The following is a 223,070-nucleotide window of genomic DNA, read 5'->3' on the forward strand; positions in this document are numbered from 1 at the left end:
CCATCCCCATCGCCGGCAGCACAATGGCGTAGACCCAGGGATGCCCGAAGATCCAGAACAGGTGTTGCCACAAGAGCGGCTGGCCGCCGCCGGCGGTTTGGAAAAAGCTCGTCCCGAACTGCCGGTCCATCCACAAAAGGAAGAAAGCGAGGCTTACCGCAGGGATGACAATCAGATTGGCGACGCTCGCGGTCAGCGTGCCCCAGATGAGAATGGGCATACGGTTGATCGACATGCCCGGCGCGCGCATCTTGAACGCGGTGACGACGAAATTGGCTGCGCCGACGCTGGTCGAAATCCCGAGCAGCACCATGCCCAGCGCGTAGATGTCCTGATTGAGCCCTGGATTGAAGTCGCGCTCGGCATAGGGCGGGTAGTTGAACCAGCCGTCATTGGGCCCATTGCCGGTCACGAACCCGGCGTAGAGGAACAAGGCCGCGGCGAGGTACACCCAATAGCTGAGCGCGTTGAGCCGCGGGAATGCCATGTCGCGACTGCCGAGCAGCAGCGGCCACAGGAAGTTGGAGAAGCCCGACAGAATCGGCGACGCGAACAGGAAGATCATCGTCATACCGTGCGTCGAGAACATCTCGTTATATTGCTCGGGGGTCAGCAAGTGGACATCGGGGCCGACGAGCTGGAGCCGGATCACCAGCGCTTCGAGCCCGCCGAGCGCGAGCAGGACGAACGCGGTGATGATGTAGCGGATGCCGATCTCCTTGTGATCGACCGTGGTCAGCCAGCCCTTGAGCCCCGGCGCGGTCGCCCAGATCGCGTGCAGCCGCGCGCGCAGTTCGGGCGTGTCGTCGCCGATCGCCGGCGTGCGAAGCGCGGCGGGCCTCATTTCAGGGTCTCCAGATAGGCGTCGAGGTCGTTGAGCTGCTGCCCGGTTAGCTTCTGGTTGGGCATCAGCGCGCCGGGCTTGACCGTCTGCGGGGCTTCGATCCAGCCCGCGCGGTTGCCGCGATTGTTCAGCAGCATGCCTGCGGCGATCAGGCGGCGGCTCATCAGATGGGTGAGATCGGGGCCATAATGGGAGGCAGCGAGCGTGCCGCGGACGGCATGGCACATCGCACAGCGATATTGGACGAACGCCTGCCCGCGCCGGGCGGCGTCGGTGGCGGGGGGCGGCGCGGTCTGCAATTGCGCCATGCGCCACCGCGCGAAATCGGCGGGCGGGTCGGCGACAACCTCGAACCCCATCTCGGCGTGTTCGAGCCCGCAATATTCGCTGCATTGCCCGCGATAGCGGCCGGGCGAGTCGGCCTGCAGCCAGGTCAAATTGATCTGGCCGGGGATCGCGTCGGTCTTGCCCGACAGTTGCGGCACCCAGAAGCTGTGGATGACGTCGCCGCCGTGCAGGCGGACCAGCACCTTGACCCCGGTCGGGATGTGGATCTCGTTCGCGGTCAGGAACGTCTCGGACGGCGACGCGCCGTCATAGCGGACCTCCCACCAATATTGATGCGCGGTGACGTCGATCGTGAGACCGGCGCGGCGCGGCGGCCCGACGACGCTTCCGAGCGCCGCCATCGTCCAGATCAACGAGATCGCCAGCGGAACGGCGCTGATGATGACGCCCCACTTGATCCAGCCGAGCCCGTTGCCGCCGCGCTCGACCGCGACGTCCGCGCTATCGGCGAATCGCGCGCGCCGCACGCCGCCCCACAGCAGGGCGGCGATCACGATGCAGACGACGATCGACACCACGAGCACGTACCAGGTCAACGGCACAATCGTGTTCGCGCGCTCGCCCGAGCCGGAGAGATAGGCGAGCGGCGCTGCGCTCATGCCGCTGCTTCCTCGAGCGAGCGCCACGCACTGCCGAGGCAGCGCATCGCCAGCCACAGGAACAGCAGGCAGCCTGGCACCCACATCAGGGCGCCGCCCAATTGCTGGTCGGCGAGCGGCGTGAGACCCCAAGCCTCGGTGGTGGCGTAGTGCGGGCGGTACATCGGCCATGACGCAAAGCAGATCACCGCGCCGAGCAACCCCATCTGCATCGACGTCAGCGCGCCGGCGGCAAAAGCGTGCGCCGAATGCTGGCGAAGCAACGTCGCCCACAGCCAGATCGCGCTGCCGAACAGCGAGATGTGCATCGCCCAGTAAATGACCGGCGACGCGAAGGTCGCTTCATAGGGCGCCGGCATGTGCCAGAACCACAGGAAGGCGAAGAACAAAGCGCTCGCAGCCCATAGCGACGCCGGTCCCGCAAAAATCCGGTAGCGCGACAAGGACGAGGCGATGATCGGCGCCGCGATCAGGATCAGGATCATGTGCTGCGCGATCCGCGCCGAGAACAAAGACACCGACAGCGCGCAGAGGGGTGAGATGAAGGCTAAGGTCGCGATGGCCCATCCTGAGGCGGAGAGCCGCCACGAGTTGCCGCTCTGGCGATCGGCGACACAATGCGCGACGGCGATCAGGGCGAGCGCGGCCAATAGAACCGGATCGAGATTGAACCTGGCCCACAATTCGCCCGGAACGGGCGGCGCTCCGCAATAAACGGCCCCTGCAATCGGCAATGGTCTCCCCTTTTTAGGCTTCGGCGTATTGGTCGTGCTTGCTTTGCTCTTCCTCGAATGCGGCCAGCGCCGCTTCGGCAACTTCGGTGTCCTGATCGACGGTGCCGCCGCTCGCGCCGATCGCGCCGATGACGGTGTCGCCGACCTTGATCGGAATGCCGCCGCCGAAAATGACGATGCGATCGTGATTGGTGTTCTGGATTCCGAACAGCGGCTCGCCCGATTGCGCCATGTCGGCGAGGTCGCCGGTCGGCATATCGAACGCGCGCGCGGTGAAAGCCTTGTGGATCGCAATGTCGATAGAGCCCAGCCACGCCCCATCCATCCGCGCGAAGGCGAGCAGATTGCCCCCGGCATCGACGACGGCGATGTTATAGGGAACTTCGATCTGCGCCGCCTTGGCTTCGGCGGCGGCGAGCAGCCGGCGGGCGTCGCCGAGCGATAGCGTTGTGATCGTGGTTGGCATGCCAATGGCCTCCCGGGTGGTCCCCCGGACAACAGTTCGAGGCCGATTTGGTTCACGGGCGTGACGAAATTTCTGTTTTTCTAACATGGGTTAAGCGGATCGCTCGGCGGCGTATCTTGCAACGATCCGTCGCCTTGCCGCGTTCATCGCGATTACCGCTTTGGGGGCTGAATGAGACGATCGCTGCTTGTCCTGCTGCTGCCGGCCGCGGCGACGATCGGAGCGCGCAGCGCGTCGGCACAGGACCGTGGCGATATCGTTATCACCGCCGCGCGGTTACCGGGCGGCGCGGATGCGGCGCGGCTTGCCGTCGCCACCCAGACGCTGACCGCGGAGGATTTGCGTCGGCGCGGCGAGGCCGATCTGCTCGATCACCTCGACGGCGATCTTGCCGGAGTCAGTTTCGACCAAGCGCAGGACAATTCGTTCCAGCCCGATCTCTTCTACCGCGGCTATGAGGCGAGTCCGTTGGGCGGCGACGCTCAGGGTTTGGCCGTGTACCTCGACGGCGCGCGCTTCAACCAGCCGTTCGGCGACACGGTCGACTGGGATCTGATCCCCGACATTGCGATCCGGCGAGTCACGCTCGAAAGCGCCAATCCCGCGTTCGGCCTGAACGCGCTGGGCGGTGCGGTGGCGATCGACCTGAAGTCGGGCCGCGACCTGGCAGGCGTGACGGCGACCGCCTCGCTCGGCAGTTTCGGGCGGCGCTCGGCCGCGGCGGAGGCGGGGACCAAGACGGGCGCCTGGTCGTTCTATCTCGCGGGCCAGATTCGGCACGACGATGGCTGGCGCGACTTCTCGCCCTCGACCTTGCACCAGGCCTATGCCGATATCGGGCTGGACCGCGCCTGGGGTTCGGTCGATCTCAAGCTGGTTGGCGCGGCAACCGACCTGACCGGCAACGGCACAGCCCCGGTCGAGCTTCTCGCGGCGCGGCGCGAATCGGTGTTCACCTATCCCGATGCCAGCCGGAACAGGTATGCGCGGGCGCAGCTTGCCGCCAAGATTGCGCTCGGCCGGCTGACGTTGCAGCCGTCGGTCTATTTCGCCGGCTATCGCCAGCAAACCGCGAACGGCGATCTGTCCGATGCCGGGCCGTGCGACGACGATCGGTTGACCCTGTGCCTCGACGGTGACGATGGCGCCCGGCTGACCGACGGGGCGGGCGCGCCTTTTGCCACGTTGCTCGGCGATGGCACCTACGCGCAGCTCAACCGCTCGCGGACGCGAACCACCGGCTATGGCGCGTCGGTCGAGCTGAGTGGGCGTTTCGGGGCGCATTCGGTCGTCGCGGGTGCTGGGGGGGACGGCAGCTGGTCGCGCTTCGACGCGCAGTCGCTGCTCGGCCAGCTATCGTCGAGCCGCGGGTTCGAGAACGCGCAAGGCGTCATCGACATGCCCGATGGGCCGATCCGGCCGGTCGACGTGGCGGTTCGCCGCAACGATTTCGGGATGTTCGTCGGCGATATTATCGCGGTGGACCGTCGAGTCGATCTCTCGCTGTCGGCACGCTACGACCTCAGCACCCTCGGACTCGACGACCGTCTCGGCAGCGCGCTCGACGGGCGCCATCGGTTCGCGCGGCTCAATCCGGCGATGGGTATCACTTGGCGCGCATCCGACAACGTCACGCTCTATACCGGCTATGCCGAAACGAGCCGTGCGCCGACCCCCGCCGAATTGTCGTGCGCCGACCCGCAGGCTCCGTGCTCGTTGTCGGCATTCTTCGTCGGCGATCCTGACTTGAAGCAGGTCGTTGCGCGGACCTGGGAAGCGGGGGTTCGCGGGCAAAGCGCGCGGCCCGGACTCAGCCTGTCGTGGCGCGCCTCCGCATGGCGCGCGACCAATAGCGACGACATCGTGTTCGCCGCCAGCGACACACGCGGCCGGGCCTATTTCCGCAACGTCGGCAGGACGCGTCGGCAGGGGATCGAACTGGCGCTTGGGGCGACGCGCGGGCGCTGGTCGCTGGGTGCGAGCTACACGCTGACCGACGCCACCTATCGCGACGGGTTCGCGGTCGCTTCGCCCGACAATCCGGCTGCCGTCGATGGCGTCATCGCGGTACGGCGCGGCGATCGATTGCCGGGGATCGCGCGCAACATCGCCAAGGCGCGAATCGCATGGCGGATCGCGGAGGGCGCGACGCTGTCGCTCGACGGACAATGTCAGAGCGGTCGCTGGCTGCTGGGCGACGAAGCCAATCTGACGCGGCCGACGCGCGGCTATTGCGTCGCCGACGCGGCGGCGTCGGTCGCGCTCGTGCGCGGTGCCACGGTCTTCGCCGACGTGGATAACCTATTCGACCGCCGGTATGAGACCTTCGGCGCGTTCACTGAAACGAGCACCGTCGCGCTGGCGGAAGCGCCGGGGGCGAGTAATCCGCGAGCACTGAGCCCGTCGGCCCCGCGGACCCTCCGGGTGGGTGTGCGGATCGCGTTGTAAGTCGTTCCACGCTGCGAGCGCGCTTAATTGTGCAAGTCTAGAGCAAGTGCATTGCGACTTCAGACTTTCCTAAACATTTGCAGGCAAAGCTGCGACCTCGGTTATCCGAGTAATAAGTGTGACGCGTGACCTTCTTCCAGCGGCGGATTTGGATCGCGAAGGTGTCGCCAGTCCGAGCGATGCGGACCGGCGCGTTTTTCATCGCTATACCTCGCGGGGCGCGTCGTTTCCCGTGCGCATTGCGGCGACCGAGTGCGAGATTCGCCTGAAGGATATCTCGCGCGGTGGCGCTTCGGGTCTGATCTGCGAGCCGGTGAAGGTCGGCGACTATATGATCGTGCAGTTCGATCCGAAACATCGGGTTGAAGCTCAGGTGCGGTGGGTGCGTCGGCTGCTGGTCGGCGTCACATTTACAAACCGCCTGAGCGCGCTCCTCGTAACCGAGCTAAACGCTCGCATCGATCCCCGACGCCAATGGGACGACTGACTGGGTTTTTTGATGCGTTTACGCGGCAATACCGAATAATTGTTAGGGGCGACGGGATTCGAAACCTGCCACCCCCACGCCCCCAGTGTGATGCCAAGACATTGCCCTCCTTGGGACATTCTCCCGGAATTTGGCGCCCTCTAACGACCAGTGTATTTGGGTCTGACCTATCCACGCCGAGTGAACTATCCGGCCGCACTCGAGCACAAACGGGCTGAATTCAAGGTGCAGTAAGCAATGATAGACAGCATCAGGCTGGCGTCGCTGTCCGACCGAGCGCGTAACGACGCAACGAGCGCTGAGATGATCCTGCTCGGTCGAATTATGTCTGGCGAGCGCGACGCATTCGAGGAATTGTATCGGCTTTATCACCCGCGCCTGACTCGCTTTTTGCTCAACCTGGTGCGGCGGCCGACCTTGGTTGAAGAAGTGCTGAACGACACGATGATGGTGGTGTGGGATCGCGCCGACAGCTTCAATGGCGCGAGCAAGCTGTCGACCTGGATCTTCGCGATTGCATATCGCAAGGCGATGAAGGGGCTTCGGCGGCAGGACGAGGCCGTCGAGGATCGCGACGCCGAGCAGCGCATCAGCCCGGGCGCGAGCCCCGAACAACAGTCGGCGCAGCACCGCATCCACGCGCTGCTGCTGAAGGCGATGGACGAGCTATCCCCGGCGCACCGGGCGGTGGTCGACCTGACATATTTTCACGAACTCGGGTATCGAGAGATCGCAAGCATCCTCGGATGTCCGGTCGACACGGTGAAGACGCGAATGTTTCATGCCAAACGTCACCTCCGGCGCAAGCTGGCGGGTGACTTGGATGACTGGATCTAGGAAGAGTTTCGATGGCCGACATCATCAAGCTGCGCGGCAGCCCGCACGAACAGGCGCAAAGGCTGCTGTCATGGTACGTCAACGAGACGCTCGACGCCGAAGAGAAAGCGCTGGTTGACGCGCATCTGGCGGAATGCGCCGAGTGCCGCGCCGAACTGGCTGGCGAAGAGAAACTGGCGCGCGCGATCGCGACGTTGTCGATCGATGCCGAGCATGGCTGGTCGATGCTGAGCGAGCGGATCGACGCGTCGCCGACGCCGCGCCGTCTCGCCGAGCCTGTTCCATTCGTTCGCCGGAAGGTATCGATTGGTTGGGCTTTTGCGACACCGCTCGCGGCGGCCGCTGCGGTAGCATTCGCGATCATCGGGGTGCAGCCGACCGCGCAGCCCGGCCAGATCTATCGCGCCTTGGGGTCCGCCCCGACCGCGCAACCGGGCAACATCGTGCTGATGTTCAAGCCCGATGCGAACGACCGCGACATGCGCGCCGCACTCGCCAAGGCTGATGCCCGCGTAGTCGATGGGCCGAGCGCGGCGGGGGCCTATGTGCTGAGCGTGGTGCCGGCGAAGCGCGAGCAAGCGCTGGCGGGGCTCCGCGCGTCGCCGCTGGTCGTATTGGCTGAGCCGATCGACGCTGGTCCGCCGCGGTGATCCGGCGGCTGCTCCTCGGTCTGGCGCTGGCGATGACCGGCGCGATGGCGCCGATCGCGGTGGCCCCGGCTTATACGCAGGAGCTTTCCGATAAGGCGGCCGACCGGCAGATCCTGGTGATGCTAAAGATGGGGCCGCCGCATTTTCGGCCCAATTCGAGCTATGGCGGCAGTTATGGCGATGTGACCGCGATGGCCACTCGGCGGCGAATCGCGATCGGGATCGCCAAGCGCAGCGGGCTGACCCTGGTCGACGGCTGGCCGATGCCTCTGCTCGGCGTCGACTGCTATGTGATGCAGGTCCCGGCGGGAATGAGCGTCGACGATGCGATCGCGCAGGTGTCGAAGAACCCCCGGGTCGCCTGGTCGCAGCCCCTACAGACCTATCAAGCGCGAGGGTCCCCTGCTTCGAGCAGTCTCAACGACCCTCTGTTCCGCGCCGAACCCGCCGCCTCCGCCTGGCGGCTTGCCGATCTCCACCGCATCGCCACCGGCCGCGGCGTCAACGTCGCCATCATCGACAGCAAGGTGGATGTCGGCCACCCTGACCTTTCGGGACAATTCATCGCCAATATGGACTTCGTGTCGAGCGGCAACGTGCCGAGCGAAGCGCACGGCACCGGCATCGCGGGGATCGTCGGTGCGAAGGCGGACAACGGCATCGGCATCGCGGGAATCGCACCCGATGCCCGAATGATGGCGCTCCGCGCTTGCTGGCAGACTGCCGCCGGTCCGACCTTGTGCAACAGCCTTAGCCTCGCGCGGGCTCTCCAATATGCGATCGAACATGGTGCCGGCGTGGTCAATCTGAGCCTTGCCGGACCGAACGACGAGCTGCTCGGCAAGCTCATTTCGATAGCGCTGTCGCGCAACATCGTGGTCGTGGCCGCATACGATCCGGCGCTGCCGCAGGGCGGTTTCCCAGCGTCTTTTGCTGGCGTCATTGCGGTATCCGATGAATCTTTGCAGTCTCGCCCCGCGCGCGTGTACGGTGCGCCTGGCCGCGACGTGCCGACGACACAACCGGGGGGTAAATGGTACCTGGTCAATGGCAGTTCCTATGCGGTCGCGCATGTCAGCGGGCTGGTCGCTTTGGTGCGCGAGCAAGGCGCGCGCACAAAGCTGGCGCTGGCACGGTCGCCCGACGGGGCGATCGATGCGTGCGCCACTTTGGTTGGGACATCGCCTGCCTGTGATTGCACCTGCGCGATCAACCGGCGGCTCGGAATGGTGCGAAAGCGCTAGGCGTTGCTGGGCTGGCCTGGCGGCGGTGCTGCTGGGTTTCGGGATCGTCCCGGGGGCGCACGCGCAGGTTGCGGGAAGCATCGACATCGAAAGCGATTACCGGCTGCGCGGCTATTCGCTGAGCGCTGGTCAGCCGACCGCGACGGCACAGATCAGCTACGACGACGATTCAGGTCTTTACCTCAACCTGTCCGCAACCGATGAGCTGACGCGCGACGGCGCTCGCTTCCTGGGAGTGCAGGGCAACATCGGCTATGTCCGCCGGTTGAGCGCGAAACTGTCGATCGATGGCGGCGTTACACGCACGCAATACCGCGCAAGCTATGCCGGAGGGCGAGCGCAGCGTTATACCGAAATCTATCTGGGTTTCACCGCCGACCCGATCACCGCGCGTATCTATTTCTCGCCCGATTATTACAGGGCGGGCGTACAGACGATCTATGGCGAGGTGGAGGGCGTGATCCACCCGATGAAGAACTGGCGGCTGAGCGCGCATATCGGCAGCCTGAGCTATCTGTCCGCACCGTCTACCTATTTCTCCAGCAAAACCCGATACGATTGGCGGCTGGGTCTTTCCCGCCAGTTGGGAAATTTCGACCTTCACGCGGCTGTATCCGGCGGCGGTCCTGGCCAGCAATATTACTATGGGCATTCGCGCGATCGCACCGCGGTCACCGCGGGCGCCAGCTGGAATTTCTGATGGCCGTTTAAACCTTTGGCGCTTGTTGCGGGATCAACCCGTCGAAGCAGCAAGGGATCGATCGATGGCGGCAGGCATTCGGGGGATGGCGATCGGGATCGCGGTGGGTGCACTATCGATCGCCGTCGCCGCGAATTCGCAGGCCGCGCCGCACCAGTTCACCGTGACGATGTCAAACATGAATTACGGGGCGCTGCCGAGCACCGCCAAGGTCGGTGACACGATCGTCTGGGTCAACCGCGACACCGTGCCGCACACCGTCACCGCGCGCGACCACAGCTTCGACCTGCGCGTCGCGCCGGGGCAAAGCGGGCGGATGACGCTGCAGAAAGCGGGGATCATCCCGATCTACTGCGTGTTCCATATGATGATGCGCGGGACGCTCAAGGTCGCGGCGAAATGATCAGCCTTGCCTGACGATCATCACTTGCCCCCAGGGGAGCGGCATGACGGTGTCGGCCTTGCCGGCGAAGAAGGCGGTGAAGACCTCACGCACCTCGCGGTCCTTATAGTCGTCGCCGATCAGGATCCCGCCGGCGACCAGTCGCGGGTGGAAGAAGTCGAGCGCGTCGCGCGTCGCGCCGGGCAAATCGAGATCGAGATGGACGAACGAGAAGCGTTCCTCCCCCAGACCGCTTGCGGTTGAAGGGAAGACGCCCGGGCGGATACGGATGTCGGGATAGGGGGAGAGCAGGGCCTCCACCATGGCAAGCGCGCCATGCGTCGTGCCGAAATGGCCGCGAACCTCGGCCTCGCTACTGAATCCACCGGGCGCGGCGCCTTGCAACGTATCGAACACATCGAACAGATAGAGCAGCGCGTCGCCTTTCGCCTCGGCGATCAGCCGGGCGCTGCCGCCCATCAGCACGCCCGCCTCGGCCATCGCCCCATCAAGTCGCGCGGCGGTGCGCACCGCGATCCTGATCTGCAGCGCGGCGGCATCGTTGAGCAGCAGTGCAACCCGTTTTCTGGTGTCGCGGATCAGCGCGAGGTCGGCCTGCCACTCGGGGCCAAGCGGCGCGGCGATCGACCCGCGGCGGGCGAGGAGCGAGCGCATCAGGCGGCCGGGCAACCCGCGCCAGTTCGTCCGCTCACGCTTGAGCGCCGGGTTCATGCGGGCCGCGCGGCGCGGCGCATCTCGACGCAGGCGATCGCGAATAGCGCGCCGAGCAACGGCGTTCGCAGCGGATAATCGACCAGGCTCGATGCCATGAGGATCACCGTCATTGCGATTGCCGCAATCGCCAGCGACCGGCGCGTCGTGGATTCGCGCGACCCCGCCGCGCGGATCGCGGTGCGCGCCCACCACGAGCAAAAGATCGTGAGCAGGATCAGCGCGGGCACGCCGCCCTCGATCGCGAGCTGGAGCGGCTCGTTATGCGCTTGGTTCATGTAGATCGTCGACAGCTGGGCATCGGGCTCGAAGCGGCGATAGACGCTGTCGAACGACCCGAACCCGGAACCCAGCGGCAGGAACGCGCGCGCGGTCTCGATCAACGGCGCGAGCATCGCGCTTCGCGTCTCGCCAGCCGGATCGGGGTGAATCAGCCGCGCGATCGCGCCGCCGCGAGCGGCGAGCAGGATCATGCTCGCGAGGATCAGCGCTACACCGCCCGCGCCCGTCGCCCATCCTCGCGCGCCTTTGGGCAGCAGCCGTTGACCCGAGGCACGGAAGCCGACCACCGCCCCCGCCACGCCGATTACTGCCAGCAATAGTCCCATCCGCGAGGCGGTAAGGATCAGCGCGAGCAGGAACAGCGTGCCGAGGCCAATCGCCGTGAACACGATCAACGGCCGATTGCCGCCCTCGCGCAGCTTCAACCCGGCAAGCGCGCCCGTCATCGGCAGCGCACACGCCATCAGCACGGCCTGATGGTTGCGGTTGGCGAACAGCCCGACCGGCGCGTTCTCGCTGCTTTCGCGAAACAGATGGAGCGAGTCGCCGCCCATCGCGAGTTGAACCAGCCCGAGCGTGGCGCCAGCCGCGGCGACCGCGACCAACGCCATGACGAGCCGCTGGCGCGATCGAGTATCGAGATGGAGCGCCGCCAACCCCGCCGCGAGCGCTGGCAGTAAGCCACCGAGCGCGTTCAGCGTCAGATCGGGTGTCAGGCTGAGCGGACGCCAGCCGGCAGTGCCGCTAGCCTCGGCGATCACGGCATAGGCGTCATGGCCGGGCAGCGCCGCCCAGAGCGACGGTGGCAGCGGGATGAGCTGGACAAGGACCAGCCCGAAAATACCGCCCGCAGCGATTAGGGGAGCGGTCTGGCGGCGCAGGGTCGCCCAGTCGAGCGGCCACAGCGTCGCGGTGACCGCCACGACCGCGATCACCCGCGCGACCATTTGTTGGTCCTCGTCATAGCGTGAGGCGCCGCCGGTCAACGCGAGCGCGGCGATCAGTACGACGGCGACGGTCAGCCGCCAGCTTTGCCCGAAAAGGCGCGGAGCGCCATGAGCGGCCATCGACGCTTGCCGCGACGCGGCCACTTCCCTCCCGCCTCGCTGGAGTTAGGAACTGGCCGGTTTGCTGTCCTTGTTGTTGTGGCCGAGCGCGACGGCGGCGATGACGACCAGGACCAGTCCGCCCACGGCAAGCGCCAAGGTCGCGCCGTTACCCTTGGCCTTGCTGCCATTCTTCACCGGCGCGCCGGCGCGAACGTCCTGGTTGGTCAGCGACAGCTTGGCTGCCGGATTGGCGGGCGCCGCGGACGCGGGCGTGGCGATCATCGACAGGGCCGCGGTGGCGGCGGCGGCGTTGCTCAGGCGCATGGCTACCCCTTTTTCGGTACGGCTCGCCCACTCGCGAACCAGCGATAAGTACCCGGGCGCGCGAAGGCGGTTCACCCCGTGCATCCAAAAAGCGCGCGTTGAACCCCGCTGTCGGCGCGGGGAACTCAACTGGTGACAATTGGGGTGAAATCGTGCGTCGCATCTATCGCCGGTCTGGACGTGCCGCATGCCGGCGTTGAGCGCCGTCGAGGGCTATCGGCGGTGGGCGCCGAGTTATGCACGCGAGACCGCGATCAGCGCGCTCGAAGACAAATTGGTGAGCGCGATGACGCCGCCGCTCGCCGCGCGGCGGTTGCTCGACGCCGGGTGCGGGGTCGGGCGACGGCTGACCGATTGCGGCGCGGCCGAGGCGGTCGGAGTGGACCCCAGCGCCGCCATGCTCGAAGCCGGCGTCGGCTTGGGTAAGGTTGCTTCCGGGGTCAGGACGCTGATCGGCGACGTTCACCATTTGCCCTTCCCCGATCGAGCGTTCGATGTCGTGTGGTGCCGCCTCGTGCTGGGCCATCTGGCGGACATCGAACGGGCCTATGCCGAACTGGCGCGAGTCACTGCGGCGGGCGGAACGCTCGTCGTCAGCGATTTCCATCCCGCGGCGCACGCCGCCGGACATCGCCGCACCTTCCGCGACGATGACGGCGTGCACGAGGTCGAGCATTACGTCCACGATCTGTCGGCACATGCCGGTGCGGCGCGCGCTGCCGGGCTTACCCCGACCGCCACTCGCGAGGCAGCGATCGGGCCGGATGTCCGCGATTTCTACGAGCATGCTGGACGAGCCGGCCTGTACGCCGCCCATCTCGATTTGCCGGTAGTGCTCGCCATCGCTTTCCGGCGCGAGGGCTGAGGTGCGGATGCTGGTCAACGCCCGCAACCGCAGCGTCGCGATCGAGGGCGAACGGATCGTCGAACCCGTTGGTGCCTTCGACATGGTGATCGATTGCCGCGATGCCGATGTCCGCCCCGGGCTGATCAATGCGCACGAGCATCTGCACCGCAACCATTACGGCCGGATGGGCGGCACGACCTATCGCAACGCCTCTCATTGGGCGGAGGACATCCAGGTCCGCCACCGCCACCGCGTTGCCGACGGACGCCGCATGCCGCGGCGCGACGCGCTGCTCACGGGCGCGTGGAAGAACCTGTTCGCCGGGGTGACCTCGGTCGTCCATCACGATCCTTGGGAAGCCGAGTTCGATCGCGACTTCCCGCTGCGCGTGGTCCGCGTCGCCAACGACGATTCGCTTGGGATGACGCCAGCGCTGGGACGTATCGCGGGTGCGTCGCCGTTCAGCCTGCACGTCGCCGAAGGGTTGGATGACGCTTCGGCGGACGAGGTGCGCACGCTCGAGGCGAGGGGGCTGCTCACCGCCGATCTGATTGCGGTGCACGGCGTCGGGATGGATGCCGATGCCGTGTCGCGCTTTCGCGGCTCGGGCGCGGCTTTGGTCTGGTGTCCGAGCTCCAACCTGTTCCTGTTCGGCCGGACGGCGCCGCGCGCGCTGTTGGACGAGGGCGTCGACGTGCTGCTCGGCAGCGACTCGCTGCTCACGGGCGAAGGCGACCTGCTCGACGAATTGCGCTGCGCCCGCGCGATCGGCGGGCTCAGCGATGCCCGGCTCGATGCGGCAGTCGGCAGCATCGCCGCGCGGCGGCTCGGGCTGGAGGAGCCCGGGCTCGACCCCGGCGCGCGGGCCGATCTGATTCTGATCGGCCGGCCGGTGATCGACGCGAGCGCGAACGACGTTCGGCTGGTGATCGCGCGCGGCGTGCCGCGCCTCGCGCGCGCCGACATCGCCGCGCAGTTCGGTCCGATCGCCGAGCGCGGCGCGCAAATGACCATCGGCACGGTGACTCGCTGGACCAGCGCCGAACCACCGCAAACCGGGAGGAATTCATGAATTTTGCCGTCGCGTCACGTGGCGCCCGATCGATGGTGTCGGTAAGCGCCTTCGCCCTTGCGGCGTGCCTACCGTTACCGGCAGGCGCGCAGACCGCGCCCGATCCGGCCGCCACCCCGGCGCCGACGCCGCCGGCTACGCCCGCCGATGCGCCGTCGAGCGACCAGTCCGTCCCGGCCGCCGACGCCGCACTCCCCGCCGACGCCCAGCCGAGCATGCCGCGCATCGACATCCTGTCGAAGAACACGATCTCAATGCTGTTCGATGCTCGCCTCGCGGTGGCGAACGGCGAACGCTCATTCACCAACAGAGGCCTCGGCAAGACTCGGTTCGAGGGCACCGCCAACGGCGATTACAAAGTCTATGCCGTACCGGTCGAAGCCGACTTGATCTGGCTGCCACGCTTCACCCCGTCGCTTACCGCGAACGTCTCCGCCGCGTGGCAACGCGATCAGGAGAACAAGTTCGATCTGATCGAGGCGTTCGTCAATTTTCTGCCGCCGCAGACCGGCAAGGTCGGAGTCCAGTTTCGCGCCGGGTTGATGTGGCCGGAAATCTCGCAGGAGCATTCGACCGGCGGCGCGTGGAGCGTGGTCAACACCATCACGCCGTCGGTGATCAATTCGTGGGTGGGCGAGGAAGTGAAGGTGCTGGGCGTCGAGGGCACCGTTCGGGCGACGCTCGGGCAGAGCGAACTGGGGCTGACCGGCGGGATATTCGCGGGCAATGATACATCGGGGACGCTACTTTCCTTTCGTGGCTGGGCACTGCACGACGAGAAGGCGACCGGGTTCGGGCACTTCCCGCTGCCGCCGCTCAACCCGTTCATAAGACTGTTGCAAGAGGACCGGACTCGATCGACGATCGAGCTGGACAACCGGCTCGGATTTTACGGCCGGCTGGAATGGCGTCCGCCGATACCGGTCGGGGTCGCTTTGTTCTATTATGACAACCGCGGCAACCCTCAGGCCTTCACCCCGAACGGCCAATGGGGCTGGCGAACGCGTTTCTGGAACTTGGGGATAAACGCCGATCTGGGCACCAACACGCGGTTGTTGCTTCAGGGGATGAGCGGATCGACCATCATGGGGTTCAAGACCGGCGGGGTGCCGTGGGTCCACACCTATTTCAACGCGGCCTATGCAATGGTCACGCGGCGGATCGGCGACAAGCTGGCGATTTCGGGTCGGGTCGAAGCGTTCAATACGCGCGAGCATGGCAGCGAAATGTCGCCGCTCGAAAGCGAGGACGGCTGGTCATCCACTGTCGCCGCGCGGTACAACCTAACCGATAACCTGACGTTGTTCGGTGAAGCACTCAATGTGCGCAGCCGACGCGGCGTACGCGCCAATCTTGGACTCCATCCATTCCAGGCGCAGACGGTGTTCCAACTCGCACTGAGGTTTCGGCTGTGAGGCGCGCGCTACTGACGCTGTGCGGCGCGCTCGTCCTTGCGGGTTGCGCGAACGAGCCGCGACTCGGGGAGACCGCGCAGCCGATGTCGGTCACCAAGCTGGATGATTTGCCGCCACCCAGCGGCACTGATCTCGTCGCCGCGACCGCCCCCTACCGGATCGGGCCCCTCGATAAGCTCAACATCGCAGTGTTCGGCATGCCCGAACTCACCGGCAGCTTTCAGACCGACGCCGCCGGCCATCTTTCGATGGCGCTGGTCGGCGAGATCGATGCGTCCGGCAAGACCCCGAAGGAACTCGCCACCAGCATCGATCAGCGGCTGCGCGGCATATATGTTCGCGACCCTCAGGTAACGGTAAATCTTGGAGAGACGACGAGCCAGGTCTTTACCGTCGATGGTCAGGTCGGCCAACCGGGGAGCTACCCCGCGATCGGCAACATCACGTTGATGCGGGCGGTCGCCAACGCCAAGGGCGCTGGCGACTATGCGCGGCTCGACGATGTCGTTGTGTTCCGCACCGTCGAAGGCAGGTCGCTAGCGGCGCTGTATAACCTCGGTGCCATCCGGCGCGGGCTGTACCCCGATCCCAGGATCTACGCGAACGACATCATCATCGTCGGCGATTCGAAGGCGCGGCGGATGTTCGAGAAATTCCTGCAAATCGCGCCGTTGCTGACCACGCCGTTGGTCCTCGCGCTCGAGAGGGTCCGATGATGGATAGCATTTCGCCGCGGATGCTCGGGATGGTCGGGGATGTGCAATTGCTCGCCGGGAGCACCGGAACAGCGGCGCGGCGCAACCCGCCGCTGCGCCGGTTGATCCGCTTCGCCTCGCGCTGGCGGTGGGTACTGCTGGGCGGCGTCGTGGCGGGGATGCTGATCGGGCTGATCCTGACCGCGATGATGACTCGCCAGTACAGCTCGACCGCGCGGCTCGAAATCTCGCGCGAGACCGCTCGCGTCGTCACCAATATCGACAGCGTTGAGCGCGACACCAGCATCGGCGACCAGGAATTCTATCAGACGCAATACGGCCTGTTGCAAACCAAAGTACTTGCCGAGCGGGTCGCGCGCGACCTGGATGCGATCGATAACCGCGACTTCTTCAAGATGTTCGATCGCGGCGACCTGTTCGACGGCAGCGCAGCGGAAGTGAACAGCCCCGCGCGCCGGGCCAAGCGGGTAGAGATTGCCGGGCGGATCCTGCTCAATCATGTCGGCGTCGCGCCGGTACGCGGATCGCGGCTGGTCGATGTCACCGCGGTCACCCCCGATCCAGCCTGGTCGCAGCGGATCGCGCAGACCTGGACCAAGGATTTCATCGACGCCAACCTCGAGCGGCGGTTCGAAGCATCGGACTATGCGCGGCACTTTCTTGAAGGGCGGCTCGAACAATTGCGCGGCAAGCTCGAGGAGTCGGAGCGCCAGGCGGTCGCCTACGCATCGAGCCAGGGGATCATCAACCTGCCGCAAGTAGGCAACAAGGACGGGACGTCGACCGTCGGCGGGGACCGTTCGCTGCTGACCGACGACATCACCACGCTCAATGCTGCGTTGGCCGCAGCGATCGCTGACCGGATCGAAGCACAGAACCGGCTGGCGGCCTCGCGTCAGCCGGGTGCCAGCAGCGAGGCGCTGGGAAATCAAGCCATCACCGATCTGCGCCAGAAACGCGCAGAGGCCGCCTCCGAATACGCTAAATTGCTCGCGGAATTCGAGCCCAAATACCCTCCGGCCCAGGCTCTCGCTTCGCAAATCCGGGTGCTCGACAGCGCGATCGGAGCAGAGGAACGCCGCGTCCAGACCTCGCTGCAACAGGGATATGCTGCCGCGTTGGGTCGCGAGCGCGCGCTACTCGCGCGGGTCGCCGGGCTGAAAGGCGATCTGACCAATCTGCGTCAGCGCAGTATCCAGTACAATATCTACCAGCGCGATGCCGACACGAACCGCGAACTGTATAATGCGCTGCTCCAGCGCTATAAGGAGATCGGCGTCGCGGGGGGAATTGAAAACAACAATATTGCCGTGGTCGACGCGGCCAAGCTCCCAGACCGGCCGTCGCAACCCAGGCTGATGATTAACCTGCTGCTGGCGATGCTTGGCGGCGGGCTAGCGGGCGTGATTCTAGCGATCGGGCTCCAGCAAATCGACGAAGGGATCGGTGATCCGGCCGAAGCGCAGGAAAAGCTCGGATTGCCGCTGCTCGGCACACTGCCCAAAGTCAAATCGGGATCACCGCTCGAAGCGCTCGAGGATCCACGATCATCGCTGGTCGAGGCCTATCTCGCGGTCCAAGCCAATCTCGAACTGTCGACAGCCCGCGGCATGCCGCGGTCGTTCGCGGTCACCAGCACGCGCCCTCGCGAGGGGAAATCGACAACGGCGATCGCGCTGGCGCAATCACTCGCGCGGGCGCACCGCAAGGTCGTGCTTGTCGACGCCGATCTGCGCTCGCCGTCGGTGCACAGCGCCTTCGGTGTGTCGGCCGACAGCGGCGTCAGCAATTTCCTCGCGGGCAACGACAATTTTGACCGTTCGCTCCATGCGACTTCGCACGAAGGATTGAGCGTTTTGCCCGCCGGGCCGCCGCCGCCCAATGCGGCCGATCTGCTGACGGGCGACAGGCTGCGCGAGCTGGTCGAGAAGCTGCGCGAAAAGTTCGATCATGTGATCGTCGATTCGCCACCGGTGATCGGGCTGGCCGATGCCCCCCTGGTTGCCTCGGCGGTCGATGCGGTGGTCTATGTGGTTGAGGCGCGATCGATCCAGGCGGGCGTGGTGCGCACCGCGCTAGCGCGGCTCGCATCGGGGCACGCCAATGTGCTCGGCGCAGTACTGACCAAGTTCGAGGCCAAGCGCGCGCATCTCGGGCACGGCTACGGGTACGGCTATGAATATGGTTATGGGCGCTAACCGGCAGTTATAATGCGCGCGGCGGTGATTCAGCGAGGTGCGATCGTCGCCGGTGCGTTACTCGCGAGCGCGGCGGTGCTTCAGGCAGGTATCGCGCAGAGGGTGAGCCTCGCCGATCCTGCTCTCGCCGCGCGGATCGCGCCGGGCAACGCCCGGATCGCTGTGACTGCGGCGAACTCTGCGATCACTCGCGGCGCGGATGTGGCCGATCCGGATGTTCAAGGATTGGTCGTCGCTGCCTTGAAGCGCGACACGACGGTGACAGCGGCGATCGAGCTTCGCGCAGTGACATTGGGCGTGAAGGGGGAGCCTCGGCGCGAGGCGCAGTTGTTTGGGCTATCCAGCACGATCAGCCGGCGAAGCTTGCCGACGCGGTTGTGGCTGATCCAGCGCTCGGTCGAACGCGGCGATGTCGCCGGCGCGTTACACGACTTCGATGTGGCGTTGCGCACTTCGGCGGCGGCGCCACCGATACTGTTTCCGGTGCTCGCGGACGCAACGAGCGATGTCACGCTGATCGGCCCGATCGCGCAGATGCTGGACCAGCCGAGCGACTGGCGATTGATGTTCCTCAACTTCGCGCTGGCGCACGGTGACGCGCGAAGTATCGGCGAGACCGTGGTCAGGATGCGCGACCATGCGTTCGTTAAGGCTAACGGCCTGGACAGGGTGCTGATCGCGCGGCTCGTAGAATTGCGTTCGTTCGCGTTTGCCGGGCGAGTGCGTGATGCCTTTTCGGAGGGGACGCGGTCCCCGCTGATCGCCGATGGCGGATTTGCCGACCCGTCGGCGGGGTATCCGTTCGGCTGGCAGTTGACCGATCGCGGCGACGTCGGGGCCGAGCGCGCATTCGCCGGCGGGCAGACAGTCTTGTCATATCGCGCCGAGCCGGGTCGGGGCGGGCAAGTCGCGGCACAGCTACTATTGCTGGCGCCGGGCAGGTATCGACTGGCGACCAGAACTGCGTCTGCGAGCGATACGCGGCCTTACTGGACGCTGACCTGCGGTGAGCAGCGCAGCGCAGCGCTAATCCGGCTTGATCTTCCGACGCAGGACCGCGCAACGAGCGAGGCGAATCTGACCATCCCCTCAGGCTGCGCGGGACAGTGGTTGACTTTGACACTACAGCCGGGCGGCGCAGCAGGAGGTCAGACAGGCACCGTCGCCTCAGTCTCAATCAGTCGCCTTTAGGCTGCAAGATATACTGCCCCCAAATGCCGATGCCGAGCGGCCGCGTCTTACATCCAGCGCCAATCGGGCGATAGCGGCACCGCGCCGCGATCGCGACCGATGGTGCGTTGTCGACCTCGGTGAGCCACCACCAGCGGCGCTCGCGATCGGAAAACAGTCGATGCGCCTCGCCTATGATCGTGTGAGCAAGCTTCTGGCCGCGCGCCTCGGGCAATGTCCACATATTGCCGACTTCGAGATCGTCCGATCCCATGAAGGGCGAGCGATGCCAGCGCGGGCTAACCACCAGCCGGTGGACCTTCCGACCGTCCTGCCAGACCGTAAGCTCGGTAAATTCATTCGTCGCGAATACGCGGAGCCTGGTGAACAGCCACCATATGTAATTATCGAAGGTGCGCGATCCGCTTGGCGGAAGACCGCGGCTGGCGGGCTGCCAGATGCGCATGACCATACCGGGCGGCAGGGCAAGGACAGGCGGCGGCGGGTCGCCCGGTTTGAGTTCGAAGAAGACCATATTGCCGTCACTCATACCCTCAGTCCCGGCGGCTTGGCGTCGAGAAGCGGAGCATTACGAGCGCAGACCTGGCGAAGTGCCCGCTCGGCCCCCCAGCGCGCGAGAATCGCGTCGATCCCACGAAGCGCCGCGGGCTTGGCGACGATCGAGAGCGCGGTTAGCCAGATCAGTCGCAGGTCGGTCTTGAAATCGCGGCGCTCGACATAGAGCAACCCAAGCCGGCTCTTCCACGGGCGGATTACCGAATCGTATAGCGCATCGGGATCGGCCGCGGCGTCGAGAATGTCGCCCTCGTCAGAGAAGACGATCGACGACAAATCGGTGATCCCCGGCCGCACGTCGAGCAGGTGCAGTTCGGCTGCAGTGTAGCGATCGACGCCGCCGCCACGCGTGTTTGGTCGCGGGCCGACGACGCTCATGTCGCCTGCCAGCACGTTCCAGAATTGCGGGAGCTCATCGAGCTTCCAGCGTCGTACGAAGTGACCGATCGCGGTGACGCGACCGTCCGATTTCGCGGTCGAGGTACCCCCACGTTGCAACGCGTCGACCCGCATCGAGCGCAGCTTGATCATCCGGAAATCGCGGTTGCCGCGCCCGACCCTGATCCCGCGATACAAAGGTGATTTCCCGTCCTGCGCCCAGATCGCCAGCATCGCCGCGCCGATCAACGGCGAAGCAATCACCAGCGCCACAAGCGACAGCGCGATATCGAGCAGGCGCTTGGCGATCACGATGCGAGCATCTCGACAAGGACGGCGACGACGGCGTGGCGGTCCATGCCGTATCGTGCGCGGAGATAGTCTTGATCGCCGACGACGTCCGGATAGCAGTCGTGCAGCCCGATGCGCCGGAAATGACCGAGGGCTACGCCGTTCTCAAGGCAGACTTCGGCAACCGCCCCGCCCAGCCCGCCGATGACATTATGCTCTTCGAGCGTGACGACATGGCGGCATTCGCCCGCTGCGTGACAAATCGCGATCGTGTCGAGCGGTTTTATCGTGTGGACGTCGATTACCCGTACCTGCCGGCCCGATTTGCTGAGCAGATCAGCGGCGGCGATCGCTTCGCGCAATATACCACCGGTGGCGAAGATCACCGCATCGTGGCCATCGCGCACTTGGCGTACCTTGCCGAGTTCGACCTCGCCTTCGGGCAGCCCGGCCCCGCTTTTGTCGAGCCGTAGATAGGCCGGGCCGCCGCGCGCGTGCAGCTGACGAGTCAGCGCATAGGCCTGCCACGGGTCCGACGGGGCGACGACGGTCATCCCGGGCAGCGCGCGCAGGATCGCCAGATCCTCGGTCGCAAAGTGCGACATGCCAAGCTGGCCGTAGGAAAAACCGCCGCCGACGGCGACTGCGGTGACGTCGGCAGCGTGATAGCAAACGTCGTTACGCAGTTGTTCGAGGCAGCGCAGCGTCGGAAAATTGCCGATGGAATAGGTGTAGCTGCGCGCGCCCGTCAGCGCGGCACCGCACGCGACGGCGGTCATGTTCTGCTCGGCGACACCAGCGTTGACGTAATTCGCCGGAAAGCGTTCGATGAAGTCGGTCAGCACGCCGAACCCCAGGTCGCCGTTAACCAGCAACACGCTCGAATCCTCGGCCGCGAGTTCGGTTAGCGCGCGGACGAACGCGTCACGCATCGGGCACGCCGAGCTCGCGCATCGCGGCAACGAACTCTTCGCCCTGCGGCGAGCGGTAGTGCCACAGCACCTGGTTCTCCATGAACGACACGCCGCGGCCCTTGACCGTATCGGCGATGATGCATGTCGGGCGGTCGGTCGTGACCGCCGCCGCCTCGAACGCCGCCTTGAGTTGGTCATGGTCGTGCCCGTCGATCCGTTCGACCGCCCACCCGAAGGCGCGCCATTTGTCGGCGAAGGGTTTGAGCGCGAGCGTCTCGGAGACCGGGGCGATACTCTGGAGCTTGTTATGGTCGATCACCGCGCACAGGTTCGACAACCGGTGGTGCGCGGCGAACAGTATCGCTTCCCAGTTCGATCCCTCGTCGCATTCGCCGTCGCTGAGCACGACGAACACTCGCTGCTCGCCGCCCGTACGGCCCAACTGCAGCGCCATCCCGGCCCCGATCCCGAGCCCGTGGCCGAGCGACCCGGTCGAGAATTCGACGCCGGGTACGCCCTTGTGGCTAAGGTGTCCCGATAGGTTGGAACCGTTGACGTAGTGGCGGTCGAGGTCGGCCACCGGAAAGAAGCCGCGTTCGGCGAGCGCGGCATAGACGCACGCTCCGGCATGCCCCTTCGACAGGACGAAGCGATCGCGCCCCGGCCAGCCGGGGTTGCCCGGATCGAGGCGCAGGATATGGCCGTAAAGCACCGCCGCGACGTCGGCCATCGACAGTCCCGATCCGACATGCGAGCTGCCGCCGCGGCTGCACATTCGTACGATGTGACGGCGCAACCGCAGTGCGAGCTCGATCGTGTCGGGCACGGTGAGTGGCTCGATTTTCACGTAAAGAACTCGCGCACGCCATCGATGACGCGATCGACCTGTGCGTCGCTCAGCAAGTGATTCATTGGAACTAGCAGGGATCGGTCGAAGAAACGGTCGGTCCTCGGCAGTGGTCTGCCAACCCCAAGATTGGCGAAGTCGTGGATGCCGACGCCGCCCCATTGCACGATGGTGCCGATCCCGCGCGTCGCGAGGTGGGCGCGCAATAGATCGCGACGATCGCAGCACATCTCGTAGTTCTGGAAGACGTCGAACCGGCGCGGATCGCCATCGGGCGCGGGAGGCAGGTCGAGCTCGGCGATACAGGCGAACGCTTCGTGGTAGCGCTTGGCTATTCCGCGCCGGCGCTCAAGCACTTCGTCGTACCAGCCCAGCTTGAACGTCAGAATCGCCGCGTGGAGGTTGTCGATCCGCGCGTTGGTGCCCCACACCGCGCAATCCTTTGAGATGATTTTGTCGCGGCCTGCGCCATGATTACGCATCGCTCGCGCGGTCTGAGCGATGGCGTCGTCGCCGGTTACCAACGCACCGGCGTCACCGAAACAGCCCAGCGTCTTCGACGGGTAGAAGCTGAATGCTCCCCAGTCGCCGAACCGCCCCGCCGGCACTCGATCGAGGGTTGCGCCAAGTGCTTGCGCGGCATCTTCGACAACGAACAGGCCATGTTCGTCAGCGATCTTGCGGATCGCCGCCATGTCGCAGGTTCGGCCGTTGACATGCACCGCCATGATCGCTCGCGTTTTGGGTGTAATCGCCGCGCGGACCGCGTCTGGATCGATCAGCCAGTCGTCGCCCAATTCGATCGCTACTGGGACCCCGCCGGCAAAATGAATGGATTGCGCCGCGGCGACGAAAGCGTGGCCAGGCACGATCACTTCGTCACCCGCGCGCAGCCCGACCGCGCGCAGCCCGATCAGCATGGCATTGGTGCAATCCGACATCCCAATGACGTGCTTGACGCCCAGATAGCGCGCGAGCGCCGCCTCGAATTCATTGACGCCACGTTGCAGGATGAACTCGCCCGCCGATGCGGTCTCGTCGAAAATCCGGCGATAGTCGTCGGCGCGTTCCGCGTAGAGAGCTTTCCAGTCGAAGAAGGGGACCGGAAGCGCCGATGACATGAACTTCGTGACCCCCTGACCGACACCAACGGGCACGGCCCGCCGCTCAAGCGATTGGTGCCTGATTTTCCGGAACCGGTTCAACGCCGCGGCCGGGCCGGCGGGGGTGGGATGCGGGTCCTCTATCTGACTCAATGGTTCGAACCAGAGCCCAACATTATCAAGGGAATCCGCTTCGTACGCGCGCTGGAGGCGGCTGGGCATGACGTGACGGTGGTCACGGGATTCCCCAATTACCCGGCCGGGCGGCTCTACCCCGGCTACAGGCTACGGTTAGTGCAGCACGAGACGATTGAGGGCGTTCGCGTCATTCGGCTGCCGCTCTATCCGAGCCACGACGCGTCGTCACTGCGGCGGTCGCTCAACTTCCTGTCGTTCTTCGTTCCCGCGCTGATCTACTGCCTGTTTCGCGCGGGGCGTTACGATCTCGCCTATGTCTATCATCCGCCGATCACGGTCGGGCTCGCGGCGGCGATGGCAGGGTTGGTGCGTCGATTGCCGTTCGTGCTCGACGTGCAGGATCTGTGGCCGGACACGCTCGCCGCGACAGGGATGGTCGGGGCGGCGCGGCTGATCGGGCCGATCGGCGCGCTGTGCCGTTTGATTTATCGACGTTCGCTGGGAATCATCGCTCAGTCCGAAGGGATGAAGCGGGCGCTGGTCGGGCGCGGCGTGCCGGCGGGCAAAGTGATGGTTATCCGCAATTGGGCCGAAGCCGAGTTTGCCGCCGTTCGCGATCGCGCCTCCGGCACGGGGGCAGTCAGTTTCGTCTATGGCGGCAACCTTGGCCGCGCACAGGCGCTCGAGACGCTGATCGATGCGGCAGCTATCGCGCGACGTAGGCGGCGGGGAATCCAGGTCACTTTGTACGGCGACGGCGTCGATGCGGAGGCATTGCAGTCGCGTCCTGGCGCCAGTGCCGCCCGTTTTATGGGGCGAGTCCCGGCGCAGCAAATCCTGCCGATCTTCGCCGCCGCCGATGCTTTGTTGCTCCACCTGCGCGACGATCCTTTGTTCGCGATCACGATTCCGTCGAAGACCCAATTCTACCTCGCGATGGGCCGCCCGATCGTGGCTGGCGTGGCGGGGGAAGCGGCCGATATCCTGCGCCGCTCGGGCGCGGCGATCGTCGTGCCGCCTGGCGATCCCGACGCGTTCGCCCAAGCGTTGATCGAGATGGCGGCACTGTCTGCGGGACAGCGCGACGCCATGGGGGCGGCCGGCCGGGATTACTATGCGGCGAATTTCTCATTCGAGCAGGCGATGCGGCGAACCCTGACGCTGATCGAGGGTACTAAAGCTCGAGCGATGAGCAAGCGACCAGCCCGGACATGAGCGCATACGCCCTTGCCGCGCCGCCTCCGGCCTCGCGATTCGTGCCGGTCGTGACACCAGCCGGGCTGACCCGTGCGCCGCTCATGATCGTGTTCGGCTATGTCGTCGCGACCTTCCTCCTCTTCCTGCTGTGGCCGATCAACTGGCCGATCTATGACGGCGCCGACTGGCTGCGGCTGATTGCTTATGTTGGCGCCTGCCTGGTGGCGATCGCTTGGGCAACGATGGCCGGATCGGCGGGCCCTGCTCGTGTGACGGCGCCGCTCCCCTGGCTGAATATCTTGCTCCCCGCTGCCGCCCTCGCCGCTGTCCTGCTGCTGGTGCCATCGAGTTTTGCCTATACTGGCAAGGGTCCGTGGGACATGATGGAGGCGCTGCAGGATCAGGGCGGAGCCTATCACCGGCTGCAGCTCCAGCTGCTGACCACCACTGGCCAGCGCACAACGATCGCGGTGCTGCGCGCGTCAGTCGCGCCGTTCATCTACGCCGCACTTCCGCTCGGCATTATTCACTGGCGCCGGATCGGATGGATCGGCCGCGTTTCGGTACTAATCGCGGTCATGACCTCGATCATCTTTTCGATCATGCGCGGCACCGACAAGGAGATCGCGGACCTGTTCGTAATCGGTACCGCCGCGGCTTTCGTTTCATTCGGTCGGGCGTGCGTGATGGGAGAAGCGAGCGCGCAGATGGCGAAGCGCTATTGGGCGCCGGCGTTGATCGGTTTCGTGTTCCTGTATTTCGCGCAAGGGCTGTTCACCGAACGCAAAGACGAGCGCCTCGGCGGCTATGCCAGCCGCACAGCGGTCTGTGCCAACGACAGCCGGATTTGCGCCGATCTCGACAATCCGGCGATCGCTTGGCTGCCATTGCGGCAGCGGTTCGGGCTGACCGTCTTTATCCTGTCGACGTGCTCCGGTTATTACGGGCTCGAATTGGCGATGGAGAAACCGTTCGAGCCGGGCTGGGGCGTCGGCCATTCGCCCGCTGCTCTGTCGGTATACGAGACCGTGACGGGAGACCGCGAGCCCCATTTGAACACGTACACGTATCGCAACGGCGCCGATCATTGGTCGGAGGACAATTACTGGTCGACACTGATCGCGTGGATCGCGAACGATGTGGGCTTCGTCGGCGCGATCCCCGTGCTCGCGCTGATCGGCTTCGTGTGGGGCAGATGGTGGCGCGAGGCCGCGGCGGGCATGAGCGATCCATCCGCAGTGCTGTTCGCGCTGGCAACGACAATGATCTTCTACTTGCCTGCCAACAACCAGGTGCTGGCTAGTTACGACGGCTATACGATCTTCGCTACTTGGATCGTGATATGGCTGTGGCATCGATCGCGTCGCGCTTTGTCGGTATCGGTCCCGACGGGCCTGGGTTCCCCGCCATAATCCGCAAGCTGGCCTCCGTGCCGATCTTCTTCGGCCTGCGCGTTGCGTCAGCACTGCTGTTGCTGAAATTGTCGGCGAGCTATCTGCCGGTGCACGGCTTCACCGTGTTCGCGCAACTGATGGCCTTCTCAGCCTTGCTCAACTTGATAGCCATAGGCGGAACGCAGAACGGCGTCATTCGCCAAGCCGCCGCGGCAAGCGATGCCGGTGCTTTGGCCCGCGTATACGGTGCCGCGCTGGCGATCTGGGCCGCGGCGGTGCCGCTCATCGGGCTTCCGGTCGCGATCGGCAGTCGCGCGATTTCCAGCCTATTGGTCGATACGTCCCGGGCATGGGTCGTCGTCATCTCGATCGCTGCGTTCGCACTGTTCGCGGGGCCGGGTCAGATCTGGTGCAGTCTGCTATCGGGGCGGCGGCATCCGACTCAGAGTTTGAGCGCACAAGCGGCGGGGCTGGTCGCGGGGACGGCGGCGGCGGCTTGGTTCATCGCGCACGGCGAGGCGGCCCGGGCGGCGCTGTGCTTCGCGGCGGGACCGTTGGCGACAATGGCCGTGGCTTTGCCAATGGTGCGGCTCTTCGGAATCGCACTTCTCGCTCGCCCAGCCAGAGCAGAGATGCGTGCGTTGCTGCATTATTCAGCGGCGATAGCGGCGACCACCGGCTTCGCGGCTGTCACCCTGTTCGGGCTCCGATCGATTTATCGCGATAGCTTCGGCGCGACCATGCTTGGGTACTGGATGGCGGCGAACCGCATCTCCGATCTCTCGACGCAGTTTCTAGGACTGTTCCTGCTGCAATTCTATGTGCCGCATCTGGCAACCGTTACCGACGCTGCGGCGCGGCGCCGGTTGATCTTGCGATGCGCGGGCGTTGGAGCGGGAGCAATGGGGCTCGTGATCCTGTCGTTCTCGCTGCTTTCGGGACCGCTGGTCCATCTGTTTCTTTCGAGGGCGTATCTGCCAGCGGTCCCCTTCATTCGCGCCTATATGATCGGCGACTTGATGCGCGTGTTCGTGTCGCTGGCCATGTTCACCGCGTTCGCGAAGGGGCGACCAGCGCGGTACGCGGCAATCGAGATTGGTACGCTCGCGATGATGGCGGTGATCGCGTTAGTGTTGATCCACGCTGGCGATCCGCGTGCGCCGCAGTTTTCCTATGCAGGCGCATACGCCTTGAGCGCAGTCCTGGCGGCCGCGCTCTTTTTCTGGCGGGGAGATCATGGGCTGACGGCATCGAGCACGGTGGCGACGCCGTGACGAACGTCGAACACCTGTTCGAGACACCGCTGCGCAGCGTCACCGATCGTGGCGCTCAGTGACGGATCGGTTGCGAGGTGTTGAGCCTTGCGGTGGAAGCCCTCCGCGTCGCCAAAAGGCACGGCTCGACCGACCTGGTAGCGATCGAGAATCGCGATGAAATCGCTGCCGTGCTCGACCGCAGCGACGATCGGCAGGCGCGCGCGCAGATAGTCGATCGTTTTGGACGGGATGCTGAAGGAGGTCACGCCCGGCACGGTCGCCACCATCCCCACGTCGCACGCGCCAAGCAGATCGAGATATGAGTCGCGCGATAATGGTGGGCGGTAGAATACGTTCGCCTGCACCGCGGCCCGTTCGCGTATCATAGGGGCGAGACGCCCGTCGCCAACAAACAGATAGGTCAGCGGCGCCTCTTGGGTGAGACCGAAGACGGCCGCGTCGAGCATTTGCTCGAATCCGCGACCTTCGACCAATTGGCCACCAAATACCGCGATGGGCCCTTCTTTCGGCAAGGCGTAGCGCGCGCGAATTGCCGCACGATTGACTGGCGGTGGAGCGGCAGTCTCCCCCCATATCGGAGCGACCAAGACCTGCTGGCCGTCCCGCAGGCGGTAGTGCTCCCGGAGATAGTCGGCGTTGCCCGGTAACGTACAGATGAGCGCGGTGAAGTGTCCGAGCAGCCGTTGCTCCCAGCTGCGGGCGGCTTGGTAGACCAAGCCGCCCGGCATCCGCCCGATCTCGCGGTGATGGTCGGGGAAAAAGTCCCATATGAACAGCAAGCGGCGCTTGATACCCGCGCGCCGGATCAGCGGCAGCAGCGGAGCGATCGCGACCGCCGGCATCCACGCAATCACTGCATCGAAGCTCGGCAGATCGAAATGGCGCCAAGCCGCGCGCGCGGCGTGACGACCGCTCAGCACGAACTTGCTGGCGTTGCGGACGAGTTCACCTGGGCCGGCAAGCGCACGTGGGGCGACCCGGACGATGCGGATGCCGTTCGGGGATGAAAGCACCCGTGAGCGCCCTCCGGGTGGGGCGCTCCAGTCGAGATGTAGTACCTCGACCTGGTGCCCCGCCGCGACCAATCCATCGGCAAGCTCGGTGGTGAGGCAGGACTGGCCCGGCTCGACCGGAAACTGCATCGCGACCATCAGGAAGCGCATAGCCGCGCTACCCTTCTTTCCAGACGGTCCGCCGCACGTAATCGGTATAGCTGAGGATGATCCGGACGATCTTTTCGGATACGTCGGGCACCGCATATTCGGCCGGAAGCATTGGTGGTCCGGCGCGTTGCGCGAGAATTTCCAACGCCTGCAATACCCGCTGGCGGCCCACCCCAGTGATCATCACCGCCGCGCTTTCCATCGCCTCCGGCCGTTCGTGCGCATCGCGAATGTTCAGCGCGGCGAAGCCGAGGATCGCCGCTTCCTCGCTGATCGTGCCGCTGTCCGACAGCACCGCGCGGGCGTGCAACTGGAGCGCGTTGTAATCGAGGAAGCCAAACGGTTTCATGATCCGCACCCGGCGGTCGAAGGTAACCCCGAGCGCCTCGATCCGGGCGCGAGTGCGCGGGTGCCCGCTGAACAGGATCGGCTCATCATACGCTGCCGCGACCGCACCGAGCATGTCTGCCAGGGCGGCGATCCGCCCGTCCGAATCGACATTCTCCTCGCGGTGGCAGCTCACGACGAAATAGCGGCGGCGCTCAAGGTCAAGGCGGTGGTGCACGTCCGATGCGTCGATTCCCGGCCGGTAGTGACTCAATACCTCGAACATCGGGCTGCCGGTCTTGATTATACGATCGGCGGGCAAGCGTTCGGCGAGCAGATATTCGCGCGCGATCGACGAATAGGGTAGGTTGATGTCGGCAGTGTGATCGACGATGCGGCGGTTTATCTCTTCGGGAACGCGCTCGTCGAAACAGCGATTGCCGGCCTCCATGTGGAATACCGGGATGCGCCGACGCTTGGCCGGGATCACCGCCAGGCAGGAATTGGTGTCGCCAAGCAGCAGCACTGCGTCAGGCTTGACCTCGGCGAGCACCTTGTCGGCGGCGATGATGACCTTGCCGATCGTTTCCGCCGGCGTGTCGCCCGACGCGTCGAGGGAATGGTCGGGCAGGCGAAGGCCGAGCTCGTCAAAGAAAATCCGATAGAGCTCGTGGTCGTAATTCTGGCCGGTATGGACGACGACATGGTCGGTCAGCCGGTCGAGCGCGGGCATCACACGCGACAGGCGGATGATCTCGGGTCGGGTCCCGAGGATCGTCATCACCTTCAGCCTGGCGACCGTCATAGCGGCATCGCGAAGGTGTCGGGGCGGCCACGATTGAATACCTCATTGGCCCAAACGACCGCGACGAGTTCGTCCTCCCCGATATTGGTCACGTCATGCGCCCAGCCGGGAACCGTCTCGACGACGACGGGGTGGGCAGCCGACGTTACGATTTCGTGCGTCGTCCCGCTCAAGATGTGACGGAACCGGAAACGCGCCCGGCCGTGGACGACAAGGAATTTTTCGACCTTGGCGTGATGGTAATGACCGCCGCGGGTCACGCCGGGAGGCGAGTTGAAATAGGATATCTGGCCGCTCGCGGAGGTCTTGAGCATCTCGACGAAGCTGCCGCGCGGGTCGGTGTGCGCGACGAGCGGATAGCTGAACGCGGGCTCGGGAAGGTAGGAGATGAAGGTCGTGTAGAGCGCCCGCTCCAACCCTACGCCGACAGCGCCGACTTCGCCCTCGCCGCGGCGATCGGCGAAAGCGCGGATCGTGTCCGCCGCCTCGCCGACTGTCGTAGTGTGAACCTTGTCCGGCTCGACGAGACCGGTTGCGGGCGATGGCGACGCCATTAGCGCGACCCACTGGTCAATCAGATCATCGACATGAAGCAGCGAAAGCGGCGCGGCTGGATCGTCGATCCGGACGGGCAACCCCCGCGCGATGTTGTGGCAAAAAGTCGCGACCGCCGAATTGTAATTGGGTCGTGCCCACTTCCCGAAAACGTTGGGCAAGCGCCAGACCGACACGGCCACCGAGTCGCCCAATTCGAGCAGCGCTCGCTCTCCGGCCAGCTTGCTGCGGCCGTAATCGGTGTCCTCGACCGCCTTGATCGACGAACTGACGACAACCAGCGGCTTTGAAGCGGCGGCCCTGATCGCGTCGGCGACCCGGGTCGAGTAGTCGTGATTGCCGCGGAAAAATTCGGCGGGATCGCTGGCGCTATTGACGCCCGCGAGGTGGAACACGATCGCGCTCGCCGCCAACGCTTCGCAAGCCTCCGGCTCTGGCATCCCGCGCGTGACCGGCAGCACGGTATGACCCAACTCACGTAGTCGCACTGCGAGATTGCCCCCGATGAATCCGTCGGCGCCGGTGATCGCGACCGTCGCGGTGTCAGCTTTCATCGATCGCTTCTCCCGCCAGCAGGCCCCGCACATAGGGCAGCGTGCGCAGGATGTCCGCCAACTCTTCGACTTCGAGCTGGCGCGTGTTGAGCGAGTTGAAATCGTCGGCGCGCGACACCTTTTCGCGACCGTCGCTGAAATAGGCGTCGTAGTTGAGGTCGCGGCCGTCCGGCGCGACTCGGTAATAAGAGTCGCAATCCTCGGCGACCGCCATCTCCTCGCGGCTGAGCAGCGTCTCGTGCTGCTTTTCGCCGTGCCGCGTGCCGATCACGCGGATCGGGTGGTCGCGCCGGTCCATCACCGCGAGCACTGCATGGGCAAGCTTCTCGATCGTAATTGCCGCCGCCTTCTGGACGAACAGGTCGCCGTTCTCACCGTGATCGAACGCGTAGAGGCACAGGTCCACCGCCTCATCGAGCGTCATCACGAAGCGAGTCATTCCGGGGTCGGTCAGCGTGATCGGCTGACCGCTCGACACTTGGCGCATGAACAAGGGCACGACCGACCCGCGCGACGCGAGCACGTTGCCATAGCGCGTCGCCGAGATCACCGTGTCGCTGCCCTCCGCCGATCGCGACTTGGCGATCGCGACCTTTTCCATCAGCGCCTTGGACATCCCCATCGCGTTCACCGGATAGACCGCCTTGTCGGTCGATAGGCACACGACGCGCTTCACGCCGTTCCGGATCGCGGCGTCGAGCACGTTGGCGGTGCCGGTGACGTTGGTCGCGACCGCCTCCATCGGGTGGAATTCGCAACTCGGCACCTGCTTGAGCGCGGCGGCGTGGTAGATGAAATCGACCCCGCGGCTGATCATCTCGATCGTCCGGGCGTCGCGCACGTCGGCGATGTGATATTTGATCCGCGGGTCGGCGAAGCGCAGCCGCTGATCCTCCTGCTTCTTTTCGTCGCGGCTGACGATGCGGATCTCGGCGATCGGCTGCTTGAGGAACTGATCGAGCATCGTCGTGCCGAACGAACCGGTCCCGCCGGTGATCATCAGCGTCTTGCCCGCGAAATCCCCCATGGCCAGAGCGCCCGGCGTCCTTTCCTTCGTCTCGGTTCGTCGAGCCCGGACATAGGTTCCCTGGCACGGCCCCGGCGTTCACGCGCGGGTTGAACTTTCGCCCGTGCCCCTAGCCACTAAACATCGTGGGTGAGCGGAGCAGCAGTGGAGCGCGTCGAGCGTCCCCGAAGCGGGGGCGAGCGTGAACCTGCCGCCGCCGCTCGCTGCGTTGCGCAGCTATGCCATGTCGCGGCCGCGCCCGGCCAAGCGCTGGATCGCGATGCTGGTCGATGCCAGCCTGTGCGCGATCACCTGCTACGCGTCGGTCATCCTGCGGCTGGGTTTCTGGCCCGAGCGCGATACGCCGTTCGGGTTGCTGGTCGCGGTGTCGGTGGCGATCGCCCTTCCGCTGTTCTGGGCGCTCGGCCTTTATCGCGAGATTTTCAGCCAGTCGGGACTGCGCGCGATCGTGGGCATCGCGCGGGCGTGTGCGATCTACACGCTGCCATTCGCGACGGTCTTCACCGTGATCAGCATCTTCGGCATCCCGCGCACGATCGTGCTGATCCAGCCGATCCTGCTGTTCGTAAGCATCGCCGGGTCGCGCGTGATCGCGCGCTACTGGCTGTTCGACGTGCAAGGCGCGCGCCGCGCGCCGCAGCGCCGCGTGCTGATCTACGGTGCCGGATCGGCGGGGCGTCAGCTCGCCGCCGCGATCGCGCAGAGCAGCGAAATGGCGGTGGTCGGGTTCTTCGACGACAATCGCGCGCTGACCGGCAGCGTGATCGACGGGCGCCGCATCCATTCGCCGATGCAGATGGCGGGGGTGGTCGAGCGGCTTGCGGCAGACGAAATCCTGCTCGCCATGCCCTCTGCGTCGCGAGCGCGACGCAACGAGATCATCGCCGACGCGCTGAGCGCCAACGCCCGAATCCGCACGCTGCCGGGGTTGATGGACATCGCGAACGGCCGGGTCGCGGTAACCCAGCTGCGCGATGTCGATATCGAGGATCTGCTCGGTCGCGCGTCGGTCGCCCCCGACCTCGACCTGATGCGCAATCATCTCTGCGGCAAGACGGTGATGGTGACGGGGGCGGGCGGTTCGATCGGCAGCGAGCTTTGCCGCCAGATCGCCAAGCTCGAGCCCGCGACCTTGCTGTTGGTCGAGATCAGCGAGTTCGGTCTCTACGAAATTCACCGCGAGCTGGCGGTGCGCGATCCGTCGCTGCGGGTCGTTCCGCTGCTCGGTTCGGTCTGCGACGAGCCGCGGATGGAGGAGATCGTCGGCACCTGGCGCCCGCAAACGATCTATCACGCCGCCGCCTACAAACATGTGCCGCTGGTCGAACACAATCCTGCGGAGGGCGTGCGCACCAACATCTTCGGCACTTGGGCGCTGGGTCGCGTCGCGGCCCGCTGGGGCGTGGCCGATTTCGTGCTGATCAGCACCGACAAGGCGGTCCGCCCGACCAACGTGATGGGCGCGACCAAGCGCATCGCTGAGATGACGCTGCAGGCGCTCAACCAGGTCTCGCCTGCCACCAGTTTCGCGATGGTCCGCTTCGGCAACGTCCTGGGCAGCAGCGGGTCGGTCGTGCCGCTATTCCGGCAGCAGATTGCCGCCGGCGGACCGGTGACGCTGACCGACCGGCGGATCACGCGTTATTTCATGACCGTGCCCGAAGCCGCCGAACTAGTGCTGCAGGCGGGCGCCATGGCGCGCGGTGGCGATGTATTCGTGCTCGACATGGGACAACCGGTGCGGATCGCCGACCTCGCGGCGAACATGATCGAGCTCGCCGGGCTGACCGTGCGCAATGCGGATAATCCGCATGGCGATATCGAGATCGTCGAAATCGGGCTTCGACCCGGCGAGAAGCTGTACGAGGAACTGCTGATCGGCAGCGATCCCGAGCCGACCGGGCATCCGCGCATCCTGAAGGGGGACGAATCGTTCGCGCCGATCGACGTGCTGCGCGCGCGGCTCGATCGGATCGCCGGACTGCTCGACGCCGACAGCCGGGCGATACTGATCGCGGCGCTGCGCGAACTGGTGCCCGAATTCCGCAGCGAAAACGGCGTCGCCGATTGGGTCCATCGCGAGGCAGCCGCCGCAGAACCGCTGCGATTGGCGACGGTCGCCTAGGCGGCCAACTCGGCGTAGAGGCGCCGGAACTGCATTGTCGTGAGATCGGCGTCCTGGTGCCTCGCTGCTTCCTGCGCGCCATATGCGAGGAGCATGCGCGCGTCCTCGTCCTCCGCGAGCTGCTCGATCGCCGTGCCAAGCCCCGCTCCGTCGCCCACCAACACGGAAATGGCCGCGTCCGGCGCCCAGTCGGCGATCAGGCCGACTGCCGTTCCGACCGTCGGCACGCCCACCACGCCCGCCTCGATCGCCGTGACTGGCCCGGTCTCGTGCCGTGAACTCATCACCAGCAGATCGGCCTGCTCGAACCAGGGGCGCATCTCGGCGTGCGGCATGAAGCCATGGAAAACGACATGATCGTCGAGCCCGAGAGCAGTGCAGCGCCGCTGGACCGCACCGCCCAGCGTATCGAGACCGATCATGTCGAGCCGGAACGCCACTCCGCGCTCGCGAAGCCGCACCATGGCCTGCAACAGAGTCTCCTGGTCCTTGACCCGATTGAGATTGGCGACGTGGAGCAGCCGTAGCTGTTGTCCCGCACCGCGTCGCTGCGGCGGCCGCAGCGGCCAGCGGTCGAGCGCGACCCCGATCGGGATGCAGGTCGCCTCGACACCGATCACGGCTGCCTCTGCCCGCATCCATTCGCTGCGGACGGTAATTTGCGCCGCGGTCGAAAGCGTGAAGCAAGTCCAGAAACGGCCGCGGCGAGTCAATTGCAGGCCATAGTCGATCTCGGGCAGCGCGATCAGATCCCCGCCGGGCAGCGACACGATCAGCGGGACGTGCGTCAGCCGAGCGAAAGCGGCGGCGGCGACGCCCGGCGCGCCGGCCCAGAATGCGTGGACGATACCGAAGCGCCCGCGGCGATGCTCCGCGAGCAAGCCAGCCAGCGTGCGCAGCCGCCTTGGTCGCGCGCCGGCGTTGCGTACTTCGGCGCCAAGCAATTGCCAGCGGCCCGGTCGTGGCTCCTGGCCGAGCGCGAAAACGTGCACCTCGTCGCCGGACCGCACCAGCCGCTCGATCAGCCACAACAGGCAGGGGATGACACGCTCGCTCCCCGACCGATCGACGCCGCCCGGCACGACGAGCGCGATCTTCATGCGCCGCGCCGCACGACGATTTCGTAGATCTCGCACAAGCGCGCGCCGACTCGATCGAACGACAAAGCGGATTCGAAGCGCGCGATCGCCTGTTGGCGCAGCTCGGCGCGCGGCCTTGCTGCGAGCGATACCAGCGCGTCCGCGAATGATTTGGCATCTCCGGGCGGCACGAGCGCGCCAATCGGCCCCGCTAGCGCGCGGAACGGCGCAATGTCGGTGACGATCGGCGTCGCGCCGCACGCCAGCGCCTCGATCAGGGCATAGCCCGATCCTTCGCGGTGGCTGCCGAGCATGAAGAAGTCCGCCGCGCGAAGCCGGCTTTCGATTTCGGCATGCGGCATGCGGCCGATCAGGTAGACTCGCTTGGCGAGGTAGGACGATTGCTCGATCCTCGTCCGCACCTCGGCGAGCAAGGGCTGGTCATGGAAACAGCAATATAGCTGCACGCGCGGCAACTCGCGCGTGGCGAGCTCGATTGCGTCGAGGATCGTCAGCGGATCCTTGTTGGCATCGAGCCGGCCGACCCAGAGCACCACCGGGTTTCCCGGCATATCGGCCGCTGCCGGGCCGTCGGCGATGAAATGGGTGGAGGATTCGGGGACGGCGAAGATCTGCGTATCGGTGCGAAGCTCGCCCGCTTCGATGAAGGCGCGGCCCTGATCCGAGCTGGTGAACGCCGCACCGGCGATGTCCCTCAGGCCCCTGCGGCGGCGCCATCCTCCCGCGCCCGCAATGCTGGCGTGATCCTGCACCAGCACCGGGATGCCCGTCCGGCACAACGCGCGGGCGTGGCGTGCGAAATCGAGACCGTTGAGATGGATGACATCGGGCGCGGCCTCGCGAACCGCGCGCGCCAGCCGTCCGGGGCGCAGGCCGGTAACTCTGCCCGGTAGGCACGGGTCGGCGACGAAGCGATAGGCGACCTGGTCGCGGACGATCTCGGCGTTGCGGTGGAACGCCTGGAATACCGACACGTTGGCGCCGGCACGATGCGTCGCCGTGGCGATATCGCCCAGGGTTGGCCAGTCATCGAGCAGCCGCTCGGGTTCGACCCGCTTCCGCGGCTGGACCACGTTGACCTGAGCGACATGGATCACGCGAATGCGTCGAGCAGCAGAGCGATCGCTACGCCCGGGTCGTCGGTCAGCGTCAGCCGCCACGCTCCCGCCGCGGCCAGCGCTTCAATCGCGGCGAGGTTTTGGTCGCGGAGCAGATCGAAACCGGGTTCCGCAGGACCGAGACGCTCGATCGCTTCGGCGGCACTGATCCGATCCAGCCGAACATGCGTTCCACGATCGAGCACGATCAGCCGCGCTCGATCGGCGTGGAGCGCGCTAGTCGTGCCAATCGGCACCGCGCGCTTGAGCTTCCCATTGCGCGTCCGCGCGAAATGCTCGCCGGTAGGCGCATCCTCGGGAAAGACGTGGATTGCACGGGGAAAGCCCCAGACGCGCAAGTCGGGGTCGAGCTCGACGTAGAGGGTGTCGTCGGACAATACCGGCAAACCCAAGCCAGCCGCTGCCAGCGCAAGCGTGCTCTTGCCCGAACCGCTCCGCCCAGCGAGCATCAGGAGGCGGTTCCCGATCATTACGCCGCTAGCGTGGACCGGCGGTCTCCCGTTCCGAGTCAGCAGGAAGAGGAGCAGGGTGTCGATCACCTCTTCGGCAAGTGCCGAAGGCCGGCCGAGCAATCGGTCCGGCACAATGCATTCGGCACACCGTGTCCCTGCATCTGCCCAGCCCGCGATTCCGCCGCCCGTCAGCGTCAGGCGTGAACCTTCGACACGGATCGCCGGACTTACATCATCGAATGGCGCATCGTCCCGCGTGAGCCGGATTTCGATGATCGGCTCAAGCGCCGGGGTCTCGACCCGCCAGTCGGCAAGCGCCGCGTCAGCGGTCGCGATCAGTTGGGGATCATCGGCAATGATGACGGTCGGAATACCAAGCGGGGCCAGCTCGACGCTCCAGCGCTCGCGGCAAACGGCGGGGCACGCCGCGTGATCCTGTTCGGTCATTCCAATTTCCTGATCCACGACGCCAAACAGCAATCCCGAATGCGGCCTTATTCGCCGCTCTCGACGCTGATCGCCGCCGCGCTGTTGCGACGCGACGGGCATCGCGTCGCCTTGTTCGACGCCACGTTCGCCGATGGCGTGGCCACGTTCGAGGCGATGCTCGACGCGGTGCGTCCCACTGTCGCCGTGGTCATGGAGGACAATTTCAACTTCCTGACCAAGATGTGCACCACCGCCCGCCGCGACAGCGCGCTGGCGATGATTCGCGCCGCCAGCGCGCGCGGCTGCCGAGTCGCCGCCAATGGTCCCGACGTCAGCGACAACCCGGCCATGTACCTCGGCGCGGGCGCCGACGCGGTGGTGTTGGGCGAGGGCGAGACTGCCTTGCTCGACCTGGTCAATCATTGGGAGCGCGGGACCGGCGATATCGACGCGATCGCCGGGCTGATCCTGCCCGATCTCGGCGCAACCCGGCCGCGTCGCGCGCAACAGGACCTCGATGCCTTGCCGCATCCCGCCTGGGACTTGCTCGATGTCGATGCGTATCGCAGCGTCTGGCTTGGCGCACACCGCGAGCTGTCGTGGAACATCGCGACTTCGCGCGGCTGCCCCTATGCCTGCAACTGGTGCGCGAAGCCCACCTTCGGCCGCCGCTACACCGTCCGCTCGCCCGAGGACGTGGTGTGGGAGATGGTCCGGCTGAAGGAAGAGGTCGCGCCCGACCATTTGTGGTTCACCGACGACATTCTCGGGCTCGATATCGACTGGACATGCGCCTTTGCCGAAGAGGTCCGGCGCCAGGACGCCGCAATCCCGTTCACGATTCAGTCGCGGGTCAATCTGATGACCGAAAAGAGCGTCGCCGCTCTGGCCGGCGCCGGTGCCCGCGAAGTCTGGCTCGGGGTGGAATCTGGGTCGCAAAAGATTCTCGACGCAATGGACAAAGGGACGACGGTCGATGCCGCCCGCACCGCGACCCGCATCCTGAAGGAGTACGGGATCAAGGCCTGCTGGTTCATTCAGCTCGGCTATCCGTCCGAAAGCTGGGAGGATATGATCGCGACCCGCGACCTGATCCGCGAGGAGGCGCCCGACGAAATCGGCGTGTCGGTAGCCTACCCGCTCCCCGGGACCGACTTCCACGATCGGGTTCGCGCGCAGCTCGGCCGGCAGCGCAACTGGAAGGATACCGGCGATCTCGCGATGCTGTTCCAGGGCACGTTCGACACCGCTTTCTATCGCAAGGTGCGTGATATGCTGCACCGCGAGGTCGAGACCGGCATCACCGATCATGCCGCCTGGGCGCAGCTCGAAGACACGATCCACGCCCACCGCTCGCCGAGTCCGTTCCGTATCGCTGCGGGGAGCTGATCGTGGCGTCGGCCGACCTGTCCCCGGCGGCGCGGGCGTTCGATGCGGTGGCCGACGTGTTCGACGTGCGCTTCACCCCATGGCTGAGCGTCGCGGCGCAACGGCGCGCAGTGCGTGACGAACTGCTCGCGGCATTTCCGCGCGGCGCGCGGTTGCTCGAAATCGGCGGCGGGACGGGGGAGGACGCCTTGTGGGTCGCCGATCGCGACCGCGAGGTAGTGATGACCGACGCCTCGCCGGCAATGGTGCGCGCTGCCGCTGCGAAGTTCGGCGGCCGCCCGGGGCTCAGCGCCCGGGTCGCCGCGGCGGAGGACCTGACGGCGATCGAAGGCCGTTTCGACGGCGCCTGGTCGAACTTTGCGGGGCTGAATTGTGTCGCCGACCTCTCCCCGGTGGGGAAGCAACTGGCGCGGCTGCTCCAGCCCGGCGCGTCGGCGATCCTCGTCGTGTTCGGCTCGTGTTGCGTGGGCGAGATGATCGTCGAAGCCGTGCGCGGACGCCCACGCAACGTGTTTCGTCGGTTCGCGCGTGGACCGGTCGCGGCTCGGCTCGGCGGGAACGACTTTACGGTTTGCTATCATCGCGCCCGCGGCATCCGGCAGGCGATGGCGCCGTGGTTCGACGATGCAGGCCGTCGCGGGATCGGCGTGTTCGTCCCGCCCAGCGCAGCGGAGCCACGGATCTCGCGCCACCCGCGCTTCCTTTCGGTGCTCGAGGCGGTCGACGAAGCGTCGGCCAGACCGCTCGCGATGTTCGGCGACCACATTCTCTATCGCTTCGTCCGCAACGCGGTGCCGGCGTGACCGACGCCGCGCTGGCGCGGTTCGGCGTCGCTTATGCGCAACATCGAGCAGCCGAGGGTCGGGGCTATGCCGGCGAGGACCTGCTGAGCCTGCCGTACCTCAAAACCGGTCGCTTCGCGCGGCAATGGGCGGTGCGGGCGCGCAGTTTCGATGCGTTCATGGCGCGCGTGTTGCGGCCGCTGTCGCCGGAGCGCGGGACGCTGACGGTGCTCGACTTGGGCGCCGGGAACGGGTGGCTCAGCTACCGCGCCGCGCATGAGGGCCATCGTGCGATCGCGCTCGATATTCGCGACGACGATGTCGACGGCCTGGGCTCCGCCGCCCCGCTGGTGGCGCGCGTGCCGGGGCGGATCGAGCGCGTGGTCGCTTCGTTCGATGCGATCCCGCTTCCCACTGCCAGCGTCGACATCACGTTGTTCAACGCTTCGCTTCACTACGCCACCGATCTGGCAGGCGTGCTCGGCGAGGCCGAGCGAGTGACGCGTTCGGGCGGGCGCGTCGTAATTCTGGATTCGCCGTTCTACGCGCGTGAGCGCCACGGCCTCGCAATGGTTGCCGAGAAGAAGGCGCAGTTCGCTGGCAGCGCGAAAGCGCTGATGGCGCTGCCCTTCATCGAATTTCTCACCCGCGATCGGCTGGCGGCAGCGAGCGACCTCCGCTGGCGGCGGCTCCGCGTGCGCTACCCGCTCGCCTACGAACTACGCCCGGTCCGCGCGATGCTTCGCGGCGGTCGCCCGCCGTCGCGCTTCGACATTTGGGTCGCTGAAAAGCCGTGATCCTGCTGATCAACCCGCGCGCGACCCGCCCGGCCAATCGCCGCTTCCCGCTGTCGGTAATGGCGGTGGGCGCGGCCTTGCCCGAACACCGCACTTGGGAGATCATCGACGGCAACCTACCGGGGGTCGACGTGCTGGCGACGGTCGCCGATTACGTCGAGCGGCAAGCCCAGGGCGGCGATCCGGTTACTGCGATCGCGCTGACCGTGATGCCCGGCCCGCAACTGGTCAACGCCGTGCCTCTGACCACGATGATCAAAACGCGTTTCCCACATATCCCGATCATCTGGGGCGGCAATTTCGCCAGCCTTTATCCTGAGCCAGTGCTCGACGCGCCGTATGTCGACTGGGTGATCCGCGGCCAGGGCGAGCACAGCTTTGCCGAGACGATCGACGCGATCGAGGGCAAGCGCGACCCAAAGACGATCGCGGGGCTGGCGTTTCGCGAGCCCGATGGGAGCCGCTTCAAGGCCCCCGAACGAATCTGGATGGGTCCTGACGATCTGCCCGACCCGCCGTATCACAAGATCGAGGTCGATCAGTATCTCCATCCGACCTTCCTCGGGCGGCGGTCGGGGGTGTATCAGGCGTCGATCGGATGCCCGTTCGGGTGCAACTTCTGCGGGGTGATCTCGGTCTTCGGGCGCCGCGAAAAGGTTCAGTCGCCCGCGCGCACCGCCGAGCATCTCGGCTTCCTCGCGCGCGAGCACGGGATGGACTCGGTCCATTTCTACGACAACAATTTCTTCCTCAATGAACCGCACGCGCGAGAGATTGCCGACGCGTTCCACCCGCTCGGGCTAAAATGGTGGTGCGAAGCGCGGGTCGATACACTCTCGCGCTTTTCCGACGACACCTGGCGCCGAGTGAACGCGGCGGGGCTGGCGATGGTGTTCTGCGGGGCGGAATCCGGGTCCGACGAAATCCTCCGGAAGATGAACAAAGGCACCACCACCGCTCAGATCGAGCAAGTCGCCGCCAAGTGCCGCGAGCACGGCGTTATCCCCGAATTCTCGTTCGTGTTCGGCGATCCGGACGAGCCCGAGCGTGAAATCGAGAACACGCTGATCTTCATCCGCAAGCTAAAGGCGATCAACCCGGCGATGGAGCTGATCAGCTATTTCTACACCCCGACGCCGCAACGCAAAGCCACCTATGGCGGCGTAGATGCGCTGGCGGGGACGCCGGCGACGCTCGAGGAATGGACCTCGCCCGAATGGGTCGCGTGGATGACGCACGAAAATCCGCACACGCCCTGGCTGGAGCCGCGGTTGAAGGCGCGGGTTGACGAATTCGAGCTGGTGCTGAAGAGCCGCTTCCCGTCAGTTCACGATAAGCGCACGCGTAAGTGGGGCAAGTTGCTGGGCCAGCTTGCCGCGACCCCGCGTTGGGCAAGCGGTAACTACGCCAATCCGAGGCTACTGCGACGTATCCGGGCGCTCGCGCGGATCGTGCCCGACGACAACCAGCTTTACGGGCATTTGCGGCCGGCGGCGGAGTGAGCGTCAGCGAGCGACCCGGCCCCGCGCCAACTGCCACAGCCGCGCCAGATAGATCGAGCGGACCTTGCCCCATCGGGCGCTCGGCGCGATGTCCGACGCCAGCTTTGCGGTCCAGCCGCCGAGCCCGCGAGTCCACATGAAATGCTCGGCAAGCGAATTTCGATCGACTCGATGTGCGCTCGACGGCGTGTGGCGCGAAACCACGGCCCGCGCGCGAGGCGGCGCTGCCCGGAAGCACGCGTCGAGCACGTCGTCTGGCACGATCCCCGGCGCCAGTTCCGCGCACAGGGCCAGCGCCGGAAATGCGTAACCGGTCGAATTTGTCCGCTCGGCGCGCGCAAGGAATTCCAGCCACGACAGCCGCCCTTCAGCGGTGTCCTTCCTGATCACGAAGATCAATTCGACCAGCCGGAGCAGCGTCAGGCTGTGGAGGCCGGTACCGGCATGAACGGCGAGGGCGAGGAGAAGCAACGGCTGGTCGAGAACACGCGCGCTGGCCAGGCCTTGCCAAGGCCGCGACGAGTGCATCGAATCGCCAAGGTCGAGCCGAGCACGCGGCGCGCCGGCATCGACATAGCGGTCGAGCGAATAGTGCAGGTCGATCGACCATGGATCGTCTTCATGGACGAACGATAACGACCGCGGCTCTGTCGACGCGCCGACCGGGCGCCAATTGCTTTCGAAACGCCCGCCACTCGATCGCGCAAGCCCAAGCGATTGCAGCACGCCTGCCGCAGCACCCGCGTCCCGTTCGCGGATCAACAGATCGACGTCCGATGCGGGTCGTGTCGCCCGGTCGGGGAAGTAGCTCAAGGCGGTATGCGCGCCCTTCAGGACCACGAGGTCAATCTTCTGAGCGGCAAAGGCGGCAGCGATCTGGCGGCCATGCGACAGCAGGCGCTCGTTTCTTAGGCGGTTGTGCGACAGATGCATGTCGAACGTTGACCGGACGCCCGCTGGCGCATCGATCGCCCCCTCGTGGAGCCACCACCCCACTAAGGGCCCAAGTCCGGACGTGTAGGCGGCAAGGCTCAACGCGGCCGGTTCGCCTTCGATCAGCGATGCCGAGCGGCCGTTCACGACATTACGAGCGATGCCTTCAAGCTGCGTCAGCGCAGCGCGCCATTCTACGGGATCGACCTCAGGCCACAGCCAGTTCGGACTGCCGCGTCTTCGCGCCCACTCCTTTCGCCGCGCGAATTCACCCGGCGCCAGTTCGTATTGCGGCAGCAAAGAAGTCATCGGGTGGATTGCCAGGATAGGATGTCGCTCCCGCCGCTCGATCGTGAGGCAAAGTACGGCCTAGTTCGAGTGAGTTCCGGCTGGCCGGGTGGTGGTTCAGGCGTCAGCTAGCGATGTAACGCTGCTCAGCTCGCGGCGGCGAAGATCAGATGCAGATCTGAGCCGCATTTATTGCAGATCATGAGTCTGCTGGATGCCGATGATCGTCAGCGGCTTCAAAAGTCGGAAAGATAGTTAGCCGCGGAGCTGGAGGGATTTGAACCTTGGATACGCTTCGCCACAGACCGCTTCTGCTGATCTGCGGTGATTGCTAGGTAACTGCTAGAGCCGGCGCGGCTCCCAACCCAAGCGCGCAGAGGTAGCGCTAAGTAATTGAAATTATTGGTCGGGGCGACAGGATTCGAACCTGCGACCCCCACACCCCCAGTGTGATGCGCTACCAGGCTGCGCTACGCCCCGACCGGCTGGTGCCGCACCAGGCAGAGCGGCGATCCAGAGCGCGCGCCTCTAGGCCGCCTGACCGTCTGATGCAAGCACGCTCGGACCGGGAACGGCGGCGTAATGTTGCGTCCGCTCGCGCGTGATGATAGCGCGCGGCGCTTGACGCTGCCCGCGCCCGTTTCGGACATGGCTGGCCCCATTACGCCCAATTCAGGACGACGATGCTCATTCCATCCGCTTATGCCCAGACCGCCGGCGCCGCCAGTGCCGGCACCGATGCCACCGCCGGGCTGATCTCGACCGTCCTGCCGCTGGTCCTGGTCTTCATTGCCTTCTACTTCTTCATGATCCGTCCGCAGCAGGGCCGCGTGAAGGCGCTGCAGAACGCGATCGCCGGTATCAAGAAGAACGATCAGGTGATCACATCGGGCGGGATTCTCGGCAAGGTGACCAAGGTCGAAGATCGTTTCGTCGAGGTCGAGATCGCGCCCAACGTCAAGATCCGCGTCGTCCGCGCGACGATCAGCGAGGTGGTGAATCCCACCTCGGCCAAGCCGGCGAACGACTAATGCTCGATTTTCCCCGCTGGAAGGTGTGGTCGATCAGCGTTTTCCTGATCGTATTGTGCGCGCTCGCCGTGCCCAGTTTCCTGCCCGAACGCATTACCGCCGGCTGGCCGGTCCATCCGCGGATCAATCTCGGGCTCGACCTGGCGGGCGGCAGCTATCTGCTGCTTGAGGCCAATACCGACGATCTGATCGTCACGCGGCTGGGCCAGAAGAAGCAGGAAGTCGCGACCGACATGCGGCGCGCCAAGATCGACATCGGCGAGATTTCGACCAGCGGCGGCAAATTGACCTTCATGCTCAGGAATGCCGGCCAGCTCGAGGATGCGCGCCAGCTGCTGAGCCAAAAGACCAATGGCGTCGGCACCACCGGCCAGCGCGACTGGGATATCGCGGTGGTCAATTCGACCCAGTTCGTGCTGACCCCGACCCAGGCCGGGATCCAGGCGGCGATCGACGGCGCGATGGACGGCGCGACCGAAGTCGTCCGCCGCCGCATCGATTCGCTCGGCACGCGCGAGCCGACGATCATCAAGCAGGGATCGACCCGGATCGTGGTCCAGGTGCCGGGCCTGCAGGACCCGACCGCGCTCAAAGCGTTGCTCGGCAAGACCGCCAAGCTCGAGTTCAAGCTGGTCGACGTCAACGCCGACGGCAGCCAGCTCGTCAAGGGCATCGTCCCGATCGGCGACCAGGTGCTGCCCTATCCCTCGGCCGCCGGGTTCCGCGCGTCGTATATCGGTCAGGAGCAGGGCAAGGTTCCGGTCATCGCGGTGCGCAACGAAGCGATCATCACCGGCAAGAATCTGACCGACGCCCGCGAGGAACCTGATCCGCAGGACAACCAGCCGGTAGTGGCCTTCCAGTTCGACACCGAGGGCGGCAAGAGCTTCGCCAAGGTGACTCAAGCCAATGTCGGCAAGCCGTTCGCGATCATCCTCGACAACAGCGTGATCTCGGCGCCCAACATCAACACGCCCATTATGGGCGGCAGCGGCATCATCCAGGGCGGCTTTACCGTCAAGACCGCCAACGACCTCGCGATCCAGCTCAAGTCGGGCGCGCTGCCCGTCGCGTTGAAGGTGGTCGAGGAATCGACCGTCGGCCCCGATCTCGGCAAGGATTCAATCAATGCGGGCATCACCGCGTCGATCATCGCGGTGGTGCTGGTCGTGCTGTTCATGCTGGTGACCTATGGCCGGTTCGGGATCTATGCCGACTGGGCGGTGGTGATCAACGTGCTGGTGATCATGGGCGTGCTCGCCTTGATCAACGGCACGCTGACGTTGCCCGGGATTGCCGGGTTCGTGCTGACGATCGGCACCGCGGTCGATGCCAACGTGCTGATCAACGAACGCATCCGCGAGGAGCGAAGGCGCGGGCGAAGCGTCGTCCAAGCGGTCGAACTCGGCTACAAGGAAGCCAGCCGTACGATTTTCGAGGCCAACATGACCCATGCGATTTCGGGCGTGATCATGTTCCTGCTCGGGTCGGGGCCGGTCAAGGGCTTCGCGGTGGTGTTGCTGATCGGCATCGCGACCTCGGTGTTCACCGCGGTGACCTTCACCCGGATGCTCGTCGTCCTCTGGCTGCGGAAGCATCGTCCGCAGACGATACACATATGACCTGCTTGTTTTTCGTCACCCCGGCGAAGGCCGGGGCCGCTGCGTGCGCAGGCGCGCGCCATCATATGGAGACCCCGGCCTGCGCCGGGGTGACGGGTTAGACCATGCGCCTGCTCAAGATCGTTCCCGACAACACTAATATCGACTTCGTCCGCCTGCGCTACTGGGCGTTCGGGCTGACCATGTTGCTGACCATCGCGGCGGTCGCGCTGGTCGCGGTCAACCGCCTCAACATGGGCGTGGACTTCGCCGGCGGTCTGATGATCGAGGAACAGTTCCAGACGCCGCCGAGCACCGACAAGGTGCGAACCGCGGTCGACCGGCTGGGCGTCGGCGAAGCCTCGCTGCAGCAGGTCGGGCTTGACGGCAGGACGATCGCGATCCGCCTGCCGGTGCAGAAGAGCGGCGACGAGGGCGCGACCAACGCGGCGGTCAACAAGGTCAAGGCGGCGCTTGCGGAGCAATTCCCCGGCGCCAAATTTTCGCGCTATTCGACCGTTTCGGGCAAGGTGTCGGGCGAGCTCGTCCAGCACGGCATCCTTGCGGTGGTGCTCGCGGTGATCGGCATCTGTCTGTTCGCGATCTTCCGGTTCGAATGGCAATTCGGCGTCTCGACCGGGGTCGCGATCATGCACGACGTGCTGATGACGATGGGGTTCTTCGCGCTGACGCAGTTCGAATTCGACCTCAACATCGTCGCGGCGGTGCTGACCATCATCGGCTATTCGATCAACGACAAGATCGTCATCGACGACCGCATCCGCGAGAATATGCGGCGATACCGCAAGATGGACATGCGCGAGATCATCAACCTGTCGGTCAACGAAACCCTTCCCCGGACCGTGATGACCTCGCTGACGATCCTGCTCGCGCTCGCGTCGCTGCTCGTGTTCGGCGGCCACGTGCTGCGCGGCTTCACCGCGGCGATGATCCTCGGCGTGTTCGTCGGGACCTATTCGTCGATCTACGTTTCGTCGTCGTTGCTCATCACGCTGGGCCTGCGCGCCGATCCGGTCGCCACCGACAAGCCGGTCAAGCCCAACCCGGCCAGCGGCGCCGAGCGCGTCGGCCCGCAGCGCTGATGCGGATGGAGCGCGACCGCGCCGATGGGCCGGTCGTGTCGGGTCTGTCGGACGCCGGGTTCCGGATCGACGATAATGTCTATGCCGCATTGGTGATCACGCCGCTGCGCGCCGACGGCTGGTCGCCGCCGCCGCTCGCCGCGCTCGACCCGGCGGCGCTGGCGCCGGCGCTCGGGCTCGACCCGCAGCCCGAATTCGTGTTGCTCGGCACCGGCGCGACCCTGGTGCGGCCGCCGCTCGCATTGGTCCGCGCGCTCGAATCGCGCGGTATCGGGGTGGAGGCGATGGACAGCCGCGCCGCCGCGCGCGCCTGGGGCGTGCTGCGCGGCGAGGGACGCTGGATCGCGGGGGCATTCTATCCAATCCAGGCTTGATCACGCCGCGTACGCCGATAGTCTGGCGGTGACTCGAAAAATTGGGGATGGGCGATGAAGTATCTGCTGACGATTGGCGCGTGCCTGGCGATCGCCGTTCCCGCGGCCGCGCAAACGACACCGCCGACCGCGCCGCCGCCGGCACCCCCGGTCGCGGTCGCGCCCGTACCTCCCGTGCCGCCGGCGCCGGTGTTCGCGCCGATCCCCGCCCCCGATTACACCAGCGACGCCGGCTGGCTGTGCCGCCCCGGCCGCAAGGACGCTTGCGCGGTCGACCAGGACGTCACCGTCATCGCCGCCAACGGCAAGCGCAAGATCGAGCGGTTCAAGCCGGAACCGGCGCCGACCTACGATTGCTTCTACGTCTACCCGACCGTCTCGCTCGATCCGACGCCCAATAGCGACCTAAACATCGGCGACGAGGAGCGCCGAGTCGCCGCGTCGCAGGCGGCGCGGTTCACGTCGAAATGCCGAGTCTTCGCGCCGCTCTATCGCCAGGTCACGCTGACCGCGTTGCGCGACTTCATGGCGGGCAAGCCGACCACCGCCGACCGCAAGCTCGCCTTCCTCGACGTGCAGGCAGCGTGGTACGACTATCTCAAGCGCGACAATGGCGGACGCGGTGTCGTTCTCATCGGGCATAGCCAAGGCGCGCTTGTCCTTAAGCAGCTGCTCGCCGACGTCATCGAAAAAGACCGCGATATGAGGCGCAACCTGATCGCGGCATACTTGCTCGGTGCCAACGTCGCGGTGCCGCCGGGCGGGGACGTCGGCGGCGACTTCAAGACGACGCGGTTGTGCAAATCGATGCAGCAGTTCGGCTGTGTCGTCACCTACACGACGTTCCGCGCCGATTCGCCGCCGCCCGTCAACAGCCGTTTCGCGCGTGTCGACATGCCGGGGATGGTCGCCGCCTGCACCAACCCGGCGGCACTCGGCGGTGGCAGGGCGGTGACCGACGCGATCTTCGCCACGAGCGGCGCCGGTCTGGGCAGCACGCCGATGGGCCAGTGGACGACCGACGGCGCAGCGGTGACGACCCCGTTCGTGTCGGTGCCTGGGCTGATCTCGGCCGAATGCGTGTCGAACGGCGGGTTCAACTATCTCGCGGTCACGGTAAACGCCGACCCTGCAGACCCGCGCACCGACACGATTGTCGGTGACGTGGTGGTCAACGGCACGACCCTCAAGGACTGGGGGCTGCACTTGATCGACATGCCCGTCGAGATGGGCAACCTCGTGACGCTGAGCGAATATCAGGCGGCGGCGTGGCGCGGCATCCCGATGAAGGAGCCCAAGCGCTAGCCGCGGTACTGCGCGACGAGCCCCGACAAATGCTCGTATAGTCCGGCGGTATTGGCTTCCCAAGTGAAGCGTTCGGCGCCGGCGCGGACTTGCGCGGACGGCGTGCGGTCGGCGATCACCGCGGCGATGCCCGAGGCGAATCCGGCCGCCGAGCGCCCGACGATCCGGCCATAAGCGCGCTCGGTGACGACTTCGGCCGCGCCGCCGACATCGGGGACGACGATCGGCGTGCCGCAAGCGAGCGCCTCCACCCAGGCATTGGCGAGGCCTTCGTTGACCGAAGCGAGCGCCATCACGTCGGCGGCGCCGAGCAAATCGGCCATCTCCCCGTGCGGCACTGCGCCGAGCAGGCGCACGCGATCTTCGAGCCCGAGCGCGGCGATTTTCGTTTCGAGCGCGCCGCGATACGGCCCTTCGCCCGCGATCAGCAACGTCGCATTGGGTAGCGCGGCGACCGCGTCGATGACGATGTCGTGGCCCTTGCGGTCGATCAGTGCGCCGTTCGAGACGACCAGCGCGCCGGCGACCTTGAGCGCGGCCTTGGCGGCATGCCGGTCGCGCGGAACGAAACGGCCGAGATCGACCCCGGTGCGGTGGACGCGAATACGGTCGGCGGGCATGCCGATCGCGACCATGTCGCGCTTCATCGCCGCCGAGACCGCGAGCACGCCGTCGGCATCGCGACCCGCCGCGCGGACCTGGCCGCCGGTCGCCGCCGCCATGCCCCAATGATGGATGTCGCTGCCGCGCGCCTTGATCGACACCGGCACGCCGAAGGCCTTGCCCATCGCGACCGCCGCTGGGCCGTCGGGAAAGAAGAACGATGCGTCGATCACGTCGAACGCGAAGTCGCGGCGGATATTGGCGAGTACGGGACGCAGGCTGCGGGTCAGCGCGCCGACATGGAACCGCCCCGCCGTTCCGGGCACGTTGAGGAAGCGCGGGCGATAGACGTCGATCCCCTTCCACTGCTCGCCGAGCGGCAGCCGGGCGAGCGCGGCATGGCGGCCGGTCAGCGCGAGCGGGAAGGGCGGCAGCCCGAGCGGCGCGACGACGCGGAGCTCGACTCGCGGGTGCGCCGCCAGCCCGAGCGTCTGGCGCTCGACGAACACGCCGAAATTGCGCCGCGTGGCGTCGGGAAACAGGGTCGACAGAGTCAGGACGCGCAGCATCGCGATTCCTTAGCGGGGCGATGGTTAACGGGGCAGTAATTACAAATCCTCCCCGTTTACGGGGGAGGGCATGCGAAGCATGGTGGAGGGGGGTGGCTGCTGGCGCCTCGTCTGCCGCGATCGTCTCCACCGCCTTCGTTCCCCCTCCCCAATTCATGGGGAGGATTTTATATTCTTTTGTCCCCCGGATAGGCGAACAGCAGGTCGCTTCCCGCACTGGCGTGGACATGCGCCGTGCCCGTCACCGTCACGCACTCGCCCGCGCGCCAGGCGACGCCGTCGACCACGCCCTCGCCCTTGAGCGGGGTCAGCCAGGCGGTCACGCCGTCGGGCAAAGTCACTTCGCGGTCGCCGCCGGCCCAGCGTTCGAGCACGAACTTCGGTCCTTCGACCAGGATCGTGCGGCCTTCGCTCACCTCGCCGACGATCGGCTTGACGTGGAACGGGTTGGGATCGGCCACCGCCAGCCCGTCGTCGAGGTGCAACTCACGGTCGCTGCCGTAATCGTACAACCGATAGGTGAGGTCGACGTTCTGCTGAGTCTCGACCAACGTGATGCCGCCGCCGATCGCGTGGATCGTGCCTGCCGGGCAATAGAGGAAATCGCCCGCCTTGACCGGCTTCCAGTCGAGCATGTCGACGATCGATCCGTCCTCGGCGCCCTTGCGCAATGCCTCGCGCGTCGTCGGGACCTTGGTGCCAAGCGCGATCGTCGCGCCGGGCTCGGCCGCCAGGATCACCCAGCATTCGTCCTTGCCGCGCTTGTATCCCGCCGCGCGCGCCGCTTCGTCGTTCGGGTGGTCCTGCACCGACAGCGGCTTGCTGGTGAAGAGGTATTTGATCAGCATTTCGGGCGTGCCGGCGTCGGGAGCCTGGAACCACACTTCGCCGATCGGCTCGCCGCCGGGTTCCGGATCGGCGAATCCCGGCCAAAGGTCGTGCCGCCCCCACGGTTTCTCGACTCTCTTGGTGGCAAGCAAGGTCGCAGTCATCGCGTTCACACCCCTCCCAAATCCGTTACGGCCGGCCAACGCCCGGAGCCCGCGATCCGATCCGCCACCTTTGCCGCGAAAAAGCCACACGCTTTGGTCATTGGCGAAAATCGTTGTTCGCGATGCTCACGCTCGTCTAAGGCACCGTTCCATGCGTATGTCACCATCCCGCTCGCTGTTGCTCGTCCTCGCTCTTGCCGTGCCGCTCGCCGGATGTGCCGGTCGTGGCGGCCTCAAGAAGGGCGACGTCCCCTATATCGCGCGCGATGTCGGCACGCTCTACACGCTCGCCAAGCGCCGTCTCGACCAGGGCCAGTACAAGCAAGCCGCGCAGCTGTTCGACGAGGTCGAGCGCCAGCATCCCTATTCGATCTGGGCGCGCCGCGCGCAGCTGATGAGCGCGTTCGCCTATTACATGGACCAGGATTACACCGAATCGATCAAGGCCGCGCAGGGCTTCATCCAGATCCATCCCGGCAACCGCGATGCGCCCTATGCCTATTATCTCGTCGCGCTCGGCTATTACGAACAGATCGCCGACGTGACTCGCGACCAGAAGATCACCAGCCAGGCGATGGACGCGCTGGGCGAACTGGCGCGTCGCTATCCGACGACCAAGTACGCCGCCGACGCCCGGCTCAAGATGGACTTGGTGCGCGACCATCTCGCCGGCAAGGAAATGGAGATCGGCCGCTTCTACGAGGATCGCGGCCAATGGCTCGCGGCGACGCTTCGCTTCCGTACCGTGGTCGACCAATATCAGACGACCACGCATGTGCCCGAGGCGCTGATGCGGCTGACCGAGACCTATCTCGCGCTCGGCGTGCCCGAGGAAGCGCAGAAATCGGCCGCGGTGCTCGGCGCCAATTATCCCGGCACCGACTGGTACAAGCACGCCTACAAGCTGATGCAGAATCACCCGTGGACGCCGGCCACGCCGCTGGCCGCGGGCGAGCAGCCGATCCCGCTCGGGCTGAAGGATGCCCAGCCGGCGCTGCCCGGGAGCGCGGGCGTTTCCGCCAAGGACGAAGGGCAGGGATCGACCGGCACCAGCAACACCGGCGGCGCCGGCAGCGGCCCGCCGAAGTAAGGCGGGGCGTCACGCAATTACTTCCCTCCCTTCCAGGGAGGGGAACAGAGATGATGCCGACAACCGCAACCCGTTGCCGTTGCCGGAGCCCGTCCCTAGAAACCCAGCGATGCTGACCGCGCTCGCCATTCGGGACGTCGTGCTGATCGAGGCGCTCGAGCTCGATTTCGGCGGCGGGCTGGGCGTGCTGACGGGGGAGACCGGGGCGGGCAAGTCGATCCTGCTCGACGCCTTAGGGCTGGCGCTGGGCGATCGCGCCGACAGCGGGCTGGTCCGCCGGGGCGCCGCGCAGGCGGTGGTGACCGCGAGCTTCGATACGCCGCATGCCGACGGGCCGATCGCCGCGTTGCTGAGCGACAACGGTTTCGACGTCGATCCCGGCGAGCCGCTGATCGTCCGCCGGATCGTCAAGGCCGATGGCGGCAGCCGCGGCTTCGTCAACGATCAGCCGGCCTCGGCCGGGCTGCTCCGCGACCTCGCGCAGCTTCTGGTCGAAGTGCATGGGCAGCACGACGATCGCGGGCTGCTCGCGCCGGCCGGACACCGCGCGCTGCTCGATGCTTTCGGCCGCTGTCGAGTCGGCGGCGTGGCTGCGGCGCACCGCGCGTGGCGCGATGCCGAAACGGCGCTGGCCGAGGCGCGCGAAGCGATCGACGCTGCGGCCCGCGACCGCGATTACCTGACGCACGCGGTGGCCGAATTGCGCCAGCTCGCCCCGGAGCCGGGGGAAGAGGAAATGCTCGCCGATCGCCGCCGTACGATGCAGCGCGCCGAAAAGATCGCCGACGACATGGCCGCGCTCGATACCTGGCTCGGCGGATCGGACGGTGGGCTCGCGCAATTGCGCCAGGCCGCCCGTGCACTCGAACGCGTCGCGGACGCGCATCCCGCGCTGGCCGAAGCGCTCGCCGCGATCGACCGGGCGATCAACGAGGCGTCGCTCGCCGAGGACGGCATCGCTGCCGCGAAAACCGGGCTGATGTTCGACCCGCGCGCGCTCGAGGAGGACGAGACTCGTTTGTTCGACTTGCGGGCGATGGCGCGCAAGCATCGTGTCCAGCCCGATGAGCTTGCCGCGCTGACCGAAGAGATGGCCGCGCGACTGGCGACGATCGAGGCGGGGGAGGAGGGGCTCGCCGCGCTCGCCGCCACCGTCGCCGCGACTCGCGCAAGCTACGAAGCCGCCGCCGACGCGCTGTCCGCCGAACGCCATGCCGCCGCCGGGCGCCTCGACCGCGCGGTCGCCGCTGAGCTCGCACCATTGAAGCTCGACGCGGCGCGCTTCCGTACCGTCGTCGCGATGCTGCCCGAGGAGCAATGGGGTGCGGGCGGCAAGGACCGTGTCGAGTTCGAGATTTCGACCAACCCCGGCGCGCCGTTCGCCGCGCTGACCCGAATCGCGTCGGGCGGCGAGCTGTCGCGCTTCATCCTCGCGCTGAAGGTTGCGCTAGCCGAGGAAGGCGGTGCCGCGACGATGATCTTCGACGAAATCGACCGCGGCGTCGGCGGCGCCGTTGCGTCGGCGATCGGCGAACGCCTCGCGCGGCTGGCCGAGCGCACGCAAGTGCTGGTGGTGACGCACAGCCCGCAAGTCGCGGCGCGCGGCGCCATGCACTTCTTCATTGCCAAATCGTCCGACGGCACCGTCACTCGAACCGGCGTCCACGCGCTCGACGACCGCGAACGGCGGGAGGAGATCGCGCGGATGCTGTCGGGCGCGACGATCACCGATGAGGCGAGGGCGCAGGCCGGACGGTTGCTGGAGGCGGCCTAGAACGGCAGCTTGAACGTCACCATCGCGGCAGGCGCGCAGAACCCGCCGACGCAATGTTCCCGCGCGCGACCGTCGATCGTGCCGTTGCCCAGCTTGGCGGTCATCGGCGGCAACGGGCGGCCGCCCGGCGGCGGGCCAAGCGGGCGGAGGCGATATTGCTCGGAATCGGTCTTGCCGCAAATGACGATGTCGTCGGTGGACGGCGCACAGTCCGGCACGACGCTAATCGATTTGGGCAGAACCGGGCCGGCGGCGGGCAACGGCGAAGGTTCGACCGGGACCGATTGCCCCGCCAACAGCATCATCGCCAGCATCGTCGAGCTCCCTCTGCCCTCAGCCGGCCTAGCCGCCAATCGCAGCCGAAATGGGGCAACGCTTGATCGCCGCGCGCGCCGCCGATAGCTGGCGGTATGGCCGCGCCGCTTCCCGCCGATGATTCCGAAGCTGCCGCCGAGCTGGAGTCGCTCGCGGCGGAAATCGCTCGGCACAACCGGTTGTATCACGCCGACGACGCGCCGGAGATTTCGGACGCCGATTACGACGCGCTGATGCGGCGCAATGCGGCGTTGGAGGCGGCATTTCCGCACCTCGTCCGCGCCGATTCGCCGAGTGTGAAGGTCGGCGCGGCGCCCGCCGGGCATCTTGCCAAGGTGGCGCATGCGCGGCCGATGTTCAGCCTCGACAACGCGTTCGACGACGACGAGGTGCGCGATTTTGTCGGGCGCGTGCGGCGGTTCCTCAACCTCGGCGAAGACGCCGAGGTTGCGCTGACCGCCGAGCCGAAGATCGACGGACTCAGCTGCTCGGTGCGCTACGAACAAGGCCGGCTGGTCCAGGCACTGACTCGCGGCGACGGACAGGTCGGGGAAGACGTCACCGCCAACGTCCGCACCATCGCCGACATTCCGCAATACTTGCCTGAGGAAGACTTCGGTTGTCCCGACGTGTTCGAGGTACGTGGTGAAGTTTACATGGCAAAGGCGGACTTTGCAGCACTCAACGCTCGGCTGCTCTATGAAGCCGAGGGTACCGGGAAGGATGCGCGACAGTTTGCTAATCCTCGCAACGCTGCGGCCGGATCGCTACGGCAGAAGGATGCGTCTGTAACGGCATCGCGCCCGTTGCGCTTCCTTGCGTGGGGCTGGGGCGAAACCACGGAATTGCTGGGCGACACTCAAAGCCAAATTATCTCGCATTTTCGGCATGGCGGCTTCCCTGTGTCGGACTTGTTCGCAGGACCGTTCGATCCCCAGAGCGCGCTCGATCAATATAAAAGGATCGAAGAAAGGCGCGCCGATCTGCCGTTCGATATCGACGGTGTGGTGTATAAGGTCGACCGGCTCGATTGGCAGCAGCGGCTCGGCTTCGTCGGACGCGCGCCGCGCTGGGGCCTTGCCCACAAATTCCCCGCCGAGCGCGCGCAGACGACCTTGCTCGATATCGACATCCAGGTCGGCCGCACCGGCAAGTTGACCCCCGTCGCCAAGCTCGAGCCGGTTACCGTCGGCGGCGTCGTCGTGCGCAACGCGACGCTGCACAATGCCGACGAAATCGCGCGGCTCGGCGTGCGGCCGGGCGATCGCGTGGTGCTCCAGCGCGCTGGCGACGTCATCCCGCAGATCGTCGAGAACCTCACCCGCGACGAGGAGCGCGCGCCATGGAGCTTCCCCACGCTGTGCCCGCAATGCGGCAGCGAGGCGGTGGCGGAGGAAGGGGAGGTCGACGTGCGCTGCACCGGCGGGCTGATCTGCCCGGCACAGCGGCTTGAACGATTGAAGCATTTCGTGTCGCGCGGCGCGCTCGATATCGACGGGCTGGGCGAGAAGACTTTGGTCGAATTCCTCGACCTTGGCTGGATCGTCGAGCCGGCCGACATCTTCCGCCTGGCGGCGCACCGCGACGAGCTTGTCGGCCGTGAGGGATGGCAGGCCAAGTCGGTCGATGCCCTGCTCGCCGCAATCGAAGCGCGGCGGACGCCCGACGCCGCGCGCCTGCTGTTCGGGCTCGGCATCCGCCATGTCGGCCAAGTCACCGCGCGCGACTTGATGAAGATGTTCGGTACGCTGCCGGCGTTGCGCACCGCCGCCGAAACGGTGCGCGCCGGCGACGCCGAGGCGGCCGAACGGTTCGCGCTGATCGACGGGGTCGGCCCGGCCGTGATCGAGGCGCTGGGCGACTTCTTCCACGAGCCGCACAACCAGCAGGTGTGGGACGACCTCCTCGCCGAAGTCGTCCCGCCGCCGTTCGTCGTTGAAACGCGCGAATCGCGCGTGAGCGGCATGACCGTCGTATTCACCGGCACGCTGGAGACGATGAGCCGCGACGAGGCCAAGGCGCAGGCGGAGACGCTCGGCGCGCGAGTCGCCGGATCGGTATCGGCAAAGACCGGGCTGGTGGTCGCCGGACCGGGCGCTGGGTCGAAGCTCAAGAAGGCGGCGGAACTGGGCATCGAAGTGATCGACGAGGCCGGATGGGCCGCGATCGTCGCTGCCGCTGCGGACTGACGCCACCATCCGGGGTGATGCTTTTCTGCAACGCAACATATGTGAATCCGATTTATCCACAGTCTCGCTTGCACTGTCACCGAAGCGTAATATTCTGTCGTCAAGGGCGCTCAGGGAAGATGCTCGGATTCGGTACATCGGGCGAAACCGCTCCATAGGGGAATATCATGCGAACTCATCTGCTTATCGGTGTGGCTGTGGCTGCGATCATGCTTCCGGGTGCGGCCTATGCCCAGTCGGCTGGCTCGACCGACTTCGAAGGCGACATCGTCATTACCTCGTCCAGGGCGCAGGGCGTCGGCGGGGTGCAGGTTCCCGATAGCAGCAAGGCGAAGGGCGTCCTGACCAAGGAATTCATCCAGCGCCAGACCCCGGGTAACTCGATCCTCGATACGATCAATTCGCTGCCGGGTGTCAGCTTCCAGAACAACGATCCGTTCGGATCGGCGGGCGGCACGCTCACGATCCGCGGCTTCGACTCGAGCCGCATCGGGCTGACCTTCGACGGCGTTCCGCTCAACGACACCGGCAACTATGCGCTCTATTCGAACCAGCAGCTCGATCCCGAGCTGATCGAGCAGGTCAACGTCAGCTACGGCTCGACCGACGTCGACAGCCCGACCGCGGCGGCTTCGGGTTCGACCGTGAACTACACCACGATCGTCCCGACCGACAATTTCGGCGCGCGGTTGGAAGGCTCGATTGGCGATTATAACTTTTTCCGCGTGTTCGGCCTGCTCAACACCGGCACCTTTACCAGCTTCGGCACCAAGGCCTGGATCTCCGCCAGCCATGCCGAGAACGACGTGGTGTTCAACAATTTCGGCAAGATCCGTAAGGGGCAGTTCAACGCCCGCGTCTATCAGCCGATCGGCTCGAATGGCGACTTCATCTCGATCGCGGGCAACTACAACGTCAACCGCAACAACTTTTTCGGATCCGCGCCGCTCCGCGTCGACACCAACGTCTATACGCAGACCGGCACCGGTACCGGCCCGGCGGCCGGCACGGTAAACAACCCGATCTTCAACACCGGCGCCTTGCGCACCGCAGGTACCGGCTCCTTGAACCGCTTCCCTTATGGCCGCGACGAGTTGCCCTACCTGATCGCTCGCTGCCAGGTGACGCAGGGCGTCAACGGGACGGCTCAGTCGCCCGGCACGATCAGCGCGCCCGGCTTTTCGAATAACAACACGGCTTGCGGATCCAGCTTCGACGAGCGTTACAACCCGTCGAACACCGGCAACATCCGCATCAGCTCGCGCTTCACGCTGGCGCCGGGCCTGGTGCTGACGGTCGAGCCCAGTTTCCAGTACGTCAAGGCGAACGGCGGCGGCACCGTCACCGGCCGCGAGGCCACCAGCGGCTATACGCAGACCGCTACCGCCACGCGCGGCGCGATCACGACGCCGCTGTTCGGCTTCGTCGGCGGGAACTATTATTTCGGTCGCGACCTCAACGGCGACGCCGACCTGCTCGATCAGGTCACTCTGCTGGCGCCGAGCCAGACGGTGACGCATCGTTACGGGCTGATCAGCTCGCTGCGTTACGACCTCGACGAGCATAACACGCTTCGTATCGCCTATTCGCACGATTACGGTCGTCACCGGCAGACCGGTGAGGTCAATCAGTTGCTGCCCAACGGCTACCCGACCGACGTTTTCCCAATCAACAATCCGTTGCGCGACGCCAATGGGTTTATCCTCGAGAAGCGCGACCGGTTGTCGTTCGCGATCCTCGATCAGGTGGCGGGCGAATATCGCGGCGAGTTCGGCGGCCTGACCGTCAGCGTCGGGGTCCGCGCTCCTTTCTTCGTCCGCAAGCTGGACAATTTCTGCTTTACGACGAGCTCAAGCGGCTTCGTAGACTGCTTCGGTCGCGGCAACACCGCGGCAAACAATACCTATGCTACGGCGAACCCGTACAGCTTCAACGCGACGACCAACTTCGTGACCGGCTATGCCCCGCCGCAGGAGCGCACCTACCGCTACAACCGCGTGCTCCCGAACGTCGGCTTCACCTACAAATTCGGTGGAGGGATGACGGCGTACATTAACTATTCGAAGGGGTTGCAGGTGCCGGGCACCGACAATCTGTACAATGCCTTCTACTATCCGGTCGGATCGGCGCAGGCGAAGCCTGTGCCGGAAACCTCGGACAATTTCGATGCCGGGATTCGCTACACGACCAGCAAAGTTCAGGCGTTCGTCGGCCCGTGGTACACGCGGTTCACCAATCGTCTGGCCAGCGCATTCGATCCGGATACGCAGACGACCTTTTACCGCAACCTCGGCCGGGTCGATAAATACGGCATCGACGGCAGCATCTCGTATCGTCCGATCCCGGAGATCACCGCTTACGTGTACGGCTCGTACCTGAAGTCGGAGATCAAGAACAACATCGTGCTCGGCAATTGCACGGTCGCGACCACGTCCAACTGCTCGTCGGTCGGGCAGCCGATCTATGCGCTGACCGCCGGCAAGCGTGAATCGGGTGCGCCGGTTTATACGTTGGGTGGCCGCCTGCAGGGCAATTTCGGACCGGTTGAACTGGGCGTTCAGGCCAAGCTGACGGGTCCACGCTATGTCAACGACCAGAACCTGCCCAACCTGCAGTGCACGGCCGCGGTCGTAAACCAGATTTGCCCGACTGCGGCAAACACCACGGCGACGACGTTTACGGGAAACACGCCGACCGGCGGCTATACCGGTACGCGTGGCTTCGAGTATCAGGTCTATCCGGCCAAGACCCCTGCCTATACGACGGTCGATCTCGATGCTCGCGTGAGCCTGGAGTTCCTGGGGCTCAATAAGACCACCTACTTCCAGTTCAACGTGCAGAACGTGTTCAACAAGTTCTACGTTGGCGGTTTCGTGGGGGGCGCCACCTCGGCGTACAGTGTACCGTTCGTCCAGATCGGCAGCCCACGGGCGTTCATCGGTACGGTCAACGTGCAGTTCTGATCGCTACTCGCGATCGACTGAAAGGAGCGCCGCTCCCGGCTTCGGCCGGGGGCGGCGTTCTTTTTTTGCGGCTGAGCTGACGGCAGAGCGGCGTCTGCCTGTTTGGACCGGCTCGGGACCGATTGGCGGCGGCCAGGATTGAAATTGCCACTGCGCCGCGGGCAATCGCTATTCGCGTCAACGGTGGTGGACAGGGCTGGATTCGAACCAGCGTACGCTTGCACGGGCAGATTTACAGTCTGCTGCCTTTAACCACTCGGCCACCTGTCCCCAGGTCGTCGCCCCTTGTCGGGACTGGTCGCTCGCTGCTGCGAGAGGGCGCCCAATGCCCAAGCCGTGCCGCGCTGTCAACGCGGGGATCGCCGGCCTTGCGCGTCGCCGCACGCGGCAATAGCGTGCGCAGCGTTCGTCGCCTCCCAGGGGAAAGCTCTTCATGCGCAAATTGCTCGTCGCCGCGCTCGCGGCCGCCGCTCTTCTCGTTCCCGCCGCGTCGCAATCGGCGACCGATTACCCGGTGATCAACCGCATCATCGACGAAGGCTTCAACCATAGCCAGGTGATGGATACCGCCGAATATTTGGCGGACCGGATCGGCCCGCGGCTGACCAACTCGCCGGGGATGCGCAAGGCGGAGGACTGGACGTCGGGCAAGTTCCGCGAATGGGGACTGCAGAGCGTCCACAAGGAAGGCTTCGCGTTCGGCCGCGGCTGGTGGATCGAAAGCTCGAGCGTGCGGATGACGAGCCCGCGCCCGATCCAGCTGACCGCGATCCCGATCGCCTGGACGCCCTCGACCAATGGCACGGTGACCGGCGAAGTCATGGTCGCGCCGCTGACCAGCCCGGCCGACTTCGCCAAGTGGCGCGGCAAGCTCAAGGGCAAGATCGTACTGGTGACGAGGCCCGATACCGGCTCGGAGCCCGGCGAGGCGGCGTTCAAGCGCTACACCGACGAAGACATCGCCAAGCTCGACCAGTTCCAGCAACCCCGATACGACCCCGACGCCGCCGACCGCGGGGTCAAGCGGCTCGGCTTCGCCAAAGCGATGGACGCGTTCCTGCAGGAAGAGGGCGTGGTCGCTTACGCCACCAAGTCGCGCAACGACGGCAAACTGGTTCACGGCGAAGGCTATCTGTTCGGGGTTGGCGATACGGTGAAGACGCCGGGGGTCGAAATCGCGGCGGAGGATTACCGCAGGCTTGCACGGCTCGCAGGGCTCGGTCTCGCGCCGACCGTGTCGATCGCCAACGATGTGCGCTTCGACGACAGCGACCCCAACGCCTACGACATCATCGCCGACATTCCGGGCAGCGCCAAGGACGGCAGCTACGTGATGGCTGGCGCGCACCTCGATTCTTGGGTGGCGGGCGACGGTGCGGCGGACAATGGCGCCGGCAGTGCGATGATCATGGAGGCGGCGCGGATCCTCGCCAAGATGCCGCGGCCCAAGCGCACCATCCGCTTCGCACTCTGGGCGGGCGAGGAACAGGGGCTGCTCGGCAGCCTGGCCTATGTCGAGAACCATTTCGTGACGCGCGGCGGCGATGCCAGCGCGACGGGCCTTGCGCGCTATATAGGCTGGAGCAATCGCTGGCCGATCAGCACCAAGCCCGAATGGTCGAAAATGGCGGCCTATTTCAACATCGACAACGGATCGGGCAAATTGCGCGGCATCTATGCCGAGAATAACCCGGCGGTGGTGCCGATCTTCAAGGAATGGCTGACGCCGTTCAATTCGATGGGCGCATCGTCGGTGGTGATCCGCAAGACCGGCGGCACCGACCACGTGTTCATGCAGGCGGTCGGGCTGCCCGGGTTCCAGTTCATCCAGGACCCGCTCGATTACGATAGCCGAATCCACCACAGCTCGCTCGACACGTTCGATCATCTGAAGGGCGATGATATGCGCCAGGCCTCGGTGATCCTCGCGGCGTTCCTATGGAATGCGGCGAACGGCGACGCGCTGCCAAGGCCGCCGCTGCCGACCCAGCCGGTCAAGACCGACCCGTACGCGTATGGGAATGAGTAGATCGTCACCCCGGCGGAGGCCGGGGCCGCCCTGTCATACAGCGGTGCAGGCCTTCGCCGGCACGACGGTAAACTAGTGGCGCGCAAGGGCCACCGCCCATCCAAGGCGCCGGCATCGCGCCCGCGCTTCTGGGGCCGTCACGCTGTGAGCGCGGCGCTTGCCAACCCCGAGCGCACCGTCCGCAAGCTGTGGGCGACGCGGGAGGGCATGAGCGGCATCGACGTACCCGCGAGCGTGCCCGTCACCTTCGCCGACGTCGCCGATCTCGGCCGGCTGGTGCCGGCCGACGCGCCGCATCAGGGACTGGTGGCGGAGGTCGATCCGCTCGAGGATACCTGGCTCGGCGACTTGCTCCAGCAAGGCGCGGGGGAGGGCGACAATCGCCCGCTGTTGGTGCTCGACCAGGTCACCGATCCGCACAATGTCGGCGCGATCCTGCGCTCGGCGGCGGCGTTCGACGCGCTCGGCATCGTCACGCAGGACCGCCACTCGCCGCCGGAAAGCGGGGCGCTCGCGCGCGCCGCATCGGGCGCGCTCGAGATCGTGCCGTGGGTACGCGTCGTCAATCTGGCGCGCGCGCTGGAGGAGATCGCGGAGGCCAATTTTTGGCGGATCGGGCTCGCCGGCGAGGCGCCCGAGACGCTGGCGACCGCGATCGGCAAGGCGCGCGTGGCGCTGGTGCTCGGCGCCGAGGGCGAGGGGATGCGGCACAACACCGCGCAGCATTGCGACCAGCTCGCGCGGCTGCCGATCTCGTCGCGAATGGAAAGCTTGAACGTATCGAACGCCGCCGCGATCGCGCTCTATGCGGTGGCGGCGCGCGACCATGCGGGGGATTGATCGATGACGCTACGGATGACTCGCCTCGCGCTGGCGCTGCTCGCGTCGATGCTGCTCGCCTCCTGCTTGCTCGCGCCGGGCAAGTTCACCTCGACGCTGACGATCAACGCTGACCGCGGCTTCACCTACGCCTATGTCGGAGAGGTGTACGGCCTCGACATGGACCAGATGATGAAGGACATGCCGGGCGACGGCGACAAGCCGGCTTCGACTCAGCCGGTCGGCTGGCAGAAGACCCCCGCCAAACCCGCGCCGGCGGAGCCCAAGGAGGACAAGGACGCCGCGAACCGCGCGGTTGCCGAGGCGCTGTCGAAGGAAGCGGGGTTCCGCAAGGTCGAGTATCTCGGCAACAACAAGTTCATGATCGACTATCAGATCGGCGGCAAGCTCGATCATACCTTTCTGTTTCCGTACAATATCGACGCCGGGATCATCATTCCGTTCATCGCGGTCGAGCTTCGCGCCAACGGCACCGCGCGGGTTAAGGCGCCGGGCTTCGCCAACGACGCCAAGGCGCAAGGCGCGGGGATGGAGATGGGCGGCAGTGACGCGGCCAGGGCGGCGAGCAAGCTCGACGGCGTGTTCACGCTCGACACCGACGCCGAAGTCGTGAGCCAGAACAACGAGGACGGGGTCAAGACTGTGGGCGGCCGCACCACGATCGCGTGGAAGGCGACGCCGCTGAGCTCGACCGCGCCGATGGCGGTGTTGCGGTTCAAGTGACCATTCGTCGCCCCCGGCGAAGGCCGGGGCCGTCGGCGTTCTTCAACAAATCGCGGCCCCGGCCTCCGCCCGGGCGACGGAATCAGTCCTCTTCCGCGATCCTCACCCGCAACCCATCGAGCGCATCGGTGAACTCGATCTGGCACGACAGCCGGCTGGTCGCATCGCGGTCCGACGACGAATCGAGCAAGTCGTTCTCGTCCTCGCCCATCGGCGTGAGTTTGGGCGCAAATTCCGGGTCGACATGGACGTGGCAGGTCGCGCAGCTGCAGCAGCCGCCGCACAACGCCAGCACTTCGTCGATCCCGGCGTCGCGGATCACTTCCATCACCGAAAGGCCGGCCTGTCCCGTGATTTCCTGTTCTTCCCCGTCGCGCTTGACGACGATAAGCTGGGGCATGGCATTCCTCTCTAGTCCGGTCGCCCCGCGCCATGCCTTGGCGGGCGTGCGCAATCAAGGTCGCGCTGCATGGTGACGACTCGCGACAGCATCCGCGCCGCGTGCGACGCGCTGGCTGCAATCGATCCGGCCTTCGCACGCGCCGTCGAGCGTGCGGGCTATCCCGAACCGCGCGTGCGCGAGCGTGGGTACGGCACGTTGCTCCGCACGATCGTGGGACAGCAAGTCAGCGTCGCCGCCGCCGCGTCGATCTGGCGCAAGCTTGAGGAGCAATGCGGCGACCTCGAGGACCCGGCGAACGTCGCCAGGGCAAGCGACGAACAACTCCGCGCGGCCGGGCTGTCGCGGCAGAAAGCGAGCTATGCGCGCAGCCTCGCCGAGGAAGTGACGAGCGGCCGGCTCGACCTCGCGCACCTGCCCGCCGATGACGAGGAAGCGATCGCCAAGCTGGCCCAGGTCAAGGGGATCGGGCGCTGGTCGGCCGAAATATATCTGCTGTTCGCGGAAGGTCGGGCCGACGTCTGGCCAGCCGGGGACCTTGCGGTGCAGATCGAGATCGGCCGCATCCTCGGTCATGATGTGCGCCCGAGCGAGAAGGCGATCCGCGACTTGGCGGAAGCCTGGCGCCCGCACCGGGGTGCGGCGGCGATCCTGGCGTGGCACCATTACAAGGTCGACATGGCGGTGATTTAATTAATTAGCCCCTCCGCTTCAGGGGAGGGGCTAAGTTGCCTAGGCAGGCGTCCACAGCATCGTCTTGCAGATGAACGCGATGCACCCCTGGACCTTCAGCTTCGCGCCGTCGCGGGCGACGATCGCGCGATAGGTCCGGCCGCCCTTGGGGTCGTAGACACGTCCCGTCCAGCTGTCGCCGTCCGGCACCAAGGCGGTCAGGATCGGCACGCCCACCAGAGGCCGCGTCCGTAGCTTCGGGTCGGGGTTGTTCGAGTCGACCGCCGGGCCGCTGGGCGGTCCCTTGATCACGCGCGCGATGTGCCCGCAGAGGCTCGGTCCGCATGGCGCGATCGCAATCACCGCGCTGCCATCCGGAGTCAGCCAGCGGCCCGCGATCGTAGTGGCGGGCGCGGCGGCGGTCAGCGCGGCGAGCGAAAGTCCTGCAAGGATACATCGGATCATCGCCCAGCCATAACAGGTGATTGCGCCGCGCGCGTGGACGATTTAGCCCGTGCTTCCAGGGGGTAAGCGCGAGTGACGAGAGAAAGCGCCTTTGCCGGGGCGAGCGACGCGGAAATTGCGGTCCAGTTTCTCCAGCCCGCGCCCGGTTTGCGCCGATTCGTCTCCCGGCTATCACTTCTACACGCTCAACTTCGCGCCCGGCGCCGCGCATGACGATTTGTTCTACCGGCCTGGGGCAATGTCCGCTTCTACTCGAACCATGTCGACTAAGGGGTTGGGGGGCGTCTCGTAGAACCTATCGCTCAGTGACTGCCCCACCCCAACCCAGCACCGGGTGAACGATGCCCCGCACCGTTCAGGCCATGCTGGGGCCATGGCCGACTCGGCGCTCCTGAAGGGTAGGGGCTTTCCTGGCCGCCTCGACATTTGGCGTTGGCGATGCAACCACCCGACGCGCCGATGCGTACGGCGGCATGATCGCCAAGGGGACCAAGTGACGCCACCGCCGACCAGCGATGCGATAGACGAGCGCGGCTTTGCGCCGCCGCGTCCGTCGCTGGCGGAAAGCCATGCGAGCATCGCCGTGCCGCGCGGTTTCTGGCGGCGGCTGATGGCGTTCGTCGGGCCGGGCTATCTGGTCGCGGTCGGCTATATGGACCCCGGCAATTGGGCGACCGATCTCGCCGGCGGGTCGGCGTTCGGCTATACCTTGCTCAGCGTCGTGCTCGCCTCGAGCCTGATGGCGATCCTGCTCCAGACCTTGTCGGCACGGCTCGGCATCGCCGCCGGGCTCGACCTCGCGCAAGCATGCCGCGCGCGTTTCTCGCGCACGACCAACCTCGCTTTATGGGTGCTGTGCGAGCTGGCTATCATCGCATGCGATCTCGCCGAAGTGCTCGGCACCGCGGTCGCGCTCAAACTGCTGTTCGGCCTGCCGCTGCTGTTGGGAGTGATCATCACCGCGTTCGACGTGATGCTCCTGCTCGCGCTCCAGCGTTTCGGGTTTCGGAAGCTCGAGGCATTCGTCGCGACCCTGCTCGTCGTCGTCGCCGGCTGCTTCGCCTACGAAGTGTGGCTGGCGCGGCCGATTTGGGGCGCGGTGGCCGCCGGGTTCGTGCCGCGCGGCGAGATCTTCGCCAACCCGGCGATGCTGTACATCGCAATCGGCATCCTCGGCGCGACGGTGATGCCGCACAACCTCTATTTGCATTCGTCGGTGGTGCAGACCCGCGCGATCGCGCAGGGCGACCGACGAAGCGCGATCCGTTACGCAACCGCCGATACGGTGATCGCGCTAGGCTTCGCGTTCCTGATCAACGCGGCGATCCTGATCCTCGCCGCCGCGACCTTTCACAGCGCCGGGCGCACCGGGGTCGCCGATATCGAGGAAGCGTACCGGCTGTTGTCGCCGATGCTCGGCGCGGGTGCTGCGAGCGTGGTGTTCGCGCTGGCGCTGCTCGCCTCGGGACAGAATTCGACCGTCACCGGCACGCTTGCCGGCCAAATCGCGATGGAGGGGTTCCTCGACCTGCGCTTGCCGCTCTGGGGGCGGCAACTTGTCACGCGATTGCTGGCGATCGTCCCCGCGGTGGGGGTGATTGCCGTGGCGGGCGAAGCCGCGACGACCAGCCTGCTGGTGCTGAGCCAAGTCGTGCTCAGCCTGCAACTGCCGTTCGCGGTGATCCCGCTGGTCGCGTTCACCAGCGACAAGACGCTGATGGGGGAATTCGCCAGCCCTGTGGCGTTGCGCGTAGCGGCGTGGCTGGTCGCGGCGATGATCGTGGTCCTGAACGTGACGCTGTTGGTCCGGATCGCCGCGATCTAGCCATCTTCGGCATGACGGCCGGGAGAGACGATCCCCGCCCGCATTTTTCGTTTTCCTACACCTAACCAGATAGGTTATCCGTGATTCGTTTCACTCACCAGGAGAACGAATATGGCGATCCTCGACGGAATCATCGGTCCGATTGCGGGCATCCTCGACAAGCTCATCCCCGACCCCAAGGCGCGCGACGAAGCCAAGCTCAAGCTGCTGGAGCTTCAGGGCAGCCAGGAGATGGAGGCGACCAAGACGCAAATTTCGGCGATCATGGCCGAGGCGCAGTCGGCCGATCCATGGACCAGCCGCGCGCGCCCGAGCTTCCTCTACGTGATGTACGCGTTGCTGTTGTGGGCAATCCCGATGGGGCTGATCGCCGCCGCGCAGCCGCAAATAGCAAAGGACATTGCGGGCGGAATGAACGCCTATCTCAACGGCATTCCCGAGCCGCTCTACGCGCTCTTCGGTACGGGCTATCTCGGCTACACCGTCGCGCGGCAATGGGGGAAGGCGAACGGCACCGACAAATGACGCGGTGCTCGATAGTGTGACCCTGGTTTGACCTTTGCGGCATCCGCCGGCGGTGAGGCCCGCCGGCGCCCGCCCGGTGTCACCGAAAACACTGCGCCGCCGGCCGCCATCGGGATCAGGTTGGAAGGGCCATGCCGCCAAAGACGCTGGAGATGAGGAACCGAGCGGCGATCTGGACCGCTATCTCGTGCGCCGCGAACATCAGGATCATACCGATGATGCCAGCGACGACGACGTAGCCCGGGGCCTTGTCGGCGGGCGATTTCATCAGGATTGGGAGACCGACCCACAGGAGATAGATGCTGTAAAGCCCGATCAGCAAACCGATCCAGGCCAGCGACGGGGCCAGGCTTAGGACAGCGGCAAGCCAAGCGGGCGTGAGTGAAAAGCAGGTTAGCTTCATCGCCTGGTCGAAATTCTTCGCGCCGCCGAAATTGGGTGCCAGCGCGTCGACCGCCAATGCCATCGCCCAGGTCGCTGCGAGCGACAAGGCATACCAAACCAATGCGTAGATCACCGCAAAGGTCGTGAAGAAGCTGCCGGCGAAGAGTAAGAAGCCGATGACGGCGGCGATCGGTCCAATCGCGGCGAGCGGCACCGCCCAGGACAGAAACAGCGATTTGGCGGGCATTGGTTCGGCGTCGATGGCGGGCCACTCGCTGACGGGGTTGAGCACCAGCCGCTGGATCCGCCCGATCATCCCGCCACCAGCTCCCGCAGGTGCACTTGGCGTTACAGGCTGCGGCGGAACGCCCCCGGGCTCGTCGGGAAATTCGCTGGCCATGGATGGTCCCCCCTTCGGTCTTCGTTGCTTGGTCCTACTCTTGTTACGCAACGCGATAATTGGATCGACGCGACATCCTGCGCGCTCTGTTGCGCAACCGCAACCTGTCCCTACATGGTCGGGCATGAGCGACATAATCTGGCACGGCACGACGATCCTCTCGGTGCGCAAGAACGGCAAGGTGATCGTCATCGGCGACGGCCAGGTCTCGGCCGGGCAGACCGTGATGAAGCCCAACGCGAAGAAGGTGCGGACGCTGGGCGACGGATCGGTGATCGGCGGGTTCGCTGGCGCGACCGCCGACGCCTTCACCCTGTTCGAGCGGCTCGAGGCCAAGCTCGAGCGCCACAATGGCCATTTGATGCGCGCCGCGGTCGAGCTCGCCAAGGACTGGCGCACCGACAAGTATCTGCGCAACTTGGAGGCGATGATGATCGTCGCCGACAAGGAGGTGACGCTGATCCTGACAGGCAATGGCGACGTGCTCGAGCCCGAAGCCGGGATCGCCGCGATCGGATCGGGCGGCAACTACGCGCTCGCCGCCGCGCGGGCGCTGGTCGACTATGAGGACGATGCCGAGACGATCTGCCGCAAGGCGATGAAGATCGCGGCCGAGGTCTGTGTCTACACCAACGACCGGCTGACCGTGGAGAGCTTGGACAGCGCGACTTAGCCCGCCGCCCGGCGAAGGCCGGGGCCGCTGCCGCCGAGAGTCCCGCCACGCGCCGGAGACGCGTTGCATCGCACAACGAGTCTCGACTTCGCGGTTCGAGCGTTTAGAGCGTCCCTGCGAAGGAAGAGACGATGACCGACATCCCCAACACTCAGCCAGACAGCCGCGAGACGACGGTGCTCGACGCGCCCGACCAGATGAAATCAGTGCGCGACCTGTTCGGGATCGATTCGGACATGCAGGTGCCGGCGTTCAGCGAAGCCGACGAGCGAGTCCCCGATCTCGACCCGGCCTACGTGTTCGACGCCGACACCACGCTCGCGATCTGCGCCGGGTTCGCGCATAATCGCCGGGTGATGGTCCAGGGCTATCACGGCACCGGAAAGTCGACCCATATCGAACAAGTCGCGGCGCGGCTCAACTGGCCGTGCATCCGAATCAACCTCGACGCGCATATCAGCCGGATCGACCTGATCGGCCGCGACGCGATCGTGCTTCGCGAGGGGCAGCAGGTCACCGAATTCCGCGAGGGCCTACTGCCCTGGGCGCTGCAGACCCCGACCGCTCTGGTGTTCGACGAATATGACGCAGGCCGTCCGGACGTGATGTTCGTGATCCAGCGCGTGCTGGAGACCGAGGGCAAGCTCACCCTGCTCGACCAGAACCGCGTGATCCGCCCGAACCCATGGTTTCGGCTGTTCGCCACCGCCAACACCGTCGGGCTCGGCGATACCAGCGGGCTCTATCACGGGACGCAGGCGATCAACCAGGGCCAGATGGACCGCTGGAACATCGTCGTCGGGCTCAACTATCTGCCGGCGCAGGTCGAGGCGCAGATCGTGCTCGCCAAATCGGGCGAATACGACAAGCCCGAAGGCAAGGCGATCGTCGACAACATGGTCCGCGTCGCCGACCTGACGCGCAAGGGCTTCGTCAACGGCGACATCTCGACCGTAATGAGCCCGCGCACCGTCATCACCTGGGCGCAGAACGCGATGATCTTCGACGATATCGGCTTCGCGTTCCGGTTGAGCTTCCTCAACAAATGCGACGAGGCGGAACGGTCGCTGGTGGCGGAATATTACCAGCGTGTGTTCGGCAAGGATTTGCCGGAGAGCGTGGTGGGGAAGGGGTAAAGGCATGGTAGCGGCAAGCTGGCGGACGGTGGGGACGGTTGGAACGGGTCTGCTGCTCTGCAGCTTGGCGATATTGCCGACCGCTGCCAGCCCGGCCACCGATGTACTTGGATCAACCGGCCAAGGGTTCCTGGTCAGCGGCATGCCTTCTGGGGATCACAGCTACACCAACGGTGATATCGTCTTCAAAGCCGCCTTGGTCTGGGGGCAGGTCGCTCATCTATCGACCGACGTGAGGCTGCCGCTGGATGGACATGCTAAGACTCTTTTCACGGATTCCCCGCTCGTCCGCGTCGCACTACGCAATGTTCCCGGCCTGCGGAATGAGGCCGTCGTTGCGTATTGTTCTCCTCGCGAAATCGAGGACAGCCCCGCCGGCACCATGATGTTGGGTCTGCTGGGCAAATTCATGCGGTCGCGGAGCGATCAGCAATATTGCCTGGCTGATGCCGACGGAGATGGCCGGCTGGACATGGGCTTTGAATTACGCGGAGGTTCTCCTTCGGCGCGCGTCGCGCAACCAATCGCGCCGGTCGCCTTCGATGTACGTGAGAACATGCCGGTTTCGGGCGACAATGACAGAATTTCGATAATCTATTCAGGGACGAAAAACGGCGTTTTCTGGTTTGCGCTCGATCTGCGCCAAAAAGGGAAATCCACGAAGTTCACAACCCTGAGCGCCGGCCAGTATTCGGCGACGCCGATCAACCGAGTAGATGCTCGCCGCGGTCTGCCGGCTCAGGCCAATATTTACGGGGTTCCTATCACGATCAAGGCATATGACAGCGCGACGGGTGCCGTCACGCTAGATTGGCGGGGCGCCGAGACCGGCGAATTCATTCCGGTGGCGACTGAAACGGCTTATCGCGTCCGCTATTATTGACTCCTTGCTGCACATGCCCGCCGACTCCCCCCTCGATCGATTCAAGACCGTGCTCGGCGGCGCGTCGCGGGCGTTGGCGAACGAGCCCGAGGTCGAGCTGGCGTTCACCGCGGATGCGCCGGCGCAGTCGGGCAAGCATATCAAGGTGCCGATGCCGGCGCGGACCTTGCCGGCCGACCAGGTTGCCGAGGCGCGCGGGTTTGCGGACGGGTTCGCGCTTCGGCTCCGGCACCACAATGCCGCGCTCCACCTGAGAGCGGCGCCGGGGGACGCGGTGGCGCGGGCGGTGTTCGATGCCGCCGAGAGCGCCCGCGTCGAGGCGCTGGGGTCGCGCGGCTATGCGGGGATCTCCGACAATCTGGCGCACGCGCTCGACCAGCGACTGCGCACCGACCCGATCACGCGCGCGCGCAGCCGCGATGAAGTGCCGCTACCGACCGCGATCGGGCTGCTCGTGCGCGAACGGCTGACGGGGGAGGAGGCGCCCGTGATCGCACAGCCGGGGCTGACGCTGGTGCGCGAATGGATCGAGGAGAAAGCGGGCGGCGACCTCGACGCGCTGCGGCTCGCGCTCGACGACCAGCGCGCGTTTGCGAGCCTCGCGACCAAGCTGCTCGAGGATCTCGAACTGGTCGAGGGTGACCAGGTGCCTGAGGATAGCGACGAAGGGGGCGCCGACGACGAAGGCACCGACGAGCAGGAGCAGGGCGACGAGGGCGAAGACCAGGGCGAACAGGGCCAGGGCGATGTCGAGGCGCGCGGCGAGCCGTCGGAGTCGGAAAGCGACGACGGCGAAGGCAGCGAAAGCGGCGACGACGATTATGAGGAGTCCGATGGCGAGGCGGATGGCGAGGGCGAGGAGGGGATGCTCCCCGTGCGCCCCAATCGGCCGTTCACCGATTTGTCGCCGCATTTCGACTACAGACCGTGGACCACGCAGTTCGACGAAGTGATCGCGGCGACCGAATTGTGCGATGCCGAGGAATTGACTCGACTACGCTCGTACCTCGACCAGCAGCTCGTCCATCTGCAGGGGGCGGTGACCAAGCTCGCCAACCGGCTACAGCGGCGATTGATGGCGCAGCAGAACCGCAGCTGGGACTTCGACCAGGAAGAAGGGCTGCTCGACGCCGCGCGGCTGGCGCGCGTGATCGTCAGCCCCGGCTCGTCGCTCAGCTACAAGGTCGAGCGCGAGACCGAGTTCAAGGACACGATCGTCACGTTGCTGATCGACAATTCGGGATCGATGCGCGGCCGGCCGATCTCGATCGCGGCGATCAGCGCCGACATCCTCGCGCGGACGCTCGAACGGTGCGGGGTCAAGACAGAGATATTGGGCTTCACCACGCGTGCCTGGAAGGGTGGGCAGGCGCGCGAAAGCTGGCTCGCTGCAGGGCGCCCGCCGCAACCGGGGCGGCTCAACGACGTGCGCCACATCCTCTACAAGCAGGCCGACGAGCCGTGGCGCCGCGCCAAGGCGAGCCTCGGGCTGATGATGCGCGAAGGTCTGCTCAAGGAGAATATCGACGGCGAGGCGCTGTTATGGGCGCACAACCGGCTGATCGCGCGCGCCGAGGAGCGCAAGATCCTGATGGTCATTTCGGACGGCGCGCCGGTCGACGATTCGACGCTGAGCGTGAACAGCGGAAGCTATCTGGAGCGCCACCTGCGCCAGGTGATCGGCTGGATCGAAAGCCGCTCGCCGGTCGAGCTCGTGGCGATCGGGATCGGCCACGACGTCACGCGCTATTACGAACGCGCAGTGACCATCATGGACGCCGACCAATTGGGCGGTACGATCATCGAACAGCTCGCGGCGCTGTTCGACAAGCCATAATCACGCTTACGAAAAGCGGCCATCGACTCCCTATGGGGTGTCGGATAGACTTGATCATCCGACAATAGTCGGCCGTAAAGCGGGGGGTATCATGCCACACATCAAGAGCTTCCATTCGGCGCCGCACTCGGTCGTCCAGTCGATCGTCGCCGCGCAGGCTGCGGCAGGGCACGACGTGTTCGGAGCCGCGGCGGTCGACGATCCAGTCGCCGCGATCACCGCCGCGCTGGAAACCGTGCCGCGCTATCGTTCGCCCGCCCCCCGAGCGCCGCTCGATACCATGGCGCTCCAATCGGCGGGTTTTTTCTCGCATGAATGCACGGCGATGCGAGTCGCCTATATCGACGCCGTGCTGAGCGGCGATACCGCGGCAAGGGAAGAGATTCTCAGCGAATACAAGATGTCGAGCTGCGACGTTACCGGCTGGGCCGGCGCCGCGGCCGAATACCTTTACTGGGATCTCAGCGCGATGAATTATGTCGCCGCGCCGACCCCGCCCGACAACAGCTTCGTCTACGCGCTCCCCGAACAGGACGAACTGACTGTCGGCATTCTCGGCGATTGGGGCACCGGGCAATCGGTCGCCGCAATCGTCGTGGCCGAGATGATGAAGCAGATGCCCGACGTCATCGTCCATGTCGGCGACCTCTATTATGCCGGTACGATGGGGGAGATGGAGGCCAATTATCTCGGCCTGATCGCCAACGCCCGGGCCGCCACCGGATGTCGTGCGCCGATCTACAACCTGCCGGGGAATCACGATTATTACACCAAGGGCGCACCGTTCTACGCTGCGCTCGGCAAGGTCAATGCGGATGCCGCCTTCCCCGCTTCGCCCACAGCTCCCGCGCCGGTGCAACAGGCCAGCTTCTTCGCGCTCTCCAATTCGTGGTTGCAGCTTCAAGGGATGGACACCGGCTACCACGACAGCGATCTGTTCCGGGTCGCCGACGACACCACGCGGCTCAACGACACCGAGGCGGCCTGGCACCTCTACCAGTTGAGCCAGGCGAACGCGGCCAACCGCTCGGTCCTGCTGTTCTCGCATCACCAGGCCTGGTCGGCGTGCGAAGGCATCGGAACCGGTCCCGGCACCGTCGGTGGCACCGACGTGCCGGGCGATGTCGCTGCGCAGGCGGCGGGTTTCAACTTCGCCCAAGCGCGATCGGCGATGCCGATGGCCTCATACAACGTGAACCTGCAACGGCAGCTGGCGAGCGTCGCTCCCGGCACCGTGCTCGCATGGTTCTGGGGTCACGAGCACGTGCTCGAAGTCTATGATCAGGCGGCCATCGCGAAATCCACGGTCAACGGCAATCCGCTCGCCGACCTGTTTCGCTGGGTTCCGTACGGCGCGTGCGTCGGCCACTCGGCTTTCCCGATGCTCGATATCGATAAGCCCTATGGGCCGGCGACGCCGGACGTCGTCTACAACCCCGATATCGTCGTGCAGACCCGTGCCGCCCACGGCGCCAACGTTTACGACCACGGCTTCACGATGGTGAAGGCGACGCGCAATGTCGGCGGCCCGGCCAGCGCCGTCGCGACCTATTACGCGGTCGCGGCCGACGGCAGCGGCGCGGCGGTGGCGGGATTTCCCAAGACCTCCACGATCGCTTGACGATCTTGGACAGCAGGACGGCGACGGGATAAGCCCGATCGATGGTCGATCCCGCCGTCATCGCACCCCCGGGTGGCTTCACAGGCCCCGTCAAACGCTCGATCACCATTGCCGGCCACCAAACGTCGATCACGCTCGAACCCGTTTTCTGGCAAGCGCTCGACGAGGCGGCGCGGGCGCGAGGGTTGCCGCTGTCGGCGCTGGTCGCGGCGATCGACGCCTTGCGCATCGAGGCGCGCAATCCGCCCAACCTCGCCAGCGCGCTGCGCAGCTGGGTGCTGGGCGATGCGCGAAATGAGAATTATTCTCAATAGCGTTGACACTGCGAACGACTCTCAATAGCGAATCTCCCGGCAAGGGAGATAAGAGTGACTCGCAACAATGCCGCCCGCAGCGTCGCCAGGCCGGCTTTCCTGGCCTTGTCGTGCGTCGGCGCCTTCGCGACGCACCCGGCGTTCGCGTCCGGCGGCCCCGATCCGCTCCCGGCGAACGATGGTGACGATGACGGCCAAGACCATCGCGACATCGTCATCAACGGCAAGCGCATCAAGCAGGACTCGGGGCCGAAGGACGTTGCGCCGGTCGTCGACACGCCGAAGTCGATCATCGTCATCCCCGGCAAGGTGATCGAGGAGACCGGATCGGACTCGCTGCAAGGCGCATTGCGCACCGTTCCCGGCATCACCTTCGGCGCGGCGGAAGGCGGCAATCCGATCGGTGACCGTCCGTTCATCCGCGGGTTCGACAGCCAAGGGTCGATCTATGTCGACGGCGTGCGCGATCTGTCGTCGCAGACTCGCGAGACCTTCGCGGTCGATTCGATCCAGATCGTGCGCGGATCGGATTCGACGCTGGGCGGACGCGGGTCGGCGGGCGGTACGATCAACATCATCTCAAAGCTGCCGCAGATGGGCGATTTCGGCAGCATCGCCGCGAGCTACGGCAATGCGGAATACAAGCGGATTTCTGGTGACCTCAACATCCAGCTCCTTCCTGGCGTGGCATTCCGTGTCGAGGGGCTGTGGCACGATCAGGACGTGGCGGGGCGCGACGCGATCTGGTCGCGGCGCTGGGGCGTGGCGCCGTCGCTGACGATCGGCCTCCGTACCGCGACCCGGCTGACCGCGAGCTATTACTATCTCGAAAGCCACGAACTTCCCGACAGCGGACTGCCCTATCTCTACACGATCGCCAACGCGCCGGGGGCGGGAGAGATCTTCACTTCGCCCGCGCTCGGCCACGTGACGCTCGCCAATGGCCGGGCCGGCGTGGTCGATCGCAGCACGTTCTACGGGCTCGCCGACCGCGATTTCCGCGATGCGACGACCAACCAGGCGACGCTGCGGGTGGAGCACGATTTCGGATCGGTCACGCTGCGCAACACCGCGCGGTTCAGCCGCAGCGATCAGGCCTATATCTACCTGCTGCCCGACGACAGCACCGGCAACGTCTACAACAGCGGCCAGGCCTGGCGCCGCGCCAACACGCGCTACGGCTATTCGACCGGCCTGACCGACCAGATCGATCTCTACGGCACCTTCGCCACCGGCGGCGTCAAACACAGCTTCGCGATCGGCAGCGAATTCTCCTGGGAAAAGGCGCGTCGCGGCACGTTCGTCACGCGCGGCTATCTCAACGCGTCTGGGGTCGAGCAATTGTCGGCCGGTTCGACGATCAGTCCGCGCTGCAACGCCGACACCGTCGCGCGTTATTATTGCACCAGCCTGTTCGCGCCGAACCCGAACGATCCGTGGGTGAATTACGCGAGCGACACCTCGGCCACGGTGTCGCCGATCGTCAAGTCGCTGCCGATCGAGGAGACGCAGAACGACGCCAGCACGATCAGCGTCTACGGCTTCGATTCGATCACGCTGACGCCGCGGCTGATTATCAATCTCGGCGCGCGGTTCGATCGGTTCACGTCGGTACTGACGCCGGGCCAAGCCTATGCCGCGACCACCAGCGTCAAGCTGTCGCGCACCGACGAACTGTTCAACTGGCAGGCGGGTCTGGTGTTCAAGCCGAGCAAGGATACCAGCCTCTACGCGAGCTACGCCACGGCGGCGACGCCGCCCAACACGCTGCTGGGGGAGGGGCGTGAGGACAATGCGCTGCCGACCGGCGGAAGCGCGGCCAACCTGGTCCTGCTCGACACCCTCAAGGTCCAAAAGACCAGAACGTATGAGGTCGGCGCCAAGGGTAGCCTGCTCCACGACAAGCTCGCGCTCGGGCTCGCGGTGTTCGAGACCAGGATCGACAATGCGCGCGTCATCGACGCCGACAACAATGTCGCGTTCCTCGGCAAGACGAGGATCCGCGGCGTCGAATTCACTGCCAACGGGGCGATCCTGCCCGGCTGGAGCGTGTTCGGCGGCTACACCTTCCTCGATGCGAGGATCGTCGATGCGGGCTTTACCGCGCTCACCGCGCCGGCGGTGGCGGGGCAAGCGGCGAAGACCGTGCTGGTGCCGTCGGTCAACACCGGTCGCCAGGTGCCGCAGACCGCGCGCAATTCGATTACTTTGTGGACTTCGTTCGACGTCACCAAGCGCTTCACGATCGGCGGCGGCGCGTTCTTCATGGATCGGCAATATGGCGGCTATGCCGACAATCGCGCCGCCACGCAGGACAGTGCGGGTGTCGTTACCGTTACACCGGCGACCAGGATATTGTCGCGCGGCGTCCCGGCCTATTGGCGCTTCGACGCACGGGTCGCCTATCGTTTGACCGATCATGTCCAGCTCAGCGTCAACGCGCAGAACCTGACCGACAAGGCGTATTTCTCGCAAGTCTACACCAACCATTATGCCACGATTGCGCCTGGGCGGACGGTATTCGGCACAGTGGAGTTCAAGTTTTGACCCCCGCGCTGAGCCTAGCCGATATCATCGCGTTTGCCGATGACGGCGAGGCGGAGGCGCAGGCGCTGTACGGCCAGATGCTGCTCGACGGCGTGCATGTCGCGCGCGACGCGCGGGCGGGATTCGGCTGGTTCGTGAAGGCGGCGGCGCAGGGGCACAAGATGGCGCTCAACATGGTCGGGCGCTGCTACGATCTCGGCTGGGGCGTGCGCATCGACAAGACTCGCGCCGCCGAATGCTTTCGAATAGCGGCCGAACAGGGGCTCGACTGGGCGATGTACAATTACGCGACCTTGCTGGCGCTCGGCCAAGGCGTGGCGGAGGACAAGGCGACGGCGCTCGGCTGGTTCGAGAAGGCCGCGCGGATGGGAAACGCCAAGGCGGTCAACTTCGTCGGCAGCTTCCACGAGGATGGTTGGGTCGTCGCGCGCGACGTAGCGAAGGCGGCCAAGCTCTACGCGCGCGCCGCGGCGGGCGGCGATTTTCGCGGGATGTTCAACCACGCCCGGATGCTCGGGGCGAAGGGCCGGACCGAGGAAGCGCTGCGCTGGATCGAGCGCTCCGGGGCGAGCGCGACCGCGGCCTTCGTCACCAAGGCGGCGGCGTTCCTCGATGCTTCGTCGGTGCCGGCGTTTCGCGCGCGCGGGCGTGCCGCAATCGAGCGGGGTGCCGCTGAATGTTGATCGCCATCCCCGACGTGCTCGACGCAGCCGGCGTCGCCAGAGTGCGCGGCTTGATCGATGGCGCCGGATGGATCGACGGCAACGCGAGCTCCGGGCACCAGTCGGCGTTAGCCAAGAAGAACGAACAACTGCCTGAGGACTCCGCGACCGCGCGTGAGGCGGGGAACCTCGTGCTCGACGCGCTGTCGGCGAATGCGTTGTTCGTCGCCGCCGCGCTTCCGCTCAAAGTCTATCCGCCGCTATTCAACCGCTATGCCGGCGGCGACGCGTTCGGCGCGCATGTCGACAGCGCGATTCGCATCCGCCGCAGCAGCGACTTTCGGGTGCGCAGCGACCTGTCGGCGACGCTCTTCCTCGCCGATCCCGACGATTATGACGGTGGCGAGCTGGTGATCGAGGGCAGCTTCGGCGAGCGACGCATCAAGCGCCCCGCCGGGCACATGGTACTGTACCCCGCGTCGAGCGTGCACCGCGTCGAGCCAGTGACTCGCGGCACGCGCGTCGCGTCCTTCTTTTGGGTGCAGTCGATGGTCCGCGACGACGGTGCGCGCCGCATCTTGTTCGAGCTCGACCAAGCGGTGCAGGACATCGCCGCCCAGATTGGCGCGAACGACCCGGCCGCAGTGCGGCTGACTGGCACCTATCATAACCTGCTACGGCGTTGGGCTGAGGCTTGAAGACAAGAATGACCAAGACCGGCCTGCGTAGAGCGTGGTTTCAAGTGCATAAATGGATCGGGCTCGCGCTCGCGATCCTGATCATCCCGCTGTGCGTAACTGGCGCGGCTTTGGTGTGGGATCAGGCGTTGGACCATGCGATCAATCCGCAACGGTACGCGACGACCGCCGGACCAATGCTCGCGCCCGACCGGCTAGCCGCCAGCGCGCAAGCGGCGATTGGTCCCGGCGATCGTCTTGCCACGCTCAAGATGCCGACCGAGCCGGGCGACCCCGCGGTCGCCGCGAGCGGGGCGAAGCCGACCAGCGTGCAGGGGCCTTCGCCGCGGGCCAACGTCTATCTTGATCCCGCGACCGGACGGGTGCTCGACGTGTCGAACAGCCGATCGGGGCTGATCATGGTCGTGCATCAGCTGCACGGCACGTTGCTCGTGCCCGTCTGGGGCCGCTCGATCATCGGCTGGATCGGCGTCGCGATGCTGGTTTCGTGCTTCACCGGGATTCGGCTTTGGTGGCCGGCGGTGGGCAGTTGGGTGCGCGGTCTGCGCTGGCGGCGGCATCGCAATCTCGACACCAACCTCCATCATCTGTTCGGGTTCTGGATCGCGGTGCCCCTGTTCGTGCTGTCGCTGACCGGCGCCTGGATCAGCTTCCCATCGTTCTTCGGGCCGCTGGTTCGGGAGAACGGCCGAGCCATGGGCTTCAGCGCCGAGCGCGCCGCCTTGAACAAGGCGCAGCCGCTCGCAGCGACCGCCACGTCCCTGGCGGTTGCGCAGGCGCGTGCGCTGGCGGTGATTCCGGGACAGATCACACAGGTTACGTGGCCGAACGATTACCGGGCGGCGTGGCAGTTCGCGATCAAACCGCCCAAGGGAATGCCCGCGACCGTCGCCGTGGACGATAGCAGCGGTCGCGGATCGATCGTCGCGGACGTCGATCGCGGACAGGCCGGCATTGCCCGGTCGATGCGGCGAATCCACGATGGCACCGACATGGGCATCGTCTGGCAGATCGTCATCTTTCTCGGCGGCCTGCTTCCGGTCGGGCTGGCGGCGACGGGGGTGATGATGTGGTGGCGGACGCGGAGGTGGAGAGCGGAGCTGGACGGCCACAAGCAGCGCAAGCTGGCAGACTGAGCAAGCCTCGCGGCGAACCCGCGTCGTCGGACCTCGCCACGCGACGCGGGTCGGTCTTGCCGGTGTCGCGCGCCGCTACGCTACGCGCGTGCCAACCGTGCCCTACCGCCCCAATAGCACCCGCGCTTGCCCGGCAATCTGTGCGAGCATCGCCGCATTGGGCGCCGCCGCCGTGCGCGCGCGATCGACCACGCCCTTGAATTGCGCGACCCGGCCGGCATTCGTACCCAGCCAGACGTCGACCGCCGCTTCGGGGTCCTTGCCTGCCGCCCGCTCGAGGAATTCGAGCCGCAATTGCTGGAAATCGCGCGCGAGGCCGGCGATCAGCAACCGTTCCCACGGATCGCTCGACACGATCCGCGCGGCATTGGCTTGCGCCCAGTCGAGCCCCAGCGCCTGGCCGAGATGCGTGAACGCGCGCGTCAGCACGGTCTCATCCAGCCCGAGCTCCGCGCCAAGGTCGGCCAAACCGACGGCGCCGTCGAGCTCAAACAATCGCACGACCTTTTTGGCCAACGCCGCCGAGGCACCCGCGACTTGAAGGTTGGCCGAGATGCGCGCGCTCTGGCTCGACGCTTCCTCGAGCAGCAGCTCGCGGGTCTTGCGGTCGAGCGCGGCGACACCGCCGCCGAGCCGCGCGAGCGCCTCGCCCGGCCCGGTTCCCGGCATCGTCACGCGCAGCAGGTCGGCGATCTGGCTGCGCACCGCGACCGCGACTTCGTCGAACAGGGCAAGGCGCCCCGCCTCGGGCATCGGCGTCGTCTCGATCTCGGCCCACAATTTTTCGAGGTCGAACAGCCGCTCGACCACCACGAACATCGCCGCGATGTCGGCCATCGCCGCGCCTTCCTCCTCGGCCAGCTCGAACGGGTGGAGCACGCCCAACCGGTTGATGATCCGGTTGGCGAGCTTGGTAGCGACGATTTCGCCGCGCAGGCGATGCTGGTCGATCGCGTCGGCAAACTTCTTGCGCATCTTTTGGGGGAAGGCCGCGTGGAGATCGGGCTTGAGCTCGTCGTCCGCCCCCAAGTTACCGCGCTCGATCGCATCCTGCAGCGCGAGCTTGGCGGTCGCGAGCAGCACTGCGAGCTCGGGCCGCGTCAGTCCGCGGCCTTCGGGCGCGCGGCGCAGCAGCGTGCCGTTGTCGGCGAGCCCCTCGACCGCGCGATCGAGCCGCCCGCTTGCTTCGAAAATCTCGATCAGCCGGACATAGCTCGGCAGCGCCTGCGCGCCGTCCTGTTCCATGATCGACAGGGCAAGCGTCTGGAGGCGATTGTCCTCGAGCACGAGGTGCGCGACGTCGTCGGTCATCGACGCGAGCAACGTGTTGCGCGCGGCGAACGCCAGCCGGCCCTCGATCATCTCGCGATTGAGCGCGATCTTGATGTTGACCTCATTGTCCGAACAATCGACGCCCGCCGAATTGTCGATGAAGTCGGTGTTGATCCGGCCGCCGCGGCTCGCGAAGGCGATACGGCCTGCCTGCGTGACGCCAAGGTTCGCGCCTTCGCCGATCGCGATCGCGCGCAATTCCTCGGCGTTGACGCGCAGCCGGTCGTTGGCGGGGTCACCCACCTCGACATGGTTCTCGCTCGCCGCCTTCACATACGTGCCGATGCCGCCGAACCAGATCAGGTCGGCGGGCGACTTGAGGATCGCGGAGATCAATGCCGCGGGCTCGAGCTCGTCGGCCGCGATGTCGAGCGCCGCCCGGACTTCCTTGGTCAGCGCAATCGTCTTGGCGGAGCGCGGAAACACCCCGCCGCCCTTCGAAATCAGCGCCTTATCATAGTCTTCCCAGCTCGATCGCGGCAGCGCGAACATTCGCGCACGCTCGGCCCAACTCGCCGCCGGGTCGGGGTCGGGATCGAGGAAGATGTGGCGATGGTCGAACGCCGCGATGACCTTGAGCGTCTGGCTCAGCAGCATGCCGTTGCCGAACACGTCGCCCGACATGTCGCCGCAGCCCACTACCCGGATCGTCTCGGTCTGCACGTCCACGCCGCGCTCCGCGAAGTGGCGCTGGACCGAGATCCACGCGCCCTTGGCGGTGATCCCCATCGCCTTGTGGTCGTAGCCCTGGCTGCCGCCGCTCGCGAACGCGTCGCCGAGCCAGAAGCCGCGCGACACCGCGATCTCGTTGGCGACGTCGGAAAAGGTCGCGGTGCCCTTGTCGGCCGCGACGACGAAATAGGGGTCTTCGGCGTCGTGGATGGCGACGCCTTCGGGATGCACGACACGCCCCTCGACGATGTTGTCGGTGATCGACAGGAGCGTGCGGATGAAGATGCGGTAGCTCTCGGTGCCTTCGGCCAGCCAGGCATCGCGGTCGGTGACAGGCGAGGGGAGCTGCTTGGGATAGAAGCCGCCCTTGGCGCCGGTCGGCACGATCACCGCGTTCTTGACTCGCTGCGCCTTCATCAGCCCGAGGATCTCGGTGCGGAAGTCGTCGCGACGGTCGGACCAGCGCAGGCCGCCGCGCGCGATCGGCCCGGCGCGTAAGTGAATGCCCTCGACCCGCGGGCTGTAGACCCAGATCTCGCGCCACGGCAGCGGCGCGGGGAGGCCCGGTATCTTGTGGCTGTCGAGCTTGAATGCCAGCGCTTCGTCGGCCGCCGGGGTAAAGGCGTTGGTGCGCAACGTGGCCGTGATCACGCTCTTGATCGCGCGCAGGATGCGGTCGTCGTCGATCGCCGAGACTTGATCGAGGCCCTTGGCGATCGCCTTCTCCGCGAGCGCGACGCCGTCGCCACGCGTGCCGTGCGGCGCGTGCGCGGCGCAGAACCGGTCGATCAGTGCCTGCGTGACGTGCGGCGCGCGGCGCAGCGCGTCGACCACCGTGGTCAGGCCGTAAGTCAGCCCGCCCTGGCGCAAATACCGGAACCATGCTCGGAACAGCACGGCGGAGGTCGGCGCCATGTTGAGGTCGACGATCAGACGGTTGAACGCATCGTTCTCCGCAGTGCCTTCGAGGACCTGCGCGATCGCTGTCTCAAGCGTCTTGGTGTCGCCGTCGAACACGTTGGCGGCGCCGCCCGCCGCTTCGATCAGGAACTCGTGGATGAAGCCTTGGCCGTCGTCGGTCAGCGCGGTCGGCACTTCCTCGATCACGCGGAACCCGAAATTCTCGAGCACCGGCACCGCGTCGGAAAGCGCGATCGCGCCGCCCAGGCGGTAGAGGTTGAGCCGCGCCTGGCCCTTGTCGTCGCGATACAGCCGCGCGGCGCGATCACCGGGGCCATCGAGCGTCGCCAGCGCGAGGATGTCGCGCGCTGCCTCGTCGGTGGTGTTGACGGTGCGATAGCTTTGCGGGAAGCAATTCGCCCAGCGCAGCGTGAGCCGCGTCGCGCGGCCCGGATCGAGCTCCGACAGCGCCGCCTCGACGCCCGGCGCCCAGCCGCGCATCATCCGCGCCAGCCGCTGGTCGAGCGCCGCCTCGTCGGGCATCTCGCTCTTGCCGCGCAAGTCGATCGTATAGCGAATCAGCGCGACGACATCGTCCATCGCGACCGCCCAATTGAGCAGCGCGCCGCCCGCGGCCTCGCTCAGCATGTCGCCGATCGCTCGCCGTCGCACGGTCGTCAATTCGTCACGCGGCAGCCAGACGAACGCGAACAGGTGGCGTCCGAGGTGCGACTTCGCCAGCACGAGCTTGGGCCGCGGCCGGTCGGCGAGGCTCATCGCGGTCAGCGCGACGTCCTCGAGCGCTTGCGGCGCGAATGCGATCAACAGGTCGTGCGGCAATGTCGTCAGCGCATGTTCGAGCGCCTTGCCGGCATGCCCCTTGGGATCGAACCCGAACTTTTGCTGCAGCTCGGCAAGCCGGGTGCGAAGCAGGGGAACGTCGTCCGGCGGGGTGTTGAGCGCGGCCGAGGTCCACAGCCCCACATGGATCGACAGACCCGAGACCTTGCGCCCGTCGCGGACCGGAACGGCGATCAGGTCGAGCGGAATGTGGCGATGGACGCCCGAGACGAAGTTGGACTTGAGCAGGAGTGGAGCTTCGTTGCCTTCCTCGAACCATTTGACCGCGAGCGCGCGCGACGCTTCGGCGAGGATCGGCGAGTCGTGCCTGTTGCGGCAGATCCCGAGCGGCGTCTTGGCCCCGCCGTCGCGCCCGTAATAAGCGTGGCCGAGCAACGTGAAATGGCGATCCAGAAACCAGTCGAGCAGCGCCGCGCCCTCACCGGTCAGCGCTGCCGCGTCGGCCTTCATCGCTTGTTGCAGCGCCACCCAGTCGCCCACCGCGGCACGGACGTCCTTGAGGTTCGCTTCGAGCGCGGCGAGCAGGCTACGCCGTTCGCGCGCGTCGGCGCGCTCCATCTCGATATAGATCATCGATTCGGGATTGCCGTCGCCCACCGCCATCAATCCGCCCGACGGTTCGCGGCTGACCGGGATCACCGGATGGATGATGCGATCGACCGCGATGTCGTGCGCGGTGATCGTCGCCGCGATCGAATCGACCAGGAACGGCATGTCGTCGTTGACGATCGCGACGCGCATGCGGCGATTGGGGTCGTTGGCCGCGATCGGCTCGATCACGATCGTCGGCGCGCCGGGCGGCCGGTTATAGGCGGCGGTCGCGACGAAGTTCGCTGCCTCGGCGCGCTCGGCCTTGCCGAACCCATGCAATTCGCCCGGAAGCGCGCCTTTGATCAGCCGGTCCGCTAGCGCGTCCGACAGCGATTTCAACGAAGTCTTGGCCATGGCGCAGCCCTATGCTCCCGCCATGCCAAAGGCTCAAGGTTGTTTCAGGTGTTACCGAATTGGCTGGCTTACATCGCGGCTTTGAGCGTGCGTGCGGCCAGCGCGGGGTCGTTGGCGACCGACGCGACGATGTCGAGCGTGCCGTCGCCGGTCGCGCGACCGAGCAGCACGACGAGCTCGCCCGGCTCCAGCCCGGTCGCGAACTCGACGCTGGCGAGCACCAGGCGCTCGGCGATGTCGGCGAGCGGATCGCGCGCTTCGGCCTTGGCCGGGTTACGTGCCGATCGTTCGGCGGCGACCACGGCCTTGATCCCGCCTTCGACGGTCTCGAGGACTTGCGTGAGCTGCCCCGCAGGGATGGCGTGGCGGCGGGCATGCGCGAGCACCGCCGCGAACTCGGTCAGCCGCGCCTTGTCGTAATCGGCGCCGAACACGAGCTTGGCGACCGCGGTCATCGGCGCGCGCTCCTGCACCGTTACATTGCTGTCGGCGAGCAGCTCCTGATAGCTTTCGCGGTCCGCATCGGCGGCGAGCCCGAAATCGTGCGCGCGGCCGAGCGCGCGATAGAGCGCGGCGCGGCTGCGCGTGTCGGCGGCGGTCGCGGCGTGCGCGGTCGCGCGCGCCTGGTGAAGCTTGCCGGCGAGATCGTCGGCTTCGGCCTCGGGCGCGCTTTCCGCGACCGGACCATCGGCCCAGATCGGGGTGGTGGCCGCCGGCTTGGGCGCGCTGCGCAGCGCGGCATCGACTTCCGCGGTCAGGCTCGCCTGGGTGTCGGCGTCGACCAGTTCCTTCCAGTTGATCACGCCGTAGATGAAGTCGATCGCGTCGTCGTTCGACGAGAATGGCATCAAGATCCCGCGATACATCGTGTTGTGCCCGCGCAGCCCCATGAACTCGGCTTCGAAGCCGATCGGCGCGCGGTTGGCGATGATCTGGAGATAATGGTCGGTCAGCCGCGACAGCAAGGACCGGCTCGGCACTTGCGAGATGTGGGTGATCGACTTGTCGTGCCCGGTTTCTTCGCGCAGCGCGGTGCCGAGGAACGCAATGCGCGGATCATCGACCCCTTGGGTGAAGTCGAGCAGCACCGAATGCGGGCCGAAATCGGCGATGTTGGCGGGGTCGAGATCCTCGATCGACGGATAGGCGCGGCCGCGCAGCAGCGACACCCAATGGTTGTACGCACGGACGTGCATGCGGCGCTCGTCGGTGCCGATCTCGGCGGGCGCGGGCTCGTCGACTTGCGGCTCGGTGACGCCGCTGTCGGTCAGCGCCTCGACATCGTCCCTGTCCTCATCGAAGCCGCGCTGCGTGTCCATTCATCGTCCCCAAGGGCCCAAAACTGCCCATTCGTCCGGACGTTGTGCGCCGGGCGTGGTAAAGGTTGCGTAAACCGGATTTCGGCGATGCCGAACGAGCGCGGGCGCCCGCTTGTCAGCCCAAAGGAGACCTGTTAATCGCCGCCGCCTTGCCGTGCCCAACGGGCGCGCGCCGGCCGCCTTAGCTCAGCTGGTAGAGCATCGCATTCGTAATGCGGGGGTCACAGGTTCGAGTCCTGTAGGCGGCACCATCCCCCAATCGTTCCGCTCGGAATCGCGCTGGACTCTGTTGAGGGTTGCGATAGCGTATCGATCTGCTCGTCGTGCTGGTGGAGGGGATGGTATGAAGCTCGCGGTCCGTGTCGCGTTGCTGGCGCTGGCGCTGGCGTTCGCGCCGATCGCGGCATTCGGCGACAATAGTCCGCACGTCGTGGTTGCCACTCCGGGGATCGGCGACGGATCGATCGAGCGCTTTACGGTGCGGTTCGACCAGGCGATGGTGGCGCTCGGCGATCCGCGCGCGGCGAGCCCGTTCCTCGTCGAATGCCCGGTGGAGGGCACCGGGCGCTGGGCCGATCAGCAGACCTTCGTCTACGAATTCGCCAAGCCCTTGCCCGGCGGCATCAAGTGCACCTTCACCACGCGGACGGGCGTGAAGAGCGTGTCGGGCTATGCGCTCGCCGGCGAGCAGGTGTTCACGGTCGATTCGGGCGGGCCGATGGCGCGCGCGATCCTGCCGGGCGAGAATAGCGACGAGATCGAGGAGGATCAGGTCTTCCTCGTCGCCGCCAATCTGCCCGCGACGCCGCAATCGGTGGCGGCCAATGCCTATTGCTCGGTCGAGGGGCTGGGCGAGAAGATCCCGGTCGACGTGCTCGCGCCCGACACTGCCGCCAAGATCCTGGGGGATCTCGGCACCAGCGATTACAATGTCCAGAGCTTCCTGTCCGAAGGCGGAATGCCGGCCGACATTCCGGCGAGCCTGACCGACCGGCAGAAGATGCTGGCGAGCGTCACCGCGCTCAAATGCCGGCGCCCGCTGCCGCCGGGGCACGACATGGCGCTCGTCTGGTCGGGCAAGATCGCCAGCGCAAACGGCAAGCCCGCGGGTACCGACCAGCGCTTCGACTATACCGTGCGCAAGCCCTTCGCGGCGAAGTTCGAATGCGGCCGCACTAACGCGCAGGCGGGCTGCGATCCGGTCGAGAAGGCGTATCTTCGCTTCACCGCCCCGATCGCGATGAGCGACGCGCAGCAAATGCGGATCACCACCGCCGACGGCACCGAAATCAAGCCGGTCTTCAGCAAGGACGAGATGAAGTCGGCGACGATCAGCGACGTCACCTTTGCCGGGCCGATGCCTTATTCTACCACCGCGAAGGTCAGCATTCCGGCCGGGGTCAAGGATGAGAGCGGGCGTCCGCTGACCAATGCCGAACGCTTTCCGCTCGATATCCGGATCGACGCAGCACCGCCGTTGGTCAAGTTCGCGGCTTCGTTCGGCATCCTCGAGCTCAAGGAAGGCGGCGTGTTGCCGGTCACGGTGCGCAACGTCGAGCCGGCGCTGCAGGGGCAGAACCTCGCGGTCGCCGGGCAATCGCTTCGCGTCGACGGGTCGGACGGCAAGATCGCCCAATGGCTGCGCACCGTCAGCAGCGCCGATGATTACAACGTAGAGGACATCAAGAAGGGCGACGAGGTCGTCGGCCACATCCAGAAAACCGGCGCCACGCCGATCCTGACCGGCGCCGATGCCGGGTCGGCGATGAAGATCGGGCTGCCGGGCAAGGGCAAGGATTTCGAAGTCGTCGGCATCCCGCTGTCGAAGCCCGGCTTCTACGTCGTCGAGCTCGCCAGCCCGACGCTCGGCCGCGCGCTGCTCGGCCGTAACGCACCGCGCTACGTCGCCACCGCCGCGCTCGTCACCAACATGGCGGTGCATTTCAAATGGGGGCGGGAAAAGAGCCTTGCCTGGGTGACCAGCCTCGACAGCGGGTTACCGGTGGCCAACGCCGCGGTGAGCGTGACCGACAGCTGCTCGGGCGAAGTGCTGGCGAATGGCACCACCGACCGGTCGGGCGCGGTGTTCATTCCCGAAGGCCTGCCCGAGCCGTCGGCCTATGGCGGATCGTGCTACTCGGGCTCGACCGATCGCCCGCTGATGATTTCCGCGCGCGCCGGCGACGATTACAGCTTCGCCTTGAGCGGTTGGGGCGAGGGCATCCGGCCGTACGATTTCGACCTGCCGTACGGCTATTCGAAGTCGGGCGAGGTGTTCCACACGGTGTTCGACCGCGCGCTCGTCCGTCAGGGCGAGACGATCCACATGAAGCACATCGTCCGCCAGCCGCAGGGCGCCGGCTTCTCGGTCGGGCCGGGCTTCACGGGAACGCTCCGGCTGTCGCATCGCGGGTCGGACGCGCAATTCGACTTGCCGCTGACGGTCGATGCCAACGGCATCGGCGAGACCGAATGGACCGCACCCAAGGGCGCACCAATGGGCGACTACGACGTTCAGGTGATCGACGGCGACAGCACCATCTACACCAACCAGTCGTTCAAGGTCGACGAATACAAATTGCCGACGATGCGCGCGACGGTGACGGGGCCGAAGGACGCCGCGATCCGCCCCAAGTCGCTGCCGCTCGATCTTTTCGTTGGGTACCTGTCGGGCGGCGGCGCGTCGAACCTGCCGGTCGAGATGCGCGTCGGCTATTTCGGGCGATCCTCGACCCCCGACGGCTATGACGGCTTCACGTTCGGCGGCGACGAGGTGAAGGAGGGTACGAAGCCGCTTAACGGCGACGGCGACGAGGAAGAGACACCGCTGCCGCCGACCCAGACGCTGCCCGCGACGCTCGGCGCCGACGGCACCACGCGAACGTCGGTCGACGTGCCGGTGCTCGACAGCCCGACCGATATGCTGGTCGAGATGGATTATCAGGACGCCAATGGCGAGACGCTGACCGCGTCGAAGCGGATTCCGATCTTTCCCTCGGCGGTCCAGCTCGGGGTCAAGACCGACGGCTGGCTGATGAAGCAGGACGATCTGCGGCTCAACTTCGTCGCGCTCGACACCGACGGCAAGCCGATGAAGGGTCAGAACGTCCAGGTCGCGCTCTACAGCCGCCAGGTGCTGACCGCGCGGCGGCGGCTGATCGGCGGGTTCTACGCGTACGACAACCAGATGAAGACTCAGCGGATCGCGGGCACCTGCTCGGCGACCACCGACGAGCTCGGGCTGGCTAAGTGCAGCATCGACCCCGGCGTGTCGGGCGAAGTGTACATCGTCGCCACGACCACCGACGCCAACGGCAACGTGTCGCGCGCGGTGCGATCGGTGTGGCTCGCCGGCGACGACGAATGGTGGTTCGGCGGCGACAATGGCGACCGCATGGACGTCGTCCCCGAAAAACAGGCATATAAAGCCGGGGAGACCGCGCGCTTTCAGGTCCGCATGCCGTTCCGCGAGGCCGAGGCTTTGGTCACGGTCGAGCGCGAGGGCGTGCTGTCGAGCTTCGTCACCAGGCTGTCGGGATCGAACCCGGTGGTCGAGGTGGCGATGCCGGGGAGCTATGCGCCCGACGTCTATGTCTCGGTGATGGCGGTGCGCGGGCGAGTTCAATCGGGCGCCTGGACCTGGCTGCAAAGCATCGGTCACGCGCTTGGCCTGTCGAGCGGCTCGCCCGAAGCGCAGGAACCGAGCGCGTTGGTCGACCTCGCCAAGCCGAGCTATCGGCTCGGCATCGCCAAGGTGAAGGTCGGGTGGGAAGGGCACCAACTCGAAGTCGCGGTCAAGGCCGACCGCGAACGCTATGCCGCGCGTGGCACCGCGACCGCCGACATCACCGTCAAAACCCCGGACGGGAAGCCCGCGGCCAGCGCCAATGTCGCGTTCGTCGCGGTCGACCAGGCGTTGCTCCAGCTCGCGCCCAACGACAGCTGGGACGTGCTGACCGCAATGATGGGCGACCGCCCGCTGTCGGTCGTCACCTCGACCGCGCAGACTCAAGTGGTCGGCAAGCGCCATTACGGCAAGAAAGCGGTGGAGGCCGGCGGCGGCGGCGGCGCCGATCTGTCGGGGCTCAACCGTGAGAACTTCCAGCCGGTGTTGCTGTGGCAGGGCAACGTGCCGCTCGACGCCAATGGTCATGCCGCGGTCCACGTCCCGCTCAACGACGCGCTGTCGAGCTTCAAGCTGGTGGCGATCGCGACCGACGGTGCGCAACTGTTCGGCACCGGCAGCACCGACATCCGCACCGCGCAGGATCTGAGCGTCTATGCGGGGATTCCGCAGCTTGTGCGCACCGGTGACCAGTACGCCGCCGGGTTCACGCTGAGGAACGGGTCGGACAAGCCGATGACGGTCACCGCGACCGTCGACCTCGAACCGCGCGTCGCGGTCGGCAAGCCGCTGACGGTGACGATCCCCGCCGGAGGCGCCGCGCCGATCGCGTGGAACCTGACCGCGCCGGCCGGTGCCGGCCAGCTCAAATGGACCGTCAGCGCCAAGTCGTCGGACGGCAAGGCGGTCGACCGCGTGACGACGACGCAGGACGTGATCGATACGTATCCGGTCGACGTCTGGGCCGCGACGCTGACCCGGATCGGCAATGACGGATCGATCCCGATCGCGCCGCCGGCGGGCGCGCTGCCGGGGCGCGGCGTGGTCGATGTCCAGTTGATGGACACGCTCGCGCCGCCGCTCGCTGGCGTCAGGCGCTTCATGGCGTTCTATCCCTATGATTGCTTCGAACAGCGGCTGAGCCGCGCGGTTGCGCTGGGCGACATGGCTGGGTGGCAATCTTTGGTCGGCGACCTGCCGACCTATCAGGCCGATGACGGGCTGCTGCGCTATTGGCCCGATGCGAAGCTGCCGGGGTCGGAAGCGCTGACGGCGTACGTGCTGTCGATCACCGCCGATGCCGGGCTGCCGATCCCCGATGCCGCCAAGACCAGGATGGTCGAGGGGCTCAAGGCCGTGCTCGACGGTCGCTTGCGGCACGAGGATTATGGCGACGTCCGGCTGATGCGGCTGGCGTCGTTCAACGCGATTGCGCGCGCGGGTGCCGCGACCCCGGCGATGCTTGGCCAGATCAGCATCACGCCGATGGAGATGCCGACCTCGAACCTCGCCGATTACCTGGTGGCGCTCGACAAGGTGCCGGGGCTCGCCAACGCCAACGCGCTCAAGGCCAAGGTCGAAGCGGTGCTGAGGACGCGGCTGGTCTATGAGGGCACGCGGCTCGATCTGTCGGATCAGGACAGGTCGCCATGGTGGCTGATGTCGTCGGCCGACGAAGGCGCGATCAAGGCAGTGATCGCGACGCTCGGGCGCCCCGGCTGGAACGACGAATCGGCCAAGATGATGGTCGGCGTCGCGCTGCGTCAGGCGCACGGGCGGTGGGACACGACCACGGCCAATGCCTGGGGCACGATCGCGGCGAAGAAGTTCGGTGGGCTCTATCCGGCCAGCGCGATCATGGGGACGACGACGATGTCGCTCGGCACGCAGTCGATCAGCCGGGTATGGCCGCTGGCGGGCGATCAGCGCACCGTCAGCTTCCCGCTGCCCTCGGCGCAAGTGCCGCTGATGCTGCGCCAGTCGGGCGGGGTAGGGCCGTGGGCGACGGTGCAGGTCTCGGCCGCGGTGCCGCTCAAACAGGCCTTGTTCGCGGGGTACCGCCTGACCAGGAAGATCGAGCCGGTCAGCCAGCGCGTGAAGGGGCAATGGACTCGCGGCGACGTGGTGCGTGTGGTGATCAGCGTCGATGCCACCGCCGAGCGCAACTGGGTGGTGATCAACGATCCGATCCCGGCGGGCGCGACGATCATCGGCAATTTCGCCAACCAGTCGCAACTGCTTGCCTCCCAGGAGAATGGCGGTGGCGGGAGCAATTTTCAGGCGGTGGATGGCGACGGCAAATTGTGGGATGTCCAGGTCGGCGTGCAGCCGTCGTACATCGAGCGGCGCAACGATTCGTGGCGCGGCTTCTTCGGTTGGGTGCCGCGCGGGACGTTCACGATCGCGTACGTGATGCGATTGAACGCGCCGGGGGTTTACAACCTGCCGTCGAGCCGGGTCGAGGCGATGTACTCGCCCTCGATCAACGCGCAGGTGCCGAACGTGCCGTTCACGATCCGGGACAGGTGAGGGGCAAGCTACGCTAGATAATAACGCCTCCCCGGCGAAGGCCGGGGCCCAGTTGGGATGAGTAGAGTAACAGTGCGAACCGCGTCGTCATCATTGTCCCCCATCTGGGTCCCGGCCTTCGCCGGGGAGGTGTGAAGATGAACGGCGCGGCGGGCATCCGTACTGCATGGCGTTGGGCACGGCGTGTCGAGGCGCGGGTCGACGACGTCATCGCCGACGCCGGGGTTTGGCTGCTCCGGCGCCGCCCTCGCACGCGCAAGCAATGGACCTTGACCGGGCTGGGGACGCTATTCGGCGCGGTCCTCCTCCTCGACATCCTGACGCTGCCGCCGCCGATCCCCGACTACGCCGCGGTACGCGCCGCGTGGCAGCCGTCCGAGGCGTGGCTGTACGATCGCAACGGCGTGCTGATCGATTCGTCGCGCGTCGATTACCAGCGCCGCCGCCTCGCCTGGACGCCGCTCGACCGCGTCGCCAGGCCGGTCACCGAAGCGGTGGTCGCCGCCGAGGATCACCGCTTCTACGCGCATGGCGGGGTTGATTGGCTCGCAAGCTTCGCGGCGCTGCGCGACCGCATCGAGCGCAAGCCGTCGCGCGGTGCCTCGACGCTGTCGATGCAAGTCGCCGGGTTCCTGTCGCCCGAACTCGCCCGGCCCGGGGCGCGCGGCTGGCTCGACAAGTTGCGCCAGATGCGTGCGGCGACGGCGCTCGACGGCGCGTGGTCGAAGGACCAGATCCTCGAAGCCTATCTAAACCTCGCCGGATTCCGCGGAGAAGCGCAAGGAATCGGCGCTGCCGCGCTCGGGCTGTTCGGCAAGACCCCCGATGCGTTGAGCCGCGACGATGCGTTGCTGCTGACGGCGTTGCTTCCGAACCCGCAGGCGACCCCGGCGACGGTCGCGCGTCGCGCCTGCGGCCTTGCCGGTGAGCGCGACTGCACGCGGTTCGAAGCCGCTGCCTATTCGATGCTCGGCCCGGCGCGCAGCCTCGCGCTGGACCCCGGCCTCGCGCCGCACCTCGCCGCCAAGCTGCTCACCAAGCCCGGACTCAAGATCACCACCACGCTCGACGCCGACATCCAGCGAATCGCGATCGGCGCGCTCAAGCGCGAGCTCGAAGGGCTCGGGAGCAGCCGCGCGCGCGATGGCGCGGTGGTGGTGCTCGACAATGCGTCGGGCGACGTGCTCGCTTATGTCGGCGGCATCGGCGGCAACTCGACCGCGCCCGATGTCGATGCGGCCGATTCGCCGCGCCAGGCCGGCTCGACGCTCAAGCCGTTCCTATACGCGCAGGCGATCGAGAAGGGGTATCTGACCCCCGCCTCGATCCTCGACGATTCGCCGGTCCAGCTCGACACCGCGTCGGGACTCTATGTCCCGCAGAATTACGACAAGGGGTTCAAGGGGCAGGTGTCGGTGCGCTCGGCGCTGGCGGGGTCGCTCAACGTGCCGGCGGTGCGCACCTTGCTGCTGGTCGGGGTCGATGCGTTCCGCGACCGGCTATGGGACACTGGATATACGGGGCTGGTCGAGGACGGCGACTATTACGGCTACAGCCTCGCGCTGGGGTCGGCCGAGGTGACCTTGCTGCAACAGGCCGACGCCTATCGCAGCCTCGCCAACGGGGGGCGCTGGAGCCCGTTGCGCTTCGTCGCCAACGACCCCGCTACGCAACCTCGCGCGATCGTCAGCGCGCAAGCCGCGTGGATCGTCGCCGATATGATGGCCGATCCCAACGCGCGCGCCGTCACCTTCGGGCTCGATTCCTCATTGCGCCTGCCGTTCTGGGCGGCGGTCAAGACCGGCACGTCGAAGGCGATGCGCGACAATTGGTGCGTCGGCTTCTCCGACCGCTACACCGTCGCGGTGTGGGTCGGGAACATGGAGGGCGACCCGATGCGCGTCGTGTCGGGCGTCAGTGGCGCGGCCCCGGTGTGGCGCGACGTCATGCTCGCGCTCCACGCCGACCGCCCGAGCCGAGCCCCGCCGATGCCCGCTGGGGTCGAGCCGCGCGCGATCGCGTTCGCCGGCAATATCGAACAGCCGCGCCGCGAATATTTTCTCAAGGGCACCGGCATGAGCCTGATCGCCGCCGCGCCGCCCGAATCGCGCCGCCCGCGCATCACCAACCCCGTCTCGGGCAGCGTCTATGCGATCGACCCGGACATCCCGATGGACCGCCAGCGGCTCGCCCTCGCCGTGACCGGCGACGCGGCGACTCACCGGCTGCTGCTCGACCAGCGCGACCTCGGCGACGCCAGCACCGCGCCGTTGATCCTGCCCGGTCCCGGACGGCACCGGCTGGCGCTGCTCGATCTGTCGGGCAAGGTGGTCGACCAGGTCGTGTTCACGATGCGGTGAGCCCAGCCCCGTCAAGTCTGTGAAGCGGTACCACGGGCCAGAGGCGCCCGGGCGGGCATTGAAATCGCCCGGGCGCCCGCCTCTACCGGGGAGCTAACCAGCAGAAGGTCATGACGCAGGGCACGAAGCCCGCGACTACACCCGCCTAGTCGCGCCCCGCTTAACCACCGGCGAACGCGCCGGTCAGGCAAGCGCAAGGATGATGTTGGATGGACGCGTCGCCATGTGAGCGGATTACGGGCGGCTCGGCTCAAAAAAGGGAAATGGTGCCCAGAAGAGGAAATCTTATGGACGCCGAAGCTGTTGACTTCAAAGCGTGAAAATCATCGTCTTCTCGCCGAGAGACAGCTTAGCATACACAGTCCTGGCCGCAAGCCGCAGCGCGAGCCAATTCTCGTAGCGAAGCACCGAAAAACCTGCGGATTCTCTCGCGCGCACCATACGCGTTCACGCGAGACGGATAGCAGCAAGTGTGTCAGCTCCCTTTCTCCCGATGATCGAAAGCCCCTGTCACCGAAAAGAAACTGGCGTAGACATCCCTCTGCCGGGATGCACGGCACAATTGGATGCGGCCAAGCGATCAGAAACCTTTTGTATTGGTCGGATCTTCTTCAAGCTATCGGACGGGCCGCAAATTAGACTAGCAATTGCATCATCAGCGGCTCCGGAAGATAGACCATCAGGCCGTCGCCATTGTCTTCCACACCGGCCTTCGAGTTCGCGTGTGCTGATGCAAGGCTGACTCGCACCGCAAGGTTCGCTGCGACTTCCATTGATGGGATGTCGATGGGGATGGTCCAGCGAGTGCAACCCGCCGGCACATCCGTGGTTCTCGAGTTTCCATATCCATAGTCCTTCCTTACTCCCTTCCCAAGGCTGTCGGTCGTGACCGCGTCACCGCTCTCGCCCAGGACGGGGACGGGCCCACCTCCGCGGTTGTCCAATCGCTCCAATTCGACCGTGATGAGGGGCGCGGCCGCCATCATCGCAATATCGAGGTCGCCCGGCAGGCTGTCAGGATCATCGACCATCGGCGCGCGTTCGATATAACTCGGGCCCGTGGCGATTACCTCGACGCGAAGCCCTTTGCGGACTGCTGCGAACTCCCAAGGTTGGTGCAGCATCACGGCATCTGTCAATACCGGGTCCGATAGGTGGCAACCGGGATGCGCATGTACTTGATACCGGGCCAGCGACAGCTTGGCGCTCACCAAAAAGGCTGAGGCATTGGCCAACTCGATGTCACAGAACCATCTTCCGCACCCCTCGTCGAACTGTGGCTCGAGGACTGCGAGTTTCACACCCAGCGGCACGTTTGGATCACCCTTTTCGGGAAGCGGGAGCAAGGCATCGACTTGGCCGACCGTCCGTGCCGGGTCTCGGCTGCCGTCGTGGATCTGGGAAGCATCGAGATAGGTCGGATCATCCCCCTGATTGTCGGGGCGAAGCTCCTGTGAGGGCGCCATCGACATTGCGCCGCCCCAGCGACTTAGTTGCGCCAGAACCCAATCTGGTTGATCGGCAGCCTTCGGGTCTCGGCAAACGACCGCCAGCTTTTCGCCCTGCCCGGAATCGAACCAGACACTGTCGAGCCAGCATCGATAGACATGTGACAGCCTCTTGCCGCTAGGAAGGCCATTCTGGCCCCCAACGTCCTCGATCCAGCGTCGGTAGAGAACGCCTTTGTTGCGCACTGGCTGGGGCGCGGCAGGTTTGCTGGTAGCGAGCAGCCAGAATTTGACGACCCCGGTCGGCAGTTGCGCGCCTGGCTCCAGCGCCGCCTCGAACGAAACCTTGTCTGCGCTAGCCTGCTCGTATGCCCCCTCGTTCGGAGGAACTTCGCGTGGCGCGAATCGCGATCGAGCTACGATCCGGACGCAAACCAGTCGTGCGATATGGCTTTTGAATTCGGCGCTGAGCGAACGAAGCTTGCCTGCGTCGTCGCGCACTAGATCGATCTGATTTGCTCGTCGCTCGAACGCTGCGCGTGTCTCGTTATCCGACCTAGTGAGCGCCGGAATGTCAGGGATCGTGAACAGGCGGCCGTATTGAATACGTTCCTTGAACGACCAGATGCCGGATTGTTCGACGGCGTAGGGATCTTCTGCCTTCGCGGTCCGCGAAAAGGCTATCGGCTGGGTGTAGTCGTACCAGATCGCCTCTGCCCACACCTCGTCCACACTCTTGCGATCGATCGTGATCGACCCAAACGAGTAGGTCGTCTCCGCACCGATCTCGTACACCGACGTCGCCTTGTCTGCGTTTGCCGGCCAATGGTCCTCGGCAACACGGGAACATCCCAGCCGCCCTATATCGGGACGGCTCAGAGGCTGGTCGACGGGGCTTTCGAGCCGGAAGCGAACTACGTCCATCAAGGGTCCGATCCGCATTCGGCTGGCCTGCTTGAACCAAATATCTTCGAGAGCCGCAAGGTTGCCTTCGCCCGTTTCGACCAGCGCCGCGTGGTTCGACACGGTCCCGCGGCGCATCACGGGTACTACCAGGGGATGCTGCGCATGCGCCTCGCCCGTTCGTATCGTCCAAGCTTCGAGCTCGACGGTTTCCCCCAGCGCGACCTCGACCAAGACGGTCGGCACAACCAGCGAGTGCCCGTTGCTCGACAGCGTTGTCGGCTCACCCGCTCTCACAGAGCTGGTCGGTTTTCGCACAGAAACTATCTTCAGTGCTATAGGCGTGATCTGATCGGGATCGAAACCTTGCCCACGCTTTGCACGATCGGCCGCCGATCGACCCCAGAAGGAAATCTCGCTGTCGGGAAAGGCTTGCGCATCATCTATTGGCGGAGTCGCCTTAGTAGCGACGAGACGAACGCCGAGTGCGCAGAGAGTATTGTCGACGTAGTGAGGTGTCGCGGGCGGCGACGGCGAAATCCGCTGCAACTGAAAGCTTCGCGCAGCACCCCGATCTCCGCCGGGGTTCGTCCCAAGCAACGGGAACGTGCCATCTGCGAGGTGCATGAGAGCTCGATAGGATCCGAACTGTTTTCGATGCTTCGCGCGGCTCCTTGCCTGTAGATCGGACTCGCCTGTCAACTTCGGTATGGGGTCGAACTGGCCTTGCTGCTCGGCAAGGTCGAAACCGGCGGGCGGCAAGACCAAAACGCGGAGAGCGGCCTGATCCTGTTCCTTCACCACGATCGTTTCCGGTGTCGGCTCATTGTCGTGCGGCTTGTCCTCGGCGGCGATGGGCACAAGTTTTTGCCCGGGCGGCACGAGTGTCAGAGGAGCCGGTGCCCGCTCGAAGGGCGTATACCGGAAGGACCCAAAAGGTCCGTGAGGGTCGCCGAGCGCGTGGCGACCGACGAGGCGCTTGCTCGCCTCTAGCGATACACTCGATCCGTTGATCTTTCGCACCCGTAGCATCACGCGATAGAGCCCACGCTGCCGGAGCAGCGCGCCATTCTTCATCCCGGAGAAGCGGTAAGTGATCCGGCCCGGCAACACGTCCTTGCTTGGCGGATGTGGGTTGTCGACGGGCTTCCCGTTGTGCTTCCCACGGCTCGGCAACCCGATGTTGGCTCCCGACCAAGCCAGCAGCTGTTCCGATACAAGGGCGTGATCCACGCCCTTGTCGTCGGTCCAGGTACGGGGTGCAGGAAGGATGAAACCTTCGTCGCGGCGATCGGCTTCGGAGTATCTGAGCGACTGCAACGCGGTATATTCCAGCCGCCTCGATCCTGCGGGAAGAACTTTTCCATCGGGGGTAACGAAATCCACCCGGTATCCCTGGACGAGATCCTCTGCATGAAGAATCTGATAGCCGGCGACGGGCGCGACGGGGGTTTTTCGGCGGAACTGGGCCACCTCGAAGGGGATGTTCGGCTGCATGTCTAGCAGAATCATGCCGCGCGTCCGCAGGCTGGCGTCATCGACCAGGGCGGGATCGTTATTCACCCCGCTACGAGCCGATCCCTCGGTCTCCTGGAGAGAGCGGCGAAGTGACATCAGTCCGGCCAGCGCATCAACCGACTCCAGACAGAAGCGTGGATTTCCCGGCGAGTCGGCGCGATGCATGTTCAGCCGGACGACACCGTCCTCGAGCGGAAGCGAAGGGACCATCGACGTCGCAGGGTCGCTCTGGTCGCCGCCCTCGGGGCGCGGTTCGAAGACCCAGCCTTCGACATCGCCAGTCGTCTTGAGCACGAAGGATGTCGCCGACTTCGTTGCGGATGCTACCTGGCCCGACACGGTGACCGCGGAGGGGTCCTTCACACCGACAGTCACGAAGCCCGCACCACTAACTCGAATGCTCGCTGGAATAGCATCGAGGGGAATTGCGATGTCGACGATGAGGCGAACCAGCTTGCGAAGGCTCGGATGCGCTTGAAGCGCTGCGATGTAGCTCTGCGCCGCGACAGCGGGATCATCTGCGCGAAGCGACCTTGTCTTGGCCTTCAATTCTTTTTCAGTCTTGTGGCCGCGATCGACCGCCGCAAGTGCCATGCGAGCTAACGAGTACGGTTGGGCAGGCGACGGCGTGAAGCTGCCATCGAGCGACGTAGCCGTCGGCGAGGTGACTGAAGCGCCGAAGACACGCTCGGCAAATGGGTCCTTGGCAAGAACGGAGAGACCGTTCGGACGCGGACCTTCCGGTGGAAAGGGACTCATCAAGTCACCGGTCCCCTTTTGCCGCATATACGCCGCCACGACTGCCCTCCTGCCGGCGAGAAACATTCCCTCGAGTCTGCTCTCGAGCGCCTTTCCCCTCGCTGCGGCATCGACGTCGACGGCCCCGCTGGAGGCATCGCCGATAGGCAGGTCGGCGAAGATGTCGCGCTTGAGCAGCAGTCGGGCATCATGTCGCTTGACTGCAATATCGTTCGGATCGGCAAGGCGACGTCGTGCCACCAGATCAAGCTTCGACGCATCGAAAGCTTTAGCATCTAGGTCGTGCGCCACCGCCTGCATGGACTGTTCGAGCACGATTTCCAGCCGCCGCTTGACCAGTTCGGCGAGACGGGCGTAGCCATAAGTCTCGATCGATACGTCCTTGAAGGCCGGTTGGGCCGACATCATCGTCACATAGGCGTCGAGTTCTGTCTGGCTTTTCCAGATCGACTGCCACCATGCATCGGCCGCGGAATCGAAATGTGCCGGCGCGCCTGGCGGATTGAAGCTGAGCGGTTGCCCCAGCTTGATCGGGAGCATGTTCGACGGGTCGGTTCCGAAAGATACCTCGAAGGCCAGCGCAGAAATCTTACTGGGCCACTGGAGAAGCGGTATGGCTTGATCCGATGTCGGCTCAGGCCGCAGCACTACGCTCAGGCAAAGGGTCGGCTGCCCGTTCCCCTGTTCGAAGCCATCAGGCACCGCAGTACATTCGACTTTCGCGAAATAGCCGCTCATGATGGCCAACTCGCGACGAAATTGTCCCTGTAGTCCAGCCAGTCGGTCATCTTGTCGGGAAAATCAATCTCGGGCGGTTCGCCGAGCAGATTTGTCGACTCGATACGCGCCTTGGCACCCGCGCCTCCCGAAAACGAATATTGTGCATCAACCCCATAGCTAATCTCGACGAACCCGACCCGGAACGAGAAGGTAAAGGTTGCGGAGCCGGACATCTGGGAGTCTTGTTCGATGATCTTTACCTCGAGGCAGACGCTGATGCCGAAGCAGGCGATTTGGCCTTCACCGATCGCATGAACGAAGCCCTCGAGACGCCGGCTGCCGTCGGCCTTGGCGAACAGGTAGATGCCGGCCGTGACCCTGCCGCTTCCGTTCAAGGGACCGAAGTTGAATTCGGTCGCGGCGCCAAACTCGAGCTGGATCTCGAAGGCAATGACGCCGCGCGCGTTCGCGTACAGGGCAAGAAACCCCCCGCCATAGTAGCAAGGCGCGATCGTGATCCCGAAAGGATTCTCCCGCGAAGAGATTGCGAACCGCGCGACGGCTTGACTACCATCGAACGGCAGGAGCATCGACAGCTCGATGCCGAGGTTGGTGATCGTGAGGCCGCCGAACGTTACCGCTTTCACATTGAAGGCGTAGCCGACCATCGCGCCCGGCGGGCTGAAGCTGGGCCGCACATACGGGCCTTGCCCTTTCGCGCCGAGATACTTCGCCAGCGCATCGAGGAATTTCAGATCCTTTCCGATCTCGACATCGTCGATTTTCGTGCTGAACGAAGGTGCGCTGCCGTCAACGCTTTCAAACCTGGTCTGCCTGAAGCCGATCCTGACCAGATCGAGGCTGCCTAGCAGGGCGATGGCGAACGGCTTGACCTCACCCCTGACGATGACCTTCCGATCGCGAGGGTTGGTGAGGTCGACTTCGATACGCGTCGCTATCGCGAGATCGAAATCTTGGTCGTCGGGACCGGAATCTTGGTCGTCCGGGTCGTCGAGCATGCTTTGGATGGAATCCCAGGCATCCTCGGGTTCTGCAATTCCCTTGCATGCGTCCTTGCCAGGCAGGAAGATCGGATTGCCCGCCGGAATATCGTGGAGCTTTGTCGTCCAGGCGTATGTCAACGTGACACGCGTCGGCACTAATTGGCGCACGATCTGCTCGATCGCCTCCTTGGCTGCAGCGAAGTCGAAGATCGCTCCCATCTGCCCGCGCGTAATCGCAGAAAACATCTCGACGAGCGTTCTTGTCGTAACGATGAACCCGCCGTTGCCTGTCGACCAGCGGGAGACGATGCTGGCGGCGCTTGCTGGATTTCCCGGCACCTTTTTGAGAGCATCAAGGTCGTCACTGATCGCAGCCCGCGCGAGTTCGAGCCTCGTCCGAATTGAGCCGGTGAGGACAACCACGAGATCCGGCGCACTCGCCATCGTCTTAAGGACGCTGTCCGCGGCTTCCAGGCCCTTGCGATGCACGTCGATGAGCGGAAAAAGTACCTTTCCGGATAGCGTATCGCGCAATGGCTTCAGCTGATCGAGCAAGGGGCCCTGCAGGACCGAATAGTCCAGGGCGCGCGCGAAGACGTCGCGTTCAACCTCGAGCAGGGCTTCGGCGCTAGCGACCATCGCTGACAATTCTTCCGGCTTGCAGGTGCCCGTTGAGATTTGTGCATAGGCCGCGTTCACTGGCGTTGCTTGGGTGACGAGCCTGTCGATGAACGGTTGGAGCCGCGCCACCACGATCTGGGAGCTCGATTTCAGCCGAGTCTCCAGCTGGCTCATTTTGCCACCGGCTGTATCCGCCAGGCGCGCGAGAGTGAGACGATATGCCAGTATGAGTTGCTCGCGAAGCGCTTCGCCCAGTGCTTGCTGGGCCTCCTTGGCCAGTTGCTGGACAATCTTGTCCGAAGCACCCGCCAAGGACGACAACGCATCGAAAACCTCACGCGCCTGTGTCTCGCAGTCGCCGACCGCCTTCAGGATAGAGCCGCAGCCTCGATTCAGTTCCGCGATCGCGGCCGGCACGCGGCCAGGCGCCGTGCAGGCCAGTTCGGCAGCTGTAACCGCATCGCGCATGTCCTGCAGCCTTGTCACCTGCGCGCCGAACCGGGTGATGCTCGTTCGCAGGCTCGCCGCGGCCTCGCGGGTGGCGGTGACTTCAGGGGTAGCCGGAGCACCGGCCAGGTCGAGCGCTTCGAGGCGATCGTTTATGACGGCGATCGAATGCCGGAATTCGTCGGCCGATGGCAATCCGGCGAGCGCGAGCTCCGCGACGTCCACCAGCGGGCGAGCGGCGCCCTGGCATGCCGCACTCGCCGCCGCGGCGGCGGTCTCGACCAGGGAATCGGTCGCTGCCAAGGCGTCGAGCACACGAACGACGATCGCTCGCGCCAGCTCCGCAGCCTTGGCGATCGCCTCAGCCTCCAATGTCTCGATCGCGGTCGCCATTCCCGTCGCGGCGGCAATCATCTCGAGAACGGGCACGATCAAAGTCCTGCCGATGATCGCGGTCTGCAGCTCCGTGGGAATCTTCGCAGGATTGTCGAGGAGGTCCGCGACAAGCAATTCGGCCTCGTGCCTCGTGAACGGTACCGCAGGCTCCTGCTCCTTGGGACGGAGCTTGCCGAAAATCGTGTCGAAGACACCTGCGTCTCGGAGCGAGCCATCTGTGTTGAAGCACGTGTCGAGAGCGGTCTTGATCCAAGGTTCGATGACCTGCTTCCGTAGGTCATCGATCGCCTGCTTCATTGCGCCCGCCAAGACGGCACCGACGCCGTCGCGTACCGTCTCTATGACTGTCTGGACCTGAGCCAGGATGTTGCGGACGGGCTCGGGCGCAGGGTTCGCAACGACGGCTTCGACCGCCGCACGGACACTGCGCCAATGCTCGGTAACGCTGTTCGCGATCGGAGAGATTGCTGCGATGTTCGGTTCGGAAGCTTTGAGCAGGCCAGAAAGCGCATCGAGGTCGGCTGCGATCGCCTTGAGGCTGTCGACCAGAGCGGGATAGTAGGCGTGGAGTGCCGGCGTCTTCTCGCCAGAGCCACCCGTCGGAATTCCGATTTTTTCCGACTTCAGAAACGCGATGAGCTTCGCTTCGGCCGTATTCAGAGCATCGAGAATTCCTTGACTCGCTGCCGAGCAACTCGCGCCCAATACGTCCTTGATGTCGGCAAGTGGACCCAGCGCGTAGTCGTAGACTTCCCGGAATTTTGGTTGCGCCGCCGCAAGCAGAATCGCTGCTGCTTCGCCCAAATCGATGATCCCGAACAGCTTTCCGAGCTTGAAGGTCTTAGCGGGCTCGAAGCGGTTGGCATCGATTGCGCTGTAGTCCCAGGCAAGGTCGGTCCCCGCGGGAGCGGGCGCGGGCGCGGGCGCAGTCGCCACTCGCAACGGACTGGCCTTCACGTTCTCGGGCGACGCTGCGCGTAGCGGAGCGCCGACGATGGCGTTGACCCGGCTGATCGCAGACAACGGAGTGGGAGTTTGCGCAACCCCTCCGGTGTTCTGGTTCGGGGCATTCATCAGGCCCGTCGTGTCGAGAAAGCCCAGGTACAATTCGCCCGGGTTCGCACCTTCGCCGAAACCGTGCCGGACGTAATTCTCGACGTAACCGACCCTCTTCAATCCCTGTGCAGCACCCATCATCCTATCGAGCGCCGGAATCTGGATTCTTGCTTCAGTCATTGCGGGATAGAAGGGCGGCTCGTCAGCGCCCTCCATGAACGCGTCCATCTGATACTGCGCGTATTGGTTGTCCTGCGTAGCCGTCGGCGTCGGAGTCGGTGTCGCTGCGGCAGGAGCTTCAGGAAGAGCGCGGGGAACAGCCTTTAGGACAATGGAATCCGTGTCGAAGCTCGTATCGCCAAATTTGCGCGGAGCGGCGTAGATCGTCTTGCCGCCGTGATGTCTTTCTGTCCGGCGGCTCTCTTCGACCGAATTGTTGTAATAGTCGAGCACTGCTGCGACCGTCGGAGGATGGTGGACTGCAGCATTGTCGAGGAACAGCATCGGCAAGGTACGTTGGACACCAGTCTCGTCTGCCTCGATCGCAAACTGCACGTCGGTTTTCGCGCCCTTGGCCAGCGGCCAGAAAATCTTGCCGACCGGCTTGCGTTCGACCGTTTCCGGCGGGCACTTCGGAGCCGGGCTGGCGGGGGCCGACGGGACCGGGTCCGGCGGCAGGACCAGTTCCGCAGGTGGATCGAAGCTCGGCTCCAATTCGGGGCTCAGGCCGCTTACGAGATGGGCGTGCCGCACCGGAATCTGGAGCCCCGCGAAGGGCTGGTACAATCCAGGAAAGCTCTTCTCGACAGGCTTCGGCAGAATAAACTGCCGTTTGATCCCCGGCATCATCGCGCCGAAACCCTTCATCGAATATGCCTCTCGGTCGGTGACCTCGATCAGTGCGACCCGGAAGCCGTAGGGGAAGAGGAATCCTTTCAGCATCACCTTGACGAAGACGAGGTTGCCTCGACTCGTCCGGTAGATGAAGCGTTCGACGGAGAATGCTCGGCGGAACGCGGGATCGTTGGGAACCGGAGCCGCGGGCTCCCCTTGCCATTCGACGTCGATATCGGCGCCGAAGCCGGTCAATCGCGCTTCGAACCGGCTGAAAGGAGCCGGCATCATCACGCCTTCTTGTCGAATAGCCGGCTGTTTGGGATCGACGGGGTTCGCGACCTTCGACTTGTCGAGGAACTCCCAGTCCGACGTCCCAGGCTGGGGTCTCGGCATCCGCACTAGACTCTGGGGAATATCCTCCCCGGTCGTCGTGACGGCCCGCAGCGCCGGGATCCCCAGGGCCGACGACATCAAGAAAACTTCAGCGGCTTCCGTTGCTTTGATCGCAGTCTCGAACGGTGCATCTTTGCCCAGCGTCCCGACCGGCCCGCAACCGCCGATGAGCGCATTCGGATTGAAGCCGTCGACCCACGTCGCTCTGACGACCGATTGTGGCTGGGCAAGGCCGTTCTTGACCATTGGCGTGAGCTCGAGCTGCGCGGTCCATAGCGGAATGCTGCCGCTGCCGGGCAACCCCGTCGTGCGAAACCGCGCCCTGGCATCGGGCGAGAAGCTCATCCCGGTAACGAGTTCTAGCGAGGTTTGTCCGTTGGCCGGCTTCGTCAATGAATTTCTGACCCGGCGGAGCGCCTCCTCGCGCTGCGTCGTCTCGTCGATCCCGAGGCTGCCGAGTTGCTCCCTGAGCGGCAGGTTTGCAGCGGTGATCCGGTCTGGCACCGCAAGCGTCAAGGCGCTCCAGTCGGTGAGTGCTTCGACTGACAGTGGCAGAGTCGGGGCGGCCGACTGAGTTTCGAATGAAACGTAGCTCGGGCCGGATACTTGTGTTCTTGCGAGACGGGTTGCAGTTCCGGGCCCTGCATAAGGAGCAGTATCGCCCAGAACGCGGAGCTTCGGAGGTGGCTTCCCTAGTGCCCAGTCGATGCCTCCCTGGATGTATCGCCCCCATGATTGAATGTAACCATCCGGCGGGGCTTCGAAGACTTCCTCTTGGAAATGCTGCGCGTGGAAGCGGACCCCGCGGCGCGCGCCTACGCCGGGAACCAAGGTCGTGCCGGTATTTTGGACAAGAAGCCGATAGTCGTGAAATTGGAATCCGACGTCGATGCCGTCCTGGTGACGACGCGTCCGCAGGACTGGCCCATCTCGTTCTAGTTCGGGATTTTCCGGGCTGAACAGCCGCAGCGAGACGCCGCTCTCTTCGCCGAGATGGATGCTATCGATGTCCAGCGCGCCGAAGTCTGCAGGCCGGCGACCGATCGTCAGCGTCGCTTCCTTGCCATCGACGTCATCCGAAAGCCATTGGATAGCCGATCGGTCGAGGCCTACCCCGGCTGAACGTCGGCGCCTGAAATCGACGTCGTACCTTGCCTCGTCCTCTCCCCGCGGGTGAAGAGACAGCAGCTGCACCGGAAACCAAAGTGTCGTGCTTTCGTGGACCTTGTCGGACGACATCATGTCGCCGCCGCAGATGTGTGCAGCGAACCGCATGCCGCCGATCATCTTAGGCTTGTTTGAAATGCGTCCGCGGAAGCCGATGCGCCTGGAACCGGCGAGCTGGAACAGGGTCACGCGCTCGAGGAATACATTGCGGGGCGTTTCCGGCACCCCGATGGACATTCGCGTCTCGCCGTCGTCGGCCAAGCGTCGGACAGACACCAGCGCCCCGCCCATCAGAAAGCGCTCGACCTTGAGGCTGGGCAAAGCTGGTATCAGGCGCAGTTGGCGGTTCCACGCCGAAGTGAACATCCACCCAGCCTTCGGCTGGACTAGAGCGCCACCAGAAACCGAGGCCGTCAGCTTTCGTGTCGCCGGCTTGCCGAGGAAGGTCGCGACGTCGTTGTCCGGCGATGCGGAAGCCGCATCGCTGTCGTCGATGGCTTCGATCGCAAAGCGCGTGGCTGTGCCTGCGCTCTCCCCTAGGGAAAAGCCGAGGCCTTTCACCTCGCCCGGCGAAGTGGACAGTGAAAACGGCCATGTCAGCCGTGCTGCGATCGCTGCGCCGGTCAGGCTCAGCGCCTCGGCGCTCGAACCGACAAACTTGAGACGAGCGATCGGAACGTACGTCGACCGCGCGAACCAGCTCGCCAGCGAAATCGACTGCGGTGCCTGCCCCTCGTAGTTCCAGCGCAATTGCCAGACGGTTCCTGCCTGAACGACTTCGATGGTGAAGCGGGCGCTTACGTTCGTGCCGGCAAACCGCCCGCGAATGTCCAAGCGGTGCGGCGTGGGAAGTGCAATCTTCGCCGATCCACCTGCATCGCCGGCGAGCCAGTCTGGATCAAACAGCCATTCCTTTCCATCCCAGGAGAGTGCGACACGACGCCCCTTCCGCTTGAATGCCGGCTTGGCCGCAAGAGGCGCGAGGATGGGCGGCGCAACCACCTGCGCTCCGGCCTGATGAGGCGCCAGCAACGCAACCGCGCTGCAGCTGCTGAGAAACGAGCGCCTGCTGACACGTGGGCCGAACCCACCCTCAACGGACACAGGTACTGGTGGTCCACCATCCATGCGATTCCCCCCACGCGAAAGGTATCACGGGAGGTAAGATCCGCAACTTCGGATCGCGCCGATTTGAAGCTAGACATGCAATCGGGTGATAGCGCCATGGAAGATGGCTCTGCGCCGGCGAAATTGCGCCCTCATCCCTGGCGCTCCGAACGATACCGAGTGCCGATTTCTTTCCGCTGTAACGCAAAAAGCTGCTCTATTCGGGAAGGCGCGACTCGCGCCCTCGAACGCGGAGTAATCGAGATGTATCGCAAGACGGTACTGGAGAAGAACGGCGCGCAGCGCATCACCGTGATTACCGACGACAACGGCACGCAAGTCTTCGACGAGAATGGAACGGCGATCGCAACCTATGGCGACGACCGTCACGACGAGGCCGTGAAGAACTACACCGACGGTGGGTGGACGATCGTCTCTGACGAAAAGCGCTGACGGCAGGCAATTGTTCCCGGCGCCGGCTATGTCCCAAAGGCTAAAGCCGATGCGCTAGGGGGCGCCGTACCGAGCTGCCATCCCTGCCGCGTCCCCGGCCGACAGCCTTGTCCAGCGTCCGATCGTCGACTGTTTCGCTAGGTTAGGCGGCTTGACCAGAATTGTCGTCATGGTTGCGCCGGTCGTCGGATCCTTGCGCCCGAATGCCGTGCCCCAGTAATGCATTACCGAATCGAAATCGTATGACGTCCCTTCGTCATCGGTGCTTTCGATATCGAAGTTGCTCGACTTGCCGGCTATGATGTTTGCCATGAGTATCTGGACGTACGTTTCACGATCGGATCGGCACTGTTCATGGGCGAGTCCAAACGAGTGGCCAATCTCGTGAGCGACCGTAAGTGGACTGTCCCAGTTCATTATCTTGATCGTGCCAACGCCGGGCTGCTTCCCGATTGTGGAACTGTTTTCATTGGAAGTCATGACTTGGACGTAGGATGTCTCAGTAGTGCGTGCCACGCATTCGACCCGGGCGACGGCCTTCCAGAGGTCACAGGACGTGATGAAAACCAGCTGCTTTGCCGTGTCGACGCTGCTGTCGAACTGATAGATCAATTTCCCGCCGGGCCATTTCGCGCCCGAAAATCCCGAGAGAAGGGTGGCCTGCTCGGGAAAAAGCTGGTCGTCGATCTGGATATAACGCCCGCGAACGCCAGCAAGTCGAACGACGTTGAAGCGCTTGATGGCGGTTCGTGTAATCGGGCGACCACTCTCGGGCCAGAACGAAGCAGAACGAACCGGCTCGGCTAAGCTCAGCAGCGCGAGAGTCCCGCACAAGCTTGCGACTGCGATGCCCCTCATAATTTCCCCCCAACGGAAGCCATGACCTTCAACGACGGTGCAAGAAATCTAGCAGCGTTCGCCAGGCATCGCGACACAAACTTCTGAGATTCACCAGCAGCGGCGAGTTTCCGGGAAGCGGGGCTAGTGCAGTGGCGCAGCATGCAGGAAGGCGATGCCGGCCGTTTATTGGTGGAAAGGACGTCGGCGCCCCAGGTCAGCTGGCTCTTTGGGGGATTGTCAAGCACGCTGGGAAGCCGCTGTGACTACGCTGTATCAACCGGATTATTCCCTCGCATCGATCTGAAGGCGGTCGATCCGTGATCGATAAAACGGCGATATATCGATCATGAAGCGGATTCGGAGGCAACCGGAATGGCCAACTTTCCGCCGGCGCGATCGGCTACGCTTCGCACGCCACATCGGCTAACGTTGAGCTGGCGCGACGCCTGAGGCAAGAAATCGATGTTCATAACCAACGAGATGGATGCGGGCCAAATGCTCGCCGAGCATCTGAAGGGCCGGCGCGTCTCGCCGGAGGCCACTGCTGCCTTCGTGAATCTGAGGCACGATCGTGATCTCTGCCCGCACATCTCCGATCAGGTGAACACCATGCTGGCCGTTTACCGAGCCTATGGCCAAGAGGTTCACGACATGCAGAGCTTTCGCGACGACGGTGTCGACGTTCTGCTGACCTACGAAGACAAGGACGGCAATGAGCGCAAGGTCGGGATTCAGATCAAGAGCGACGACGAATTTCGACAGTGGGAAGCCAAGAAGCTTCCGTTGCTTCAGATTCTGAAGGGTCAAATCGCGACGGCGTTCGCCAACGCCAGGGTCGATGATTTCTATGTCTTGCTCTGTGTCGATGCGATCCGTCACCGTTCGCGGATTCGCACTGTGTGCTCGGAGTTGAAGAACTTTCCGCGCTGCCACATCATCGAGCCGATCGATGCGCTCGGCTTCTATCAGATGCAGCCGATGAGCCTTTGGTCGCGCACCGTCCGACTTCTATGCAATCGTGATGCGGTGCTTCGCGCTGCTACAGATGAATGCGACGGGAGGGCGCCCGACGTTGCATTCTTCACGATCACTCTTATGGAGCAAGCCTTCGGAGGGAGCCTACGCGTCGACGACTCCAGGCTATTCGATATCTGGAACGAGTGGGAGGAGTTCGCCGGTGAGGAGGCAGGCGAACCAGACCGACTGTCGGAAATCCTGGGCGAACTCCTCGGCGATGTTCTCGGCGGCGAGGTCGGTCAGGATTACTCGATCCAGATCGATGGATTGCCGAAAGCGCTGTGCGCACTCTATTTCGACTTGAAAGTGCGATCGGAAGCCTTCGATGGCCCGGGGAGCGATATCATCGGCCTGGTCCAACTGGCGGATCGGTTAGCCAATGACATCGGTTGAGGAACTGACGGCGACTTGGCGTGCTTTCCTGGTCCCGTGTCGCCGCCCTCCCGCACAGCCCCGGGTGAACCCGCGATCGCTGTCCAGAAAGGCAGCAAGCATTGCTGGAATGAGCTCGGCAACCGCTCGTCGCGACCATAAGCCTTCGAATACAGGGCGCCAAAGTCGATCAGAGCCTGATGAAGGTCGGGCATGACCGAGACGGTCAACTTCACCGGCGAATGGTCCAAAAGCTGTGGCAGATTGATCTCCGGGATCTAGTTGTTCCTCCCCGTCGGTGGAGAGAAGACGAGATCCTTGTGGACCACCAGCCGAACCGGAGCGCCCGGCCGCGAGCGGCCGAAACTGGGTTTGGGCGGACGTCGGATGCCCTCAGGAGGCACAGCATGGCCCCGGAAAGACGGTAAAACTCAAAGAGAATTTATGGCATACCGCGAGCAGTGACATGCCAACCTTGAGGTTCACGAGCGTTCGATGGCCCAAATGAAGCTGCCGAGACAAGTCGATCGCAAGCCAAGCGACCTTACGATCAGCTTATCCAGTGACCTTCGGCTCGCTCTTGAACAATATGCAGACATGTATCGAGCTACGTATGGCGAGGAAATCAGCGTTGCAGAGCTGGTACCAGCGATGCTCGGAGAGTTCCTAGCCGGTGACGGTGCTTTCCAAGCTCAAAATGGATTCGATGTGGCGGAGATGCCAGGCCACCCGGCACCACTGGAATCTGGATTGCCAAAGGCCGTCGTCTCCACAGTAGCGGACAAGTCGATACCTTTGAAAGAAGTCTGTCACATCGTCGGTGTTGGCAGATCGATGATTTACAAGATGATCCAACAAGAGCGATTTCCATTTCCGTACAAGCCGTCTCCTGGAGCGGCACGGTGGAGCGAACGGGAAGTAGTCAATTGGGTGGCGAATATCAGAGAAGACGCACGGACGCGGCGTGCACAGTAAGCCATTCATTTTATGAATGATAAGAAATCGGGAGCGGGAGGGATTCGATCCCTCGATGCATCATTGAGTCCTCAACAGTCCTTTATCGTCCATCTGGCGCTGGATGACACGTGAATGTCAAAACTGCGATAGCGACCTGGCGAAACCAGCCGTTCTGCGGGTCGTGCTCGGCATCACGGTTCTGAGCGACCTCAGAAAGGCATCCTGCGGCCCCTAACAGTGCCTAATCATGCGATGCCATCTCAGCCAAACTCATCGGCGGATTTGGGTCAACGTGGCCCGATGCCGAACGTCGAGGTGAAGATGATCGAGCGGGCCTGGGAGAAGAAGATCGAGCCGCTCACGGTGCGTATCGCGACGGCCGTCCGAATCACGGGCCTCAGCCGATCACGAATTTACGAGCTGATCCAGTCCGGTGACCTAGAAACGGTCAAGGTGGGGCGAGCGACCCTCATTCACTATGGAAGCCTCAAGAGCCTGACAGCAGGCGCAGATACAGCCCGAGGCTAAGGCGACAGATATACCCTGCGGGGCATAAGGTGGATTTATGCCTCGCAGGGTATGCGCCTTTACTTCCGTGGACGCTCGCGCGGCCGTCCCGCCTTCGACCTCGCTACCTTCGGTTTCTTGCGAACAGGGCCTGCGGGCCTGGCTCCCTTCGCTGCCTCCCGCAGGCCGTCGAGAAAGTCCGACCAGTGCTGCATCATCATCACTCGCTCGTCCCAATACTCCCCACGAGCATATGCGCGGCGCACTGATGAGGCCTCCTGATGGGCAAGCTGCCGCTCGATCGCATCAGGATTCCATCGGCCCATCTCGTTAAGCAGGGTCGCGGCCATTGCGCGGAAGCCATGCGCTGTCATCTCGCCTCTGTCGTAACCCATTCTCCGCAGCGCCTGGTTTACGCCATTCTCCGACATCGGACGCCTTGGGCTACCCATGCAGGGGAAAAGATATTGGCGATGACCCGTTAGCTCGCGAAGCTCCTCAATCATCGCGAGGGCCTGCCGGGATAACGGCACTCTGTGGGCTCGGCGCATCTTCATTTTCTCGACCGGAATGCACCAGAATGCCTTGTCGACGTCGATCTCGGACCATTCTGCTTGTCGGAGCTCACCCGGGCGGACGAACAAGTGCGGTGACAACCTCAGTGCCATGCGGGTGACGTCCTGCCCGGTATATGCATCGATCGACTTCAGCAGGATGCCCACCTCGACAGGATCTGTGATGGCCGCGTGGTGCGAGGTTCGGGGCGTCGTCAATGCACCGCGCAGATCGGCGGCGACGTCGCGATCGCACCGCGCCGTGGCGATGCCATAGCGAAAGACCCTGCTGAGCACGCTGCGCATCCGTCGGGCGCTCTCGTAGCGGCCCTTTGCCTCGACTTTGCGCAACACCGACAGCGCTTCAGTCGGGGTGACGGCGTTGATCGGGTGGGAACCGATCAATGGATACGCCATCCCGAGCAGCCAACGGATTTTGTCGAGCGTGACCTCCGCTCGGCCTTCGCGTTCGCACTTCGCGATCCATTCGAGTGCGACCTCCTTGAAGCTCGTCGCCACCGAAAACTTCGCGTTTATCTTTGCGCGCTTCTTCTCAAGGGCTGGATCGCGCCCAGCTGCGATCGCTTTTCTTGCCTCGCGACATTTCTCGCGGGCGTCGGCGAGGGAGACAGTCGGCCAAGGCCCGATGTGCAGTGTCCTGGCTATGCCGCCATATCGGTAGCGGAAGCGCCAAAGTTTCGCGCCTGACGGCTGGACGAAAAGAGCCAACCCTTGCCCATCGGAGAGCGTGTAGGGTTTCGCCTTTAGTTTCTCGGCAGTGATTTGCAGTTGAGTCAGCATCATCGTGTTCCCGGATTTTCCCGGGTCGATCCAGCAGACACAGGAAGAGACACGTTTTGTGTATCTTCTGCTGGAATCCACTGGATCAACCCGGACGGTTGCCAGCGAGAATCGATGAAATTCTGCTTTAAAACCAGCCGCTTGCTGGACGTCCCCGGACGTTAGCGGGGAGAACAAATGGTGCCCAGAAGAGGACTCGAACCTCCACGCCCTTGCGAGCGCCAGCACCTGAAGCTGGTGCGTCTACCAATTCCGCCATCTGGGCCCCAGAGACTTCAACTCAGGTAGGCGGCGCGCTCTATTGGGGGGGCGGGGGGTTGTCAACCGCGCCGGCCGCGCCGTCTTCCGCCCTTGTCCCCGCCGCCGCCACACGGCATGGAAAGCGCCGGAATCGGCAACAGGCGCGCACGGCGATGAAGGACACACTCGTAACGCTGATCGGCGGGGGCGGCTTTATCGGGCGCTATATCGCGCAGGAGTTGCTTGCGGCCGGCGTGCGCGTCCGCATCGCCGAGCGCGATCCGCGGCGCGCCTGGTTCCTGGGGCCGCTCGGCGGGCTTGGGCAGACCCAGTTCGCGGCATGCGATGTGCGCCGGCCCGACACCGTCGCGCGCGCCGTCGCCGGGTCGGACGCCGTGGTCTATCTGGTCGGGACGTGGGGTCCGGATTTCGTCGGACTCCAGCAGACCGGGTTGCGCGAAGCCGCGGCCGCGGCGCATGCGGCGGGGGTCGCGGCGTTCGTCGATGTCTCGACGATCGGGGCCGACGCCGAATCGCCGTCGCGTTATTACGCGACCAAAGGAGCGGGCGAGGCGGCGGCGCGTGCGGCGTTCCCCGACCTTACCGTTCTGCGTCCCTCGGTGGTGTTTGGCCCCGAGGACAAGTTTCTCAATCGCTTCGCCGCGATGGTCGCGCTGCTGCCGGTCGTGCCGGTGCTCAAGCCCAAGGCCCGGTTCCAGCCGGTACACGTCGTCGATGTCGCCCGCGCTGTGGCGCGCGTGCTCGCCGACCCGCGGGCCCACGCCGCCAAGACGTACGAGCTTGCCGGCCCCGAAGTGATTTCGATGATCGAGCTGATCGAGTGGTTGGCGCAAGCGACCGGCCGCTCGCCCGCGATCCTGCCGCTGCCCGATGTGGTGGGGAACGCGCTGTCGATGTTCGGCTTCCTGCCCGGCGCACCGATCAAGCGCGACCAGTGGAAGATGCTCCAGAGCGACAATGTCGCGAGCGGCACGCTGCCCGGGCTGTCCGCGCTCGGGATCGCCCCGACGCCGATGGAAGCGGTCGCACCGGCCTGGCTCGTCCAGTATCGCAAGCACGGACGGTTCAGCCGGCGCGCCGCGACCTGAACGCTTCGTTTTCGCTTAGCCGACAGGCGGGGATAGGCTCCCGTTACCCAGGGGGCTCAATTGCACGACATCATCACCGCCATCATCCTCGGCATCGTCGAGGGCGTGACCGAATTCCTGCCGGTGTCGTCGACCGGCCATCTGATCCTGGCGAGCGCGTTGCTCAAATACGATCCGGCCTATTGGGCGCTGTTCAACATCGTCATCCAGCTCGGCGCGATCCTGGCGATCGTGGTGCTGTACTGGCGAACGTTCTGGGCGGTGCTGACCGGGCTGGCGAAGTTCGATCCGGTATCGATCCGCTTCGTCCGCAACATCCTGGTCGCGTTCATTCCGGCGGCGGTGCTCGGCGTGCTGCTGCACAAGCAGATCGAGGCGTTGCTGGGCTCGCCGATGACGGTGGCGGTTGCGCTGATCGTCGGCGGCGTCGCGATCCTCGCGATCGAGCGAACGGTGAAGGAGGGCAACGTCAAGGGCGTCGCCGAGATCCCGTTGCCCAAGGTCGTCGGCATCGGCCTCATCCAGTGCCTGGCGATGATCCCGGGGGTCAGCCGATCGGGCGCGACGATCCTCGGCGCGCTCAGCCTGGGGGTCGAGCGCCGCACCGCTGCCGAGTTCAGCTTCTTCCTCGCCATTCCGACGATGCTCGGCGCGACGGTGCTCGAACTGGTCAGCAAGCGGCACGAGCTCGCCGCGGGCAACGCGGTAGGACCGGGGATGATCGCGATCGGATTCGTCGTCGCGTTCCTGGTCGCGCTGGTCGTGGTGCGCTGGTTCGTCGGGCTGGTCGGGCGCACCGGTTTCAGCCCGTTCGGCTGGTATCGCATCGTAATCGGCGCGCTCGCGCTCGTGCTGATATTGAGATAGTCACAAACCGGGCCTATTTGCACCGGCGGGACCACGAGCGCCCTTTGCGAAGGCGGGGATGGCATAAAGATGGGCAGTACTACTGCCCTAATAACCCGGATCACCATGGACGGGCGAGCGCCTACGCGATACGTCGCTTCCTGAAAGGAGCGGCAATGGCCAGCGACATGCTCAAGTTCGTCGATGTGGCGCAGGCCTATCCCGCCAAGCGTGAGGCCGAGCAGCGCGCCGACGATTTTCGCGAGATCGCCGACCGCTACGGCGTGCCGGCGGCGGAAGAGCAAGCGGGGCGCTGCGCGCAATGCGGCGTGCCGTACTGCACGGTGCATTGCCCGTTACACAACCACATCCCCGACTGGCTGCGGCTGACTGCCGAAGGGCGACTGCGCGAAGCGTACGAGCTGTCGAACGCGACGTCGACCATGCCGGAGATTTGCGGCCGCATCTGTCCGCAGGATCGGCTGTGCGAAGGCAATTGCGTGATCGAGTTTTCGGGGCACGGCGCGGTGACGATCGGGTCGGTCGAGAAGTTCATCACCGATGCCGCGTGGGACAATGGCTGGGTCGAGCCGATCGTGCCGGGGCCGAGCCGCGGCCAGTCGGTGGGGATCATCGGAGCCGGGCCGGCCGGATTGACCGCGGCCGAGCTTCTCCGCGTCGCCGGCTATGACGTGCACATCTATGATCGCCATGATCGTGCCGGCGGGCTGCTGACCTATGGCATTCCCGGCTTCAAGCTCGAAAAGCCGGTGGTGATGCGCCGCATCGATCGGTTGAAAGCGGGCGGGATTCTCTTCCACCAAGGCTTTGAGGTTGGCCGCGACGCCAGCCTCGACCAACTGCGCGACCGCCATGATGCGGTCCTGATCGCGACCGGCGTGTACAGGGCGCGGGGGCTGGCGGCACCCGGCGCGGAAGCGAGCGGCGTGGTCGAGGCGCTCGATTACTTGACCGCCTCCAATCGCAAAGGCTTCGGCGACGCGGTGCCCGATTTCGACAGCGGCGCGCTCGACGCGGCGGGCAAGCGCGTGATCGTGGTCGGCGGCGGCGACACCGCGATGGACTGCGTCCGCACCGCAGTGCGCCAGGGCGCGGCGTCGGTCGCGTGCCTGTACCGCCGCGACCGCGCCAACATGCCGGGCTCGCAGCGTGAGGTCGGCCATGCCGAGGAGGAAGGCGTCGAGTTCGTATGGCTGTCGGCGCCACGATCGTTCGGCGGCGGCGAGCGCGTCGAGACTGTCGAGATCGGCAGGATGCGGCTCGGCGCGCCCGACGCGAGCGGCCGGCGCACGCCTGAGCCCGACGACGCGCCGCCCGAAGTGCGCGGCGCCGATCTGGTGATCAAGGCGCTCGGCTTCGACGCCGACGACTTGCCGCTGCTGTTCGGCGTGCCCGACCTGCGCGTCACGCGCTGGGGCACGCTGCGGGTCGACAATGCGACGCTGATGACCAGCCTCGACGGCGTGTTCGCCGCCGGCGACATCGTCCGCGGCGCGAGCCTGGTGGTGTGGGCGGTGCGCGGCGGGCGTGACGTGGCCGCAAATATCGATAAGTACCTCCGGGCAAAGGTGAAACCGGAGAGGAAGGCCGCATGACGAAGAAGACGATGATCGTGGTAGTGGCGCTGCTGACCGCGACGCCAGTGCTGGCGCAGACGCCGCCGCCGCCGCCGGCTGCGTCGGCGGCGGTCGATCCGGCCAAGCTCGCGATCGCACGCGACGTCATCAACGTTGTTTTGCCGCCTGATCAACGAGACAAGATGTTCGCATCGATACTCGATACGACGATGCGCAACATGATGGCCGGCGCGATGCAGGGCTCGGGGGTCGCAGAAGAGATAAAGGACAATCCCAAAGTACAGGCTGTGTTCGAGCGTTTCGTCGAACGGCAGCGCAGCTTCGCGATGGCAGATCTTCGCGCAGCCATGCCGGATTTGGTCGAGGCCTATGCGCGCGCTTATGCCCGGATGTTCTCGCTCGACGATTTGCAGGCGATCCGGACGTTCGTGCAGACGCCGGCCGGCGCGCATTTCGTGCAGCGCGGCTCGACCATGCTGGCCGATCCGGACGTGTCGGCCTGGCAGCGTCGCCTGACTGCCCAAGGGGCCGCGCGCCAGCAGGTGGAGTTGGAGAAGCTGAAGGCCGAACTGTTATCGGTCCGCACCGCTGCGCCAGGCAAGACATGATCGACCAGCGCGCCCGCCTCGCCGCCGAGGGCATGTACCGCCCCGAATTCGAGTCCGACGCGTGCGGCGTGGGCCTTGTCGCGGCGATCGACGGGCGGCCGTCGCGGCGTGTGGTCGAATCGGCGATCGATGCGCTGAAGGCGGTGTGGCATCGCGGCGCGGTCGATGCCGACGGCAAGACCGGCGACGGTGCGGGGCTGCACATCGACCTGCCGTTCACCTTCTTCGACGAGGCGATCCAGTCATCGGGGCACCGCGTCGCCGACAGCCGGCTAGCGGTCGGCATGATCTTCCTGCCCCGCACCGATCTCGGCGCGCAGGAAGCGTGCCGCACGATCGTCGAAAGCGCGATCATCGAGGCGGGCTACACGATCTACGGCTGGCGGCAGGTGCCGGTCGACGTGTCGGTGATCGGTCGCAAGGCGCAGGAGACTCGGCCCGAGATCGAGCAGATCATGATCGCCGGGCCGCTGCCCGACCAGCAATCGGCCGAGGAGTTCGAGAAGGACCTCTATCTGGTCCGCCGCCGCATCGAAAAGCGAGTCATCGCCGCGCAGATTTCGGGTTTCTACGTCTGCTCGCTGTCATGCCGCTCGATCATCTACAAGGGCCTGTTCCTCGCCGAGAGCCTGTCGGTCTTCTACCCCGATTTGAAGGACCCGCGCTTCGAAAGCCGCGTGGCGATCTTCCATCAGCGTTATTCGACCAACACCTTCCCGCAATGGTGGCTGGCGCAGCCGTTCCGCTGCCTCGCGCACAATGGCGAGATCAACACGATCCGCGGCAACAGGAACTGGATGCTCAGCCACGAGATCAAGATGGCGGCGAATGCGTTCGGCGAAGCGTCGGAGGACATCAAGCCGGTGATCCCGGCGGGCGCGTCGGACACCGCGGCGCTCGACGCGGTGTTCGAGGCGATCTGCCGCTCGGGCCGGGACGCGCCGACCGCCAAGCTGATGCTGGTGCCCGAGGCTTGGGGCGGCAAGGGCGAGATGCCAAAGGCCCATCTCGACATGTTCAAATACCTCGGCAGCGTGATGGAGCCGTGGGACGGTCCCGCCGCGCTCGCGATGACCGACGGCCGCTGGGCGGTGGCGGGGATGGATCGCAATGCGTTGCGTCCGTTGCGCTACACCCGGACGTCGGACGGCCTGCTGATCGTCGGGTCCGAAAGCGGGATGGTCGTCGTGCCGGAGACGATGATCGTCGAAAAGGGCCGGCTCGGTCCGGGCCAAATGATCGCGGTGGATCTCGATCAGGGCAAGCTGCTCCACGACCGCGAGGTCAAGGACCGCATCGCCGGCGAGCACGATTACGGCGCGATGGTCGGGGAATTCGTGACGATCGACGATCTAAAACTCCCTCTCCCGTCCGGGGAGAGGGTGGCCGAGCCGAAGGCGAGGTCGGGAGAGGGGCAGGGCGATCCGCTTCGTCACAGCCCCTCTCCCCGACCCTCTCCCCAGGGGGGAGGAGATTGGATTTGCCGCTTCGACCGTGCCGAATTGCTCCGGCGCCAGAGCGCGGCCGGGCAAACCCTCGAGGACATGGAACTGATACTGTCGCCGATGGTCGAAACCGCCAAGGAAGCGATCGGTTCGATGGGCGACGACACGCCGCTGGCCGTCATCTCTGACAAGCCGCGACTGATCAGCCAATTCTTTCGCCAGAATTTTTCGCAAGTCACCAACCCGCCGATCGACAGCTTGCGTGAGCGCCACGTAATGTCGCTCAAGACTCGCTTCGGCAATCTCGCCAACATTCTCGACACCGGCGAGCGGCGCGACCGGGTGCTGGTGCTCGAAAGCCCGGTGCTGGCCGGTGCCGACTGGGCGAAGCTGAAAGCCTATTTCGGCGATTCCGCAGCGGAGATCGATTGCACCTTCGCGTCGGGCGGTGGGCCCGATGCGCTCCGCGCCGCGATCCAGCGCATCCGCGTCCAGGCCGAGCAAGCCGTGCGCGAGGGCAAGAGCGAGCTGTTCCTGTCGGACCGCGGCATCGGCCCCGACAAGGTCGGGATCGCCGGCGTTCTGACCGCCGCCGCCGTGCACACGCACCTCGTGCGGCGGGGCCTGCGGTCGTATTGCTCGGTCAATATCGAAACCGCCGAATGTCTCGACACGCATTATTATGCGGTGCTGGTCGGCGTCGGCGCGACCACGGTCTACGCCTATCTGGCGGAGGCCGCGATCGCCGATCGCCAGGCGCGCGGGCTGTTCGGCGATCTCACCCTCCACCAATGCCTCGCCAACCACCGCAAGGCGGTCGACGAAGGGCTGCTCAAGATCATGTCGAAGATGGGGATCGCGGTGATCTCCTCGTATCGCGGCGGGTACAATTTCGAAGCGGTCGGGCTGTCGCGCAGCCTCGTCGCGGACCTGTTCCCCGGCATGCCCGCCAAGATTTCGGGCGAGGGCTATGTCTCGCTTCACCGTAACGCCGAGGAGCGCCATCAGGCGGCGTTCGACGCTTTGAGCAGTGGAGGGGGCGCTGCGACGCTGCCGATCGGCGGCTTCTACCGTCAGCGGTACGGCGGCGAGACGCATGCTTATTCGGCGCAGCTGATGCACCTGCTGCAGACCGCGGTCGCGACCGACAGCTATTCGACCTACCAGCGATTCTCGCGCGGGGTCGCGGATTTGCCGCCGGTCTATCTGCGCGATCTGCTCGAGTTCAACTTTCGCGACGAAGCGCTGCCGATCGACCAGGTCGAGCCGATCACCGAAATCCGCAAGCGCTTCGTCACGCCGGGAATGAGCCTGGGCGCGCTCTCGCCCGAGGCGCACGAGACGCTGGCGATCGCGATGAACCGCATCGGCGCCAAGGCGGTTTCGGGCGAGGGCGGCGAGGACAAGGTCCGCTACAGTCCTTACGAAAACGGCGACAACGCCAATTCGGGGGTCAAGCAGATCGCCTCCGGGCGGTTCGGCGTGACGGCCGAATATCTCAATGCCTGCGACGAGATCGAGATCAAGGTCGCACAAGGCGCCAAGCCAGGCGAGGGCGGGCAGCTGCCCGGGTTCAAGGTCACCGAATTCATTGCCAAGCTGCGCCACGCGACGCCCGGCGTGACATTGATCAGCCCGCCGCCGCACCACGACATCTATTCGATCGAGGATCTCGCGCAGCTCATCTACGACTTGAAGCAGATCAATCCGCGCGCCCGCGTCTGCGTGAAGCTGGTCAGCTCGGCGGGGATCGGCACCGTCGCGGCGGGCGTCGCCAAGGCGCATGCCGACGTGATCCTCGTCTCCGGCCATGTCGGCGGCACCGGTGCGAGCCCGCAGACCAGCATCAAATATGCCGGCACGCCCTGGGAAATGGGCCTGTCGGAGGTCAACCAGACGTTGACGCTCAACGGGCTTCGCGGCCGCGTGAAGCTTCGCACCGACGGCGGGCTCAAGACCGGGCGCGACATCGTGATTGCCGCGATCCTGGGTGCCGAGGAATTCGGCATCGGTACGCTCAGCCTGGTTGCGATGGGCTGCATCATGGTGCGGCAATGCCATTCGAATACGTGTCCCGTCGGGGTGTGCACGCAGGACGAACGGCTGCGCGAGAAATTCGGCGGGTCGCCCGAAAAGGTGATCAATCTGATGACCTTTATCGCCGAGGAAGTGCGCGATATCCTCGCGAAGCTCGGTGTCCGCAGCCTCGACGAGATCATCGGCCGCACCGAATTGCTCCGCCAGGTCAGCCGAGGCGCCGAGCATCTCGACGACCTCGACCTCAACCCGATCCTCGCCAAGGTCGATGCCGACGACGACCAGCGCCGCTTCAGCCTGCAGACGTGGCGCAACGAAGCGCCCGACAGCCTCGACGCGCAGATGATCAAGGACGCCGCCAACGTTTTCTCGCGCCGCGAAAAGATGCAGCTGACCTACAATGTGCGCAACGTGCACCGCGCGGTCGGCACTCGGCTGTCCTCGGAAATCACGCGCGCGTTCGGGATGGATACGCTCGCCGATGGCCACGTCACGGTGCGGCTGCGCGGCTCGGCGGGGCAGAGTCTCGGCGCGTTTCTGTGCAAGGGTATTACGCTCGAAGTGTTCGGCGACGCCAATGATTATGTCGGCAAGGGGCTTTCGGGGGGCACGATCATCCTCCGCCCGGTGGTGTCGTCGCCGCTCGCCAGTCAGGAAAACACGATCATCGGCAACACCGTGCTCTATGGCGCGACTGGCGGACGGCTGTTCGCCGCGGGTCAGGCCGGCGAGCGCTTCGCGGTCCGCAATTCGGGCGCGACGGTGGTGGTCGAGGGCTGCGGCGCAAACGGCTGCGAGTATATGACCAACGGCGTCGCCGTGGTGCTCGGGCCGGTCGGCGCCAATTTCGGTGCGGGCATGACCGGCGGGATGGCGTTCGTCTACGATACCGACGGGAGCTTCGAGCGCCGCGCCAATGGCGAATCGATCGTCTGGCAAAGGCTAGCCTCGGCGCATTGGGAAGCGACGCTTCGCGACTTGGTCGACCAGCACGCCGCCGCGACCGGCAGCGCCTGGTCGCAATCGATCCTCGACGACTGGGGCCGCGCGTGCGGCACGTTCTGGCAGATCGTCCCAAAGGAAATGCTCGAGCGCCTGCCGCACGCGCTCGACGACGGATTGGAACTCGCCGCCGCCGAATAGGTTTGCTTCAAATCCGCCGCCGAAGCTGCTATGGCGGCGGCGTTCCGGAACAGCGATCGGATGGGTATATGCGTAAGACTGCCTTGATCCTCCTCGCCACGACGATGGCGACTCCAGCGATGGCGCGCGAGCGTGCGGCGCCGCCGTCGCACCGCGACGATCTGCGAACGGCCGCGCGCACGTTGAGCGATCCGCGAGTCCAGGCCGGCGTCGCCGGGTTGGTCGACCAGCTTGCCGCCGCCATGCTCGACACGCGCGTCGGGCCGCTCGCGGATCTCGCGCCCGATGCGGACATCCGCCCCAACGACACGCTCGCCGACATCCAGCGCCGCCGCGACCCGGCCTATCGCGCCAAGCTGCGCGCGGGCACCATCGGCGCGGTCGCCGTCGCCGGTCGTGCCGCGGGCGATGCTGCCGCGATGACCGATGAGGTCGATGCCGCTGTCGTCCGTCTGCGCCGCGTGCTCGATTCGATCGACCGGTAAGGACGCCGCGGGTCGTCGCTCCGCGCACGGCCGCCACCGAAGAGCGAAGACGCCGAGCCGATCAAGTGCTACGCGACCCCAGCGCCACGGGCGATAAGGCCGCGCGCATTCGGGGGTAAGTGATGCAGGTTCAGGTCGTTCAGCCCAACGGGGTTCTGCAATACGTCATTCCGGTCGTCGTGATCGCGATCGTCTTCACGCTTCGCGCGCGCCGGATGACTCGGATGCGGCCGTTGCGGCTCAACCAGTTGTGGATCGTGCCGGCGATCTACCTCGCGATCGTCGCGGCCACTTTCGTAGCGACGCCGCCGGGCCGGAGCGCCTGGATCGCCGCCGCGGTCGCGCTGATCGTCGGCGCCGCGATCGGCTGGCAGCGCGGGCGGCTGATGCAGATCCACGTCGACCCCGAGACGCACGCGCTCAGCCAGAAGGGCTCGCCGCTCGCGGTGCTGTTCCTGCTCGGCATCATCCTGATCAAGACGGTGGCACAGGGGGAGGGACGGTCGCTCGGCTTCGACGTGGCGCTGGTGACCGACGCAGCGCTGGCGCTCGCGCTCGGCATGTTCGCGATGACCCGGGTCGAGATGTACCTGCGCGCGAAGCGGATGCTCGATGAGGCGGGAGGCGGCGCGGCCGCCTAGTCCGCGATCGCCTTGCGAACCTGCGGGCGCGGAGCGACTCGGCGCTCGCGCCTGCGCGCGAGCCTATTGTGGCGCAAGTGCGGGGTGACGGATCGGTTCTGGCCGACTAAGCGACCTCATCATGATCAAGCACGCTTTATCCGTCACGCGCGCGCAGGATTTCGCGCAATGGTATCAGACCGTGATCACCGAAGCCGACATGGCCGAGGAGTCCGGGGTGCGCGGGTGCATGGTGATCCGGCCATGGGGGTACGGCATCTGGGAGCGAATCCAGCGGCTGCTCGACGATCGCATCAAGGCGACGGGGCATGAGAATTGTTACTTCCCGCTGTTCATCCCGCTCTCCAATTTCGAGAAGGAGGCCGAGCATGTCGAGGGCTTCGCCAAGGAAATGGCGGTCGTCACGCACCACCGGCTGATCCCCGACGGCAAGGGCAAGCTGATCCCCGATCCCGCCGCCAAGCTCGAGGAACCGCTCGTCATTCGCCCGACGTCGGAAACGGTGATCGGGACTGCGTTCTCGCGCTGGGTGCAATCGTGGCGCGACCTGCCGGTGCTGATCAATCAATGGGCCAACGTCGTGCGCTGGGAGATGCGCACGCGGATGTTCCTGCGCACCACCGAATTCCTCTGGCAGGAGGGGCATACCGCACACGCCAGCGAGGCCGAGGCGCGCGAAGAGACGCTCAAGATGCTCGAAGTCTATCGCAGCTTCGCCGAGGAATGCGTCGCGCTGCCGGTGATTGCCGGCGAAAAGCCCGAGAACGAGCGTTTCCCCGGCGCGGTCGAAACCTGGTCGATCGAGGCGATGATGCAGGACGGCAAGGCGCTCCAGGCGGGCACCTCGCACTTCCTCGGCACCAACTTCGCGCATGCGCAGGACATCAAGTTCCAGAATGCGAACGGCGAACTCGAATTCGCCAATACGACGAGCTGGGGGATGTCGACGCGGATGATCGGCGGGCTGATCATGGTCCATGGCGACGACGATGGCCTTCGCGTTCCGCCGCGGCTCGCGCCGTGGCAAGTGGTGATCGTGCCGATGTTGCGCGACACCGACGAGGATGGCGCGATCCTCGATTATTGCCGCGCGCTGCAGCGCGAGCTGGCGAAGCTGTCGGCGTGCGGCGAGCCGGTGCGGGCGTTGCTCGATATGAAGGCGGCGAAGTCGACCACCAAGCGCTGGGGCTGGATCAAGAAGGGCGCGCCGATCGTGATCGAGGTCGGCGGGCGCGATGTGGCGGGCGGCAACGTATCGGTGATCCGCCGCGATCGCTTGTACCGCGAGGACGGCAAGCTCGACAGCGCGGTGGTGGCCAAGACCGATTTCGTCGGCCGGGCCGCGGGGATGCTCGAGCAAATCCAGAGCGTGATGCTGGCGGGCGCGAAGGCGCGGCTCGACGCCGGCATCTCGCGCGACGTGGCCGACATGGCTGGGCTCGAGGCGTTCTTTGCAGATGACGTCAAGAACCCCGGCTGGGTCGAAGCGGGCTGGTCGAAGCCGACCGGCGTCGCGCTCGACAAGGTGGTCGAGAAACTGAAATCGCTCAAGCTCACGCTGCGCAACGTGCCCCAGGGCGCGCCCCCGGCGACGGGTACGTGCCTGTTCACCGGCGAGCCCGCGGTCGAACGCGTGCTGATCGCGCGGGCGTATTAGTTTTCCTCTCACGCCTCCCCGGCGGAAGCCGGGGTCCAGTTGCGACGCCGTCCGACGATCATGCGCACCGCCAGATTTCTGCATCCGTCCAACTGGGCCCCGGCGTTCGCCGGGGAAGCGTGTTTTGGGGTGAGGGAAGGAATGTCGTGCCTGCCAAGATGATCTGGTTCGCCGGCCAAAAACCGGACCCCGCCGCGCTCACCCAACTCGGCGCCGCGTCGATGCCGGGGCATATCGGCATCGAATTCACCGAAGCTGGCGACGACTGGCTCGCCGCGCGGATGCCGGTCGACGCGCGTACGCACCAGCCGTTTGGGCGGCTCCATGGCGGCGCATCGGTGGCGCTCGCCGAGACCGTGGCGTCGGTCGGCGCCACCATGACCCTCGACCCGGCGACCTCGGTCGCGGTGGGCATGGAGATCAATGCCAACCATATCCGCCCGGTGATGGCGGGCTATGTCACCGCGGTCGCCACCGCCGAATCGATCGGCCGCACGACTCAGGTGTGGACGATCCGGATCACCGACGATGCCGGCAAGCTGGTCTGCCTGTCGCGGATCACGCTCGCGGTGATCGCGCGCGGCTGACGCGAAGGATTCGCGCCGCTGGTGCGTAGACACACGTTCGCCCTCTGGAGGGATCGGCGATGCGGTGGTTATTGGTGATGCTAGCGATCGGAATCGCGCTTCAGCTCGCCGTGTCGGCGTAGCGCGTCACCAGGCGCAAGCTCAACGCGCGCATCACCGATCGCTCGATCGGCGAGTCGAAGCGGCACCCGATCATCCCGTCGGCGCACCACACCACGCTCGCCGCGATCGGCATCCGCCCGTCGAAGCGCAGCCACAGCCGCTCGCCTTGATCGGTCGCGACGGGAGTCGCGATCCGGCAGCCGTACGAGGACAAATCGTGGAGCACCGCTTCGATCGGCGTCTTGCCGTGCCGCCGCACGCTGGCGCGCGTGACGATCAGGCGCAGCCGCGGCTCGGCGCGCTGCTCGACCAATGCCGGCGCCGCCTTGCGAAACTGCGAATATTTGGTTGCCACTACGCTCCCCGACTCACTCGCGGCGAGGCTGCGCCGGGCAGGGTTAAGGAGTGGCTAAGGCTCGCTTTTTTGGGTGCGTGGCGCCGACATGCGCTTGCCCGCGCGCCTTCGCCAAAGATGCCTGGCGGTGACGTTCGGCATAGCCTGCACGAGTCCCCTCGTCGCGGGCACCGTGGCAAGCGGGGCAAGCGACGCCTTCCTCGTACAGCGGCGAGGCGCGGTCCTCGGGACTGACCGGCATCCGGCAGCCGCGGCACAGCACGTGCGTTCCGGGGGCGAGGCCGTGTCCGACCGCGACTCGCTCGTCGAACACGAAGCATTCGCCGCGCCAGCGGCTGTCGGCTTCGGGCACCTCCTCGAGATATTTGAGGATGCCGCCCTGCAAATGATGGACGTGCTCGATTCCTTCCGCCTTGAGCAAGGCCGTGGCCTTCTCGCACCGGATCCCGCCCGTGCAGAACATCGCGACTCGCGGCGCGGCGGCGATCTCCTCGCGGTGCGTGCGGAACCAGGCGGGGAAGTCGCTGAAGCTTGACGTGCCCGGATCGACCGCCCCGGCGAAGCTGCCGACGCGCACTTCGTAATCGTTGCGTGCGTCGATCACGAGCGTGCCGGGCTGATCGATCAGCGCGTTCCAGTCCGCGGGCGCGACATAGCTGCCCACGGCGAGCGGATCGACGCGCTCGCCCATTGTCACGATCTCGCGCTTGAGCCGGACCTTGAGGCGGTGGAACGGCATCGTCTCGGCCGCCGAGAACTTGACATCGAGATCGGCGCAATCGGGCAGCGTGCGGATGTGCGCGAGGACTTGGTCGATGCCCTCGGGCGGTCCGGCAATGGTGCCGTTGATGCCTTCGGTCGCGAGCAGCAACGTGCCTTTGACGCCTTGCGCCATGCACAGATCGAGCAACGGCCCGCGCAGCATGGCGGGGTCGGGGAAAGACGCGAAGCGGTAGAGCGCGGCGACCTGGATCATCGGGTCAAGAAACCTGTGCTCCGGCGAAGGCCGGAGCCTTGGCGATCGAAGCGCATTCCTGCCAGCGCTCCGGCCTTCGCCGGAGCACGGTGAGGCTTAGGCAAAAGAGTCACAACGCGTCCCACGCTTTCTCGAATGCCGCGTGCTGTTCGGGGGTCAAGTGCAGTCCGACCTTGCTGCGTCGGTCGAGCGCATCCGCCGCCGTCCGCGCCCATTCGTGGGTCTGCATCCAGCGCCCCTCGATCTCGGTCAGCCCACCGCCGAGGTCCGCGCCCATCCCGGCCTCGTCCGTCACACCGTCGAGCATCTTGCCGAGCATCGATCCATAAGCATGTGCCATTCGCGCCGACCGCGCTTCGCCGAGGAACGGCCAGCTCGCGCGGACTTGCGCGAGGAAGTGTTCGAAATCGCCGATCGCGCCGCCGGGAAAGACGCGGGCGCGAGTGATCGGGCGCGGCTTGAGCCCCAGCGCCGCGCCGAGCTTGGCCATTGCTTCCTCGGCGAGGTGACGGCCGGTGGTGATCTTTCCGCCGAACACGCTGAGCAAAGGCGGCCCGTCTTCGTCGAGCTCGAGCACGTAATCGCGCGTCACGGCCTTCGCCTCGCTCGCGCCGTCGTCATAGAGCGGCCGCACGCCCGACCAGCTGCATGTCACGTCGGCGGGCGAAACTTGCTTCACGAAGTGGTGGTTCGCGCCATCGCAAAGGTAGGCGATCTCTTCGGCTGAAATCACCGCATCCTCGGGCGCATCGACGGGAATGTCGGTCGTCCCGATTTCGGTCCCGCCCTGCCAGGGAATCGCGAAGATGATTCGGCGGTCGGGGAGCTGAAGGATGTAGGCGTGGTCGCCCTCGTACAGCTTGGGCACGACGATGTGGCTGCCCTTGACGAGTCGAACGTTCGCCTTGCTGGGAATGCCGAGTTGTTCGAGCAGCAGATGAACCCACGGCCCCGCGGCGTTGACGAAGCCTCGCGCGGTGACCTCGCGTCCGTTGGACAGCGTCGCGTGCCAGAGACCGCCTTCGCGCGACGCACCTTCAAGCGAAACCCGCGTGCAAATCTCCGCGCCATTGGCGGCGGCGTCGACCGCGTTGAGCAAGGTGAGCCGCGAATCGTCGACTTGCGCGTCCGAATAGACGAACCCGCTTTCCCCGCCCTTCAACGGCGCGATGTAGTCGGTGTCCGATTTCCGCAGCCCGCGCGACCGGGGCAGGCTCATCTTCCCGCCGAGGAAGTCGTAAAGGTAGAGCCCGATCCGCACCATCCACCACGGCCGCACCGCATTTTCCTGCGGCAGCACGAAGCGCAACGGGCGGATGATGTGCGGCGCGGCGTGGATCAGGCGTTCGCGTTCCCTGAGCGCCTCGGCGACGAGGCGGAAGTCGTAATATTCGAGGTAGCGCAAGCCGCCGTGGATCAGCTTGGTCGAGGCCGAGGAGGTGTGGCTGGCGAGGTCGTCGCGCTCGACCAGCAGCACCTTCAATCCCAGCAGCGCCGCTTCGCGCGCGATCGCGCAGCCGTTGATTCCGCCGCCGGCGATGAGGAGGTCGTAATGGTCGGTCACGCGCTCCCCCTACCGTCATTCGAGCGGAGCGCCTATCTTCGCGTCACATGGCAAAACCAAGACATCAGCCCGGCCTTCCCACTCGCCAGCAGATCATCGATTTCATCACGTCATCGGACACGCCGGCGGGCAAGCGCGAGATCGCCAAGGCGTTCGGGCTCTCGGCGCACGAGAAGATCGCGCTCAAGGCGTTGCTCAAGGACATGGCCGACGAAGGGCTGATCGACAGCGCTCCGGGCCGCGCGTTCCACAAGGCCGGCGGGCTGCCCAAGGTGACCGTGCTGCGCGTCTCGGATGTCGACGATGGCGGCAACGTCTGGGCGGTGCCCGAGCGCTGGGACGCCGACGCCGCGCCGATGCCGCGCTTGCGCGTGCGCGAGCGGGGGAAGCGCTCCGCATTGGGGGTCGGCGACCGCATCCTCGCGCGGACCGAAGAGGCCGGGAAGGGCTGGATCGCGCACCCGATGAAGCAGCTCGCCAAGGGCGACGAGCTGATGCTTGGGGTGCTGCGCTGGGAAGGCAATGGCCTGTGGCTCGAAGGCGTCGAGAAGCGCGAGCGGCGGCAATATCCGGTGTCCGATGCGGGCGACGCGCAGCCGGGCGACCTCGTGCTCGCGGAAAAAACGGGACGCCCGCCGCGCATCACCGCGCGCGTGACCGAGCGGCTCGGCGATCCGTTCGCGCCGCGCAGCTTCTCGCTGATCGCGATCCATGAACACGGTATTCCGGACGTATTCGGCGACGACGTGTTGGAAGAATCCAACAGGGCCGCGTTGCTTCCTGTGGGCGAAGATCGAGAAGATCTGGCCCACCTGCCGATCGTCGCGATCGATCCCGCCGACGCGCGCGATCACGACGATGCGGTGTGGGCCGCGCCCGACGACGATCCGGGCAATGCGGGCGGCTGGCAGGCGGTGGTCGCGATCGCCGACGTGTCGTTCTACGTCCGCCCCGGCTCGGCGCTCGACCGCGAAGCGCGGCGGCGCGGCAATTCGGTCTATTTCCCCGACCGCGTCGTGCCGATGCTGCCCGAGATCCTGTCGGCGGAGATCTGCTCGCTCAAGACCGGCGAAGACCGCGCGGCGCTGGCGTGTCACTTGCAGGTGGGCAAGGACGGGCAGCTCAAAAGCTGGCGCTTCACTCGCGCTCTCGTGCGGATCGCGGCGAACATCGCGTATGAGGACGCGCAGGCCGCAATCGATGGCGAGCTCGATCATCCGCTGACCGACACCGCTCTCAACCCACTCTGGGCCTGCTGGCGCGCGCTGGCCAAGGCGCGCGACGCGCGCGAGCCGCTTGATCTCGACTTGCCCGAACGCCGCGTCGTGCTCGACGAGAAGGGGCGAATCATGTCGGTCGCGCCGCGCGAGCGGCTCGACGCGCACCGGCTGATCGAGGATTACATGATCGCCGCCAACGTCGCCGCGGCCAAGGCGCTCGAAGCGAAAAAGGCGCCGGTGATGTACCGCGTCCACGAGCCGCCGAGCCGCGAGAAACTGGTGGGGCTGAAGGACTATCTGGAGACGTACGGCGTCAAGTTCGCGCTCGGACAGGTCATCCGTCCGGCCACGTTCAACCGGATTCTCGACAAGATCGGCGACGTCGATTTCCGCCCGCAGGTGATGGAGCAGATCCTGCGCAGCCAGACGCAGGCCTATTACGCGCCGGACAATCATGGGCATTTCGGGCTCAGCCTGGGCAGCTATGCGCACTTCACCTCGCCGATCCGGCGCTATGCCGACCTCGTCGTTCATCGCTCGCTGGTGAGCGCGTACGCCCTCGGTCCCGGCGGACTGACGTCGGACGAAGCGGCGGGGATGGAGCGGATCGGCGAGGCGATCAGCCGGCTCGAACGCCGCGCGATGGAGGCCGAGCGCGATACGATCGACCGTTACGTCGCGGCCTATCTCGCCGAGCGCGTCGGCGAGCTGGTCGAGGTGCGGATCAGCGGCGTGACCAATTTCGGCTTCTTCGCGACGGTCGACGGGATCGGGGGCGACGGGCTGATGCCGGTGCGCGACCTGGGGGGCGAATATTTCCGCTACGACGAGGTCGCCAAGAAACTGGTCGGGGAGCAATCGGGCGACGAATATGCGATCGGCCAACGGCTCACGCTGCGGCTCGCCGAGTCCAATCCGGTGTCGGGCGCGTTGCGCTTCGAACTGCCCGAAGGAAAAGGCGCGGCGCGTGGATCGCGGCCGCAACGCGACTTGAAACGGCGCGGGCGACCCGCCAACATCCGGCACCAGGGTAAACGCCGCAAATAGGGGAGTATCGTCATGGGAGCAGCAGCAGGGGCGGCCGCCGCGGTGGCACGAGCGCGGCGGCGGTTGATCTCGCACTTCATGGCGCAGGATGCCGTCTCCGCCGACAAGGCGATCGGCTATGCGCCCGAGCGTGGGATCGAGCGGCGGCTGCTCGAGCGGCTGATCGACAAGGGCGTGCTCCAGGTCGGCAAGGCCGGCACCTACTGGCTCGACATTCCCGCGTACGACGCGTGGAGCAAGGCACGGCGACGGCGCGCGGGGATCGCGGTCGGCGCGGTGGTTGCGATCGGCGCGGCGCTCAGCCTGTTCGCCGGGTGATGAACGACCGGCTGCGCCTGACCGGCACGACCGCGCCGGCCGAGCCGCCCCCGATACCGGCGGCTGCGCTCAGGGTGCGTGGGCGGATCGCCAAGGCGATGCTCGCGGCGCACGCGCTGGCGCCCGAGGATGCGATCGCCTTCACGCCCGATCCGCGTGACACCGCGGCGTTCGCTCGGATGCGCGCGACTGGGGTGGTCCGTGAGGTACCGGGCGGGCGCTTCTGGTTCGATCTGGTCGCCTATCACTTGCGCGAACGGGCGCGCAGCCGCGTGCTGACGATGTGGGGGTTGCCGCTCGCGCTGCTCGCCGCAGTCGTGATCGTGATGTTCTATTAGCCGACGCGAAACGTCAGCCCCGCTTTCGCCACCAACCGCTCGCGTAAGCGGTCGCCCATCAATGCGCCGGGGGTCCAGATCCCGCCCGCCCCCTCGACGTCTTGCACCAGGCACAGTGCCGCCTCGGCGATCATCTTGCTGGTCGACCCATAGCCGGGGTCGCGGTCGCCGGTGACGACGCATTCGACGCGTGCCTCGTCGGGATATTCGCCGATGAAGATGATGTCGTAGCAGCCGGAGTCGCGTTCTTCCTTCGACGGGCCTTCGCCGGGCTTGGGACCCTTGTCGCTGGCCAGCGGGTTGATCTTGGCGATCGCCTCGGCGGCCGCCTTGCCGATATCACCGAGCCCGGCGACCATCATCTCGTCATAGACGAAGTCCGTGCCGTAGCGTTCGCCGAGCAGGAAGTTGGTGCGGTGGACGTTCTTGGTGTTGATCGGCGCCATGATGAACGGCGCGACCCAGGCGCCGACGGACTTGTCGTATTCGGGGAGCAGCCCGGTCGGCTGGTGCGGACCCGAAAAGCCAGGCGTGAGCGCGAAGGGGCTGGTGAGCAACGCAACGATCCGCGGGTCGCGCGCGGCGGCAGCCAGCGTCGCCTTCAGGCTCGCCGCGGTCCCGCCCGAAAACCCGCCCTTCATCACGCGAACGCGCCCTTTGACGCGGGGGGCGGGCCTCCCATGCTTGGCGGTCGCGCATTGCTGGAGGCTCAACACGCCCAAGTCGAACGGGATCGAGTCGAACCCGCAACTGAACACGATCCGCGCGCCCGATTTCTGCGCAGTCTCGTGGTGCGCGTCGATCATGTGCCGCATCCAGGCGGGCTCGCCGCACAGATCGACATACGCGGTGCCGGTCTCCGCGCACGCGGCGACGAGATCGCTGCCGTAGAGCTGATAGGGGCCGACCGTGGTGACGACGACCGTCGCGCGCCGACACATCGCATCGAGGCTGGCGGGATCGTCGGAATTGGCGGTGATGAGCGCGGCGCCGGCGGGCGCGCCGATCTCGTCGCGGACTTCCTCGAGCTTCGACAACGAGCGCCCGGCCATCGCCCACTTGACCCCGCTCGGATAGCTCGCGACCAGATATTCGGCGACCAGCCGCCCGGTAAACCCGGTCGCGCCGTAGACGATGATATCGAATTCGCGGGCCATTGCTTTTCTCCTCTCCCGCTTGCGGGAGGGGCCGGGTGGGCCTGTCCAGCAAAGGGTCGCGACAACATGCCCACCCAGCCGCGGGTGAAGCAAGCCCCCAGCTTGCTTCAGGTCGTCCGGGGGACGACCGACCCGCCGCTCCCCCTCCCGTAAGCCGGCGGGGAAGCTACGCCGCTTCGCTAAACTGCAGCGACGCCAACCGCGCGTACAGCCCGCCCTTGGCATTGAGCGTCGCGTGGTTGCCCTGTTCGACGATGCGACCGTCATCCATCACGATGATCCGCCCGGCCGCTCGGACGGTCGCCAGACGGTGCGCGATGACCAACGTCGTGCGACCGCCCATCAGCCGTTCGAGCGCTTCCTGCACCAGCCGCTCGCTTTCAGCGTCGAGCGCGCTCGTCGCTTCGTCGAGCAGCAGGATCGGGGCGTCGCGGAGCAGTGCGCGGGCGATCGCGACTCGCTGGCGCTGCCCGCCCGACAGCCGAGCGCCGCCTTCGCCCATGAAAGTGTCGAGCCCATCGGGCAATTTGCGCAGGAACTCGGCGGCATTGGCGGCCTCGGCGGCCGCCCAGATCGCTGCGTCGCTTGCACCCCATTCGCCATAGCGGATGTTGTCGCGCGCCGACGCGCCGAAGATGACGGTTTCCTGCGGGACCATCGCGATCCGGCGGCGGATCGCGGCGGGGTCGGCTTGGCGGAGAGCCACGTCGTCGATGGTGATCTCGCCGCTTTGCGGGTCGTAGAAGCGCTGGAGCAACTGGAACAACGTCGTCTTGCCGGCCCCCGAGGGACCGACCACCGCGACGGTCTCTCCCGGCTCGACGTCGAGCGAGAAATCGACCAGCGCCGACACGTCCGGCCGCGTCGGATAGCGGAATGCGACATGGTCGAACCGGATCGCGCCTCTCGGCGGCTCGGGCAGCGCGACCGGGTCGGCGGGGGCATGGATTTCGGGTTGCTCGGCGAGCAATTCGCTGAGCCGTTCGGCGGCGCCCGCCGCGCGCAGCAGGTCGCTATACACATCGGACAGCGCGCCGAACGCGCCCGTCGTCAGGATCGCGTAGCCGATGAACGCGGTGAGCGTGCCCGGTGACATCTCCCCCTCCGCCACGGCCGAGGCGGAGCCCCAGAGCAGGAAGGTCACCGCGCCGAAGATCAGGGTGATGAAAAACGCGGTCAGCACCGCTCGAATGAAAATCCGCCGCTTGGCCGCGCTGAAGCCTCGCGCGACCGTGTCTGCAAAGCGCTGACCCTCGCGCCGTTCCTGGCCGAACGCCTGCACGACCTTCATAGCCGAGAATACCTCGACTGCGTTGGAACCAATGTCGGCGATACGATCCTGACTGGTGCGGGAGGTCGCCCGCAGCCGCCGGCCCAATAGTAGAATCGGCGTGAGTACGACCGGGATGCCGATGAGGATCATGGCGGCGTATTGGGGCGCCAGGATGAACATCCCAACGGTGCCACCGATCCCCGTGATCAAATTGCGCAGCGCGACGGAGACGGTAGTCCCGACCGCCATCTCGATCTGCGTGGTGTCGGCTGTCAGGCGCGAAGCGATCTCCGACGGCCTGTTCTCCTCGAACCAGCGCGGCGCCAGTCGCAACAGGTTCTGCTGCACCGCGATCCGCACGTCCGCCACGGTCCGCTCGCCGAGCCAAGAGACGAAATAGAAACGGATCGCGGTCGCCACTCCGAGGCCCGCCACGATGAGCAGCAGGTGATAAAATACGTCGTTGACATGGGCCATGTCGGCCCCGTGCGAGAAGCCGCGATCGATCAGCGGTTTCAGCAAGGCGGGAAAGGACAGGGTCGCCGCAGACGTCCCGAGCAGGGCAAGCAGTGCAATGCAGAGCTGCAGCGGATAACGGCCGGCATAATGCCAGACCATCCGGAGACTACCAAGCTTACGGCCCGGCTTCGGCGTATCGGGAGCGGGATCGGCCATCGTTTCGCCCTAGCAGCGGCATGGCCGCACCCGCAACGATCCATCGCATCAGCCGTTGTGTGCAGTGCAACACGGGCCTAGGGCTTGATGGCGGGGACGCCAGTAACGATTTGGGGGCAGATGCTTTACGACGCTTACGAAATGCAGCGGTCGATGCTGGCCGGTGCGAGCGCCTGGGCCAATTTTGGCGCCGAGCTGCTGGGTAACCCCGCCAATCCGTTCGCCTATTTCGGCGGCGGTCCGGTAATGGCCTCCGCGCTTGAGGTGTTCGCGCATGCAGCGGCGCCTCGCGGCAAGCCCGCCTTCGCGCTCGACCACACGATGGTTGACGGCAAGCGGGTCGATGTCCGCGAGGAGATCGTCCTGAAAAAGCCGTTCGGGCAGTTGAAGCGGTTCGTCCGCGCCGGCGTGGAAGGCGGACCCAGGCTGCTGATCGTCGCGCCGATGTCGGGCCATTACGCCACGCTGCTGCGCGGTACGGTCGAGCGGATGCTGCCGTTCGCGGACGTCTACATCACCGATTGGCGCGACGCGCGGCAAGTGCCGCTGAGCGACGGCAGTTTCGATCTCGACGACTATATCGATTACCTGATCGAGTTCATGCACGCGATCGGGCAAGCCAATGGCGGGGAGCGCGCGCACATGCTCGCGGTGTGTCAGCCATCGGTGCCGGCCTATGCCGCGGCGTGCCTGATGAGCGCCGACAAGGATCCGTGCCGGCCGAGGACGCTGACGATGATGGGCGGCCCGGTCGATACGCGGCAAGCGCCGACGGCGGTCAACACGCTTGCCACCGAGCGCCCGTTCGCCTGGTTCGAGCAGAATGTCATCGCGACCGTGCCGGGCAATTATCCGGGGGCGGGGCGCCGGGTCTATCCGGGCTTCCTGCAGCTCGCGGGATTCATGACGATGAACCTGGGCAACCACATGGTCTCGCACTGGGAGATGTTCAAACACCTCGTCCAGGGCGAGGACATCGAGGCCGAGGCGACCAAGGATTTCTACGAGGAATATCGGTCCGTCTGCGACATGACCGCCGAATTTTACCTCCAGACCATCGACGTCGTGTTCCAGCACCATTCGCTGCCCAAGGGCGAGATGACGCATCGCGGGCGCAAGGTCGATCCGGGCGCGATCACCGACATAGCTTTGCTCGCGATCGAGGGGAAGCGCGACGATATTTCGGGGCTAGGCCAAACCAAGGCCGGGCTGACGATCGCCAGCAACCTGCCCGCCGCGGACAAGAAATATCTCGTGGCCGATGCCGGGCATTACGGCATCTTCAACGGCAGCAAGTGGCGCACTCAGATCGCCCCGGTGGTCGAAGCCTGGATCGAAGCGCACGGCTAGCTCCGTCATGCCAGCGAAAGCTGGCATCTCGTGCCGCCGAAAGACTCCAGCTTTCGCTGGAGTGACGTCAACTGCCAAGAACCGCGCCGATCGCCTGGTCGATCTCGGGCCAGCTATAGACGTTGAGCGGCTGCCCATTGAGGTACAGCGTGGGCGTTCCCTTCACGCCGGGGGTCACCGTCGCCTTTTCCTCGCGCTGCCGATCGACGCGGAATGCGGCCGCGTCGGCGAGGCAGGCATGGGCGCGCGCCCTGGTCAGGCCATGGCTCGTCGCGAAGGCGGTGAAACCCCATTGATCGGCATATTTGACGCGGTCGGCCGCGGTCGCGAACGGATTGCCCGTCGGGTTGGCCTCGGCCCATTGTTCGTAGGCGAGCGCCAGCGTCGGCTGGCTGTCGTAGAAATCGTCCGAGAAGCGCAGGAAGTTGGCAGGACCAGCGCAGCGCAGCAGCGCGTGGAGGATCGGATCGGCGCTATGCACCGCGAAGGGATGATACTCGAAGCTGACCTGGCCGGTCGCGATCCGCTCGCGGAAACCCTCGACCGTGGCGCTGTGAAATCGTTGGCAGAATGGGCAGGTCAGTGAGCCGTATTCGACGACCTTGGCCTTGGCGGCCGGGTTGCCGACCAGGAAGCCGCCATTCGCGGTCAGCGTGACTCGCTTCTCCCACGGTACCGGCACGGGCGGCTTGGCGGGAGCGCGACGCACGACCTTGCGCGAGCCCGGGCCAGCGAAGGCACCGGACGCAGGCAGGGCAAGCGCGAGAACGGCTAGAGCGGCGAGCATTTTCATCCCGCCGCTCATGCCGTTTTCGCAGTTGCGTGACAATCCGATGTTACGCGCCGGTCGCCTCCGCGGTCGTTCCCACCACCGCATGGCTGCCTTCGTCGCCGGCCTTGATCTTGCCGCCGAACAGCATCTTGACCTTGCCGGCCAGGCTCACGTCGGTCTCCCACATCTCGGCATCGTCCACATCGAAGCGCAGCAGCGCGAGATTGGGATCGCTCTTGCCGCCGGGAAACCACGCCTCGACCTGGCTGTTCCAGAGCTTGTCGACCATCCCGAAGTCGTTATCGATCCGCGCGTTCCCCGACAGGCACGCGAAGAAGTCGTGCCCCTTCGCCACAAACTGCGCCATCGTCTTGCCACCTTGGGCGAGGCGGTTGTCCTTGCCGATGAAGAAGAAGATCGTGTCGACCTGCTCCTGGTCGAGCTGCGCGGTCAGCGGCTCATGATGCCCGCCACCTTCGAGTCCGATCATCACGAACGGACTGTCGGCGAGCTTCTTCCAGAAATGCTGCTTGATTTCCTGCGGGTCGGCCATTCGTAGCGCTCCTGACATTTATCAAGGAGCAAACGGCCGACCCGCGCGGAAATATCCCTAGGGGCGGATCAAAGAACTTCGAACAGCCCCGCAGCACCCATGCCGCCACCGACGCACATCGTCACGACGACGTACTTCGCGCCGCGGCGTTTGCCTTCGATCAGCGCGTGGCCGGTGCAGCGCGCGCCGGTCATGCCGTAGGGATGGCCGATCGAGATCGAGCCGCCGTTGACGTTGAGCAGCTCGTCGGGGATGCCGAGCTTGTCGCGGCAGTACAGCACCTGCACCGCAAACGCTTCGTTGAGCTCCCACAGGCCGATATCGTCCATTTTGAGGCCGTTGCGCTCGAGCAATTTGGGGATCGCGAAGACGGGGCCGATGCCCATCTCGTCGGGCTCGGTACCCGCGACCGCCATACCGACATAGCGACCCAGCGGGGTGAGGCCGCGCTTCGACGCGAGCGATTCTTCCATCAGTACGCTGGCCGACGATCCATCCGACAGCTGACTGGCATTGCCCGCGGTGATCGTGAAGTCGGGGCCGAGCACCGGCTGCAAGCCCCGCAGCCCCTCGATCGAGGTTTCGGGGCGATTGCCCTCGTCCTTTGTCACTTCGACCTCGTGATGCGTGACTTCCTTGGTCTCCTTATTGGTCATCGCCATCGTCGCTTTGACCGGCACGATCTCGGCGTCGAAATAGCCGGCCTGCTGTGCGGCATGGGTGCGCTGCTGCGACTTGAGCGCGTACTGGTCCATGTCTTCACGGCTGATATTGTAGCGCTTCGCCACGACCTCGGCGGTCTGCAGCATCGGCATGTAGACGTCCTTGTGCATTGCCAGCAGCTCGTCGTCGCGACCGACGCGCATCTGCGGGGTCTGCACCATGCTGATCGATTCGACGCCGCCGCCTACGCACACGTCCATATTGTCGACGATGATCTCCTTCGCCGCGGTGGCGATCGCCATCAGCCCGGAGGCGCACTGGCGGTCGACCGACATGCCGGCGACGGTCACCGGCAGCCCGGCGCGGAGCAAAGCGGTGCGCGCGATATTGCCGGCCTGGACGCCCTGCTGAAGCGCGGCGCCGAACACGACATCCTGCACCTCTGCCGGGTCGATCCCGGCGCGCTCGACCGCGGCCCGAATCGAATGGCTGGCGAGCGTCGGCGACGGCGTGTTGTTGAACCCGCCGCGATAGGCGCGGCCGATCGGGGTGCGGGCGGTGGAAACGATGACGGCGGAGCGCATTTCAGTCCTTTCGTCGCCCCGGCGGAGGCCGGGGCCGATGCGTTGAGGAGCGCTGCCGGTCTTGCTCGCGCAACCCGGCGGCCCCGGCCTCCGCCGGGGCGACGCACTAGTTCAAACGAAAATCTGGCTAATCCATTCGGCGATCAAGGCTGGCTTGTCCTTGCCCTCGATCTCGACGGTGAATTCGTTGGTCTGCTGCCATTGGCCGGGACGCTTTTCGATCAGCTCCATCAGCTTGAAGCGGCCGCGCACCTTGCTGCCTGAGGGAACGGGCGTCAGGAAGCGGACTTTGTTGCCGCCATAATTCACGCCCATTTTCACGCCTTCGATCTTCGGCTGATCGGCCTTCGACGCGAGCAACGGCATCAGCGACAAAGTCAAAAATCCGTGCGCGATGGTGCCGCCGAATGGCGTCATCTTCGCCATTTCGGGGTTCACATGGATGAACTGGTGGTCGCCGGTCGCGTCGGCGAACTTGTTGATCATTTCCTGGCTGACCTCGACCCAGTCGGACACGCTCTCGCGCCCGATCTGGTTGGCGAGGTCCAGGATCGTGATGGTGTCGGCAGTGGTGGCCACGGCATTCCCCTCGGGACGGTTTCGGCGCTAAAGGCCATCGCACATCCTCTACGGCGTGCCCCGCCCACGAGGCAAGCCCGACCCGACCGAGACTTTGAAAATGACTGCCGACGCTACGTCTTCCGCCCGTAAAATCATGGCCGCGCAGTACCGCGCACCCGAACCCGATATTCTAAAGCCGTTATTGGCGCGCGCCGCGCTGACCCCCGACTCGCGCGCGCGAGTGATGGGGCACGCCAGCGGGCTGCTCGCCGACCTGCGCGCGGCGCAGAACAAGGGGTGGGTCAACCAGTTCCTCCAGGAATATCGGCTCAATTCGTCCGAAGGCGTGGCGCTGCTGAGCCTCGCCGAGGCGTTCCTCCGCGTGCCCGATCCGGAAACCGCCGACCTCCTGATCGCCGACAAGCTCGGCGATGCCGACTGGCGCGCGCACACCGGCGAATCGAACTCGTCGCTGGTCAACATTGCGACGTGGGGCCTCGTGGTCGGCCGCGCCTTGGTCGGCGAGGGCGATCAGGGTCCGCTCCGCCGCCTGATCAGCCGCGCCGGCGAGCCGTTCGTGCGTCAGGCGGTCGGCGCGGCGATGCGGATGATGGGCGAAATTTTCGTCATGGGCCGTACCATCGACGAAGCGATGGCGCGGATGCGCAAGCCCGACAATCGCGGCTTCACCGCCAGCTTCGACATGCTGGGCGAAGCCGCACGCACCATTGAGGACGCTGCGCGTTATTTCAACGCGTACACCAATGCGATCGACGCTGTCGGGCGCGACCCGGCGGCGGGACATTCGATCTCGGTCAAACTGTCCGCGCTCCACCCGCGCTACGAGGTCACGCAATATGACCGCTGCGTGCCCGCACTGACCGAGATGCTCGAAGCGCTGGCCGTCCAGGCGGCGGGCAAGGGCATCGCGCTGACCGTCGATGCCGAGGAGTCCGAGCGGCTCGAGATGAGCCTCGACATCATCGGCGCGGTTGCCGCGCTGCCGGGTCTCAAGGGCTGGGACGGGTTCGGCATGGCGGTGCAGGCGTACGGCAAGCGCGCGCGGCCGGTGGTCGAATGGGCGAACAGTCTCGATCGCCTGATGAACGTGCGGCTGGTCAAGGGCGCCTATTGGGACAGCGAGATCAAGCGCACCCAGGTCGAAGGTTTGAGCGACTACCCGCTGTTCACGCGCAAGGCGGCAACCGACGTGTCGTACCTCGCGGTGGCGCGCGACATGCTCGATGCGAAAAATATCCGTCCGGCCTTCGCCAGCCACAACGCGCTGACCGTCGCGACCTTGATGGAATGGGCTGGCAATAGCCGCGAGTTCGAGTTCCAGCGGCTGCACGGTATGGGCGATGGGCTGTACGAGCGGCTGGTCCTCGAGCAGGGCTATCATTGCCGCATCTACGCGCCGGTCGGCGGGCACCGCGATTTGCTCGCGTATCTCGTGCGGCGGCTGCTCGAGAACGGCGCGAATTCGAGCTTCGTTCACCAACTCGCCGACGAGAATCTAAGCGAGGCCGATATCCTCGCTGACCCCGTGCAAAAGATCGCCGCGGTCGGCGGCACGCGACACCCGAGCATCCCGCTGCCGATCGACCTGTTCGGCGACCGCAAGAATTCGACCGGCATCGATCTCAGCGATCGGGATGTACTGGCGAAGACCGCCAAGGTCGTCGCCAAACTTCCTGCAGTCGAGGTGCCGAAAGCGGACGTTGCAGCAAGCATCGAACGTGCCCACGCAGCCTTTCCCGCCTGGTCTTCGACCGCAGTCGAACAACGCGCGGCCATCATGGAAAGCCTCGCCGACAGCTTCGAAGCCAACCGCGACGAACTGATGGCGATCTGCGTGCAGGAGGCGTTCAAGACGATTCCCGACGCCATCGGCGAAGTGCGCGAAGCCGCCGACTTCTGCCGCTATTATGCCCAACAGGCGCGCGCCGGAATGCAGCTGATCGAGCTTCCCGGGCCGACCGGCGAACGCAATACGCTCCACCTCGACGGGCGGGGCGTGTGGGCGACGATCGCACCGTGGAATTTCCCGCTCGCGATCTTCCTCGGCCAGACCGTCGCGGCGCTGGTCACGGGTAACACCGTGGTCGCGAAACCGGCGCCGCAGACCCCGAAGATCGCCGCTGCCGCCGTGCGCCTCGCGCATCAGGCCGGGGTGCCCGAGGACGCGCTGATCCTGGCGCCCGGGGGGCCCGAGGTCGGCGCCGCGTTGACTGCTGATCCACGCATCCTGGGAGTCGCTTTCACCGGCTCCACTGCCACGGCCAAGAAGATCGCGCGGTCCTTGCTGGAAGACGACGACCGCCCGATCGTCCCGCTGATCGCCGAAACCGGCGGGATCAACGCGATGATCGTCGACTCTACCGCGTTGCCGGAGCAGGTTGTAGCCGACGTCGTCACCTCGTCGTTCCGGTCCGCTGGCCAACGTTGCTCGGCGCTTCGGCTGTTACTGCTGCAGGAGGATATCGCCGACGGTGTCATCGCAATGCTCAAGGGCGCGATGGACTTGCTCGTGCTTGGCGACCCTGCCGATCCGCGCACCGATGTCGGCCCGGTGATCGACCAAGGTGCGTACGACAGGCTGATGGGCTACCGCGCCGCGCCCAAGGGCAAGGTGCTCAAGACGCTCGACTCGCCCACGACCGGGCTGTTCGTGCCACCGACGCTGATCGAACTCGATCGTATCGAGGATCTCCAGACCGAATGGTTCGGCCCAATCCTGCATGTCGCGACCTGGCCCGCGGGCAAGCTTTCGGAGACGATCGCGCGGGTCAACGCCAAGGGCTACGGCCTGACGATGGGCCTCCACAGCCGCATCGCACGCGCCGGGGACGTCGCCGAGGCCGAGGCGGCGGTGGGCAACCTCTACGTCAACCGCAGCATGATCGGTGCGGTGGTGGGGTCGCAGCCGTTCGGCGGCGAAGGCCTGTCGGGCACCGGTCCCAAGGCCGGCGGGCCGCATTATCTTTACCGCTTCGTCGCCGAACGCGCGGTCTCGGTCGACACCACCTCCGCAGGCGGCAACGCTACGTTGCTGAGCCTCGACGAAGGCGGGATCTAGACGCCGCCCTCCTGATCCGACGCCGAACGGTCGCCGGAGGAGGGCGGCTTGCCGATCGTGTCGTTACTGTCGCGGATCGCACGCGGTTGCTGCGGCTGGACCATGCCGCCCTCTGCGGCGGACAGCGTGACTTGGGTGGGATAAGCGAGTCCGATGCCGTCGTCGTTGAAGCGTTGGACGATCGCCAGCCCGATCGAATGGCGCAAGTCGAACATGTCCTGGAACGCGGCGCTGGGCGCGTCGAACTGCAGCTCGAAATCATAGCTTTGCATCCCGAACGCGACGAAGCCGGCGCGGACGAACGTCCCCTGATGGTCCTCGACGATGTCCTTCAGCAGGTGCGGAAGCTGTTCCATCACGTTGACCGGGGTGGTCTGAACCACTCCCAATGTGAAGATGATGCGGCGATATTCGCGCTGGGTGTTGTTGATAATCTCGAAGTCGAGAAGCTTCTTGTTGCCGACAATGCGGGCTTCGCCGGCGGTGCCGCGGATGCGCGTCGAGCGCATGCCGATATACTCGACAGTGCCCGACGACGTGTCAAAGCTAATCGCATCGCCCCGCCGGAAGGGCCGGTCGAAGATGATGGCAATCGCCGCGAACAGGTCGGCGAATACGCTCTGCGCGGCGAGCCCGATCGCGATGCCGCCGACGCCGAGGCCGGCGACGAGACCGGTGACGTTGACGCCAAGATTGCCCAGCACCAGCACCAGCGCGATCGCGAACAGCGCGAAGGTCACGAAAAGCCGGATCAGGCCCATCGCGTTGGTGAGCGTCTCGCCGTGATAATCGCTAGCCGAGGTGCGGTGCTCGATTCCGCCGAGGATGATCTCGCGCGCCCAGATTGCCCCCTGGAACACCGCCGCGATAGTGAAGAGGAAATGGACGAAAGCGATGACCCCGGCCGGCGCTTCGGCGAATTGCGCGAAGCCGACCACGATCTGCGCCGCCGACATCGCGATGAAGAAATTGTTGGTCTTGGCCAACGCGCGGCCGAACACCGTGCCCCAGCCCGTTTGCGACGTGTCGCGCGCACACAATCTTTTACCCAGGCTCTTCACGAGATGGAGGCCGAGGAACAGCAGGATCCCGGCCCCGATCGCGATCAGGATCTGCAGCCAGTGTGTCTCGAACCAGGCCGAGGCCGCGTCGTAGAAATCGCCGGCCTGCCGCTTCAAGTCCAGATGGTGCGCCGCCGGAGGTACGGGCGCGTTGGTGTTGCTCATCATTCTCTCTTCAGGCGGCCTTGCGCCTTGGCTTGGCGCCAGCTTCGAGGAACGCGATCAGACCGCGCTCGTAACGATCGAGATAGCGCGTGGCGCGCGGCAGGTCGAGATTTTCGCGGAATTGGCTCTGGCCGTTCTTGACGAGGTCGATCAGCGCCGGGTGGACGTACGATTTGCGTGCGATGGCCGGGGTGTTGCCCAGCGTCTCGGTTACCGGCTCGAGCATGGTCTTGAGGCCGATATCGTGTTCCGCTTTGGCGAGCGTCTCGAACGCTATCACGCTCGCGCTCCAGGTGCGGAAATGCTTGGCGGTGAAGTCGCACCCGGTCGCGGTGCGGATGTAATCGTTGACGTCGGACGAGCTCACGCCGTGCGGCTGGCCATCCTCGCCGACATATTGGAACAGTTGCTGGCCGGGCAGGTCCTGGCATTTCTTGACGAACCGCGCGAGGCTGCGATCGGTGATCGTCAGGGTCTTTTCCTTGCCCGATTTGGCGCGGTATTTGAGGCTGAGCTTGCCGCCTTCAATTCGCGCGTGGCGGTCGCGTAGGGTGGTCAAACCGAAGCTCTTATTGGTCTTGGCATAGGTTTCGTTTCCGATGCGCAACGCGGCGATGTCGAGCAGATGGACCATCGCCGCGATCGTCCGCTCCTTGCTGTGCTTGCGCTGGCACAGGTCCGCCTCGACCCTCGCGCGGAGCTTGGCCAGCGCGCGGCCGAACGGGGCGCAACGATTGTATTTCTCGCTTTCCTGACGCGCGCGGAAATCGAGGTGGTACCGGTATTGCTTGCGTCCCTTGTCGTCCCACCCCACCGCCTGGATATGGCCGTTCGGATTCGGGTTGAACCAGGCATCGGTGTAAGCGGGGGGCAAACCGATCGTGTTCAACCGGTCGATCTCCTCGCGGTCGGTGATGCGATTGCCGTCGGCGTCCCAATAGCCCCAGCCGTGCCGCACTTTCTTCCGCGTGATCCCGGGCTGGCTGTCATCGCAATAGACTATTCGGGTCATCGGCACTCCGTTCTGAGCACCGTGCGAAATGCGCGGCTCACCGCTTCGTTCCGGAACGCCGGGCGGTGCGAGCAGTTGTCGGCGCGAGATCGAAGGAGATTTTGCGATGACCGACTTGACCAATGCGCGCGTGCTGATGATCGCGACCGATGGGTTCGAGAATGACGAATTGTTCAAGCCGCGCCAGGCGCTGATCGATGCTGGCGCCAAGGTAACGCTGGCGTCGATCAAGACCGACCCGATCCAGGGCGAGAAGGACGGCGAGAAGGCCGACACGATCACGCCCGACCTGACGCTGAGCGATGTCGATACCGAGGAATTCGACGCGCTGGTGATCCCCGGCGGTGTCAAGAATCCCGACAAGATGCGGACGCAGGAACGCGCGGTGCAAATCGTCGAGGAGTTCATGGACGACGATAAGATCGTGGCGGCGATTTGTCACGGCCCGTGGCTGCTGGTCGAGGCCGACATGGTCGACGGCCGCAAGATGACGAGCTGGCCCTCGGTGCGCACCGATCTCGAAAATGCCGGGGCCGATGTCGTGGACGAGGAAGTCGTGGTCGACGGCAAGCTGATCACCAGCCGCAAGCCCGACGATATTCCCGCGTTCAACCGCGCGATCATCGACGCGTTGACGGAAGAACTGGCCGAGGCTTGATCTGGTTCCCTCCCGCTTGCGGAAGGGCTAGGGGTGGGCCTGTACCGAAGGACCGTCCTTGCTCGGGCCCACCCCCGGCCCCTCCCGCAAGCGGGAGGGGAGAGTGATGCCATTCACCCATCTTTGCGCCGGTCGCTCGACCAAATGATACAGCGCCACCGACGTCGCCAGCACCATCGCCAGATACAGTCCGATCAGCATCGGCGGGACCGCGTGCGCATCGTCGACAAACGCCAGCTTGAACACGACGAACAGCATGAAGTGCGAAAGGTAGGTCGCGTAGCTGATCTCGCCGAAGTAATGGAGCGGACCGCGCGCGAGCGGGTTGCCGCGTATGCTCGAGGTCAGGGCAAGGCCGAGCAGCGAAGCGGCGAACGCGAACGGGACGGCAAGCTGTTCGGGAAGACCGATCGCCCAGCAGGCGAGCATCGCTGAAGCCAAAGCGAACGACAGAATCGCCGGCAATGCCGGCGAAGCCTTCCAGCGTAGCCACAACGCGCACACGGCGCTTCCCGCGGCGAACTCGGTCAGGCATCGAACGATACCGAGGCGCACGATGTCGTGGCCAAGCGTCTGCGCGTTCGCCATTGCGGCGGCAAGGATCAGCAGGAACGCCGCCGCCGCGCCGACGATCAGCCAGGTCGGGACCGTCCGCCAATCCACGGCCCGGACCAGTAGCGGAAAGGCCAGATAGGCGGCGAGCTCGCAACTGATCGACCAGGCGGGGTCGTTCCACGTCAGGGCTTGGGTGAAGCCCCAGTTCTGCAGGAGGAAGACGTGAACCGGCAACTCCGCGAACGGGAATTCGGCCGGATCGTGGCGGCCCGCCGCCGCGAGGGCCACCGCCAGCACCACTGCGCCGCCGAGCACCGCCAGATGCAACGGCCAGATGCGCGCGATGCGTTTCTGCCAGAAACGCGGCACTTCGCGCCAGCCCCCCTCGCGCAGCCGTCCGTGCCAGCTCAGCCAGATGACGAACCCCGACAGCAGGAAGAAGAAATCGACCGCGAGATAGCCCTTGGCGAAAACGTGCAGCCAGATTTGCGGCAGCCCCGCGATCGACAGGCGGATGTGGTAGAGCACCACCATCCACGCCGCGATGCCGCGCGCCGAGGTCAGCGCGCGAAGCTCGTGCGTGCCGGTCATGCTACCGCCGGCTGCGGCTCGGGCAGCGGCTTGGGCGCGCGCATCGGGCGGAACGACGCTTCGGCGCGCTTGCGCTTGAGATAGGTATCGAGCCCGATCTGCGCGCCGACCAGCATGAAGATGAACGGCTGGAACGCGACCGCGATGAAGCAGGCGCCGAGCATGTAGAGCAATTGGCCGGATTGGAGCGCGGTCGCGAGCGGCGCGATCCACACCTCGTCGGGCGGGGCGTTCCGATAGCGGCGGCGGATGACTTCCATCCGGAACAAACCCGCGAACGCGATCGCCAGCCACAGGATCAGGCCGGGCCAGCCTTGTTCGCCCAGCATCTCGAAATAGGCCGAGTGATAGGCGCGCGCGCGGTCGACGGTCAGCGTCGTGTCGAGCTTGGCATTGTCCGCGACGCCGTCTTTCTTGACGATGTCGTAGCGGATCTGGTTTTGGCGGTACATTTCGAAGCCGCCGCCCATCGGGTGCTGCCTGACGTACTCCCAGGTCCATTTCCACACCGCGACGCGCGTGGCGGCGGATTCGTCCTGCTGATACGACTTGATCGTCGACATGCGGTCGGTGAACGATTTGGGCAGGAACGGCACCGCGATCAGCGCCATCGCGGCGACGACCCCCACGTACAGAAACTTGCGCTTGGTATCGCGCAGCATGAGGAGCGCGCAGAGACCAATGCACAGCAGCCCAGTGCGCGTCGACGTCCCCACCGGGATCAACAGGCAGGCAAACACCAAGGCGTAGCAGAACAGCTTCACTTTCCAGTCGCGCCTGAAGATCGTGCCGTATTTGCTCAGCCACAGGATGGTCGGGATAATCGCGATCGCGACGGTCGAAATCGTCGATCCTTCGTACAGCCCCGAATTGTTGGTCACCATCAGATCGAGCGATCCATAGCCGCCGCCGCCCGCCGCGGTCTTGATCCCGCCGACGATGATGATCGATGACGCCGCCAGGATCATGAAGGTGAGCAGCGCCTCGATCCGCAACCGCGTGCGCAGCGTCAGCGGCAGGAACGCGGCAAACGCCAGCGCCTTCCACACCCAATCCCATTTATCGAGCGCCTCGACCGGGAAGTCGGCGCGCATCGTGGTGATCGCGCACCACCCGAGCAGCAACACCATCAACAGCTGGCGCGGCGCGGCCCGGCTGTCCTCCTTGCGGTCGACCAGCGCCCAGCTCAGCACCGCCGCCGCCACCGCGATCAACGAGATCTGCACCGAATTGAGCAACGTGTAGGTCAGCCGCTGCGGCGAGACGATGTCGATATAGACGTAGATCAGGATGAACAGGAACGGCCGGCGAAACGCCAGCCCGAACAGCGCAAGCAGAAACCCGACAAAGGCGAGATCGTGGATCATTGACGGCGAAGCGGCTTCTTGGGCGGCTCGGGCCGCTCGTCGTCCAGGTCGCGGCGGCGCAACAGCAGGATCGCCGCGAGCAGCATCAGGCCGTGGCTGATCGCCAGCGCGAAATCGTCGATCATCGGGCGTTTTGCTCCCTGCTCCGTTCGTGCCGAGCCTGTCGAAGCACGGTTGTTGCGCACGCCCTTCGACAAGCTCAGGGCGAACGGACGTAGGAAACCGTCTAAAGACGCCGAGTTATCGTCGCGTTAAATGGTCGGTAGGCATAGACTGCCGCGATATGCGCATCCTTCACGTCCTCGACCACGGGCTGCCGTTGCAGAGCGGCTACACGTTTCGCACGCGCGCGATTCTCAAGGCGCAGATCGCGCGCGGATGGCACGTCGCGGCGGTGACCGGGGCGCGGCACGGCGCAAGCGACGCGGCGCACGAAGCGATCGACGGGCTCGATTTCTATCGCACGACGCCGCCGGCCAAGACGTTCCCGGTGCTGGGCGAATGGCGCGAGATCGGCGCCCTCACTGAGCGTACGATCGAAGTTGCGCGCGACTTCCAGCCCGATGTGATCCACGCCCATTCGCCGGTGCTCGACGCCGTCGCGGCGTTGCGCGCGGGCAAGAAGCTCGGTGTGTCCGTGCTCTACGAAATTCGCGCCTTCTGGGAGGATGCGGCGGTCGGTAACGGGACGGGTCGCGAAGGCTCGCTTCGCTATCGCGCGACGCGCGCCCTTGAGACTTGGGCGGTGAAGCGGGCCGACGCCGTTGCGGTGATTTGCGAAGGTTTGCGCAGCGACCTGATGGCGCGCGGGATAGCGCCCGAGAAGATCATGGTATCGCCCAACGGTGTCGACCTGACGTTGTTCGGCGAACCGTTGCCGCGAGACGAGGCACTGGCGGACGAACTCGGGCTGGCGGCGAATGACGATGTCGTCGGGTTCATCGGCAGCTTCTACGATTACGAAGGCCTCGACGGTCTGATCGCGGCGATGCCGGCGTTGGTAGAGCGGCGTCCGCGCGCCAAATTGCTGCTGGTCGGCGGCGGGCCGATGGAGGCAAGCTTGCGCGCGCAAGCCGCCGCGTCGCCGGTCGCGCGTGCGATACGCTTCGTTGGGCGCGTGCCGCATGATCAGGTCGAACGCTATTATTCGCTGGTCGATGTCCTCGCTTACCCGCGCAAAAGGATGCGGCTGACCGATCTCGTCACACCCTTGAAACCGCTCGAAGCGATGGCGCAGCGGCGGCTGGTTGCCGCGTCGGATGTCGGCGGGCATCGCGAGTTGATCCGTGACGGCGAAACGGGCAGCCTGTTCGCGCCCGACGATCCGCAGGCGGTGGCCGATGCGCTTGCCGCTTTGTTCGCGGATCGCGGGGCGTGGGATGCGCGGCGGGCCCGGGCGCGAGCGTTCGTCGAGCGTGATCGTAACTGGTCGTCAAACATTTCACGTTACGCCCCGGTTTACCAAAAGCTTGTCGACGCACGGAAATCGGATCTCAAATGCTTGCCACGGACGGTCGCCAGCGCCTGATCTCCTTCGGTTCGTTCGTTACGAATCTGGTACCCGCCGATCGCCGGATCGCGCTGCCGATCGCGCCCGCGGTCGGGATTGGGGTCGCCGCGATCGTCGCGCTTGCCTTCCTCGTCATGCCGATCGGCGTGCTGGAGGACTTGGCGGTCGATAGCGGCGTGGCCGCGATGCTCACTGCCGCCGCCCCGCCGCTCGGTATGACCGCGCGGCTGGCCATTACCTTCTTCGCCGCGCTGGCGGCGGGTAGCGCGACCTGGTTCGGGATGTTCCTGATCCTTGGCACGCGCACCGCGATCGTCAATCGCGGCAAGACCGACGACGGAGTCCCCGTGCTACGCCGCGCCGACGCCCATCCCGACGCGCCACCGCGCCGCCCGGTGTTCGCCAATAGCGACCTCGGCACGCCCTTCCTTGAGGTCAAAGCCGAGCCGGTGGTCGTGGTTCCCGAAGAGCGCGACGTGCCGACCGATCTCGACACGCCGCTTGCCGCCTTTCTCGCGCCGAGCGATCCGCCGCTGCCGACGCCCGCGCCGCAACCGATCGTTGCCGCACCCGAGCCGATTGCAGAACCCGAGACGATCGAGCCGGACCCGCAAGCGGTGATCACACCGCTGTCGGCGCCGCGCTTCGCGCCGCACGAGCGGATTGAGACGTTCGGGCTGACGAATGCGTCGGGCGACGACGAGCCGTCCGCGCCGCTGCCGCAGGCGACGATCCACGATCTGCTCGAACGGCTCGAGCGCGGGGTGCGGCGCCAGCCGGTTGTCGCACCGGCCGAGCCCGAGCCGCAGGGCGAGAAGTCGCTCGAGGAAACGCTCGACGCGCTTCGTGCGCTCGCGCGGCGCGTGGGCTAGCTTTCTTCCACGACCAGGAGCTCGATGCTGGCCGCGCACTCGCTGCGCGCGATCACCTCGGCGCTGGCGACGAAGTGACCGGATATCGGAAAGTCCGCCTCTGGCAGCGTCGCAAGCCAGTGGTCGAACTGCTCGTCGTCGCCGGCGGTCACCGCCAGGGTCAGACGCATTCCCGTAAAGAGCATTGAGGACCAGTTGCGCCTCGCAATGAGCCTCGCTGAAACGTCGAGCGAGTTCGCCGCCGTCGATCTGGTGATCGCGCACAGGCAGTCGCGTTCGACGCGAGTCATCGCACATTCCCTTGGCTCGTGATGAAATCGATGACTCGGCGCGCGGTGCGGGCGCGGGGTTCGCGGCCGTTGCGCAAGTCGGTCACGAATCGCGGATCGTTCACGGCGAGCCTCCCGAACTTCGTCACCGACATTCCGGTTCGCCGCAGATACCGCTCTACTTCCCGCCCGATGTGCATTTCTGTCGTCCTCGACTCGCTAATCATGTTCTTGATCTGTTCTAAAATCCAACTTGTCTAGGAAATTTCCTACGACTATGGATTGATCGATGAATGGCGCGGGAAACACGGTGGCGGAGATGGCGGCGGCGCGCGGCGTCAGCCTCGCCGCACTGTCGCGGATGATCGGGCGCAACGAGGCCTATCTGCAGCAGTTCGTGAAGCGCGGGACGCCCAAGCGGCTCGACGAAGCGGCGAGGTCGCGGCTCGCCGCTTTCTTCGCGATCGACGAGGAACTGCTCGGCGGACCGCCGCGTGCGTCGGAGTTGATCGCCGTACCGCGGATCGACGCGATCGCGGCGGCGGGGCCGGGCGGGCTAGTGGAGGACGACCGCGTGGTCGGCGAGGAGCGAATCGACCCTCGAATCGCGCGGCGGCTAGGCGTCGCGCCCACCGCGCTGTCGATGATCACCGCGCGCGGTGAATCGATGGAGCCGTTGATTCACGATGGCGACGCCTTGTTCGTCGACACCGCCGACCGCCGGCTGTCGTCGCGTCCCGGGCTGTTCGTGTTGCGGCTTGACGGTGCGCTGTTGGTCAAGCGAGTCGCGCGAATCGGATTCGAACTTCACATCGCGAGCGACAATCCGGCGGCGGCGCCGATCGCGCCGGTGCGCGCGGACAGGGCGGAGATTATCGGACGCGTCGTTCGGCTGGCGCGTTCGCTGCGCTGACCGCGCCTAGGGTCGCCGGTCGATCAGCCAGACCACCACTGCCGCTCCGATCCCGATCACCGCACCGAGCAGCATCCAGCGCTGCGCATGGCCCTGCGTCATCCCCAAAATTCCGCCGACCAGCAGGCCAAGCGCGATAAGGAAACCGCCGGCGGCGGGGGCGGTCGATCGGGGCGGTCGGCGGTCCATACCGTCAAGCCCTGCCATGTCCCGCAATGGAACGCCAGTGTCCCGCTGTTGGACCGGCGGGGCGGGGCGGGAAACGGCGTTTACCACCACAACCCGCAAGCCTCCGCCGATCGTGCCGCCTTGGCATGCGGCTTGAAGCAGGCGGGCAGTCCCGCGCAGCCGCACCTGTGGAGTATCGCATGTCGCTCTATGTCGCCGATCGTTCGTCCGTCGTTGCTGCCGAGGAACTGATCGCGACGTTCGGGGACGATGCCGGGTTCGAAGCGGCAGCGCGCGCCGACAAGAGCCGAGATCTTGGCAACCACTTGCATTTCTGCCGCTGGCGCCAGATCGAGCGATTGATTGTGCTGATGTCGATCGCCCGCGCGGTCGGTACGATCCACTAACTTCGATTAGTACCTTCTGCAGGGAGATTGTTTCGCTCCCGCTGGTTTAGCCCGTATCGCTCCCCAAGCACACGAGGCCGAATGACCACGCCCCAGATCCTGTCGATCGCCTTGTTGTTCGTGATGATGGCGTTCTTCGTGTGGGGTAGATTCCGCTATGACGTGACCGCGATGCTGGCGTTACTCGCTGGGCTGGCGCTTGGCATCATCTCGCCCAAGCAGGCGTTTACCGGCTTTTCGGACGACATCGTCATCATCGTCGGGTCGGCGCTGGTGATCTCGGCCGCGGTGCAGCGATCGGGGCTGATCGAGCGCGCGCTGGCGCTGATCGGCGGGCGCGTGACCAAGGTGCGGTCGCAACTGCTCGTGCTGACCGCGTCGGTCGGCGTCACGTCGGCGCTGGTCAAGAATGTCGGCGCGCTGGCGATGCTGATGCCCGCGGCGTTCCAGATGGCGAAGAAGAACAAGGCCTCGCCGTCGGTATTCCTGATGCCGATGTCGTTCGCGTCGTTGCTCGGTGGGCTGATGACGCTCGTCGGCACCTCGCCCAATATCATCGTCAGCCGTGTGCGCCAGGAGATGACCGGGCATCCGTTCCGCATGTTCGACTATTTCCCGACCGGGTTCGGGCTGCTGCTGATCGGGCTGATCTTCCTGCGCTTCGGCTACCGCTTGCTGCCGCGCGACCGCCGCGCGGTGCCGACGATGGGCGAGGCGCTCGACATCAAGGGCTATGTCACCGAGGTGATGATCGGCGAAGGCTCGCCCGCGATCGACGAGACGGTCGAGGATTTTATCGAACGTCACGATCACGACGTCACCATCACCAGCGTTCTGCGCGCCGGGATGCGGAGCCAGCCGCAAGCGTGGATGAAGCTTCGCGAGGGCGACACGCTGATCATCAGCGGCGAACCGGACGTGCTCGAACGCGTCATCTCGACCAACAAGTTCGCGCTGGCGGGCGAAGATCGCGCGGTGCCGGAAGATCGCAAGGACGAGGAAATCGGTGTGATCGAGGCGGTCATCTCGACCAATTCGGCACTGATCGGCCGCACCGCCAGCCGGATCAAGCTGCAGCAGCGGCTGGGGATCAACCTCATCGCGGTGTCGCGTGGCGGCGAGCGGCTGACGCATCGGCTCGGCGGCACGGTGTTGCGCGCGGGTGACGTCATTGTGCTCCAGGGGCCGCTGACCTTGCTCCCCGAACGCTTGCCCGAGCTTGGCGCGTTGCCGCTGGCGGAACGCACGCTCAGACTCGGCAATTCGCGCAAGGGCTGGCTGCCGGTGGCGGTCCTGGCGGTGGCCATGATCGCTACTGCGACGGGCTACGTTCCGGTCGCGGTGGCGTTCTTCGCGGCAGCGGCGCTGGTGCTGGCGATGGGCGCGCTGCCGCTCGCCGAGGCGTACGGCGCGGTCGAATGGCCGATTCTGATCATGCTCGGCGCGCTTATTCCGGTCGCGGATACGTTGCGGACGACCGGAGCGTCGCGGATCATGGCGACTCAGCTGGCCTATTTCGCAGCAACGCTGCCGCCATGGGGTGCGGTGGCGCTGATCCTCGTCGCGGCAATGGCGGTGACGCCGTTCCTCAACAATGCGGCGACGGTGCTGGTGATGGCGCCGATCGCCGCGGTGTTCGCCAAGAACCTGGGGTATCGCCCCGAAGCGTTCCTGATCGCCACCGCAATGGGCGCCGGGTGCGATTTCCTCACGCCGATCGGGCACCAGTGCAACACGTTGGTATTCGGGCCGGGAGGGTACCGATTCAGCGATTACGCGCGGCTGGGCGCCCCGCTATCGTTGCTGGTGGTACTGTTGGGGACGCCACTGATCCTGTGGTGGTGGCCGTTGCATTAGTTGCATTAGCTCGGCGCAGCGAAATAGCCCCGCTATTTCGCGCCTAGCGCCGAGCTCGGTCGGCGATACGCCAGTATCGGCCGACGGCGCGGCTTTGCCGCGCCGCCTTACCGATTAGGCAGGCTCGCCGACGATCGTCTTCAACTCCATAAAATCGCTCAGCCCGTACTTGCCGCCCTCGCGTCCATTGCCCGATTGCTTGTAACCGCCGAACGGCGTGCCGCCGCTGCCCGACCAGGCGTTGATCGTCACTAGCCCGGCGCGCAGCTTCGGCGCGACCTTCGCGGCCTCGGCAGGATCGCCCGAGATCGTCGCCGACAGGCCGTAATCGGTGTCGTTGGCCATTTCGACCGCCTGGTCGGCGTCCTCATAGCTGGTGATCGTCGCGACTGGGCCGAAGGTTTCCTCGCGATAGATGCGCATCTCGGGGGTGACGTCGGCGAGCAGGGTCGGCTTGACGAAGAACCCGGCGTTGCGGCCGTCGGGGCGCCCGGTGCCGCCGGTGACGAGCGTCGCGCCTTCGTCGATCGCCGACTGGATCAGCCCCTGGATCTTCTCGTACTGCGCCTTGTTGACCACCGGGCCGATATGCGCCCCCATCACGCTGGCGGCGTCGACCGGGGTCGCCTCCATGATCGACTTTACGACGTTGGTGGCGTCGGCGACCTGGCTCTTGTGGACGAGAAGTCGCGTCGGCGCGATGCAGCTTTGCCCCGAATTGGCAAGCACGCCCTGCACCGTCGGCGGCAGCACCTGCGCAAGATCGGCGCCTTCGAGCACCACGTTCGGCGCCTTGCCGCCAAGTTCCTGATGGACGCGCTTGACGGTCGTTGCGGCGGCCTGCGCAACGGCAATGCCCGCGCGCGTCGACCCGGTGAAGCTCACCATATCGACGTCGCGATGGCTGCTGAGCGCAGCGCCGACGCCGGGCCCGTCGCCATTGACGAGGTTGAATACCCCTTTGGGGACGCCCGCCTTGTCGAGGATTTCGGCGAGGATAACCGCATTGCCCGGCGCTTCTTCTGAGGGCTTGAGGATCATGGTGTCGCCCGCCGCGAGCGCGGGCGCGACCTTCGCGCAGATCTGGTTGAGCGGCCAGTTCCACGGCGTGATCATCGCGACGACGCCGAGCGGTTCGTGCACCACGCGCGCCTTGCCGACTCGCTCCTCGAAACTGAATTCCTTGAGTGCTGCTAGCGTGCCGATGAAGTAACCGAGCCCCGCCGGCGCCTGCGCCATCTGCGCGAAGCCGATCGGCGCACCCATTTCCTCGGATGTGGCGGCAGCGAGATCGGGGATGCGCGCCTTATATTCCTCGATGATCCGCTCGAGCAAAGCGATGCGTTCCTCGACCGACGTCTGGCTGTAGCTCGCGAACGCGCGCTTGGCGGCGGCAACCGCTTTGTCGACGTCGTCCTTCGACCCCAGCATGATCTCGCTGACCGGTTGCTCGGTCGACGGGTCGATCACCTCGTGGCGAGTGCCGCCCTCGCTATCGACCCATGCGCCGTCGATATAATGCTTCAGGTAGCTCTTCATCCTGGCCTCCGCGGTTTTTTGGAATGTCGGGTACGGGACGTAGATGACGTGCGTGCGAGTGGGTTGCAACCCGAAACTCGACTCGCCAGTTGAGGCCATCGCAACGGGAGAACGGGACATGGCACGCGTCGCACGGATCGAGCAGCATGGCGGACCTGAGGTGATCCAATGGGTCGACGTCGACTTGCCCGCTCCCGGCGAAGGTGAGGTGCGGGTCAAGACGACCGCGGTCGGGCTTAACTTCATCGAAGTCTACCAGCGCACCGGGCTCTATCCGCTCAAGCTGCCGAGCGGGCTGGGCGGCGAGAGCGCCGGGGTGGTCGAGGGCGTCGGGCCGGGCGTCGTCGGTTTCGAGGAGGGTGACCGTGTCGGCACGTTCGGGCCGACGCTCGGCAGCTACGCCACCGACCGCAACCTTCCCGCGGGCGAGCTGATCAAGTTGCCCGACGATATCGACGACCGCACCGCAGCGGCGATCCTGTTGAAGGGTGGCACCACCGAATTCCTGATCGAACGCTGCGCCAAGGTGGAGAAGGGCTGGACGGTGTTGGTCCACGCCGCGGCGGGCGGGGTGGGGCACCTCGCCGTCGGCTGGCTCAAGCGGATCGGCGCAACGGTGATCGGTACCGTCGGATCGGCCGACAAAGCGGAACGCGCCAAGCGCGCTGGGGCCGACCACGTCATCCAGTACAAGGAACACGATATCGCCGAGACGGTGCGATCAATTACCGGCGGCAAGGGCGTCGACGTGGTGCTCGACGGCGTCGGCAAGGCGACGTGGGAAGCGTCGCTCAAGTCGGTCAAGCGGCGCGGGCTGATCGTCAGCTATGGCAATGCCAGCGGGCCGGTGACGGACGTCAATCTCGGCGTGCTGGCGAGTAGCGGATCTTTGTTCGTCACGCGCCCGACGATGTTCCACTATTACGCGACGATCGAGGACCGTGAGGCTGGGTTCGCCCGCGTTTTTGAGATGTTGCGGTCCGGTGCGATCAAGCCGGAGATCGGCCAGACCTTCGCATTGGAGGATGCCGCCGACGCGCACCGGGCGTTGGAGGCCGGCAAGACCGAGGGCGCGACGGTGTTGTTGCCGTAGCTTCTTCCCCCCTCCCTGAAAGGGAGGGGAATAGAGTCGCCTATTGATCGCCGTTGGACGTATCCTCAGACTCGTCCTTCGGGCCATCGGCGAACGGCATCCTCGGCCCCGCCGGCCGCTTCACCACCGTCACGTGGAAGTCGATGCGGATGCTCACCCACGCGCCGATCAGCGGCTTGCCGCCACGGCGCGGTGGGCGGACGAGGAATTGCCACGCCGCCAGCCGCATGTCGCGGCCCAGTCCCGATCCAACCGGCGACTCGCCGATCGAGCGGCAATTCTCGACATGATAGTTCGCGACCGTCTTGCACGCGATCAGCGCCCAGCCGCCGCTTGGCGGCAGGTTCTTCACATAGCCGTTGAGCTCGGCATTGCTCGGCTCGCGATACCATTCGGCGCGATAGAGCGGCATCCCGCCCGGCCCTTCGCCTGGGCCATAGGCAAGCTTGCTGTCGTCGCTGTCGCCGGCGTCGTTGCCTTGGCCCGATCCCTTGATCTTGCTGATGTCGGTCGACCCAAGCTCAATCGGCAGCACCCCAGGGAGCGCCACCGGCGGCGGTGGTGCCTTGGGCGGCGGGGCGACGTCGGGCGGCAGCGTCGATGGCGGAGCGGAAGCGCTCTTCGGCTTGGGCGTATTGTCCGCCTTCTTCGCGCGATCGGGCGCAGTGGAGGCGGTGTCGTCGGACGGCGGCGCCAGCGCGAAGGTGATCGGGCGCTTGGCCTTCGGCTCGATCGTCACTCGCGGGCCGAAGATCAGCAGGATCAGGATCAGCAGCGCTTCGACCGCGAGCGCCAGTACGAACGATGTCGTGCGCCGGCGGTCCGGGATCAGGCGACGGAACGCGGGCGACATCGTCGCGCCGCCTAGGCGCGTCTGCTACCGCCCGCAACGGCGACTCACTCGGTTCGTCGCATCCGCGCTAACCGGGATAGGGTTTGTCCTTGAGCAGCGCGGCGAGGTGCGCGGCATTGTTCGCGAGCATCGTCGCGCTCTTGGCGACCTTGTCGGGGGTGTTGTCGAGGTCCTTGAAATCGATCGAGCCATACGCCTCGCCGACCCAATACACCGCCGCGGTCGCGGGCATTGTCCAGCCGACATCGTTCAGCGCCTGGAACAATTGCGCGGTCGAGAAATGTGCGCCGTCCTCATTGCCGACGATGGCCGCGACCGCTACCTTCGAAAAACTCGGCATGCGGCCCTTGTCGTCAGTCTCGCTGAGGAACGCGTCCATCCGCTCTAGCACGCGCTTGGCGATGCTGCCGATCTGCCCCATCCAGATCGGCCCGCCGAAGATCAGGATGTCGTGCGCCAGGATCTTTTCGCGCAAGCCCGGCCATTCGTCGCCGTCGCCCTCGTCCGAGGTGACGCCGGGCTTGATGTTCAGTGCCGCGACGCGAACGGTTTCGGTCAGCTCGACATCGGCCTTGGCGAACGCGTCCTTGACCACCGCGATCATCGAGTCGGTAGAGGATTCCCCCTCGGACTTGAGCGTGCAGTTGAGCGCGATCGCTTTGAGCGGCATGATTTTCTCCTGTCGAATGCGGGACCAACGCGGGGCGTGCGCGTTTGTCTCCCGAACGATCGGAGGCATGGATGACCTATCTGCTGCTGTTTCTGGCCGGCGCCTTTCTGTGCAACGGCATTCCGCATCTGGCCGCGGGGCTGCGTGGCGAGCCGTTCCCGACGCCGTTCGCCAAGCCGCCGGGCAAGGGGCTGTCACCGCCTTTGGTGAATTTCGTCTGGGGATCGGCCAATCTGTTCGGCGGCTTCGTTTTGGCTGTGTGGCGGTTGGCGACGGTCCATTCGATCGTCGGGCTGGCCTTAATGGCGCTCGGCTGGCTGGCGATCGGGATCTATCTTGCGATCCATTTCGGCAAGGTGCGGGCGGGGCGGGTGGGCTGACCCGCCCCCGGCGGCATTACGCCGCTTTTTGCCCGGCAATTGCCTTTGCCGCCTCCAGGATCTCGGTCGGGAACATTGCTATGATCGTCGAATTGTGCTCGACGCCGATCTCGGTCAGCGTCTGCAGCCGACGAAGCTCGAGCGCGCCCGGCGTGGTGCCGATCTGCGCGGCGGCCTCGGTCAGCTTGATCGACGCTTCCTGCTCGCCCTCCGCCTTGATGATCCGCGCGCGCTTCTCACGGATCGCCTCGGCTTCCTTGGCGATCGCGCGTTGCATCTGCGGCGGGATGTCGAGGTCCTTGATCTCGACCGAATCGAACTCGACGCCCCAGCGGTTGCAGCGCGACGTCAGCAGATCGAGCAACCGCGCGTTGATGACCGTCCGGTCCTTGAGCATCTGGTCGAGGTCCGACTGCCCGATCGCGTCGCGCATCGCGGTCTCGGCCGCCTGAACGATCGCGGCGGTCCAGTTCGTTACCGTGGTAACGACGCCCGCCGCGTCGAACGCGCGGAACCAGATCACCGCATTGACCCTGACGGCGACGCCGTCGCGCGTGACGGTCTCCTGCGAATCCAGTGCCCAGGTGATCGTGCGAATGTCGATCTTGACCACCCGCTCGACGATCGGGATCAGCCAGAACCAGCCGGGCCCCTTGGTCGCCTGCAGCCGGCCAAGCCGGAACACGACGCCGCGTTCATATTCCTGGTTGATGCCGAACGATTTGAGCGCGAGCACCAGCGCGATGCCCGCGGGCACCGCAACAAACAGCCATGTCAGGGGAAGCATCGTTGCCTCGAAAGATGCCGCGATCATGCGGCGTGGCGCGGCGGTTGCCGCGACCTATTATGTAGGCCCGTTGCGGAAGCGAAACATCACGAAATCCCTGCAATCGTGCATGCAAAAGTTGCAGCTTCAGGCGGTGGGCGGTTCCGGGCGAGGGCGCAAATGTTGCGGACGGATGTCGATACCGGGCGCGGTAAAGCGATAGTCGCCGGGCAAGTCGAACTTGTGGAGCGACCGCTTGGGCATCAACCCGGTCTCGCCGCGCTTGAGTTCGATGCTGAGTTTGCAAACGCCGCCGCCGATCGCCGTGATGAAGCCCTGCTTGATCCGCAGTTCGACCGCTTCGATCGCCGCGGTCAGGGTCAACGACAGTTCGATCGGCGGGCTCGTCCAGCCGCCGACCGTCACCATCAAGTGCGGATGGAGGTCGATATCGAGGTCGTGCTTGCCGAGCCTCAGCCGTGAGGTGCGGACCTGGCGATACTTGTCGGTGTCGCCGCGATCGGCAATCTCGCGCACACCGGCCCATGCCCCCGCGATCGCGTCCAGCAGGTCGAAATTGGCGAGCGCGTCGTCGATCGCATCGACTGCCTGGCCGCCTAGCCACGACGCCGACAGCCGCATCCACCGGCCCTTTCCTTCCTCGGCCAGCGCGTCCTTGATCGCCTTTCCCAGGCTGTCGATCGTGTCGCCATCGGCGAGCGCATCGAGATCGAGCACGAAGGGTTCAGTCATCGGCGGGCTCCTCGGACAGGATCGTCAGCGCCGACACGCGAAGGTCGGGGGCGATTTCGGCGGTGACGGCGACCTCGGGCATCATCAGCGGTAGCGCGCCGGCCACGCGCCCGGGCGCGGGCGCGATCCCGCCGCGGATGCGCGGGCGCGGGAACGGGGTCAATGCCTTGGCGGCGGTCAGGATGGCGAGCAACGCCGCGAGGATCGCGGCGATGCTCCAGCCGCCCGCCGAATCGAGCCACGCGAACAGGCGGCCGTCCTCCGAGCCCGAACCGATGTCGTGATCCGTATCGCCACCCGGCGCCGACGCGGAAGGTGAGGGCGCGGGGGTCGGAGAAGACGACGGCGAAGACGACGGAGAAGGGGAGGGGGAGGGCGACGGCGTAGGCGTCGGATGCATGGCGACCGCATCGGGAGCATCGTCGATCGAGCCGGTCGCGCTGGCCCGGTCGATGACGGCGCCCTGCGGTGCGCGCACGATTCGCAGCACGACGGTGCGCGCGCCCTGCGTATCGGCGCGGGCGAGAGTCGCGACCGACACGCCGGCGCGGCGCTGCCCCGGCGCGAAGCGAACCGTGAAGCGGCCCGGGCGATAGTCGCGCCCGGCCGCCGCGCTGCCATCCGCGGTCACCACGTCGAGCATCACCGCGGCGAGGGCGGCGCCGCTGCGCGCGACGGGAAAGACCAGCGTGCCGCCCTCCTGGACACCGACCGCGTCGGCAATACCGACGCGGTCGGGGGTTGGATTGGTGGCTGCAGTGGCCGCCGGCGATGGCTTTGACGTCGGTCGTGGTGAGGGAGGTGGTGACGGTGACGGCGTAGGGGCGGGCATGGGCGGTGTCGGCGTGTCAGCCAGGATCGTACCGGTCGCCTCGCGCCGATCCGCTACTCCCGAATCGGGGAGGTTGAGTAGCGTGACCGTGAAGCGGCGCGCGGGCCGAACGTCGGCTCCCGCGATCGTGCGGACTGAGACCGTGCCGGACGTCTGGCCACTTGCGAGCAGCAACGGTGCGATGCGGGTGGAATAGTCGGTCTTGGCCTTGGCGGTGCCGTCGGCCGCCGCGACGGCGATGAACACCATCTTGGACACCCTGCCGCTGCGTGTGACCTTGAAGGTCAGCGTATCGCCCTCGCGTCCGCTGGCGTCGGCGATAGCGTAATGCGGAACGGTCGGCTGGCCGTCGTCGCGGGTTTGCAGCGCGCTCACGGGCGGCGGCGCGAGCGCGATCGGCGCGGCGAGCGCCCAATAGGGAATGCGTCGTGCGATCGTTCCAGCCCCCCGGTGGATCGTCGATAGCGCCTAGCAGATTTGCCGATGCGATGCGATGACTGCGGCATGGCCGACCAAGGCATGCGATCGATATGGACTTCGGGCGGGCAGCTGCCGCCCCGAAACGATCGTTCCTAGTCTCGCAGCAACTCGTTGATGCTGGTCTTGGCGCGGGTCTGGGCGTCGGCGCGCTTGATGATGACCGCGCAATAGAGCGCCGGCTTGCCATCGCCGCCGCCGATCGAGCCGGGGACGAGCACCGCATAGGGTGGCACTTCGCCCATCGTCACCTCGCCGGTCGCGCGCTCGACGATCTTGGTCGACTTGCCGAGATAGACCCCCATCGACAGCACCGCGCCTTCGCCGACGCGCACGCCTTCGGCGACTTCCGACCGCGCGCCGATAAAGCAATTGTCGCCGATGATCACCGGATCGGCCTGGAGCGGTTCGAGCACGCCGCCGATCCCGGCGCCGCCCGAGATATGAACGTTGCGCCCGATCTGCGCGCAGCTGCCGACGGTCGCCCAGGTATCGACCATCGTCCCTTCGCCGACGTAAGCGCCGATGTTGACGAAACTCGGCATTAGCACCGCGTTGCGGCCGACATAGGCGCCGCGCCGCACCACCGCGCCGGGGACGACGCGAAAGCCGGCGTCGCGGAAGCGGTTCTCGCCCCAGTCTGCGAACTTCGACGGCACCTTGTCGAACGCCGGCGCGCCAGCCGCGCCGCTCTCGACCACCGCATTGTCATTGAGCCGGAACGACAGCAGCACCGCTTTCTTGAGCCATTGGTTGACCGTCCAGCTATCGCCCGACGGCTCCGCGACGCGCGCCTCGCCCGAATCGAGCAGCTCGAGTGCGGCCTCGACCGCGTCGCGCACCGGCCCGCGCGTGGCGGTCGATACGCTCGCGCGATCGTCCCAAGCGGCGTCGATCGTCGTCGCCAGATCGGTCATGCTTCCAGTACCTCGTGCAGCCAGTGCGTGATGTCGCGCGTCGTGAAGTCCACGTGTTCGAGATCGGCGCCTTCCGCCTGTTCGCTGCCATTGTCGACCCACAAGGTGGTCATGCCGATGTCTTTCGCCGGCTTGAGGTTGCGCGCCATATCGTCGGCGAACAGGCTATGCGCCGGATCGAGATCGTAGGCGTCGCAGATGTGGCGATAGGCCGAGGGCTCGGGCTTGGGCTTGTAGTCGAGCGCGTGGACGTCGTGGATCGCTTCGAAGCTGTCGCCGAGCCCAAGCCGCGCCAGGATCTTGCGCGCATAGGCGGCGTCGGCGTTGGTGAAGACCAGCTTGCGCCCCGGCAACCGGGCGATCGCGGCGGCGAGCGGGGCATTCTCCTCGAGCATGTCCATTTCGATATCATGGACGTCGGCGAGATATGCGTGCGGATCGACGCCGTGTTCCGCCATCAGCCCGGCCAGCGTGGTGCCGCGGGTGTGGAAATAGTTCTTCTGGATGCGATACGCTTCGTCGCGATCGACGTCGAAGAAGCGCCGGATATAGTCGGTGATGCGGCGGTCGACCTGCTCGAACAACCGCGCGCCATGCGGATAGAGCGTGTTGTCGAGATCGAAAATCCAGTTGCGGATGGGAGCGAGACGCGCAAGCATGCGGTCGGGCTCTAGGCAGCACATTGCCCTGGAGCAAGGCGAGTGCCGACCTATGGCATTAAGGCGCTGTAAATCTTCGTTAATGCATCGCCGGCCAATAGGGGTCGCAAGGACATCGCCATGAATCTACGCGTACGGCTTTTACAGTCGGCGGCAGTCGCCGGTATCCTGCTGACCGCAGGGTGCGGCGGCGGGGGCGTCGGCAGCACGCCGACCCCGACCCCTGCGCCCGCACCGGCACCATCGCCATCGCCTACCCCCACGCCGACGCCGGTTCCCACGCCGACGCCGACGCCGACCCCCACGCCTACGCCCTCGTCCTACGATACCGCCGAATATCGCGCGACGGTCGGCGCGGTCTCGGCGAACGCGCTGGTCGCGTACAACAATGGCGCGACGGGCGCGGGCATCAAGGTCGGTGTCGTCGATTCGGGTCTCGATATCGCCAGCGACCAGTTCATCGGCCGAGTCGATCCGGCCTCGGCCAATGTTGCGGGCGGCACCACCTATGACGACGAGGACGGTCATGGCACCGCCGTCTCCTTCACCATCGCCGGTGTGCGCAACGGCGCGGGCACGCACGGCATCGCGTTCGACGCGACGATCATCGCCGCGCGCGCCGACACGCCGGGCACCTGCGCCACCACCACCGGCCCCGATGCGGGCTGTTCGTTCGACGACGTCAACATCGCCAAGGGCATCGATCTCGCGGTCAATGCCGGCGCGCGAGTCATCAATCTGTCGCTCGGCGGCGACCCCCCATCGGGGACGCTGATCGCAGCACTCAATCGGGCGACGGCGAAGGGTGTGATCATCGTCGTCGCCGCGGGCAATGACGGTGCGGACGCGACTAAGGGGCCGTCGCCCGATCCGTTCGGGGCGGGGCTCGTCAACAGCGGGTCCGCGCGCAACCTGGTGATCATCGCCGGGTCGGTCGGCGCCAATAACAGCCGCACCGTCGGCGGTGATATCATCTCGACCTTCAGCAACCGCGCCGGCTCTGGACCTGAAGAGCAATTCTACCTCGCTGCGGTCGGCGAAGACGTGCGCGCACCGTGCAATGATACGCAGGTCTGTCTGTGGTCGGGCACGTCGCTTTCGACGCCGCAGATCGCCGGTGCGGCCGCGCTGCTCGCGCAGGCGTTTCCGACCTTGTCAGGTGCGCAGATCGTCCAGATCCTGCTGACCAGCGCCCGCGATGCCGGCACCACGGGCACCGATTCGACCTATGGCCGCGGCGTGCTCGATCTGACCAAGGCGTTCTCGCCGCTCGGCGGCACGTCGACCACAACCGGCGCACCGGTGTCGCTCAGCGCAAACGGCACGCTGTCGGCGCCAATGGGCGACGCCCGAACCGGAACGCTGGGTGCGGTGATCCTCGACGGGTTCGACCGCGCGTTCGCGCTCGACCTTGCGCGCACGATCAGCCGGGCGGGGCCGCAACGCACGCTCGCGGCGACGCTGACCGGCAAGCAGCAGAACATGAACTTCAGCCGCGGCAATACCAGCGTCGCCATGACGATCGCGCCGTTTCGCGGGGGTGGTGCGGTGCTGACCGGACTCAACCTCAACCGCCAAGACGCCGAGCAGTCGCGTGCGATCGCCGGCAGCATCGTCCAGCGGCTCGGCAGCAAGGCGAGCTTTGCGATTGGTTTTGCGGAGACCGGGCAGGGGCTGACGGCGCGGCTCAACGGCCAGGCGGCGCCCGCCTTCCTCGTCGCGCGCGATCCGCTGACCAATCTCGGGTTCGACAGCGTCGCGCGCAGCTCGCTCGCCATGCGCGAACAGGTCGGAAAGTTCGGCGTCACCGGATCGGTCGAAAGCGGAGACGCTTTGGTCCGCGGCGACCGCGAGATGCTCCCAGCGCTTGCCTATCGCTACAGCCGGTCCGGGTACGACCGCGTCGCGGTGACGCTCGACCGCCGTTTTGGGCCGCTCGGGCTATGGGTCGGCGCGAGCCGGCTCGACGAGCGCGATACCTTGCTGGGCGCGCGCTTTTCGGCGGGGCTCGGGAGCCCGCGCGCGACGAGCTATTTCCTCGACGCGACGGCACGGCTTGACGCCGGCCATGGCTGGTCGCTCGGCGGGTCGTGGCGCCAAGGGTGGACGCTCGCCGACCTGCGCTTCGGCGTCGACGGCGGCGGCACCGTGCGGACCAATGCCTTTGCCGCCGACGTCGCGAAATCGGGGGTGTTCGGCAAGACCGACCAATTGGCGTTCCGCATCGCGCAGCCGCTTCGCGTGTCGAGCGGCGCGCTGGCACTGAGCTTGCCGACGGGGTGGAGCTATGACGGCTTGGGCGGCGTCTCCGATTACACCCGCCAGACGCTCAACCTCGCCCCGACCGGGCGCGAGATCGACCTCGAGGCGGCGTATGGCTGGTCGCTCTGGCGCGGCGCGGTGCAGACCAATTTCTTCTACCGCCGCGATCCGGGCAATTTCGCGTCGTTGCCGGACGATTACGGGCTAGCGATGCGCTACGGGTTCAAGTTCTAGCCTGCTCCCCTCCCTGGAAGGGAGGGGCTGGGGGTGGGTAGAGGCTCGGCGATACGGTCTAGTTCCTCCACGGAGCGATTCGTACCACCTGGACGCGCCAACCCCCAACCCCTCTCGCAAGCGGGAGGGGAATGCACTTGCGGCGCGTCCGTCCCTCCCCATCTCCCGCGCATGACCGCTTTCTCGCTGCTCGATCTCGTCCCCGTCGTCGAAGGCGGCACCGTGCCGCAAGCGCTGGCCAACGCCGCCGCAATGGCGCGGCATGCGGAAGAGTGCGGCTATCACCGCTACTGGGTCGCCGAGCATCACGGCATGGCGGGGATCGCCAGCTCGGCCACCGCGGTGGTGATCGCGCATGTCGGTGCCGCGACCTCGACGATCCGGGTCGGCGCGGGCGGGATCATGCTCCCCAACCACGCGCCGCTGGTGATAGCCGAGCAATTCGGCACGCTCGACGCGCTGTTTCCCGGCCGCATCGACCTCGGCCTCGGCCGAGCGCCCGGCAGCGGCCAGCGAGTCGCCCAGGCGATCCGCCGCACGCTCGAAACCGCCCCCAACGCCTTCCCGCGCGACGTGCTCGAGCTGCAAAGCTATTTCGCCGACGACGGCCAGACCGGCATCCGCGCAACCCCGGGCGCTGGGGCCGACCCCGAATTGTGGATCCTGGGGTCGAGCTTGTTCGGCGCACAACTCGCGGCGATGCTCGGGCTGCCGTTCGCCTTCGCGTCGCATTTCGCCCCCGACGCGCTCGACCAGGCGCTCGCTATCTATCGCCGCGACTTCCGGCCCTCCGCGCAGCTCGATCGGCCTCATGCGATGGCCGGGTTCAACGTGTTCGCAGCCGACAGCGACGAGGAAGCCGAATTCCTCGCCAGCTCGCAGCAGCAATCGTTCGTGAGCCTGCGCACCGGCAATCCGCGCCAGCTGCCGCCGCCGATCGCGGGGTACCGCGACAGCCTGCCGCCGCAGCACGCCGCAATCCTCGACCATGTCCTGCAATGCTCGGCCATCGGCACCGTGGGCAGAGTCGCGCGCGGGCTTGCGGCGTTCATCGACCGCACGCATGTCGATGAAGTAATGATCACCAGCTCGATCTACGACGTTGCGGCGCGCCGACGCAGCGTGGCGCTGGCCGCGGAGGCGATGGAGAGCCTGAGGGTCGGTGCTTAGTATTTCGTCTTTGCGAGCGTAGCGAAGCAATCCAGTGCAACGCGAGACCGCTGGATTGCTTCGCTACGCTCGCAAGAGCGGGGGCATCAACCGGTCACCACCTTCAACGCTCCCGGCCGGATTCGGAATTCAAGCGGGGAGGCGAGGCGCTGCACCTCGCCGTCGAGCGCAATGTCGATGCTGCCCACGGTTCTGACGGTGAGCGTCTCACACTCGCCGATCGCGACGAAATCGACCGAGCGCTGCGCCCGCCCGACCAGCGTCCTTGCGGCGAACCACAGCAACGCGCTCCGGCTGCGATGCGCGACGGCATAGACAGACAGCCGCCCGCCGGTCAGCGACTTGCGCTCGCCGATCTCACCGCGGTCGAGCGAATAAACGTTATTGCCGACGAACAGCAACGGCGTGACCACGGTCTGCTCGCCCTGTCCGAGGTCGAGCCGCAAACGATGTTGTGGCAGCCGTTTGATCGCAGCGAACGCCGCCGGAACCGTCGACAGCCACTTCGGCCAGCCCTTGTCGTCCTGCAGCCCCTCGCGAGTCTTCACCATCAGCGGGTAGAGTCCGATCGAGGCGTTGTTGACGAATACATGGCCATCGACTTCGGCGACATCGATAGCGGTCGCCTTGCCGGTCGCGGCGATCTTCGCCGCTTCGTTCAGGTCGCTCGGCAGCCCGAGGTCGCGCGCGAGATGGTTGAGCGTGCCCAGCGGGAGCAGGCCGAGCTCGGCGTCGCCATCGACCAATTGCTGCGCAGCGCACGCTGCGGTGCCGTCGCCGCCCGCGACGACGACCCGGCCCTGCTTCGATGCCGCGTCGATCGCGTCGGTCATCTCGCCGCCGTCGAGCGGCTGGATATCGGCGTCGGCCCCCGCGGCGCGAAACGCGTCGGCGAGCGTCGCTTCGAGCGTCTCGCCCAGTTTCGCTGCCGTGCCGCCATTCTTGTTGACGATGACTGGAAGCTGCACGCTCAACTCGCCGCCGGCAGCCGCAGCCGCACCATCAAACCGCCCAAATCCTCGCTCTCGTCCAGGCTGACCGTGCCTTCGTAGATCTCCGCCACGTCGCGAACGATCGCGAGGCCGAGCCCGGTCCCGGGTTTGCCGGTATCGAGCCGGGCACCACGATCGAAGATCCGGACCCGCTCCTCTTCGGGAATGCCGACGCCGTCATCCTCGACCTGGATTTCGACGAACCCGGCTTGCCCGACAACCGTCACGAACACGCTGCCACCGCCATATTTGGCCGCGTTTTCGATGAGGTTCCCGAGCATTTCGTCGAGATCCTGCCGCTCGACATGAACTTGCAGGTCCCTCGGCCCGTCGGCGTCGATGCGGACGTGCGGGTAGAGCCGGGACACCGCGCGCTCGACCGAATCGAGGCTTGGCCACACCTCGGCGCGGCTGTGCGCCGATCCGCGCCGGCCGACTGCGCGAGCGCGCGCGAGGTGGTGATCGACCTGGCGCCGCATCGTCCGCGCCTCGCGCACCACCGTCTCCGCGAGATCGTCGGCCTTCGCGGTCGCGGAGTTCATGATCACGGTCAATGGCGTCTTGAGCGCGTGCGCGAGGTTGCCGGCATGGCGCCGCGCTTCCTCCGCCTGGCGATCGTTATGCTCGATCAGCGCGTTCAATTCCTCGACCATCGGCGCGACCTCGGCGGGCATCGGGCCTTCGAGCCGGGCGGCGCGTCCGCCGCGCAATCGCGCAATCTCCAGCCGTAACCGCGTGAGCGGTCGCAGCCCGTACCAGGTCTGCAGCCCCGCCATCACGATCAGCCCGAGCGCGAGCAGCAGGAAGCTTCGCACCAGCGTCCGCCGCAGCGCATCGATCTGCGCCTCGAGCCCGTCGCGGCTCTGCGCGACCTGAAAACGCCATCGCACCGGCGACCCCGGTATGCGCACGTCGCGTTCGAGGATGCGCAGCTTCTCACCGGGAAACTGGTCGCTGTCGTAGCTGTGCACTTCGATGTCGGTGTGCGCGCTGCCATAAGCGAGCCGCCGGTCCCATAGCGAGTTCGAGGCGAAGGGCTCGCGTCCCGGTGCGCTGACCTGCCAGTAAAGCCCCGAATAGGGTTCGAGGAAGCGCTGGTCGGCGGGCGCGCGGTTGAAGATCACTTCGCCGTCCGGACCGATCTCGGCTGAGGTGAACAATGAGGTCAGGACGTAGTCGAGCTGGTCGTCGAAATTGCGCGTGACGGCGCCGGTCAGCACGCGATCGAGCGCGTACCCGCCGCCCGCCAGCAGCACGAGAATCCAGAGTGCCGCGACCGCGATCATCCGGCGGCCCAGCGATCCGGTGACTCGCGTTGGCGCAGGTGCCGGCGCGGCGAGCGAAGCCTCCGGCTGGTCCGCCGCGCCGCGGACAGGATCCTGTTCGGCCACCGCCTATGCGATCAATCGGTCGCGCGCGGCGGGCCGTCGGGGTCGTCGAGGCTATAGCCAAGCCCGCGGATCGTGGTGATCACGTCCTGGCCCAATTTCTTGCGAATACGGGTCACGAACACTTCGATCGTGTTCGAATCGCGGTCGAAATCCTGGTCGTAGATATGCTCGATCAGCTCGGTCCGGCTGACGATCTTGCCCTTGTGATGGAGCAGGTAGGACAGAAGCTTATACTCCTGTGCGGTCAGCTTCACCGGATCGCCCGCCAGCGTGACCTTGCCGCTCCGCGTATCGAGCCGGACATCGCCTGCGATCAGTTCGGATGACGCATTGCCCGACGCGCGGCGGATCAGCGCGCGCAGGCGCGCGATCAATTCCTCGGTCTGGAACGGTTTGGCGACGTAATCGTCGGCGCCGGCGTCGAGCCCGGCGACCTTGTCCGACCAGCTGTCGCGCGCGGTCAGAACGAGCACCGGCGTGGTCTTGCCCTGCTTGCGCCAGCGGTCGAGCACGGTCAGCCCGTCAATCTCCGGCAAGCCCAGATCGAGCACGATCGCGTCATAACTCTCGGTCTCGCCGAGGAAGAGGCCTTCCTCGCCGTCGGTCGCGAGATCGATCGCATAGCCGGCGCCCTCCAGCGTATTCTTGAGCTGCTGGCCCAGATTGGGTTCGTCCTCGACGATCAGAACGCGCATTATCGTCCCCTTGGTTGGCGTGGGTTGTTCCCGCGCGCTTTAACGAGTGCGGCCGACAATCTGTCCCGACCGGGCGTCGACCATGACCCAGATCACCGTTCCATCGCGCAGGAACTTGAGCGTGTAAATGCCACGGTCGGGATCGAACTCCGGCCCGAGATATTGCGCGCCGCGCATCATCGGGATCACGCGCCGCTCGATTTCGGGAAGCGGCAGGATGCGGCCTTCGCGCATCGCCTTGAACGCCCGATCCTGGTCGCCGCGCTGCTGGCACGGATCGGGTGCAGCGGCGGTGGCGGCAGCCGGTACGGAAAGGGTGAGGGCAAGCAACGCGAACATCGACATGGTGGCTGGCATATCGCTGATGGCTTGAACACCCCGTGAATGTCGCGCTCATGGCAGCGTCACGCTTGCAGCTTCAGCGCGACCCTCTAATTACACGCCTCCCCGGCGAAGGCCGAGGTCCAGTGCGAGCGGCCCGATGCTCGACCCCGGCCTTCGCCAGGGAGGCGTTTATTCTTGGATTGAACCTGTAGTGGTTGCACCCATCCTCTCGTACGAAAACCTCGGCCTCGTCCAGGGCGCCGGCTGGCTGTTCCGCCAGCTCGATCTGTACATCGGCGAGCGCGACCGTCTCGCGCTGATCGGTCGCAACGGCGCAGGCAAGACGACCTTGCTCAAGCTGATCGCAGGCGCGATCGATTCGGACGAGGGGCGGCGGACGATCGTGCCCGGCACGCGCGTCGTGCTGCTCGAACAGGACCCGAAGCTCGATGGCTTCGCGACGCTCGCCGATTTCGTGCTCGCGGGCGCCGACGCGCCGATGCGGCACGAAGCCGACGCAATCGCCGATCAGCTCGGCATCGATTTGTCCCGCGAGGCCAGTTCCGCGTCGGGCGGGGAGCGCCGCCGCGCAGCCATCGTCCGCGCGCTGGCGCAGAACCCCGACGTTCTGCTGCTCGACGAGCCGACCAATCACCTCGACATCGCCGCAATCGAATGGCTCGAGCAATGGCTCGGCCGCTTCACCGGCGCGTTCGTCGTGATCAGCCACGACCGAACCTTCCTCACGCGGCTGACCAAGCAGACTTTGTGGCTCGACCGCGGCACGATCCGCCGCGCGGAGATCGGCTATGGCGGCTTTGAGGCCTGGACCGAGCAAGTTTACGCCGAGGAGGAGCGTGGGCGCGAGCGGCTCGACGCGAAGTTGAAGATCGAGGAGCATTGGCTCCATCGCGGCGTCACCGGGCGGCGGCGGCGCAACCAGGGACGGCTGGCCAAGCTCAAGGAAATGCGTGCCGAACGCGCCGCGATGCTGGGGCCGCAGGGGGCCGCTGCGCTGGCCACGCAAAGCGACGACGTCAGGACCAAGGTGGTGATCGATGCGCGCCATGCTTCGGTCGGGTTTGCGGGGCGAACGATCATCCGCAACCTCGATTTGCGGATCACCCGCGGCGACCGCATCGGCATCGTCGGGCCCAACGGCGCGGGCAAGACCACCTTGCTGCGGCTGCTGACCGGCGAGCTCGCGCCCGACGAAGGCGAGGTGCGGCGCGCCAAGACGCTCGACGGCATCGTAATCGACCAGCAACGCAAACTGATGGCGCCTGAAAAACGGGTCAGGGATGTGCTGGCCGACGGCGGCGACTGGATCGAAGTGCTCGGGGTCAAGAAGCACATTCACGGCTATCTCAAGGACTTTCTGTTCGACCCCAACATGGTCGAGGCGCGGATTGGCACCTTGTCGGGCGGCGAGCGCTCGCGGCTGTTGCTCGCGCGCGAATTCGCGCGGCGCTCCAACCTGCTGGTGCTCGACGAGCCGACCAACGACCTCGACCTCGAAACGCTCGACCTGCTCCAGGAAGTCATTGCCGACTACGACGGCACGGTGCTGATCGTCAGCCACGACCGCGATTTTCTCGATCGTACGGTGACGCTGACGCTCGGGCTCGACGGGTCGGGCAGGGTCGATGTGGTCGCCGGCGGCTATGCCGATTGGGAAGCAAGGCGAAAGCCGCGCCCCGAAACGAAGAAGATCGCGACCAAAGCGGGAGCGGCGGTCGCGGAAAAGCCAAGGATCGCAAAGCTGAGCTACAAGGATCAGCGCGACTTCGACCTGTTGCCCAGGCGCATCGAGGCGATCGAAGGTGCGATCTCGCGCGACGAGGCGGCGTTGCACGACCCCGCGCTCTACGCCCGCGATCCGGCGAAGTTCGCCGCGCTGACCGAGGCGGTCGCGGCGGCGCGCGCGGAAAAGGAGGCGGCGGAGCAACGCTGGCTCGAACTGGCGGAGCAGGTCGAGGCGCTCGGCTGATCGCGCTTGCGTGGGCGCCGGCCGTTCTATATCGGCGCTCGCTGCGGCGCGGGTGTAGCTCAATGGCAGAGCAGAAGCTTCCCAAGCTTACGACGAGGGTTCGATTCCCTTCACCCGCTCCAGCGCTTGCCGAGATTTGGCTGCGCTAAATCAAGATCGGCAAACGCTCGGCCGGCGGCGCTAAAGCGCCGACCGACGGCGTGGCTTTACCACGTCGTAGCCCGCGCTTATTTCGTCCCCGCCGGCAGCATCTTCGTCCCCTTGGGAAACCGCGCCTTCGTCTGCGGCGTGCCGCTCACGGTGAATACGCCATTCGGTTGCAGCGTGATGTAATAGTCGCCGGTGTCGCTACAGGTCGCGGTCCAGGCGCGATGGCCGTTGTCACGCGGGCGATCGACGGCTTTGACCACCTCGTCGCACTGGTAATCGGCGTCGTAAATCGCCTTGTAGAACGTAAGCTTGCGCTGCTTGTCGGTCAGCGCGTCGATCTTGGCTTCCATCGGGTCGGGCGTCGCCGTCGCTACGGCATTACCGGTTGCGCCAGACCCGCCGCACCCCGCGAGCAAAAACCCGAGTGTCGCGATCGCCAATCCGGTCTTCATGGTGTCTCTCCTCCATCGACAGCAACGCACGCCATGCGCATCCGTGCCGCGCCGCCGCCAGCGAAGACCGCGACCACGCTCAAATCCCGTCCATGACGACGGTGCGGCCATCGGCCTCCAGCCGCTGTACGAGATCGGCGATGGTCGCTGCGACCAACGCTTCGTCGGGGCTGCGCACGACGAAATTCGCGCCGACACGGCCTTCGCGGAAGAACGGATAGCTGCCGATCGCCACGCCGCCCTCGTCATCGGCATGCGCGCGCTCCGCCTCGCGCAGCAAATCGGCGACCTCGCTTTCCGCGACCCAGCATCCGATCGTGCGGCTGACGACCGGCCGCCCGCCTTCGAGCGTCCCGGTCAGCGCGTCGAGCATTCCCGCGGTGATGTGCGGCACGCCCGCCATGATGAAGATGTTGCCGATGCGGATGCCCGGCGCGCCCGAGACTCGGTTCTCGATCAGGTCAGCGCCTTCGGGGACGCGGGCCATGCGCAGCCGCGCCTCGGTCGCGCCGCCGCGGCTCGCATAATAGCGCTCGAGCACCGCCACCGCCTTGGGATGGTGCGTCACGCCGACGCCCAGTGCCGCCGCGATCGCGTCGACCGTGATGTCGTCGTGCGTCGGGCCGATCCCGCCGGTGGTGAAGAGATAGTCGTTGCGCGCCCTGAGCGCGTTGACCGCCTCGACGATTGCCGGTTCGACGTCAGGCACGATGCGAGCTTCGGCGAGCCGGATGCCCTGGACGTTGAGCCAGGCGGCGATCTGCGCGACGTTCTTGTCCTGCGTGCGGCCCGACAGGATCTCGTCGCCGATCACGACCAACCCCGCTGTCCAGATGCGCTCGCTCATGCCGTCAGCCTAGCCTCGCAAAACCGCGGCGTCATCGCTATATCGCCGCCACGATGACCGAATACGTAACCGTCACCCGCGACTTGCCGCTCGAGCGCAACGGCGCGATCAAGCTCTATGGCCCCGACGCCTTTGCCGGGATGCACAAGGCCGGGCAGCTCGCCGCCGCGACGCTCGACATGCTCGTGCCGCACGTCGTGCCAGGCGTGACCACCGGTGAGCTCGACGATCTGATCCGCAACTTCATGGTTGCCGGGGGCGCAGTGCCGGCGACGCTCGGCTATCGCGGCTACACGCATTCGAGCTGCATCTCGATCAACCATGTCGTGTGCCACGGCATCCCCGGCGAGCGCACGCTAAAGGATGGCGACATCGTCAATATCGACGTGACGCCGTTGCTCGACGGCTGGCACGGCGACACCAGCCGGATGTATCTGGTCGGCGACGTGCCGATCAAGGCGCGGCGGCTGGTCGACGTGACCTACGAATGCCTGATGCTCGGCATCGAGCAGGCCAAGCCCGGCAACACGATGGGCGACGTCGCGCATGCGATCCAGACGCATGCCGAGAAGCACCGCTATGGCGTGGTGCGCGATTTCTGCGGGCACGGCGTCGGCCGCCTGTTCCACGATGCGCCGGAGGTGGTGCATGTCGGGCGTCCGGGCACCGGGCCCGAGCTCAAGCCCGGGATGATCTTCACGATCGAACCGATGATCAACATCGGCAAGCCCGACGTGAAGCTGCTCGACGACGGCTGGACCGCGGTGACTCGCGACCGCTCGCTATCGGCGCAGTTCGAGCATTCGATCGGGATCACCGAGGACGGGTGCGAGATTTTCACGGGGAGTCCCAGAGGGTTTGATCGGCCGCCTTATTGAAGCATTCCCTAGGCTATGCTATGTGTATGCCTGGGCAGGAACATACACATGCGCACAAATATCGATATTGACGACGCCTTGATGGCCGACGCGCTTGCCGAGACCGGCGCTAGGACCAAGCGGGATGTGGTGCACCAAGCGCTCGAGGAATTGGTCCGTTATCGTCGTCAACTCAAAATCCTGGAACTCAAGGGGATTGGCTGGACCGGCGATCTTGATGCGATGCGGCTAGACAAGCAGCGGTGATTCTACCCGATTCAAGCGTCTGGATCGATTTTTTACGGAACGAGCCAACGGCGGAAGCCACCAAGCTCAGCGCGCTTTTGACCCATCGGAGTGCGTCAGTGCTGATGGGCGATATTATCTTGGCGGAAATTCTTCAGGGTTACGAGGACGAGCGTCAGGCAAGGCTGGTCCAGCAACGGCTATCGTCCCTAAAGCAGGTCGCGATTTGCGATCCCCCACTCGCGATAAGGGCTTCTGACAATTTTCGCGCGCTTCGACAACGTGGCGTTACCATCCGCAAAACCATCGACACGCTGATCGCGACGCGATGCATCGTCGATAGCCATGCCCTGCTCCACCGTGATAGAGACTTTCAGCCGTTCGTCGACCATCTTGGGCTGATCGATGCAATGACCCGCTAGGCGGTGTTGGCCTTCCCCGCGTCGATCGCCTTCAGGCTACGCACGAAAGGGTAAGGCGAGGGGACCCGAGCCGGCGAGCCCCCGCCCGGGCCCTTCTCGCCTTATTGGCTCACGACGGTGCAATGCGCGACGGTGTGGTTGCCGTAGATGAACGAGCCCGTGCCGTTCCAGCCCTTATCGACCGCCAGCGCGGCGAAGAAATGCGCCAGGAAACTGCCGATCGCCGGCGGCGGGACGGAGACGACGTAATCCCCCTTCAACGCGACCAGCAAGGTATCCGTGCCGAACCCGGTGTGATGGACGTTCCCGCTGACGGGGAAGGAGAAATCGCCGTAGGGAGGCGCTAACGCCTGGGTGATCCGTGCAGTGCCGTTGACCGACCCGGTCGGGGCATTGACCGCCAGTGCCAGGTGCAGAACCGGTGCACCGGCCAGCGGCGTCGTCCCCTGCTGCACGATGAGATTGACGAGATACAAACCGACTTTGGTGTCTGCCATGCTTCGTTCCTCTGCAAGCATCCGGCGGCATCGCCGAATTCGCAAGGATCACACGGGTTTATTCCCAACGTCGAGCGCAGATGCAGCCACGCTGGACCTATCCCGTCATATATCGGCGGCGGCGCGAGACATCATACTGCCGACAGCGCGCCCGCGCGCCGCAACGCCTCCTCCAGCGCGAGCGTCGGGGCGACCGCTACGTCGGGGGCGATGCCTGTCCCCTCCCAATCCTTGCCGGTATCCGGGTCGACCGTCCGCCCGACCGGCAGGAACACCGCCAGTCCCATGCCAATGCTCTCGAACCCACCGAAATGGTTGGCGCCCGCCGTGGCTTCGCCGATCAAGGTGGCGCGCTTGGTGCGCTTGAATGCCAGCGCGAGATGTTCGGCGGCCGACGCTGTGCGGGTCGAGGTCAGGTAGAAGACCTTGGCGCCGAATAGTCGCGTCTCGTCGGTCTTCGGCACGACGTAATGCTCGGTGGCCGAAATCCCGGCGGCGGCGCCCGCGGCTGGCCGAACGAACCCGTCGCCATCGAACGGCGAGCCGCCGCGCGATTTCACCACCGCATCGACCATCTCCATCCGGACCAACGTCGTCGGCTTGCCGTAGAGGTAGGGAAGCATCGCGTTCATCTCGCTGATCCCGCCGCCATTATTGTAGCGGCAGTCGATCACCACAGCCTTGGCCGCGGCGTGCGTTTTCATGAACTCGGCGGTCGCGGCGACGGCGGCGGGGTCGCCGGTGAATCCGGTGTAGCGGATATAGGCGACGTCCTTCGCCAGCCAGCCGGCATCCTCGATCGACGCGCGGCGGATCGGGCGCGGGCCGCCCGGCTGTGGTGCCGGGCTCGGCCGAGCGCCTGGCTGCGGGGCGGGCTGGCCACCGACTGGCTCGCCGGGCGGGAGCGCGGCTTGCGGGATGACGCGCAAGTGGCGGTCGGCCGACACCGCGGCGAGATCGGTGGTGAGGCGGCTCGCCAGCGCGATCGGGTCGCCGAGTCCGGCATAGGCGCCCGCCGCCAGATTGGTGCGCAGCATCGCCGCATATCGCTTGCCGATTTCGGGGATGACGTATCCATTCTCGAGCAACGTCGCGAGCGTGTTGACCGTGGCCGCGGTGTCGTCGCCCGCGCCCTGCGCCAGCGCCGCGCCGCTCCCCAACGCGGCGATCGCCGCCGCCGACAGCCCCAGAAATACTCGCCGCTCCATCATCGTCGCTCCTCAACTACAATTGTAAGCATAAGCGCTTATACAATTTGCCGCGGGGCTGTAAAGTGCTAGCCAACGGGGATGACCGCCGCCCACACTGCCGCCAGCTTCGGTGCCGCGCTGCGCCGCCTGATCGATCACCTCGATGGCGCGCTCGAACAAATGTACCGTGACGACGGGCTCGACTTTCGCCCGCGCTACACGCCCGTCATCCGCGCGCTGATGGACGATGGTCCGCAGACCCTGACGATGCTCGCCGAACGGCTCGGCGTATCGCATTCGGCGACCAGCCAGACGGTCGCGCAGATGCGGCTTGCCGGACTGGTCGTGGTGACGCGCGGCGAAGGAGATGCGCGTCAGCGTGTGGTCGCGCTCAGCCGGCTGGCGAGGGCGATGCAAGCGCGGCTGGAGGAGCATTGGCATGCAGCGCGCGTCGCGACCGCCGCGCTCGACACCGAAACCGGCGGCGTACTGGTCGAGGTGATCAACCGCGCCAACGCCGCGCTCGCCAAGCGTCCGTTTCGCGAGCGGCTCGAGGACGCGCGTTGACTGCTCCGCGATCGGGCATTCGCTGCCCCGCTGCCTAATCGCTGGGCATATGCTAAGGCGGCTGGCGACTCCGCTGCGCCGCATGCCCTCGCGGCGGACGACTGGCACGCTTCGTGAAAGCGTGCGCATATCAGTGCGCGTATCAGGGTGCCGGGGACAAGCCGCGTGAAGAAGATCGAAGCGATCGTCAAGCCGTTCAAGCTCGATGAAGTGAAGGAAGCGCTGCACGAGGTCGGGGTCAGCGGCATCACCGTCACCGAGGCGAAGGGGTTCGGCCGCCAGAAGGGGCATACCGAGCTCTATCGCGGTGCCGAATACGTTGTTGACTTCGTGCCCAAGGTTAAGCTCGAGATTGTGGTGGAGGACGGCCTCGCCGAACGCGTGGTCGAAGCGATCGCGCAAGCCGCGCAGACCGGCCGGATCGGCGACGGCAAGATCTTCGTCATCCCCGTCGAAACCGTGCTCCGCATCCGCACCGGCGAACGTGACGAGGCGGCGGTCTGATTTGATATATACGTCGCCCCGACGAAGGTCGGGGCCGCCTGGTAACCTGGAGACCCCGGCCTTCGCCGGGGCGACGAAAAAGGAAGCACCATGACCACGTCCGCGAACGACATCCTCAAGAAGATCAAGGACGAGGAGATCGAGTGGGTCGACCTTCGCTTCACCGATCCCAAGGGCAAGTGGCAGCATCTGACGATGGTCGCTGGCGTGGTCGGCGAGGACGAATTGACCGACGGCTTCATGTTCGACGGATCGTCGATCGAGGGGTGGAAGGCGATCAACGAGTCCGACATGGTGCTCAAGCCCGACCTCGACGCCGTCTATGTCGATCCGTTCTCGGCCACCCCGATGCTGATCCTGGTGTGCGACGTGGTCGAGCCCTCGACCGGCGAGCTCTACGCGCGCGACCCGCGTTCGACCGCCAAGCGCGCCGAGGCGTATCTCAAGACGACCGGGATCGGCGACACCGTCTATATCGGCCCCGAAGCCGAATTCTTCATGTTCGACAACGTCCAGTTCGAAACCAGCTACGCCACGTCGTTCTACAAGATCGACGATATCGAACTGCCGACCAATACCGGCACCGCCTATGAAGGCGGCAATCTCGGCCACCGCCCGCGCATCAAGGGCGGGTATTTCCCGGTGGCCCCGGTCGACTCGGCGATCGACATCCGCGGCGAGATGGTCTCGACCATGCTCGAAATGGGCTTGCCGTGCGACAAGCATCACCACGAAGTCGCCGCCGCGCAGCACGAGCTAGGGCTGACCTTCGGCACGCTGACCCAGACCGCCGACCGCATGCAGATCTACAAATACGTCGTGCACCAGGTCGCGCACGCCTACGGCAAGTCGGCGACGTTCATGCCCAAGCCGATCAAGGACGATAACGGCAGCGGCATGCATACCCACCTGTCGATCTGGAAGGGCAAGGAGCCGCTGTTCGCGGGCAACGGCTATGCCGGGCTGTCGGAGATGTGCCTCTATTTCATCGGCGGCATCATCAAGCACGCCAAGGCGCTCAACGCGTTCACCAACCCGACCACCAATTCGTACAAGCGCCTGGTGCCGGGGTACGAAGCGCCGGTGCTGCTGGCCTATTCGTCGCGCAACCGTTCGGCCTCTTGCCGCATTCCGTACGGCACCGGCGCCAAGGCCAAGCGAGTCGAGGTCCGCTTCCCCGACGCGATGGCCAATCCGTACCTCGCCTACGCGGCACTGTTCATGGCCGGGCTCGACGGCATCCAGAACCGGCTCCACCCCGGCGAGGCGATGGACAAGAACCTCTACGACCTGCCGCCGGCGGAGCTCGCCAACGTCCCGACCGTGTGCGGATCGCTGCGCGAGGCGCTCGACAGCCTGGAGGCCGACATGGACTTCCTGCTCAAGGGCGACGTGTTCTCGAAGGATCAGATCGAGGCGTATATCGATGTCAAGCGCGGCGATGTCGCGCGGTTCGAGATGACGCCGTCGCCGGTCGAGTTTGATATGTACTACAGCGCCTGAGCGCGGCCACGGCCGCGCGGTGCGCGGGGCGCAGCCCACGCGCACAGGCGCTGTCGGCCGGCCTCGCTCAAGCGAGGACCGACGACGCGGCTTTGCCGCGGCGACCTGTGCGCTCAGCTGGCGAATCGGTGCTGTCGGTCCCGGCCAAATCGCCGTATCAGAGCGCCAGATGCACCGACTCTCCCCCCGCCTTGCGCTGCTTGCCCTCCTCCTCGCCGGCCCGGCGGTTGCGCAGGAGATTCCGGCGCTCGGCCCGACCAGCTTGCCGGTCGTCCCCGCGCAGATCGTCGCGACCTATCCGCACGATCCCGACGCCTATACCGAAGGGTTGTTCTACGAAGGCGGCAAGTTGTGGGAGAGCACCGGGACGATCGGCAAATCGGGCATCCGCAAGGTCGATCTGATGACTGGCAAGGTGCTGATGCGCGCCGCGGTCGATCCGCCGCTCTATGGTGAAGGCATTGCCCCATGGCGTGACCAGATCCTGAGTCTGACGTGGAAGAACCACGTTGGCTTTCGCTGGTCGAAGGACAAATTGAAGAAGCTCGGCAGCTTCAAATATGACGGCGAGGGATGGGCGCTGACCAGCGACGGCACCGACCTGATCCTGTCCGACGGCACGCCGCAGCTGCGCTTCATCGATCCTGCGACCTTCGCGGTGCGCCGTACGCTGACCGTCACGCATGACGGCCAGCCGCTGATCAACCTCAACGAACTCGAATATGTCGACGGCGAAATCCTCGCCAATATCTGGCTGACCGACCGCATCGCGCGGATTGACCCGGCAAGCGGCAAGGTGATCGGATGGATCGATGTCAGTGAACTCCACCGCCAGTCGGGCGCCACCGCCGAGAACGACGTCCCCAACGGCATTGCCTGGGATGCCAGGAAACGCCGCCTGTTCGTGACCGGCAAGGACTGGCCGTACGTGTTCGAGATCAAGGCGCCGCGGGACACCATCTCGACACTGTAGCTTGCGCGTCCTATCCGCGCGCCAAACCCACGAAACGAAGGAATCGCGACAACATGACCACCGCCAGCGATGTTCTCGACCGCGTCCTCGTGCTCGAAATGGTCCGCGTGACCGAAGCCGCGGCGATCGGCGCGTCGCATCTGATCGGGCGCGGCGACGAGAAGGCGGCGGACGCGGCGGCGGTCGAGGCGATGCGCGCGGCATTGAACGGGCTGGAGATCGACGGCACCGTGGTGATCGGCGAGGGCGAGCGCGACGAAGCGCCGATGCTCTTCATCGGCGAGAAGGTCGGCAGCGCGCCGGGGACCGGCCCCAAGATCGACATAGCGCTCGATCCGCTCGAGGGCACGACGATTACCGCCAAGGCCGGGCCGAACGCGCTCGCGGTGCTGGCGATTTCCGAAGAGGGCAACCTGCTCAACGCGCCCGACGTCTATATGGACAAGATCGCGGTCGGGCCGGGCTATCCGGCGGGCGTGATCGATCTCGACAAGTCGCCGACCGAGAACGTCCAGGCGATCGCCGCGGCCAAGGGCTGCAAGCCCAACGAGGTGATCGCTTGCGTGCTCGACCGACCGCGCCACGAAGCGCTGATCGCCGAACTGCGCGCGATCGGCTGCGGCGTGGTGCTGATCGGCGACGGCGATGTCGCAGGCGTGATCGCGACGACCAATCCCGACACGACGATCGACGTTTACATGGGCTCTGGCGGGGCCCCCGAGGGCGTGCTGGCGTGCGCCGCGCTGCGCTGCGTCGGCGGGCAGTTCAAGGGGCGCCTGCTGTTCCGCAACGACGACGAGCGCAGCCGCGCGCATAAATGGGGCATCACCGACCTCGACAAGCAATATGACTTGAACGAGCTGGCCAAGGGCGACTGCATCTTTGCCGCGACCGGGGTGACGAGCGGGTCGCTGCTCGACGGGGTCAAGCGGCGCGGCGACAAGCTGACCACCAACTCGGTGGTGATGCGCGCGAGTTCGGGCACCGTGCGCTGGGTCAAGGGCGAGCATCGCTTGGGCTGAGGCTAGGCGCGGGCGCTAACTCCATGCGCCTCCCCGGCGGAGGCCGGGGTCCAGTATCGGTTCGGTCGAGTGTTCCGCGTCGCCGCAACGACAGCGCAACTGGCCGGGCCTTCGCCGGGGAGGCGGAGTTGCGGAGCGTGGCTCGGAATGTTTGCAATGTAGGATTTCGCCTGAAATACCGGCGCGTCGTGACTATCATACCACGTATCAGCGCCCGCGCGCAGGCCGGTGAACACACGCGCTGAGTGCGAACATTGGGAACATTCGCCGAGCGGGACGACCGCGATAGTGTCAACTTCGGGCACCGCACGAACCGGCCGATTGACCCTTCGCCCGCGACTCGCCACGCTGCGCGGCAAAGGAGAATCCCCATGCGCGCCAGTCTGATCGCCGCCATTCTGTTGGCTTCCGTCGGAGGCGCGGCGCTCGCTCGACCGCAAGCGGCACCTCCCGCGGCCGCGCCCGCCGAGGCGCCGTTCACCTATCAGAAGGTGATGGTGCCGATGCGCGACGGCGCCAAGATGGAGACGGTGATCCTCCGTCCCACGGGCGCGACGGGCAAGCTGCCGATCCTGTTCCAGCGCACGCCCTATGGCGTTCCGCAAGCGGCGCCCAACTTCATCCCGCCGAGTTGGAAGCCGCTGGTCGCCGACGGCTATATCTTCGTGTTCCAGTCGATGCGCGGGCGGTTCGGGTCGGACGGCAAGTTCACGCTGTCGACCAGCGTCAAGACCGAGCCCAATGAAGCCACCGATGCCTACGATGCGATCGATTGGCTGGTGAAGAACGTGCCGGGCAATACAGGCAAGGTCGGGATGTGGGGCGTGTCGTATCCCGGCTTTGCGGCCGCGGTCTCGCTCGCCAAGCCGCACCCGGCGTTGAAGGCGGTCAGTCCGCAAGCCGCGTGGATCGATTACTGGATGTCCGACGACCTCCACCGCAACGGCGCGCTTCGGCTCAGTTATGCAACCGAATGGGTCTACAGCCTGCAGAACGACAAGACGCAGAACAAGGAACTCAGCCTCGACGGCATGACCGATGCCTATGACTGGTATCTCAAGGTCGGGCCGGTCGAGAATATCGACAAGCAAGTCTTCAAGGGCAGCGTGCCGCTGTTCACGGCGTTGCTCGACCATCCTAACCACGACAAATTCTACACCGACCAGAACTGGTTGACTGCGCTCGGCAAGACCACGGTACCGACGCTCAACGTCGCGGGATTCTGGGACCAGGAAGACCCTTGGGGATCGTGGCGGATCTACGAGAAGGAAAAGGCGAACGATCCCGACCATCTCGCGCAGATCGTGTCGGGGCCATGGCGCCACGGCGGGTGGCAGTCGAAGGGCGACTTCCTCGGCCCGATCCCGCTCGGCACCGAAAGCGGCACCGAGTTCCAGACTCAGATCCAGGCGCCGTTCTTCGCTTACTGGCTGCACAACAAGGGCCCGCGGCCGGACTTTACCGCGAAGATGTTCGAGAGCGGATCGAACGTGTGGAAGACCTACGCCTCGTGGCCGCCGGCGGGCGCCAGGCCGACCGACCTCTATCTCCACGACGACGGCAGCCTGTCGTTCACCGCGCCGACGGCCAGCGAAGGCTGCCGCGACTATGTCAGCGACCCCGCCAACCCCGTGCCGTTCCGCAAGCGGCCGATGAGCCGCACCTATGCCACGCCCGATTGGTCGTTCTGGGAATCGGACGATCAGCGCTTCGTCGACCACCGTCCCGATGTGCTGAGCTACGTCTCCGCGCCGCTCGACGCCGATATGACGGTGACCGGCGCGATCGCCGCCAGGCTGATGGCATCGACCAGCGGCACCGACAGCGACTTCGTCGTCAAGCTGATCGACGTGCTACCCGACGACTTCGTCGACACGACTAACAGGCAATGGAAGATCGGCGAATATTCGCAGACGCTCGACGGCTATCAGTGGCCGATCGCGATGGACGTGCGGCGCGGGCGGTTCCTGGCGAGCGACACCGATCCGCAGCCCTTGGTGCCGGGCAAGGTGACCGCTTGGGACGTCGCTTTGCGTGACCATGACCACGTCTTCAAGAAGGGCCACCGGATCATGGTCCAGGTGCAGTCGACCTGGTTCCCGGTGATCGACCGCAACCCGCAGACTTTTGTGCCGAACATCATACGCGCGAAACCGAGCGACTTCGTCAAGGCGACGCAAAAGGTGTGCGCGGGGTCCAAGATCGTGCTGCCGGTGATGTAGCTAGTTCTTGAGGCGGTACCCGGTCCGGAAGATCCAGGCGATCACGGCAAGGCACAGGACGAGGAACCCCGCGGTGGCGGCGAGGCTGACCAGCACGTCGACATCGCCCTTGTCGAAGAACGCCCAGCGGAACCCGCTGACGAGATAGACGACCGGGTTGAACAGGCTGACCGTGCGCCACGGCTCGCGGAGCATATTGATCGAATAGAACGCGCCGCCGAGGAAGGAGAGCGGGGTGATCAGCAAAGCGGGGACGAAATTGAGTTGCTCGAACCCGTTCGCCCAGACGCCGATGATGAACCCGAACAGGCTGAACGCCAGGCTGGTGAGCAGCAGGAACGCGATCATCGCCAGCGGGTGGTGGATCGGCACCGACACGAAGCACGCCGCGGTGCCGAGGATGATAAGCCCGAGGATCACCGACTTGGTCGCCGCCGCGCCGACAAAGCCGAGCACCATCTCCATCGCGCTGATCGGCGCCGACAGCAATTCGAAGATCGTGCCGGTGAATTTGGGGAAGTAGATGCCGATCGAGGCGTTGCTGATCGACTGCGTGAGCAGCGACATCATGATCAGCCCGGGGACGATGAAGCTGCCATAGGCGATGCCGTCGACTTGCTTGATCTGCGACCCCAGCGCGCCGCCGAACACGACGAAATAGAGGCTGGTGGTGATCACCGGCGTGACGAGGCTCTGCCATAAGGTGCGCAGCGCGCGCGCCATTTCGAAGCGATAGATCGCATAGACGCCGTGGAGGTTCATCGCGATGCTCCCTGCGCGCCGACACCGATCCACGCCTCCCCGGCGAAAGCCGGGGTCCAAGTGGTGAGGTCGGAGTGATCGAGCGCGTCGCTTATCAAATGGCCGGGCCGCAGATAGACCCCGGCCTTCGCCGGGGAGGCGCATGCGGGTTGGGCATTGTGGAGGTTCATGCCGCCTTCTCCTGCGGCTGGCCGCCGTCCCTAACGAGGTCGACGAAGATATCCTCGAGGCTCGACTTCGAGGTTTCGAGATCCTTGAACCCGATATGCAGCTCGCCGAGCTTGCGGAGCAGTGAGGGGATGCCGGTGCGCTCGGCTTGCGCGTCGAATACGTAGCGCAGCGTCTTGCCGTCGTTGCGCAAGCTCAGATCCCACTCGCCCAAGTCCGCCGGCAATTCGCCCATCGGCTCGCCCAGCGCGATATCGAGCTCGCGCTTGCCAAGCTTCTTCATCAGCGCGGCCTTTTCGTCGACCACCAGCAGTTTGCCGCCCGATATCACCCCGACGCGGTCGGCCATTTCCTCGGCCTCCTCGATATAATGCGTGGTTAGGATGATCGTCGTGCCCTTGTCGCGAAGCCGGTGGACCAGCTTCCACATGTCGCGGCGCAGCGTCACGTCGACCCCCGCGGTGGGCTCGTCGAGGAACAATATGTCGGGCTCGTGCGCCAGCGCCTTGGCAATCAGCACGCGGCGCTTCATCCCGCCCGACAGCTCCATGATCTTGGCCTTGCGCTTGTCGTAGAGCGACAAGTCGCGGAGCACTTGATCGATATGGTCCGAGTGCTGCGGGTATCCGAACAGTCCGCGGCTGAAGCGGCATGTCGCCTCGACCGTCTCGAACATGTCGGTCGCGAGTTCCTGCGGCACCAGGCCGATCTGCTTGCGTGCGCGCTTGGGGCTGCGGATCGCGTCGCAGCCGCCGACGGTGATCGTGCCGGAGCTCGGCGTCACGATCCCGCAGATGATGCTGATCAGCGTCGTCTTGCCCGCGCCGTTCGGCCCGAGCAGCGCGAAAATCTCACCCTTGGCGATGTCGAGATCGACGGCGTGGAGCGCGTGGACGCCCGAGGCATAGGTCTTCGACACGCCACGGACGCTGAGAATCGGGTCGGTCATGGAGTCCCCTTCGGTCGCGAAGATGGGGAGGCGGCGCGCGGGGCGCAACCGTAACGATTAGGAAGCGGCAGCGTTCTTGGCGGCGCGCGCATCGGCGATCGCAGCCTGCATCGCCTCCAGGCTCATGACGCTCGAGACGACCCGGTCGCCGATCACCCAGCTCGGCGTGCCGGTGATGCCCAGCGGGCGCATCAGCGACAGGTTGGTGCGGATGGCATTGTCGACCGCGGGGCTCTTCGCCTCGGCCTTGACTTGCGCCGGGTCGAGCCCGGCCGTCACCAGCGCCTTGTCCATACTCGCTTCGGTCAAGGTGCCGCCGGCGTAGAGCGCGGCGTGGAGCGCGCGATACTTGCCCAGCCGCGCGGCGACAATCGCATAGCGCGCCGCGGTTTCGCTCTCGGGGCTCAGCACCGGCAACTCGCGATAGAGCACGCGAACCTTTGGATCGGCGGCGATCAGCTGATCGATGATCGGCAGGCTCGCCCGGCAATACCCGCAATTGTAATCGAGATATTCGACGATTGTCAGGTCGCCCTTGGGATTGCCCGCCCAGGCGCTGCCGACCGGAGCAAAAATGTCGGCACGGTTCGCGGCGATCACTTTGGCCGTGTTGCGATCCTGCAGCTTCTGCATCGCCTCCGGGATCACTTCGGGGTGCGCCAGCAGATAGTCGCGGACCTCCGATCCGTCGCCGTGCCCCGTCGCCAGCCACATGCCGCCTGCCCCGAGCAAAGCAGCGGCCACCACAACCAGCGGCAGCGCGAAGCGCGACGACAGCAACCCGGTCATTTCTTGCGTTTCTTGTCGTCGAGCTGGTTCTGCCCGGTCAGCGCGATGTCCTGCGCTCGGATCCAGTCGGGCGTGTTGGGCGGCAATCCCGCCATTGCCGCACGCGCGCTGTACACCGCGCGCTTGATGTCACCCATCGAACTCGCCGTCTCGGCGGTCGCGAGCGCCGCACGAGCGGTGTCGCCGCGCAGTTCGTAGACCGTGCCAAGTTGCAGCCAAGCAAACGGATTGTCGCTGTCCTTGTTGACCGCGATCCGCAGCACGCGCTCGGCTTCGGGATAATTCGCCGGGTCTTCGGTCGCGATCAGCGCGTGACCGTATGTCGTCACGATCAACGGGTCGTACCGGGTCAGCTCGCTCGCTTCCTTGAGCGGCGCGATCGCGTCGGCGGGCCGCCCGGCCTCGAGCAGGATCTGCCCGCGGATTTCGAGGAAATAGGGGTCGTGCGGCATGGCCTTGATCAGCGCCAGCGTCTCGGCGTCGGCCTTGGCCGGATAGCCGGCCTTATGCCAGGCATAGGCGCGGGCGTAATGGCCGTAGATCGACGTGTCGCTCTCGGGATAGTCGGTCAGCGTGCGGCCATAGGGATAGGCATATCCTTCGAGTTTTGCCTTCACGCGCCTGAACCGTTCCTCGAGATCGGGATCGAACGGCTTGTCCCAGGCCGGCGACGCCTTGAGGTCGGCACTCAGCGTATTGACGCGCTCGTTCGACAGCGGGTGGGTCTGGGCGAAAGGATCGATATTGGCCAGGCCATAGCGGTATTCCTCGTTGGCCAGTTTCTTGAAGAACTGGATCATCCCCTTGCCGCTGATCCCCGCTTCGCGGAGGAACTTGGCACCGGTGGCGTCGGCGGTGGCTTCCTGGACTCGCGTGAAAGCAAGCGCCTTGCCCATCGCGGCCTGCTGCCCCGCGGCGAAGATACCGGCGCCGGCTTCGCCAGCGCCTGCCGCGACCGCTGCAAGGCCGAGCACCATCGAAAGCAGTGAGATGCCGATCGCCGGCTTGTACCCGGCATCGGCCAGCACGACGTGCCCGTCGGCGATATGGCCGAGTTCATGCGCGATCACGCCCTGCACCTGGTTGGCGTTGTCGGCCGCCTGGATCAGTCCCGACTGGATGTAGATGGTCTGACCACCCGCGACGAATGCGTTGATCTCGTCGTCCTGGATCAGCACGACCTGGACGTTGGCGGGCGACAGACCAGCGGCGACGATCATCGGCCGCGACATGTCCCTGAACAGCGCCTCGGTCTCGGCGTCACGCAGGATCGACTGGGCGTAGGCAGGCTGCGTCCAGAGCAGAATCATCGCCGCGAAGATCGCGAAATAGCGCCTCATAATCCGATCATCCGCCCGTCATCCCCCACGATGCGAAGGGCTGGTCCTGCGCTTCGGCGGGTGAACCCGCCATGAAGCAGGAGGATACCCTACCACACTCTCGCCATTGCGAGGAGCGGAGCGACGAAGCAATCCAGCGCCGACTTGTGACATCTGGATTGCTTCGCTCCGCTCGCAATGGCGAGTATCTGGGTTCACGCGCCGAACGTGCGCTGCCACCAGCCACGGCGCGGCTCGCCATTCTCGTCCAGCCCGGCGGCATCGTCGGCAGGCGCCGCGCCGTCGGTGTCAGGCACCGCCGGCGCCTCTTCAGCGTCGTTGGCGGCGGCGGCCGGAACGGCTTCCGCCTTCTTGCGGCTGCGCTTGGGCTTGGCGGCCGGCGCTTCGGGCGTAGCTTCCTCGGTCACCGCAAGTGCGGCGGGCTCGGGCGCCTCGGCGGCAGGCTCGGCCTTCTTGCGGCCGCGCTTCGGCTTGGCGGGCGCCTCGGCTTCCGGCTCGGGGGTCGGTTCGACGACGGGCGCCGGAGCTTCCGATTCCTCGGCCGCACGCGCACGTGGGCGACGACGCGAGCGCTTGGGCGCTTCGGGCCCCCCGGCTTCGATCTCGCCAGCATCGGGTTCGACCGCGGCCGGGACTTCGGGATTGGCGTGAGTCGCGACCACCGCACCGGAGTCCCCGGCATCGGCTTCCTCGACCGCCGGCGTCGCGTCATTGCTGTCGCCACGCCGACCGCGGCGGCCGCGGCGGCGGCCCCGACGGCGCGGTTCGCGCTCCTCATCGCCTTCGCCGGCAGCATGCTCGGTCGGCTCTTCGTCGCCTTCGCTTGCTTCACCCTCAGCCTGCTGGGCGCCGTCCTCGCCTTCCTCACCCTCGGGACGGCCGCGACCGCGCCGGCCGCGACGGCGGCGGCGGCGCTTGCGCTCGCCTTCGGCACCCTCGTCGGAGCCCTCGCGCGGACCCCCACGCGCCGGGCGTTCGTCCTCATCCTCGTCCTCGACCTCGTCGATCTCTTCCTCGACGAAATCGTCTTCCTCTTCCTCGACGACCGCCTCGAACTTGGGCTGATAGGCGGGCGGCGGGCCGCTCGCGTCGACCGACATCCGCGCGCCTTCGGTCTCGCCGTCCGGCAGCACCACGACGTGAACGCCATAGCGATCCTCGATTTCGGCGATGTCAGCGCGCTTCTTGTTAAGGACGTAGATCGTCGCTTCCTGGCTGGCGCGCAGCGTCAGGATCGATCCGCGGCCGCGTGCGGCCTCGTCCTCGATCAGGCGCAGCGCCGACAGCCCCGCCGACGATGCGGTGCGGACCAAGCCGGTGCCCTCGCAATGCGGGCACTGGCGAGTCGACGCTTCGAGAACGCCGGTGCGCAGCCGTTGCCGGCTCATTTCCATCAAACCGAAGCTCGAAATCCGCCCGACCTGGATGCGCGCGCGATCGTTCTTGAGCGCCTCCTTCATCGCCTTCTCGACTTTGCGGACGTTCGAATTGTTGTCCATGTCGATGAAATCGATGACGACCAGCCCCGCCATGTCCCGCAGGCGAAGCTGGCGCGCGATCTCCTGCGCGGCTTCGAGGTTGGTCGCGGTCGCGGTCTGCTCGATGTTATGCTCGCGCGTCGATCGCCCCGAGTTGATGTCGATCGAGACCAGCGCCTCGGTCGGGTTGATCACCAGATAACCGCCCGACTTCAATTGGACGACCGGGTTGTACATCGCTGAAAGCTGATCTTCGACGCCGGCGCGCTGGAACAGCGGCACGGGATCGCTGTAATGCTTCACGCGGCGCGCATGGCTCGGCATCAGGAGCTTCATGAACTCCTTGGCCTGACGATAGCCCTCGTCGCCCTCGACGATCACTTCGTCGATATCCTTGTTATAGATATCGCGGATCGCGCGCTTGAGCAGATCGCTGTCGCCATAGACCAAGGCGGGCGCCGCCGAGGCGAGCGTGGTCTCGCGAATGCCGTCCCACAGCCGGGCGAGATAGTCGAAGTCGCGCTTGATCTCGGTCTTGGTGCGCTGAAGCCCGGCGGTGCGGACGATGCAGCCCATCGACGGCGGCAGCTTCAAGTCCGACATGATCGACTTCAAGCGCTTGCGGTCGCCCGCGTTCGAAATCTTGCGGCTGATCCCGCCGCCATGCGACGTGTTGGGCATCAGCACGCAGTAACGGCCGGCGAGGCTGAGATAGGTGGTCAGCGCCGCACCCTTGTTGCCGCGCTCTTCCTTGACGACCTGGACCAGCAGCACTTGGCGGCGGCGGATGACGTCCTGGATCTTGTAGCGGCGGCGCAGGTTCAGGCGGCGCTGGCGGAGCGCCTCAACCTGGTCGTCCGACCCGCCCCGGCGACGACGGCCGCGGCCGACGCTTTCCTGGCTCGCGGCGACATCCTCGTCGGGCGCGCCATCGTCGTCGAAGCGTTCGAGTTCGTCCTCGCTCGGCTCATGCGCGCCGTCGAAGTGATCGTCGTCGTCATGCTCGTCATGCTCGTCATCGTCAGCGTCGAGCTCGGCGCGCAACGCAGCCTCCTCGGCGGCGTGCTCGGCCTCTTCGCGGAGCAGCGCGTCGCGATCCTCCTTGGGGATCTGATAATAATCGGGATGGATTTCCGAAAAAGCGAGGAAGCCGTGGCGGTTGCCGCCATAGTCGACGAACGCCGCCTGCAGCGACGGTTCGACGCGCGTGACCTTGGCTAGATAGATATTCCCCTTGAGCTGCTTGCGCTCGGCACTCTCGAAATCAAATTCCTCGATGCGGTTTCCCTTGACGACCGCCACCCGGGTTTCCTCCCGGTGGCGTGCGTCGATCAGCATACGCATGGTCATTTAGTGTTCTCCGGGCGCGCCGATCCTCGAATGGGGGAAAGGGCGCGCCGATAAATCGCGCGCTGCCGGCAAGTGGCCGGGCGGTGCGGATGGGTGGGTGTGCGTCTTTCGCGCGCCGTGCACGCCCGAGCGCATGGCCCGGGACACCCACGCCGTCACGGCCGCCGGCAAAGGCCGGGCGGAGCGTGGGGCAGGGGAAATGCATCATTGCGAGCGTCAACCTGGATAGGCCGCGGGTCCGAAAACGCCGGGGCGGCCGTTGGGCCGGCGGACCCGTGCAAATCACAGTCACGGCGCCGGTTGGCGGTGGAGGTAGCACCGAGACCGCCCAGCATCAACCGGCAGGTTCCCGCCGCTTGCGCGGCAAAAATATGCCGAATTGCCGGTTAACCCAATCGCTTCACCGAGTGGCAGCGTAACCGCGGCGATAACCTTGATCGATCCTGGCGTTCAAAAAGAGGTTCTCCTTCGATGGTTTTTCGCTGGACCGGCCGCAAGCCGGCGCGCCATTACGTTCGCGTGTCGTTCATCCTTTCCCTGCTGGCTTTGTGGTTCGGCGGAGCGCCGGCCTGGGCGGGGACGATTCAGCGCGTCGAGGTCAAAAGCGATTCGGTCGTCGTGACGTTCGACCGTCGCGTGGCCGACGCATCGAGTTTCCTCCTCACCGCGCCGCAGCGAGTCGCAGTCGATGTGACCGGCGCCTCGCCGGGCGGATCGGTCGAGACTGGCGGACTGGTGAATGCGGTGCGCGAGGGCGAGCATGACGGCGGCGCGCGGATCGTGTTCGATCTGGCGCGTCCGGCCGTGATCGCGAGCGGCAGGTTCGGCGATGGCGGCCGCGTGCTGACGCTTCAGCTCAAGACCGTCGACGATTCGGATTTCGCGCGCGCCGCGGCCGAGGGACGGATGCGCATCCTGCCGCCGTTCAACATGCCCGACACCGGAACTGCCGCGCGCTATCAGGTCGCGCTGCCGGTGCCGGCGTCGAGCAAGGCGCTGGTGCTGCCGCGCGTCGAGGGCGATCCCGACCGGCCGCTGGTGGTGATCGACGCCGGACATGGCGGGTTCGACCCCGGTGCGATTTCGCCGACGAGCGGCCTCAAGGAAAAGGACGTCACGCTCAAGATTGCGAAGGCAATCCGCGACGAGCTGTTGAAGTCGGGGCGCGTCCGCGTCGCGCTGACGCGCGACGACGATCGCTTCCTCGTGCTCCAGGAGCGCTACGGGATCGCGCGCAAGCTCCACGCCGATCTGTTCATCTCGATCCATTGCGACAGCGTCGGGTCGGGGGACGCTTCGGGCGCTTCGGTCTACACGCTCTCCGAAGTCGCCTCCGACAAGGAAGCCGCCAAGTTGGCCGCGCGCGAAAACAAGGCCGACATCATCGCCGGGGTCGATCTCGGCAGCGAGAACGCCGACGTCTCGTCGATCCTGATCGACCTCACCCAGCGCGAGACGATGAACGCCTCGGCCGCATTCGCGCGTCTGCTCGGCCGCGAGGCGGCGCCGCTGGTGCCGCTCAAGAGCAACTTCCACCGCATGGCGTCGCTGATGGTGCTGAAAGCGCCCGACATGCCGTCGATCCTGTTCGAGACTGGGTACATCTCGAACCCCAACGACGCCGCGTTTCTCGACTCAGCCGAAGGTCGCCAACGCATCGCCGAGAGCATCGAGCGCGCGGTCGAGATCAATTTCGCCAAAAGGTTCGCGGCCAACTAACCGCCCGTCGAACATCGCTGGAAACGGCCAACGGACCTGCTAAGGCACCGGCATGGCGGCGGGCAGTACGGAAAGCGTCAGCTTCAGGATCAGGCGTGAGGCCGGCGGATTCGCTGCCTTTATGCGCCGTGCGTGGAAGCGTTGGTGGGTCAAGGTGCTGGCGGTCTTCGCCGCGCTGATCGCGTTGGCGTACCTGGCGTTGCTGATCTTCGTGCTGCCGGGGCTGCCGTCGGTCGACACGCTCAAGACCTACGAGCCGCCGCTGCCGTCGAACGTCCGCGACACCAACGGCATGCCGGTCTATTCCTACGCCCGCGAACGCCGGGTCCAGTTGAGCTTCGACGAATATCCCAAGCTGCTCGTCGCCGCCTATCTGTCGGCCGAGGACAAGACCTTCTTCTCGCACCACGGGGTGGATTATCCGGGGATCGTCTCGGCGATGATCGACAATCTGCGCAGTTCGAAGCGCCCGCGCGGCGCATCGACGATCACGCAACAGGTGGCGAAGAACCTGCTCGTCGGCAACGAGGCGAGCTATACCCGCAAGCTCAAGGAAGCGATCCTCGCCTATCGCATCGAGGATGTGCTGACCAAGCAGCAGATCCTCGAAATCTACCTCAACACGATCTTCCTCGGCCGCAACGCGTACGGCGTCGAAGCGGCGGCGCACGCCTATTTCGACAAGAGCGTCGACCAACTCACGCTGCCGCAATTCGCTTATCTTGCGATCCTGCCCAAGGCGCCGTCCGGCTACGATCCCGATCGTCAGACCGCGCGCGCACTGGCGCGGCGCGACTACGTCCTCAACGAGATGCTCGCCAACGGCTATATCAACCAGGCGCAGCACGACGCCGCGGTCGCCTCGCCGCTCGGCACGGTGAACAAGCGCACCGCGTCGTTCGAATCGGTCCCCGGCTATTTCATGGAAGAAGTCCGGCGCCAACTGATCGAGAAGTTCGGCGAGAATGACGATGGCGGCCGTAACCCGTACAGCGTGTACGGCGGCGGCTTGTGGATACGCACTTCGTTCGATCCCAACCAACAGACGCTGGCGCAAAAAGCGCTGCGCGATGGATTGCTGCGCTACGACAAGGGGCGCGGGTGGACCGGCCCGATCGGCCATGTCGAGATCGGGGCGAACTGGCTCAACGCGCTGCTCGGCAGCAACATCGCGGTTGATTATGACAATTGGCGCGCGGGTCTGGTGATTGCCGCCGACGGCGATTTCCGGCTCGGCTTCTCGGACGGATCGACCGGCACGATGGCGCGCGGCAACGTGACGATGCCGATCCGCGGCGGTGGCGGCATGGCGGCGAGCGCGATCAAGGTCGGCGACATCGTCGCAGTCGCCCCCGAAGGCGGCGGCTATTCGCTGCGGTCGATCCCCAAGATTTCCGGCGGCTTCGTCGTCGAGGAACCGGCGACCAGCCGCGTACTGGCCATGCAGGGCGGATTCGATAACCGAGTCCAGTCGTTCAATCGCGTGACTCAGGCGATGCGCCAGCCGGGATCGACGATCAAGCCGATCGTCTACGCCGCGGCGCTCGAGGCCGGGCTGACCCCGGCATCGATCATTGTCGACGGGCCGTTCTGCGTCGATCAAGGCGCACGGCTCGGCCAGAAATGCTTCAAGAATTTCGGCAACGAAGGCGGCAGCGGCCCACACACGATGCGTTGGGGCGTCGAGCAATCGCGCAACCTGATGACGGTGCGCACCGCCGCGCAGATCGGCATGCCCAAGGTCGTCAAGCTGATGGATGAGATCGGCGTCGGCAAATATCCGGCCTATCTCGCATTCTCGCTGGGCGCTGGCGAGACCACCGTGTCGCGTATGGTCAACGCTTACTCGATCCTCGAGAATAACGGCCGGGGACGGCCACCGACGCTGATCGATTATGTCCAGGACCGCCACGGCAAGGTGATCTGGCCCGAGAATTGGCGGGCGTGCGACCGCTGCAACGCGCCCGACTGGAACGGCAAGCCGATGCCGCGCCCGGTCGTGCGACTGAAGCAGATCGTCGAGCCGATGAGCGCGTACCAGATGGTGCATATCGCGGAAGGCGTGATCCAACGCGGCACCGCAGTCGTGCTACGCGATCTCGATCGCCCGATGTTCGGCAAGACCGGAACCAATACCGGGCCGAAGGACGTGTGGTTCATCGGCGGCACGCCGCAGATGATCGGCGGGGTCTATATAGGTTACGACAGTCCGGTGAATCTCGGCGGCTACGCGCAGGGCGGCACGCTCGCCGCCCCCATCTTCAAGGAATGGGCGGTCAAGGCCTATGAGGGGATGCCCAAGCTTCCGTTCCGCGCGCCGCCGGGCATCCGCATGGTGCGGATCGACCGAGTCAGCGGACGCCCGGTGTTCGGCGCCTGGCCCAACGACAAGGATCCCAAGCCGGCGGTGATCTGGGAAGCTTTCAAGCCGGAGAGCGAGGCGCGGCGCGGGCCGATCCGCCGCGACTTGCCGACCGTCGCCCCGACCAAGGCGCCGCCGCCGCCCAAGCCCGAAGCCAGCGACGGCGATTTCTTGCAACGGCAGGGCGGTATCTACTAGGCTGGAATCGATGGCGTCGCCCCGGCGAAGGCCGGGACCGCTGGCGATGCACGTCGCCTATCCCTAAATCGCGGCCCCGGCCTCCGCCGGGGCGACGAACAGTTTTTGGAGTTTCCCGATGCGCGCCGAGGCGCAATCGCATGTCGATACGATCAACGAGGCGCTGGCGCTGTTGCGGCGATTCCTCGACTGGGACCGCGCGCTTCGCCGCCTCGACGAGCTCAACGCGCAGGTCGAGGACCAGGCGCTGTGGAACGATCCCAAGGCCGCGCAGGCGGTAATGCGCGAACGCCGCCGGCTCGACGAGGCGATCGCCGCGACTCGCGCGATCGAGAGCGAGCTTGCCGACAATGTCGAGCTCGTCGAGATGGCCGAAGCCGAAGGCGATGCCGAGATGGAGGGGCAGGCGATCGAAGCTCTGGCCGATCTCGCCAAGCGCGCCGACCAGGACAAGATCAAGGCGCTGCTCGCGGGCGAGGCCGATGCCAACGATACCTATGTCGAGATCAACGCCGGCGCCGGCGGGACGGAGAGCCAGGACTGGGCGGGGATGCTCAGCCGCATGTACCAACGCTGGGGCGAGCGCCATGGCTTGAAGGTCGAGCTGATCGACCAGCATTCGGGCGAGCAGGCCGGGATCAAATCGGCGACCCTGCTGCTCAAGGGCGAGAATGCGTACGGCTACGCCAAGACCGAAAGCGGCGTGCATCGTCTCGTCCGCATCAGCCCGTACGACAGCGCGGCGCGGCGCCACACCAGCTTCGCCAGCGTCTGGGTCTATCCGGTGGTCGACGAGAATATCGAGGTCAATTACAACGAAAGCGACCTGCGCATCGACACGTACCGGGCGTCGGGCGCGGGTGGGCAGCACATCAACACGACCGATTCCGCGGTGCGCATCACCCACATCCCGACCGGGATCGTGGTCCAGTGCCAGAACCAGCGGTCGCAGCACAAGAACAAGGCCGAGGCGTATAACCAGCTTCGCGCGCGGCTCTACGAGCGCGAGCTTGCCGAGCGCGAGGCGGTGGCCAACGCAGAGAACGCGACCAAGACCGATATCGGCTGGGGCCATCAGATCCGCAGCTACGTGCTGCAGCCGTACCAGCTGGTGAAGGACCTGCGCACCGGGGTGACCTCGACCGCGCCATCGGACGTGCTCGACGGCGACCTCGACGCATTCATGGCAGCGGCATTGTCGCAGCGCGTGACCGGCGAGGCGGTCGAGGTGGAGGACGTCGATTGATGCGCGCGCGGATCGCCATCGCTGCGTTGCTGCTGCTCACCGCGTGCGATGGCGGGCCGGCAGTGGTGCACGAGAAGGACGACAACGCCGGCCCGTTCCCCGCCGCCGATCGTCCGGTCGCCAAGATCGTGTCGCCGCGCTGGTCGACCGAGGAAATGCGCGACCGGCTCAACGAATCGGGCGAGGTGATGGCCAAGGCCGCCATCGCCAAGGACATGACCGTTGCCGATATTGGCGCGGGCGAGGGCTATTATACCGTCCGCCTGGCGAGCCGCGTCGGCAAGGATGGCCGCGTGCTGGCGGAGGATATCGTGCCGGAGGTTCGCGACGCACTCGCGCAGCGCGTCGCGCGCGACCGGCTCGACAATGTCAGCGTTCGGCTGGGCGAGCCGGCAAATCCCAAGCTTCCGGACAACAGCTTCGACCGTATTCTGATGGTGCATATGTACCATGAGATCGAGCAGCCCTACGAATTCCTGTGGCGGATGCGCCCATCGCTAAAGCCCGACGGCGAAGTGGTGGTGGTCGACGCCAATCGCGCCACCCAGAACCACGGCACCCCGCCGCGGCTGCTCGAATGCGAATTTGCCGCGGTCGGTTACCGGCTGGTGGGGTTCGACAACATGCCGTCGGCAGGCGGCTACATGGCGCGGTTCCGGGCGGTCGGCGCGCGCCCTGAGCCCAAGGACATTCGCGGCTGTCGCCTGGATTAAAGATAGCCCTCGCCGCGCAGGCTGGTGAAACCGTCGGCGCCGAGGATCAGATGATCGACCAGCGTCACGCCGATCGCGTCGAGCGTCCGCGCCAGCTTGGCGGTGACTGCCAGATCGTCCTGGCTCGCGCTGGAGCTGCCACCCGGATGGTTGTGCGCCATCAGCACGAGCCGAGCTTCGAGGCTGAGCACGTCGCGCATGATTTCGCGGATCGACACGTCGGCCGCGCCGCGCTCGCCCGCGCTATGCCGCATTCCGAGATATCGCCATTCCGGATCGAAATAGGCGAAGCTCACCACCTCGCGCGGCTCGCTCGCCAGCGATGCGAACAGCCGCCGCGCCCAATCCGCGTCGTTGACCTCGTCATGTCCGGGTTGGACGGGGAAAGATGCCATCGCCGCAATGCTGCGCAGACCCGATCGGTGGGCCCAACCGCAGACCTGTCCACAACGGAGTTTCCCGCCATGCTTGGCGGCTTGGCACGCGCGGGTTAGACACGATCCATGCGGCAATATCTCGACTTGATGCAGCGCGCGCTCGACCACGGCGCCGAACAGATGGACCGCACCGGCACCGGCACGCGGTCGGTATTCGGGCACCAGATGCGCTTCGATCTGAGCGAAGGCTTTCCGGTGCTGACGACGAAGAAGCTGCACCTCAGATCGATCATCGTTGAATTGCTGTGGTTCCTGCGCGGCGACACCAACGTGCGGTGGCTGCAGGAGCGCAAGGTCGGCATTTGGGACGAATGGGCCGATGAGAACGGCGACCTCGGCCCCGTCTATGGCAAGCAATGGCGCGACTGGGCGACGGCCGACGGCGGCCATGTCGACCAGATCGCCGAGCTGATCGAGACGCTCAAGGTCAACCCCGCCAGCCGCCGCATGGTGGTGAGCGCGTGGAACCCGGGTGAGCTCCACGCGATGGCGCTAGCGCCGTGCCACTGCCTGTTCCAATGCTATGTCGCGAACGGCAAGCTGTCGCTGCAGCTTTACCAGCGTTCGGCCGACATCTTCCTCGGCGTGCCGTTCAACATCGCGAGCTACGCGCTGCTGACGCATATGCTCGCGCAGCAGACCGGGCTCGAGGTCGGCGAGTTCGTCTGGACCGGCGGGGACTGCCATCTCTATTCGAACCATCTCGAGCAAGCGCGCGAGCAGCTCGAGCGCGAGCCGGGGCCGCTCCCCAGGCTCGAAATCCTGCGCAAGCCGCCTTCGATTGATGCCTACGAATATGAGGACTTCCAGCTCGTAGGCTACGAAGCGCAGGCGCATATCAAGGCGCCGGTGGCGGTCTAACAAAGAGGGGCTTCGGTGGACATCACGCAACTCATCCTCGACGAACATGCGCAGCAGCGAAACCTGTTCGCACAGATCGAGCAGATTGATGCGAAGGACGCCGCGGTCTTGTCGTCGCTGTGGAAACGGCTTCGTGCGCTGCTCGATTCGCATGCCGAGGCGGAAGAGCGCTTTTTCTACCCGCGGCTGATGCAGATCGGAAAGGGCGCCAACGACGCCGATTCGGCCGCCGATGAAACCGAGGACGCGATCGAGGATCATAACGAGATCCGCGACACCGCCGCCGCTGTCGACAAGGAGGATGTCGGAAGCAAGACGTGGTTCTCGGCGCTTGGCAAGTGCAACAAGGCCAATGGCGACCACATGGCCGAGGAAGAGCGCCAGGGACTGACCGACTTCCGTCGACAGGCGAGCTTGCAGGAGCGCCACGACCTTGCCGTGAAGTTCGCCGCGTTCGAGGCCGACCATCTGCTGGGCGTGAAGCCGGTCGACAAGGACCCCAAGGCGTGGGTCAAGGATCACGCGCCGGATTGAGTCCGCGCCGTCGAGCCGCCATGACGTGGCGATGATCACGTTCATCCTCGCGCGCGCCGATAATGGCGTGATCGGCCGCGACGGCGCGCTGCCGTGGCGCCTGCCGGCCGACCTCAAGCGCTTCAAGGCGCTGACGATGGGCAAGCCGATGATCATGGGGCGCAGGACCTTCGAGAGCTTGCCGGGTCTGTTGCCCGGGCGGCGGCATATCGTGCTGACGCGAGATGCCGACTGGCGAGCGGACGCCGCTGAGGTCGCGCACTCGGTCGATGACGCGCTCGCGCTGGCGGGGGACGACGCAATGGTGATCGGCGGGGCGGAGGTGTTCGCGCTGTTCGCGTCGCGCGCCGACCGCGTCGAGCTGACCGAGGTGCATTGCGACGCGGTCGGCGACGTCAGCGTCCCCGCCTTCACCGGCTGGCGCGAGGTGGCGCGCGAGGATCGCCCTGCCGCGGGCGAACTGCCGGCCCACAGCTTCGTCACGCTCGAACGCGATTGAGTAACCGGGCGCTCGCCCCTACACGCGCCGCCATGGAGCGGCTTTCGAGCAATGCGGCGGTGCCGGAGCATTTGCGCGGCGGCTATGTCGCGCTCGGCAATTTCGACGGGTTTCACTTGGGGCACCAGGCGGTGGTCGGGGCAGCGGTGCGCCGCGCGAAGGCGGCCGGGCACCCGGCGATCGTCGCGACCTTCGACCCGCATCCGATGCGCTATTTCCGGCCCGACAGCGCATACTTCCGGCTGACCAGTCTCGACCAGCGCGCGGCGTTGCTCGCCGATGCCGGAGTCGATGCGATGTACGTGTTCACATTCGACGCGGCGCTCGCTGCCTTGTCGGCGGAAGACTTCGTCGGCGAATGCCTGGTCGGCGACCTCGGTGTCGCGGGAGTCGCGACCGGCGAGGACTTCACCTTCGGCACGAACCGCAGCGGCGACATTCCGCTGATGCGCGCGCTCGGCGAGCAGCACGGCTTCGTCGTCGATACGATTGCCCCGGTACAACTCGACGGCGAGACCGTATCATCGACCCGTATCCGCGATGCCCTGCGCGCCGGCGATCCGCGCGCCGCCGCGCGGCTGCTGACTCGACCCTATACGATCGAGGGCGTGGTCCAGCACGGCGACAAGGTCGGCCGAACGCTCGGCTATCCCACCGCGAACATCGACATGGCGAACTATCTGCGCCCCAAGTTCGGCATTTATGCGGTGCGCGGGCTGCTCCCGGACGGACGCGCGCTCGATGGCGCCGCCAATGTCGGGGTGCGGCCGACATTCGATCCGCCGCGCGAATTGCTCGAGCCGTATTTCTTCGACTTCGACGGCGACCTGTACGGCCAGACGATCGCGGTCGAACTGATCGACTTCATCCGCCCCGAAGCGAAGTTCGACAGCCTCGACGCGCTCAAGGCGCAGATGGCGGACGACGTCGAAACCGCCGGCGGTCTCCTCAACAACCCGTCATCCTGAACGCGTTTCAGGATCCACCGCGCCGATCGGGAAGGCGGGAATGGCTGCGCGGTGGATGCTGAAACAAGTTCAGCATGACGCCAGATAAATCTAACGCTACACGCCGCCCACTTATGACCGACACGCCAGCCGCCGATTACCGCGACACCGTCTTCCTGCCCAAGACCGACTTCCCGATGAAGGCGGGGCTGGCGGCGAAGGAGCCGGCGATCCTCGCTCGGTGGGAGGCGATGGATCTCTATGGCAAGCTCCGCACCCAACGCGCGGGGCGCGAGCGCTTCATCCTCCACGACGGGCCCCCGTACGCCAATGGCGACATCCATATGGGCCATGCGATGAACAAGGTGCTCAAGGACATCGTCGTCCGCAGCCAGTCGCTGCTCGGCAAGGACGCGCCCTACGTTCCCGGCTGGGACTGCCACGGTCTCCCGATCGAATGGAAGGTCGAGGAACAATACCGCGCGAAGAAGCTCAACAAGGATGACGTGCCGGTCGACCAGTTCCGCGCCGAATGCCGCGCCTATGCCGCGAAATGGGTCGACGTGCAGCGCGAGCAGTTCAAGCGGCTCGGCGTGATGGGCGACTGGGACGACCCGTATCTGACGATGAGGTTCGACGCCGAGGCGGCAATCGTCGGCGAGTTATTGAAGTTCGCCGAGAGCGGCCAGCTCTATCGCGGCGCCAAGCCGGTGATGTGGTCCCCGGTCGAAAAGACCGCGCTGGCCGAGGCCGAGGTTGAGTATGAGGAGATCAAATCTACCGAAATCGACGTGGCGTTCGAGATCATCGAGAGCCCAATACCAGAGTTGAAGGGCGCCTATGCGGTGGTTTGGACGACCACGCCGTGGACGATCCCCGTTAATCAAGCGCTGAGCTTCGGGTCAGACATCCTTTATGAGGTGCTCGAAGAGCAAAGCGGTCGCCGATTGGTCGTCGCCGCCGACTTGCAAGCCGAAGCGATGCGTCGCTGGGGCTATGACCCCACAACGGACGGTGGCCGTAGTCTTGGCGTCTACAGGGGCGACTTCCTTTTCAAGGATGCCGTCGCTCGCCATCCGATGCACCATCTCGGCGGGTTCTTCGCCAGGCCGCGTCCGTTCCTGCCCGGCGATTTCGTCACCACCGATCAGGGCACCGGCCTGGTCCATATGTCGCCCGATCATGGCGAGGACGATTTCGAGCTGTGCAAGGCGCACGGCATCGATCCGGTGTTCGCGGTCGATGGCGCGGGCTTCTATCGTCCCGACTGGCTGTGGCTGGGTGGGCAGGGGAGCGTGATCAACAAGAAGTTTGTCGCCAGCGACGGGCCGATCTGCACCGATCTCCGCGAAGCCGGCGCCCTCCTCGCCGCTTCGGACGACTTCGCGCATTCCTATCCGCATAGCTGGCGGTCGAAGGCCAAGGTGATCTTCCGCTGCACGCCGCAATGGTTCATCCCGATGGACCAATCCCAAACCGTCGCGCCGGCGCAGGCCGGGGCCGCCATGTTGTTGACCGATCCGCTTGATCCGCTTGCGGCCCCGGCCTTCGCCGGGGCGACGACGTTGGGGTACGCGCAGGGCAACGGCCCGACCTTGCGCGAACTCGCGCTCGATTCGATCGAGCGGACTCGCTGGGTGCCCGAGCGCAGCCAGAACCGCATCCGGTCGATGGTCGAGGGACGCCCCGATTGGGTGATTTCGCGCCAGCGCGCCTGGGGCGTGCCGATCGCGCTCTACGTCAACCGTGCGACGGGCGAGTATCTGCGCGACACTGGCGTCAACGACCGCATCGTCGCGGCGTTCAAGAACGGCGGCGCGGACGCGTGGTTCACCGCCGACCATCAGACTTTGCTCGGCCCCGACTATAACCTCGCCGACTGGGAGCCGCAGAACGACATTCTCGACGTGTGGTTCGACAGCGGTTCCAGCCACGTCTTCACGATCGAGGCGCGCTATGGCGAGGGCGTCCGCGCCGATCTCTACCTCGAAGGCTCCGACCAGCATCGCGGCTGGTTTCAGTCGAGCTTGCTCGAAAGCTGCGGCACGCGCGGGCGCGCGCCGTATGATGCCGTCCTGACCCACGGCTTCGCGCTCGACGGCAACGGCCGCAAGATGTCGAAGAGCCTCGGCAACGTCGTCGATCCGCTCAAGATCATCCAGGAATCGGGCGCCGACATCCTGCGCATGTGGGTCGCGCAGACCGACTATTTCGAGGATGTGAAGATCGGCAAGGAAGTGCTCGGCACGACCTCCGACGCGTATCGTAAGCTCAGGAACACCTTCCGCTATTTGCTCGGCGCGCTCGACGGGTTCAGCGAGGAAGAGCGCGTCGAGCCCAGGGACATGCCGCAGCTCGAGCTGTACGTGCTCGACTTGCTCGGCAAGCTCGACGTCGAATTGAAGGCCGCGACCAAGGCATTCGAGTTCAACCGCTACCTGCGGCTGCTGACCGATTTCGCACAGGACGATCTGTCGGCGTTCTTCTTCGATATCCGCAAGGACTCGCTCTATTGCGACGCGCCCGGCGACCTGAAGCGACGCGCTTATCGTACGGTGCTCGACACGCTATTCCACGCGCTGGTGCGCTACGCCGCGCCGATCCTGGTCTTCACCGCCGAGGAAGTGTGGCAGTCGCGCTTCCCCGACGAAGAGGGCTCGGTCCATCTGCTCGAATGGCCCGAACTGCCATCGCTGCCGGGGGATGCCCCGCAGGCAACCAATTGGGACGATATCCGCACCCTGCGGGGGGCTGTGACCGAGGCGATCGAGCCGTTCCGGCGCGACAAATTGATCAAGTCGAGCCTAGAGGCGGAAGTGACCGTGCCCGAATTGCCGGTCGCCGCCGACGCGCTGGCCGAGACGTTCATCGTCGCCAAGGTGAGCAAGGGCGATCTATCTGTCGCGCGTACCGAGTTCCATAAATGCGGCCGCTGCTGGCGCCATCTGCCCGAAGTCACGGCGGACGGGGCGCTGTGCGACCGCTGCGAAAAGGTGGTGTCGTGATGGGGAAGCTGCCCAAGGCCGGGCTCGTCACTGCGCTGGTCGTGCTGGTGATCGACCAGGCGATCAAATGGCTGGTGGTCGGCCCGCTCGCGATCACCGAATTCGACGAGCGCGAGTTGCTGCCGATCTTCAAGCTGCAGAATGTCCACAACCTCGGCGTGTCGCTCGGTTTCTTGCGAGTCAGCCCCGACAAATCGTGGATGCTGGTGGTGCTGACCGGCGCGATCGCCGCGGCGGTGCTGGTGTGGATGTGGCGCGAGCGCAATCGCACCGACCAGTTCGCGCTCGGGCTGATCGCGGGAGGCGCGGTGGGCAATATCCTCGACCGGCTGCGGCTCGGCTACGTCCAGGATTACGCCAATCTGCACTTCGGCGGCTATTCGCCGTTTTTGACCTTCAATCTTGCCGACACCGCGATTAGTGTGGGCGTGCTCATCCTGCTCGCGCGTGCCCTGTTGGTGCGTGACAAGCCCAAGGAAGCTGGGCAGAGCGTGGAGCCGAGCGAAGTGGAGAATTCGAATGCGTAAGGTTGTGCCGATCGTCGCGATTGCCGGCGTCGCCCTGTTGCTCGCCGGTTGCAGCCATAGCGGGATCAACCGCGCGCGGCCCGACGAATATTCGGTCGCGCGTTCGCAGCCGTTGGTCGTACCGCCCGATTTCTCGCTGCGCGCGCCCGAGCCCGGCGTCACGCGGCCGCAGGACAACAACCCGTCGGCGCAAGCGCTCGATGCGCTGTTCGGCGGCTCCGCACCGCGCAGCCAGTCGGAGCGATCGACGCTCGATCAGGCGGGCGGCGATGCGGCGAGCCCCGGCATTCGCTCGGATGCCGGCGATCCCGACACCAAGATCGTCGACAAGGGCGGCACCACCCGCGACATCGTCGCCGCACCCGAAGGCGACGGCCAGTACGCGCGCGCCGCGGCGAACTGATAGCTCGTATACACCTGTCCACCTCCCCGGCGAAAGCCGGGGTCCAGGTAGCCGTAATGTTGCGCAGCGCTCCGCTACAGCTGTCCACCAACTGGGCCCCGGCTTTTGCCGGGGAGGCGATCAGGCGTAGGGCCCCGGAATCATGAGTGAATTGATGCCAGCCAACGCCCGACCTCGCGCCATCGCCGCTTGGCTGTGGTTCGTCGCCGGGCTGATCATCGCGATGGTCGTGGTCGGCGGGATCACGCGGCTCACCGAATCGGGGCTGTCGATTACCGAATGGAAGCCGCTGACCGGGATCGTCCCTCCGCTCAACGATGCGCAGTGGCAGGCCGAGTTCGCCAACTATCTGCGGATTCCGCAGGCGCAAACGGTGCATGCCGGGATTACGCTGGCGGGCTTCAAGACCATATTCTTCTGGGAATATATTCACCGCTTGCTCGGCCGGGTGATCGGGATGGCGTTCGCGCTGCCGCTGATCTGGTTCGCGGTACGGCGGCAGATTCCGAAGGGGTATGTCTGGCGGCTGGTGGCGCTTTTCGCGCTCGGCGGCCTGCAAGGCGCGCTCGGCTGGATCATGGTGCGGTCGGGGCTGTCGGTGCGGACCGAAGTGGCGCCGGCGTTGCTTGCCGCGCACTTGCTCACCGCGCTCTTCACGCTCGCCGGGATCGTCTGGACCGCGCTCGACCTGCGCGCGCTGGCGCGTGATCCGAGCGCCAAGCCGGCGCGGCTGACCGGGTTCGGCGCGGCGGCAGGCGTCGTGCTGCTGGTGCAGTTGTTCTACGGCGCGCTGATGGCGGGCTTGCGCGCCGGGCTGGTCGCCGACGACTGGCCGCTGATGAACGGGCATCTCTTCCCGGGCGCGACTCAGCTCAACGAGTCGCTTGGGGCGATGCTCTTCACCGATCCCGCGATCGTCCATTTCATCCACCGCTGGTGGGCGTGGGCGGTCGTCACGATGCTGGTCGTGCTGGGACGCAAGGTCCGCCGGACCGACCGCCGCGCCTCGGTCGCGATTCACGTCGCGTTCGGGACTCAGATCCTGCTCGGGATCGCGACGGTGATGAGCCAGGTCGACATCACGTTCGCCGCGCTCCACCAGTTGGTGGGCGCGCTGCTGGTGGTGGCGACGACGTGGGGCGTCCATGCCCTGGGACAGCGAAAACAGCTTCCGGTATCATAATACCCGTCGGCAAAAGCGCGGTTTTGCTTGACTTTATGTGTGTCAGTCTGCATTCGGCCGCCACGAACGCGGCTGGGCAACCGGCCGCGCGTTTGTTTTGGACATAATCGAAAAGGTCGACAGCCCATGAAGGCGCTGATGAAGACAACCAAGTCGGCCAAGCCGCACGAGGTGGAAAAGAAATGGCACATCGTCGATGCCACCGACCTGGTGGTCGGTCGCGCGGCGGTGGTGATCGCCAACGTGCTTCGCGGCAAGCACAAGCCGTCGTTCACCCCGCACGTCGATTGCGGTGACAACGTGATCGTGATCAACGCGGACAAGATCAAGTTCACCGGCAAGAAGCTGACGGACAAGGTCTATTACAAGCACACCGGGTTCGCCGGCGGGATCAAGGCGATCACCGCGGGCAAGGTGCTCGAGGGTCGTTTCCCCGAGCGCGTGCTCGAAAAGGCCGTCGAGCGGATGATCCCGCGCGGGCCGCTCGGCCGCCAGCAGCTGCGCAACCTGCGCATCTTCGCCGGCAGCGAGCATCCGCACGCCGCGCAGAACCCCGAAGTCCTCGATATCGCCGGCATGAGCCGCAAGAACAAGGTGGGCGCATAATGGCCGAAACCAACAACACCGACGGGCGCCAGTCGCTCTCCGACCTCGACACCGTGCTCAACCAGGGCGCCGCGGGCCAGACCCCCGACGCCGTCGTGGCGCAGGGCGATGCCGGCAATAGCGGCCCCGCTCCGGCACCGGCTCCGTTGCGCGAGCAGGAAATCGACGCGCAGGGCCGCGCTTATGCGACCGGCCGCCGCAAGGACGCCGTCGCACGCGTCTGGCTCAAGCCGGGCACGGGCAAGATCACGGTCAACGGCCGCGACCAGGAAGTGTATTTCGCGCGCCCGACGCTGCGGCTGGTGATCAGCCAGGTGTTCAGCGTCGCCGAGCGCGAGGGCCAGTACGACGTCGTTTGCACCGTCAAGGGTGGCGGGCTGTCTGGCCAGGCCGGCGCGGTCAAGCACGGCATTTCGCAGGCGCTGACGAAGTACGAGCCGATCCTGCGCACGCAGGTGAAGCGCGCAGGCTTCCTGACGCGCGACAGCCGCACCGTCGAGCGCAAGAAGTACGGCCGCGCCAAGGCCCGCCGCAGCTTCCAGTTCTCGAAGCGCTAAGCGAGCCCGGGTAGCATCAGCTATCCCAAGACTCGTCACGTCGGGGAGCGCGTCAGCGTGGCTGGCCATGTCTGACGGTCGACGCAAAGCGACAGGAAAGGGCGGTCCCGGGGGGCCCGCCCTTTTAGTTTGTCGGCGGACGTATTACCGCATCCACCATTGGGGAAGATAATGCGAACTTTGGTGATGCCTGCGTTCATCGCGGCGAGCGTGATTGCCAGCCTGCCTCTGGAGACGGCCGCGCAGACTGCTAAGGTGCCAGCCAGGACAGGCACCCAGATTAATCTGTCGTTTCGGCCGCCGCTGAGCCGCGTTCTTCGCTATCGGATCAGGGTGACCAAATATCGGGAAGGGGTTCCGATCACCCCGAAACCGGTGACGTGGGTCGAGGAGCTTCGCTACGAAGAGACCTCGAGCGGCTATACATTATACTGGCGAATGGACCCCATGGGGCTGGCGCCGGAGATGCGGGCGCCGCAACTCGCGATGGTGATCAAGCCGTTCACGGGTGATCCAATTGCGTTCGACGTGGATGCGGCCGGCATTGTCGTTCGGGTGCGCGACTGGCCTCAGGCGTTAGCCAGCTTGCACGCCACCGTCGAGGCGAGCCGAACGCTGTTACTGGCTCAGCCGGGTGCAACTCCAGCCTTGGTGGACAAGGTCAGCGCTAGCGTCGGCGCTCAGTTCGATGCGCTCACCGCGGAAACGGCACCCAGCGTGATCCTGAAGAATATCGACCCCATCCTGGGTTGGGGTGCGGGCATGTCGATGCGCGTTGGCGACGTGCGCGAGGGCGACAGCGAAGTGCCAGTTCCGCTCTATGGAACGAGCGTAAAAGCGCATGCGAAGGTCGCACTCGTCGCGGCTGACGATCAGTCCGCGACGATTGTCGATGAGGAGAGCGTCGACCCAGCGTCGATCGCACAATTGATGGCACGAGTTGTCCAGTCGGTGGGAAGTGACAAGCGCCCATCGCTGGCTAACATCAACATGGCCAGCAGTGTCACCGTTACAGTGGATAAGCCCACCGGGCTCGTGTCTCACTTCCGATCGGAGACCCGCGAGGGCGTGAAGGGACCTCTGGTGCAGCAGATCGAGATTAGTTGGCAACGCTGATGGGCGACGGCGTTGATCAGCGCGACCCCACCGCCATCATCCTGGGCTTCCTCCGCTCGATTGGTATCGCCGTTCAGTCGGCTACACTGCCGGACGACCTGTTCCTTCCCGCGATGACCGTCCGTGACGGCGTGTTGCTATACGACCCCGACCGTCTCGAATGGGCGGGCGACTTGCTCCATGAAGCAGGGCACATCGCTGTCACCGAGCCGGCGCTGCGGCCGACGGTGAGTGAATTCGACAGCAACGGCGGCGACGAGATGGCGGCGATCGCTTGGTCGTATGCCGCGGCGCTGGCGGCGGGGCTCGATCCCCGCATCGTGTTCCACGACCATGGCTATAAGGGCGGTGGCGCGTGGCTTGCCGAAACGTTCGCGTCAGGCAGCTATATCGGATTGCCGATGCTGCAATATTACGGCCTCGCGGCGCGACCCGGCGACGATCACCCGCTTTATCCCGAGATGAAGCGCTGGCTGCGCTGATTCGTGTTCAAACGCCCGACTCTGCACGCTTTCTGCACCGTTCAATCAATCGACACCGCCCCTTCGCTGGGGTAAAGGGGCGCGATGGCCGATCTCCCCCCGACGCCGTTGCTCGACACCGTCTCGACTCCCAAAGACCTGCGCAACCTCCAGCCGACGCAGCTGCGCCAACTCGCCGACGAGTTGCGCGCGGAAACGATCAGCGCCGTAGGGACGACTGGCGGACATCTCGGCTCCGGGCTCGGTGTGGTTGAGTTGACCACCGCGATTCATTACGTGTTCAATACCCCCGACGACCGCTTGATCTGGGATGTCGGACACCAATGCTATCCGCATAAGATCCTGACCGGCCGCCGCGACCGTATCCGCACGATACGTCAGGGCGGCGGCCTCAGCGGCTTCACCAAGCGCAGCGAGAGCGAATACGACCCGTTCGGCGCGGCGCATTCGTCGACCTCGATCTCGGCGGCGCTGGGTTTCGCGATCGCCAACAAGCTCGCGGGCAAGCCGGGCAAGGCGATCGCAGTGATCGGCGACGGCGCGATGTCGGCGGGGATGGCGTACGAGGCGATGAACAACGCGGAAGCCGCGGGCAACCGGCTGATCGTCATCCTCAACGACAACGACATGTCGATCGCGCCGCCGGTCGGCGGACTGTCGGCCTATCTCGCACGGATGGTGAGCTCGAGCCCGTATCTGGGTTTTCGCAGCCTCGCCAAGCGCATCACCGCCAAGCTGTCGCGCCGAGTCTATAACGCGGCCGAAAAAGCCGAGGAATTCACCCGCGGCTGGATGACCGGGGGCACGCTGTTCGAGGAGCTCGGCTTCTATTATGTCGGACCGATCGACGGGCATAACCTCGACCATCTGATCCCCGTGCTCGAAAACGTGCGCGACAGCGAGCAGGGGCCGATCCTCGTCCACGTCGTGACCAAGAAGGGCAAAGGCTATGGCCCGGCCGAGGCAGCAGCGGACAAGTATCACGGCGTCCAGAAATTCGACGTCATAACCGGCACCCAAGCCAAGGCGCCGCCGGGGCCGCCGGCGTACCAGAACGTATTCGCCGATCAGCTGATCAAGGATGCCGAAACCGACCCGGCCATAGTCGCGATCACTGCGGCGATGCCGTCCGGCACGGGGCTCGACCGCTTCGCCAAGGCATTCCCCGATCGCACCTTCGACGTCGGCATTGCCGAGCAACATGCGGTGACGTTCGCGGCGGGGTTGGCGGCGCAAGGCATGAGGCCGTTCTGCGCGATCTACTCGACCTTCCTGCAGCGTGCGTACGATCAGGTCGTGCACGACGTTGCGATCCAGAATTTATCAGTCCGGTTCGCTATCGATCGCGCCGGTCTTGTTGGTGCTGACGGCGCTACTCACGCGGGCAGCTTCGATGTAACCTACTTGGCAACTCTTCCGAACTTCGTGGTGATGGCGGCGGCGGACGAAGCCGAACTCGTCCACATGACGCATACCGCTGCGCTCCACGACAGCGGCCCGATCGCGGTGCGTTATCCGCGCGGGAACGGCACCGGAATCGCGTTGCCCGAAATTCCCGAGCGGTTGGAAATCGGCAAGGGCCGGATCGTGCGCTCGGGGCACAAGGTCGCGATCCTCAGCCTCGGCACGCGCCTCGCCGAGGCGATGAAGGCCGCCGATGCGCTCGACGCCAAGGGGCTTTCAACCACAGTCGCCGATCTCCGCTTCGCCAAGCCGCTCGACGAGGAATTGATCCGCAAGCTGCTAACGAGCCACGAAGTCGCGGTGACGATCGAGGAAGCGTCGGTCGGCGGCCTAGGCGCGCACGTCCTGACCCTTGCGAGCGACACTGGCCTGATCGATGCGGGCCTCAAGCTCCGCACGATGCGCCTGCCCGACCTGTTCCAGGACCAGGACAAGCCGGAAATTCAATATGCCGAGGCAGGCCTCGACGCCGACGCGATCGTCGAGACGGTACTGAAGGCGCTGCGGCACAACGATGCGGGCGGCGTGATCGAGGGCGCGCGGGCCTGATCTGGCCATGTCGTGAAGCAGAGAATAGATCAGCTGCTGGTCGAACGCGGCCTCGCGGAAAGCCGCACCCGCGCGCAGGCGCTGATCATGGCGGGGTTGGTGTTCGTCGGTGAGCGCAAGGTTGCCAAATCTGGTGAGCAGGTGGCCGCCGACGCCGCGATCGAAGTGCGCGGGCGCGACCATCCTTGGGTGTCGCGCGGGGGGATCAAGCTGGCGCACGGGCTCGACCATTTCGGCTGGGATGTGACGGGGGCGGTGGCGATCGACGTGGGAAGCTCGACCGGCGGGTTTACCGACGTGCTGCTCAGCCGCGGCGCGGCGCGGGTTTACGCGGTCGATAGCGGGACCAACCAGCTGGCGTGGAAGCTCCGCCAGGACGAGCGCGTGGTTGTGCATGAACAGACCAGCGCGCGTATCCTGACCGGCGCGCATATCCCCGAGCCGGTGGATCTGGTGGTGTGCGACGCGAGCTTCATCGGGCTGGCCAAGGTGCTCGAGGTGCCGCTCGGTTTCGCCAGGCCCGGTGCCAGGCTGCTGGCGCTGATCAAGCCTCAGTTCGAGGCGGGGCGAACCGAAGTCGGGAAAGGCGGGGTAGTGCGAGACCCCCTCATCCACGCGCGCGTATGCGACGAAGTTGCGATGTGGCTCGCCGGCATCGGCTGGACAGTCGATGGCGTGACGCAAAGCCCGATCACTGGCCCCGAAGGTAATATCGAGTTCCTGATCGGGGCACATCTCGCCGCCTGAACGCTTGCCTTATGGTCGTGGGCTGGCAGAAGGCGCGCATGGAACTTGCGACCAAGGGACAATTGCGCTGGGCCTTCCTGCGCTGGGCGGTGGTGACGGTGCCGCTGATCATCCTGCTCGGCTTTGCATCGAGCCGGGTCGCGCCCGCGGGCGAGCATAACCGATGGTACGCCGAGCTCGCCAAGCCCGCGCTCAACCCGCCGGGCTGGGTATTTCCGATTGCGTGGACTGCGCTGTACATCCTGCTCGGGCTGGCGCTGGCGATGATCCTCAACGCGCGCGGGGCGCGCTACCGCGGACTAGCGATCGGGTTGTTCGCGGCACAGATGGTCGCCAATCTGGTGTGGACGCCGTTATTCTTCGGCGCGCACCAGGTCGCGCTCGCGTTCGGCCTGATCGTCGTGATGTTCGTGCTGGCGCTGATCACCACGATCGTGTTCGGGCGAATCCGCAAGGCCGCAGCGTGGCTGATGGTGCCGTATCTCGCCTGGCTATGCTTCGCCGGCAGCCTCAATTTCGCGATCATGGACTTGAACCCCAACGCCGCAACGCTTGTGCCGTCGTCGTCGAGTGCCCAGATGACGATCTGACGACAATTATTGGAACAACCGATATGCAATCCGAAAACCGCTTGTTCGATGACGTGGTCAAGTTCGTCAACGGCGCCGCCGGCACTCTGGCAGGCATGGGCCGCGAGGCGGAATCCGCGACCCGAGAGCGTGCGCGCGAATGGATCGGCGGGCTCGACTTCGTCAGCCGCGAGGAGTTCGAAGCGGTCAAGGCGATGGCGGCGGCTGCACGCGATGAAGTCGATGCGTTGAAGGCCCGACTCGACGCCCTCGAGGGCAAGGCCGCAAAGCCAAAGTCCACCAAGGCCTAACCGACTTTCCACAGCTTTCTCCACGCATGTTGTTGCGCGGATTCGCGGCGGCGCGCAGAATCCCCGCGATGACGAACGAGACCTGCCATGCTCGATGAGGCCGATCTGTCGCGCGAAGACGCGGCGCCGATCGACATGATCGAGAGCTACTACGCCGCGCATGGCTGGGAGCATCAGCGCCACGACGACGAGGTGGTGGCGACGGTCAAGGGCAGCTGGACGCAGTATGAGTTGCGCGCGTTGTGGCGTGAGGAGGATTGCGTGCTGCAATTCCTCGCTTTCCCCGACATCCGAGTCACCGACGACGAGCGCCGCACCGCGATCTACGAAGCGATCGGGCTGATCAACGAACAGCTGTGGGTCGGCCATTTCGAATTGTGGTCGTCGTCTGGGATCGTGCTGTATCGCCACGCCGCGATGATCGACGGGACAGACGGGGGGACATTGAGCCTCGAGGGCGCCGAATTGCTGATCGAATCGGCGATCGATGAATGCGAGCGTTTCTACCCGGTGTTCCAGTTCGTGCTGTGGGGCGGCAAGACGCCCAAGGAAGCGCTCGCCGCGTCGCTGACGGAGACGCAGGGCGAGGCGTGAGCGCGGTAGCGCCACCCAGGCGGCTGTGGCTGATCGGCTGCGGCAACATGGCCGGCGCGATGCTGTCGCGTTGGCTCGACAGCGGGACGATCGCGGCGAGCGACGTCGATGTCGTCAATCGCCACGATTGCGGATTGCCAGGCAATGTGCGTCAGGCGCGGACGCTGCCCGACGGCCCGCGGCCCGATCTGGTGATGCTTGGGATGAAGCCGCAGCAGATCGATGAGGTGGTTGCGGCTTACGGCGACCGGATCGTTCAGGCGCCGGTGCTGGTGTCGATCCTTGCGGGCGTCGAGGAGACGACGCTTGCGGAACGCTTTCCCGGCCCGGCCATCGTCCGCGCGATGCCCAACCTCCCCGTTGCGCTGGGCAAGGGCGTCGTCGCGCTCCACGCCCGTGCCGCACCCGCCGCGGTCAAGCAATCGGTCGCTGCGCTGATGGCGCCGCTCGGATTGGTTGAATGGACCGACGATGAGGCGATGTTCGGCGCGATCGGCACGCTTGAAGGGTGCGGACCTGCTTTCCTGTTCCGCTTCATTGATGCGCTGGCGAAGGCGGGCGAGGCGCTGGGCCTTGCGCACGATCAAGCGGCGCGGCTTGCGCTCACGACGGTCGACGGCGCGGCGGCAATGGCGGCCCAAGCCGACGCGACGCCCGCAACTTTGGCGGACCGAGTCGCCAGTCCCGGCGGATCGACTCGCCAGGGCCTCAATGTGCTCGACCGCGATGAAGCGCTGGTGAAGCTGCTGACTCAAACGCTCGCCGCCGCCGAACGCCGCGGCCGCGAGATGGCGGCCGAAGCGAAGCGCTAGACCGGACTTTGAAGGGCTAGCCTCGCTGTCCCGGCGGCACCCCTGTTTCCTGCCATGATCGGACTCGCGCGCGCTCGCTTTCGGGGATCAGTCCTTCGAGCACCGCCCAGAACCCCGTCACCGCCGCCTGCCCGGCCTGAGTGTAGGCATGGGCCATGAGGTGACGCCAAGCGTTGAACAGCTCGGTGTCGAGTGCGCTGCCGGCCTCGGTCAATCGCAGCAGGCGCTGGCGCCGGTCGCGCTCCCCGATGCGCGTCTCGATCAGGCCGCGCGCTTCGAGTTCGGTCAGTACGCGCCCCAGCGATTGCTTGGTGACGCCCAGGATCGCGAGCAGCTCGCTCACTGAAATGTCGGGGTGTCGACCGATGAAATAGAGCGACCGATGGTGCGCACGGCCGATGCTGTTCGCCCCCAGTCGAGCGTCAACCGCGCGAGTCACGCGGGTATAGGCGAAGAACAGCAATTCGTTGCCGCGGCGGATTTCCGACTCGCGCAGGAATTGGGCCGAAGCGGCTGGGGTTGTGGCAGTCATGCTGCCTTGTCTGCCACCGTGGTCGCCGCGTCGCAAGCCTTGGACGCGCCCCCAAACTGGCGCTATGGGACGGCGGCCATGACGATTGCCACGCCTTTTGCGCTCGACCCCATCGCCACCCCAACGCCTGACGAGGAGCGCGCGCGGCGGCTGGTCGACCCAGGCTTCGGGCGGGTGTTCACCGATCACATGGCGATCGCGCATTACAGCAATGCGCAGGGCTGGCACGACCTCGCGATCGGGCCGCGCCGGCCGCTGACGGTCGATCCGGCGTGCGCGGTGCTGCACTATGCGCAGGAGATTTTCGAAGGGCTCAAGGCGTATCGCACTGCCGAAGGCGGGACGGCGCTGTTCAGGCCCGAGGCGAACGCACGGCGGTTCCAGGCATCCGCGCGACGGCTGGCGATGCCCGAATTGCCCGAGGAGCTGTTCATCGAATCGTGCCGCGCGATCGTCAGGAGCGAAGCGGACTGGATTCCGAGCGCGGAGGGCGGATCGCTCTACCTGCGCCCATTCATGATCGCGAGCGAAGCTTTCCTCGGGGTCAAGCCGTCGTCCGAATATATCTACATGGTGATCGCCTCGTCGGTCGGCGCCTATTTCAAGGGCGGGCCCCAGGCCGTGACGATCTGGGCGTCCGAAACCTACACCCGCGCCGCTCCCGGCGGCACCGGCGCCGCCAAGTGCGGCGGCAACTATGCGGCCAGCCTCGCGGCGCAGGCCGAAGCGACTGGCCAGGGCTGCGCTCAGGTCGTGTTCCTCGACGCGATCGAACATCGCTACGTCGAGGAGCTCGGCGGGATGAACATCTTCTTCGTGTTCGACGACGGATCGCTCGCGACCCCGCCGCTTTCCGACACGATCCTCGCCGGGATCACCCGCGACTCGCTAATGACCATTGCGCGCGACCGCGGCATCGCCGTGCGCGAGGAACGCTACTCGCTCGATCAGTGGCGCGCCGACGCGGCGAGCGGGCGGCTGGCCGAGGCGTTCGCTTGTGGCACCGCGGCGGTCGTCACGCCGATCGCGGCGGTGAAGGCGAGATCGGGCGACTTCACGATCGGATCGGGCGAGGCGGGCAAGACCAGCATCGCGCTGCGCCAGGCGCTGGTGGCAATCCAGACCGGGGAGGCACCCGACGATCACGGCTGGCTCGACCCACTCTAAAGGGTTGGCAGCCGGGGTACCGTCGCTATAAGCGCGCGCTCTGCCGGATATCCCGATGCGAGCAGGCTCGCCGGGATGCATGTGTTGGGGCGTCGCCAAGTGGTAAGGCAGCGGCTTTTGGTGCCGCCATTCGCAGGTTCGAATCCTGCCGCCCCAGCCAACCAGTTCGACTGTGCGGATATCGAGCGCGAGATCCGCGCGCGCGTCGCGAGTCTATCCGATCACCTCTTTCGCCAATTGCCGCGCGGTGTCGAGCAGCTCTTGGCCCCAGTTCTGGTCGCCCTTGGCGATCGAGCTCATGAACGCTTTCGCCTGCGCCAGCGTCAAATGCGGGGGGAGAGGCGCGACTTCGGGGTCCGTCTTCACCTCCAGGATCGTCGGCCGATCCGCGGCGAGCGCGGCTTCCCAGGCGCCGCCCAACGCATCGGGACGATCGACATAGATTCCATTGAGCCCGATCATCTCGGCGAACTTGGCATACGGCACATCGGGCACGTCCTGTGTCGTCGGGTAGCGCGGATTGCCCTCCATCACGCGTTGCTCCCACGTCACCTCGTTCAAGTCCTGGTTGTTGAACACGCAGACGACGAAGCGCGGATCGGCCCAGCGGCGCCAATATTTCTGCACCGTGATCATCTCGGCGAGGTTGTTCATCTGCATTGCGCCGTCGCCGACCAGTGCAATGACGGGCCGCCCGGAATAAGCGAATTTGGCAGCGATCGCGTAAGGTACCGCGGCGCCCATCGAGGCGAGCCCGCCCGAAAGCGACGCGCGGTGCCCGCGCTGCACGCGGTAATCGCGCGCATACCAATTGGCGCAGGACCCGGAATCGGAGGTGACGATCGCGTCGGCGGGCAGGCGTGGCGACATTTCCCACACCACGCGTTGTGGGTTGACCGGGTCCGCCGCCGCCATGGCGCGCTCCTCCAGCTTCTTCCACCACTTGGCGACGCCTTGTTCGATCTCTTCGCGCCAGCCACAATCCGGTTTGCGCGTCAGGAGGGGAAGCAGCGCGCGCAGGGTTTCGGCGGCGTCGCCATGGAGGTTGACCTCGACCGGATAGCGCAGCCCGAGCATCGCGGGATCGATATCAATCTGCACCGCGCGGGCTTGGCCATCCTTGGGCAGGAACTCCGCCCAGGGAAAGCCGGTACCGATCATCAGCAAGGTGTCGCAGCCCAGCATCATGTCCGACGATGGCTTGGTCCCGAGCAGGCCGATCGCGCCGGTAACGAACGGCAGATCGTCGGGCAGCACGTCCTTGCCGAGCAGCGCCTTGGCGACACCCGCGCCTAACAATTCGGCGGCCTGAGTCACTTCGTCGGCGGCATCGCGCGCGCCTGCGCCGACTAGAATCGCCACCTTCTCACCGGTATTGAGGATGTCGGCCGCTCGCTGCAAGTCAGCAGCCTTGGGAATAACCGAGGGACGTGCATAGCCTGGGCCGGAGCGCGTATAGCCATGCGCCTGTGCCGGCTCCTCGAACGGCGAGTCCTGCACGTCCTTGGGGAGGACGATTGCCGTCACCTCTCGCTCGGCGATGGCGATGCGGATCGCCCGGTCAGTGACGTGGCGCGCCTGGGCGGGTGCTGCGACCTCCTGCACATAGTCGCAGACATCGGAGAACAGACGATCGAGATTCAGCTCCTGCTGGTAATTCGCCCCGCGCACGGTGCTCTCGGCCTGACCGGCGATCGCGAGCAGCGGCACGTGATCGAGCTTGGCATCGTACATGCCGGTGACGAGATGGGTCGCGCCCGGCCCGCCGGTCGAGAGGCAGACGCCCAACTCACCCGTGAACTTGGCGTGCGCCGCCGCCATGAACGCCGCCATCTCCTCGTGCCGCACCTGGACGAATTCGATGCCGTCGCCGGATTTCTCCGCCCGCTGCAGGGCCCCCAAAACACCGTTGATGCCGTCGCCGGGATAGCCGTAGATGCGAGTCACGCCCCACGCCTTGAGCCGCTCGACGAAGAAATCACTGGTCATGCGAGTCATGACTGCTCTCCCGATGGAGCATCAAAAACCAACCGCCGCGAGGATTGTTCACGGCGACTTTAGCTCGGGAGTGAGCGGAGCACGGTAGCGCTTCCGCCCGCAGCGCATCAGCGCTTCTTGGTGCTCGACTTTCCGCCTCGCGTGCGGCCCGCCTTGCCTGGGGCCGCAACGCTCCCGCGGTTGCGGCGCTCGCCCTTGCGGTCCTTGCGCACCGATTTGGCGTGCGCCTTGGCCTTGGCCTTTTGTTCGGCCTTGGTCGGGGGCGCGGGGGTGTCGAGCGGCATCATGTTGCCGAGCATCTGGTCGAAGCCGAGGCCTGCCAGGCTCTCGGCGAAATGCTGCGGCAATTCGGCCTCGACGTCGATCTTGCCGCCATCAGGATGGTCGACCGCGATCCGCCGCGAATGAAGGTGCATCTTGCGGCTGATCCCACCGGTCAGGAACGCCGCGGGGCCGCCATATTTGCCGTCGCCGACGATCGGATGGCCGATCGCCGCCATGTGAACACGAAGCTGGTGCGTGCGGCCGGTATAGGGCGTCAGCTCGATCCAGGCGGCGCGGTTGCCGGCGCGCTCGATCACACGATAGCGGCTGCGCGAGGGCATCCCGTCGGCCTCGTCCACGTGCATCTTCTCGCCGCCGGTGCCGGGCTGCTTGGCGAGGGGCAAGTCGACCATGCCGTCCTCGATCGACGGCACGCCGACGACGAGTGCCCAATAGACCTTCTTGGCGGTGCGGCCCGAGAAGGTCTTGGCGAAGAAGGCAGCGGCGCGGCTGGTGCGGGCGACGAGCAGCGCGCCCGACGTGTCCTTGTCGAGGCGATGGACCAGCTTTGGGCGCCCCTCGGCCTCGAACTGCAGCGCGTCGAGCAGTCCGTCGACATGGCTGACGGTCTTGGTCCCGCCCTGCGTCGCGAGGCCGGGCGGCTTGTTGAGCACCAGCGCCTGCGCGTCCCTGTGGATCACCAGTTCGCGCGCAAAGGCGATCTCGTCGTCGCTGAGCGGCGGGCGCTCGCGCTTGGGCTTGCCAGCGAGCGGCACTGGCTCGGGGGGTGGCACGCGGAGCGTCTGGCCTGCGGCGATGCGGTCGCCCGGCGTCGCGCGCGCGCCGTCGACGCGAAGCTGCCCGGTCCGCGCCCATTTGGCGACGGTGGTGAAGCTGGTATCGGGCAAATGGCGCTTGAACCAGCGGTCGAGGCGGATGCCGTCGTCGTCGGGCGCGACGCTGAACGTGCGGATCTCGCTCATGCGACCGCTCGCACAAGCCAGAGCCCGCCGAACAAAGCGATCACCGATCCGATCACGGACAGCAACGCGTAGGCGATCGCCACGCCCCATTGGCCGCGCTCGATCATCGTCACGGTGTCGAGCGAGAAGGCCGAGAAGGTCGTGAACCCGCCGAGCACGCCTACCCCGATCAGCAGGTGCGTCTGATCGCTGCCCCCGGTGCGCGCGAGTAGTCCGGCGAGTAGCCCCATCAGGAACCCGCCGATCAGGTTCACCGCGAGCGTGCCCCAAGGATAGTTCGGCCCGAGCGAGCGAAGCGTCAGCATGCCGACGCCGTAGCGCCCCGCGCTGCCCACCGCGCCGCCGGTCATGACGAGAAGGAAGTTCATACCGCGCGCTGTAGCGACAGCGCGGCCTCTCACCAACTTTCTTCAGCACCCACGCGAACTGCGCTGCCTTTTGCTGTCCGTTATCGGGAAGGCCGCCTCGCGTGGGTGCTGAAGCTGGTCAAAGCGATCGAGCGGAGGAGTCAGTTTCCGTTATTGGCAACGATATCGACTTCGGTACGCCCATCGCGGCGCGTGTCGAGATAAATCATATAGGCAGCGCCATCGCGCCCGCGCGTGCCGCCGAGCACGTGCTGGCCGTCATTGGCCTGGTGCTCGGCCGAATAGCCGGCGGCGGTGACTCGGCCGTAATACCAATCGAGCACCGTCTGGATCGAGGCGCCGGTCGAGAAGCTGACGACACGCAAGCTGCAGCCGTTGTCCGCGGCGCCCGCCGCTTCGTCGACGCGCGCATCGGGGTAGAGGGGCAGATCGGCGGGCATGCGTTGCACCCAGCCGGTCGAGTAACGGAGACGGTTGGCGCACCCTGCGGTGCGGCGGTCGGCCTGGCGGCTGGCGAGCGCGCCGAGGGTCACCGAATCGTTCTTGACCTTGCATTGCGGGCAATCGCCGGAGGCGGCAGGGGCCGGCTTGGCGCCGCCCGAGGAGGAGGAACCGCTCGCGGTGGCGGTGCCGTCGCTGCGCGTTCCCGCCACCGAGTCCGGAGGAAGCGCGCCCGAATAGGGCTGTTGCGGCGGACGGATCGCGTCGTTGTTCGACTGGCCGGCAAGCGCTGGGTCGACCATGATCTGGTCCTGGAGCGCGCTGCGCAGCGCCGGGTCGCCATTATTGCCGGTGGCGTTGCCCGCCAGCTCGGCGTCGAGCGAGTCGATGTTGCTCTCCGCGCTCGGCTTTTGCCCGCACGCGACGAGCGCGAGCGGGCCGATAAGCCAGGCGAGACGGCGCGCGCGGATGATCACCAGAAACTCCGATCGGTTCGACCTGCTGCATGCGCGCGGAACGGTTAAAATCGGCCTACGACCCGGCGCCCTTGTCGTCCGGCTGTGCTTTCCTGTACTGTCGCGTCGCGCGCCCGTCCGCAAGCGGCGGGAGACTGAGGGGACGTCATATGCGCTATAAATGGGCGCTCGGGCTCGCCATGCTGGGGGTCGCTGCCCCTGCCTTCGCCGATGCCTGGGATTTCATCCTGACCAACAACACCGGCAAGGAGATCAAGACGATCGAAGTCTCGCCAGCGGGCGCCAATCAATGGCAGCCCAACAAGGTCGATGATGGCGAGAAGGCCAAGCCGATCAAGCCCGCCGGCCGCACCACGATCCATTTCGACAAGAGCGCCACGCAGTGCAAATGGGAGGTCAAGGCCACGTTCGCCGACGACACCACCGCAGTGTTTCCGGCGGTCAATCTGTGCGACGCTTCGTTCGTGACGATCCGGTACGCGAACGGCACGCCCGCGGCGACCGGCAGCTGACACGGAACGAGGGCCCGGCTTTCGCCGGACCCTCATGTCGATTCGCCGAACGGATCGGTCTAGCGGCACTGCACCTGGCCGCGATCGATCGACGAACCGAGCGCTGCGCCGCCGGCGACGCCGAGCAGCGTGCCGAGCGTGCTCGACCGGCCGTTCGAGAGCGAGTTGCCGATCAGCCCGCCGATCGCGCCGCCGATGATCAGACCGGTCGTGCCGTCCGAGCGGCGGCAATAATAGCGGCCGTTGGAGCCGCGATAGATGCGGTCGGTGCGTTGGAGCCGGCGCGGCTGATAATAGCTGCCGTCGCGATAATATTGGTCGGCATTATAATAACGCTGACCGGCCGGCAAGCGATTGTAATCGTAATTGCGCCACTTGCGCCAATCGCGCGTGTCGCCGCGATAATCCTTATTGGCATCGGCGACCGCTCGCGCGCGTTCGCGCTGCGCCTTGTTGACGGCGCGCTGCGTGTTGGCGTCGTTGAGGTCGTTGCGATAGTCCTTGTTGGCGTCGCGCACGGCCTTGCGATATTCCTTGTCGGCTTGGCGCGGGGTGGTTTGCGCGGTCGCGAGGAACGGGGTCACCGTCACGCTTGCCGCCAGGGCAGCCATCATCAGCCGTCGCATCGTCATTCTCCTCGTTGTTGGGGACGGCATTAAAACAGATTAAGGCGCACAAAAGTTGCGTGAACGAGAAACAACCTTCCGTTCACACGAGCGACAAGTCGCTGCGTCAGCCGGCGTTGAGCGTGTGGTCGAGGGTGATTTCGGCGTTGAGCACCTTCGACACCGGGCAATTAGCCTTGGCATCGGCGGCGATGCGCGCGAACTGGTCGGGGTCGATATCGGCGATGGTGGCGGTCAGCGTCAGGTCCGACCGCGTGATAGCAAAGCCCTCGCCCTGCTTGTCGAGTGTTACCCGGGCGGTGGCTTCGAGCCTCCCGTCCTCGAACCCCTCGCGCGCAAGCGCAAAGCTCAGCGCCATCGTGAAGCAGGCGGCGTGCGCGGCGGCGATCAGTTCCTCGGGGTTGGTCCCGGGCTCGTCCCCGAACCGCGTGTTGAAGCCATATTTCCGGTCGTCGAGCACGCCTGACTGGGTCGAGACATGTCCGACGCCGTCGCGCCCGAAGCCTTCATATTTCGCCGATCCGCTGCGTGTCGGCATGTCCGTCCCTCAATCCAAGAAAAAGGGGCGCGGCCGACTGGCCACGCCCCGTTCGTCGTCCTTCCGCGGAGCCGCGCTTAGCGGCAGCGGCGATGCGCGGTGTTGGCGCGGTCGATCGCCCGTCCGCCGAGCGCACCCGCGGCCCCGCCGATGACCGTGCCGAGCAGTCGATTGCCGCGGCCAGCAATGCTGTTGCCGACGACCGCGCCGCCGACGCCGCCGACGACTGCGCCGGTGGTGCCGCCCGAGTGCGTGCAATAAGTGTGGCCGCCGCGCCCGTAATACGTCCGGTAATGATGCTTGCGTGCATCGGCGGCGGTGGGGACCGCAATGGCGCTGGCAGTCAGTGCGGCGGCGCCCAGGCCGAGAAACAGGTTACGCATATCGAAATTCCCTTACTTTGGATCAATGCCAGCCACCTAACGCCCCGTCGCACGATTGAGTTGCATGCGCGGCAAAATTCATTTCGCTTCCGTCTCGACGTGATCTCGTTCGCGGCGAAACTTTCTTACCCGCTATCCACGTTATCCACAGGAACGATTGCATCATTGGCGCTTGGCGCGACTCGGATTCGGTGACAGCATCCAATCATCGAGACCAAGACGGTCGGCCGAGAAATCGGAAGAGTGTTCAAGGGCTTGATCTTCGAGCAAGGTTATCGGCGCCGCAAGGCGAAGACAAACGGGTTCGAGGTGGGACATCAGCCCCCGCCGATCCGGTCGAAACGCGCAAGCGAGACGGTTGGAGACAGCATCACTGATGCCCCGAACATGGTGGGCTTGCCTTCGAGCCGGTCGATCATGGTTGCCGCGGCGAGCCGCCGGTCAAGCCCGTCAAACGGCGCGACTTCGGAAAGGTGCCGAGGCAGCAAACGCGAAGAGGAATGCTTCGGCATTGTTGTTCGTGAGGCCGCCGGTGGCCGGGAATGCTGAGACTCTTCGGATGATCGCGCCTGGCCCCGACGACCGAACCGGGAAGTAAGGTGGGCGCCCCGAGTCAAATCGCTGCGCCAGACCGGCCGACCGGATGCGAGATTCGGGGGGACCTTCGGGTTTAAACCGGATGGAGCAATTGCTGGCGATCGATCGGTCTTCGGATCGATCAGGCGTGGGCAAGCGAAGCTCGAAACGTTTCGGACGGATCGGGTGGAGCAACCGCGAAATTGGGCGCGTCTTCGGATACGTCGAATGGAGCGGGCGGTGTTGGAATTGCCTTCGGGCGGTTCGAACAACGCGAAACCGCAACGTTGCGTTGGCCTTCGGGCCGACGCAGCCGAGCGCCCCGCGAAACCTGGCGCCGCCTTCGGGCAGCACGGATGTAGCGAGCCGCCGAAACCAGATGTGCTGACCGCGAGCTTCGGCTCAAGGCCAGCGGATCGAAGTCCGGCGACAGGGGAGTCGGTGGCAACACCGGCTCCCCAATTGCGTTCTGGGGGAGGACGCTGGCGTCGGTCGGAGCCACCCGGCACACACCGGTCGCCGGCCAAACCGTCAGATTCATTCCAGCTATGCACGAAAAAGGGCCGCGAGATTTTCCTCGCGGCCCCTTGTCTTATCGTGGGCGAGCGTCGGCAAAGCCGCCGCTTCGTCGGTCGGAGCTTCGGCGAGGCCGAAGCCCCGCCGTCCGATCCGGAACGAGTCCCGATTTAGCGACGCTAAATCGGGGCGTTCTCGGATCAGAAGTCCATTCCGCCCATTCCGCCCATGCCGCCGCCGCCCATGGGCATTGCCGGCTTGTCCTCGGGCATCTCGCTCACCGCCGCTTCGGTGGTGATCAACAGGCCGGCGACCGAGGCGGCGTTCTGGAGCGCGGTGCGGACGACCTTGGTCGGGTCGATCACGCCGGCTTCGACGAGGTTCTCATACTTTTCGGTCTGCGCGTTGAAGCCCTGGGTCGGATCGTTGCCCTCGAGCAGCTTGCCCGAAACCACCGCGCCGTCATGGCCGGCATTGGTCGCAATCTGGCGAACCAGCGTGGTCAGCGACTTGCGGACGATATCGACGCCGCGCGTCTGGTCGTCATTCTGGCCGTTGAGCCCGTCGAGCGCCTTGGTCGCGTAGAGCAAGGCGGTACCGCCGCCGGGGACGATGCCTTCCTCGACTGCGGCGCGAGTCGCGTGGAGCGCGTCGTCGACTCGGTCCTTGCGTTCCTTGACCTCGACTTCCGACGCACCGCCGACCTTGATCACGGCAACGCCGCCGGCGAGCTTGGCGAGACGCTCCTGGAGCTTCTCGCGGTCGTAATCGCTGGTGGTGTTCTCGATCTGCTGGCGGATCGCTTCGGTGCGGCCCTTGATCGCATCGGCATCACCCGCGCCATCGACGATGGTGGTGTTGTCCTTGTCGATCGACACGCGTTTGGCGGTGCCGAGCATGCCGACGGTGACGCTCTCGAGCTTGATGCCGAGATCCTCGGAGATCATCTCGCCCTTGGTCAGGATCGCGATGTCCTCGAGCATCGCCTTGCGGCGATCGCCGAAGCCAGGCGCCTTGACGGCCGCGACCTTGAGGCCGCCGCGCAGCTTGTTGACGACAAGCGTGGCGAGCGCCTCGCCCTCGATGTCCTCGGCGATAATCAAGAGTGGACGGCCCGATTGCACGACCGCTTCCAGGATAGGAAGCATCGCCTGAAGGTTCGACAGCTTCTTCTCGTGGATGAGGATGTATGGATCAGTCAGCTCGACCTGCATCTTCTCCGGATTGGTGATGAAGTAAGGCGACAGGTAGCCGCGGTCGAACTGCATGCCTTCGACGACATCGAGCTCGAACTCGAGGCCCTTGGCTTCCTCGACGGTGATGACGCCTTCCTTGCCGACCTTTTCCATCGCTTCGGCGATCTTCTCGCCGACGATGGTGTCGCCATTGGCGGCGATCGAGCCGACCTGGGCCACTTCGTCGGTGCCGGTGATCTTCTTGGCGCGGGCCTTGATGTCCTCGACGACCGCGTCGACGGCGATGTCGATGCCGCGCTTGAGGTCCATCGGGTTCATGCCGGCCGCAACCGACTTCACGCCCTCGCGCACGATCGCCTGGGCGAGCACGGTCGCCGTGGTCGTGCCGTCGCCGGCGATGTCATTGGTCTTCGAGGCCACTTCGCGCACCATCTGGGCGCCCATGTTCTCGAACTTGTCGGCGAGCTCGATCTCCTTGGCGACAGTGACGCCGTCCTTGGTGATGCGCGGCGCGCCGAAGCTCTTGTCGAGCACGACGTTGCGGCCCTTCGGACCCAGCGTCACCTTAACCGCGTCGGCGAGTATGTCGATGCCGCGCAGCATGCGCTGGCGGGCATCGCCGCTAAAGCGGACTTCCTTGGCTGCCATTTCTTAATTCCTCTCGGATGTCGTTGGTTGATTGGATGGATGGAGCGACTGGGCGCCTTCTGAGGCGCTTAGGCCGCCTTCTTCATGGCGGCGGAACCCTCGAGGATCCCCATGATGTCGCTTTCCTTCATGATCAGGTACTCGACGCCGTCGAGCTTGATCTCGGTGCCGGACCACTTGCCGAACAGGATGCGGTCGCCGGCCTTCACGTCGAGCGGAACGAGCTTGCCGCTTTCGTCCCGGGCGCCCGGGCCAACGGAGACGATCTCGCCTTCCATCGGCTTTTCCTTGGCCGTATCTGGAATGATGATACCGCCCTTGGTCTTGCCTTCTTCCTCGACGCGCTTGACCACGACCCGGTCGTGAAGCGGACGGAACTTCATGCTGCTGCCTCCATATCCTTCGGTTGAGCCTCGACGGCCGGACGGCCGCCGCGAAAAAAGGCCTGTCAGCACTCTCCTGCGGTGAGTGCCAAAGGCGCACGGGATTTAGGGTTGTCGGCTCTTTGAGTCAAGGCAAAGGCGAGGCCCGCACGCTAGGTAGCTTCGCACTAGCAGCAATCCTGAACGAGTGCTGCTAAGTTCCTGATGTGGAACGAATTTTGCTGATTTTTCGTTAAGGGCGCGTGACTATTCCGATACGCGTGACGTGTCAAGGAGCGACAATGGACCGGTGCTTTGTTGCGCAGCTTAACAACTACCGCATTACAACCGCCGAAATCCTCTACTGGCTGCCAGACCACAAGCACGTTTTGCAAAGCTACGTCTGGCAGAATCTGGATCTCGCGCCTCGTTTTCCCAATCTCACCAAGTTCCTCGATTTCTGGGAACACAATCTCGAAGGCAAGCTGCACCGTGTACGGGTGGCCAGCACGCAGCTGATCAAGCCAGCCGAGTTCGGCTTCGCCTCAGGCCTTTACCACCTGAACTGAGGCGTATTCCCGGGCCGTCCGTTCGACCAGGTCGGCCACCGTCGGCACATCGGCCACGCCGGACACCGAATGGCCGGCACTCCAGATGTCTTTCCAGCCCTTCGACGTCGGTTTCTCGCGCTCGGCTGCGTTGATGTCCTTGGCGATATCGATGGCGCCGCGCTGCGGCAGGTCGTCGGGATCGAGTCCCGCCGCGGCGATCGACGGCCGCAACATGTTGGTTTCCAGACCGGTGAAGGCCCTGGTGAGCAGCACGTCGTCGAGCCGGCTCTTCACCAGCATCGCCTTGTAGTCGTCCTTTGCCAGGCTCTCGCGCGTGGCGATGAACTTGGTGCCCATGTAGGCGAGGTCGCAGCCCAGCGTCTCGGCCGCGGCGATCGCCTGGCCGTCCGACATGCCGCCCGCCATCACCACGATGCCGTCCCAGAATTTCCGCACCGCGCGGACGAAAGCGAAGGGGTTGACCCAGCCGGTCTGGCCGCCGGCGCCGGCGGTCAGCAGCACCAGCCCGTCGACGCCCACGGCGACTGCCTTCTCGGCGTGACGTACCGACGCCACGTCGGCCAGCACCAGGCAGCCCGCATCCTTCAGAGGCTTCAGCACCGGCTCCGGCGAACCGACGCTGGTGATAACCATCTCAACCTTGTGGCGCAGCACGGCGGCAAGATCGTCCCTCAGGCGCAGATTCGAGCGATGG

General features: G+C 65.7%; 193 protein-coding genes, 6 tRNA genes and 1 pseudogene. 114 read left to right on the plus strand and 86 right to left on the minus strand.

The features are described 5' to 3' along the window. The 4 genes from VH326_RS12845 to VH326_RS12860 all read right to left on the minus strand — a co-directional run. A partial coding sequence (locus tag VH326_RS12845) for a cbb3-type cytochrome c oxidase subunit I (protein WP_329632232.1) occupies positions 1-844 on the minus strand: 844 nt, incomplete at its 3' end. Next, positions 841-1,791 (minus strand): cytochrome c oxidase subunit II, encoded by a 951-nt coding sequence (coxB, locus tag VH326_RS12850; protein ID WP_329632233.1) that lies wholly within the window; start codon positions 1,789-1,791, stop codon positions 841-843. The genes coxB and VH326_RS12845, both read right to left, overlap by 4 nt. After that, entirely contained in the window at positions 1,788-2,441 is a 654-nt protein-coding gene (locus VH326_RS12855) for a cytochrome c oxidase assembly protein (protein ID WP_329632234.1), read from the minus strand. The genes coxB and VH326_RS12855 overlap by 4 nt, the downstream gene beginning before the upstream one ends. Before the next feature lie 97 nt (positions 2,442-2,538). Beyond that, positions 2,539-2,991: a heme-binding protein gene (locus tag VH326_RS12860; RefSeq protein WP_329632235.1), complete on the minus strand. Its 453-nt coding sequence runs from the start codon at positions 2,989-2,991 to the stop codon at positions 2,539-2,541. Between the two features lie 171 nt (positions 2,992-3,162). Here VH326_RS12860 and VH326_RS12865 point away from each other — a divergent pair, with 171 nt between their 5' ends. The 7 genes from VH326_RS12865 to VH326_RS12895 all read left to right on the plus strand — a co-directional run bounded on the left by VH326_RS12865 (position 3,163) and on the right by VH326_RS12895 (position 9,760). Continuing rightward, positions 3,163-5,439, plus strand: a complete 2,277-nt coding sequence (locus VH326_RS12865) for a TonB-dependent receptor (protein WP_329632236.1) — start codon at positions 3,163-3,165, stop codon at positions 5,437-5,439. A 118-nt stretch (positions 5,440-5,557) separates the two neighbouring features. Further along, positions 5,558-5,926: a PilZ domain-containing protein gene (locus VH326_RS12870; RefSeq protein ID WP_329632237.1), complete on the plus strand. Its 369-nt coding sequence runs from the start codon at positions 5,558-5,560 to the stop codon at positions 5,924-5,926. A gap of 237 nt (positions 5,927-6,163) precedes the next feature. Continuing rightward, the gene (locus VH326_RS12875) at positions 6,164-6,763 is read left to right on the plus strand and encodes an RNA polymerase sigma factor (RefSeq protein WP_329632238.1); all 600 of its coding nucleotides are present in this window, start codon (positions 6,164-6,166) and stop codon (positions 6,761-6,763) included. 11 nt (positions 6,764-6,774) lie between these two features. Further along, a complete protein-coding gene (locus VH326_RS12880; protein ID WP_329632239.1) occupies positions 6,775-7,413 on the plus strand; it encodes a zf-HC2 domain-containing protein in 639 nt (212 codons plus the stop codon). Beyond that, positions 7,410-8,657 (plus strand): S8 family peptidase, encoded by a 1,248-nt coding sequence (locus VH326_RS12885; RefSeq protein ID WP_329632240.1) that lies wholly within the window; start codon positions 7,410-7,412, stop codon positions 8,655-8,657. Before VH326_RS12880 ends, VH326_RS12885 begins: the two co-directional genes overlap by 4 nt. Before the next feature lie 25 nt (positions 8,658-8,682). Next, positions 8,683-9,357 carry a TorF family putative porin gene (locus tag VH326_RS12890; RefSeq protein WP_329632241.1) on the plus strand — a complete coding sequence of 225 codons (675 nt, stop codon included), beginning with the start codon at positions 8,683-8,685 and terminating at the stop codon, positions 9,355-9,357. A 64-nt stretch (positions 9,358-9,421) separates the two neighbouring features. Then, positions 9,422-9,760, plus strand: coding sequence for a cupredoxin domain-containing protein (locus VH326_RS12895; RefSeq protein WP_329632242.1), 339 nt, complete (start codon positions 9,422-9,424; stop codon positions 9,758-9,760). Here VH326_RS12895 and VH326_RS12900 read toward each other — a convergent pair whose 3' ends face one another. Genes VH326_RS12900 through VH326_RS12910 form a run of 3 tightly spaced genes read right to left on the minus strand, consistent with a single transcriptional unit; the run spans position 9,761 to position 12,126 of the window. Then, on the minus strand, positions 9,761-10,471 hold the full coding sequence (locus tag VH326_RS12900; protein WP_329632243.1) for a TylF/MycF/NovP-related O-methyltransferase: 711 nt from the start codon (positions 10,469-10,471) through the stop codon (positions 9,761-9,763). It abuts the gene before it with no gap. Beyond that, on the minus strand, positions 10,468-11,820 hold the full coding sequence (locus VH326_RS12905) for an O-antigen ligase family protein (RefSeq protein WP_329632244.1): 1,353 nt from the start codon (positions 11,818-11,820) through the stop codon (positions 10,468-10,470). Before VH326_RS12905 ends, VH326_RS12900 begins: the two co-directional genes overlap by 4 nt. Positions 11,821-11,865: 45 nt before the next feature. After that, complete coding sequence (locus tag VH326_RS12910) at positions 11,866-12,126, minus strand: hypothetical protein (protein WP_329632245.1); 261 nt, start codon at positions 12,124-12,126, stop codon at positions 11,866-11,868. Positions 12,127-12,313: 187 nt separating this feature from the next. Here VH326_RS12910 and VH326_RS12915 point away from each other — a divergent pair, with 187 nt between their 5' ends. The 6 genes from VH326_RS12915 to VH326_RS12940 are packed head-to-tail and all read left to right on the plus strand — an operon-like array spanning position 12,314 to position 19,565. Beyond that, positions 12,314-12,991, plus strand: coding sequence for a class I SAM-dependent methyltransferase (locus VH326_RS12915; RefSeq protein ID WP_329632246.1), 678 nt, complete (start codon positions 12,314-12,316; stop codon positions 12,989-12,991). Positions 12,992-12,998: 7 nt separating this feature from the next. Continuing rightward, a complete protein-coding gene (locus tag VH326_RS12920; protein WP_329632247.1) occupies positions 12,999-14,045 on the plus strand; it encodes an amidohydrolase family protein in 1,047 nt (348 codons plus the stop codon). Then, positions 14,042-15,460, plus strand: coding sequence for a hypothetical protein (locus tag VH326_RS12925; protein WP_329632248.1), 1,419 nt, complete (start codon positions 14,042-14,044; stop codon positions 15,458-15,460). Before VH326_RS12920 ends, VH326_RS12925 begins: the two co-directional genes overlap by 4 nt. Further along, the gene (locus tag VH326_RS12930; protein ID WP_329632249.1) at positions 15,457-16,176 is read left to right on the plus strand and encodes a polysaccharide biosynthesis/export family protein; all 720 of its coding nucleotides are present in this window, start codon (positions 15,457-15,459) and stop codon (positions 16,174-16,176) included. Before VH326_RS12925 ends, VH326_RS12930 begins: the two co-directional genes overlap by 4 nt. Beyond that, positions 16,176-18,374: a polysaccharide biosynthesis tyrosine autokinase gene (locus tag VH326_RS12935; protein ID WP_329632250.1), complete on the plus strand. Its 2,199-nt coding sequence runs from the start codon at positions 16,176-16,178 to the stop codon at positions 18,372-18,374. Before VH326_RS12930 ends, VH326_RS12935 begins: the two co-directional genes overlap by 1 nt. A gap of 12 nt (positions 18,375-18,386) precedes the next feature. After that, entirely contained in the window at positions 18,387-19,565 is a 1,179-nt protein-coding gene (locus tag VH326_RS12940) for a hypothetical protein (protein ID WP_329632251.1), read from the plus strand. Here VH326_RS12940 and VH326_RS12945 read toward each other — a convergent pair. From VH326_RS12945 to VH326_RS12965, 5 genes are read right to left on the minus strand one after another with little or no spacing between them, the layout of a single operon-like run. Then, positions 19,552-20,094 carry a GNAT family N-acetyltransferase gene (locus VH326_RS12945; protein ID WP_329632252.1) on the minus strand — a complete coding sequence of 181 codons (543 nt, stop codon included), beginning with the start codon at positions 20,092-20,094 and terminating at the stop codon, positions 19,552-19,554. The genes VH326_RS12940 and VH326_RS12945 overlap by 14 nt on opposite strands. Continuing rightward, the gene (locus VH326_RS12950; protein WP_329632253.1) at positions 20,091-20,810 is read right to left on the minus strand and encodes a sugar transferase; all 720 of its coding nucleotides are present in this window, start codon (positions 20,808-20,810) and stop codon (positions 20,091-20,093) included. The genes VH326_RS12945 and VH326_RS12950 overlap by 4 nt, the downstream gene beginning before the upstream one ends. Further along, on the minus strand, positions 20,807-21,721 hold the full coding sequence (locus VH326_RS12955) for a transketolase family protein (protein ID WP_329632254.1): 915 nt from the start codon (positions 21,719-21,721) through the stop codon (positions 20,807-20,809). Before VH326_RS12955 ends, VH326_RS12950 begins: the two co-directional genes overlap by 4 nt. After that, positions 21,714-22,550 (minus strand): transketolase, encoded by an 837-nt coding sequence (locus VH326_RS12960; protein WP_329632255.1) that lies wholly within the window; start codon positions 22,548-22,550, stop codon positions 21,714-21,716. Before VH326_RS12960 ends, VH326_RS12955 begins: the two co-directional genes overlap by 8 nt. Further along, positions 22,547-23,671 (minus strand): DegT/DnrJ/EryC1/StrS family aminotransferase, encoded by a 1,125-nt coding sequence (locus VH326_RS12965; protein ID WP_329632256.1) that lies wholly within the window; start codon positions 23,669-23,671, stop codon positions 22,547-22,549. Before VH326_RS12965 ends, VH326_RS12960 begins: the two co-directional genes overlap by 4 nt. A gap of 111 nt (positions 23,672-23,782) precedes the next feature. On the opposite strand from VH326_RS12965, the gene VH326_RS12970 reads away from it, so the two are divergent. Genes VH326_RS12970 through VH326_RS12980 form a run of 3 tightly spaced genes read left to right on the plus strand, consistent with a single transcriptional unit; the run spans position 23,783 to position 27,656 of the window. Continuing rightward, complete coding sequence (locus VH326_RS12970; RefSeq protein ID WP_329632257.1) at positions 23,783-25,006, plus strand: glycosyltransferase family 4 protein; 1,224 nt, start codon at positions 23,783-23,785, stop codon at positions 25,004-25,006. Continuing rightward, entirely contained in the window at positions 25,003-26,400 is a 1,398-nt protein-coding gene (locus VH326_RS12975; protein ID WP_329632258.1) for a hypothetical protein, read from the plus strand. The genes VH326_RS12970 and VH326_RS12975 overlap by 4 nt, the downstream gene beginning before the upstream one ends. 17 nt (positions 26,401-26,417) lie before the next feature. Continuing rightward, positions 26,418-27,656: a hypothetical protein gene (locus tag VH326_RS12980; RefSeq protein WP_329632259.1), complete on the plus strand. Its 1,239-nt coding sequence runs from the start codon at positions 26,418-26,420 to the stop codon at positions 27,654-27,656. Here VH326_RS12980 and VH326_RS12985 read toward each other — a convergent pair. The 4 genes from VH326_RS12985 to VH326_RS13000 are packed head-to-tail and all read right to left on the minus strand — an operon-like array spanning position 27,617 to position 32,090. After that, a complete protein-coding gene (locus VH326_RS12985) occupies positions 27,617-28,822 on the minus strand; it encodes a glycosyltransferase family 4 protein (protein WP_329632260.1) in 1,206 nt (401 codons plus the stop codon). The two genes, VH326_RS12980 and VH326_RS12985, sit on opposite strands and share 40 nt — an antisense overlap. A 7-nt stretch (positions 28,823-28,829) precedes the next feature. Then, entirely contained in the window at positions 28,830-29,930 is a 1,101-nt protein-coding gene (gene wecB / locus VH326_RS12990) for a non-hydrolyzing UDP-N-acetylglucosamine 2-epimerase (protein WP_329632261.1), read from the minus strand. A gap of 20 nt (positions 29,931-29,950) precedes the next feature. Next, on the minus strand, positions 29,951-31,063 hold the full coding sequence (locus VH326_RS12995) for an NAD-dependent epimerase/dehydratase family protein (RefSeq protein ID WP_329632262.1): 1,113 nt from the start codon (positions 31,061-31,063) through the stop codon (positions 29,951-29,953). After that, entirely contained in the window at positions 31,053-32,090 is a 1,038-nt protein-coding gene (locus VH326_RS13000; protein WP_329632263.1) for a polysaccharide biosynthesis protein, read from the minus strand. The genes VH326_RS12995 and VH326_RS13000 overlap by 11 nt, the downstream gene beginning before the upstream one ends. Before the next feature lie 181 nt (positions 32,091-32,271). Here VH326_RS13000 and VH326_RS13005 point away from each other — a divergent pair, with 181 nt between their 5' ends. Beyond that, on the plus strand, positions 32,272-34,215 hold the full coding sequence (locus VH326_RS13005) for a nucleoside-diphosphate sugar epimerase/dehydratase (protein ID WP_329632264.1): 1,944 nt from the start codon (positions 32,272-32,274) through the stop codon (positions 34,213-34,215). On the opposite strand, the gene VH326_RS13010 is transcribed toward VH326_RS13005, so the two are convergent. From VH326_RS13010 to VH326_RS13020, 3 genes are read right to left on the minus strand one after another with little or no spacing between them, the layout of a single operon-like run. Beyond that, complete coding sequence (locus tag VH326_RS13010; protein ID WP_329632265.1) at positions 34,212-35,315, minus strand: glycosyltransferase family 4 protein; 1,104 nt, start codon at positions 35,313-35,315, stop codon at positions 34,212-34,214. The genes VH326_RS13005 and VH326_RS13010 overlap by 4 nt on opposite strands. Further along, positions 35,312-36,412 carry a glycosyltransferase family 4 protein gene (locus VH326_RS13015; protein ID WP_329632266.1) on the minus strand — a complete coding sequence of 367 codons (1,101 nt, stop codon included), beginning with the start codon at positions 36,410-36,412 and terminating at the stop codon, positions 35,312-35,314. Before VH326_RS13015 ends, VH326_RS13010 begins: the two co-directional genes overlap by 4 nt. After that, positions 36,409-37,332, minus strand: a complete 924-nt coding sequence (locus tag VH326_RS13020; protein ID WP_329632267.1) for a hypothetical protein — start codon at positions 37,330-37,332, stop codon at positions 36,409-36,411. Before VH326_RS13020 ends, VH326_RS13015 begins: the two co-directional genes overlap by 4 nt. Here VH326_RS13020 and VH326_RS13025 point away from each other — a divergent pair. The 4 genes from VH326_RS13025 to VH326_RS13040 are packed head-to-tail and all read left to right on the plus strand — an operon-like array spanning position 37,315 to position 41,784. After that, positions 37,315-38,703 carry a radical SAM protein gene (locus VH326_RS13025; RefSeq protein WP_329632268.1) on the plus strand — a complete coding sequence of 463 codons (1,389 nt, stop codon included), beginning with the start codon at positions 37,315-37,317 and terminating at the stop codon, positions 38,701-38,703. The two genes, VH326_RS13020 and VH326_RS13025, sit on opposite strands and share 18 nt — an antisense overlap. A 2-nt stretch (positions 38,704-38,705) precedes the next feature. After that, positions 38,706-39,506, plus strand: coding sequence for a class I SAM-dependent methyltransferase (locus VH326_RS13030; protein ID WP_329632269.1), 801 nt, complete (start codon positions 38,706-38,708; stop codon positions 39,504-39,506). Then, the gene (locus tag VH326_RS13035; RefSeq protein WP_329632270.1) at positions 39,503-40,282 is read left to right on the plus strand and encodes a class I SAM-dependent methyltransferase; all 780 of its coding nucleotides are present in this window, start codon (positions 39,503-39,505) and stop codon (positions 40,280-40,282) included. Before VH326_RS13030 ends, VH326_RS13035 begins: the two co-directional genes overlap by 4 nt. Then, positions 40,279-41,784 (plus strand): B12-binding domain-containing radical SAM protein, encoded by a 1,506-nt coding sequence (locus tag VH326_RS13040; RefSeq protein ID WP_329632271.1) that lies wholly within the window; start codon positions 40,279-40,281, stop codon positions 41,782-41,784. The genes VH326_RS13035 and VH326_RS13040 overlap by 4 nt, the downstream gene beginning before the upstream one ends. A 3-nt stretch (positions 41,785-41,787) precedes the next feature. Here the strand turns inward: VH326_RS13040 and VH326_RS13045 are convergent, their stop codons facing one another. Then, positions 41,788-43,026, minus strand: coding sequence for a nucleotidyltransferase family protein (locus VH326_RS13045; protein WP_329632272.1), 1,239 nt, complete (start codon positions 43,024-43,026; stop codon positions 41,788-41,790). Positions 43,027-43,408: 382 nt separating this feature from the next. After that, positions 43,409-43,485, minus strand: a tRNA-Pro gene (locus tag VH326_RS13050). 203 nt (positions 43,486-43,688) lie between these two features. Here VH326_RS13050 and yajC point away from each other — a divergent pair. From yajC to VH326_RS13075, 5 genes are all read left to right on the plus strand, one after another. Then, entirely contained in the window at positions 43,689-44,036 is a 348-nt protein-coding gene (gene yajC / locus VH326_RS13055; RefSeq protein ID WP_329632273.1) for a preprotein translocase subunit YajC, read from the plus strand. Continuing rightward, positions 44,036-45,658 (plus strand): protein translocase subunit SecD, encoded by a 1,623-nt coding sequence (gene secD / locus VH326_RS13060; RefSeq protein ID WP_329632274.1) that lies wholly within the window; start codon positions 44,036-44,038, stop codon positions 45,656-45,658. Before yajC ends, secD begins: the two co-directional genes overlap by 1 nt. Before the next feature lie 104 nt (positions 45,659-45,762). Continuing rightward, complete coding sequence (gene secF / locus VH326_RS13065; protein WP_329632275.1) at positions 45,763-46,740, plus strand: protein translocase subunit SecF; 978 nt, start codon at positions 45,763-45,765, stop codon at positions 46,738-46,740. After that, complete coding sequence (locus VH326_RS13070) at positions 46,740-47,114, plus strand: Mth938-like domain-containing protein (protein ID WP_329632276.1); 375 nt, start codon at positions 46,740-46,742, stop codon at positions 47,112-47,114. Before secF ends, VH326_RS13070 begins: the two co-directional genes overlap by 1 nt. Positions 47,115-47,168: 54 nt before the next feature. Further along, positions 47,169-48,419 (plus strand): DUF3089 domain-containing protein, encoded by a 1,251-nt coding sequence (locus VH326_RS13075; protein WP_329632277.1) that lies wholly within the window; start codon positions 47,169-47,171, stop codon positions 48,417-48,419. Here the strand turns inward: VH326_RS13075 and VH326_RS13080 are convergent. Then, a complete protein-coding gene (locus VH326_RS13080; protein ID WP_329632278.1) occupies positions 48,416-49,591 on the minus strand; it encodes a glycosyltransferase in 1,176 nt (391 codons plus the stop codon). The genes VH326_RS13075 and VH326_RS13080 overlap by 4 nt on opposite strands. Positions 49,592-49,758: 167 nt before the next feature. Next, the gene (locus VH326_RS13085; protein ID WP_329632418.1) at positions 49,759-50,583 is read right to left on the minus strand and encodes a class I mannose-6-phosphate isomerase; all 825 of its coding nucleotides are present in this window, start codon (positions 50,581-50,583) and stop codon (positions 49,759-49,761) included. 151 nt (positions 50,584-50,734) lie between these two features. Between VH326_RS13085 and VH326_RS13090 the strand changes: the two genes are divergently transcribed. Then, positions 50,735-51,673 (plus strand): outer membrane protein assembly factor BamD, encoded by a 939-nt coding sequence (locus VH326_RS13090; protein WP_329632279.1) that lies wholly within the window; start codon positions 50,735-50,737, stop codon positions 51,671-51,673. Positions 51,674-51,782: 109 nt separating this feature from the next. Next, a complete protein-coding gene (gene recN / locus VH326_RS13095) occupies positions 51,783-53,447 on the plus strand; it encodes a DNA repair protein RecN (RefSeq protein WP_329632280.1) in 1,665 nt (554 codons plus the stop codon). On the opposite strand, the gene VH326_RS13100 is transcribed toward recN, so the two are convergent. Then, on the minus strand, positions 53,444-53,761 hold the full coding sequence (locus tag VH326_RS13100) for a hypothetical protein (RefSeq protein ID WP_329632281.1): 318 nt from the start codon (positions 53,759-53,761) through the stop codon (positions 53,444-53,446). The genes recN and VH326_RS13100 overlap by 4 nt on opposite strands. Positions 53,762-53,857: 96 nt before the next feature. Here VH326_RS13100 and ligA point away from each other — a divergent pair, with 96 nt between their 5' ends. Beyond that, positions 53,858-55,951 carry an NAD-dependent DNA ligase LigA gene (gene ligA / locus VH326_RS13105; RefSeq protein ID WP_329632282.1) on the plus strand — a complete coding sequence of 698 codons (2,094 nt, stop codon included), beginning with the start codon at positions 53,858-53,860 and terminating at the stop codon, positions 55,949-55,951. 167 nt (positions 55,952-56,118) lie between these two features. Beyond that, on the plus strand, positions 56,119-58,914 hold the full coding sequence (locus VH326_RS13110) for a TonB-dependent receptor (protein ID WP_329632283.1): 2,796 nt from the start codon (positions 56,119-56,121) through the stop codon (positions 58,912-58,914). 184 nt (positions 58,915-59,098) lie between these two features. On the opposite strand, the gene VH326_RS13115 is transcribed toward VH326_RS13110, so the two are convergent. Continuing rightward, positions 59,099-59,184, minus strand: a tRNA-Tyr gene (locus VH326_RS13115). Between the two features lie 163 nt (positions 59,185-59,347). Between VH326_RS13115 and VH326_RS13120 the strand changes: the two genes are divergently transcribed. The 3 genes from VH326_RS13120 to VH326_RS13130 all read left to right on the plus strand — a co-directional run bounded on the left by VH326_RS13120 (position 59,348) and on the right by VH326_RS13130 (position 62,506). After that, on the plus strand, positions 59,348-60,943 hold the full coding sequence (locus VH326_RS13120) for a M20/M25/M40 family metallo-hydrolase (protein ID WP_329632284.1): 1,596 nt from the start codon (positions 59,348-59,350) through the stop codon (positions 60,941-60,943). A gap of 75 nt (positions 60,944-61,018) precedes the next feature. Next, positions 61,019-61,783 (plus strand): 23S rRNA (guanosine(2251)-2'-O)-methyltransferase RlmB, encoded by a 765-nt coding sequence (gene rlmB / locus VH326_RS13125; protein ID WP_329632285.1) that lies wholly within the window; start codon positions 61,019-61,021, stop codon positions 61,781-61,783. 3 nt (positions 61,784-61,786) lie between these two features. Then, a complete protein-coding gene (locus tag VH326_RS13130; protein ID WP_329632286.1) occupies positions 61,787-62,506 on the plus strand; it encodes a hypothetical protein in 720 nt (239 codons plus the stop codon). An 82-nt stretch (positions 62,507-62,588) separates the two neighbouring features. Here VH326_RS13130 and VH326_RS13135 read toward each other — a convergent pair whose 3' ends face one another. Next, on the minus strand, positions 62,589-62,906 hold the full coding sequence (locus VH326_RS13135; RefSeq protein ID WP_329632287.1) for a 2Fe-2S iron-sulfur cluster-binding protein: 318 nt from the start codon (positions 62,904-62,906) through the stop codon (positions 62,589-62,591). 69 nt (positions 62,907-62,975) lie between these two features. On the opposite strand from VH326_RS13135, the gene VH326_RS13140 reads away from it, so the two are divergent. Next, entirely contained in the window at positions 62,976-63,599 is a 624-nt protein-coding gene (locus tag VH326_RS13140; protein WP_329632288.1) for a DNA-3-methyladenine glycosylase 2 family protein, read from the plus strand. Positions 63,600-63,638: 39 nt separating this feature from the next. Here the strand turns inward: VH326_RS13140 and VH326_RS13145 are convergent, their stop codons facing one another. Next, positions 63,639-64,043: a DUF2147 domain-containing protein gene (locus VH326_RS13145; protein ID WP_329632289.1), complete on the minus strand. Its 405-nt coding sequence runs from the start codon at positions 64,041-64,043 to the stop codon at positions 63,639-63,641. 493 nt (positions 64,044-64,536) lie between these two features. On the opposite strand from VH326_RS13145, the gene VH326_RS13150 reads away from it, so the two are divergent. Together VH326_RS13150 and VH326_RS13155 are read left to right on the plus strand one after the other, a co-directional pair. Further along, the gene (locus tag VH326_RS13150) at positions 64,537-65,868 is read left to right on the plus strand and encodes an Nramp family divalent metal transporter (protein ID WP_329632290.1); all 1,332 of its coding nucleotides are present in this window, start codon (positions 64,537-64,539) and stop codon (positions 65,866-65,868) included. Between the two features lie 111 nt (positions 65,869-65,979). Next, positions 65,980-66,393, plus strand: coding sequence for a holin family protein (locus VH326_RS13155; RefSeq protein ID WP_329632291.1), 414 nt, complete (start codon positions 65,980-65,982; stop codon positions 66,391-66,393). 115 nt (positions 66,394-66,508) lie between these two features. Here the strand turns inward: VH326_RS13155 and VH326_RS13160 are convergent, their stop codons facing one another. Further along, entirely contained in the window at positions 66,509-67,312 is an 804-nt protein-coding gene (locus tag VH326_RS13160) for a Yip1 family protein (RefSeq protein WP_329632292.1), read from the minus strand. Between VH326_RS13160 and hslV the strand changes: the two genes are divergently transcribed. From hslV to VH326_RS13210, 10 genes are all read left to right on the plus strand, one after another. Next, positions 67,302-67,850, plus strand: a complete 549-nt coding sequence (gene hslV, locus VH326_RS13165; protein ID WP_329632293.1) for an ATP-dependent protease subunit HslV — start codon at positions 67,302-67,304, stop codon at positions 67,848-67,850. The genes VH326_RS13160 and hslV overlap by 11 nt on opposite strands. Positions 67,851-67,981: 131 nt before the next feature. After that, positions 67,982-68,986: a cobaltochelatase subunit CobS gene (gene cobS / locus VH326_RS13170; protein ID WP_329632294.1), complete on the plus strand. Its 1,005-nt coding sequence runs from the start codon at positions 67,982-67,984 to the stop codon at positions 68,984-68,986. Between the two features lie 4 nt (positions 68,987-68,990). After that, the gene (locus VH326_RS13175; protein ID WP_329632295.1) at positions 68,991-69,869 is read left to right on the plus strand and encodes a hypothetical protein; all 879 of its coding nucleotides are present in this window, start codon (positions 68,991-68,993) and stop codon (positions 69,867-69,869) included. 13 nt (positions 69,870-69,882) lie between these two features. Further along, the gene (gene cobT, locus VH326_RS13180; RefSeq protein ID WP_329632296.1) at positions 69,883-71,706 is read left to right on the plus strand and encodes a cobaltochelatase subunit CobT; all 1,824 of its coding nucleotides are present in this window, start codon (positions 69,883-69,885) and stop codon (positions 71,704-71,706) included. A gap of 91 nt (positions 71,707-71,797) precedes the next feature. Continuing rightward, positions 71,798-73,327: a metallophosphoesterase gene (locus VH326_RS13185; RefSeq protein WP_329632297.1), complete on the plus strand. Its 1,530-nt coding sequence runs from the start codon at positions 71,798-71,800 to the stop codon at positions 73,325-73,327. Between the two features lie 41 nt (positions 73,328-73,368). Beyond that, positions 73,369-73,641, plus strand: a complete 273-nt coding sequence (locus VH326_RS13190) for a ribbon-helix-helix domain-containing protein (RefSeq protein ID WP_329632298.1) — start codon at positions 73,369-73,371, stop codon at positions 73,639-73,641. Positions 73,642-73,695: 54 nt separating this feature from the next. After that, positions 73,696-76,188: a TonB-dependent receptor gene (locus VH326_RS13195; RefSeq protein WP_329632299.1), complete on the plus strand. Its 2,493-nt coding sequence runs from the start codon at positions 73,696-73,698 to the stop codon at positions 76,186-76,188. Then, positions 76,185-76,871 carry a tetratricopeptide repeat protein gene (locus VH326_RS13200; protein WP_329632300.1) on the plus strand — a complete coding sequence of 229 codons (687 nt, stop codon included), beginning with the start codon at positions 76,185-76,187 and terminating at the stop codon, positions 76,869-76,871. The genes VH326_RS13195 and VH326_RS13200 overlap by 4 nt, the downstream gene beginning before the upstream one ends. After that, the gene (locus tag VH326_RS13205) at positions 76,865-77,548 is read left to right on the plus strand and encodes a Fe2+-dependent dioxygenase (protein WP_329632301.1); all 684 of its coding nucleotides are present in this window, start codon (positions 76,865-76,867) and stop codon (positions 77,546-77,548) included. Before VH326_RS13200 ends, VH326_RS13205 begins: the two co-directional genes overlap by 7 nt. Positions 77,549-77,592: 44 nt before the next feature. Further along, positions 77,593-78,684 (plus strand): PepSY-associated TM helix domain-containing protein, encoded by a 1,092-nt coding sequence (locus VH326_RS13210; RefSeq protein ID WP_329632302.1) that lies wholly within the window; start codon positions 77,593-77,595, stop codon positions 78,682-78,684. 102 nt (positions 78,685-78,786) lie between these two features. Here the strand turns inward: VH326_RS13210 and VH326_RS13215 are convergent, their stop codons facing one another. Both VH326_RS13215 and VH326_RS13220 read right to left on the minus strand, forming a co-directional pair. Beyond that, on the minus strand, positions 78,787-83,394 hold the full coding sequence (locus VH326_RS13215) for an NAD-glutamate dehydrogenase (RefSeq protein WP_329632303.1): 4,608 nt from the start codon (positions 83,392-83,394) through the stop codon (positions 78,787-78,789). A 68-nt stretch (positions 83,395-83,462) separates the two neighbouring features. Next, positions 83,463-84,713, minus strand: a complete 1,251-nt coding sequence (locus tag VH326_RS13220) for a hypothetical protein (RefSeq protein ID WP_329632304.1) — start codon at positions 84,711-84,713, stop codon at positions 83,463-83,465. 175 nt (positions 84,714-84,888) lie between these two features. On the opposite strand from VH326_RS13220, the gene VH326_RS13225 reads away from it, so the two are divergent. The 3 genes from VH326_RS13225 to pbpC all read left to right on the plus strand — a co-directional run bounded on the left by VH326_RS13225 (position 84,889) and on the right by pbpC (position 93,227). Continuing rightward, positions 84,889-84,964: transfer RNA gene (locus VH326_RS13225), tRNA-Thr, on the plus strand. Positions 84,965-85,056: 92 nt separating this feature from the next. Next, on the plus strand, positions 85,057-90,867 hold the full coding sequence (locus VH326_RS13230; RefSeq protein ID WP_329632305.1) for an alpha-2-macroglobulin family protein: 5,811 nt from the start codon (positions 85,057-85,059) through the stop codon (positions 90,865-90,867). A gap of 137 nt (positions 90,868-91,004) precedes the next feature. Further along, positions 91,005-93,227 carry a penicillin-binding protein 1C gene (gene pbpC, locus VH326_RS13235; protein ID WP_329632306.1) on the plus strand — a complete coding sequence of 741 codons (2,223 nt, stop codon included), beginning with the start codon at positions 91,005-91,007 and terminating at the stop codon, positions 93,225-93,227. A gap of 635 nt (positions 93,228-93,862) precedes the next feature. Here pbpC and VH326_RS13240 read toward each other — a convergent pair. Together VH326_RS13240 and VH326_RS13245 are read right to left on the minus strand one after the other, a co-directional pair. Next, positions 93,863-98,593, minus strand: a complete 4,731-nt coding sequence (locus VH326_RS13240; protein ID WP_329632307.1) for a hypothetical protein — start codon at positions 98,591-98,593, stop codon at positions 93,863-93,865. Next, on the minus strand, positions 98,590-105,498 hold the full coding sequence (locus VH326_RS13245) for a hypothetical protein (RefSeq protein WP_329632308.1): 6,909 nt from the start codon (positions 105,496-105,498) through the stop codon (positions 98,590-98,592). The genes VH326_RS13240 and VH326_RS13245 overlap by 4 nt, the downstream gene beginning before the upstream one ends. Positions 105,499-105,867: 369 nt before the next feature. Here VH326_RS13245 and VH326_RS13250 point away from each other — a divergent pair, with 369 nt between their 5' ends. Then, positions 105,868-106,056 carry a hypothetical protein gene (locus VH326_RS13250; protein WP_329632309.1) on the plus strand — a complete coding sequence of 63 codons (189 nt, stop codon included), beginning with the start codon at positions 105,868-105,870 and terminating at the stop codon, positions 106,054-106,056. 54 nt (positions 106,057-106,110) lie between these two features. On the opposite strand, the gene VH326_RS13255 is transcribed toward VH326_RS13250, so the two are convergent. After that, entirely contained in the window at positions 106,111-106,914 is an 804-nt protein-coding gene (locus VH326_RS13255) for a M12 family metallopeptidase (protein WP_329632310.1), read from the minus strand. 444 nt (positions 106,915-107,358) lie between these two features. On the opposite strand from VH326_RS13255, the gene VH326_RS13260 reads away from it, so the two are divergent. Further along, on the plus strand, positions 107,359-108,306 hold the full coding sequence (locus tag VH326_RS13260; protein ID WP_329632311.1) for a hypothetical protein: 948 nt from the start codon (positions 107,359-107,361) through the stop codon (positions 108,304-108,306). Here the strand turns inward: VH326_RS13260 and VH326_RS16060 are convergent. Then, positions 108,286-108,563 (minus strand): annotated as a pseudogene (locus VH326_RS16060) (DUF2274 domain-containing protein). The gene VH326_RS13260 and the pseudogene VH326_RS16060 sit on opposite strands and share 21 nt — an antisense overlap. A 226-nt stretch (positions 108,564-108,789) precedes the next feature. On the opposite strand from VH326_RS16060, the gene VH326_RS13270 reads away from it, so the two are divergent. Both VH326_RS13270 and VH326_RS13275 read left to right on the plus strand, forming a co-directional pair. After that, entirely contained in the window at positions 108,790-109,260 is a 471-nt protein-coding gene (locus VH326_RS13270; RefSeq protein ID WP_329632312.1) for a DUF2274 domain-containing protein, read from the plus strand. Positions 109,261-109,542: 282 nt separating this feature from the next. Then, positions 109,543-109,770 (plus strand): DNA-binding protein, encoded by a 228-nt coding sequence (locus VH326_RS13275; RefSeq protein WP_414714282.1) that lies wholly within the window; start codon positions 109,543-109,545, stop codon positions 109,768-109,770. 59 nt (positions 109,771-109,829) lie between these two features. On the opposite strand, the gene VH326_RS13280 is transcribed toward VH326_RS13275, so the two are convergent. Together VH326_RS13280 and VH326_RS13285 are read right to left on the minus strand one after the other, a co-directional pair. After that, complete coding sequence (locus VH326_RS13280; protein WP_329632313.1) at positions 109,830-111,104, minus strand: tyrosine-type recombinase/integrase; 1,275 nt, start codon at positions 111,102-111,104, stop codon at positions 109,830-109,832. A 178-nt stretch (positions 111,105-111,282) separates the two neighbouring features. After that, a tRNA-Leu gene (locus VH326_RS13285) sits at positions 111,283-111,369 on the minus strand. 148 nt (positions 111,370-111,517) lie between these two features. Between VH326_RS13285 and VH326_RS13290 the strand changes: the two genes are divergently transcribed. From VH326_RS13290 to VH326_RS13330, 9 genes are all read left to right on the plus strand, one after another. Further along, on the plus strand, positions 111,518-112,453 hold the full coding sequence (locus VH326_RS13290) for a complex I NDUFA9 subunit family protein (RefSeq protein ID WP_329632314.1): 936 nt from the start codon (positions 111,518-111,520) through the stop codon (positions 112,451-112,453). Between the two features lie 60 nt (positions 112,454-112,513). Next, positions 112,514-113,320: an undecaprenyl-diphosphate phosphatase gene (locus tag VH326_RS13295; protein ID WP_329632315.1), complete on the plus strand. Its 807-nt coding sequence runs from the start codon at positions 112,514-112,516 to the stop codon at positions 113,318-113,320. 155 nt (positions 113,321-113,475) lie between these two features. Then, entirely contained in the window at positions 113,476-114,915 is a 1,440-nt protein-coding gene (locus VH326_RS13300) for an NAD(P)-dependent oxidoreductase (protein ID WP_329632316.1), read from the plus strand. After that, a complete protein-coding gene (locus VH326_RS13305) occupies positions 114,912-115,505 on the plus strand; it encodes a DUF2059 domain-containing protein (RefSeq protein ID WP_329632317.1) in 594 nt (197 codons plus the stop codon). The genes VH326_RS13300 and VH326_RS13305 overlap by 4 nt, the downstream gene beginning before the upstream one ends. Next, complete coding sequence (gene gltB, locus VH326_RS13310; protein WP_329632318.1) at positions 115,502-120,130, plus strand: glutamate synthase large subunit; 4,629 nt, start codon at positions 115,502-115,504, stop codon at positions 120,128-120,130. Before VH326_RS13305 ends, gltB begins: the two co-directional genes overlap by 4 nt. Positions 120,131-120,198: 68 nt before the next feature. Further along, positions 120,199-120,615, plus strand: coding sequence for a hypothetical protein (locus VH326_RS13315; protein ID WP_329632319.1), 417 nt, complete (start codon positions 120,199-120,201; stop codon positions 120,613-120,615). A 122-nt stretch (positions 120,616-120,737) separates the two neighbouring features. Further along, positions 120,738-121,256, plus strand: a complete 519-nt coding sequence (locus VH326_RS13320; protein WP_329632320.1) for a CcdC protein domain-containing protein — start codon at positions 120,738-120,740, stop codon at positions 121,254-121,256. Between the two features lie 121 nt (positions 121,257-121,377). After that, a complete protein-coding gene (locus VH326_RS13325) occupies positions 121,378-122,913 on the plus strand; it encodes an aminoacyl--tRNA ligase-related protein (RefSeq protein WP_329632321.1) in 1,536 nt (511 codons plus the stop codon). Positions 122,914-123,059: 146 nt separating this feature from the next. Further along, positions 123,060-123,500 carry a hotdog fold thioesterase gene (locus VH326_RS13330; RefSeq protein WP_329632322.1) on the plus strand — a complete coding sequence of 147 codons (441 nt, stop codon included), beginning with the start codon at positions 123,060-123,062 and terminating at the stop codon, positions 123,498-123,500. Between the two features lie 100 nt (positions 123,501-123,600). Here VH326_RS13330 and VH326_RS13335 read toward each other — a convergent pair whose 3' ends face one another. The 3 genes from VH326_RS13335 to glpD all read right to left on the minus strand — a co-directional run bounded on the left by VH326_RS13335 (position 123,601) and on the right by glpD (position 126,497). Continuing rightward, positions 123,601-123,957 (minus strand): PilZ domain-containing protein, encoded by a 357-nt coding sequence (locus tag VH326_RS13335; RefSeq protein WP_329632323.1) that lies wholly within the window; start codon positions 123,955-123,957, stop codon positions 123,601-123,603. A gap of 43 nt (positions 123,958-124,000) precedes the next feature. After that, positions 124,001-124,933, minus strand: a complete 933-nt coding sequence (locus tag VH326_RS13340; RefSeq protein WP_329632324.1) for a rhodanese-related sulfurtransferase — start codon at positions 124,931-124,933, stop codon at positions 124,001-124,003. Positions 124,934-125,042: 109 nt separating this feature from the next. Beyond that, positions 125,043-126,497 carry a glycerol-3-phosphate dehydrogenase gene (gene glpD / locus VH326_RS13345; RefSeq protein WP_329632325.1) on the minus strand — a complete coding sequence of 485 codons (1,455 nt, stop codon included), beginning with the start codon at positions 126,495-126,497 and terminating at the stop codon, positions 125,043-125,045. A 47-nt stretch (positions 126,498-126,544) separates the two neighbouring features. Here glpD and VH326_RS13350 point away from each other — a divergent pair, with 47 nt between their 5' ends. Genes VH326_RS13350 through VH326_RS13360 form a run of 3 tightly spaced genes read left to right on the plus strand, consistent with a single transcriptional unit; the run spans position 126,545 to position 129,420 of the window. Then, positions 126,545-128,764 carry a VacB/RNase II family 3'-5' exoribonuclease gene (locus VH326_RS13350; RefSeq protein ID WP_329632326.1) on the plus strand — a complete coding sequence of 740 codons (2,220 nt, stop codon included), beginning with the start codon at positions 126,545-126,547 and terminating at the stop codon, positions 128,762-128,764. Positions 128,765-128,776: 12 nt separating this feature from the next. Continuing rightward, positions 128,777-129,082: a hypothetical protein gene (locus VH326_RS13355; RefSeq protein WP_329632327.1), complete on the plus strand. Its 306-nt coding sequence runs from the start codon at positions 128,777-128,779 to the stop codon at positions 129,080-129,082. Then, positions 129,082-129,420 carry a hypothetical protein gene (locus VH326_RS13360; RefSeq protein WP_329632328.1) on the plus strand — a complete coding sequence of 113 codons (339 nt, stop codon included), beginning with the start codon at positions 129,082-129,084 and terminating at the stop codon, positions 129,418-129,420. The genes VH326_RS13355 and VH326_RS13360 overlap by 1 nt, the downstream gene beginning before the upstream one ends. Here the strand turns inward: VH326_RS13360 and VH326_RS13365 are convergent. Together VH326_RS13365 and VH326_RS13370 are read right to left on the minus strand one after the other, a co-directional pair. Beyond that, positions 129,417-130,577: a saccharopine dehydrogenase family protein gene (locus tag VH326_RS13365; RefSeq protein WP_329632329.1), complete on the minus strand. Its 1,161-nt coding sequence runs from the start codon at positions 130,575-130,577 to the stop codon at positions 129,417-129,419. The two genes, VH326_RS13360 and VH326_RS13365, sit on opposite strands and share 4 nt — an antisense overlap. 166 nt (positions 130,578-130,743) lie before the next feature. After that, positions 130,744-132,525: an ABC transporter transmembrane domain-containing protein gene (locus VH326_RS13370; RefSeq protein ID WP_329632330.1), complete on the minus strand. Its 1,782-nt coding sequence runs from the start codon at positions 132,523-132,525 to the stop codon at positions 130,744-130,746. A gap of 120 nt (positions 132,526-132,645) precedes the next feature. Here VH326_RS13370 and VH326_RS13375 point away from each other — a divergent pair, with 120 nt between their 5' ends. Further along, the gene (locus VH326_RS13375) at positions 132,646-133,875 is read left to right on the plus strand and encodes a polyhydroxyalkanoate depolymerase (protein ID WP_329632331.1); all 1,230 of its coding nucleotides are present in this window, start codon (positions 132,646-132,648) and stop codon (positions 133,873-133,875) included. Between the two features lie 67 nt (positions 133,876-133,942). Here the strand turns inward: VH326_RS13375 and VH326_RS13380 are convergent, their stop codons facing one another. From VH326_RS13380 to VH326_RS13395, 4 genes are all read right to left on the minus strand, one after another. After that, positions 133,943-134,668, minus strand: a complete 726-nt coding sequence (locus tag VH326_RS13380; RefSeq protein WP_329632332.1) for a DsbA family protein — start codon at positions 134,666-134,668, stop codon at positions 133,943-133,945. Between the two features lie 43 nt (positions 134,669-134,711). After that, complete coding sequence (locus tag VH326_RS13385) at positions 134,712-135,200, minus strand: pyridoxamine 5'-phosphate oxidase family protein (RefSeq protein ID WP_329632333.1); 489 nt, start codon at positions 135,198-135,200, stop codon at positions 134,712-134,714. 68 nt (positions 135,201-135,268) lie between these two features. Then, positions 135,269-136,447: an acetyl-CoA C-acyltransferase gene (locus VH326_RS13390; protein ID WP_329632334.1), complete on the minus strand. Its 1,179-nt coding sequence runs from the start codon at positions 136,445-136,447 to the stop codon at positions 135,269-135,271. Between the two features lie 111 nt (positions 136,448-136,558). Beyond that, positions 136,559-136,999 carry a MaoC family dehydratase gene (locus VH326_RS13395; protein ID WP_414714285.1) on the minus strand — a complete coding sequence of 147 codons (441 nt, stop codon included), beginning with the start codon at positions 136,997-136,999 and terminating at the stop codon, positions 136,559-136,561. Between the two features lie 163 nt (positions 137,000-137,162). Here VH326_RS13395 and VH326_RS13400 point away from each other — a divergent pair, with 163 nt between their 5' ends. After that, positions 137,163-140,087: an L-glutamate gamma-semialdehyde dehydrogenase gene (locus VH326_RS13400; protein WP_414714283.1), complete on the plus strand. Its 2,925-nt coding sequence runs from the start codon at positions 137,163-137,165 to the stop codon at positions 140,085-140,087. Here the strand turns inward: VH326_RS13400 and VH326_RS13405 are convergent. Further along, positions 140,084-141,313 carry a mechanosensitive ion channel family protein gene (locus VH326_RS13405; RefSeq protein ID WP_329632336.1) on the minus strand — a complete coding sequence of 410 codons (1,230 nt, stop codon included), beginning with the start codon at positions 141,311-141,313 and terminating at the stop codon, positions 140,084-140,086. The two genes, VH326_RS13400 and VH326_RS13405, sit on opposite strands and share 4 nt — an antisense overlap. Before the next feature lie 10 nt (positions 141,314-141,323). Continuing rightward, positions 141,324-142,325 carry a DNA topoisomerase IB gene (locus tag VH326_RS13410; protein ID WP_329632337.1) on the minus strand — a complete coding sequence of 334 codons (1,002 nt, stop codon included), beginning with the start codon at positions 142,323-142,325 and terminating at the stop codon, positions 141,324-141,326. A 106-nt stretch (positions 142,326-142,431) separates the two neighbouring features. Here VH326_RS13410 and VH326_RS13415 point away from each other — a divergent pair, with 106 nt between their 5' ends. After that, entirely contained in the window at positions 142,432-142,983 is a 552-nt protein-coding gene (locus VH326_RS13415; protein WP_329632338.1) for a type 1 glutamine amidotransferase domain-containing protein, read from the plus strand. A gap of 27 nt (positions 142,984-143,010) precedes the next feature. Here the strand turns inward: VH326_RS13415 and VH326_RS13420 are convergent, their stop codons facing one another. Genes VH326_RS13420 through VH326_RS13430 form a run of 3 tightly spaced genes read right to left on the minus strand, consistent with a single transcriptional unit; the run spans position 143,011 to position 145,621 of the window. After that, positions 143,011-144,129 carry an acyltransferase gene (locus VH326_RS13420; RefSeq protein WP_329632339.1) on the minus strand — a complete coding sequence of 373 codons (1,119 nt, stop codon included), beginning with the start codon at positions 144,127-144,129 and terminating at the stop codon, positions 143,011-143,013. Next, complete coding sequence (locus tag VH326_RS13425) at positions 144,126-145,493, minus strand: putative O-glycosylation ligase, exosortase A system-associated (RefSeq protein ID WP_329632421.1); 1,368 nt, start codon at positions 145,491-145,493, stop codon at positions 144,126-144,128. Before VH326_RS13425 ends, VH326_RS13420 begins: the two co-directional genes overlap by 4 nt. Beyond that, positions 145,493-145,621 (minus strand): hypothetical protein, encoded by a 129-nt coding sequence (locus VH326_RS13430; RefSeq protein ID WP_329632340.1) that lies wholly within the window; start codon positions 145,619-145,621, stop codon positions 145,493-145,495. Before VH326_RS13430 ends, VH326_RS13425 begins: the two co-directional genes overlap by 1 nt. Before the next feature lie 158 nt (positions 145,622-145,779). Here VH326_RS13430 and VH326_RS13435 point away from each other — a divergent pair, with 158 nt between their 5' ends. After that, positions 145,780-147,024 (plus strand): TIGR04063 family PEP-CTERM/XrtA system glycosyltransferase, encoded by a 1,245-nt coding sequence (locus VH326_RS13435; protein WP_329632341.1) that lies wholly within the window; start codon positions 145,780-145,782, stop codon positions 147,022-147,024. Further along, positions 146,994-147,878, plus strand: a complete 885-nt coding sequence (locus VH326_RS13440; RefSeq protein ID WP_329632342.1) for a hypothetical protein — start codon at positions 146,994-146,996, stop codon at positions 147,876-147,878. Before VH326_RS13435 ends, VH326_RS13440 begins: the two co-directional genes overlap by 31 nt. Here the strand turns inward: VH326_RS13440 and VH326_RS13445 are convergent. Then, entirely contained in the window at positions 147,875-148,168 is a 294-nt protein-coding gene (locus VH326_RS13445; RefSeq protein ID WP_329632343.1) for a hypothetical protein, read from the minus strand. The two genes, VH326_RS13440 and VH326_RS13445, sit on opposite strands and share 4 nt — an antisense overlap. A gap of 268 nt (positions 148,169-148,436) precedes the next feature. Here VH326_RS13445 and VH326_RS13450 point away from each other — a divergent pair, with 268 nt between their 5' ends. Continuing rightward, positions 148,437-149,060, plus strand: a complete 624-nt coding sequence (locus tag VH326_RS13450; protein ID WP_329632344.1) for a S24 family peptidase — start codon at positions 148,437-148,439, stop codon at positions 149,058-149,060. A 6-nt stretch (positions 149,061-149,066) separates the two neighbouring features. Here the strand turns inward: VH326_RS13450 and VH326_RS13455 are convergent, their stop codons facing one another. Continuing rightward, positions 149,067-149,249 carry a hypothetical protein gene (locus tag VH326_RS13455; protein WP_329632345.1) on the minus strand — a complete coding sequence of 61 codons (183 nt, stop codon included), beginning with the start codon at positions 149,247-149,249 and terminating at the stop codon, positions 149,067-149,069. 179 nt (positions 149,250-149,428) lie between these two features. Here VH326_RS13455 and VH326_RS13460 point away from each other — a divergent pair, with 179 nt between their 5' ends. Further along, positions 149,429-149,635, plus strand: coding sequence for a hypothetical protein (locus VH326_RS13460; protein WP_329632422.1), 207 nt, complete (start codon positions 149,429-149,431; stop codon positions 149,633-149,635). 81 nt (positions 149,636-149,716) lie between these two features. Next, on the plus strand, positions 149,717-151,492 hold the full coding sequence (locus tag VH326_RS13465) for an SLC13 family permease (protein WP_329632346.1): 1,776 nt from the start codon (positions 149,717-149,719) through the stop codon (positions 151,490-151,492). 114 nt (positions 151,493-151,606) lie between these two features. On the opposite strand, the gene VH326_RS13470 is transcribed toward VH326_RS13465, so the two are convergent. Then, on the minus strand, positions 151,607-153,031 hold the full coding sequence (locus VH326_RS13470) for an aldehyde dehydrogenase family protein (RefSeq protein WP_329632347.1): 1,425 nt from the start codon (positions 153,029-153,031) through the stop codon (positions 151,607-151,609). A 118-nt stretch (positions 153,032-153,149) separates the two neighbouring features. Here VH326_RS13470 and VH326_RS13475 point away from each other — a divergent pair, with 118 nt between their 5' ends. After that, positions 153,150-154,124, plus strand: a complete 975-nt coding sequence (locus VH326_RS13475) for a quinone oxidoreductase (RefSeq protein WP_329632348.1) — start codon at positions 153,150-153,152, stop codon at positions 154,122-154,124. Positions 154,125-154,164: 40 nt separating this feature from the next. Here VH326_RS13475 and VH326_RS13480 read toward each other — a convergent pair whose 3' ends face one another. Both VH326_RS13480 and VH326_RS13485 read right to left on the minus strand, forming a co-directional pair. Continuing rightward, the gene (locus VH326_RS13480) at positions 154,165-154,977 is read right to left on the minus strand and encodes a hypothetical protein (RefSeq protein WP_329632349.1); all 813 of its coding nucleotides are present in this window, start codon (positions 154,975-154,977) and stop codon (positions 154,165-154,167) included. 67 nt (positions 154,978-155,044) lie between these two features. Further along, positions 155,045-155,647, minus strand: coding sequence for a flavodoxin family protein (locus VH326_RS13485; protein WP_329632350.1), 603 nt, complete (start codon positions 155,645-155,647; stop codon positions 155,045-155,047). A gap of 71 nt (positions 155,648-155,718) precedes the next feature. Between VH326_RS13485 and VH326_RS13490 the strand changes: the two genes are divergently transcribed. Beyond that, positions 155,719-156,027, plus strand: a complete 309-nt coding sequence (locus VH326_RS13490) for a hypothetical protein (protein WP_329632351.1) — start codon at positions 155,719-155,721, stop codon at positions 156,025-156,027. A 16-nt stretch (positions 156,028-156,043) separates the two neighbouring features. Here the strand turns inward: VH326_RS13490 and VH326_RS13495 are convergent, their stop codons facing one another. The 5 genes from VH326_RS13495 to VH326_RS13515 all read right to left on the minus strand — a co-directional run bounded on the left by VH326_RS13495 (position 156,044) and on the right by VH326_RS13515 (position 160,431). Further along, the gene (locus VH326_RS13495) at positions 156,044-156,814 is read right to left on the minus strand and encodes an SPFH domain-containing protein (protein ID WP_329632352.1); all 771 of its coding nucleotides are present in this window, start codon (positions 156,812-156,814) and stop codon (positions 156,044-156,046) included. A 126-nt stretch (positions 156,815-156,940) separates the two neighbouring features. Beyond that, positions 156,941-157,546 (minus strand): hypothetical protein, encoded by a 606-nt coding sequence (locus VH326_RS13500; RefSeq protein ID WP_329632353.1) that lies wholly within the window; start codon positions 157,544-157,546, stop codon positions 156,941-156,943. Next, entirely contained in the window at positions 157,539-158,753 is a 1,215-nt protein-coding gene (locus tag VH326_RS13505) for a Calx-beta domain-containing protein (RefSeq protein ID WP_329632354.1), read from the minus strand. The genes VH326_RS13500 and VH326_RS13505 overlap by 8 nt, the downstream gene beginning before the upstream one ends. A 197-nt stretch (positions 158,754-158,950) precedes the next feature. Further along, on the minus strand, positions 158,951-159,772 hold the full coding sequence (gene dapD / locus VH326_RS13510) for a 2,3,4,5-tetrahydropyridine-2,6-dicarboxylate N-succinyltransferase (protein WP_329632355.1): 822 nt from the start codon (positions 159,770-159,772) through the stop codon (positions 158,951-158,953). After that, complete coding sequence (locus tag VH326_RS13515; RefSeq protein WP_329632356.1) at positions 159,769-160,431, minus strand: pyrimidine 5'-nucleotidase; 663 nt, start codon at positions 160,429-160,431, stop codon at positions 159,769-159,771. Before VH326_RS13515 ends, dapD begins: the two co-directional genes overlap by 4 nt. Positions 160,432-160,551: 120 nt before the next feature. Between VH326_RS13515 and VH326_RS13520 the strand changes: the two genes are divergently transcribed. Together VH326_RS13520 and VH326_RS13525 are read left to right on the plus strand one after the other, a co-directional pair. Further along, on the plus strand, positions 160,552-162,927 hold the full coding sequence (locus VH326_RS13520; protein ID WP_329632357.1) for a S8 family peptidase: 2,376 nt from the start codon (positions 160,552-160,554) through the stop codon (positions 162,925-162,927). Between the two features lie 171 nt (positions 162,928-163,098). Further along, positions 163,099-164,097, plus strand: coding sequence for an LLM class flavin-dependent oxidoreductase (locus tag VH326_RS13525; RefSeq protein WP_329632358.1), 999 nt, complete (start codon positions 163,099-163,101; stop codon positions 164,095-164,097). Positions 164,098-164,183: 86 nt separating this feature from the next. Here VH326_RS13525 and VH326_RS13530 read toward each other — a convergent pair whose 3' ends face one another. From VH326_RS13530 to VH326_RS13545, 4 genes are all read right to left on the minus strand, one after another. Next, positions 164,184-165,065, minus strand: coding sequence for a diacylglycerol/lipid kinase family protein (locus VH326_RS13530; protein ID WP_329632359.1), 882 nt, complete (start codon positions 165,063-165,065; stop codon positions 164,184-164,186). Between the two features lie 2 nt (positions 165,066-165,067). Next, entirely contained in the window at positions 165,068-166,375 is a 1,308-nt protein-coding gene (locus tag VH326_RS13535) for an ATP-binding protein (protein WP_329632423.1), read from the minus strand. A 116-nt stretch (positions 166,376-166,491) separates the two neighbouring features. Beyond that, positions 166,492-167,175 (minus strand): response regulator transcription factor, encoded by a 684-nt coding sequence (locus tag VH326_RS13540; RefSeq protein ID WP_329632360.1) that lies wholly within the window; start codon positions 167,173-167,175, stop codon positions 166,492-166,494. A 39-nt stretch (positions 167,176-167,214) separates the two neighbouring features. Then, on the minus strand, positions 167,215-167,532 hold the full coding sequence (locus VH326_RS13545; protein ID WP_329632361.1) for a hypothetical protein: 318 nt from the start codon (positions 167,530-167,532) through the stop codon (positions 167,215-167,217). Between the two features lie 178 nt (positions 167,533-167,710). Between VH326_RS13545 and VH326_RS13550 the strand changes: the two genes are divergently transcribed. Continuing rightward, positions 167,711-169,489: an ABC-F family ATP-binding cassette domain-containing protein gene (locus VH326_RS13550; protein WP_329632362.1), complete on the plus strand. Its 1,779-nt coding sequence runs from the start codon at positions 167,711-167,713 to the stop codon at positions 169,487-169,489. 48 nt (positions 169,490-169,537) lie between these two features. Next, positions 169,538-169,611, plus strand: a tRNA-Gly gene (locus tag VH326_RS13555). 105 nt (positions 169,612-169,716) lie between these two features. Here the strand turns inward: VH326_RS13555 and VH326_RS13560 are convergent. Both VH326_RS13560 and VH326_RS13565 read right to left on the minus strand, forming a co-directional pair. Beyond that, entirely contained in the window at positions 169,717-170,091 is a 375-nt protein-coding gene (locus VH326_RS13560) for a hypothetical protein (RefSeq protein WP_329632363.1), read from the minus strand. A gap of 79 nt (positions 170,092-170,170) precedes the next feature. Next, positions 170,171-170,938 (minus strand): competence/damage-inducible protein A, encoded by a 768-nt coding sequence (locus VH326_RS13565; protein ID WP_329632364.1) that lies wholly within the window; start codon positions 170,936-170,938, stop codon positions 170,171-170,173. Positions 170,939-170,991: 53 nt separating this feature from the next. On the opposite strand from VH326_RS13565, the gene map reads away from it, so the two are divergent. The 3 genes from map to vapC are packed head-to-tail and all read left to right on the plus strand — an operon-like array spanning position 170,992 to position 172,463. Then, positions 170,992-171,816 (plus strand): type I methionyl aminopeptidase, encoded by an 825-nt coding sequence (map, locus tag VH326_RS13570; RefSeq protein WP_329632365.1) that lies wholly within the window; start codon positions 170,992-170,994, stop codon positions 171,814-171,816. Between the two features lie 48 nt (positions 171,817-171,864). Next, entirely contained in the window at positions 171,865-172,062 is a 198-nt protein-coding gene (locus tag VH326_RS13575) for a type II toxin-antitoxin system VapB family antitoxin (protein ID WP_329632366.1), read from the plus strand. Beyond that, positions 172,059-172,463, plus strand: coding sequence for a type II toxin-antitoxin system VapC family toxin (gene vapC / locus VH326_RS13580; protein ID WP_329632367.1), 405 nt, complete (start codon positions 172,059-172,061; stop codon positions 172,461-172,463). The genes VH326_RS13575 and vapC overlap by 4 nt, the downstream gene beginning before the upstream one ends. 101 nt (positions 172,464-172,564) lie before the next feature. On the opposite strand, the gene VH326_RS13585 is transcribed toward vapC, so the two are convergent. Both VH326_RS13585 and VH326_RS13590 read right to left on the minus strand, forming a co-directional pair. Further along, positions 172,565-172,960, minus strand: a complete 396-nt coding sequence (locus VH326_RS13585; RefSeq protein ID WP_329632368.1) for a DUF1842 domain-containing protein — start codon at positions 172,958-172,960, stop codon at positions 172,565-172,567. 131 nt (positions 172,961-173,091) lie between these two features. Further along, complete coding sequence (locus VH326_RS13590; RefSeq protein WP_329632369.1) at positions 173,092-174,168, minus strand: S41 family peptidase; 1,077 nt, start codon at positions 174,166-174,168, stop codon at positions 173,092-173,094. 81 nt (positions 174,169-174,249) lie between these two features. Here VH326_RS13590 and VH326_RS13595 point away from each other — a divergent pair, with 81 nt between their 5' ends. The 6 genes from VH326_RS13595 to VH326_RS13620 all read left to right on the plus strand — a co-directional run bounded on the left by VH326_RS13595 (position 174,250) and on the right by VH326_RS13620 (position 180,941). Then, a complete protein-coding gene (locus VH326_RS13595; protein ID WP_329632370.1) occupies positions 174,250-174,717 on the plus strand; it encodes a helix-turn-helix domain-containing protein in 468 nt (155 codons plus the stop codon). A gap of 165 nt (positions 174,718-174,882) precedes the next feature. Beyond that, on the plus strand, positions 174,883-175,221 hold the full coding sequence (locus tag VH326_RS13600) for a P-II family nitrogen regulator (RefSeq protein ID WP_329632371.1): 339 nt from the start codon (positions 174,883-174,885) through the stop codon (positions 175,219-175,221). A 90-nt stretch (positions 175,222-175,311) separates the two neighbouring features. Beyond that, positions 175,312-176,724 carry a type I glutamate--ammonia ligase gene (gene glnA / locus VH326_RS13605; RefSeq protein WP_329632372.1) on the plus strand — a complete coding sequence of 471 codons (1,413 nt, stop codon included), beginning with the start codon at positions 175,312-175,314 and terminating at the stop codon, positions 176,722-176,724. A 169-nt stretch (positions 176,725-176,893) separates the two neighbouring features. After that, entirely contained in the window at positions 176,894-177,697 is an 804-nt protein-coding gene (locus VH326_RS13610) for a glutaminyl-peptide cyclotransferase (RefSeq protein WP_329632373.1), read from the plus strand. Between the two features lie 53 nt (positions 177,698-177,750). Then, on the plus strand, positions 177,751-178,719 hold the full coding sequence (gene glpX / locus VH326_RS13615) for a class II fructose-bisphosphatase (protein ID WP_329632374.1): 969 nt from the start codon (positions 177,751-177,753) through the stop codon (positions 178,717-178,719). 371 nt (positions 178,720-179,090) lie between these two features. Next, complete coding sequence (locus tag VH326_RS13620) at positions 179,091-180,941, plus strand: CocE/NonD family hydrolase (protein ID WP_329632375.1); 1,851 nt, start codon at positions 179,091-179,093, stop codon at positions 180,939-180,941. On the opposite strand, the gene VH326_RS13625 is transcribed toward VH326_RS13620, so the two are convergent. The 6 genes from VH326_RS13625 to VH326_RS13650 form a co-directional block, all read right to left on the minus strand. Beyond that, positions 180,942-181,703: an ABC transporter permease gene (locus VH326_RS13625; protein ID WP_329632376.1), complete on the minus strand. Its 762-nt coding sequence runs from the start codon at positions 181,701-181,703 to the stop codon at positions 180,942-180,944. After that, positions 181,700-181,873, minus strand: a complete 174-nt coding sequence (locus tag VH326_RS13630) for a hypothetical protein (RefSeq protein ID WP_329632377.1) — start codon at positions 181,871-181,873, stop codon at positions 181,700-181,702. The genes VH326_RS13625 and VH326_RS13630 overlap by 4 nt, the downstream gene beginning before the upstream one ends. Further along, positions 181,870-182,820: an ABC transporter ATP-binding protein gene (locus VH326_RS13635; RefSeq protein ID WP_329632378.1), complete on the minus strand. Its 951-nt coding sequence runs from the start codon at positions 182,818-182,820 to the stop codon at positions 181,870-181,872. The genes VH326_RS13630 and VH326_RS13635 overlap by 4 nt, the downstream gene beginning before the upstream one ends. Before the next feature lie 57 nt (positions 182,821-182,877). After that, complete coding sequence (locus VH326_RS13640; protein ID WP_329632379.1) at positions 182,878-183,609, minus strand: DsbA family protein; 732 nt, start codon at positions 183,607-183,609, stop codon at positions 182,878-182,880. Continuing rightward, complete coding sequence (locus VH326_RS13645) at positions 183,606-184,949, minus strand: M48 family metalloprotease (protein WP_329632380.1); 1,344 nt, start codon at positions 184,947-184,949, stop codon at positions 183,606-183,608. The genes VH326_RS13640 and VH326_RS13645 overlap by 4 nt, the downstream gene beginning before the upstream one ends. Positions 184,950-185,143: 194 nt before the next feature. Next, a complete protein-coding gene (locus VH326_RS13650) occupies positions 185,144-187,765 on the minus strand; it encodes a ribonuclease E/G (RefSeq protein WP_329632424.1) in 2,622 nt (873 codons plus the stop codon). Positions 187,766-188,248: 483 nt separating this feature from the next. Between VH326_RS13650 and VH326_RS13655 the strand changes: the two genes are divergently transcribed. The 4 genes from VH326_RS13655 to VH326_RS13670 all read left to right on the plus strand — a co-directional run bounded on the left by VH326_RS13655 (position 188,249) and on the right by VH326_RS13670 (position 194,015). Further along, positions 188,249-189,496, plus strand: coding sequence for an N-acetylmuramoyl-L-alanine amidase (locus VH326_RS13655; protein WP_329632381.1), 1,248 nt, complete (start codon positions 188,249-188,251; stop codon positions 189,494-189,496). A 52-nt stretch (positions 189,497-189,548) separates the two neighbouring features. Continuing rightward, entirely contained in the window at positions 189,549-192,056 is a 2,508-nt protein-coding gene (locus tag VH326_RS13660; RefSeq protein WP_414714284.1) for a penicillin-binding protein 1A, read from the plus strand. Positions 192,057-192,174: 118 nt separating this feature from the next. Further along, positions 192,175-193,302 (plus strand): peptide chain release factor 2, encoded by a 1,128-nt coding sequence (prfB, locus tag VH326_RS13665; protein ID WP_329632383.1) that lies wholly within the window; start codon positions 192,175-192,177, stop codon positions 193,300-193,302. Then, a complete protein-coding gene (locus tag VH326_RS13670; protein WP_329632384.1) occupies positions 193,302-194,015 on the plus strand; it encodes a class I SAM-dependent methyltransferase in 714 nt (237 codons plus the stop codon). The genes prfB and VH326_RS13670 overlap by 1 nt, the downstream gene beginning before the upstream one ends. Here VH326_RS13670 and VH326_RS13675 read toward each other — a convergent pair. Continuing rightward, entirely contained in the window at positions 194,012-194,410 is a 399-nt protein-coding gene (locus VH326_RS13675; RefSeq protein ID WP_329632385.1) for a JAB domain-containing protein, read from the minus strand. The two genes, VH326_RS13670 and VH326_RS13675, sit on opposite strands and share 4 nt — an antisense overlap. Before the next feature lie 108 nt (positions 194,411-194,518). Here VH326_RS13675 and VH326_RS13680 point away from each other — a divergent pair, with 108 nt between their 5' ends. From VH326_RS13680 to VH326_RS13765, 18 genes are all read left to right on the plus strand, one after another. Next, complete coding sequence (locus VH326_RS13680; RefSeq protein WP_329632386.1) at positions 194,519-195,313, plus strand: thymidylate synthase; 795 nt, start codon at positions 194,519-194,521, stop codon at positions 195,311-195,313. 15 nt (positions 195,314-195,328) lie between these two features. Next, positions 195,329-195,847 carry a hemerythrin domain-containing protein gene (locus VH326_RS13685; RefSeq protein WP_329632387.1) on the plus strand — a complete coding sequence of 173 codons (519 nt, stop codon included), beginning with the start codon at positions 195,329-195,331 and terminating at the stop codon, positions 195,845-195,847. A 31-nt stretch (positions 195,848-195,878) separates the two neighbouring features. Continuing rightward, positions 195,879-196,346: a dihydrofolate reductase gene (locus VH326_RS13690; protein WP_329632388.1), complete on the plus strand. Its 468-nt coding sequence runs from the start codon at positions 195,879-195,881 to the stop codon at positions 196,344-196,346. A 32-nt stretch (positions 196,347-196,378) separates the two neighbouring features. Continuing rightward, the gene (locus VH326_RS13695; protein WP_329632389.1) at positions 196,379-197,314 is read left to right on the plus strand and encodes a bifunctional riboflavin kinase/FAD synthetase; all 936 of its coding nucleotides are present in this window, start codon (positions 196,379-196,381) and stop codon (positions 197,312-197,314) included. A 113-nt stretch (positions 197,315-197,427) separates the two neighbouring features. Further along, the gene (gene ileS / locus VH326_RS13700) at positions 197,428-200,298 is read left to right on the plus strand and encodes an isoleucine--tRNA ligase (RefSeq protein WP_329632390.1); all 2,871 of its coding nucleotides are present in this window, start codon (positions 197,428-197,430) and stop codon (positions 200,296-200,298) included. Further along, positions 200,298-200,825, plus strand: coding sequence for a signal peptidase II (lspA, locus tag VH326_RS13705; RefSeq protein ID WP_329632391.1), 528 nt, complete (start codon positions 200,298-200,300; stop codon positions 200,823-200,825). Before ileS ends, lspA begins: the two co-directional genes overlap by 1 nt. Next, positions 200,818-201,228: a DUF3035 domain-containing protein gene (locus VH326_RS13710; RefSeq protein ID WP_329632392.1), complete on the plus strand. Its 411-nt coding sequence runs from the start codon at positions 200,818-200,820 to the stop codon at positions 201,226-201,228. The genes lspA and VH326_RS13710 overlap by 8 nt, the downstream gene beginning before the upstream one ends. A 142-nt stretch (positions 201,229-201,370) precedes the next feature. Continuing rightward, positions 201,371-202,411, plus strand: coding sequence for a COX15/CtaA family protein (locus VH326_RS13715; RefSeq protein ID WP_329632393.1), 1,041 nt, complete (start codon positions 201,371-201,373; stop codon positions 202,409-202,411). Between the two features lie 126 nt (positions 202,412-202,537). After that, a complete protein-coding gene (rplM, locus tag VH326_RS13720; RefSeq protein ID WP_329632394.1) occupies positions 202,538-203,017 on the plus strand; it encodes a 50S ribosomal protein L13 in 480 nt (159 codons plus the stop codon). Further along, entirely contained in the window at positions 203,017-203,574 is a 558-nt protein-coding gene (gene rpsI, locus VH326_RS13725; RefSeq protein ID WP_329632395.1) for a 30S ribosomal protein S9, read from the plus strand. The genes rplM and rpsI overlap by 1 nt, the downstream gene beginning before the upstream one ends. A 186-nt stretch (positions 203,575-203,760) precedes the next feature. After that, the gene (locus tag VH326_RS13730) at positions 203,761-204,690 is read left to right on the plus strand and encodes a hypothetical protein (protein ID WP_329632396.1); all 930 of its coding nucleotides are present in this window, start codon (positions 203,761-203,763) and stop codon (positions 204,688-204,690) included. Then, on the plus strand, positions 204,690-205,172 hold the full coding sequence (locus tag VH326_RS13735) for a hypothetical protein (protein WP_329632397.1): 483 nt from the start codon (positions 204,690-204,692) through the stop codon (positions 205,170-205,172). The genes VH326_RS13730 and VH326_RS13735 overlap by 1 nt, the downstream gene beginning before the upstream one ends. Before the next feature lie 84 nt (positions 205,173-205,256). After that, positions 205,257-207,185: a 1-deoxy-D-xylulose-5-phosphate synthase gene (dxs, locus tag VH326_RS13740; RefSeq protein ID WP_329632398.1), complete on the plus strand. Its 1,929-nt coding sequence runs from the start codon at positions 205,257-205,259 to the stop codon at positions 207,183-207,185. A gap of 12 nt (positions 207,186-207,197) precedes the next feature. Beyond that, complete coding sequence (locus tag VH326_RS13745; protein WP_329632399.1) at positions 207,198-207,932, plus strand: TlyA family RNA methyltransferase; 735 nt, start codon at positions 207,198-207,200, stop codon at positions 207,930-207,932. A gap of 38 nt (positions 207,933-207,970) precedes the next feature. Next, entirely contained in the window at positions 207,971-208,522 is a 552-nt protein-coding gene (locus tag VH326_RS13750; protein ID WP_329632400.1) for a TspO/MBR family protein, read from the plus strand. Positions 208,523-208,545: 23 nt separating this feature from the next. After that, a complete protein-coding gene (locus tag VH326_RS13755; RefSeq protein ID WP_329632401.1) occupies positions 208,546-208,812 on the plus strand; it encodes an accessory factor UbiK family protein in 267 nt (88 codons plus the stop codon). Positions 208,813-208,899: 87 nt separating this feature from the next. Further along, positions 208,900-209,406, plus strand: a complete 507-nt coding sequence (locus VH326_RS13760) for a YbjN domain-containing protein (protein ID WP_329632402.1) — start codon at positions 208,900-208,902, stop codon at positions 209,404-209,406. Continuing rightward, a complete protein-coding gene (locus tag VH326_RS13765) occupies positions 209,403-210,218 on the plus strand; it encodes a pyrroline-5-carboxylate reductase family protein (protein WP_329632403.1) in 816 nt (271 codons plus the stop codon). The genes VH326_RS13760 and VH326_RS13765 overlap by 4 nt, the downstream gene beginning before the upstream one ends. A 16-nt stretch (positions 210,219-210,234) precedes the next feature. On the opposite strand, the gene VH326_RS13770 is transcribed toward VH326_RS13765, so the two are convergent. Further along, entirely contained in the window at positions 210,235-210,750 is a 516-nt protein-coding gene (locus VH326_RS13770; protein WP_329632404.1) for a helix-turn-helix domain-containing protein, read from the minus strand. Between the two features lie 78 nt (positions 210,751-210,828). Here VH326_RS13770 and VH326_RS13775 point away from each other — a divergent pair, with 78 nt between their 5' ends. Further along, on the plus strand, positions 210,829-211,917 hold the full coding sequence (locus tag VH326_RS13775) for a branched-chain amino acid aminotransferase (RefSeq protein ID WP_329632405.1): 1,089 nt from the start codon (positions 210,829-210,831) through the stop codon (positions 211,915-211,917). 85 nt (positions 211,918-212,002) lie between these two features. Beyond that, positions 212,003-212,077: transfer RNA gene (locus VH326_RS13780), tRNA-Gln, on the plus strand. Positions 212,078-212,130: 53 nt separating this feature from the next. On the opposite strand, the gene VH326_RS13785 is transcribed toward VH326_RS13780, so the two are convergent. The 4 genes from VH326_RS13785 to VH326_RS13800 all read right to left on the minus strand — a co-directional run bounded on the left by VH326_RS13785 (position 212,131) and on the right by VH326_RS13800 (position 216,447). After that, complete coding sequence (locus VH326_RS13785; RefSeq protein WP_329632406.1) at positions 212,131-213,915, minus strand: thiamine pyrophosphate-requiring protein; 1,785 nt, start codon at positions 213,913-213,915, stop codon at positions 212,131-212,133. 107 nt (positions 213,916-214,022) lie between these two features. Further along, positions 214,023-215,162, minus strand: coding sequence for an RluA family pseudouridine synthase (locus VH326_RS13790; RefSeq protein WP_329632407.1), 1,140 nt, complete (start codon positions 215,160-215,162; stop codon positions 214,023-214,025). Beyond that, entirely contained in the window at positions 215,159-215,530 is a 372-nt protein-coding gene (gene crcB / locus VH326_RS13795; protein WP_329632408.1) for a fluoride efflux transporter CrcB, read from the minus strand. Before crcB ends, VH326_RS13790 begins: the two co-directional genes overlap by 4 nt. A 140-nt stretch (positions 215,531-215,670) precedes the next feature. After that, a complete protein-coding gene (locus tag VH326_RS13800; protein WP_329632409.1) occupies positions 215,671-216,447 on the minus strand; it encodes a hypothetical protein in 777 nt (258 codons plus the stop codon). Positions 216,448-216,596: 149 nt separating this feature from the next. On the opposite strand from VH326_RS13800, the gene VH326_RS13805 reads away from it, so the two are divergent. Further along, complete coding sequence (locus VH326_RS13805) at positions 216,597-216,959, plus strand: hypothetical protein (protein WP_329632410.1); 363 nt, start codon at positions 216,597-216,599, stop codon at positions 216,957-216,959. Between the two features lie 59 nt (positions 216,960-217,018). Here the strand turns inward: VH326_RS13805 and VH326_RS13810 are convergent, their stop codons facing one another. The 5 genes from VH326_RS13810 to groES form a co-directional block, all read right to left on the minus strand. Further along, entirely contained in the window at positions 217,019-217,585 is a 567-nt protein-coding gene (locus tag VH326_RS13810; protein ID WP_329632411.1) for a glycine zipper 2TM domain-containing protein, read from the minus strand. A gap of 106 nt (positions 217,586-217,691) precedes the next feature. After that, the gene (locus VH326_RS13815; protein WP_329632412.1) at positions 217,692-218,123 is read right to left on the minus strand and encodes an OsmC family protein; all 432 of its coding nucleotides are present in this window, start codon (positions 218,121-218,123) and stop codon (positions 217,692-217,694) included. Between the two features lie 77 nt (positions 218,124-218,200). Beyond that, positions 218,201-218,506 carry a glycine zipper 2TM domain-containing protein gene (locus tag VH326_RS13820; protein WP_329632413.1) on the minus strand — a complete coding sequence of 102 codons (306 nt, stop codon included), beginning with the start codon at positions 218,504-218,506 and terminating at the stop codon, positions 218,201-218,203. A gap of 1,292 nt (positions 218,507-219,798) precedes the next feature. Further along, the gene (groL, locus tag VH326_RS13825) at positions 219,799-221,442 is read right to left on the minus strand and encodes a chaperonin GroEL (protein ID WP_329632414.1); all 1,644 of its coding nucleotides are present in this window, start codon (positions 221,440-221,442) and stop codon (positions 219,799-219,801) included. 68 nt (positions 221,443-221,510) lie between these two features. Then, a complete protein-coding gene (gene groES / locus VH326_RS13830; protein ID WP_329632415.1) occupies positions 221,511-221,825 on the minus strand; it encodes a co-chaperone GroES in 315 nt (104 codons plus the stop codon). Between the two features lie 281 nt (positions 221,826-222,106). Here groES and VH326_RS13835 point away from each other — a divergent pair, with 281 nt between their 5' ends. After that, positions 222,107-222,373, plus strand: coding sequence for a hypothetical protein (locus tag VH326_RS13835; RefSeq protein ID WP_329632416.1), 267 nt, complete (start codon positions 222,107-222,109; stop codon positions 222,371-222,373). On the opposite strand, the gene VH326_RS13840 is transcribed toward VH326_RS13835, so the two are convergent. Beyond that, positions 222,350-223,070, minus strand: a 721-nt coding sequence (locus tag VH326_RS13840) for a nitronate monooxygenase (protein WP_329632417.1), incomplete at its 5' end; no start/stop codon positions are given. The two genes, VH326_RS13835 and VH326_RS13840, sit on opposite strands and share 24 nt — an antisense overlap.

The sequence above is a fragment of the Sphingomonas sp. genome (assembly GCF_036269755.1).
In the GTDB taxonomy this organism is placed as follows: domain Bacteria; phylum Pseudomonadota; class Alphaproteobacteria; order Sphingomonadales; family Sphingomonadaceae; genus Sphingomonas.

What these genes read in the sequence shown, in the direction of transcription:
- coxB (WP_329632233.1), bottom strand. Translation starts at nt 1,791, where the DNA reads ATGAGCGCAGCGCCGCTCGCCTATCTCTCCGGCTCGGGCGAGCGCGCG.
- VH326_RS12860 (WP_329632235.1), bottom strand. Translation starts at nt 2,991, where the DNA reads ATGCCAACCACGATCACAACGCTATCGCTCGGCGACGCCCGCCGGCTG.
- VH326_RS12865 (WP_329632236.1), top strand. Translation starts at nt 3,163, where the DNA reads ATGAGACGATCGCTGCTTGTCCTGCTGCTGCCGGCCGCGGCGACGATC.
- VH326_RS12875 (WP_329632238.1), top strand. Translation starts at nt 6,164, where the DNA reads ATGATAGACAGCATCAGGCTGGCGTCGCTGTCCGACCGAGCGCGTAAC.
- VH326_RS12880 (WP_329632239.1), top strand. Translation starts at nt 6,775, where the DNA reads ATGGCCGACATCATCAAGCTGCGCGGCAGCCCGCACGAACAGGCGCAA.
- VH326_RS12895 (WP_329632242.1), top strand. Translation starts at nt 9,422, where the DNA reads ATGGCGGCAGGCATTCGGGGGATGGCGATCGGGATCGCGGTGGGTGCA.
- VH326_RS12900 (WP_329632243.1), bottom strand. Translation starts at nt 10,471, where the DNA reads ATGAACCCGGCGCTCAAGCGTGAGCGGACGAACTGGCGCGGGTTGCCC.
- VH326_RS12905 (WP_329632244.1), bottom strand. Translation starts at nt 11,820, where the DNA reads ATGGCCGCTCATGGCGCTCCGCGCCTTTTCGGGCAAAGCTGGCGGCTG.
- VH326_RS12910 (WP_329632245.1), bottom strand. Translation starts at nt 12,126, where the DNA reads ATGCGCCTGAGCAACGCCGCCGCCGCCACCGCGGCCCTGTCGATGATC.
- VH326_RS12915 (WP_329632246.1), top strand. Translation starts at nt 12,314, where the DNA reads ATGCCGGCGTTGAGCGCCGTCGAGGGCTATCGGCGGTGGGCGCCGAGT.
- VH326_RS12920 (WP_329632247.1), top strand. Translation starts at nt 12,999, where the DNA reads ATGCTGGTCAACGCCCGCAACCGCAGCGTCGCGATCGAGGGCGAACGG.
- VH326_RS12925 (WP_329632248.1), top strand. Translation starts at nt 14,042, where the DNA reads ATGAATTTTGCCGTCGCGTCACGTGGCGCCCGATCGATGGTGTCGGTA.
- VH326_RS12935 (WP_329632250.1), top strand. Translation starts at nt 16,176, where the DNA reads ATGGATAGCATTTCGCCGCGGATGCTCGGGATGGTCGGGGATGTGCAA.
- VH326_RS12940 (WP_329632251.1), top strand. Translation starts at nt 18,387, where the DNA reads ATGCGCGCGGCGGTGATTCAGCGAGGTGCGATCGTCGCCGGTGCGTTA.
- VH326_RS12945 (WP_329632252.1), bottom strand. Translation starts at nt 20,094, where the DNA reads ATGAGTGACGGCAATATGGTCTTCTTCGAACTCAAACCGGGCGACCCG.
- VH326_RS12955 (WP_329632254.1), bottom strand. Translation starts at nt 21,721, where the DNA reads ATGCGTGACGCGTTCGTCCGCGCGCTAACCGAACTCGCGGCCGAGGAT.
- VH326_RS12965 (WP_329632256.1), bottom strand. Translation starts at nt 23,671, where the DNA reads ATGTCATCGGCGCTTCCGGTCCCCTTCTTCGACTGGAAAGCTCTCTAC.
- VH326_RS12970 (WP_329632257.1), top strand. Translation starts at nt 23,783, where the DNA reads ATGCGGGTCCTCTATCTGACTCAATGGTTCGAACCAGAGCCCAACATT.
- VH326_RS12975 (WP_329632258.1), top strand. Translation starts at nt 25,003, where the DNA reads ATGAGCGCATACGCCCTTGCCGCGCCGCCTCCGGCCTCGCGATTCGTG.
- VH326_RS12985 (WP_329632260.1), bottom strand. Translation starts at nt 28,822, where the DNA reads ATGCGCTTCCTGATGGTCGCGATGCAGTTTCCGGTCGAGCCGGGCCAG.
- wecB (WP_329632261.1), bottom strand. Translation starts at nt 29,930, where the DNA reads ATGACGATCCTCGGGACCCGACCCGAGATCATCCGCCTGTCGCGTGTG.
- VH326_RS12995 (WP_329632262.1), bottom strand. Translation starts at nt 31,063, where the DNA reads ATGAAAGCTGACACCGCGACGGTCGCGATCACCGGCGCCGACGGATTC.
- VH326_RS13000 (WP_329632263.1), bottom strand. Translation starts at nt 32,090, where the DNA reads ATGGGGGATTTCGCGGGCAAGACGCTGATGATCACCGGCGGGACCGGT.
- VH326_RS13010 (WP_329632265.1), bottom strand. Translation starts at nt 35,315, where the DNA reads ATGAAGATCGCGCTCGTCGTGCCGGGCGGCGTCGATCGGTCGGGGAGC.
- VH326_RS13020 (WP_329632267.1), bottom strand. Translation starts at nt 37,332, where the DNA reads ATGACCGAACAGGATCACGCGGCGTGCCCCGCCGTTTGCCGCGAGCGC.
- VH326_RS13045 (WP_329632272.1), bottom strand. Translation starts at nt 43,026, where the DNA reads ATGACTTCTTTGCTGCCGCAATACGAACTGGCGCCGGGTGAATTCGCG.
- yajC (WP_329632273.1), top strand. Translation starts at nt 43,689, where the DNA reads ATGCTCATTCCATCCGCTTATGCCCAGACCGCCGGCGCCGCCAGTGCC.
- secD (WP_329632274.1), top strand. Translation starts at nt 44,036, where the DNA reads ATGCTCGATTTTCCCCGCTGGAAGGTGTGGTCGATCAGCGTTTTCCTG.
- secF (WP_329632275.1), top strand. Translation starts at nt 45,763, where the DNA reads ATGCGCCTGCTCAAGATCGTTCCCGACAACACTAATATCGACTTCGTC.
- VH326_RS13070 (WP_329632276.1), top strand. Translation starts at nt 46,740, where the DNA reads ATGCGGATGGAGCGCGACCGCGCCGATGGGCCGGTCGTGTCGGGTCTG.
- VH326_RS13075 (WP_329632277.1), top strand. Translation starts at nt 47,169, where the DNA reads ATGAAGTATCTGCTGACGATTGGCGCGTGCCTGGCGATCGCCGTTCCC.
- VH326_RS13080 (WP_329632278.1), bottom strand. Translation starts at nt 49,591, where the DNA reads ATGCTGCGCGTCCTGACTCTGTCGACCCTGTTTCCCGACGCCACGCGG.
- VH326_RS13085 (WP_329632418.1), bottom strand. Translation starts at nt 50,583, where the DNA reads ATGACTGCGACCTTGCTTGCCACCAAGAGAGTCGAGAAACCGTGGGGG.
- VH326_RS13090 (WP_329632279.1), top strand. Translation starts at nt 50,735, where the DNA reads ATGCGTATGTCACCATCCCGCTCGCTGTTGCTCGTCCTCGCTCTTGCC.
- recN (WP_329632280.1), top strand. Translation starts at nt 51,783, where the DNA reads ATGCTGACCGCGCTCGCCATTCGGGACGTCGTGCTGATCGAGGCGCTC.
- VH326_RS13100 (WP_329632281.1), bottom strand. Translation starts at nt 53,761, where the DNA reads ATGCTGGCGATGATGCTGTTGGCGGGGCAATCGGTCCCGGTCGAACCT.
- ligA (WP_329632282.1), top strand. Translation starts at nt 53,858, where the DNA reads ATGGCCGCGCCGCTTCCCGCCGATGATTCCGAAGCTGCCGCCGAGCTG.
- VH326_RS13110 (WP_329632283.1), top strand. Translation starts at nt 56,119, where the DNA reads ATGCGAACTCATCTGCTTATCGGTGTGGCTGTGGCTGCGATCATGCTT.
- VH326_RS13120 (WP_329632284.1), top strand. Translation starts at nt 59,348, where the DNA reads ATGCGCAAATTGCTCGTCGCCGCGCTCGCGGCCGCCGCTCTTCTCGTT.
- VH326_RS13130 (WP_329632286.1), top strand. Translation starts at nt 61,787, where the DNA reads ATGACGCTACGGATGACTCGCCTCGCGCTGGCGCTGCTCGCGTCGATG.
- VH326_RS13135 (WP_329632287.1), bottom strand. Translation starts at nt 62,906, where the DNA reads ATGCCCCAGCTTATCGTCGTCAAGCGCGACGGGGAAGAACAGGAAATC.
- VH326_RS13140 (WP_329632288.1), top strand. Translation starts at nt 62,976, where the DNA reads ATGGTGACGACTCGCGACAGCATCCGCGCCGCGTGCGACGCGCTGGCT.
- VH326_RS13145 (WP_329632289.1), bottom strand. Translation starts at nt 64,043, where the DNA reads ATGATCCGATGTATCCTTGCAGGACTTTCGCTCGCCGCGCTGACCGCC.
- VH326_RS13155 (WP_329632291.1), top strand. Translation starts at nt 65,980, where the DNA reads ATGGCGATCCTCGACGGAATCATCGGTCCGATTGCGGGCATCCTCGAC.
- hslV (WP_329632293.1), top strand. Translation starts at nt 67,302, where the DNA reads ATGAGCGACATAATCTGGCACGGCACGACGATCCTCTCGGTGCGCAAG.
- VH326_RS13160 (WP_329632292.1), bottom strand. Translation starts at nt 67,312, where the DNA reads ATGTCGCTCATGCCCGACCATGTAGGGACAGGTTGCGGTTGCGCAACA.
- cobS (WP_329632294.1), top strand. Translation starts at nt 67,982, where the DNA reads ATGACCGACATCCCCAACACTCAGCCAGACAGCCGCGAGACGACGGTG.
- VH326_RS13175 (WP_329632295.1), top strand. Translation starts at nt 68,991, where the DNA reads ATGGTAGCGGCAAGCTGGCGGACGGTGGGGACGGTTGGAACGGGTCTG.
- cobT (WP_329632296.1), top strand. Translation starts at nt 69,883, where the DNA reads ATGCCCGCCGACTCCCCCCTCGATCGATTCAAGACCGTGCTCGGCGGC.
- VH326_RS13185 (WP_329632297.1), top strand. Translation starts at nt 71,798, where the DNA reads ATGCCACACATCAAGAGCTTCCATTCGGCGCCGCACTCGGTCGTCCAG.
- VH326_RS13190 (WP_329632298.1), top strand. Translation starts at nt 73,369, where the DNA reads ATGGTCGATCCCGCCGTCATCGCACCCCCGGGTGGCTTCACAGGCCCC.
- VH326_RS13205 (WP_329632301.1), top strand. Translation starts at nt 76,865, where the DNA reads ATGTTGATCGCCATCCCCGACGTGCTCGACGCAGCCGGCGTCGCCAGA.
- VH326_RS13215 (WP_329632303.1), bottom strand. Translation starts at nt 83,394, where the DNA reads ATGGCCAAGACTTCGTTGAAATCGCTGTCGGACGCGCTAGCGGACCGG.
- VH326_RS13220 (WP_329632304.1), bottom strand. Translation starts at nt 84,713, where the DNA reads ATGGACACGCAGCGCGGCTTCGATGAGGACAGGGACGATGTCGAGGCG.
- VH326_RS13230 (WP_329632305.1), top strand. Translation starts at nt 85,057, where the DNA reads ATGAAGCTCGCGGTCCGTGTCGCGTTGCTGGCGCTGGCGCTGGCGTTC.
- pbpC (WP_329632306.1), top strand. Translation starts at nt 91,005, where the DNA reads ATGAACGGCGCGGCGGGCATCCGTACTGCATGGCGTTGGGCACGGCGT.
- VH326_RS13240 (WP_329632307.1), bottom strand. Translation starts at nt 98,593, where the DNA reads ATGAGCGGCTATTTCGCGAAAGTCGAATGTACTGCGGTGCCTGATGGC.
- VH326_RS13250 (WP_329632309.1), top strand. Translation starts at nt 105,868, where the DNA reads ATGTATCGCAAGACGGTACTGGAGAAGAACGGCGCGCAGCGCATCACC.
- VH326_RS13255 (WP_329632310.1), bottom strand. Translation starts at nt 106,914, where the DNA reads ATGAGGGGCATCGCAGTCGCAAGCTTGTGCGGGACTCTCGCGCTGCTG.
- VH326_RS13260 (WP_329632311.1), top strand. Translation starts at nt 107,359, where the DNA reads ATGTTCATAACCAACGAGATGGATGCGGGCCAAATGCTCGCCGAGCAT.
- VH326_RS13270 (WP_329632312.1), top strand. Translation starts at nt 108,790, where the DNA reads ATGAAGCTGCCGAGACAAGTCGATCGCAAGCCAAGCGACCTTACGATC.
- VH326_RS13275 (WP_414714282.1), top strand. Translation starts at nt 109,543, where the DNA reads ATGCCGAACGTCGAGGTGAAGATGATCGAGCGGGCCTGGGAGAAGAAG.
- VH326_RS13280 (WP_329632313.1), bottom strand. Translation starts at nt 111,104, where the DNA reads ATGCTGACTCAACTGCAAATCACTGCCGAGAAACTAAAGGCGAAACCC.
- VH326_RS13290 (WP_329632314.1), top strand. Translation starts at nt 111,518, where the DNA reads ATGAAGGACACACTCGTAACGCTGATCGGCGGGGGCGGCTTTATCGGG.
- VH326_RS13300 (WP_329632316.1), top strand. Translation starts at nt 113,476, where the DNA reads ATGGCCAGCGACATGCTCAAGTTCGTCGATGTGGCGCAGGCCTATCCC.
- VH326_RS13305 (WP_329632317.1), top strand. Translation starts at nt 114,912, where the DNA reads ATGACGAAGAAGACGATGATCGTGGTAGTGGCGCTGCTGACCGCGACG.
- gltB (WP_329632318.1), top strand. Translation starts at nt 115,502, where the DNA reads ATGATCGACCAGCGCGCCCGCCTCGCCGCCGAGGGCATGTACCGCCCC.
- VH326_RS13315 (WP_329632319.1), top strand. Translation starts at nt 120,199, where the DNA reads ATGCGTAAGACTGCCTTGATCCTCCTCGCCACGACGATGGCGACTCCA.
- VH326_RS13320 (WP_329632320.1), top strand. Translation starts at nt 120,738, where the DNA reads ATGCAGGTTCAGGTCGTTCAGCCCAACGGGGTTCTGCAATACGTCATT.
- VH326_RS13325 (WP_329632321.1), top strand. Translation starts at nt 121,378, where the DNA reads ATGATCAAGCACGCTTTATCCGTCACGCGCGCGCAGGATTTCGCGCAA.
- VH326_RS13340 (WP_329632324.1), bottom strand. Translation starts at nt 124,933, where the DNA reads ATGATCCAGGTCGCCGCGCTCTACCGCTTCGCGTCTTTCCCCGACCCC.
- VH326_RS13350 (WP_329632326.1), top strand. Translation starts at nt 126,545, where the DNA reads ATGGCAAAACCAAGACATCAGCCCGGCCTTCCCACTCGCCAGCAGATC.
- VH326_RS13355 (WP_329632327.1), top strand. Translation starts at nt 128,777, where the DNA reads ATGGGAGCAGCAGCAGGGGCGGCCGCCGCGGTGGCACGAGCGCGGCGG.
- VH326_RS13360 (WP_329632328.1), top strand. Translation starts at nt 129,082, where the DNA reads ATGAACGACCGGCTGCGCCTGACCGGCACGACCGCGCCGGCCGAGCCG.
- VH326_RS13365 (WP_329632329.1), bottom strand. Translation starts at nt 130,577, where the DNA reads ATGGCCCGCGAATTCGATATCATCGTCTACGGCGCGACCGGGTTTACC.
- VH326_RS13370 (WP_329632330.1), bottom strand. Translation starts at nt 132,525, where the DNA reads ATGGCCGATCCCGCTCCCGATACGCCGAAGCCGGGCCGTAAGCTTGGT.
- VH326_RS13375 (WP_329632331.1), top strand. Translation starts at nt 132,646, where the DNA reads ATGCTTTACGACGCTTACGAAATGCAGCGGTCGATGCTGGCCGGTGCG.
- VH326_RS13380 (WP_329632332.1), bottom strand. Translation starts at nt 134,668, where the DNA reads ATGAAAATGCTCGCCGCTCTAGCCGTTCTCGCGCTTGCCCTGCCTGCG.
- VH326_RS13385 (WP_329632333.1), bottom strand. Translation starts at nt 135,200, where the DNA reads ATGGCCGACCCGCAGGAAATCAAGCAGCATTTCTGGAAGAAGCTCGCC.
- VH326_RS13390 (WP_329632334.1), bottom strand. Translation starts at nt 136,447, where the DNA reads ATGCGCTCCGCCGTCATCGTTTCCACCGCCCGCACCCCGATCGGCCGC.
- VH326_RS13400 (WP_414714283.1), top strand. Translation starts at nt 137,163, where the DNA reads ATGGCCGCGCAGTACCGCGCACCCGAACCCGATATTCTAAAGCCGTTA.
- VH326_RS13405 (WP_329632336.1), bottom strand. Translation starts at nt 141,313, where the DNA reads ATGAGCAACACCAACGCGCCCGTACCTCCGGCGGCGCACCATCTGGAC.
- VH326_RS13410 (WP_329632337.1), bottom strand. Translation starts at nt 142,325, where the DNA reads ATGACCCGAATAGTCTATTGCGATGACAGCCAGCCCGGGATCACGCGG.
- VH326_RS13415 (WP_329632338.1), top strand. Translation starts at nt 142,432, where the DNA reads ATGACCGACTTGACCAATGCGCGCGTGCTGATGATCGCGACCGATGGG.
- VH326_RS13420 (WP_329632339.1), bottom strand. Translation starts at nt 144,129, where the DNA reads ATGACCGGCACGCACGAGCTTCGCGCGCTGACCTCGGCGCGCGGCATC.
- VH326_RS13430 (WP_329632340.1), bottom strand. Translation starts at nt 145,621, where the DNA reads ATGATCGACGATTTCGCGCTGGCGATCAGCCACGGCCTGATGCTGCTC.
- VH326_RS13435 (WP_329632341.1), top strand. Translation starts at nt 145,780, where the DNA reads ATGCGCATCCTTCACGTCCTCGACCACGGGCTGCCGTTGCAGAGCGGC.
- VH326_RS13440 (WP_329632342.1), top strand. Translation starts at nt 146,994, where the DNA reads ATGCTTGCCACGGACGGTCGCCAGCGCCTGATCTCCTTCGGTTCGTTC.
- VH326_RS13445 (WP_329632343.1), bottom strand. Translation starts at nt 148,168, where the DNA reads ATGACTCGCGTCGAACGCGACTGCCTGTGCGCGATCACCAGATCGACG.
- VH326_RS13450 (WP_329632344.1), top strand. Translation starts at nt 148,437, where the DNA reads ATGAATGGCGCGGGAAACACGGTGGCGGAGATGGCGGCGGCGCGCGGC.
- VH326_RS13455 (WP_329632345.1), bottom strand. Translation starts at nt 149,249, where the DNA reads ATGGACCGCCGACCGCCCCGATCGACCGCCCCCGCCGCCGGCGGTTTC.
- VH326_RS13460 (WP_329632422.1), top strand. Translation starts at nt 149,429, where the DNA reads ATGTCGCTCTATGTCGCCGATCGTTCGTCCGTCGTTGCTGCCGAGGAA.
- VH326_RS13465 (WP_329632346.1), top strand. Translation starts at nt 149,717, where the DNA reads ATGACCACGCCCCAGATCCTGTCGATCGCCTTGTTGTTCGTGATGATG.
- VH326_RS13470 (WP_329632347.1), bottom strand. Translation starts at nt 153,031, where the DNA reads ATGAAGAGCTACCTGAAGCATTATATCGACGGCGCATGGGTCGATAGC.
- VH326_RS13475 (WP_329632348.1), top strand. Translation starts at nt 153,150, where the DNA reads ATGGCACGCGTCGCACGGATCGAGCAGCATGGCGGACCTGAGGTGATC.
- VH326_RS13480 (WP_329632349.1), bottom strand. Translation starts at nt 154,977, where the DNA reads ATGTCGCCCGCGTTCCGTCGCCTGATCCCGGACCGCCGGCGCACGACA.
- VH326_RS13485 (WP_329632350.1), bottom strand. Translation starts at nt 155,647, where the DNA reads ATGCCGCTCAAAGCGATCGCGCTCAACTGCACGCTCAAGTCCGAGGGG.
- VH326_RS13490 (WP_329632351.1), top strand. Translation starts at nt 155,719, where the DNA reads ATGACCTATCTGCTGCTGTTTCTGGCCGGCGCCTTTCTGTGCAACGGC.
- VH326_RS13495 (WP_329632352.1), bottom strand. Translation starts at nt 156,814, where the DNA reads ATGCTTCCCCTGACATGGCTGTTTGTTGCGGTGCCCGCGGGCATCGCG.
- VH326_RS13500 (WP_329632353.1), bottom strand. Translation starts at nt 157,546, where the DNA reads ATGACTGAACCCTTCGTGCTCGATCTCGATGCGCTCGCCGATGGCGAC.
- dapD (WP_329632355.1), bottom strand. Translation starts at nt 159,772, where the DNA reads ATGACCGATCTGGCGACGACGATCGACGCCGCTTGGGACGATCGCGCG.
- VH326_RS13515 (WP_329632356.1), bottom strand. Translation starts at nt 160,431, where the DNA reads ATGCTTGCGCGTCTCGCTCCCATCCGCAACTGGATTTTCGATCTCGAC.
- VH326_RS13520 (WP_329632357.1), top strand. Translation starts at nt 160,552, where the DNA reads ATGAATCTACGCGTACGGCTTTTACAGTCGGCGGCAGTCGCCGGTATC.
- VH326_RS13525 (WP_329632358.1), top strand. Translation starts at nt 163,099, where the DNA reads ATGACCGCTTTCTCGCTGCTCGATCTCGTCCCCGTCGTCGAAGGCGGC.
- VH326_RS13535 (WP_329632423.1), bottom strand. Translation starts at nt 166,375, where the DNA reads ATGATCGCGGTCGCGGCACTCTGGATTCTCGTGCTGCTGGCGGGCGGC.
- VH326_RS13540 (WP_329632360.1), bottom strand. Translation starts at nt 167,175, where the DNA reads ATGCGCGTTCTGATCGTCGAGGACGAACCCAATCTGGGCCAGCAGCTC.
- VH326_RS13545 (WP_329632361.1), bottom strand. Translation starts at nt 167,532, where the DNA reads ATGCCAGCCACCATGTCGATGTTCGCGTTGCTTGCCCTCACCCTTTCC.
- VH326_RS13560 (WP_329632363.1), bottom strand. Translation starts at nt 170,091, where the DNA reads ATGAAGACCGGATTGGCGATCGCGACACTCGGGTTTTTGCTCGCGGGG.
- VH326_RS13565 (WP_329632364.1), bottom strand. Translation starts at nt 170,938, where the DNA reads ATGAGCGAGCGCATCTGGACAGCGGGGTTGGTCGTGATCGGCGACGAG.
- map (WP_329632365.1), top strand. Translation starts at nt 170,992, where the DNA reads ATGACCGAATACGTAACCGTCACCCGCGACTTGCCGCTCGAGCGCAAC.
- VH326_RS13575 (WP_329632366.1), top strand. Translation starts at nt 171,865, where the DNA reads ATGCGCACAAATATCGATATTGACGACGCCTTGATGGCCGACGCGCTT.
- VH326_RS13585 (WP_329632368.1), bottom strand. Translation starts at nt 172,960, where the DNA reads ATGGCAGACACCAAAGTCGGTTTGTATCTCGTCAATCTCATCGTGCAG.
- VH326_RS13590 (WP_329632369.1), bottom strand. Translation starts at nt 174,168, where the DNA reads ATGGAGCGGCGAGTATTTCTGGGGCTGTCGGCGGCGGCGATCGCCGCG.
- VH326_RS13595 (WP_329632370.1), top strand. Translation starts at nt 174,250, where the DNA reads ATGACCGCCGCCCACACTGCCGCCAGCTTCGGTGCCGCGCTGCGCCGC.
- glnA (WP_329632372.1), top strand. Translation starts at nt 175,312, where the DNA reads ATGACCACGTCCGCGAACGACATCCTCAAGAAGATCAAGGACGAGGAG.
- VH326_RS13610 (WP_329632373.1), top strand. Translation starts at nt 176,894, where the DNA reads ATGCACCGACTCTCCCCCCGCCTTGCGCTGCTTGCCCTCCTCCTCGCC.
- glpX (WP_329632374.1), top strand. Translation starts at nt 177,751, where the DNA reads ATGACCACCGCCAGCGATGTTCTCGACCGCGTCCTCGTGCTCGAAATG.
- VH326_RS13620 (WP_329632375.1), top strand. Translation starts at nt 179,091, where the DNA reads ATGCGCGCCAGTCTGATCGCCGCCATTCTGTTGGCTTCCGTCGGAGGC.
- VH326_RS13625 (WP_329632376.1), bottom strand. Translation starts at nt 181,703, where the DNA reads ATGAACCTCCACGGCGTCTATGCGATCTATCGCTTCGAAATGGCGCGC.
- VH326_RS13630 (WP_329632377.1), bottom strand. Translation starts at nt 181,873, where the DNA reads ATGAACCTCCACAATGCCCAACCCGCATGCGCCTCCCCGGCGAAGGCC.
- VH326_RS13635 (WP_329632378.1), bottom strand. Translation starts at nt 182,820, where the DNA reads ATGACCGACCCGATTCTCAGCGTCCGTGGCGTGTCGAAGACCTATGCC.
- VH326_RS13640 (WP_329632379.1), bottom strand. Translation starts at nt 183,609, where the DNA reads ATGACCGGGTTGCTGTCGTCGCGCTTCGCGCTGCCGCTGGTTGTGGTG.
- VH326_RS13645 (WP_329632380.1), bottom strand. Translation starts at nt 184,949, where the DNA reads ATGAGGCGCTATTTCGCGATCTTCGCGGCGATGATTCTGCTCTGGACG.
- VH326_RS13650 (WP_329632424.1), bottom strand. Translation starts at nt 187,765, where the DNA reads ATGCTGATCGACGCACGCCACCGGGAGGAAACCCGGGTGGCGGTCGTC.
- VH326_RS13655 (WP_329632381.1), top strand. Translation starts at nt 188,249, where the DNA reads ATGGTTTTTCGCTGGACCGGCCGCAAGCCGGCGCGCCATTACGTTCGC.
- VH326_RS13660 (WP_414714284.1), top strand. Translation starts at nt 189,549, where the DNA reads ATGGCGGCGGGCAGTACGGAAAGCGTCAGCTTCAGGATCAGGCGTGAG.
- prfB (WP_329632383.1), top strand. Translation starts at nt 192,175, where the DNA reads ATGCGCGCCGAGGCGCAATCGCATGTCGATACGATCAACGAGGCGCTG.
- VH326_RS13670 (WP_329632384.1), top strand. Translation starts at nt 193,302, where the DNA reads ATGCGCGCGCGGATCGCCATCGCTGCGTTGCTGCTGCTCACCGCGTGC.
- VH326_RS13675 (WP_329632385.1), bottom strand. Translation starts at nt 194,410, where the DNA reads ATGGCATCTTTCCCCGTCCAACCCGGACATGACGAGGTCAACGACGCG.
- VH326_RS13680 (WP_329632386.1), top strand. Translation starts at nt 194,519, where the DNA reads ATGCGGCAATATCTCGACTTGATGCAGCGCGCGCTCGACCACGGCGCC.
- VH326_RS13690 (WP_329632388.1), top strand. Translation starts at nt 195,879, where the DNA reads ATGATCACGTTCATCCTCGCGCGCGCCGATAATGGCGTGATCGGCCGC.
- VH326_RS13695 (WP_329632389.1), top strand. Translation starts at nt 196,379, where the DNA reads ATGGAGCGGCTTTCGAGCAATGCGGCGGTGCCGGAGCATTTGCGCGGC.
- ileS (WP_329632390.1), top strand. Translation starts at nt 197,428, where the DNA reads ATGACCGACACGCCAGCCGCCGATTACCGCGACACCGTCTTCCTGCCC.
- lspA (WP_329632391.1), top strand. Translation starts at nt 200,298, where the DNA reads ATGGGGAAGCTGCCCAAGGCCGGGCTCGTCACTGCGCTGGTCGTGCTG.
- VH326_RS13710 (WP_329632392.1), top strand. Translation starts at nt 200,818, where the DNA reads ATGCGTAAGGTTGTGCCGATCGTCGCGATTGCCGGCGTCGCCCTGTTG.
- VH326_RS13715 (WP_329632393.1), top strand. Translation starts at nt 201,371, where the DNA reads ATGAGTGAATTGATGCCAGCCAACGCCCGACCTCGCGCCATCGCCGCT.
- rplM (WP_329632394.1), top strand. Translation starts at nt 202,538, where the DNA reads ATGAAGGCGCTGATGAAGACAACCAAGTCGGCCAAGCCGCACGAGGTG.
- rpsI (WP_329632395.1), top strand. Translation starts at nt 203,017, where the DNA reads ATGGCCGAAACCAACAACACCGACGGGCGCCAGTCGCTCTCCGACCTC.
- VH326_RS13730 (WP_329632396.1), top strand. Translation starts at nt 203,761, where the DNA reads ATGCCTGCGTTCATCGCGGCGAGCGTGATTGCCAGCCTGCCTCTGGAG.
- VH326_RS13735 (WP_329632397.1), top strand. Translation starts at nt 204,690, where the DNA reads ATGGGCGACGGCGTTGATCAGCGCGACCCCACCGCCATCATCCTGGGC.
- dxs (WP_329632398.1), top strand. Translation starts at nt 205,257, where the DNA reads ATGGCCGATCTCCCCCCGACGCCGTTGCTCGACACCGTCTCGACTCCC.
- VH326_RS13750 (WP_329632400.1), top strand. Translation starts at nt 207,971, where the DNA reads ATGGAACTTGCGACCAAGGGACAATTGCGCTGGGCCTTCCTGCGCTGG.
- VH326_RS13755 (WP_329632401.1), top strand. Translation starts at nt 208,546, where the DNA reads ATGCAATCCGAAAACCGCTTGTTCGATGACGTGGTCAAGTTCGTCAAC.
- VH326_RS13760 (WP_329632402.1), top strand. Translation starts at nt 208,900, where the DNA reads ATGCTCGATGAGGCCGATCTGTCGCGCGAAGACGCGGCGCCGATCGAC.
- VH326_RS13770 (WP_329632404.1), bottom strand. Translation starts at nt 210,750, where the DNA reads ATGACTGCCACAACCCCAGCCGCTTCGGCCCAATTCCTGCGCGAGTCG.
- VH326_RS13775 (WP_329632405.1), top strand. Translation starts at nt 210,829, where the DNA reads ATGACGATTGCCACGCCTTTTGCGCTCGACCCCATCGCCACCCCAACG.
- VH326_RS13785 (WP_329632406.1), bottom strand. Translation starts at nt 213,915, where the DNA reads ATGACTCGCATGACCAGTGATTTCTTCGTCGAGCGGCTCAAGGCGTGG.
- VH326_RS13790 (WP_329632407.1), bottom strand. Translation starts at nt 215,162, where the DNA reads ATGAGCGAGATCCGCACGTTCAGCGTCGCGCCCGACGACGACGGCATC.
- crcB (WP_329632408.1), bottom strand. Translation starts at nt 215,530, where the DNA reads ATGAACTTCCTTCTCGTCATGACCGGCGGCGCGGTGGGCAGCGCGGGG.
- VH326_RS13805 (WP_329632410.1), top strand. Translation starts at nt 216,597, where the DNA reads ATGCGCTATAAATGGGCGCTCGGGCTCGCCATGCTGGGGGTCGCTGCC.
- VH326_RS13810 (WP_329632411.1), bottom strand. Translation starts at nt 217,585, where the DNA reads ATGCGACGGCTGATGATGGCTGCCCTGGCGGCAAGCGTGACGGTGACC.
- VH326_RS13815 (WP_329632412.1), bottom strand. Translation starts at nt 218,123, where the DNA reads ATGCCGACACGCAGCGGATCGGCGAAATATGAAGGCTTCGGGCGCGAC.
- VH326_RS13820 (WP_329632413.1), bottom strand. Translation starts at nt 218,506, where the DNA reads ATGCGTAACCTGTTTCTCGGCCTGGGCGCCGCCGCACTGACTGCCAGC.
- groL (WP_329632414.1), bottom strand. Translation starts at nt 221,442, where the DNA reads ATGGCAGCCAAGGAAGTCCGCTTTAGCGGCGATGCCCGCCAGCGCATG.
- groES (WP_329632415.1), bottom strand. Translation starts at nt 221,825, where the DNA reads ATGAAGTTCCGTCCGCTTCACGACCGGGTCGTGGTCAAGCGCGTCGAG.
- VH326_RS13835 (WP_329632416.1), top strand. Translation starts at nt 222,107, where the DNA reads ATGGACCGGTGCTTTGTTGCGCAGCTTAACAACTACCGCATTACAACC.